Origin of the sequence: Methylobacterium komagatae (assembly GCF_042661665.1) — a bacterium.
Lineage (GTDB): Bacteria > Pseudomonadota > Alphaproteobacteria > Rhizobiales > Beijerinckiaceae > Methylobacterium > Methylobacterium komagatae.
The window spans coordinates 3,110,430-3,332,040 of the sequence record NZ_JBHSWN010000001.1 but is presented as its reverse complement, the minus strand read 5'-3'; the positions used below and the strand labels follow the sequence as shown (position 1 = coordinate 3,332,040).

Here is a 221,611-nt window from a genome sequence, read left to right as displayed (position 1 = left end):
CATACGACGAATTCCAAATCGAGGGGTGCAAGGCTTCCGCCTGAGCGAAAACCGTCCACCGTGGATTAATCCGGCGCGCCTCGCGCGCCGTCGAGGCTCCGCCCCGGCAGGCTCCAGCGCCAGAGGGCGGCGGAGGGCAGCGGGAGCATGAGGAACCAGTGTTCCAGCGTCGCGAGCGCCATCAGCGTGGCGAGCACGGTGAAGCCGATCAGCTCATGCTCGAGAACCGTATCGGACAGCGCGGCCCGCCCGAGCAGGGCGGCGGCGGCGGTGCCGAGGGTGACCGAAACCGGGAAGAGCCGGTTCATCGGCGCCCGTGTGAGGTAGCAGGCGAGATAGCCGAGATGGTCCGGCAGGAACTCGGAATGGAGGTTGCGCACCCCCAGGAACAGGTTCAGCCGGGCCGAGAGGTTCATCACCACGAGGGTGGCGTAGGTCCACAGGGCGAACTTGTTCGGCTGGCCCCAGACCAAAGCGAGGATCGCAAGCCCGCCGATCACGATCGCGAATTCGTGCCAGAGGCTCGTGGCGAGCGCGGCGAAGAAGCGCTCGCTTCCCCGGTACGAGGGCGGGCAGGCCACCGGGCGCGGGCCCGAGATAAAGCCCATGTAGTAGCTCATCTCCTGCCAGCCCCAGACGATCAGGGCGGCGGTGAAGGCCATGTAGGCTCCGCCCGTCCCCGTGTCGCCCGCGCTCGTCCGCACCGCCACCAGCGCCCCCGCGAGCAGCAGCGTCGCCGCCGCCATGCTCCAGGGATGGGTGCGGCGCGGAGCGTGGTCGAGCAGCAGGATCACCCCGGTGGAGAACCACCAGAGCACCACCGCATAGACCATCGGGGCGGCGTAGGTCGCCATTCTACCAGACCGGTTGCAGGCGGATGTCGGCCGGAAGGGCGTTGGCCTTCACCGGCAGCACGTAGAGGCGCGCGAAGGTGAGCGCGGCGCCGACGGCGTGGGCACCCTGTGCGAGCTTGCCGCTGAGGCCGCCCTTCGCCTTCGCCGCCGCGATGCCGCGGCTGTGGGCCAGCAGCCTGTCGAGCCCCGCCCGAAACTTCGGGTTGTCGATGTCGAGTTCGAGCGGGAAGGTCTGCTTCGAGATCTCCGAGGTGATGCGGAAGACCTTGTAGTCGTAGTCGGACGGGTCGACCCCCAGCGCCGCGTGGAAGGCGGGGCGGTGATGGTCGCGGACATACATCGTCGCGAAGACGGCGAGCAGGAAGAAGCGGATCCAGTAGCGGTTCACGCCGCTCGTCAGCTTCGGGTTCGCACGCATCAGCAGGGCGAAGGCCTCGCCATGGCGGAACTCGTCGTTGCACCACTTCTCGAACCATTTGAAGATCGGGTGGATGCGCCGCTCGGGATGCTTCTCCAACTCCCGGTAGATCGTGATGTAACGGGCATAGCCGATCTTCTCGGACAGGTACGTCGCGTAGAAGATGAACTTCGGCTTGAAGAACGTGTATTTCTTGGTCTTTGTCAGGAAGCCGAGATCGACGCCGATCCCGAAATCCTTGAGCGTGTCGTTGATGAAGCCTGCGTGGCGCGCTTCGTCGCGGCTCATCAGGCCGAACAGCTCCTTGATGTCCTTGTTCTTCGCGCGCTTCCTCATCTCGGCGTAGAGCACGCAGCCCGAGAACTCGGCGGTGATCGAGGAGACGAGAAAGTCGAGGAATTCCTTGCGTAACTCCGGCTCCATGGCCGAGAGGTCGCAATCGAACTCCTCGTTGCGGGTGAAGTGGCGCTTGTTCGGGTCGGACTTCAGCTCCGCGATCAGCACGTCCCAATCGCGGCGAACCGGCTCGACGTTGGTGCGATCCAGTTCCTCGAAATCGGTCGTGTAGAAGCGTGGCGACAGGAAGGTCGTCTCCTGCGCGGCCTTGGTCGATTCGTTGATCGGCATCTTCGGGACGGGAGCGGTCACAGCGTCCTCCGTTCGGAAAAACTGACCTCGTAGAGTTCGGTCAGTTCGAGATGGGCGATGAGCTTGGTCCAGGCACGCTCCAGCGCACCCGCGCGGGTGACGGTGGCGGTGCGGCGCACCGTGAGGCGCTCGCCGTAGGGCACCTCGGTCGGCGCGTCGTGCACCTGCACCTCGTCGCCGGGCTCGATGTCGAAGCCGGCATCGAGGGTGACATGCGCGTGCAGGCTCTCGGGTGTGTTCTCGAGTTCGACGGTGCAGGGCACCGTGACGGTGCGGGAGCCGGGCCAGCCCATCAGCGGGTCTCCGTGACAGGAGCGCCCTGACCCGGCAGCAGCCGGGCGAAAGAAAGGGCGTTGGTGGAGCCGAAGGCCTCCAGGGGCACGTGCCGCCCGGTGGCCTCGTCGGCGAGGTCGAGGCGGCCGTCGTCGAAGCGGGTCAAGGTGAAGGGCGGTTCGCGGCCGAGCCCGTCGCGCTGCCGGGCCTGGGCGAGGCCCCGCAACGTACCGCGCAGGAAGCCGTCCTCTCCGGGCTTGATCCAGGCGACGATGCGGCTGTCGGCGGCGTCCCGCAGGGCGATGGAGCCGTCGGCCTGATCCTCGGCGCGGAAATCGAGCCGGGCGATGGCCTTGGCGGCGGGAAGCTGGGTCAGGCCCACGCCCTCGCCCCGGCCGATGGCCACGGCGAGCATCGTGAAGCCGAGGAGCGCACCCGCGCCGATCAGCAGCAGCGCCGGCACCGGCCCGGACGCACGCCCTGGGATCGCTCCGCTCATCCCCCCTCCCTTTTTATTCCGCCGCCACCAGGCGCGGGGCCTGCGGCGTGGGCCGCATGACCACCACCGGCTGGACCGGTTGCCCGTTCTCGGCGAAGGCGGTCATCGCCTGAACCAGAAGACGGGTGACCGACTCGGCGTGTGGCACCGAGCGCAGCATGGGCTCGGTCCGCGAGACATGCCAGGGTCTCGCATGCGGCCACAGTTGAAGGTAGGCGATCCGCACCCCCGGCCGCAACCTCAGCGGAATGTCGCCGCTGTCGTCCGAGAAAGCACGCAGTGCGCCGTTCTCGATCTGCGCGAAGGGCAAGTTGCGGGTCACCGGCAGGGCAATGCCGGTGTGGAACACCACCCGCTTGTCGGTGATCGTGTAGACGGTGGTGCGGTGGGTAAGCCACGACAGCACCCACAGCACCGCGAGGCCGAGTGCCCCGGTGAGCATGATCGCGCTGCCGATCATCACGGCGCGGCTTGGTGAACCCGCGCTCGCGGCGAAGATGCAGGCCCAGCCCACGAACCAGAGGGCGACGATGCGGGCGTGGAACACCCGCACGAAGACGCCCGTCGTCGTCGGCGCTCCCTGCCAGAGCAGCCGCTCATCGCGTGGGAGCGGACCAGGCAGCCCGCGCAGGGTGCCTTCGGGGAGGAAGTCGTCGCCACTCATAGCAGCGGCTCCGCGCGCTTCGGCGTCGCGTAGAGTGTCCCCGCGCCGAAATACGACATGATCCGCTCCTCTTCGAGGAAGGTCACGGATTCGGGGTTCTTGGTCGTCGGGATGTCCGCGAATTGCGAGGCGAGCAGAGCCTCGGACTTCACGGTACGGGTGAACCCGCCCGCTCGGCAGAAGACCGACGGCATCAGGCGCCGCGACCCATCGGTCAACTCGACCTCGTAGTAGCGGACCAGGGACTCACCCCGGTCGACCCAGAGGTCGGCCACGACGCCCGCCACCGCGTTGTCGGTGCCGAACACCGTCATCCCGATCGGGTTCGGGCCCGCCTCGTGGACGACGAAGTTCGTCGCCACCCGCAGGGGCACGAGGCGATCCACCCCCTCCCAGGTCTTGTCGGTGACGTCGTGACGGTTGACGTAGGAGCCGGGGCCCACGCCCGCCGCAAGCGAGCCGTCCGTCCGCTCGTAGGGCGCGCCGGGCCACGGCTCGACCTTTCGGGCGGGTATGCCGGTCTCGATGTCCCGGCGGCCCTGCATCGCCTGAGGCGCGAAGGTGGTCTCGCCGCCTGCGAGATGGAAGCTCTTGGCGGTGGGGATCAGGAAGGGGTTGGGCGAGTGGCGCAGGCCCACCGCCTCGTCCTCGAGAGGGTAGCCCTCGCGGCGGTCTTCCCGGCGCAGGTAGAAGACCAACCCCGCGAAGAAGAGGAAGAACGCGTAGAGCACGACCTGCGCGACGTCGACGTATCCGGTCAAGGCACCTGTGGGCATAGGATCCTCCCCCTGGTCTCAGGCGGTTCTCTCGATGAGACGGCGGCGCTCGCTGCTTCGCACCAGCGGCCCGAGGGCCACGAGGGCGGCGAAGAGCAGCGCGATCTCGATGTGGTAGACGATGAGGTAGCCGATGGCGGGCTCGTTCATCCCCTCGCCGAGGATGCCCGTCTGGGCGATGGCCGCGCCCACGTCCCGGACGATGCCGCTGGCGGCGATGGACAGCCCGGCGGCGGTGGCCTGCACCGCTCCCCAGGCGCCGAGCGCGAGACCGGTATCCTCCGGGCCCGCCTTCTCCATGGACGCGGTCAGCGTTCCGTGGGCGAAGAGCCCGCCGCCGAGGCCGATCAGGCTGACGCCGACGGCGAACAGGTTCTGCGAGGCGAGCGGCGCGGCGAAGACCACCGCCGAGAAGGCGAGGATGCCGATCCCCGCGCCCGCCGCCGAGACGCGGAACGGATCCCCGCCCCGGTTCAGCCAGCGTGCCGCGAGGAGAAGGCCGAGGCCGCCTCCCGCCGCGAGCATCGCGGTGAGCGCGGTGGTCGCCGCCACGGGCAGGTGCAGGATCTGGCCGCCATAGGGTTCGAGCAGGATGTCCTGCATCGAGAAGCCTGCCGTGCCGAGGCCGATGGCGATCAGCCGCCGCCGGGCATGGCCGGTGCCGGCATAGGCCCGCCAGGAATCCGAAAAGGTCTGGCGCGGCGCGTCGCGGCTGCGGTTCGGGTCGCGCGGCTCCTGCTTCCACAGGGCGAGGCCGTTCAGAACGATGGTGACGAGGGCGGCGCCCTGGATCACCTGGATCAGGCGCACCTGCGAGAAATTCGAGAGGGCGAGGCCGAACACCACCGCGCTCGCCATCATCCCGGCCAGCAGCGCGGCGCAGAGGAGAGCCACCACCTTCGGCCGGGCATGGGCGGGAGCGAGATCGGTGGCCAATGCGAGGCCGACCGTTTGGGTGGTATGAAGCCCCGCGCCGACCAGCAGGAAAGCCAGAGCCGCCGCCACGTCGCCGACCCAGAGCGGTCCGGTCGTGTCGCCCGACAGGATCAGCAGGGCGAAGGGCATGATGGCCAACCCGCCGAATTGCAGCAGCGTGCCGAACCAGATGTAGGGAACCCGCCGCCAGCCCAGCACCGAGCGGTGCGTGTCCGACCGGAAGCCGACCAGCGCGCGCAGGGGCGCGAAAATCAGCGGCAGGGACAGCATCACCGCCACGATCCAGGCGGGCACGCCCAACTCGACGATCATCACCCGGTTCAGCGTGCCGATCAGCAGCACGGCGGCCATGCCGACCGTGACTTGGAACAGGGCCAGCCGCAGGAGCCGCCCCATGGGCAGTTCGACCGTCGCCGCATCCGCGAAGGGCAGGATCGCCGGGCCGAGGCGCATGAGGGCGTGGGTTAGCTTCATCGCGTCACGCTCCGCGTCAGCGCGATAGCGTTCGACAGATAGAAGCCGCTGTTCACCCGGTGGCTGCGCGTCCAGGTGAAGGCGTGGAGGGCGGGTTCGGCGGCGATGCGGCGCTTCAGGCCGCGTTCCGTCACCGGCACGATCGCCGGAGAGCGGTCGCCGCGGGGAAAGAGCTTGCCGGCCGCATGCATCACGGTGAGCAGCGCGGTGCGCGGCGCCACGGTGAACAGGACCGAGCCCTCCGTGCGCTCCCCGAGGCGGGCGAGCGCGCGGGCGATGTCCGCCGGGCGGTAATGGATCAGCGAGTCCATCGCGACCACGTGGTCGAACCGGCCGAGGCCGGGATCGAGCATGTCGCCCACGCGGAAATCGATGCGCCCGGCACCGACGATCTGCGGCAGGCGCTCCTGCGCCAGCCCGATCAGCGTGGGGGAGACGTCGATGGCGACGACTTCGGCGCCCCGCCGTGCGGCCTCGACGGCGAGCGCGCCCGTGCCGCACCCGGCATCGAGCAGGCGTTGGCCGTTCATGTCGGCGGGGAGCCAGGAGAGCAGCATGCCGCGCATGGCGTCACGCCCGGCCCGCACCGTCGCGCGGACCTTGCTGACCGGCGCGTCCGAGGTCAGGCGCGACCATGCCTCGACGGCGGTGCGGTCGAAATAGGTGGTGAGTTCGCCCCGGCGGGCGTCGTAGCTGGCGCTGCTCATCAGTCGAACCCGAGGAACTCGAACAGGTCGCGGTCCTTCATCGGCTGCGCCTCGCAAGGCTCGCCGCCGGCCCAGAGGGTCTCGGCCAGCCGCATGTATTCGGCGGTCACGGCGTCGAGCCAGGCGAAGACTCCATCTCGAACAGCGTCGACTTCTTGAGGCGCGAGCGGCGCACCACGTCGAGGTCGGGGAAGTGGGCGAGGCGCTTTAGGCCGACCGCGTCGTTGAACCGGTCGATCTCGTCGGTCTTGGCCGAGCGGTTGGCGATGACGCCGCCGAGGCGCACGCCGTAGTTCTTCGACTTGGCGTGGATCGCGGCCACGATCCGGTTCATCGCGAAGATCGAGTCGAAGTCGTTGGCCGTGACGATCAACGCCCGGTCGGCATGCTGGAGGGGCGAAGCGAAGCCGCCGCAAACCACGTCGCCCAGCACGTCGAACACCACCACGTCGGTGTCCTCGAGCAGGTGGTGCTCCTTCAGGAGCTTCACCGTCTGGCCGACCACGTAGCCGCCGCAGCCGGTGCCCGCGGGGGGCCCCCGGCCTCGACGCACATGACGCCGTTGTAACCCTCGACCACGAAGTCCTCGACCCGCAACTCCTCCGAATGGAAGTTCACGGATTCCAGCGCGTCGATCACCGTCGGCGCGAGGCGCTTGGTCAGGGTGAAGGTGGAATCGTGCTTCGGATCGCAGCCGATCTGCAGCACGCGCTTGCCGAGCTTCGAGAAGGCCACCGACAGGTTCGACGAGGTGGTCGATTTGCCGATGCCGCCCTTGCCGTAGACGGCGAAGACCTTGGCGGTCTCGATCTTGAGATCGGGATCGAGGGCGACCTGCAGGCTGCCCTCCTCTTTCCGCGCGGGGACCGGGTTGCGGATGGCGATGTTCATGCGGCCACTCCTGGGGTCACGCCTTCGAGCCGGTCCTCCAGTTCCTCCTCCGCCCGGTCGAGGGCGTCGCGGGTCTCCGCGTCGGGGGTCCAGAAGCCGCGCTTGTGTGCCTCGATCAGCCGTTGGGCGACCTTGGCCGAAGCAGTGGGGTTGAGGGAGGCGATGCGCTCGCGCATGGCCGGGTCGAGGACGAAGGTCTCGGTGATGCGCTCGTAGATCCAGGGCTGCACCGCGTTGGCGGTGGCCGACCAGCCCACCGTGTTGGTGAGATGCGCCTCGATCTGGCGAACGCCCTCGTAGCCGTGGCCGAGCAGGGGCTCGTACCACTTGGGGTTCAGCATCCGGGTGCGGGTTTCCAGCGCGACCTGCTCCGGCAGGGTGCGCACCCGGCCTTCACCGCGGGTTTGGTCGCTGATGTAGATCGGGACCGCCTCGCCCTTGGCCCGGGCCACGGCGCGGCCCATGCCGCCGAGCCCGTCGAAGTAGTGATCGACGCTCGTCACCCCGACCTCGACGGAATCGAGGTTCTGGTAGGCGAGATCGACGGAGGCGAGCACCGCCTTCATCAGGGCCCGCTGCGGCGCGGGCTTGCCGGTGCGGCTATAGGCGAAGCTCTTGCGGCGGGAGAACGCCTCGCACAGCTCGTCCTCGTCGTCCCAGGCGCCGGAATCCACGAGGTGGTTCACGTTGGCGCCATAAGCGCCTTCCGCGTTCGAGAAGACCCGGAGCGCCGCCGTCTCGATGTCGCAACCCTGCTCGGCCTGGATGGCCAGCGCGTGCTTGCGGACGAAGTTCTGCTCCACCGGTTCGTCGGCGGTCGCCGCGAGGAAGGAGGCCTCCGCAATGAGCTTGGTCTGCAACGGCAGCAGATCACGGAAGATGCCCGAGAGGGTCACGACCGCATCGATGCGCGGGCGGCCGAGCGTGGCGAGCGGGATCAGTTCGGCGCCCGCGAGACGGCCGTAGCCGTCGAAGCGCGGGGCGGCACCGATCAGCGCCAGAGCCTGGGCGATGGGGCCGCCCTCGCTCTTCAGGTTGTCGGTGCCCCAGAGGACGATCGCCACGCTCTCGGGAAGCGGCTTGCCCTCCTCAGCGTGCCGGGCCAGCACGCGGGCCACCTGCCGGGCGCCGTCCGCGACCGCGAAGGCCGAGGGAAGGCGGCAGGGATCGAAGCCGTGGATGTTGCGCCCCGTCGGCAGGATCGCCGGGCTGCGCAGCAGGTCGCCACCCGCGACCGGCGGCACGAAGCGGCCATCCAGTGCGGTGAGGATGCCCGCCACCTCATGATCGGTGGAGAGCAGCGCGTTCGTCTGCACGAGGCTCGCGAAGGCGGCGCGCATCTCGTCATTCGCGGGAAGGCCGGACAGGTGCAGGGCCGCTTCGGCGCCCTCCCCGGCGACCAGGGCGGAGATCGCCGCCGGCGCGGGCTTCAGCCCGTGCGAGGCTTCCGCTACGGCGGCGAGGAGGTCGGAACGCTCTTCGGCGGGGACTCCCTCGCCGACCACGTGCAGGCCGTGCGGGATGAGGGTCTGTTCGAGTTCGTTCAGCGCGAGCCACAGGGCGGAGACACGCCCCGTGAGATCGCCGTTCCAGGCTGGCTCGGCGGCCACGAGATCGACCGCCGCGCCCTGGGCCTGGATCAGCGTGGCGAGGTCGGCCCGTTCGGCGACCGCCTCGGCGTCGAGGCCACGGAAGCGCTCGATCGAGCTCTTGAGATCGAGGAGGCCGCGATAGAGCCCCGCCGCCGCGAGGCTCGGCGTCAGATAGCTCACCAGCGTTGCGGCCGAGCGGCGTTTGGCCAGCGTCCCCTCTGAGGGATTGTTGGCGGCGTAGAGATAGACGTTCGGCAGGGCGCCGATCAGCCGCTCCGGCCAGCAGGATTCCGACAGTCCCGTCTGCTTGCCGGGCATGAATTCGAGCGCCCCGTGGGTGCCGAAATGCAGCACGACATCAGCGCCGAAATCCTCGCGGAGGTAGCGGTAGAATGCGCTGAAGGCGTGTGTCGGAGCGAAGCCGCTCTCGAAGAGCAGCCGCATCGGGTCGCCCTCGTAGCCGAAGGCGGGCTGGACGCCGACGAAGACGTTGCCGAACTGCGCACCGAGCACGAACAGGCCCGCCCCGTCGCTCTGGTGGCGTCCCGGCGCCGGGCCCCATTGCGCCTCGATCTCGGCGAGGTGCTTTTCCCGGCGAACATGGTCCTCGGCCGGGATGCGGGCATGGACGTTGGCCTGTGTGCCGTAGCGGCTCGCATTGCCGGTGAGGATCGCGTCGCGCAGGGCATCGACGCTCTTAGGCACCTCGACCGTGTAGCCGTCCGCTTTCATGCCCTTCAGGGTGTTGAGCAGCGAGGCATAGACCGACAGGAAGGCGGCGGTGCCGGTGGCGCCCGCATTCGGCGGAAAGTTGAACAGCACCACCGCGACCTTGCGCGCGGCCTTCTGCGTCCGCCGCAGGGCGATGAGGTTGGCGACGCGCTCGGCCAGCTGCGCGACCCGCTCGGGATGGGCGCGCATGTCGCGGCTATTGTCGGCGCCGGAGGCGACGGAGCGCCCGCCGAACACGCTCGGCGCGGTGGCGCCGTCGAGTTCGGGGATGGCGACCATCATCGTCGCCTCGACGGGCGAGAGGCCGCGCGCCCCGGCTTCCCACTGCTCGATCGTCTGGAATTCCAGGGCGTGGGCGGCGAGGTAGGGCACGTCGAGCCGCGCGAGCGTCGTCTCGGCCGCCTTGGCATCGTTGTAGGCGGGACCGCCGACCAGCGAGAAGCCGGTGAGCGAGACCAGCGCGTCGATGGCCGGGCGCCCATCGCGCATGAAGAAGGCATCCACCGCAGGGCGGTTGTCGAGCCCGGCCGCGAAGGCCGGCACCACGTCGAGGCCCTTGGCCTCCATGGCTGCGATGACGCCGTCGTAATGGGCGCTGTTGCCCGCGAGCACGTAGCTGCGCATCAGGAGCAGGCCGACCCGGCCCTTCGCGCCTTGGCGACGGGGCAAGCGGGACGCATCCCCGCCGACGCGGCCCGGCATGCGCGGGTGGTACAGCCCGGTCTCGGGGTAGTGCAGCGGCACGGGAGCGGCGGGTAAATCGCGCCAGGCCGCCCGCGCGCCCGTCGCGTAGCGCTGGACGAGGAAGTGGATCAGAGCGGCGACGTTCTCGTCCGAGCCTGCGAGCCAGTATTGCAGCGTCAGGAAATAGGCGCGCACATCCTGGGCCGAGCCGGGGATGAAGCGCAGGATTTTTGGAAGTTTTCGGACGAGGGCCATCTGCCTCGCGGCATTGCCCTCGGCGCCCGGCTTGCCGCGCAGCTTCTTCAGGAAATCGAGGGCGCTGCGCTTCGTGCCGCTCATATCGAAGCGGTTGAGTTTGGTGGTCTTCACCACCTCGCCCGCCGAAAGGCAGCCGACCATGGCATCGCACGCCTCGCGGCGAGCCAGCAGCGACGGCAGGATCGCGCGGACATGCTCGTCGAGGAACAGCATCGCGGACAGCACGATGTCGGCGCGGGCGATGTCGGCCTTGGCCGATTCGAGGGCGGCGGGGTCGTTGTCCCACTCGGCCGCCGCGTGGAAGCCCAGATGCAGGCCCGGCATCTCGCGCCGGAGGCGGACGCGCGCCCGCTCCACCGCGCTCGCCAAGTGATTGTCGAGCGTGACGATGACGACGCGAATGTCTGGCCTAGCGGCCGAAATGCGCTTTTGCATCGTACAGGGTCTCGAGGGTGATGAGCGGAAGCCGCCGCTCGCGGGCGAATGTCTCCGTGTTGCTGCGCGCCTTCCCGCGTACGAAGAACGGGATCTTCTTCAGTTCCTTCTCGGCGTCGGGCGCCCAGGTGAGGACGATCGGCTGAGGGGATTCGGAAACGGGTGCCGGTGTCGGAGGGGAGGATGCCGGCACCCGTTCCACGGCGTCGGGCGCCACCGCCGGCTTGCCGCCGAGGTGGGACGGCCCAACGCCATCGTGGAATTCGGGGTCCTCCCGGAACATCCCCAGGAGGTGCTCTTCGAGGCCCATCATCAGCGGATGGACGAGGGTATCGAACAGGACGTTGGCGCCTTCGAAGCCCATCTGCGGCGAGTGGCGGGCGGGGAAGTCCTGCACATGGACCGGCGCCGAGATCACGGCGCAGGGCAGGCCCAGCCGCTTGGCGACATGGCGCTCCATCTGCGTGCCGAGCACCAGTTCCGGGGCCGCCGCGCGGATGGCCGCCTCGACGTCGAGGTAGTCGTCCGAAATCGTCGCCTCGATGCCGTGAGCCTGCGCTTCGGCGCGGACCTCGCGGGCGAATTCGCGGGTATAGGTGCCGAGCCCGACGAGCTTGAAGCCAAGTTCCTTCGATGCGACCCGCGCCAGCCCAAGGGCATGGGTGGCATCGCCGAAGATGAAGACGCGCTTGCCCGTGAGGTAGGTCGAGTCGACCGAGCGCGAGTACCAGGGCAGGCGGGAGCCCTCGCTCTCAAGGACCGGGGCGGGATCCACGCCAGCGAGCGCGGCGACCTCGGCGATGAACGCCTTGGTGCCGCCGACTCCGATGGGGATTTCCTTGGTGAAAGGCTGCCCGAGGGCGCGCTTCAGATGCTCGGCGGCCGAGCGGGCGGTCTCGGGATAGAGCACGACGTTGAAGTCGGCCGCGCCGAGCCGGGCGAGATCGGCGGGGCTGGCGCCCAGCGGCGCCACCACGTTCACGTCGATGCCGAGATCGGCGAGGAGGCGGCGGATCTCGATCAGGTCGTCCCGGTGGCGGAACCCCAAAGCCGTCGGCCCCAGGATGTTGCAGAGCGGGCGGCTCCCGGCGGGCCGCTTCTCGACCGCGCCTGAGAGGGCGCGGACCAGCCGGTAGAAGGTCTCCGACGCGCCCCAGTTCTCCTTCTTCTGATAGGCCGGGAGTTCCAGCGGAATGACCGGCACCGGCAGGTCCAGCGCCTTGGCAAGCCCGCCCGGATCGTCCTGGATCAACTCGGCGGTGCAGGAGGCGCCGACGATCATCGCCTGGGGCTGGAAGCGGGCATAGGCCTGGGCGCAGGCGGTCTTGAACAACTCGGCCGTGTCGCGGCCGAGATCCTGCGCCCGGAAGGTCGTGTAGGTGACCGGCGGGCGGTGGTCGCGCCGCTCGATCATCGTGAACAGCAGGTCGGCGTAGGTGTCGCCCTGGGGCGCGTGAAGCACGTAGTGCAGGCCCTTCATGGCGGTCGCCACGCGCATTGCGCCGATGTGGGGCGGGCCTTCGTAGGTCCAGAGGGTGAGCTGCATCGGCCTAGACCTCCAGCAGCGCGCGGCGGCCGAGCGGCCGGGCGAAGAGTTCGGCGAGGTCGCCCGCCTGCTCGTAGCCCTGGACGGGCGTGAACAGCAGTTCGATCGACCACTTGGTCGCGAGCCCTTCCGCCTCCAGCGGATTGGCGAGGCCGAGGCCGCAGACCGTCAGGTCGGGCCGCGCGGCGCGGCAGCGGTCGAGCTGGTCGTCGAGGCTCTGACCTTCCGTGACGCGGGTGCCCTCGGGCAGAAGCTCGATTTCGGCGGCGAGATGCGCGCGGTGCAGGTAGGGCGTGCCCACCTCCACGAGGTCCGCGCCGAGTTCTCGCGCCAGGAAGCGCGACAGCGGCACTTCGAGCTGCGAATCGGGGAAGAAGAACACCCTCTTGCCCCCGAGCTTTTCGCGGTAGGGCGTCAGCGCCGTTTCTGCCCGTGCCCGTCCGGCGGCGGTGGCGGTCTCGAAAGCCGCCTGGGAGACGCCGAAGGCCTCCGCCGCGGCTGCGAGCCAACCCGTCGTGCCCTCGGCTCCCAGCGGGAACGGGGCGGCGAGGCGCTTGGCACCGCGCTCATCCAGCGCCCGCGCCGTGCCGGTGAGGAAGGGCTGAGCGAGGAGATAGCGGGTGTTGCGCCCCACGGCGGGCATCGCCGCCGCGTTCCGCGCGGGCAGGAATCGCACGTCGGCGATCCCCATGGCGGCGAAGAGGCGGTGGAACTGGTCCTCCACGACGTCGGCCAGGGCGCCGACCACGAGGAGCGAGGGCGCCGCGTCGGCGCGATCCGCCGGGAGATCCGGCACCAGGGCGGCGAGGCAGGCATCCTCGCCTTCGGTGAAGGTGGTTTCGATGCCCGAGCCCGAATAGTTCAGCACCCGCACCGAGCCGAGTTTGGCCGACAGGCGCTGCGCCGCGCGACTTAGGTCAAGCTTGATCACCTCCGAAGGGCAGGAGCCCACGAGGAACAGCAGCTTGATATCCGGCCGCCGTTCCACCAGCCGGGAGACGACGCGGTCCAACTCGTCATTGCAATCGGCGAGGCCCGCCAGATCGCGCTCGTCGATGATGGCGGTGGCGAATCGGGGTTCGGCGAAGATCATCACGCCCGCCGCCGACTGGATGAGGTGGGCGCAGGTGCGCGAGCCGACCACCAGGAAGAACGCGTCGCGGATCTTCCGGTGCAGCCAGACGATGCCGGTGAGACCGCAGAATACAGCGCGCTGGCCGTCCTCGCGATGGAGATCGATGGCGCCGCAGCCGGTGGAATGCGTGATCGGAGCGTTCATGACAGCGCCCCCGCCGGTTGCATCCGCTGGGGGGCGCCCTGGAGACGCGCGGCGCGCAGCTTCAGGACGAACTGCCCGGCGTTGATGACGTAGGTGGCGTAGGCCGCGAGCGCGAGGAACAGCAGGCCCCGCTCTCCGAGGGCACCCGTGGTGAGCGCGGCGAGATACGCCGTGTGGAGGGCCAGCACGAGCATGCTGACCATGTCCTCCCAATAGAAGGCCGGGGCGAACAGGTAACGCCCGAACACGTCCTTCTCCCAGATGGAGCCGGTGATCATGATGGCGTAGAGCGCCAGGGTCTTGATCACGACCGACGCTTGGGCCGCCGCCGCTCCCTCGCCGGTCGCCAGGGTGCGCAGGACGAGCCAGAGGCTCACGAGGAAGATCGCGAACTGGACCGGGGCGAGCACGCCCTGCACCAGCGTCCAGCGGGAGGCGTCCCGCCTCGACCGCTCCTCTGCCGTGTAGAGCGGTGATGCCGGCCGGTTTCTGCGACCGAGGTCCTGCCGACCCATGGGTTCGCCCTCGCCTGCCAATCCGGTCCGTCTGTCCGTCCCGGTTGCCTGCGAACCTATCTGGCCCCTTAGAAGTGTCAATCCCGCTTGACGGTTTGCTCCGGTGACACTTTTAGGCGAGGAGTCTGTTTTGACGATTGCCAAAGGGCATTTCCAGCGTACCCTATGTTGGTTCCAAGCCGTCGGCGGGGGTGAGCTGCTGACCGGCCCCATTTAGCCGTTCAGCGGCTGGGCTTGTGCCGAAGCATGTCAGATTCGCGAAAATGACGATGCGACCATAGCGAGGTGGGCCGTCAGAGCCCGCGATGCCGGGAGGGTTGCCGATGGACGATCTGGGGCTCCTCTGTGACGACGGCCATCTGGGCCTGCTTCTGGACCGCGAACGGGCCGAGGAGGATCGCGACGTCCTCGCGTGGCTCGTCGAGGCCGAGATCCTTCCCCGGCTCATGCTGGCCCATCGTTCCGCTCGCTCGACGCTCGCCGCGCCGCTGAACGATCCCGACGCCCTGGCGGCGCTTCTCCTGAACCCGGAGCCCTTCGATCTCGACGGGGCCGTGGATTCGCTACTCCTCTCCGGGCTCCCGCTGGATCGCCTGCTCCTCGACCTGCTGGCACCTTCGGCCCGGCGGCTAGGCAGCATGTGGGAGGAGGATACCTGCGATTTCCTGGCGGTGACGGAGGGACTCGGCCGCCTTCAGGCTCTGACTCGCCGCCTCTGCGCAGGCATGGAGCGGTCGGCACGCCCGACGGGCCGTTCCGTTCTTCTCATGCCCTGCCCCGGCGAGACTCATATCTATGGGCTGTCGATCCTCGCGAGCTTCTTTCGCGAATCGGGGTGGGAGGTGACCAATCTGGGTCACTCCGCTGCCGATCCCGCCGAACTGCTCGGCGAGGGCTGGTACGACATCATCGGGCTGTCGCTCTCCTGCGATGTCTGTGCGCCCGCCCTGCAGGCGCTGATTCCAGCCTTGCGCCGGGCCTCACGGAATCCGTCTCTCTTCGTTCTGGTGGGTGGCCCGTATTTTGCGCGAACCGGAGCCGATCCGGCCGCCTTCGGGGCCGACGCCTACGCGCCCGATGCGTGGTCTGCCCCCCGTCTTGCGGAAGCGGCGCTGGACAGACAGACGTTGACTTGCTGATAGGTAGACAGTTCGACGCACTGCGACACAAATCCGTGACTCCTCGACCACGCCCTGCCGAGCCCGTCCTGAACGAGGCCCTGCCCAAGGTTGCCGCACTCCTCGGAGGAAATGCGGCGGGCCTCGCGGTGACGGCTGCGTCCGATCTCTCGCTGATCGTCGATGCCGACGGCGTGATCCAGGGCGCCTCAGGCGCAGCGGATTTCGCTGAAGAAAAGATCGGCGGCTGGCTCGGCCGACGCCTCGTGGACACCGTCACCGTCGAGAGCCGCACCAAGGTCGATGAGCTGCTGCGCGATGCGGGCCCGGGGGAAATCACCCGGTGGCGGCAGGTGAACCATCCCTCCCCCACGGGCATCGACCTGCCGATTCGCTACACGGCGCTGCGGCCCGATGCAGATGGGCCGATTCTCGTACTTGGGCGCGACATGCGCACCGTCGCGGCACTTCAGCGGCGCCTCGCGGATACGCAGCAGACCCTGGAGCGCGATTACGATCGCCTTCGTGCCGCCGAAACCCGCTATCGCCTGCTGTTCCAGATCTGTGGCGAGGCGGTGCTCGTGGTCGATTCGACCACCCGCCGTGTGATCGAGGCGAACCCCGCCGCTGCACGGCTCCTCGGCCGCGCGGTACGTCGGCTCGTGGGCGTCGACGTGGTGGAATTGTTCGACCAAGCGAGCCTGCGCACGCTCGAAGCGCAGCACGGCTCCCTTCGCTCCACCGGGCAGGCGGCCGATATTCGCGCCGCCCTGCCCCAGGGCCGGGGCGAAGTGACGATCTCGGCCTCGCTGTTTCGCGGTGAAGGCGGGACCAGCGCGATCCTGCGGCTCATCCCCGAGCCGGGCATGGCCGGGACTGGACCCGGCGAATCGACCGGTACCCTGCCGACCCGCGCCCTGATCGAATCGATGCCCGAAGGCTTCGTCGTCACCGATTCGGGGCACCGGGTGCTCTGGGCGAACGCCGCCTTCCTCGAACTGGCGCAACTCGCCGCCGAGGGACAGGCGCGGGGCCGCCCGATCGAGGAATGGCTTGCCCGCGACGAGACCGAAGCGCGGACGCTCTTCGCCACCCTGCAGGATCACGGCTCAGTCCGCCGTTTCGCCAGCGTGGTGCGCGGCACCTATGGCGGGATCGAGGATGTCGAGATCGCCGCCGTGTCCCTGCCCTCGTCGCCCGCTTATATCGGCCTGTCGATCAGGGCCCTGCCGCCGCGCTCGGCGCTGAATGTCGGCACCCGCGCCGAGCCGCGTTCGGTGGAGCAGATGGCCGAACTCGTCGGCCGCGTGTCCATGAAGACCCTCGTCCGCGAGACCACGGATCTCATCGAAAAGCTGTGCATCGAGGCGGCCCTTCGGATCACCCGCGACAACCGCGCCTCGGCGGCCGAGATGCTCGGCCTTTCGCGTCAGGGTCTCTACGCCAAGATGCGCCGTTACGGTGTCGGCGACCTCAGCCCTGGCGACGAAGCTTGACCAGAGACGAATAAAATATTCGTCATCTTTTGCTGTCGGCCATCCCGTACGAATCATCGGCAACTTGACGCGGCGGGTGTCATTCTCGCTTGACACTCGGTGGGGGTGGCATAGCCTCCCGCCATGGCCGCCACGCCCGCTCCCAGTGCAGTCGTCGAGCTTCTTAAGCCGCTCACGTGGTTCGCCCCGATGTGGGCGTTCGGCTGTGGGGTGGTGTCGTCTGGCGTGCCCGCCCACGGGCAATGGCCGGTGATCGCGGCGGGCATCATTCTCGCCGGTCCCCTCGTCTGCGCGACGAGCCAGGCGGCGAACGATTGGTTCGACCGGCATGTCGATGCGATCAACGAGCCGAACCGTCCGATCCCTTCAGGGCGGATCCCCGGTCGCTGGGGCCTCTACCTCGCGCTGGGCTGGACGCTCCTGTCCCTCGCCGTCGCGGCGGCTCTGGGGCCGTGGATCCTCGGCGCGGCCCTGTTCGGCTTGGTGCTGGCGTGGCTCTATTCGGCGCCGCCGCTCCGCCTGAAGGGCAACGGCTGGTGGGGCAACTCGGCGGTCGCGATCTGCTACGAGGGCCTGCCCTGGTTCACGGGCGCTGCGGTGATGGCCACCGCCATGCCCGACTGGCGTGTGATCGTGATCGCCCTGCTCTATTCAATCGGCGCCCACGGCATCATGACACTCAACGACTTCAAGTCGGTGGAGGGCGATATCGCCACCGGTGTGCGCTCCCTGCCGGTGCAACTCGGCCCGGCCAACGCGGCGCGCTTCGCCTGCCTTGTCATGGCCCTGCCGCAGGTGGTGGTGATCGCGCTGCTCGCAGCCTGGGGGCGGCCCTGGCATGCCTGCCTCGTCGGCGCCCTCCTCGCCGGGCAGGCGGTTCTGATGGTCCGCTTCCTCGACGATCCGCGCGGACGAGCCGCGTGGTACAACGGCACGGGAACGACCCTCTACGTGCTCGGCATGCTCGCGGCGGCCTTCGCCCTGCGTCCCCTGGTGGGGGACCTCTGATGGAGAGCGGTCCCGCCCATTTCTCCTGGCCCTCGATTCTGCGACTCGGTCTCGTGCAGACGGCACTCGGCGGGGTCGTCGTGCTGATGACCTCGACCCTGAACCGGGTGATGGTCGTGGAGCTTGCTCTGCCCGCCCTCGTGCCGGGGCTGCTGGTCGCCATCCACTACGCCGTGCAGGTGCTGCGCCCGCGCTGGGGCTACGGCTCCGACCGGACCGGGCGGCGCACGCCCTGGATCGTCGGCGGCATGGCGGCGCTCTGCCTCGGCGGATTCGGCGCCGCCTGCGGCACCGCCCTGGCTCAGACCCATCTCGCGGCCGGGCTCGCTCTGGCTGCGGTGTCTTTCCTGCTCGTCGGCCTCGGCGTCGGCGCGGCGGGCACCTCGCTCCTCGTCCTGCTCGCGGGAGGCGTCGCACCGGCCCGGCGCGGGGCGGCGGCGACCCTCGTCTGGGTGATGATGATCGTCGGTTTCGCGGTGACGGCGCCGCTGGCGGGCCATTTCCTCGAACCGTTCACCGTGATGCGCCTCGTGGCCGTGTCGGGGACGGTCTCCCTCGTCGCCTTCTGCGTGGCCGCCCTTGCCGTGACCGGCGTGGAAAAGGGGCTTCCGGCCCCGCGCCCCGAAGCGCCGGAGGCCAAGCCGCCCTTCGGCCAGGTGCTGCGCAAGGTGCTGGCCGATCCGGTGGCCCGGCACTTCACCGTTTTCGTCTTCGTCTCCATGCTCGCCTACAGCGCGCAGGAACTCATCCTCGAACCCTATGCCGGCCTCGTCTTCGCCATGGGGCCGGGGGCGACGACGAAGCTCGCCGGACTCCAGCACGGCGGCGTGCTGGCGGGCATGCTCTTCGTTGCGGCGGTGACCTTGCTCGCCAAGGGTACGGCACTGGCCTCCCTGCGCCTCTGGATCGCCATCGGTTGCGGCGCCTCAGCGCTGGCTTTGTTCGCCATCGCGGCGGGCGGCCCGTCCGGCCCGGACTTCCCCTTACGCAGCGCGGTCTTCGCCCTTGGCGTCGCCAACGGCATGTACGCGGTCGCCGCCATCGGCTCGATGATGGCGCTCGCCGGAAGTGGCGGCGAGCGCGAGCGCGGCACCCGCATGGGCGTCTGGGGCGCGGCCCAAGGCGTTGCCTTCGGCGGCGGCGGCGTGCTCGGCGCCTTCGCGGTCGATGCCATGCGACTCGTCGTGGCCGATCCGGTCCATGCCTATGCCACGGTCTTCGTGGCCGAGGGCGTCCTGTTCCTCGTGGCCGTCGCCTTCGCCCTGCGCGTCGCGGTGGCGCCCGCCCCCTCCTTCCCGCTCAATCCGGCATTCGAGGCGAGGTAGGCCATGACCCAGCATCACCATGCGGGAGAGACCTTCGACGTTGTCGTCGTCGGCGGTGGGCCATCGGGGGCGACGGCGGCCTGCGATCTCGCCGGCGCCGGGCGCAGCGTGTTGCTGCTCGACAAGCCCGGCCGCATCAAACCCTGCGGTGGGGCCATCCCGCCCCGGTTGATCCGCGACTTCGCGATCCCCGACCATCTCCTCGTCGCCCGGATCCGCGCCGCCCGCATGATCGCGCCGAGCGGCAAGGAGGTCGATATGCCAGTCGGCGAAGGCTTCGTCGGCATGGTTGATCGCAAGGATTTCGATCCGTGGCTGCGTGAGCGCGCCGCTGCCGCAGGTGCCGACCTGCGTGAGGCCGCTTTCGACCGGATCTCCCGCCCCGATGACGGGCCGCCGCTCGTCCATTTCACCACCGGAAAGGGCGAGACGCTGGAGCGCCATGCCGTGCGCGCCAGGCTGGTGATCGGCGCCGACGGTGCGACCTCCCCGGTCGGCCGGGCCGAGGTGCCGGGCCACGACAAGATGCGGCAGGTCTTCGCCTATCACGAGATCGTCCGCGTGCCGCAGCCCGGGGAGGCGGGCGCGGCGGCGATCGGCCCGACCCGCTGCGACGTGTATTACCAAGGTCGCCACTCGCCCGATTTCTATTCGTGGATCTTCCCCCACGGCGACACCGCGAGCATCGGTACCGGTAGCGCCCGCAAGGGCTTCTCGCTCCGTTCCTCGATCCGCGCGCTGCGCGAGGCGTCGGGCCTTGCCGGCGCCGAGACGATCCGGCGGGAGGGTGCGCCGCTTCCGCTGAAGCCCCTCAAGCGGTGGGACAATGGCCGCGATGTGCTCCTCGCCGGAGATGCGGCGGGTGTCGTCGCTCCGGCCTCGGGCGAAGGCATCTACTATGCGATGCTCGGTGGGCGCCTTGCCGCCGAGGCCGCCGAAGCCTTTCTCTCAACCGGCCATGCGAAGGCGCTGGGCCTCGCCCGCCGCCGTTTCATGAAGCAGCATGGGCGGGTCTTCCTGATCCTCGGGATCATGCAGTGGGTCTGGTATCGCAGCGATGCCCTGCGCGAGCGGTTCGTCTCGATCTGCCGTGACAAGGACGTGCAGCAGCTCACCTGGGATTCCTACATGAACAAGGAATTGGTCCGGGCGAAGCCAGCGGCGCATGTCCGCATCTTCTTCAAGGATCTCGCCCACCTGTTCCGCTGGGTATCCCCGTGACGGCCCTCGCGCAGGCGGATTGGGGGACGGCCCTTGTCGCCGCCGCCTGCGCCGTGCTGGTGGCCGTTGCGGGCGGCGTCGCGACACGCACCGACGCGTGGTACCGGCGCCTTCACGTCCCCGCTTGGAAGCCGCCGGATTGGGCCTTCGGGCCGATCTGGGCCACGATCTTCGCGCTGACGGCGAGTTCCGGCGTGCTCGCCTGGAGCGGGTCGGCCGCGGCCCGTCCGCTCATCGTCACGGTTTTCGCCGTCAACGGCGTGCTTAACATTCTCTGGAGCGTGCTGTTCTTCCGGTTGCGCCGCCCGGATTGGGCGCTGGTCGAGGTAGTCTTGCTCTGGCTTTCGATCGTTGCGCTGATCCTCACGGTCGGGCGGGTAAGCACCGTGGCCGCTTTGTTGAACATTCCCTACCTCGCCTGGGTCGGCGTTGCGGCCTGTCTCAACTTGCGCATCGTGCAGTTGAACCCGCGCCGGGGCCTCGTGTGATGGACGGGCTCTTCGCCTCCGGCCGCATCGTCGATCTGATCCTGGTCGGCGTCGCGGTCGAGGCGGTGCTGCTGCTGGTTTTGTGTCGCGGCGCGGGGCGATTCGCGCCCTTCGGCGCCACCATCGCGGCCGGTGCTGCTCTGATGCTCGCCCTGCGCGCCGCGCTCACCGGTTCTGCCTGGCCGGTCGTGGCGGGCTGGATGCTGGTGGGCCTCATCGCGCACGTGGCCGACCTCGTTTTGCGCCGGAAGACGCTTCGGCCTGTGACCCTGCGGAACGATGCAACGGTTGGAGACGCTTGGCCGCAGGGCCCGGTTTAGCGGGGCAGGAACAACAGTTCTCAAGGCGCATTTATGCGCGACAAGTCTTTTGAACCCTTCTCATCAACCTGCCCCGGAGACGCCGGCCATGCAGCGCAGATTCGTCCTTGCGTCCGGCCTGCTCGCCGGCACCATCCTGACCTCTCCGGTTCTGGCACAGAATAGCCAGGACCCCGTGGAGCGAGGCAAATACCTCGTAACGATGGGCGATTGCGCGGCTTGCCATACGGCACCGGGGGGCAAGTACCTCGCCGGTAATTATGCGCTGAATATGCCCTTCGGCGTCATCATGACCCCGAACTTGACCCCCGATAAGGAAACGGGCCTCGGCAACTGGAATTACGACGACTTCGATAAGGCTTTCCGGCACGGCTACAGCAAGAATGTCGGCTACCTGTATCCGGCTTTCCCCTTCGCGTGGTTCACCAAGACGACGGACGAGGACACCAAGGCCATCTGGGCTTATCTCCAGTCGATCCCGGCGGTGAACGAGAAGCGGCAGGAGAGCCAGATTCCGTTCCCGTTCAACGTGCGAACTGCGCTCGTCACATGGCGGACCGCCTTCTTCACGGAAGAACGCTTCAAGCCGGATCCGAACGCCAGCGCCGAGGTGAATCGCGGCGGCTACCTCGTGGAGAGCCTCGGCCATTGCGCCATGTGCCACAACGAGAACAAGCTGGTCGGCAATTCGAGCTTCGCCGGTCGCTTCGGCGGCGGCGTCATCGACGGGTGGTACGCCCCGAACATTACCCCCGATGGCCATCAGGGCATCGGTGCCTGGACCGACGAACAAGTCGTGACCTACCTGAAGACCGGCACCGCTCCGGGCGACCGCCCCGGCGTTGCGGCGGGCCCGATGCGCCAAACCATCATGGAATCCCTCTCCAAGGTGAAGGAAGAGGATCTTAAGGCGATGGTCGCCTACCTTCGCACCATCCCCGCTAAGCAGACCTACAAGGCGAAGGATCTCGCGGCCTTCGACACCAAGGATGCGCCTGGCGCCTCCACCTACCTGACCTATTGCTCGTCCTGTCACCAGCCTGACGGCAAGGGCATCGAGGGCGCCGTCCCGGCGTTGGCGGGCAACACGTCCGTGCAATCGAAGGGGCCGGAGACGGTGCTGCGGGTCATCTATGGCGGGCTCGCGGCCCAGAGCGGCCTCGCCCCGATGGTGGCGATCGGCCAGCAGATGACCGACGTCGAAGTGAAGAACGTCACGGACTACATCCGCAATTCATGGGGTAATTCGGCCCCGGTTCTGACGGGGAGTGAGGCCTCCGATGCGCGGGCGGCGACCAAGACCATGCTCTCGGGCACGGCGCCCTGCGCCGAGATCGAGCAGGACAAGCTCAAATCCGCGTTCGACAAGCTCAACATCGCGGACAGCCTGAAGGGTCTGAAGCAGCAGGACTTCGTGCCGACGCTCGCCCGCCTCACCCCGCAGATCAAGGCCGAGCAGACCGGCGTCAGTGACGACGATATCGTCAACGGCCTCACCACGGCCTTCTGCAAGGTCGGCCGCGACGACCCCCAATACGGCAACCCGAGCTGGCCTGCGGTGATCGGCACCTTCTCCAACATAGCCTACAGCCAAGTGAAGAACCCGGAGAAGCAGGCGGCCAACGTGCCGAGCGCCACCACGCCGCCGAAGTAAAAGCGCTTTTCGGCAGGGTGCGGGTCTGGATTCCGGGCTCTCGCCTTTTGCGAGCCCTGGAATGACGGAGGTTGTAACTCCACCGTCTTTCCGGGGCCGCGCAGCGGAACCCGGAAACCAGAGCCTCCACGATCGCCGCTGTCCTTATAGTCCGGTCCAGCCTGCGTGCGTCCCATAAAGGTCGGACCAATCGGGATTGAACTCCTCGATCAATCGAACCTTCCAATCGCGACGCCACTTCTTGAGCGACTTCTCGCGATCGATGGCATCGATTGCCCTATCGTAGGTTTCGTACCAAACGAGGCGAGTGACGCCGTAACGGGATGTGAAGCCGGGCGTGACGCCCATCCTGTGTTCGTGGACGCGTCGCGCGAGATCGTTGGTCACGCCGATATAGAGCGTCCCATGCCTGCCGCTCGCGAGCATATTAACATCGTGGGGCACCGTTGCAGCGATTCACTCCGCGGGAACGGATAAGGCCGCGCCTTGTTACCGCGCCGATCCTTCCATCCCCGCCTCTGGAGGCAGCATGTCCAGCCTGATCCGAATTCTGCTCGCCATCTTCATCCCGCCCATCGCCGTGGTCGTCACGACGGGCTTCGGGCTTCAGTTCCTGCTGAACATCGTGCTCTGGATCCTCGGGTGGATCCCCGGCACGGTTCACGCCCTTTGGCTGATGAACCGCGACCGGCCGCTGGTCTGACCCGTCAGGGCTTGGCGTCCGCCTTCGCAATCGTGTGGCGCGAGGCGGACTTAGCCGGCTCGGGCTTCTTCGCCTCGGTCGCGTGAGTGGGGTGATGCTCCTTGCCCGCCGGGCCGGGCTTGGCGGCCGAGGCCTTGGCAACCAACGGCTTGCTGGCCGCGGACTTAGTGTCTGCGGGCTTATTCGCCGGGCTTTCCAGCTTGGCCGCCGCGACCTTGACCGGCTCCACCGTGGCCGCATCCGTCGCGGGCGTGACCGGGGCGACCTTCTCCTTGGAGAAGATGTTGCCGAGAAGCTTTTGATAGCCTTCGGACTCGCCGTCGGCATCCGCCACCGCGATCCGGGCCGGCTTGTCCGGCGCGGCGGGTGGCGTCTCGGGCGCTGCGGCCATCAGCGTCGTCGGCGCGGAATGGGCCGGAGCCTTCCCCTTGGCCGTGGTCCTCTCGCCTGCCTTCGGCGTGGTCGAGGCGGTCGTCGTCGGCGATTGCGGCGCGGCGGCGAGCATCACCGGACGGCCCTTCGCGTCGATCTCGACCTCCTCGGGCGCTGCCGCGAGGCTTTCGGGACGGCTCACCTCCCCGAGGGTGTGGCGGCCGTATTCCTTCACGTCGTAGGGGAGCACCTGCTCGGTGCCGCCGAGGCTCGCGAAGGCGGTCGGGTTGTTCTGCGGGCGGAAAACCGGGTTCTGGCTTCCATCCTGATAGACGACGCGCACGGCGGGCGTGCCCTTGGCGACGAGTTCCGCGATCTCCTGCTGGTCCTGCGCACGCTTCTCGGCCACCAGCGGGTCGACCTTCGGCGCGCAGGACCCGGCCGCGACATCGGAGCCGCCGAAGACGTAGCGGGTGCCGCAGGCGCCGACCTTCGGCTCCTCGCGCAGGGCCTCGAAATAATCGGACCCTTCCTTGAGGTTGCGCCAGAACGGAGCGTTCGGATCGTTGCGAAACTTGGCCATGTTCTTGGCTGTCATCCGGAACGGATAGGACTGGAACTGGAAGCTGCGCTGGCCGCCGATAAAGGCTTCGCGGGCGATGGCATAGATCTCGGCGATCGACGCGTCGGTCATGGCGAAGCAGCCCGCCGAGGAGCACGTACCGTGCACCATCAGATAGCGGCCCGAACGGCCATTCGCGCGATCGACCGCGTTCGGGAAGCCGGTATCGAACGAGAGGTAATAGGACGAGTTCGGGTTCATTAAGCCCGGGGTGATCGTGTAGAACCCCTCCGGCGTCTGCCGGTCGCCCTCGCGGGTCTTGGGGCCGAGCTCGACCGGACCAGCGGCAGATCGGGTAGGTTTTGAGCAGGGCGTAGCGCCCGTCATTGCCCTTCTTCCACACCTCCATCTCCGCTTCCTTCTTGTAGGCGCGGATCAGGATCGGGTCGGATTGCTGCATTCCCTTGGTCTGCATCAGAGCCAGGGTCTGCGGGGCAAGGGGTGCGATGCTGCGGGCGGTGGGACCGTTGATCCCGCTGCCATCCTGGCAGGCGCCGAGCAGAAGGGCGGTCAAGGCAGCGGCCGCCAGCATCCTCGCAGTCGCGGGACGCGCCGTCATGGGGAACCTCGTCCTCGAACTCTCGCCCGGAGGCCGTTGGTATCGGCCGGTTTCGGGCGTCACTCCCCAACCGTCTATCGTCGTTAAGCTTTCGGCTTCGTTACCGCAATGGCCCGGATGCAACACCGGGCCATCGACGGAGGGGGTGGTCCACCGGTTTCCCTCAGCAGGGAGTGAGGAGTGTGACAGGCCGCACATGGCGCAGGGCCAGCAGCATCAGCAGCCCGGCCCCGGCCAGGGCGGCGCCCGCGAGGGACACTGCCGGAAGGCCGAGCCCGGCATCGATGACACCGCCGCCCACGGCAGCGCCGATCGCGTTCCCGAGGTTGAACGCCCCGATATTCATCGCCGAAGCGAGGTTGGGGGCCTCGCTCGCCTGCTCCATCACCCGCATCTGAAGAGGGGCGACGCTGGCGAAGCTCGCGACACCCCAGAGGAACATCAGCACCGCTGCCGTGACCTGCCCCTGCATGCCCCAGGCAAACAGGACGAGGATGACGCTCTGCGCGGCGAGCGATCCCGCGAGCGTGCCGTCCACCGTCCGATCCGCGAAGCGCCCGCCCAGCCAGTTGCCCAGGGTGAGCCCGGTCCCGAACAGGATCAGCATTCCCGTGACAAACGACGACGTGGCGCCGGTCTCTGTCCGCAGAATCGGGACGATGTAAGTGAATACGGTGAACATTGCGCTGAACCCGATCATGGTCAGCGCCAGGGCCGCGAGGACCTGAAAACGAGCCAGCACCCGCAATTCGGCCCATAGGTCGGAGGCGTCTTCGGTCTCCAGTGGCGGAAGGGCGAAGCGCAGGGACAGCATGGCGACGGCGCCGACCGCCGCGATGCCCCAGAAGGCGGCACGCCAGCCCAGGACCTCGCCGATCCAGGCCGCGAGGGGTACGCCCCCGATCGTCGCGATGGCGAGCCCCGAGAACATGGCAGCCACCGCCGCCGCGCGCTTATCGGGGGGCACGACGCTGGCGGCGACAACGGCGCCCACCCCGAAGAAGGCGCCGTGATTGAGCGATGTGACCAAGCGGGCCACGACCAACATACCGTAGCTGTCGGCCAGGGCGGCCATGAGATTGCCGAGGGTGAAGATGCCCATCAGGCCGACCAGCAAGCGACGGCGGGGCATCCGCGCTGTCGCGAGGGTCATGAGCGGCGCCCCGATCAGGACGCCGATGGCGTAGGCGCTGACCACCAACCCTGCCGCAGGGATGGACACGTGCAGATCCCCCGCGATGAGCGGCAGCATTCCCATCGGCGTGAACTCCGTCACACCGATGCCGAAAGCACCGACCGCCAAGGCCAGAAGGGGTGGGTTGATCGCCATGATATCCGTCTCCGCTCGTTCCGCTGAAGCACGTGGCGGAATCGCTTCCAGCGCGGTAGTCCCGCTCGCGGATCAGGATTTGTGCTGGGGCGTCACGAATGCTGCAGGATCGGATCGGCCGGACGGGCGAGATGGCCGTCTTCGTCGCCGTCGTGGAAGCGGGCAGTCTGTCGGGCGCTGCCCGTACCCTCGACCTGACACCCTCGGCGGTCAGCCGGATCGTCGCCCGGATCGAGTCGCGCCTCGGCGTGCGCCTGCTAGTGCGGACTACCCGCACCTTGCGTCCGACGGCGGAGGGCGAGACCTATGGACGGGCTGCCCGCCGCATCCTGGCCGATCTCGACGAGACGGAGCGCGCCCTCGCCGACCGGGGCTGCCCGAGCGGCCGGGTGCGGGTCAGCGCGGCGACTGCTCACGGCCGGCTGGTGATCGTGCCGCTGCTGGCCGAGTTCGTCACGCGCCATCCCCGCATCGTCGCCGAGATCGACCTGAGCGACGAACTTGCGGACGTGCTGGGCGGACGCGCCGACGTGGCGATCCGCTTCGGGCCGCTGGCCGACAGCCCCCTCACCGCCCGCCGTCTCGGCGAGACCGGACGGACGGTGGTAGCGGCGCCAGCCTATCTCGAACGGATGGGCACGCCGCGCCGACCTGCCGATCTCACCGCCCACAATTGCCTGGATTTCAGCTTCCGGCGCAGCGAACCCGGCTGGCCGTTTCGCGAAGACGGGCGGGACTTCATCCTGCCGGTGAGCGGGAACGTCGCCGCCAACAATGGTGAGACGCTGGTGCAACTGGCGCTGCGCGGCGTCGGCATCACCCGCGTCGGCAACTTCCACATCGACGAGGATCTTGCCGCAGGTCGTCTCGTCCCGCTGCTGGAGCCATTCAACCCACAGGATCGCGAGGCGATTCATGCCGTGTTCGTCGGCGGCCCCGCAATGCCGGCACGGGTACGGGCGATGGTCGATTTCTTGGTCGAGGCCCTTCGCGGAGACACCGCCCCGTAAGCCGGAGCTTCGCTCAACCCAGCCGTTCGGGAACGCGCCCGGCTTCCCCCGGATGATCCCAACGAGGGCTGCGTCGTCGGCCGGGTTGGCGAGGCGCAGGCCGATGGGCTCGGTGGGGGTGTGGATCGTCAGCCAACGCAGGGTCGGCCTCAGGTCGAGGGCTTCCTCCACCGCGATCCGCTCATGCCCCGGCATGAGCTGCACGAAGGTCAGGTGGTTTTGACTGGCGCGGCGGCCGAGCAGGGCGTCGATCTCCTCCACCACCGGACGGGGTGTGTAGAGGTGGGTCATCATCCACAGGCGATTACGCGTGCCGGGCGTGTCGAGAGCCCGGCGCAGGCGGCGTACGCCCTCGGTGAGGAACGCGTAGTCGTCCTGATCGGTGGCCGGATCATGGTGGTTGAACACGCATTCCAGCCCGTGCCGCTCCCGGTACAGGCGGTGGCGGCCCTTCCAGATGTCCTCGCCCCGGCGCTCGGGCACGGGGATGCTCTCCAGCTCGACTTCGGTCGGTCAGCGCGGCGAAGTCGTCCTCAAGGCAATCCCGCACCATGCCCGGCATGGTGAAGATCCAGTCGAACGGGCCGGACCACGTACGCAGGTCGAGGGTCTTCAGGACGTGCGCCATCTGGCAGTTGCAGCCAAGGGAGATGACGTTGGCCGTTCCCGGCTCGCGCGTATCGCGGCGGCGGAGTCCGAGGCGGCCGAGAGCCTTCCTCAGCCCGGCCGCCGCCGTCACAGACGCCTGCCGATCTCGAGGAACTTGTCGGCCCGGCGGCTGCGGATCGTGGCCGCGTCAAGCCCGTCAAACATCGACAGCGATTCGCCCAGGGCCTGCCCGGCAGCCTGGATGGCGCCCTCTCGGTCGCGATGCGCGCCGCCGACTGCTTCGGGGACGATGGCGTCGATGACGCCGAGGCGCAGCAGGTCCTGCGCAGTGATCTTCATGGCGGTGGCGGCCTCGTGTGCTCGCCCGCCGTCGCGCCATAGGATCGAGGCCGCGCCCTCCGGCGAGATCACGCCGTAGATCGAGTGTTCCAGCATCAGTACCCGGTTGGCGGTGGCGAGCGCGATGGCGCCCCCGAACCGCCCTCCCCGATTACCAGCGCCACGTTCGGCACCGACAGGGCGAGGCAGGCCTCCGTTGAGCGGGCGATGGCCTCGGCCTGACCGCGCTCCTCGGCTTCGATACCCGGATAGGCGCCCGCCGTGTCGACGAAGGCGATGACCGGCAGGCCGAACCGGTCGGCGGTCTCCATCAGGCGCACGGCCTTTCGGTATCCCTCCGGACGGGCCATCCCGAAATTGTGGCGCAGGCGCGCCTCGGTAGTGGCGCCCTTCTCCTGGCCGAGCACGCAGACCGGACGGCCCTGGAACCGGCCGAAGCCCCCGACGATGGCCTCATCCTCACCGAAGGCCCGATCGCCTGCGAGCGGCGTGAATTCGGTGATGAGCCCCGCGCAATAATCCACGAAATGCGGACGCTGCGGGTGGCGGGCCACCTGCGTCTTCTGCCACGGGGTCAGGGCCGCATAGATCTCGGCGAGTGCCTGCCGGGCCTTGGCTTCCAGCCGCCCGACTTCCTCGCTGATCGACACGGCGCCGTCCTGGCTGCCGACGGCGCGCAGTTCTTCGAGCTTCGCTTCAAGCTCGGCTACCGGCTTCTCGAAATCGAGATAGGAGCGCGTCGCCGCCATGGGGTTCCGTGGTCCGGGTCGTGGATGGTTGCACGCCCGGAATGAACCCCGGCCGTTGCGGGCGCGAGGTGTTGGGGAGAAGCCAGACTCTGTCAACCGTTCCGAGTGACGGGCGGTGCTGCGTCGGCGCTCGCCGGAGGTCAGGCTGCCTGTGCCACCACCCGGTTGCGGCCGCCCGCCTTGGCCTCGTAGAGCCCCTCGTCGGCCCGGCGGAGCATGTCGCCGGGAGAGGCATCGTCGGCACAGCGCACGGCGACGCCGATCGAAACCGTCACCGGCAGATCGCGGGTGGCCCGCTGAACCGCGAAGGGCGCGGCCTGGATCCGTTCACGGATGCGTTCGGCGATGGCATGGGCTTCGGCCAGCCCGGCATCCGGCAGGACCACCACGATCTCCTCGCCGCCATAACGGGCGACGATGTCGATCGGCCGCGTGTGCTGGCGCACGCGGTCGGCGAAGGCGCGCAACACGTCGTCGCCGGCTTCGTGGCCGTAGGTGTCGTTGATCGCCTTGAAGCGATCGATGTCCAGGATGAGCGCCGCCATCGGCCGGTGGCGCATGCCCTCCTCCGAGAACAGCATGCCGAGATGGTTGTCGAGGTAGCGGCGGTTGTGGAGGCCGGTCAGCCCGTCCGTCACCGCCATCTGCATCGAGGCCTGCATTGCGCCGCGCAGGACGTCGGAGAAGCGCTTGCGCCGAACCTGGGTGCGGGCGCGGGCGAGCAACTCGTTCCGGTCCACCGGGCGCATCAGGTAATCGTGCACCCCGAAATCGAGGCCGCGCACGATGCGGGCACGGTCATGGGCCTCCGCGATCATGATGAGCGGCATGCCGCGGGTGCGGTCGAGGGAGCGGAGCTGGCTGCACAGGCGAAGGCCGTCATGCCCCGAGAGATCGAGGCTGATCAGGGCGAGGTCGAACTCGCCCTCGGCCGCCACCTGGATCGCGGTGAGTGGATCGGCTTCCACCGTGACGCGATGGTGCTGGCTCAAGGCGCCTGCCATCCGGTCGGCGGCGCCGGGCCGGTCTTCCACCAGCAGGATCTGCGCGTCGAGGCCGGTTTCCGCGGCGGCGGTGACGAGGGGATCGCCCATGCCGATGGCGCGGGAGGCCAGCGCTCTCTGGCGCAACTCGTCGGTCACCGCCTTCAGGCGCACGAGGCTACGAACCCGCGTGAACAGGGCGGTGTCGTCGACGGGCTTCGTCAGGAAGTCGTCCGCGCCCGCATCGAGCCCCTTCAGCCGGTCGGAGGGCTGGTCGAGGGCGGTGACCATCACCACCGGAATATGGGCCGTGACGGGGTTGTTCTTCAGACGGCGGCAGACCTCGAAGCCATCCATGCCCGGCATCATCACATCCAGGAGGACGAGGTCGCAGAGACCCTTTTCGCAGATTGCGATGGCATCCGGGCCGTTCATCGCCGCGAGCGTGTCGAAATATTCGAGGCCGAGCTTCGTTTCGAGCAGCTTCACATTAGGGAACAGATCATCGACGATCAGGACGCGGGCCGACATGCTACCTCGCTTGCGTCGCGCGCCACAGCCGCCCTCGGGCGCGGCTCAGGACCTCGCGTCGGGGGAGACGGCACTGCGCCGCGTCATTTGGGTTCAAGATACGAGCGAACGGTTGCCAAAAACTTCGCGACCGAGATCGGCTTGGACAAATAAGCTTCGCAGCCGCCCTCGCGGATACGCTCCTCATCGCCTTTCATGGCAAAGGCCGTGATGGCGATGATCGGAATAGACTTCAGGTCGTCGTCTTCCTTCAGCCACTTGGTCACCTCGAGCCCGGAAACCTCCGGCAGCTGGATGTCCATCAGGATGAGGTCGGGATGATGGGCGCGTGCGAGCTCGATCGCCTCGATGCCGTTGGCGGTCTTCAGAGTCGCGTAGCCGTTCGCCTCAAGGAGGTCGTTGAACAGCTTCATGTTCAGTTCGTTGTCCTCGACGATCAGCACCGTCTTCGACATGGTTGCTTGCCTCGGTCAGAGACGATCATGATTAAGGACCCATCAGCCCCATTGCGACGGTTTTAAGGGTTACATGTTGACGAAAGGCAAATCTCAACAGGGGGATGACCCCGCGGAGCATGTCGCCCTCGACGTTCTTCTGTGGATGCTTGGGGATGAAGAGCGGCTTTTTCCCTTCCTCGCGGCCACCGGCCTCGATCTGGAGGCGGTGAGGGCCGGTGCCAAGGACCCCGTGTTCCTGGCGGGTGTGCTCGATCATGTCGCGGGCGACGAGCCGGTGCTGCTGGCCTGCGCCCGCGCGCTGGAGATCAAGCCCGAGCGCATCATTGCCGCGTGGCAGCGCCTCTCGCCACGGCCGGACGACGAGTGGATGTAGCGAGGATGCGACGGCCGGAGGCCGCCGCCGTCAGGGCGTGCAGCCCTTGGCGTCCTTCGACGGCTTGTCGGCGTCGAGGTCGAGGGTTGTCATGACGCCGGCCAGGGCGAAATCGCCGTAATCCAGCTTGATCCGCCCGCTGACGCCGTTCTCGTAGAGATCGAAGCTCAGAGTGTAGATCGGCGTGCGCTCGCCCACCCCGGCCGTGTAGTAGGTGAGCTTCACCGGCCAGCGCCGCACCGCCGCGATGGGTCCGGTCTGGAGCGGCTTGTCGAGATCGGTGGTCGCCGTCGTCGCCTGACCGATGACCGCGAAGGTGTCGTAGACCTTCTGCCCATCGTCGGAGCCGTCATAGACCTTCACCGACAGGGTGCTCTGCCCGGCGCGGGCGAGTTCGACGAGCTTGCGCATATGTGCGCTCGGGAACAGCACGGTTCCTTCCGAGGTGACGGGCTTGGGCTTGCCCTTGAGCTTCACGCTCAGCCCGTCGCGGTTCTCCGTCGCCGTGCCATCGACGGGTACGGCATTGTCGCCGTTCGAGGCGGTGGTGTTGCGGAAGCGGAATTCGTGTCCGTCCCCGCTCTCGAACGTGGTGCTGCGGAGATCGGACAGGCGCGCGCCGGTCTCGCCGGAGGTCAATTCCGTAACCTGACGAGTCTGCATCGTGTAGCCGCGACAGGCATCGCCACGGAAATCGATGACGATGCGCCCGCGTGCCGATTCGACGGTACGGGTACCCGTGCTGCCGCTCAGGGAGAGATCGTAGACCGCCCGATGATTGGCGAGCACCACTGGCGCTTGCGCCTTGGGAGTCTCGGCCGGTTCCGGCCCAGTGGGGGCGGCGAGCGCGGGGCTCGCCATCACCAGCAATCCGGCAAGGAGGCGTCGAGAAGCGGCCATCGGAATCCAGTATGTCACGGCCAAGGCGACATAGATACCGGTTGGTCTAACGACAATCCCTCCGCCGCCTCTCACCCGAGGGGCGGCGGAGACGAGGATTACTCGCTCGGCGTATCGTTCGCGGGCGTTCCGCCCTCACCCGCTTCGGCGGCCGCGCTCTCGAAGCGCGGACGACGACGGCGGCGGGGCTTCGGCGCAGGAGCCTCGTCGGCGGCTTCAGCCTCAGGGGCCGCCGGGGGCTGCTCGGGCTCGGGAGCGGGCGCTGCAGCGGCCGGGCGCGCCGGGGCCATCAGGAAGGCCGGCAGGGCTGCAGCTTCCTCTGTCACCGCAGCAGGCTCCTCGCGGCGACGCTCACGACGGGCGGGTGCCCCTTCGGCGCGCTGGAACTCACTGCGCGGCGCCTCGGGGCGGAACTCGCGGCGCTCCTGCCGCTCGGGACGGTCCTGCCGCTCCGAACGATCCTGTCTCTCCGGACGATCTTGGCGCTCGGCGCGATTCTCGCGGAACTCTGAACGCTCGCCGCGCGGGCTTTCGGACCGCTGCTGGTAATCCTGGCGCGGCTGATCCTGCCGGTTGCCGTCTTGGCCCCGATAATCCTGGCGCGGGTATTCCTGACGCCCATTATCCTGGCGGCCGTTATCCTGGCGGTCTTGGCGCCCGTAATCCTGCCGGTTGCCGTCATGACGGTTGTCCTGACGCTGGCGGTCGCGGCCGTAATCCTGGCGGCCGTTCTCCTGCCGCGGCTGGCCGTCGAAGCGGCGCTGGTCGCGGTTCTGGTAGCGGTCGCGGTTCTGGCGCCCGCCTTCCTGGTAATTGTCCTGCCGCGCCTCGTAGGGCTGCGGCTGGTTGCCGGGATCGCCGTAATCGTCCTGGCCGTAGCCCTGGCCGTTATAGCCCTGACCGTTGGTCTGGCCGCCCTGGCCCTGGGCGTCTTCCTCGCCCTCGTCCATCTCGTCGTCGAAGGCCCGGGCCGCGTATCCGTTCTGGATGGGGCGTGCCTGCTCCTGAGCGCCGGAGATGATCCGGAAGTAATGCTCGCCGTGCTGAAAGTAGTTTTCCGCAGCGACGGGATCTCCGGCGGCGAGCGCATCGCGCGCCAGCTGCGCATACTTATCAGCGATGTGCTGAGCGGTACCGCGGATCTTGACGTCGGGGCCGTTCGATTCGTACGAGCGCGTCAGCGGATTGGGACCTTTGGGGCGATTACGCCCGCGCATCCGTCGATTCTGGTTCGGTCTCATCGGTCTTCAGTGACCCTCAGTTCACGCCAGACAAGTCAAAGGGGCGTCCGGGATCGCGCGCACCCCGCGTGCGTCGTCCCGACCCGCACTGCCCGAAAGCAGCCGTGCAACACCTCGCACGAACCTCTCCGATCGGTTGAGCCACTGCCTGCCTCGCAGGCCGAATACATCGGCGCGGATCACAGGGCAGTTGTCAGGTTCGAGCGGTACCGGACCGGCACGCGAACCTCGCGTACGCCTTGTTCCGGATAATGAGGGGATCGGCGAACTACGTGGCGGCCGTGGTCTCCACCGACCCTATCGCCGTTCGTCTTAACGAAACGTTCGCGATCTTCAAGCGGAGTCTAGCCTCTCCCGGGCGCTGCAACAAGCTTTTTTCCTGTCAGCGGCCCAATGCGCACACCCTGGGAGCCCTCGCACGTTGATGCACTTGTATTCGTGACCTCGATCTGGGCCCCCGGACGATGAAATTCAATGGATGAAGGTGAGAACCCGGTCGCGGCCTCCGAGATCGCGCGACAAGCCCGCGAATGTCAGTCCGTTCGCAACACCGATTGCCTCGACGGATCTCGCCTGATCGTAGCCGATCTCCAGGATGGCGGAGGCGCCCGGCCTGAGTAATCCGCCTTGCCCGATCGCGTTCAAGATCGCGCGATATGCGTCGAGCCCATCCGACCCGCCATCCAGGGCGGCGCGAGGATCGTGCTCGGCGACCTCCCGGTCGAGCCCGGCGATGATGCCGCTTTCGATGTAGGGCGGGTTCGAAACCACGAGATCGAAGGGACCGCGCAGGGCATCGCACCAATGGCCCTGCACCACGTGCATCCGCGCGCCCATCCCGTTGGCACGAGCATTGGTGCGGGCGGTCTTCAGGGCGGCTTCCGATCGGTCGAGGCCGATGCCGATCGCGTTCGGCAACTCGCTCAGGAGCGCGACGAGGATGCAGCCCGAACCGGTGCCGAGGTCGAGTATGCGCAGGGGCGCCCTGCGGTCGGGCAGCGCGGCCAGAGCCGTCTCCACTACCGTCTCGGTGTCGGGGCGCGGCACCAGCGTATCCGGCACGAGGGTAAAGGGCAGGCCCCAGAACTCCCAGGCTCCGAGAATACGCGCCACCGGCTCCCCCGATGCCCGTCGCGTCAGCGCGTCGGACAGCGCGGCGGCTGCGCAGCCGATCGGCCGGTCGCCATCCAGGGCGAGGTCGCGTGGGCTCAGGCCGAGCAGGCCGAGCAGCAGGAAGCGCGCATCCCCTTCGGCCCCGGCGATCCCCGTCGCGTCCAGGAAGGACGTGGCGTAGCGCAGGGCGGCGCGGCGGGACAGGGAGGCGTCGAGGCCGCCCTTCCCACTCACGCTATGCCCTCGGCGGCGAGCAATTCCGCCTGATGCTCCGCGATCAGCGCATCGACCACCTCATCGAGCGCCGTCCCGGCCATGACCTCTTCCAGCTTGTAGAGGGTCAGGTTGATCCGGTGGTCGGTCACGCGCCCTTGCGGGAAATTGTAGGTGCGGATCCGCTCCGAGCGGTCGCCCGAGCCGACCTGCGCTTTGCGGTCGGCGGCGCGGGCGGAATCCTTGGCGGTGCGCTCGGCATCATAGAGGCGGGCGCGCAGGAGCGACATCGCCCGCGCCCGGTTCTTATGCTGCGACCGCTCTTCCTGGACGAAGACCACGATCCCGGTCGGCAAGTGAGTGATGCGGATGGCCGATTCCGTCTTGTTGACGTGCTGGCCGCCCGCGCCCTGCGCGCGCATCGTATCGATCTTCAAATCCGCGTCGTTGACGACGATGTCGACATCCTCGGCCTCCGGCAACACCGCGACGGTGGCGGCGGAGGTATGGATGCGTCCCTGCGTCTCGGTGTCGGGCACGCGCTGCACCCGGTGGGCGCCGCTCTCGAACTTGAGCCGAGCGAACACGCCCCTGCCCTTCACTTCAGCGACGATTTCGCGATAGCCGCCGACGGTGCCTTCGCTCTCCGAGAGCACCTCGACGCGCCAGCCCTTCGATTCCGCGTATTTCGCGTACATGCGGAACAGGTCGCCTGCGAACAGAGCCGCCTCGTCGCCGCCGGTGCCCGCGCGGACTTCGAGGATCGCGCTCTTCTCGTCCGCTGCATCCTTGGGCAGCAGCATCAGTTGCAGGGCCCGGTGCGCCTCCTCGAGCCCGGCCTCGGCCTCGGGCTTTTCCTCGGCGGCGAGCGCCCGCATCTCCGGATCGGTCCCGGCCTCGTCGATCAGCCCCTCGATGCCCTTCAGGTTGTCGAGGGCCGCACGGTAGGCATGGATCGCGGCCACGACCGGATCGAGGTCCGACAATTCCCGCGAGAGCTGCACGACCGTCTCGGATTCACCCTCACCGGAGGCGAGCTGCGCGGTGACGAGGTCGTGCCGGACGAGGATGGCGTCGAGGCGTTCGGGTGGAAAAGGTATCATCGCCCGGTTGTTCTGTGGGGACGTCGGTGTGTCGGCCCGGTTCCGCGAGGGCGTACAACCCCGGCGGAAGGTTCCGCAAGGTGCGCGGCCTTACCGGGGCCCGCGATCCCTAGATGGGCACACCGTTCTCATGAGCGTAGGCCGTGAGCACCGGGCGCAGGCTCTCCCCATCGTGCAGGGTGGCCATCTCGCGCTCGATCAGCTGGGCGACCTCCCCCGCATCGAGGCTCAGCACCATCGCCTTGAGGGGGCCGATGGCGGCGGGCGACATCGACAGGTTCCGGAAGCCGAGGCCGATCAGCGCCATGGCCTCGAGGGGCCTGCCGCCGATCTCGCCGCAGACCGTTACCGGGCAGCCCGCTGCGTTCGCGCGGTCCGCGATCAGCTTGAAGGCCCGCAGTGCGACGATCGACAGCGGATCGAACCGGTCGGCCACGCGCCGGTTCTCGCGATCCACAGCGAACAGGAACTGCATCAGATCGTTGGAGCCGACCGAGAGGAAGTCCGCCTCACGGGCGATCTCATCGATCTGGAACAGGAGCGAGGGCACTTCGACCATCGCGCCTAGCTCGCAGGGCTGCGGCAGCTTGTAGCCGTGCCGGGCGAGATGCGCCTTCTCCCGATCTACGATCGCCCGCGCCTGCGTGAATTCGTGCACGGTGGCGACCATGGGGAACATGATCTTGAGAGGGCGCCCCTCCGCGGCCTTGAGGAGCGCGCGAAGCTGCATACGCAGGAGGGCGGGCCGGTCTAGGCCGATGCGGATCGCCCGCCAGCCGAGCGCTGGGTTCTCCTCCTCGAGCTTGGCCATGTACGGCAGGATCTTGTCGCCCCCGATATCGAGGGTGCGCACTGTGACGGGGCGTCCGTTCGACGCGATCAGGGCCTGCCGGTAGAGCGCCTGCTGCTCGGCCGCCGAGGGCATGCGCTGGGCCACCATGAACTGCAGTTCGGTGCGGAACAGGCCGACGCCCTCCGCGCCCGTCTCTTCCAGATGGCTGAAATCGATCAGAAGCCCGGCATTGAGATTGAGCCCGACCTTCACGCCGTCCCGGGTGATCGCGGGCACGTCGCGCAGCGCCCGGTACTGCTCCTGCCGCCGGGCGCGCAGACGGACCATCTCGGCATAGGAGGATTCGATCTCCGGCCCCGGCCGGACATGGACCTCCCCCGCGACGCCGTCCACGATGATCGCGTCGCCCGCCTCGCAGAGGGCGGTGGCGTTCTCGACCTCGCCCACGGCCGGGATGCCGAGCGCCCGCGCGACGATGGCGACGTGGCTCGTCGGGCCGCCCTCCTCCAGCACGATGCCGCGCAGCGTGCCCGCATCATAATCGAGCAGCGCTGCCGGACCCATGGTCCGCGCGACGAGGATGGCGTTTTCCGGCAGCATGGCATGGCCCGCCGAACCAGGGCCGATCAGCGCCCGCAGCAGGCGGTTCGCGAGATCGTCGAGATCGTGCAGGCGCTCACGCAGATAAGGATCGGACTGACGCAGCATCCGCGCCCGGTTGTCCGATTGGACCCGCTCGACGGCGGCCTCGGCGGTGAGACCCGAGGCGACGGCCTCACGCATCCGCCGCAGCCAGCCCTGGTCGTGGGCGAACATCCGCACGGTTTCCAGAACCTCGCGGGATTCGGCGGTGCCGATCCGGTCGCCCCGCTCCACCAGCGCGTCGATCGCCGAGCGCACGCCTTCGATCGCCGCATCGAGACGTTCGACCTCGCGATCGACGTTCTCGGCGATAAGCGTCTTCACCACGAGGCGCGGTTCGTGCAGCACCACGTGGCCGAGGCCGATCCCATCCGAGAGGGAGACGCCCCGTGCCATCACGGGGCGCCGGGCGGCGGCACTCGCCTGGGAACCGAGCCCGTCGAGTTCGCCCGAGGCGATCATCTCCGAGAGCACCATGGCGGTGGTCTGGAGCGCCTCGATCTCCTCCTCGGAATAGACGCGGTAGGTCTTGTTCTGGACGGTCAGCACGCCGAGCGTGTGCCCTGCCCGCAGAAGAGGCACGCCGAGGAAGGCGTGGTAGATCTCTTCCCCCGTCTCCGGCCGGTAGGAGAAGGCCGGGTGCTTTTGCGCATCCGACAGCGCCAGCGGCTCGGCCGTGGAGGCGATGAGGCCGACGAGACCCTCGTCGGCGCGCATCCGCGTGAGATGCACCGCCTCGCGGTTCAGGCCCTCGGTGGCGAAGAGTTCGAGGATATTGTCGTCGCGCAGCACGTAGACCGAGCAAACCTCAGCCACCACGTTGGCGGCGATCAGCACGACGATCCGGTCCAGGCGCGCCTGCGGGCTCACCGGCTCCGCCATGGCTTCGCGGAGGCGGCGCAGCAGAAGGCGCGGGCCTCCGAGCGCAGCGGGCATCGTATCGTCGTTCCAGCGTCGGCGGGTGGCCGTGGCGTCGGCCCCCTGCAACCTTGGCGCCAATCGCCCCGGGACGGCAATCCGTCCCGGGGCGATTAGTTCATGAAATGTGCCGCTTTCGACAGCCTGCGTGGTCGACCAAGCCTCAGGCTTGGTCGAGCCCGTAGAGCGAATGCAGCGTGCGGACGGCCAACTCGGTGTAGGCGGCGTCGATCAGCACCGAGAACTTGATCTCGGAAGTGGTGATCGCGCGGATGTTGATGCCCTTCTCGGCGAGCGCACGGAACGCCTTGGCGGCGACGCCCGCATGGCTGCGCATGCCGACGCCGATGGCGGACACCTTCACCACATCCGTCGCGCCCTCGATCTGGGCATAACCGATATGCTCGCGCGCCTCATCGAGGATGGCGCGGGCGCGCTGGTACTCGGCGGACGGCACCGTGAAGGTCATGTCCGTGGTCGACTGGTCGCCCGAGACCGTCTGGATGATCATGTCGACGTTGATGTTGGCATCGGCCAGCGGCCCGAAGATCGCGGCAGCGACGCCGGGGCTGTCCTTCACGCGGCGCAGGGTGATCTGCGCCTCGTCCCGGGAAAACGCTATCCCGGTGATGATCTGCTGTTCCACGATGTCGTCCTCGTCGCAGATGAGGGTACCCGGGCGCGCGGCGTCCGGCGGGTCGAAAGAGGAACGGACGGTGGTCGGCACCCGGTGCACCATCGCGAGTTCGACGGAGCGCACCTGCAGCACCTTGGCGCCGAGCGAGGCCATCTCCAGCATTTCCTCGAAGGTCACGCGCTCCATGCGCTTGGCCTTCGGCACGACGCGGGGGTCGGTGGTGTAGACCCCGTCCACGTCCGTGTAGATGTCGCAGCGTTCGGCCCCGATCGCCGCAGCCACGGCCACCGCCGAGGTGTCCGATCCGCCGCGCCCGAGGGTCGTCACCCGGCCGCTCTCGGCATGGATGCCCTGGAAGCCCGCGATCACTGCCACCTCGCCGCGCGCGAAGCCGGCATCGAGGTTGGCGGAGGGGATGTCCGCGATGCGTGCAGAGCCATGCGCCTCGGAGGTGAGGACCGGGATCTGCCAGCCCTGCCAGGAGCGGGCCTTCAGGCCTTCCTTCTGCAGGGCGATAGCGAGCAGGCCCGCCGTCACCAACTCGCCCGAGGCGACGACGGCGTCGTACTCGGCGGTGTCGTAGAGGGCGTTGGCGTCCTTCACCCAGTCGACCAGTTCGTTGGTCTTGCCCGACATCGCGGAGACGATGACGGCGACCTCGTAGCCAGCCGCGACTTCGCGGGCCACATGGCGCGCGACGTTGCGGATGCGATCGACATTGGCGACGGACGTACCGCCGAACTTCATTACCAGACGGGGCATTCTTCGAACGTTTCCAAGCCCGTGCAGCCGGAGCGGGCGTCCCGCCGAAGACCGGCCGGGGCCCGCCTCCGGACGGGTTTCGCGGGTACTCGTGCCGGTTCCCCCTGTCAACGTCCGGCCTGGCTTGGGTTGCGCCGAAGCCGCGACGTCCTTCCGGGTTGCGCTCGCCCTGCGGATGGGGTGGAGGTCCCTGTAGATATGAAGAGAGGCGACGTCATGGCGGGGGAGAACTCGGCAGGGGAGAATGCGGGCGGGTTCGTCGACCGGGACGAGGTCGCGCGGTTCGACGCCATGGCCGCTACGTGGTGGAACGAGGCTGGGCCGATGCGGGTGCTCCACCGCTTCAACCCGGTGCGCGTCGGCTACATCCGCGATGCCCTGTGCCGCCACCATGGCCGCGATCCAGAGGTACCTTTCGCCCTCGATGGCCTGACGATCTGCGATGTCGGTTGTGGCGGAGGTGTCTTGTCCGAACCCCTGGCCCGGCTCGGTGCCACGGTGACGGGGCTCGATCCGGCCGAAAAGAATCTTGCGGTCGCCCGCGCCCATGCCGAGGCGGCGGGCGTGCCGGTCGATTACCGAGGGCAGACCATCGAGCAGGTCGTTGCAGCGGGCGAGACGTTCGATGTCGTGCTCATCATGGAAGTGGTGGAGCACGTCTCCGACATGCCCGCCTTCGTGCGCAGCGCCTGCGCCGCGGTGAAGCCCGGCGGGCTGCTCTTCGCGGCCACCATCAACCGCACCATGCGCTCGTTCGCGCTCGCCATCGTCGGGGCGGAATACGTCCTCGGCTGGTTGCCCAAGGGCACGCACGATTGGGAGAAGTTCGTAAAGCCGTACGAACTGACGTCCGCGATCCGCTCCGGCGGTCTCGACGTCACCGACACGACGGGTGTCGTCTACAACCCGCTCAACGACGGCTGGCGCGCCTCCCGCGATACGGCGGTCAATTACATGCTGAGCGCCGCGAAACCCGCATGAACCTGCGCCTTCTTGCGCCGTTGTCCGGCGTCAGAAGGAGCCCCCGATGCTTGAGAAGATGCCCCGCGTGCTGGGCGAGGCCCTGTCGGGTCTGAAGGCCGGTCTCGATGGGACGACCTACCGCGCCGGCTTTCCCATCGTGCCCGAGGGGGTTCGGGTAACGAGCGATGCCTTCTCCGATCGAGGCGCCCTGCCCTCGCGCTTCACCGCTGATGGCGAGGGATTGTCCCCGCCGCTCACCTGGGACGGCCTGCCGCCCGGCACCGCTTCCGTCGCCCTCATCGTGGAGGATGCGGGAAGCCCGACGCCGCGCCCGCTCGTCCATCTTCTCGCCTGGAACCTCGATCCAGCCACGCGGCTGATCGAGGGTGCCGTAACTGGCGACAGGCCGTCAGGCCCGATCGTGGGCAAGAACAGCTTCCTCAAGTCCGGCTGGCTCCCGCCTGATCCGCCGACCGGCCACGGCGACCACGAGTATTTGTTCCAGGTCTACGCCCTGTCACAGCGCCTCGACCTCGAAGCCGGTTCCGGCCGCGAGGCTCTGATGGAGGCCATGGAGGGCAAGGTCCTCTCCAAGGGCGGCCTGATTGGAACCTACGCGCGAGCCTGAGCGGCCGGTAAGCGCGGCAGGCAAGTGCGACAGGAAAGTCCGCGAAGGCTTGCCTCGGCGGCACGAATCCTGATATGGCGGCGCCCATCCCGCGATGCCTGTGCCGTCATCGCCGGGCGCGCCGTGCGCGTCCCGAGACCGGCCGGACGTTTTCGACGAACCCCGTTCCTGGACGGCCCCTCGCGGGCCGAGAGACCCATGAAGATCCGCAACTCGCTCAAGTCCCTGCTCGGCCGCCACCGCGACAACCAGGCTCGTGCGCCGCAAGGGCCGTGTCTACATCATCAACAAGACCCAGAAGCGCTTCAAGGCTCGCCAGGGCTGAGACTGCGCCGCCCGGCTCAGGCCGGGTGTGGTGTTGCTAACGATTTTGCAAAGCCGCGTCCGTGAGGGCGCGGCTTTCGCGCGTGGAGCGCGCGGCACGAGAGCGCGTTGACGTAGCGGTCCACCCGCCGCAGCTTGTGGTTCATGCCGCGTCAGAACGCCTACCCGATCCTTCTCGCCGCCCTGCTGCTGTCGGGGCAAGCCGCTGCAGCGCCGCCGGAAGCCGGGGCGCGGCCGGGCGGCAACAGGTCCGCTCCCGAGAAGCAGGCGACCAAGCCCGCTCCGAAGCCCCCGAGCCTCGACGATCTCTTCGCCCGGCTGAAGGCCAGCGAGGATCCGGCCGAAGCCAAGGGGGTCGCCAAGCTGATCGAGCAGCGCCTCGACCGATCCGGCAGCGCTACGGTCGATCTCCTCACGGACCGGGCACGGCAGGCCATGACCGGCCACGACTTCGCGCTTGCCGCCGAATTGATGGACCGCGCGACTGCCCTTGAGCCGACGTGGTCGGAAGGGTGGAACCGCCGTGCGACGGTGTTCTGGCTCCTCTCCGACAAGGGTGAGGCGGTCTCCGACCTTCAGCGCGCACTGGTGCTGGAGCCGCGCCATTTCGAGGCGTGGTCGGCCCTCGGCAAGATCTACGAATCGATGGAAGACAAGTCGCGGGCGCTCGCCGCCTATCGCCGGGCCCTGACGCTCTATCCGACGATGGACAAGCTCCGTGAGGCAGTGGACCGTCTCGCCCCCGAGGTCGACGGCCGCGATCTGTGAAGCCCTCTCCCGCCGAAGCGGCCCACGCGTGATGTCGCGCGTCTTGGCCGTTCTTCTCGTGCTGCTCGCCCTGCCCTTCGCCCTGGCGGGTCTCGTCCTGGCCCTGGGCGCGGTCGCGAGCCTCGTGATTGCGTTGCGGGTCGGTGCCCTCTATCCGCCGGCCGGCCCCTTCGTGAACGTGCCGGGCGGGCGTCTCGCGACGATGCAGGAGGGGCCCGCCGACGGGCCGCCGGTGGTGCTGCTGCACGGCGCCTCGGCCAATTCTGCCGATCCGATGGGCGGCATCGGCCATCTTCTGGCGGCTCGTGGCTTTCGCGTCGTGGCGTTCGACCGGCCGGGCTTCGGCTGGAGCGACCGGCCCGGCGGCGCGGCCGATGCCTCGCCCGCAGCGCAGGCTCGCCTCATCGCTGAGGCCCTCAATGCCATGAAGGTCGGCCCGGCCATCGTGCTGGGCCATTCCTGGGCGGGGGCGCTCGCCTTGGCGCTGGCCCTCGACCATCCGGCTCGCGTCTCGGGCCTCGTTCTCGCGGCGCCTGTGGCGATGCCGATGCCTGGCCCGATCACCCTGCCCTGGTACTGGCGCCTCGCCCTCAAGCCGCCGATCCTGTGGGTTCTGAGCCGAACGGTGGGGCCGCCCATCGCCCTCGCCTATCTTGGGGAAGCCGGGCGCCGGGTGTTCAAGCCCGAGGAGCCGACGCCGGGCTATATCGAGACGTCCCGCGCGGCCCTGGTGCTGCGGCCCGGCACGCTCCTCGCGAACGTGCAGGACCTCGTTGGCCTCCCGCAGGCGCTGAAATCCCTGAGCTTACGCTACGGTACCCTGCGCCTGCCGACGGCGATCGTGTCCGGCGCGGCCGATCCGATCGTGCGGCCGGAGATTCATGCCGTGCCGCTGTCGCGGGTGATACCGGGCGCGCGGCTCGTCCTGCTGCCGGGCGCCGGGCACATGATCCACTATACCGCGCCGGAGGCGGTGGCCGGCGCGGTATCGGATCTGGAGGCCGCCATCAGAGGCAAGGCGGTTCCGGCCGCCACGCCCTGAGGTGACGGCTCACGCCTTCTCGGCGTGCTCCCGGGTGATGAAGGTGAGGCGCACGAGGTTCGTCGCTCCGGGCGTGCCGAAGGGCAGGCCCGCGACGACGATGATGCGATCACCCACAGCTGCGAATTGCTCGCGCACGGCGAACTTGGCGGCGCGGAAGGCCATGTCGTCCACGTCGCTCGCATCCTTGGTCACGATCGGGTGGACGCCCCAGGCCATGGCGAGCCGCCGTGCCGTCTCGCGCTTGGGCGTGAGGGCGATGACCGAGGCGTTCGGGCGCTCGCGAGTGAGCCGCAGGACCGTAGAGCCGGAATGGGTCCAGGCCATGACCGCGTCCAGATCGAGGGCATCGACCATCTGGTGCGCGGCCGCCGCGATGGCGTCGGCGGCGGTCTGGTCCGGCGTGTCCTTCTGCGCGCGGATGATCGACCAGTAGAGCGCGTCGCGCTCCACCTGCTCGGCGATCCGGCTCATCGTCGAGACGGCATCTACGGGAAAGGCGCCCGCCGCGCTCTCGGCGGAGAGCATCACCGCATCCGCGCCCTCGTAGACGGCGGTGGCGACATCCGACACCTCGGCGCGGGTCGGCACCGGGGCGGTAATCATCGACTCGAGCATCTGTGTCGCGACGACGACCGGCTTGCCGGAACGCCGCGCGCTGCGGGTCAGGCGCTTCTGCACGCCCGGCACCTGCTCCAGCGGCATCTCGACGCCGAGGTCGCCGCGGGCGACCATCAGCCCGTCCGACACCTCGACGATCTCATCGAGGCGGGCCAGTGCCTGCGGCTTCTCGATCTTGGCCATCACCAGGGCGCGCCCGGCACAAACCTTCTTCACCTCGGCCACGTCTTCCGGCCGCTGTACGAAGGACACCGCGATCCAGTCCGCTCCGGCATTCAGCCCGGCTTCGAGATCCGAACGGTCCTTCTCGGTCATGGCGGGCACCGGTAGCACCGTGTGCGGCAGGGACACGCCCTTCTTGTTTGAGATCCGCCCCCCGACCTCCACACGCGTGACGGCGCGGTCGCCGCTGGTCTCGACCACCGACAGGCGCAGCTTGCCGTCATCAAGCAGGATCGCGTGGCCAGGCTCCAACGCCTCGAGGATTTCGGGATGCGGCAGGTGGCAGCGCGTCACGTCGCCGGGCGTGGTGTCGCCGTCGAGAACGAAGGTCGCGCCCTTCTCCAGCATGACGGCACCCTCGGCGAAGACGCCGAGGCGCAGCTTCGGGCCCTGAAGATCCACCAGGATGCCGATGGGCCGCTTGGCCTCGCGCTCGATGGTGCGGATCACCTCGACCTTCGCCGGCAGCTGCTCCCGAGAGAGGTGGCTCATGTTCAGGCGAAAGACGTCGGCTCCGGCGCGGAACAGACGCTCGATCATTTCCGGCGTGTCGGAAGCGGGGCCGAGGGTCGCGACGATCTTGGTGCGACGGGAACGTTTCAAAGTGGCGGCCCTCCGGGACTCGTGTGCGCCGCCCTCGGCGGCATGGTCCGTTGCGGCGGTCTGAGCATCCGACGCGACGTGACGTCAAGCTGGCGTTCGCGCGGGCGCCGATCCCGATCCTCAAAACCTTGTGTCGCAGCCAGGAACGCTGCCGCTTGCGTGAGGTTGGCGGAATGCCGGGCTGATGCTGCCTTCGGCTTAGGCGTAACTGAGTAATCGAGCAGCAGAGCTGAAATGGAACTACCGCGCGACGACCGTGAGCACCCGAGTGCTCAGGCTTTACGAGAGTTCATCCAAGATCCTCCCTTTCCCTGCGTCGGCGCAAAATCGGCCCTGTCACGGGGACGATTAAGGATCGTCGTGGCCCGCGATATCACATCCGGCTGGGATGACATGCGGATCTACCCGGCTCTTCTGTCTTTCATTGCCAGCTATCGCGAAGCTCCCGACCTGTTTCAAAGCTTCGCTGTGGTATTCGAGGGACCCGGAGCGATCTCCGAAGAAGCCTTCGAGGCAAGCCTGTGGGAGCGCGCGCAATCGCTCTCGGACAAGGATTCCTGGCTCGGCCAACCGTATGATGGGCGCGTCGCCGCCGATCCCGATAACCCGCACTTCTCCTTAAGCTTCGGCGGCGAGGCCTTCTTCGTGGTCGGTCTGCATCCGGGAGCAAGCCGGCCAGCGCGTCGCTTCCCCTCGCCGGTCATGGTGTTCAACCTGCACGCGCAATTCGAGCGGCTACGCGCCGAAGGACGCTACGAGAAGTTGCGTTCCTCGATCCTACAGCGCGACGAGGCGCTCGCAGGCAGCACGAACCCGATGCTGTCTCGCCACGGTGAGTCGTCCGAAGCCCGGCAATATAGTGGGCGCCAAGTGGGGCCGGACTGGCGCTGTCCGTTCACGCCACGGCGCGAACCGAGCCCGGCAGAGGTCGCGCGTCTGCGTGAGCCGATCCATCCGTTCGACCTCCCCCTGATCTGACCCAGATGATGTGGCCGAGCGGGAGACGCGAATCTGTGGACAAGACGATCGAGATACCCCCGAGATCGGGGACGGCCTTCACCCTGAGCCGGGGCGAGAGGCTGACAGTCATCGACCCGCGCGGTGAGCAGGTCGCGGACCTCGTGGCCTACAACCGGAACGACACGGACGAGGTGATCTCGTCCGGCCGAACCCTCGATTATGCCAGCAGGATTTACCTGACCACAGGCGACCCGCTCTATTCCAACCGCTCCAACGTGATGCTGCGCATCATCGAGGACACGGTGGGCCGCCACGATTTCCTGCTGACACCCTGCTCATCGGACACGTTCCGCATCATCTACGGCGACGTGAACCCGCATCGGGGCTGCTTCGGCAATCTCGCGGCGGCGCTCGAACCCTTTGGGATCGCGCCGGATCGCATCCCGGTGGCGTTCAACTGCTTCATGAATGTGCCGGTGGATAGCAAGACCGGCGCGATCACCGTCGAGCCACCCCTCAGCCGGGCAGGCGACCGGATCGTGTTCGTGGCCGAGACCGACTTGATCATCGGACTGACCGCGTGCTCGGCGCTTCAATCGAACAACGGCAGCTTCAAGCCGATCCACTACCGGATCGACCCGGTGGCCTGAGTCTTAGGGCTTGGCGGCGGCCGGAGCGCGCTCCGGCTCGGTGAGCTGGATCGTCCAGTTCTTCTGCTCGCCGGTATCGACCTCGAAGAAGCCGTTCCGGTCGAAGCCGCGCGCGAGGCAATCCTCGATCCCGCGGATCGTGAACTCCGCGTCGCGGGTGCACATCAGCGAACGGCCGCCCCACTCGCCGCCGCGCGTGTAGTCCACGGCGAAGACGTAATAGAACCGGGCGGCGAGGGTGCCGGAGAGAAGCGTCTCGCAGCCCTTGGGCTTCAACTCCCACCAGCCCTCGGTCACCCAGCCCTGCGTGTCGCGGTAGCCCAGCGACACGCCGACCTTGCTCTCGGTCTGGTTGCAGAGCCGGAGGTCGGCTCGGGCTGGTCCGGCCGCGAGGACGAGGAGCCCGAGGGCGAGCGCAGCCGTACGAAGACGGTCAGCCGACGAGGATGATGCGGCAGTCGTTGACATTCGTGCAGGTGGGGCCGGGATTTACCAAGTCGCCGATGGCGGCGAAGAATGCAGTGGAGTCGTTCTGCTCAAGCATCGCGGCCGGATCGAGGCCAGCCGCGCGGGCGCGGGCCAGCGTCGTCGGATCGATGAGGCCGCCCGCCGGGTCGGTGGCGAGGCCGCGCCCGCCATCGGTGCCGTCCGTATCGGCGCTGATGCCGCTGATGCCGGGCGTGCCGTCGAGCGCGAGGGCGAGCGCCAGGGCATATTCCTGATTGGGGCCGCCATGGCCCTCGCCCCGGATCGTCACCGTCAGTTCGCCGCCGGAGATTAGCGCGACGCGGCGGCCTTCCGTCTGGTAGCGCTTCGCCTCGGCGGCGTGCGCGGTGGCGACCTCGCGGGCTTCCCCTTCGAGGTCTGAGCCCAGCATCACAGGCTCGTAGCCGGCGGCCTTCGCGGCAGCGGCGGCAGCGTCGAGCGCATCCTGCGGCCGGGCGATGATGCGGTAGCTGCTGTTGGCGAAGAGCGGATCGCCGGGCTTGGGCGATTCGTTGTTCGGATCGTTCAGGAGACGCTGAGCCGCCTCTGGCAGCGGGATGTTCCGGCGCTGGCAAATCTCGCGGGCATCGGCCAGCGTCGAGGGATCGGGCACGGTCGGGCCGGAGGCGATCACCGCCGGATCATCGAACGGCACGTCCGAAATCGCGAGCGTCAGGACCGAGCGGGCGTTGCGCGCGGCGCGGGCGAGGCGCCCGCCCTTGATCCGCGAGATATGCTTGCGCACCGTGTTGAACTCGCCGATCGGCGCGCCGGAACGCAGGATCGCACGGGTGATCCCCTGCTTCTCGGCGAGCGTCAGGTCCCCGGCCGGGGCGATCCAGTTGGCAGAGCCGCCACCGGAAAGGAGCACCAGCACCTCGTCCTCCGGCCCGGCCGCCTCGGCCAGGCGCAGGACTTCCTCCGTCGCATCGATGCCCGCCTGGTCCGGGACCGGGTGGCCCGCCTCGATCATGCGGATACCGGGCGCCTCCTGGCCGTAGCCATGGCGCGCCACGGCGAGGCCGACGATGCGATCGTCGCCGAGCCCATGTTCCTGCCGGTAGAAGCGGCTCGCCACCGCGCTCATGCTGCCCGCGGCCTTGCCCGCCGCGAGGATGATGAGGCGCCCGGGGGATGGCGGGGGAAGGTGGGCCGGAAGGCATAGATCCGGATGGGCGGCGCGGATCGCGGCGGTCAGGAAGGCGTCGAGATGGGCGCGCTGCGCCTCGACGTCGGTCTCGGCGGCGGAAGACGGAGTGGCGGATTGCGACATGGCGTTCAACGGGCTCCCTCGGCGCCGTGACCCGACGGGGCGGCGCGCAGTTCTTGTTCGCTAGGGGCTCCCTGGCCGGGAGGACCCGAACCGGCCGTGCGATCCCCGCCCCTTTCGAGGCGGCGGGCCCGTTCCTTGCCGTGAGCGCACGATCCTTGATAGGTGCTGTGCCCGAGCCGTAGCGCGACGGCAAGCGTGCCGTCTTCGCATTCCGCCGCGCTTCCCGTCCTTCCCATCCCGGCCAGCGAGTTTTGCGTGATCCGCCCGGAGCCTGACACGCCCCCGCATCCCTGCGAGATCATCCCCGGCGATCCCGCCTGCGGGCTGGTTCTCGCCTGCGACCACGCCTCGAATTTCGTGCCGCCCGATATCGTGCTGGGCGTCGCGCCGGAGGAATTTTCCCGCCACATCGCCTACGATATCGGCGCTGCCGCCGTAACGCGGGCCCTGGCGCGGGCGTTGAATGCGCCCGCCGTGCTCACGAACTTCTCCCGCCTGATCATTGACCCGAATCGCGGGCGCGCCGATCCGACTTTGGTGATGCGCCTCTCGGACGGCGCCGTGGTGCCGGGCAACGCCCGGATCGACGAAACGGGCAAGGCAGCGCGGATCGCCCGGTTCTACGACCCCTTCGATGCGGGCATCGCGACCGCTTTGGCGGCGGCGGAGGGTGCTGGCCGGGTGCCGTCCCTCGTGACCATCCACAGCTTCACGCCCTATTGGCGCGGCGTGCCCCGGCCCTGGCATGTCGGCATCCTGTACGATCGCGACGACCGCCTCGCCCGGCCGCTGATCGAGGCCTTGCAGGCCGACTCGGCGGGGCTCATCGTCGGCGACAATGCCCCCTATGGCGGCGGGCTGCCCGGCGACACGATCGACCGGCACGCCACTTTGCGCGGCCTGCCCAACGCCCTGGTGGAGATCCGCCAGGATCTCATTGCGGCTGAGGACGGGCAGCGGGAATGGGCCGACAGGTTCGCCCGTATCCTCGCTCCGCTCATCGCTGCCTGAACCGACACCCGAAGGACTAAACGATGGCCGAGATCGACCCCGCGACGCAGACCGAGCTCGAGGCGGCCGTGTTCCGGCGGCTGGTGGCGCATCTGCAGAAGCGCACCGATGTGCAGAACATCGACCTGATGAACCTCGCGGGCTTCTGCCGGAACTGCCTGTCGAACTGGCTCAAGGATGCGGCCGACGCCAAGGGGCTTCCCATGACCAAGGACGAGAGCCGCGAGGCGGTCTACGGCATGCCCTACGAGACGTGGAAGGAGCGCCACCAGACCGAAGCCAGCCCGGCTCAGTCCGAAGCCTTCGCCAAGCGCGACGGCGGCCACTGAACGGGACTCCGGCACGGCGCCGGGCTATAAGGATCGGGTAAGCTTGACCGCTTAACCAGCGGGTCCATGGCGCCCGATCCGGCGCAGAAGCGGAGTCCTTCATGAACGCGCATTCGATGCCCCGGCCGGGCATGCCAGCCTCCGGCGATGTCTCCTCCGCCGAGGGCGTGGCCGCCGACGAACTGAAGCAGTTCATCGAGCGCCTCGAGCGCCTTGAGGAGGAAAAGGCCGGCATCATGGGCGACATCAAGGAGGTGTTCGCCGAACTGAAGGGCCGCGGCTTCGATGCCAAGGCCGTGCGCACCATTCTGCGCATCCGCAAACAGGATCACAGCGAGCGTCAGGAGCAGGAAGCGATCCTGGAGTTGTACCTCCAGGCACTTGGCATGGCATAGCAAATACCAGCCGGATCCTGGGGGAGGCAAACATCCCTTGGGATCCGACTGCATCCATTACGCAGATCTCTCTCTCGGACCTTGACGTTATAGCGCTGTTGCCTTCAAGAGTGCGTTACCGCACGGAAGTTGCCCCGGCGAAGGGCATGGCGCGCGGTCGCCGATCAGTGACGACCAGGCCCGCAAGAGGCCGGTCGCGCGAGCGGCTTGCGACTCCGGAACTTGAAGAGCCGTAACGCCGGGATAGCGCGGGCGCCGTCCGGGCATGGGAGAGGAAACGATGATCGTGACCAAACGCGCCCTCGTCGGCGCGCTGCTTTGTGCGACCGCCCTTGGCGTCGCCCCCTCCTTCGCCGCAGACCCGATCAAGATCGGCCTGACCGGGCCTTACACCGGCGGCTCCTCTTCCATGGGCGTCTCGATGCGCGACGGCGCCAAGCTCGCCGCTGCCGAAATCAACAAGAATGGCGGTGTCCTGGGTCGCCAGATCCAGCTCGTCGAGCGTGACGACGAGGCCAAGAACGAGGTCGGCGCGCAGGTCGCGCAGGAACTCATCAACAAGGAAAAGGTCGTCGCCACGGTCGGCTTCATCAATACCGGCGTCGCGCTCGCCGCCCAGCGCTTCTACCAGGAAGCCGAGATTCCGGTATTCAACAACGTCGCCACCGGCACGATCATCACCGAGCAGTTCAAGGCTCCGGATTACGACAACAACTACGTCTTCCGGAACTCGGCCTACGACGTCCTCCAGGCCGGCATGATGGTCGACGAGGCCGTTCGTCAGGGCTTCAAGAAGATCGCCGTGCTCGCGGACTCGACCAATTACGGCCAGCTCGGCCGTGAAGACATCGAGAAGCAGCTCGCCGCCAAGAAGATGAAGGCGGTCGCTGTCGAGAAGTTCAACATCAAGGACGTCGATATGACGGCCCAGCTGTTGAAGGCCAAGGAAGCCGGAGCCGAGGTGATCCTCGCCTACGGTATCGGCCCGGAACTGGCGCAGATCACCAACGGGATGGCCAAGCTCGGCTGGAAGGTTCCGATGATCGCATCGTGGCCTGCCTCGATGCAGAGCTTCCTCGATATCGCCGGCACGAACGGCAACGGCGTGATCATGCCGCAGACCTTCATCGAGGATAAGTCGGTTCCCAAGCGCGCCTCCTTCCTCGACGATTATTACAAGACCTACGGCGTCACGAAGATCCCGACCCCGGTGGCCGGTGCTCAGGGCTACGACTCGATCTACCTGATCGCCGCCGCGATCAAGCAGGCGGGCGGCACTGACGGACCGAAGATCCGCGAAGCCCTTGAGAACCTGAACACCAAGGTCGAGGGCGTGGTGACGACCTATGACCACCCGTTCAACGGCAAGGACCACAACGCGATCTCGCGGAACATGGTCGTGTTCGGCAAGGTGCAGGACGGCAAGATCGTCTACGCGAACCCGGAGGATGCCAAGAATGCATCCACCGTCCGCGTGAAGGAAAAGTCCTCGAACTGACTTTTCGAGACTATGCGTCCCGGGCTCGCGCCCGGGGCGCTTTTGCCGCCGACTGGCGAACGACTCCCCCTCGCTTTGAGCCTCGTCCGATCCTCGCCCTTATCCTGAGGCGCCGCATCAGCGGCCTCGCAGGAGAAATCCAGGGATCGTGCAAAGGCTGAGGCCCTCCCTCAAGGCTTTCGCTTGGCGAAAGCACCTCAGGATGAGGGCGGTGATGGGGACGAGCGCTGTTCCGCACCCGCGACTTCAGCCCTTGATCGAACGGGTCTCGCGCCTGCCATGACAATCTTCCTGCAACTCGTGTCTTCGGGCGTCGCAGTCGGCATGATCTATGCCGCTATCGCGTTCGGCTATCAGCTTACCTTCGCCACGTCGAAGACCCTGAATTTCGGACAGGGCGAGGCCCTGGCGGTCGGCGCGTTGTTCGGCCTGACCCTCGTGCCGTTCACCGGCTACTGGCTGATGCTTCCCCTGGTGCTGGTCTTCGGCTTCGCGCTCGGCGCCGTCGTCGAGCGGCTGGCCGTGCGCCCGGCGATCCAGATCAAGTCCGAGTACGGATGGATCATGGCCACCATCGCGCTTGGCATCATCTTCAAGAATGTCGCGGAGAACGTGTGGGGCCGTGACGACCTGCCCTTCCCCTCGCCGTTGCCCGATTCACCCATCGAGATCGGCGGCGTGCGCATCCTGCCGATGGAGATCCTGATCGTCGTCGGCGCCCTGCTGATGATGCTCGCCGTCGAAATCTTCAACCGCAAGTCGATCTGGGGCAAGGCGGTCGTCGCTACCTCGAACGATATCGACGCCGCCGGGCTGATGGGCATCAACACCAAGCGCGTCATCACGCTCTCCTACTCCATCAGCGCCATGACCGCCGCCTTCGCGGGCGTGCTGGTCGCCCCTGTCACCCTCACGGGGGCGACCATGGGCTCGGTGCTGGCGCTTAAGGCCTTCGCGGTGGCGATCATCGGCGGCCTCGAATCCGGCCTCGGCGTGATCGTCGGCGGTCTCATCCTCGGCGTCGCTGAGACGCTGACGGGCTTCTACATCTCGACCGGCTACAAGGACGTACCGGGCCTGATCCTCCTCCTCGTCGTGCTGTCGATCCGGCCGGTCGGTCTGTTCGGCAAGGCCGTCATCAAGAAGGTCTGACCGTCATGGCGAACACCGCCCTCGCCCCGGCGGCCGAGCCGGCCGCTACCCCTTCCATGAACCGAGGCATCGGCTGGGTCGGCGGGCTTCTGCTCGTCGCCTTCCTGGCAGCCTTCCCGCACGTGGTGACGAGCACCTACTACGTGCACCTGCTGATCGTGATCGCGATCTACGCGATACTGATCCTCGGGCTCGACATCGTGGTCGGCTACACCGGTCAGGTGTCCCTCGGCCATGCCGGGCTGTTCGGCATCGGCGCCTATGCGGCGGCGGCGCTGTTCTTCCACTTCAAGATCGGCATCTGGCTCGGCCTCGTGGCTGGGATCGGGCTCACGGCGGCCTTCGGCGCGCTCCTCGCGATCCCGGCCCTGCGGGTGAGCGGCCCCTACCTCGCCATGGTGACGCTGGCTTTCGGCACGATCATCCAGATCTTCATCAACGAGCTCGACGCCGATCACCAACGGCCCGCTGGGTATCACCCTGCCCCCGGTCCGCGTGCTCGATTTCTCGCTCATCGGCATGCAGGCCCCCTGGGGTTCGGCGGGCCGCAAGCTCGAGTTCTACTATCTCGTCTGCGCCTGCCTCCTGGCCACGATCGTGCTCGTGAACCGCGTCGTGCGTTCGCCCTTCGGCCGCGCTTTCGAGGCTCTGCGCGACTCCCCCATCGCCTGCGATTGCATGGGCGTCTCGGTCTACCGCTACAAGGTCTATGCCTTCGTGGTGTCGGCGGGCCTCGCTGGTCTGGCCGGTGCGCTGTTCGCGTGGTCGGAGCGCTACGTTTCCCCGAATACCTACAGCTTCGAGCTCGACGGTGCTGTTCCTGCTCGCCGTCACCATGGGCGGGCGCAAGTCGCGCTCCGGGCCGCTGATCGGCTCGGTGATCATCGTCATGATGCCGAACATCCTGGCCGATATCGGCCTCGTGCGGATCATGGCCGGCATCATCGCGGCCGTCGCCGTGATCGTCGGGGCGCAGGCCCTCCTGCGCAAGCGTGAGAACCGCTTCGCGATCCTCATCCCGGTGGCGCTCTGCATCCTGTTCTTCCCGGCCACGATGGCCATGGAATCGGTGACCGACTTCCGTCTGACGGTGTTCGGCCTGTTGATCCTGTTCGTGGTCTACTACCTGCCGGACGGAATCGTCGGCTTCTTCCGCCAGATGATCCCGGCGCTTCGCCCGGCCCATACGGCGGAGGGGCGCAGCGTCTCGGCCGAGGGTTCGGCCCTCATCGCCCAGCGCGCCGATGCGGGGGCCGAGGCTCTGCTCAAGGTCGATCAGGCGCTGATGCAGTTCGGGGGCCTGAAGGCTCTGGCGGGCGTCGATCTCACGGTAAAGCCGGGCACGATCCACGGGCTCATCGGCCCGAACGGCTCGGGCAAGAGCACGATGATGAACGTGCTCACCGGCATCTATAAGCCGACCGCAGGATCGGTGACGCTCGCCGTCGCCGGTGGGCAGCGCCTGGATGGGCGGACGCCCTCCGAGATCGCCCTGTCGGGCGTGGCGCGGACCTTCCAGAACGTGCAGCTCTTCCGCGAGATGACCGCGCTGGAGAACGTGCTGGTCGGCCTGCATCACACCTTCAAGGGCACGCTGTTCGACGCGATCCTCGGCACGCCGCGGCGCCGCCGCGAGGAGCGTGAGGCGAGAGCCCGCGCCATGGCCATCCTCGACTTCATGGGGCTCGGCGCCCTGTCGCAGACGGAGGCGCGCAACCTCCCCTACGGCAAGCAGCGCCTCCTCGAGATCGGCCGCGCACTCGCCCTCGATCCGGTCCTGCTGCTCCTCGATGAGCCGGCGGCGGGCCTCACGGCACCGGATATCGCCGACCTCGTGGCGATCATTCGCAAGATCCGGGATGCGGGCATCACCGTCATCCTGATCGAGCACCACATGGACGTGGTCATGGGCCTGTGCGACCGGGTCAGCGTCCTCGATTTCGGCCACAAGATCGCCGAGGGCGGCGCCCGCGAAGTGCAGGCGGACCCGAAGGTGATCGAAGCCTATCTCGGCGCGCCCGGCGAAATGGGCGGCACCGCTGCGGAGACCGCCCATGCTTGAGGTTCAGGATCTCCACGCCGGCTACGGCCTGGTCGAGGTGCTCCACGGCCTGACCTTCCAAGTGCCCAAGGGCCAGGTGGTCACGTTGATCGGCTCCAACGGCGCGGGCAAGACCACGACCATGCGCGCCCTGTCGGGCATGATCCGGCCGCGTTCGGGCTCGATCCGCCTGAACGGCAAGGACATTGCCGGGCTGGAAAGCCACGATGTCGCCCGCGAGGGTCTGGCCCATTCGCCCGAAGGGCGCCGGGTGTTCCCGACGCTGACGGTCGAGGACAACCTCACGCTCGGCGCGTTCCCGCGCCTCACCGGCTCACGGCCGAAGGGCGATATCTCCGCGGACCGGGACCGGGCCTTCGCCCTGTTCCCCCGCCTCAAGGAACGCCGCTCGCAGCTGGCCGGCACGCTTTCGGGCGGCGAGCAGCAGATGCTGGCCATGGGCCGGGCGCTGATGCTGAAGCCGGAGATCCTCCTTCTCGACGAGCCCTCCATGGGTCTCGCGCCGAAGCTGGTCGAGGAGGTCTTCCGGATCATCCGCCAGTTAAAGGAAGAGAAGGTGACGATGCTCCTCGTGGAGCAGTTCGCCATGGCGGCGCTCGGCGTGGCTGACCACGCCTACGTGCTGGAGAACGGCCGCATCCGTTTCCAGGGCCCGGCGGCTCAGCTGAAGAACGATCCTGCGGTGAAGGCCGCCTATCTCGGCGGGCATTGACGGGGGCGTCTTGCCGTCATCCCGGGGCCGCGCCAGCGGAGCCCGGGATCAAGACGCACCGACGTGAAAGGTCTGCCCGACAGCGGTTCTGGAGTCCGGGCCCGCCTACGGCGCCCTGGAATGACGGTCGGCGATATCACGCGTCGGTCGGACGCGATCCCCTCCCCCGGTTGAAAGGGGGAGGGTCGAGACGGCTTACGCCGCCTGCTTGGCCTTCAGCAGCTTACGGTTCACGAGCGCCTCGGCGATCTGCACCGCGTTGAGGGCAGCGCCCTTGCGCAGGTTGTCGGAGACACACCAGAAGTTCAGGCCGTTCTCGACCGTCGCATCCTCGCGGATGCGCGAGATGTAGGTCGCGTCCTCGCCTGCCGCCTCGTGCGGGGTGATGTAGCCGCCGTTCTCGCGCTTATCGACCACAAGGATGCCCGGCGCCGAGCGCAGGATCTCGGTGGCCTCTTCCGCCGTGATCGGACGCTCGAACTCGACGTTCACCGCCTCGGCATGGCCGATGAAGACCGGCACGCGCACGGCGGTGGCCGTGAGCTTGATCTTCGGGTCGAGCATCTTCTTGGTCTCGGCGACCATCTTCCACTCTTCCTTCGTGTACCCGTCCTCCATGAAGACATCGATGTGCGGGATCACGTTGAAGGCGATGCGCTTGGTGAACTTGCCGCCCTGCCCGATCTCGCCCGCCGTGAAGACGGCGCGGGTCTGGTTGAACAGCTCGTCCATCGCTTCCTTGCCCGCGCCGGAGACCGACTGGTAGGTCGAGACGACGACGCGCTTGATGCCGGCGGCCTCGTGCAGGGGCTTGAGGGCCACGACGAGCTGCGCAGTGGAGCAGTTCGGGTTGGCGATGATGTTGCGCTTGGTGAAGCCCGCAATGGCGTCGGCATTCACCTCCGGCACGATCAGCGGCACGTCGGCGTCGTAACGGAAGGCCGACGAGTTATCGATCACGACACAGCCCTGCTGGCCGATGCGCGGAGACCACTCCTTGGAAGCCTCGCCGCCCGCCGACATCAGGCAGATGTCCGTATCGGAGAAATCGTAAGTGTCGAGGGCTTTAACCTTCAGGGTCTTGTCGCCGAAGGAGACTTCCTGACCCTGGCTGCGGCGCGAAGCCAGCGCCACGACCTCGTCGGCGGGGAAAGCCCGCTCGGCCAGGATATCGAGCATCTCGCGGCCCACGTTGCCCGTGGCACCGACGACGGCGACCTTGTAACCCATCTCTCGTCTCCGCGCGTCCTGAACCCCGAACGATCCGGGGGTTGCGCCTCTCCTCGGGTTCATGCCGGCGGCGGGATCGTTCGCGCCGGTCCGTCTCGCCCGCAAACGGGCGCGGCCGTGGACCCGACCTGCTGGGGGTCGGCATCGACGGCCATGGCGGCAGCAAGGCACAGGAAGGCCCGGGCCTGTCAAGGGCGCTTTGCCGCGCCGCAGCACGATCAAGCAACGATTCACCCTGTGTCGTGAAAGGCGGCGGCCGGAAAGACTCTGGTGGCCCCGCTCCATGCACGCTCCCACAGCCGGGGCCACGGGACGGACAGGATTTTCATGCGGATCGCAGCCATCGACGAGCACGAGGAGGAGCGGGTTGGACGCGGGTTCTTCGCGATCAGCCTGCCTTTGCGTGTCGCGGCGGCCGTGATCGTCGTCGGCGGTCTGGCCTTCGCGGTGCGGCAACCGCCCTCGATGACGGCGGTCCCGGTGCTGCACAGGACGACCGAGATCCCGGCCATCGTGGGCACGGCACCCCTGCGGCTCACCGAACCCGGTATCGACCCCGTGCGTGTGGAGCCGGGTCGCATCGATCCGAAGTCGGGCCTGCGCGAGGACGTCCTCGGGCGCGGAAGCTTCGCTGCGATCGAAGCGCCTGTCCTGCGCCTGGCGGTCACGCGCGGGATCGGCTCGGAGCGCGCGCCGGGGCTGTTCGTGCTCGCCGCGCGGCGAGCGGCTCTGGCGGGACGGGGTGAGGCGCCCCTGTCCGTGTCGCGGGCGGTGCCACGCGGCGTGGTCGCGACCCGTTTCGGCCCGGCGGAGATTGCCGAGGCGACGCTGACCGGGGGAGCACTCACCCGCGCCTGCACGGCTTTCGTCCTCACCCAGCCTGGCCTGCGGATCGACGGCTTTCTCTGCGCGCCCCTGGGCGGCGCGCCTGAGCCGAAGTCGCTGGCCTGCACCCTGGACGCGCTGGATTTCGATGACCAGTCCGACCCGACCGCGAGTGCCCTTTTCCGGCAGGCCCGGGCTCGAAGCGCCTGCGATGGAGGCGGCAACGCCGCCGCCGATCCGGCCGGAAAAACCGGGTCGATCGAACGCCGGAGGTCGGCCACGAAAAATTGAGGCACGAATGTGGCAAAGCGCACAAGCGCGGCCGTTACGCAGGAACTAAGAATGGCCTCGCACGTCTTCTCCACAAGGGCGGCGAACTGTTAAGCTTCGGCCGCCACAATGATGGCACTCTTATGCGAAGGACGGCCATGCGCTCCCTCAAGATCGCCCTTTTGGGCGCCCTCACTGCCGCCGGCCTCTCCGCCGTTTCGTCCGCGCCCGCCCAGGCGCAGGATGGCTACGGATACGGCAGCGGTCCGGTCTACCGGGTCAGCCGCCCGCTCCCGATCCGCATCCGTCCGCGCTCCTGGCTCGACGCCGGCAACGTGCCGTTGTCGTCAGGCGTTCCGGGCGCTGGTGGCTCGCGCAACCCGGCCACGAACCCCTACCTGATCGCGGCCTCGAACGCCCTGACCCCGCCCTACGGCCCAAGCGATCGTTACGGCGCCGGCATCCTGCCCGACCCGATCACCAACGGCCCGTTCATCGGCGCCCGGTCGAGCGCCGTGCGCAACGTCGACCTTTCCTTCGTGGACCGGCTCGACCCGACCTCGCCGCTCTACGGCCGCCCGTACTAAGGGCGCTCGGCTCCCTGAACAGGGCGCGGATCCGAAGGGGTCCGCGCCCTTTTTCATGTCCGAACCTCGTCTTCGCAGGTGATGCGAAGCGACCGATGGCAGCGTACCTTTTAGATTGTGGCGGCGCCCTGGATGGCTTCGGTCCGCTCGCCGTGGCGGTGGGGAGCGTCGCGCCCGTCCGTCACCCCGCCGACGAGGTTCAGCCCAAGCAGGAACTCCGCCGGGAAATCCGTGCGCAGCACCGGTTCACGCGCAACATCGCCCTTGAGGGCATCCGCCTCGGCACGGCGAGCGGCGACGGCCTCGGCGATCGAGACACCCTGGAAGGCGATGCGCGTGCCGCCCTGCGCCTGCGCCAGCCGCCCGAGATCGGGGCCGATCACGGTCGCGATCTTCGGATAGCCGCCGGTCGATTGCCGGTCCGCCATCAGGATGATCGGCAGGCCATTGCCCGGCACCTGGATCGCGCCCATCGCGACCCCGTCCGAGACGATGTCGTGGCCCTTTGCGTGCTTCAGCGGCGTGCCGTCGAGGAAACAGGCCATGCGGTCGCCGCGGGGCGAGACAATCCATGGCCCCCCGAGGAAAGCCGCGATCTGTTCTTTCGCGAAATAATCGTCCTGCGGTCCGAGCACGACGCGGATGCGTGACGGGTCACGATCGAGCCACGGCGCAATCAGACGTTGCGGTGCGCCCTCCCCCTGTCGGACCTCCGCCACCGGGATGCGGTCGCCCGCGCGCAAGCCCCGCCCTTCGAGTCCGCCGAGGGCCGAACGGGTATGGGTCGCCGTCGAGCCGAGGACGGGGGCGACGTCGAAGCGACCCGCCACGGCAAGGTAGCCCCAGGATCCGGCACTGCCCGCCCGCACCGTGAGAATGCGGCCAGGCTCCAGGGTGAAGGCGCAGCATGGCGGCAGCGCCTCCCCGTCGAGGGTGGCGCGGAAGCCCCCGAGACCAGGGCGAGGCCGAGGGGACCATCGGGCGCACTCACGCTGAGCCCGCCGGTCGAGATCTCGATCGCCGTCGCGGCGAGGGGATTGCCGAGGGTCCGGTTCGCGGTGGCGAACATCATGGGGTCCATCGCCCCGGCGGCGGTGATGCCATAGCGGAGGTAGCCCCGCCTGCCGCCGTCCTGAAGGGTCACGCCGGGACCGGCGGCCTCGATCGCCAGGATGCTCACCGCGTCCCCTCCTCCTGCCTCGCCACCCGCTCGCCCGCCGCCTCACGCGCGGCAAGGCCGGAATAGGTAGCGGCGTCGACGGCTTCGAACCGGATCTCGTCGCCGGGGCGCACGAAGAAGCTCTCGTGTCGTTCCGGCGCATAGAGCCGGCACGGTGTCGCGCCGAGCACGTACCAGCCGGTCGGCATCGGCACGGTCGCGACGGCCGCGAGGCCGCCGCCAATCATCACCGCGTTGGCCGGATGTGGCGGGCGGGGGCTCGCCCGCCTCGGCACCGCCAGTACATCGGGCAGGCCGCCGAGATAGGCGAAGCCCGGCGCGAAGCCGTACATGTAGACCCTGTAGCTCGCTTGCCCGTGGAGAGCGGCGACTTCGGCGGGAGATCGTCCGATCTGCTCCGCGACTGCCGCGAGGTCTTCTCCGTGGGGAGCGTCATAGCAGCAGGGCAGAACCCAGCGCGCCGGGGCGCTGGCCCGTTGGGGCGCACCGCCGGTCAGCGAGAGGACGCGATCCGCCAGGGTGTCCCGGTCGAGGATCAGCGGGTCGTAGTGGATCATCAGCGAGCGGTAGGTCGGCACCGTCTCCGCGATGCCGTCCGGGCGGTCAGCCGAGAGAGCGTCTTCCAGGGCCAGGACACGATCGCTGATGGCGGGATCGACGCTGGTGCCGAACTCGACCACCAGGGCCGCCTCGCCCGCGTCGAGGATGCGGGGGGAGACACTCACGGCTTGAACGGCGCGAGCGTCACGCCCGCGCCCTCCAGCTTCGCACGCACGGCGCGGGCGGTCCCGACCGCGTGAGCAGAGTCGCCGTGGACGCAGATCGAGCGGATCGGCGTGGGAAGCTTGCGGCCGGAGGCGGTCAGGATCGCGCCGTCCCGCACCATGGTCAGAATTCGCTCGGCGGCCTCTTCCTGGTCGGTGATGAGGGCGCCCGGCTGGCTGCGGGCGATGAGCTGCCCCTCCTCGGTGTAGCCGCGATCCGCGAAGATCTCCTGATGCACCTCGAGTCCCGCCGCTTCCCCCGCCGGGACCTGCGCTGTGAGTGCGATGGCAAGCAGCGCGAGGTTGCGGTCGACCGCCTTCACGGCTCCTGCGATCGCATCGGCGACAGCCCTGTCCTCGGCGGCGAGGTTGGCCAGCGCCCCATGGGCCTTCACGTAGGTGATGCGGTGGCCCGCATAGGCGGCGAGCGCCGCTGCGGCGCCGACCTGATAGGCGACGAGCCGCTCGATCTCGGCCGGGGTGAACGGCATCCGCCGCCGCCCGAAGCCCCAGAGGTCGGGGAAGCCCGGATGAGCCCCCACCGCCACGCCCTTCTCCTTCGCCAGCCGGAAGGTCGCGGCCATGATCTCGGGATCGCCCGCATGGAGGCCGCAGGCGACGTTGGCCGAGGTGACGACGGAGAGCATCGCCCCGTCATCGCCGCAGGCATAGGCGCCGTAGCCTTCCCCGAGATCCGCGTTGAGGTCGACGCTCGCCATTGCTGCCACTCTCCCGTTGCTCAGGCTACCGCCGCCGGGGCGGATTCGGCCGAGGCTGCGACATCCGTGTCGAGTTCGCGACCGGCCGTCTCGGGCAAGAGAAGCGCCGCCACGATCACGAGGCAATAGGCGCAGGCCGCCACGACGCCGATGGCGACCCCAAGCGTCAGCGATCCGCTGAGATAGCCGACGAGCGCCGGACAGACGGCGCCGGTCGCCCGGCCGAAATTGTAGCAGAACCCCTGGGCCGAGCCGCGAACCCGGCTGGGGAACAGGCTCGCTCAGGAAGGCGCCCATGCCGGAGAACACGCCAGAGAGGAAGAAGCCGAGCGGGAAGCCCAGGAACAGCATCGCCGTGTCGGTGATCGGGATCAGCGTGTAGGCGAGCACGAGGACACCCGCGCAAAAGCCGAACAGCATGAACCCCTTGCGGCGGCCGATACGGTCCGAGAGGTAGGCGCTGGTCAGGTAGCCGAGGAACGAGCCGAAGATCAGCATCAGCAGATAGCCGCTGGTGTTGAGCACCGAGAGGTTGCGCTCGGTCTTCAGGTAGGTCGGCAGCCACGTGGTCACGGCGTAGTAGCCGCCCTGCATGCCCGTCGCGAGGAGGCTCGCAAGCGCCGTGCGGCCGATCAGCTCGCGGGAGAAAATGTCGAGGAAGTTGCCGCTATCGCCCTGCTTTCGCATCTCGGCGCGGGTCTGCCGGTAGACCTCCGGATCCTCGATGTTGCGGCGAATCCAGAAGATCAGCAGCGAGGGCGCGGCGCCGAGCCAGAACAGGATCCGCCACGCCTGCGCCGGTTCGGCCAGGGCGAAGACCGCCCAGAAGGCGATGGCGGCGCAGGCCCAGCCGACCGCCCAACTCGACTGCACGAGCCCGACCGCCTTTCCGCGATAGCGTGCCTGGATCGTCTCCGCGATCAGCACTGAGCCAACCGACCACTCGCCGCCGAAGCCGAAGCCCTGCATGGCGCGGGTGAAGAGCAATTGCTCGTAGGAATGGGTGAAGCCGGAGAGCACCGTGAATACGGTGAACCATGCCACGGTCGCCTGAAGCACCACCACGCGGCCATAGCGATCGGCGAGGATGCCCGCCGCCCAGCCGCCGATGGCGGAGGTGACGAGGGCGGCGGTGGCGATGTTGCCCGCCTCGACCTTCGTGAGCCCCCACACAATCACCAGCGTCGGGATGAGGAAGGTATAGATCATGTAATCGAAAGCATCGACGCCGTATCCGGCGAAGGCTGCGCCCAAGACCCGGCGCTCTGTTGGGTTGGTGTCCTTCAACCACATGGTCCTGCTCCCTCTGGATGGTTCGGTGCTTAGGTCATTCTTTGATTTGCACTTGTTCGCCCCTCGCCGTCTTTGCGAGCGAAGCGAAGCAATTCAGGGAGACGCCATCGGCCGGGTCCGTCCCGCTGCCCTGGGTCGCTTCGCTGCGCTCGCGATGACGGCGGCGCGAAGGGAGACCCGAAACCTCACCGGTACGGCAGGTCGCGGTTCAGCAGGTCGGTGACCAGCATGAAGCCGGGGGAATGGGTGATGCACAGCGGCAGCTTCGCGGCCATGGCCACCGCCTGGGGCGTCACTCCGCACGCCCAGAAGACCGGGATCTCGTCGGGCTCAATGGCGACCGGATCGCCGAAGTCGGGCTTGGCGATGTCGCGGATGCCAATCAGGCTCGGATCGCCGAGATGGACCGGGGCGCCGTGTACCGCCGGAACCCGCGCCGTCACCTGCACGGCCTTGATCGCGTCCGCGGCCTTCATCGGCCGCATGGAGACCACGAGCGGACCGTGGAACGGCCCGGCCGGAACGGTCTCGATCGAAGTCCGGTACATCGCGACGTTGCGCCCCTGCGCAACATGGCGAAGGGGAATGCCCGCCTCGAGCAGGGCCGCCTCGAATGAGAACGAGCAGCCGAGCACGAAAGTCACGAGGTCGTCGCGCCAGTGGTCCCTCAGGTCGGCCACCTCGGCGACCATCTCGCCTCGCTCGTAGATACGGTAACCCGGCACGTCGGTGGCGATGTCGAGATCCGCGCCCAGGATGGGCAGATCACGGGCGCCGGGCTGAGACACACCGATGATCGGGCAAGGCTTTGGGTTCTGCTGACAGAAGCGCTGGAAGTCCGGGGCGAGTGCGGCGGGCAGGATCATCAGGTTGCCCTGGACATGGGCCGGGGCGAGACCGGACGTGTGCCCCCGCCATGCGCCGGTGCGGATCGCCCGCCGGGCGGCGCGCGCATCCTCGAAAGCCGTGGCCGGACGTGGGGCGTCGGTTTGCTCGCTCACAGGATGTATCCCTCGCTGCGGTCGCATTCTCGCCGCGTTTTGCGGTCGATTTGCCGCCTTAAGAGACACGTTCCCATTGCGCCGCTTTTCGCGCCAATCGTCTTTGCGAATGGCGGGCGATAACCCGGCCTTATCGGGCGGCGGCCCAGTCCCGCGCGACCTCCTCCGCGATGCGGGCGGCATCGACCACGAAATGCCCTTCGGAGCGCTTGGCGTGAGTGGCGGTGAAGGTGAGGTCGGAGAGCGCCTGCTCCACCGGCAGGACGCGTAAGACGCCGGAGGACAATTCGTCCCGCACGACATCGGGCGGGATCACGCAGATGCCGAGCCGCTCGATCCCCATCTTCACGATGGTCGCCAGCGACGCGCTGGTGTGGATCTGGCTCGGCAGCAGGTTCGCGCGCAGCACGAGGTCCCTCAATTCGACATAGGGACTGGTGTTGCGCGGATAGGTGACGAGGGGGTGGCGCATCAGGGCGCCGAGGCTCAGCGGCTCCTCATCCGGCACGAGGCCTGGCGCGGCGATCCACGCCACCGGCGCCTGAAACAGCGGGCGATTCACGAGGCTCGGGACTGTGATCGGCCCGACGAGGAAGGCGAGATCGAGTTCGTTGGCGACGAGCGCCGCCTGCATGTTCGGGGAGATGTCGACGGTGATGTCGACCCCGATGCCGGGGTGCTCCGCGCGCATCCGCTCGATGAAGCGCGACAGCCAGAGATGCACGATGGTCTCGGACACGCCGAGGCGGAGGGTGCCGGTGGTCCGCCCGGTCTCGTCGAGGGCGGCGATCATCTCGGATTGCAGGGCGAGGAAGCGTTCGGCGAAACCGAGCAGCACCCTCCCCCGCTCGGTCAGCGCCACGTCGCGGCTGCGACGCTCGAACAGCGTGCCGTATTCGTGCTCCAGCGCGGCGATGCGCTGCGACACGGCGGGCTGGGTCGTGTTCACCTGCTCGCTCGCCCGGCGGAAGCTGGACAGCGTGGCGACCCAGTAAAACACTTCCAAGCTGCGGAAATCAGCCATCCCGCGACCGTTCGGCGACGTCACACGTCACAGGCATAATATATGCCCGGATGCGCCGTCCGTCATTTGATCTGGATGCTGTCCACCACCTGCCGGAAACTGGCGAGGACGCCCTCGCGCTGATCCTCACGAACGACGCCGACGGCGCGGAGATACCCATCCGGGTTGAAGCGGATCGTCTGGGCGACCACTACCTGCTTGTTGGTGGGCATGTCGGTCGCCCGCGCCACGATCTCGTGCCAATCGACGCCGTTCGAACGGTAGCTCTGGGCGCGCTCGATCACGAAGTCCTTCATGGTCTGGTTCGCGTAGAGGGCGGCGCGGGCGAAGGCGTCGCGCTGCTCGGCCGTGGGCGGCGGCTGCACGGCCTGGGCGATCACGAGGATCGGCTGTTCCAGGTTCTGCATCTGGTCCTTCGGACCCTTGGTCAGCAGCACGGAATTGCCCGCGAGCACCCGGATGGGCCTGAACCCCGCCGCGTCCCCGATGCGGAAGGGCAAGGCATCGACCTGCTCAGTCAGCGACAGGGGCGCGCGCACGGTGACGTCGGTGACGAGCTTGCGCATCGTCTCCTCGGTCTCGGCATCCGGGGTCGCCTGGGCGATGATGAGACCGGTGACGCTCGGCGTGCCGACCACCACGATCCACTTGTTGATCGTCTGGCCGGGATTGGCGGGATCGTTCGGTTGCTCGCCGGTGTAGAGCATCGCCTCGTTGTCACCGACTTTGATCGGCTCCTTCTTGGAGATGGCGAAACCCTGGCTGCGCAGGTTGGCGTCGGTGAATCCGCTTACGAGTTCCGGAAAGGCGTTCGGCGGCAATTCCACCACCGAGAGGGTGGCGCCGCCCCCTCGCGCTCAAAGCCGGAGAAACGGCGGGAGGGCACCATGTCCGAGGGCGGCTCGAAGCCGAAGCGGGAGCCCGCCGGGAACACCCTGTCCGCGGCCGTCGCGGGCATCAGCCCCGCGACCACGAACAGCGCCGCAAGAGGCAACCTGAGATCGCGCAACGGCATGAAACTCAACGCTCTCCACTGCCGCCCCTGACGGGGCAGGCCCGCACGATGGGTCCGACGCCGCGCATCAGGAGTCAAGCGAGGGCTTGGGGATCCGGGTGTTCACGTTACCGCATGGGCGCGCGTCACCCGCCGGAGGGTGAGATTGCAGCGGCCACCCGGGGGGAGCAGGCTAGGCAAGGGGTCCTGCGCCAGCAGATCGGGCTCGCGGTAGATCCGGTCGATGCCGTGGAAGGCGAGGCGCGAGGGGCCGCCGATCACCACGGCGTCGCCCGACATCAGGCGGACGGAGCGGGTCGGGTCCGAGCGGGAAAGGCCGCCATACCGGAACAGCGCGGCGGCGCCGAGCGACAGGGACAGGACGGGGGCGTCAAAATCCTCCTCGTCCCGATCCTGATGCAGGCCCATGCGGGCCTCGGGCCCGTAAAGGTTGATCAGGCAGGCTTCCGGCGGTGGCGCGCCGGGCGCCAGTTGGTCCCAGGCGGCGAGCGCCGTGGGCGGGATCGGCGGCCAGGGTTCGCCCGTGACGGGATGGTGCGGCTGGTAACGGTAGCCGGCCTCGTCCGAGACCCAGCAGAGCGGGCCTGCGCCGCCCATCCGCACCGAGAACGGCTTGCCCGTGCGCGGCATTCTGGGTGTGAAGGGCGGTGCGGCCGCGAGGATCGCGGAGACCTCCCCGGCCAGCCGTATCCGGGCTGCCTCGTCGAGGAAGCCCGGGTGATGGATCAGGCCGGGGCGAAGTTCGACGCTCATGAGACGTCGATATCGCGCTCCAGAACCGACTTCGAGGCAACCGTCGTGTTGTCGTTCAGGCGGTAGACGAGCGGCACACCCGTGGCGATCTCGAGACCGGCGATCGTTGCGGGCCCGAGATGGTCGAGAACCATCACCAGGGCGCGGAGCGAGTTGCCGTGGGCTGCGACGAGCACCCGCTGGCCGGACATGACGCGCGGCAGGATCGTCTCGATGTAGTAGGGCAGCACGCGGGCGGCGGTGTCCTTCAGGCTCTCGCCGCCGGGGGGCGCCACGTCATAGGAGCGGCGCCACGTATGGACCTGATCCGCCCCCCACTTGGCGCGGGCGTCGTCCTTGTTGAGGCCGGACAGGTCGCCGTAATCGCGCTCGTTGAGCGCCTCCGACCGGAGCACCTCGATGTTCGAGAGGCCCATCTCTTCGAGCATGAGCGCGCAGGTGCGCTGAGCACGGCCGAGATTCGAGGTGAAGGCGACGTCGAAGCCGTAGCCCTCGCTCTTCAGCCAGCGCCCGGCCTTCACTGCCTCCTCGACGCCGCGATCGGTCAGGCCCGGATCGCGCCAGCCCGTGAACAGGTTCTTGAGGTTCCACTCACTCTGACCGTGGCGAGCGAGGACGAGCAGGCGCTCCATAACAGTGTCTCTGGGTTCGTAGCTGCGGCGAGTCTGCCGGTATCGTCCGGGCTCCTAGCAGCCACGGGCGCGAGCCCAAAGGGTGGTAATCCGCTTAAGGTTATAAAAGAGCGTGGCCGTTCACAGGTCCAGAACATCGGCCATAGAGTAAAGGCCCGGCGGCTTCGGATGCGCCCACAGGGCCGCCTTCACCGCCCCCGAGGCGAACAGCCCCCGGTCGGCGGCATGGTGGCTGATGGTCAGTGTCTCGCCGGGGCCCGCGAAGAGCACGCTATGGTCGCCCACCACCGAGCCACCGCGTAGGGTAGCAAAGCCGATATCGCCGGGCTTGCGCGCGCCGGTATGGCCATCGCGAGTCGAGACGCGGACGGTCGGAAGATCGACGCCCCGCCCTTCGGCAGCGGCCTCGCCCAGCAGAAGCGCCGTGCCAGAAGGGGCATCCACCTTCATGCGGTGGTGCATCTCCAGAATCTCGATGTCGAAATCCGCGCCGAGCGTCGCGGCGACCTTGCGCACCAGCGCGGCCATCAGGTTCACGCCCAGCGACATGTTGCCCGAGCGGACGATGCGCGCGTGGTAGGAGGCGGCCTTCAGCTTGGCGAGGTCGTCATCCGACAAGCCGGTCGTGCCCACGACATGGACGATGCGGGCCTGCGCGGCGAGTTCGGCGAAATGCACCGTGGCCGCCGGGGCGGTGAAATCCAGCACGCCATCGGCGGCGGCGAAGGCGGTGAGCGGGTCGTCGGTGATGTCGACGCCCAGCGGCTGAAGGCCCGCCAGGGTTCCGGCATCCTGCCCGAGGGCGGCCGAGCCCTCGCGCTCGATGGCCGCCGAGAGGGTGCAGCCCTCGGCCTGCGCCACGGCGCGCACCAGCATCCGACCCATGCGCCCCTCGGCGCCGACCACGACGAGCCGCATCTACCCTGTCCGTTTCCCTGAATGTTTCGTTCCAGCCCCATCCTTGTCCTGAGGTGCTGCGGGGCCCGCAGGGCGGTCACCTCAGGATAAGGGCATGGGAGGGAGGGCCGGAATGAACCGGCTCTCCCCGTGTCCCGGAGCCCCGAAGGCTCACTCCTTCTCGGGGGCGATCTGTTCCAGGCCGCCGATGTGCTTCTGCGCGTAGAGCGGCAGGCCGACCTGCTTGATGAGTTCGAGCTGCGTCTCGAGGAAGTCGATATGGCCTTCCTCGTCCTCGGCCAGATCCTCGAAGAGGCGCTTGGACACGCGATCGTTGATCGAATCGCAGTACTTCGCTGCTTCGAGATAAAGCGAGCGGGCCTCGTTCTCGGCGGCGAGATCGGAGTGCAGGATCTCTTCCACGTTCTGGCCGATCCGCAGCGGGTCCAGCTCCTGCAGGTTCGGGAAGCCTTCGAGGAACAGGATCCGGTCGATGAACCGGTCCGCGTGGTTCATCTCTTCGATGGATTCCTTGCGCCAGAACTTGGCCAGCTCCACGTAGCCCCAGTCATTGAGCATGCGGAAATGCAGCCAGTACTGGCTCACCGCGGTCAATTCGCTGCGCAGGCCGCGATTGAGATACTCGATGACCTTGGTGTCGCCCTTCATTCCCGTACTCCCAAAGAATTGCTCCGGAAGACGGTCAGCCCCCCTCAGGCCTCGACCCGCTCTTCCGCTCTTTGGAGCTTCACCAGAGTACAAGCGCTAGCGCAAGCTGTGGTGCAAGCATGGGCGGGCTCGATGGCGGGAATATCCTCCCCCAGAGCCGTACGCATGATCTCGCGGATGGTGCGGGCGCATCGTCCGCACTTCGGACTACAACCCAGGCAGGCGTAGACCTGCGCAGGCGTGCGCGGACAGCCCGGGCCCGAGCTCAGGCAGGAACGGACGGCGCCGTCAGACAGGACGTTGCAGGAGCAGACGATCATGCGATCGTGGTTTCCATGTTCCGGTCGCGCTCAGTTTGGAATTCTTAAAAACTACAAAGTTTTCAAGCTCTTAGCGCGAGGGGGAGATGCCAGCACATGACTGTTTGGTCAAGGGCGGAATGGTCACGGCTGGTTGAATCGGATGGCATGGGGCTGCCCGCCGCACCGCGTCGAACGCCCGGATCGCCTTGAGCCGTCAGGTAAGTTTGGGGCGCCACACACACATGTTCTGGCGCCTTCTGCGGCGTTTGTGCCTCTTCGAAAATTCGCGTTATTCCTCATCTTCGCAACTGGAAGTTGAATCGGCGACCAGCGGTGACTCGGAACGACCAGAGAGCCCGGAGCTTTGCGGAGTTGGAGGCCGAGAATGTGCGGCTCCGCGCGGCGCTGCACACGGTTGGGCACGGCGAACCCGTCCAAGGCCCTGTGGTTCTCGACGCCGAGCCGCGCGTCGAGCGGGCGCTGACCGCAGCCCTGTGGGAGAGCCAGGCGGCCCTGGCGCGCAGCGAGGAGCGCCTCAGCCTCGCCTCGGCGGCGTCCGGCTTCCTGGCCTGGTGGGATTGGGACATTCCCGGCGACCGATTCTACGCGAGCGACACCTTCACACGCCTCGCGGGGGTGGATCTCGCGGCAACGACGGACGGGGCACCCTCGGCCACCTACCTCGACAACATCCATCCCGAGGATCGCGGCTGGGTTCAGGCCCGGATCGCTCAGGGAATGGCCGACGGCGGAGAGTTCGCGGAGGATTACCGGCTGTGCCCCCCGGGCGAAGCGGTGCGCTGGGTTCATGCGCGCGGCCGCTTCACCCTGGATAAGGACGGGCGACCCGAGCGGTTCTCCGGCGTCGCCCTCGACATCACCGAGCGCAAGGCCACGGATCTGCGCAAGGATGCGCTGATCGCTCTCGGCGATGCCCTGCGCGACATCGACGACATTGAGGCCATCGCCCGTTCGGCGGCGCACATCATGGCGGGGGCGCTCGGTGCCGTGCGGGCGGGCTACGGCACGGTCGATCCGTTGCGCGAGACGGTCCGGATGCTGCCGGGCTGGCACGCGCCCGGGGCCATGGATCTCGTCGGCCTCTACGCGTTCCGCGATTTCGGCAGCTTCATCGATGACCTGAAGCGCGGAGAAGTGGTGATCATCGCCGATTGCCTCACCGACGACAGGGCCCTGGCGGGTGCGCTGCTTAAGCTCGGCATCCGGATGTTGGTCAACGTGCCGATCCTTGTACGCGGGCGCCTCACCGCGCTGGTCTACGTCCATTATGAGCGTCCGCATCCGATCTCCGACAAGGAGATCCTGTTCATGCGCACGGTCGCGGACCGCACGCAGGCGGCCCTGGCTCGCGTCCAGGCCGAAGACGAACGGCGGGTCCTCAACAGCGAGTTGTCTCACCGGCTGAAGAACACGCTGACCTTGGTACAGTCGATGGCCAGCCAGACGATGCGAAACGCACCCGATCTGGATTCGGCCCGGGACGCCCTGTCATTGCGGCTGATCGCGCTCGGCAAGGCGCACGACATCCTGCTCGCGGGGCGTCGCGATGCGGCCGATCTCGCGGAGGTGGTGCGTGGCTCCCTCGGCCTCCATGCGGACGGGCCGGAGCGCTTCCGCCTGGAAGGTCCCTCCCTGCATATCGGGCCGGGGGCGGCGCTCTCCCTCGCTCTTCTCTTGCACGAACTCGCCACCAACGCCGTGAAGTACGGCGCCCTGAGCAACGAGCAGGGGCGGGTTGATGTGGAATGGACCGACGACGGCACGTTTCTACGCCTGTCGTGGCGGGAGATCGGTGGCCCGGTGGTAAAGGTGCCGACCCGCAAGGGTTTCGGGACGCGGTTGATCGAACGCGGCTTGGCAGGCGGTGAGGTCCGCACCGACTTCAACGAGAGCGGCCTCTGCTGCGTCCTGACGACGGCCCTCTCCGAGATCGGCGCGACGGTCTGAAACTCCCGCCACCCACTTCGGTGGACGATGCGTCAGCGCGCGAGTTCGCGCAGCCCCAGGCGGATCAGAACCTTGGCCTCTGCCCCCTCGCCCGCGCTCTTCAAGGCGGCGGCGACGGCGGCCGAGGCCTGCGCCTGCTGGTAGCCCAGATTGACGAGGGCGGAGATGGCGTCCGTGATCGGCTGGGGTGCCTTGCCCTCCGCCACCTCCCCGGACAGGGCGACGAGGGCCGGATCCAAGGGGGCGAAGGTGGGGGTCTTGTCCTTCAACTCGGCCACGAGCCGGGCCGCGAGACGCGGGCCGACGCCGGGCGCGCGGGCTACGGCACCCTTGTCGCCCATGGCGATGGCGTTGGCGAGCGCGGGCGGCTCCAGCACCGAAAGCACCCCGAGGGCCACCTTCGCGCCGACGCCCTGGACGGTCTGGAGCAGGCGAAACCATTCGCGCTCGGCATCCGATCGGAAGCCGTAGAGGCGGATCATGTCCTCGCGCACGAAGGTCTCGATCGACAGGGAGGTTGCCTCCCCCACCGCGGGAAGGCGCTGCAGCGTGCGTGCCGAGCAGTGCACCACATAGCCCACGCCTTGTACGTCGAGGATCACGAAATCCTCTCCGAAGGAATCGACGACCCCCTTCAGCTTGCCGATCATGCCCTGCCCGTCCGTCCGATGACGGGGGGATAGAGCACGACGAGCCAAAGGGGAACGTGCGTCGCCGCCCCTTCTCCGGGGCCGCGACCTTGAGCGCCGGGCGGCTTCGTGGAAAGAGCCGCGTCAGGCCACCCCGACAGACGATCCTCCCATGCGCGTCACTGTCCTCGCCCTTGCGGCTCTGCTTCTCCACGGCTCGGCCGCACTCGCGCAGGAGCCGCCAGCCGATCCGACACAGGATCCGAACCAGGTGCGGGCGGGCTCTTACGTGCTCGATCCGGACCACGGGAAGATCACGTGGTCGGTCAACCACCTCGGCTACTCGACCTATTACGGTCAATTCACCGGGGTGAGCGCGACACTGCAACTCGATCCGAAGGCGCCGGCCAAGAGCCGCCTCACCGCCACCGTACCGCTCTCCGGTGTGCTGACCGGCAGCAGCCGTCTCGACCAGCACCTCTCCGGGGCGGACTTCTTCGACACGGCGGCCAACCCGACCGCGAACTTCACCGCGACCGGGGTCGAGCCGACGAGCCCCACCACCGCCCGTATCACCGGGGATCTCACCCTGCGCGGCGTGACCAAGCCGGTGTCGCTGGACGCCACATTCACGCAAGCGGGCACCAACCCGATCGATCGGCGCTACACGGTCGGCTTCGAGGGCCGGACCGTGATCAAGCGATCCGATTTCGGGGTGAACGCGTATCTGCCCATGGTCGGCGATGAGGTGACCTTGCGTATCGCGGGTGAATTCAAGGCCGCGCCATGATGCGTCGCGCCGTGATTCTCGCCCTCTCGCTCGTTCTCGGCGCGACGGCTGCGCAGGCGGCCGAGGGAGAAACCGCCGCGTCCCCGCCGCTCAGCCCCCTCGACGCCTATGCTGAAGCGGCGGCGACCACGATTCTCGCGGAGCAGAACTGTCCCGGCACGCATCTGAAGGCCGGGCGGCTGACCACCCTCCGGCTCGCGGCCAAGGTCGCCCCGGCGCAGGAGGCCACGCTCGAAGCCAAGCTCCGCAGCCGGGCCACCGAGCTGCGTCGCCGACTCGCGGCGGAGGGCAAGGCTGCGTTCTGCGATGCCGCCTTGGACGCCTTCGGGCCGCAGGGCAGCGTCGCGAAGGATGTGCTGGTCCGCTGAGGACGCCGTTAAGCGAGCATTGACAGACGACGGCTCCGCACACTAAGGAGCCCGGATACGCGCGGCCTGCTGGCAGGATCCGTGCGTCTTCGCGTTGCCCGGCACGCCCGGTCAATGACTCAAACAAGAAGCCGGTCCAGGGCCTGCCGCAAGGCATCCGGAGACCGTTCGAGAGCACGAGAGAACGATGTTCGCAGTCATCAAGACGGGCGGCAAGCAATACCGCGTCGCCGCCAACGATACCATCACCGTCGCCACCCTCGCGGGTGAAGCCGGCGAGTCCGTGACCTTCGGTGAGGTTCTCCTCTTCGCCGACGGCGCTGGCGCCACCCAGATCGGCGCGCCGACCCTGTCGGGCATCAACGTGACGGGCGAGATCGTCAGCCACGGCCGGGGCAAGAAGGTCATCGCCTTCAAGAAGCGCCGCCGCCAGAATTCGCGCCGCAAGCGCGGCCACCGCCAGGACCACACCGTGGTCCGCATCACCGGCATCTCCGCGTGATCGAGCGCGGGCTGATCTAAGCCCGCGATCCGCGCGACCCCTCAGACAGATTCGGAGTTCCAGAGATGGCACATAAGAAGGCAGGCGGCTCGTCCCGCAACGGCCGCGACTCGGCCGGCCGACGCCTCGGCGTCAAGAAGTTCGGTTCGGAGTCCGTGATTCCGGGCAACATTATCGTGCGTCAGCGCGGCACCAAGTGGCACCCCGGCGCCAATGTCGGCATGGGCAAGGATCATACCCTGTTCGCGCTGAAACCCGGCACCGTGCAGTTCGAGACGCGCCGCGGGCGCGATTTCGTAGCCGTGGTACCGCTGGCTGAGGCCGCGGAGTAACAGGCGGGCGCCCGAAAGGCGAAGCGAGCGTCCCGCGACGGTGTCCCACACCGGACCGGAATCGTGAGCCGCCCTTCATCGGGACTGGTCTGACGGAATACCGGGGAGGATGGGACGCCATCCTCCCCTTCGTCGTCTCTGGGCACCGCAATCCCGAGGGGAGCGGTGCCGGTGAGGGCGCCATGTTCCCAGATCTGTTCCGCGACGACGTCTTCCGGATCGAGACCCGCCGCCTGTGGCTGCGCTGGCCGACCGCCCGCGACGCCGACTCTATCCAGCGGCTGGCCGGCGACCAGGCGGTGGCGGAGATGACGGCCCGCATCCCCCTGCCCCTCGACCGGGCGGCGGTGGATGAGTTTCTGGTGTCGAGCCGGGCGGCCAACGCGTCCGGGACGGGCCTGACCCTCGCGCTCTGCGAACGGGCGCGTCCCGGCCGGGCGATCGGGATGATCGAGATCGCCCCCGAGTCCGAGGGCGGCAGGAGCCGTCTCGGCTACTGGCTCGGCCGCCCCTACTGGGGCTACGGTCTGATGTCCGAGGCGACGGAGGCCCTGGTCCATGCGTGGTTCGCCTGGACGCCGGCGGCGCGACTCGACTCATCGGCGCGGGTGACCAATCCGGCGTCCCGCCGGGTTCTGGAGAAGATCGGTTTCGTCTGGAGCGGCCGGTCCTTCCAGCATGACCCGGCCCGGGGGACGGAGAGCGAGACCGATCACTTTCGCCTGGAGCGGGGCCGCTGGCTTGTTCGTGAGGGTGGCGACGTCCCCGCGCTTGCGGCGGCGGAATGAGGTAAAGAGGCGGAGCCGCTGCGTGCGGCCCGCCCGTGGAAACGAGACGTGCTGTGAAGTTCCTCGACGAAGCCAAGGTCTATGTCCGCTCCGGTGACGGTGGCCCGGGCTGCGTGTCGTTCCGGCGCGAGAAATTCATCGAGTTCGGTGGCCCGAACGGAGGCGATGGCGGGCGCGGTGGCGACGTCTGGATCGAGTGCGTCCAGGGCCTCAACACCTTGATCGACTACCGTTACCAGCAGCACTTCAAGGCCAAGAAGGGCGAGCACGGCATGGGCTCCAATTGCCACGGCGCGTCCGGGGCGGATGCCGTGCTGAAGGTGCCCGCTGGGACGCAGGTTCTCGCCGAGGACGGGGAAACCCTCATCGCCGACATGACCGAGGTCGGACAGCGCGTCCGCCTCGCCAAGGGCGGCAACGGGGGCTTCGGCAACGCCTACTTCACCACCTCCACCAACCGCGCGCCGAAACACGCCAATCCCGGCCAGGAAGGCCAGGAGATGTGGATCTGGCTGCGCCTCAAGCTCATCGCCGATGCCGGGCTGGTGGGTCTTCCGAACGCCGGTAAGTCGACCTTCCTGGCGAGCGTCACGGCGGCCAAGCCGAAGATCGCGGATTACCCCTTCACGACGCTTCATCCCGGCCTCGGCGTGGTGCGGTCGGACGGGCGTGAATTCGTGCTCGCCGACATCCCCGGCCTGATCGAGGGCGCGCATGAGGGCGTCGGCCTCGGTGACAAGTTCCTCGCCCATGTGGAGCGATGCCGCGTGCTGCTCCACTTGGTGGACGGCACCACTGAGCATGCGGGCAAGGCCTACAAGCTCGTGCGCGGCGAGATCGAGGCCTACGGCCACGGCCTCGCGGACAAGCCGGAGATCGTCGCCCTGTCGAAGGCCGATGCCCTCGACCCGGAGACGCTCAAGAGCCAGACCGCCAAGCTGAAGCGCGCGGCGGGCAAGGCGCCGCTGGTGCTCTCCTCGGCCAGCCGGAAGGGCGTGCCGGAAGCGCTGCGGGCGTTGCAGGATGCCATCGAAGTCGGCCGCGCCGAAGAGGCGCCGGTCGCCGAGGCGTGGCAGCCGTAGCGACGGCGACCCCTCCATGCGGTGGCTCGGCTGTTCAAACAGGCCGTCTTCCGCCACATCTCGCGCGATAGCGCTAGACGAGACTCATGATCCCCGCCCTCGACACCTTCCGCCGCGTCGTCATCAAGGTCGGATCGGCCCTTCTGGTCGATAGTGCTCGCGGTCGCCTGCGCCATGCGTGGCTGTCGGCGCTGGCCGAGGATATCGCCGATCTGCATGCGCGTGGCGTCGATGTGCTGGTCGTGTCCTCGGGCAGCATCGCCCTGGGCCGGACGGTTCTGGGTCTGCCGCCGGGGGCGTTGCGGCTTGAGGAGAGCCAGGGGGCCGCGTCGGTGGGGCAGATCGCCCTCGCGCGCCATTGGGCGGAGGCCCTGGGGCATCACGGCATCGTCGCCGGGCAGATCCTCGTGACGCCGCAGGATACGGAAGAGCGCCGCCGCTACCTCAACGCCCGGTCCACGGTTCAGAAGCTCTTGGAACTGCGCGCGGTCCCGGTCGTCAACGAGAACGACACGGTGGCCACCGCCGAGATCCGCTACGGCGACAATGACCGCCTCGCCGCCCGTGTCGCGACGATGATCGACGCCGACGTGCTGGTGTTGTTCTCCGATATTGACGGGCTCTACACCGCCCCGCCGAACACCGACCCCGACGCGCGCCATCTGTCCGTCGTGGAGCGCATCACCCCCGAGATCGAGGCCATGGCCGGTGGCCCCGCTTCGGAACTTTCGCGGGGCGGCATGCGCACGAAGGTCGAGGCGGCCAAGATCGCGGTGGCGGGCGGCACGCATCTCATGATCGCGGATGGCCGCAGCAAGAATCCGCTGAAGGCGGTTCAGGAGGGTGCGCGCTGTACGTGGTTCCTGTCGGGCTCGACGCCCACGGCCGCGCGTAAGACCTGGATCGCCGGGTCCCTCGAACCGCGCGGCAGCCTCACCATCGACGCCGGTGCCGCGCGGGCGCTCGCGGGCGGGGCGAGCCTGCTGCCGGTGGGCGTTCGCAGCGTCGAGGGCAATTTTTCGCGAGGCGATGCCGTGCTGATCCGTGATGCCGAGGGCCGGGCCATCGGGCGCGGTCTCGTCGGCTATGACAGTGCGGAAGCCGCTCTGATCATCGGTCATCCGAGCGCGCGGATCGCGGAACTGCTCAACTATCCGGGCCGCGCCTGGATGGTCCATCGCGACGACCTCGCCCTCTTCTAGCCGCTTCGCCCGTGAGGGGCCGCACGTGGCGGCCCTTGTCGGGTCTCGGCGCGATGTGCCAAGAGAGCGGCCCCTTAGCTCCGGAAGCCGGAGGCCCCGCATGCCCGTCCTCAATCTGAAATCCGATTTCGCGGATGCGGACGCGCTGCCGGAGCAGATGGCCGCCATCGGCCGCCGGGCGCGCAAGGCGGCCCGGCTCATGGCCCTCGCCTCGGCGCAGACCAAGGACATCGCCCTCCAGCGGATCGCCGAGCGCCTGCGCGCCGACCGGGACGAGATCCTGCGCGAGAACGAGCGCGACATCGCCGCCGCCCGCGAGAACGGCCAGAGCGCCGCGCTGATCGACCGGCTGACCCTCGATGACAAGCGTCTCGGCGGCATTGCCGACGCGGTGGCGATGGTCGGGTCCCTGGCTGATCCGGTCGGGCGCCAGCTCGCCGCCATCGAGCGGCCGAACGGCCTGCTGATCGAGCGCGTCGCGGTGCCCCTCGGCGTCATCGGCGTGATCTTCGAGAGCCGCCCCAACGTCACCGCCGATGCCGGTGCCCTGTGCCTGAAGGCGGGCAACGCCGCGATCCTGCGGGCGGGGTCGGACAGCTTCCGCAGCGCTCAGGCCATCGCCCGTGCCATGAGCCGGGGGCTGGACGAGGCGGGGCTTCCGGCCGACGCGATCCAGATCGTGCCGACCCGCGACCGTGCCGCCGTGGGTCTGATGCTCGCGGGCCTCGATGGCTGTGTCGACGTCATCGTCCCGCGCGGCGGACGCAGCCTCGTCGAACGCGTTCAGGCCGAGGCGAAGGTGCCGGTCTTCGCGCATCTCGACGGGATCAATCACGTCTATATCGATCGCGCCGCCGATCTCGATATGGCGCGCACGGTGCTGCTCAACAGCAAGATGCGCCGGGTGAGCGTGTGTGGTGCCGCCGAGACGCTGCTGGTGGACCGTGCCTGCGCGCAGACGCATCTGAAGCCCCTCGTCGCCGCCCTGCTCGACGCCGGCTGCGCCGTGCGTGGCGACGAGGCGACCCGTGCCGCCGATCCGCGGGTGACGCCTGCGAGCGAGGCCGATTGGAGCACCGAGTATCTCGACGCGGTGATCTCCGCACGGGTGGTGGATGGGCTCGACGCGGCCATCGCGCATATCGAGCGCTACGCTCGCACCACACCGATGCGATCATCACCGACGATGAGGACGCCGCCCGGCGCTTCCTCGCCGAGGTCGATTCGGCGATTGTGGCGCACAATGCCTCGACCCAATTCGCCGATGGCGGCGAATTCGGCTTCGGGGCCGAAATCGGCATCGCGACGGGGCGGATGCATGCTCGCGGTCCGGTCGGCGTCGAGCAACTGACGACGTTCAAGTACCGGGTTCACGGTCGCGGCCAGACGCGTCCGTGATCGACGCCATCACCGGCCACGCTTCGTGCGGCTGATCCTGCCGCCGAGCGTTCCCGGCATGCGGATCGGCCTCTATGGCGGATCGTTCGATCCTGCCCATGAGGGCCATCTTCACGTCTCCACCACGGCCCTGCGGCGCCTGCGTCTCGACAGGGTGTGGTGGCTTGTCAGCCCCGGAAACCCGCTGAAAGACCGCAGCCGCCTCGCGCCGCTGGCGGATCGATGCACGCAGGCCGCGCGCATCGCAGCTCATCCGCGGATCGCGGTAACGGGATTCGAGGCCGCGCTCGGCGTGCGGTTCACGGTACAGACTCTGCGCTACCTCGTGCGGCGTCGGCCGGGAGTGCGCTTCGTCTGGATCATGGGTGCCGATTCGCTCGCGACCTTCCACCGCTGGCGTGGCGCGGCGGACATCGCCCGGCTCATGCCGATCGCGGTTATCGACCGCCCCGGCTCGACGCTCACGCCCGTCTCCGCGAAGGCGGCACGCCGACTGTCAGGCGCGCGCATCCCCGAGGCGGCAGCCATCACGTTGGCAGGGCGTCGGCCTCCGGCATGGGTGTTCCTCCACGGGCCGCGCTCGAAGCTCTCTTCCACCGCGATCCGGGCGAAGAGGGGCACGCGCAGGGCCTGAGGCGATCCTTCCGGTGCACCACCCGCGAGAGAGCGGTTGCAATCGGGGGCCGAAGCCGCCACTTTGGAACAATTAGGCCGCAACGCGGCCCCATGAGGAATCAGGACGCTGCCCGAGACCCTTCGCACTGAGACCGTGCGCACCGAAACCCCACCCCGCCCCGCGGATGCCGACGAAAAAGGCATCGCCTACGTGGGAGCCCTGAGGGAACTCGCGCTCGGGTGCCTCGACGAGATGAAGGCCGAGGAGACGGTTGAGATCAACCTCGCCGGCAAGACCTCGCTGGCCGACACGATGATCATCACCTCCGGTCGTTCGCAACGTCATGTCGGCTCCATCGCCGACAAGATCCTTCAGGAAATGAAGGAGAAGGGCTTCGGCACGGCCCGTGTCGAGGGCCTGCCCGCCTGCGATTGGGTGCTGATCGATGCCGGTGACGTGCTGGTGCACATCTTCCGGCCCGAGGTGCGAGGCTTCTACAACCTCGAAAAGATGTGGGGCGCGGATCGTCCTGCCGGTGTCGCTGCAGGCTGATCGACCTTCATCTTGCGCCTCGTGATCGCCACGGTCGGGCGGCTCAAGGCCGGGCCGGAACGCGAATTGGCGTCACGTTATCGCGAGCGTGCCGCGCAGCTCGGCCGTAGCCTCGGCTTTCCGGCGTGCGACCTCATCGAGATCCCCGAGTCGCGGGCCCGGCGCGGCGCCGACCGTGCCGCCGAGGAGGCGGCAGCTCTGTTGCCGCTGCTGCCGCCTGGAAGCGCCCTGCTGACCTATGACGAGCGCGGCCGTGCCGATCTGTCGAGCGAGGCTCTGGCCGGTCGCGTCGCCGCGTGGCGGGATGCCGCGAAGCCGGCTCTGGCGGTGCTGATCGGCGGGCCGGACGGTCTCGATGCCTCAATTCGGACGCGCGCGGACCTGATCCTGTCCTTCGGGGCCGCCACATTGCCCCACGGACTCGTGCGCGTGCTCGCCCTCGAACAGATCTACCGCAGCCTCACCATTCTGGCGGGTCATCCCTATCACCGCGGCGAGCCGGGGTAGGCGCGGTGCGTTTGACCGGGTTGATCGGCGCCACGTCTCGTCCTTCCCTCCTGCTTCGCAGGGTGCCCTCCCCCGCAGAGGCGAGAGGAACATCCGTGCGAGGGGTTAGGCTCGTCCTGGCAGCCTTGATCCTGTTCGCGCCGAGACCCGCGTTCCCGCAGGATGCTCCGGCGGATCAAGAGAAGATTCAGCAGGCGAGCCAGGAGCGCGACCGCCGCGCCGAGAACCTGAAGCGTGTGCAGGATGCCCTGGCGGCGAGCGAGGGGCAGCGGGCGCAGTTCGAAAAGGAAATCGCCGCCATCGGCTCTGATCGGGCCAAACTCGATTCGGCCCTTCTCGATGCAAGCCGTCAGGCCCAGGCGACCGAGGAGCGGATGACCCGGTTGGAGGATCGCCTGAAGGCGATGACCGACAGCGAGGCGGCGATCCGGCGTTCCCTCCAGGCGAGACGCGGCACCGTGGCCGAGATCCTGGCCGCCCTCCAGCGGATGGGGCGCCGCCCTCCCCCGGCCGTGCTGACGAGCCCCGAGGACGTGCTGGCCGCGATCCGGACGTCCATGCTGCTCGGCGCCGTGGTGCCGGAACTGCGCGGCGAACTCGATACCCTGGCCGCCGACCTCACCGAGATGGTGCGGCTTCGCGATGCCATCGCCCGTGACAAGGAAGGGCTCGCCGCCGATCTCGCGGGCTGGGCGCGGGAGCAGCAGCGTCTTCAAGCTTTGGTGACCGCCCGCCGGGCGCGGCAGGCCGAAATCGAGAGCGGGCTCGCGGCCGAGCGCAAGCGTGCCGCCGAACTCGGCGTTCAGGCCAAGAGCCTGAAAGACCTGCTCGAACGGGTCGAGGGCGAGATGAGCGCAGCCAAGCGCACCGCCGAGGAGGCGAAGGCCGCCGCCGAGCGCGAGGTGCGGGCGACGCAGGAACGCTTTGCCGCAGCAGGCTTTCGCGATCCCGTCCGCTTGGCCCCGAAGGTCAAATTCGCAGAGGCGCGGGGCGAAGTGCCGCGCCCCGTCGTGGGCCGACTCGTGCGAGCTTTCAACCAGCCGGACGGTAACGGCGGCTCGACGCGGGGCGTCTCCTTCGCTACGCGGCCCAAGGCTACCGTGGCTTCTCCAGCCGATGGTTGGGTACAGTTCGCGGGGCCGTTTCGCTCGTATGGCCGACTCTTGATCATCAACGCTGGCGACGGCTACTATCTTTTGCTGGCGGGAATGGACCAGATCAGCGTCGAGGTCGGACAGTTCGTGCTGGCCGGCGAACCGTTGGGATCCATGGGCGAGGGGACGCCAGGGCCAGACGGAGATCCGACCCTGTACGTCGAGTTCAAGAAGGATGGCGGTTCCATCGACCCGGAGCCGTGGTGGGCGAAGAGCCCCAATGACAAGATTCTTGGCGAGAAGGTTCGCGGCTGATGCGCAAGACTTCCCTGATTATGCTCGGCGCCTTCCTGGGCGCGGGCACCTCGATGGTGGCGACCCAGACGGAGTTCCTGTCCGGGCCCCGCGCCGTCGCCGCTTCTGCCGAGACCTACCGCCAGCTCAGCCTGTTCGGTGACGTGTTCGAGAAGGTGCGGACCGACTACGTCGAGAAGCCCGACGAGTCGAAGATGATCGAGGCGGCCGTCAACGGCATGCTGACCTCGCTCGACCCGCATTCGAGCTACATGGACGCCAAGGCGTTCCGCGACATGCAGACCACGACCCGTGGCGAGTTCGGCGGCCTCGGCATCGAGGTCACGATGGAAGACGGCCTGATCAAGGTCGTGACGCCCATCGACGACACCCCCGCCTCCAAGGCTGGTCTGCTCGCCAACGACGTCATCACCCAGATCGATGACGATCAGGTGCAGGGGCTGACCCTGAACCAGGCGGTCGACAAGATGCGCGGCCCGGTGAACTCGCAGGTGAAGCTAAAGATCACCCGCAAGGAGTCGAAGGACCCGATCGAGGTCACGCTCACCCGCGACACCATCAAGATCAAGCCGGTGCGCTCGAAGATCGAGGGCGCGGATGTCGGCTACATCCGCCTGACCCAGTTCAACGAGCAGTCCTTCGACGGCATGCGCGCCGCCATCGAGAAGCTCACGAGCGAGATCGGCAACGACAAGATCAAGGGCTTCGTCCTCGATCTCCGCAATAACCCCGGTGGCCTGCTCGATCAGGCGGTGATGATCTCCGACGCCTTCCTGGACCGCGGCGAGATCGTCTCCACCCGTGGCCGCAACCCGGACGAGACGCAGCGTTTCTCGGCCAAGTCGGGCGACCTGACCAAGGGTAAGCCGATCGTGGTGCTGGTGAATGGCGGCTCCGCCTCGGCTTCCGAGATCGTGGCCGGCGCCCTTCAGGACCACAAGCGCGCGACCATCATGGGCACGCGTTCGTTCGGTAAGGGCTCGGTGCAGTCGATCATCCCGCTCGGCGGTTCGGGCGCCCTGCGCCTCACCACGGCGCGCTACTACACGCCGTCGGGCCGCTCGATCCAGGCCAAGGGCATCGAGCCGGACGTCGAGGTGCTGCAGGACGTGCCGGACGAACTGAAGGGCAAGGACGAGACCAAGGGCGAGGCCGGTCTGAAGGGCCACCTGAAGCAGAAGGATACCGACGAGCGCGGTGGGTCCAGCGCCTACGTCCCGCCGGATCCGGCCAAGGACAAGCAGCTGATCTCGGCGGTGGACTTCCTGCATGGTGTCCAGAAGGGCGCCGCCAACGGGACCCAGGCGCCGCAGCCGAAGCCCAGCCTGCCGAACTGACCATGACGAGGCCGGTGCCCCAAAGGCACCGGCCGCTTTCGTTCAGCGATCCGCCTTCGCGCCGCTGACGGTGAGTTCGACGTAGCGCCGCGTGGTCGGCACGATGAGGTCATGGACGCGCTGCGCCATGGCCTTTTCCTCATCGAGTGACTGCGTGAAGCCCGCCTTGTGCGCCGCGAGCCCGGCAACGTCGCCGATTTCGAGGAGCGACGTGTAAGCCGCGATCTCGAAATTCTCGAAGGCGTGGTTGGCGTAGGTGTTCTTCAGGATCTCGTCCTGCGCGGGCGCGTGACCCAGCGCCATCATGTTGCCGACGAAGCCTAGGAACCCCTCCTTGATGACGGAATGGGTCTCGTTGAGGCTGTGCAATGCCTCCTCGAGTCGCTGTCGCTGACCGTGCGTCTCGTCGATATGCCGTCGAAGGGCGTCGGCCATCTCGGGATAGCGTTCCAATCGCTCGACCTGCCGCTCCATGATTTGCAGCGCCTGCATCTCCAGCGCGTGGGTGTTCTTCAAGGCAGTGATGTAGATTTCGCGCGCGTCGGTGCTCATCATCTTGCTCCGCTAGCGGGGCCGTGAACGTCAATCACGGCATCGTTTGTCGATGCTTTGGTCGAGCGAAAGTTCCCGGCTGCGCTTATTCGGATCAGGACTTGGACATTCAGCCGAGTTTGAGAATGACAACATAAGTTGCCGTGTATTGACTTATGATAATTACAGGCTGAGCTTTGCTATGCAGATCGCACGAGCGTGGCCGGAAAGCAGCACCGTTGCTGATCGACGCAGCGCATTAGCGAAACTTTAACCATAGCAACCGGCAGATATGGACGAGGATCGCCCGCTGCTTTCGGTTGCGGGTTGGCTCCTGCGACGAGTTTCGTGTGACCGAGCCCGCCGACGATATCCTGACCCGGCCCCTCGGGGTCGACGATGCCGGAACCCCGCCGCCGAAGACGCGCGCCGCCGGACTGATCGCCCGCGCCCGTCAGCCGTGGGTTGTTACCGGCATCGCAGCTGCCCTCTTGGTGAGCGCCTTCGGCTTGCTCGTGGCCCTCGGCGATCCTCAGGGCGGGGAGCCGAGCGCCCGGGCGATGATCGATTTACGCGACGCCCCGCCCGCGCCGAAGGCTCCTGAGAAGCCTGCCGTTGCCGCCCTCGCGCCGCCTCAGGCAGAGTCGACGCCGCAACAGCAGCGGAGCGCCGAAGAGCTCGAGAATGCGTCCGGCGTGACGGTGTTTCGCCCGCCGGGCACGGCCCCGAGCGAGGCCGTGGTGATCCGGGTGCCCCCCGCCAATGCGCCCAGGCTCGCCGCCGCGCCCGATCCGCGCCTTGCCGAACAGGGTCGCCACGGCATCATGCCCCGCCTCGGCGAAGGCCGCCTGCGGGCGCTCGACGTCTACGCGCGTCCGGAAGAGCCGGGCAGCGGCCCTCGCATCGCCATCCTCGTCACTGGTCTCGGCATCGGACAATCGGCCACGGCGGCCGCAACGGCGCGTCTGCCGCAGGCGGTGAGCCTCGCTTTCGCGCCCTACGGCAACGAGGTCGAGCGCGCCGCCGCCCGCGCGCGCGATGCCGGGCACGAGGTGTTCCTGCAGGTGCCGATGGAGCCCTTCGACTATCCCGACAGCGATCCCGGCCCGCAGGCCCTGCTCGCGGCCCTGAAGGGGCCCGAGAATGGCGAGCGCTTGGCCTGGGCGATGTCGCGGTTTCCCGGCTATGTCGGCCTCGTCAACCTGATGGGCGGCAAGCTGATCGCGGATCCCGCCTTCGAGCCGATCCTGCGTGAGATCGGCGCGCGGGGCCTCGGCTTCGTCGAAGACGGCACCGTGCCCAAGGGCCCTCCCCCGGCCAACAAGACGCGCACGCCCTATGCCCGCGCCGAGATCGTCCTCGATGCCGTGCCCCGGCCGGAAGCCATCGACACGGAGCTGGCCCGTGCCGAGACCCAGGCCCGCGCCAACGGCTTCGTCCTGGTGTCATCGGGCGGCTCGCTCATGTCCGTCGACCGTATCGCCCGCTGGGCGCGCAACCTCGATGCAAAGGGAATTCGCCTCGTGCCCGTCAGCGTTGCGCTCCGGGGGGCGCCCAAGCGGCTTTCCAAGGCTGATTGATCGCTTCTTGGGCGAATGCGCGTTGCCCGGCCTCGTGGCGGCGGCCTATGGTCCGCCCCGATGGCACAGACAAGCGAATCGAGCGACCTGCCCTACCGGCCCTGTGTCGGGATCACCCTGATCGGGCCGGATGGCGGCGTGTTCGTCGGCCGCAGACGGCAGGATGCCGGGCCGGAACATGTCGATGGCCCCTTCCAGTGGCAGATGCCCCAGGGCGGTATCGACCCCGGCGAAGATGCCGAGGCGGCGGCGCGACGCGAACTCTTCGAGGAGACCAACGTCCCCCCCGAAGCCCTGCGTCTCATCGGCGAGGTGCCGGATTGGCTTTCCTACGACCTGCCTCCGGCCGTGTTGAAGCAGGCCTGGAAGGGCCGCTACCGGGGCCAGACCCAGAAATGGTTCGCCTATGGCTTCACGGGTTCCGAGGCCCTGATCGACGTCCTTCGCCCCGGTGGCGGCGCGCACAAGCCCGAATTCGATGCGTGGCGGTGGGCGCGGTTCGATGAGTTGCCCGGTCTGATCGTGCCGTTCAAGCGCCCGGTCTACGAGCGGGTCGTGGCGGGCTTCTCGCACCTCTCCGCCTGGGCGGAGCGGGTATGACGCGGCCCGGTCCGGTTTAGACCCATGAGGCGCTGGCTCGCGATCCCCCTCGCGATCGCGGTCGCGTGGATCCTGTTCACGCTGAGCCCTCTATGGTCGCTCTACAATCTCGCCGATGCGGTGCGGCGGCACGATGCCGCCTACGTGGAAGGGCACGTCAACTTCCGCACGCTCCGCCTCTCGCTGGTCCGGCAGATCGTCGCCGCCGTGCGGGTCGCGACCGACGCCGACGAGGATCTCGACCCCCGCGACCGGCAGCGCCTCGACGAGGCGGCCTACGGCCTCGCCCTGGCGCTGGCCGAAAGCCTCGTGACCCCGGACACCGTGATCGACCTTTTGGATGATGGCTGGCCGGAGAAGCTCGATCTGAAGAAGCCTGAGGACGCGCGCACGAGGGGCTTGTCGATTCGCGGGTTCGGCCGCTTGGCGAGCTATTACGCGGCGGCCGAGATGCGCGGCTTCCGCGCCGTGGTCATCCCCATTCCACCGGAAGGTCCCAGGGTCGAGCGGACCCGCATCCGCCTGAGGCTGCGCGGCTTCTCGTGGCGCCTCGCGGACATCGAGATGGCGGATGCCCTGCGCGGCGAGATCGCGGCCAAGCTGTCCCGCGCCCTCGCGAAGGCGCGGCTGAGCGGCGGCGGGGCGAAGTAGACGGATCAGTCCGCCTTCTTCTCGGGCGCAGCCTTCTCCGGCGCCGCCTTTTCCGGTGCTGCCTTGGGCTTGCGCGCCTCGATCAGGCTTTCAGCCTTGTCCTCGTCCGTATCGCCGCCCTGCTCGATCGTCTTGCCGGGATCGGACAGGAGGGAGCGGGCGATGCCGAGCAGCACCTCGCACTCGCCAGGATACTTGTAGGTGTCCAGCACGATGGCCGCATCGCGCAGCGTGCGAAGGTCTCGCACCGTCTGAGCGTTCGCATCCTTCTGCAGGTCCGGTTTGGCGGCGATCTGCTCCTCGATCTTCGCGCCTTTCACGTCGCATGCGGCCCAAGCCGTCCCTTGCGTCGTCAGCGTGCCGAGAGCGAGGCACATCAGGGCGGAGAGGACGGGCCGCATCGGTCGTTCAACCTTTCAGGCGTGGTGGGACTCGGCCGGGCGCAGGATCTCGTTCGTCAGGGCGACGAGCTGGCTCGGGCGATAGGGCTTCGGGACGAAGATGGATTCCGGCACGGCCTCGCCACTCGCGAGGCAGGCGCGACCGCCGGAGGTGTAGACGACGGGCAGATGCGGGCATTGTTCCCGCGCATGGCGGGCGAGCACGATGCCGTTCGTGTTGCGGGCCAGATCGATATCGGTGAAGAGCAGATCCACGCTCTCGCGGGACAGGATGGCCTCGGCCTCCCAGGCATCCGCTGCGGTGAGAACCCGGTACCCCTCGTCCGCCAAAGCTTCGGCCGCGAGCTCGCACACGGTGGGCTCATCCTCCACGACCAGCACGGTGGTGGCGGCCGGGGCGAGGTGCGGGACGGCCGGGACGGCGAATGCGAACGGGATCATGACGCAACTCCAACTCGCCTGGTCGAGGCCAATGGCCCCGGAGCCAGTTCGCAGGGGAAACAGGTCCCCCCGGTGCGGCGTTCGCCGGACATGCATCGAATTGCTCAGGTCTGGTGAGCGATGTGTTAACCGCGTCGCTGGACCGGTGAACGGAGGCCCCTTCATGGTTAACGAATGGTTCACGCGGGACGTGTATGGAGCGCGTTCGTGAACCGCCAGTGGCAGTTGGCCACGGGCCTGACCCTCACGGCGCTGGCCGGATACGTCGATGCGCTGGGCTTCGTGCGGCTCGGGGGCCTCTACACGTCGTTCATGAGCGGCAACATCACGCAACTGGCGGTGCTGACCGGTGACCTCCAGACGGCGCATCTGTGGTTACCGCTCGCGCTGATCGGATCCTTCCTGCTCGGGGCGATCCTGGGGAGCCTCGTCGGGATCTTCATCGGCGATCGCTGGGCGACGCCCGCCGTGCTGACCGTCGAAACCGGCCTCGTCGCGGGGGCGCTCGTCATCGGCCTCGTGGCCCCCGAGCCGGGCTGGGCGAGCTTCGCCCTGGCCATGGCGATGGGCGCGCAGAATGCCGTGCTGTCCCGTGTGAAGGGGTTTCGTGCGGGGACCACCTTCGTCACCGGCGCCCTGTTCGGCTTCGGCCAGAAGATCGCCGAGGCGATCACACGCAAAGGGCCCCCCTTCGCCTGGGCGGGGGACGGGCTCGTCTGGCTGTCGCTTTTCGTGGGCGCCCTGTGCGGTGCCCTGGCCTATCAGGCCCTCAACCTCTACGCCCTCATCGCCCCGGCACTCGTCGCGGCCGTGCTGGCCCTGATCACTAGCCTGCTGGTCGCCCGTGAACGGCCGGCTGCAAAGGTTGCCTCATGAGCTCACTGATCTCCACCGCCTCGCTCACCAGCCACGTCGTCGCCTACGAGCCCGGTGCCCATGCGGTCGCGGCCCATTGGCTCGGAGAGGTCGCCGCCCTCGCCCTGGCCGATGGACAGGTCGCGCTGCTCCGTGACGGCGAGGCGACCCTCGTCGCCGCCCATCCCGAAGGCGGCGTGCTGGTCGCGGCTGGCGGAAAGGGGCGGTTGGTGACCGGCGGCGACGATGGCCGCATCGTCGAAACGGTTGCAGACGGCACGAGCCGCGAGATCGCGAAGGCCGCGAACGGTGCCTGGATCGACGCTGTAGCCCTTCACCCGGACGGCGCCTTCGCCTTCTCGGCCGGGCGCAACGTCGTGGCCATCGACGCTAAGGGGCGTGAGAAGACCTTTCTGGCCCCCTCCTCGGCCCGGGGCCTCGCATTCGCGCCCAAGGGCTACCGGCTCGCCGTGTCGCACTACAACGGCGCCAGCCTCTGGTACCCGAACCTCGAGACCGCTCCGGAAGACCTGACCTGGAAGGGCTCGCATATCGACGTGTCGTGGTCGGTCGATGGGCGTTTCGTCGTGACGACCATGCAGGAGAACTCCCTGCATGGCTGGCGCCTCCAGCCCGACAAGGGCCACATGCGGATGTCGGGCTATCCCGGAAAGGTCCGCTCCCTCTCGTGGTCGGGCGACGGCAATTGGCTGGCTACGAGCGGCGCCGAGGCGGCGATCGTCTGGCCGTTCGATTCCAAGGACGGGCCGACCGGCAAGCCTCCGCGCGAATGCGGCGTGCGCCCGGCCCGCGTCACTCAGGTCGCTTTCCATCCGAAGGCGTTGGTGCTCGCGATGGGCTATGAGGATGGCTGCATCCTGCTCGTCCGCTTCACCGATGCGGCGGAACTGCTCGTCCGCCCGGCGGTCCAGGGCAGCGCCGTCACGGCGATCGCCTGGGATGGGCGCGGCGGCCGATTGGCGTTCGGCTGCAAGGACGGCAAGGCGGGGGTTCTCACCCTCCCCGCCTGAGTTCGGCTCTCAAGCGCCGAATCGCGCCCGGTAGTCCTGTGGCGTCGCGGCGACGTTGCGCAGGAAGGCGCGCCGCATCGTCTCCTCCGTACCGAAGCCGCATTCGCGTGCGATCCGCTTCACCGGCGCCCGCGTCTCCGCGAGCGCCCGCCGCGCGGCTTCCAGCCGAAGGCGCTCGATCCCCTTGGCCGGAGTCGTTCCCGTGGCCTCGCGATAGCGCCGGTTGAGCGTGCGCTCGCTCATTCCTGCCTGCGCGGCGAGGACCGGCAGCGACAGGTCGCCGGAGAGGTTCCGGCCGATCCAGGCGTGCAGATGGGCGAAGCGATCCTCGCCGCCCTGGAGCGCGAGGGTGGCACTGAACTGCGCCTGCCCGCCCGGCCGCTTGAGGAACATGACGAGGTGCCGGGCGATGGTGAGCGCCGCCTCCCGCCCGAGGTCTTCCTCAACCAAGGCGAGGGCGAGGTCGATCCCGGCCGTCACCCCCGCCGAGGTCCAGATCGCGCCGTCCCGCACGAAGATTGGGTCGGCCTCCACCTGGATGCGCGGATGCCGGGCCCTCAGCCGGTCGCAATGCGCCCAGTGGGTCGCCGCACGCCTGCCATCGAGCCTTCCCGTCTCGGCGAGCAGGAAGGCCCCTGTGCAGACCGAGGCGACGCGTCTTGCCCGCGCCGCCCGCCCCTCGACGAAGGCGACGAGGGCCGGATCTGCGCAGGCGGCCGTGACGCCCGGCCCACCCGCCACGATCAGCGTATCGACGGGCGCGTCCACCCCTGGCAGCGGCAGGGCCAAGAGCCCGAGCCCCGACGAGGCCGGGAGCGAGCCCGAGCCCGGCGCCACGACGCGCGGCGCATAGGGTTCAGTGGGGCGCCCCAGGCGCTCATTGGCCGTCGCGAAGACCTGCAACGGCCCCGCCACATCAAGGAGCTGAACCTGCGGGAAGGCCAGGATCTCGATGATGCGCGGCTTCTCGGCCGCCTGTGGCGGAAAACGAGGGGTCTTTGGCATTTCGGCCAGAGAATGACGCGCTAAGGTGCTCGCGTCCAGACAGGAGACACGCCATGATCCCGCACGATAGGCCGCTCGCCATTGGGTCCCTTCTGTTCGAAGGCATCGACCAGATTGACCTCACCGGCCCGTTCGAGGTGCTGTCGCGGCTTCCGAACGCGACGTTGGCGCTCTACTCGCCGGATGGCGCCCCGGTCCGCGACGTGAGAGGCCTGCGCCTCGCGCCCGATGGCGCCATCGCGGAGGCCCCGCAACTCGACGTGCTCCACATCCCCGGTGGTGCCGGGCAGGAGGCGCTGATGCACGATGAGGCCGTGCTCGGCTGGGTGCGGAGCCAGGCGGCGGGGGCCAAGGTCGTTTTCTCCGTTTGCACGGGTGCGCTAATTCTCGGCGCGGCGGGGCTGCTCAAGGGGCGTCGGGCCACGACCTATTGGAGCGCGGTCGATCTGCTGCCGTTCTTCGGGGCGATCCCGGTCGATGCCCGTGTGGTGATCGACAGGGATTGGATCTTCGCGGCGGGCGTTACTGCCGGGATCGATGGCGCCCTGACGCTCGCGGCGCGCCTGCGCGGTGAGGAGACGGCGAAGGCGATCCAGCTGATGATGCAATACGCACCGGAGCCGCCCTTCGACAGCGGCACCCCGCGCACGGCCTCGCCCCAGACGGTCTCGGCGGTGCGCAAGGCGGCGTCCGACCTCATCGCCCGCCGGGAGGCCACCGCCCGCGCTATCGCGCAGGATCTCGGCATCGTGACACGTGAATGAAGCTGCCACCGGCCACGGTGACAGAACCGCCCCGCGCGATTATCTCACGCGGAGGACGGAACGACTGATGACGGACGTGACACTCAAGACCGCGAAGTTTGGCATCGGCGCCATCGTGCGGCACAAGATCTATCCCTTCCGCGGCATCGTGTTCGACGTCGATCCGGTGTTCGACAACACCGAGGAATGGTGGCTCGCGATCCCCGAGGAAGTGCGACCGCGCAAGGACCAGCCGTTTTACCACCTCCTTGCTGAGAACGCGGAGACGGAATACGTCGCCTACGTCTCCGAGCAGAACCTTCTGCCCGACACGTCGGGCGAGGCTTTGCGCCACGCGGGCATCAAGGAGATGTTCGAGCGCGACGCCTCCGGCACCTATCGGATGCGCGACCGGCCGACAAACTGATCCGGCCTTGTGCCGTCTTCCAAACGCAAGAAGGGCCGGGCAATCGCTGCCCGGCCCTTCTTGCTTTGAGGGGGCGCCATACGGCGCCCCGCGTCACACGACGCTTACTTGGCGGCCGGAGCCGGAGCGGCGGGGGCCGCGCCCTGCTGCGTCTCGAGCTTCTTGCGCATCTCTTCGCTGCGCTTCTCCAGCTCGGACTGGAGCTTCTTCTGCTGCTCCTCAAGCACCTTCGGGTCCATGGCCGGGCCGTCGAAGGCCTTGCCGAAGCCGGCGAGCGGCACGGCGAAGGTCACCTCGCGCTGGGTCTGGTTCTGAACGGAGACGTTCAGGGTGGTGCCCTTCTTGAGGGCCGCGATCACGCCCGCATCCACGCCACCGACTTCGGCGAAGCAGCCGTTCGGGAAGCACACGGCGAAGCGGCCGGCCGTGGCGCCCTGGCCGTCGATGCTGAAGCGGATGCCCGGCTGAAGCAGCAGGCCGAGCGGCAGGAGGAAGCGCACCACACGCACTTCCTGCTTCTGGGCCGTGTTCTTCATGTCGTAGACGGCGGCGGCGAGGACCGGCTGGCCCTGGTCCGACACGAAGTCACGGGTGGTGTAGCAGATGTCCGTGCCCGAACCCTGATCCTTGCCGCACACCTTGGTCCAGTCGGCCTGGCTCGGCTCGGACTTCAGAGTGACGATCTGCGGACCGGTCTGACCGGCGGTCTGCGCGGCCGGCGTCTGGGTCGGCGCGGGAGCTGCCGGAGCGGGGGCCGCCGGGGCGGGCTTCTTCGGCTGAGCCGCGGCCGGAACCGTCGCCAGCGCGAGGCCCGCGAGGCCGAGGAAGGCGGCGCGCGCGAACGGCGCGGAGCGGGTGAAGGACATCGGCTCTTATTCCTTAGGGCGTTCGTTACCTGGACGTGGAACCTGTGCGGCGGCTTGCCGAAGCCCCCGGGGAGCGTGCCGCGATCTCAATCGCCGCTCGAAACCCGGTCGGTACGGTCTGGCCGTCGGCCGTTGCGGATCAGAAGGATCCGGCTTTTCGGCCGGGCGGCTGCTTCCCTTCCGATTGAGGCGAAGGCATGACGCCGCCTGCTCTTGGTTCCGCAAGCAGACGCGGGCCTCCCTAGGCTTCCAGCCGCCCCGCCGCAAGAGGCGCAGCAACAGGCGCCACCTTCGACAGCGTCAACGGCCGGTTAACCATGGCCGGGGAAGGTGTGCCCGAACGCTGTCCGACAGGGGTTCGAGTGAGCGCGCACGCGGCGGAATTTTCGGCACCGCCCGCCGATGAGCCGTTGCGGCATGGGCTGGCCTCCGCGTTGAACGCGGCGGCCGAGGTCCATCCGCAGCGGACACTTCTGCGCGATTCCGGCGACAGGCCCGCCTGGTGCGGGCGTCCCTCCATCAATTGGACCTACGCGGCCGCCGCCGAGATCGTCGGGCGGCTGGCGCGCGGCATCGCCGCGTGGCGCTTGGCGCCGGGCAGCCGGATTGGCCTCTGCTTCGCCGGAGGCGCGGAAGCCTCCCTCGCCCATCTGGCTGTCGAAGCGGCGGGCCACCTTCCCTGCCCGCTCTCGCCGGTCTGGGACGAGGATGCCCTGTCCTGCGCCGTCGAATCGGCGGGGCTCGTCGCCGTGCTCACCGAGGGGCGGCGCGGACAGCGGCGCCCGGCCGAGGAACTCACCCATACGGCCCTGCGCCATTTCAGCCTGCGCTTCATCGCCGCCTTCGGGCCGGGATTACCGGACGGCGTGATCAGCCTCGACGCCATGGCGCTCGAGCGCGGGATCATCGATCCACAGCGGGGACTCGGGCTCATCACCTTCGCCGGGGCCGACCCGCGCCGCCCCGTGAAGCGCGATGCCGCTGGGTTCGATGCAGCCGTCGCCGCGCACCGGGAGCGGCTCGCCTCGCCGGAGCGCGTCCTTACCCTCCTGCCGCCCCACGACCTGCGCGGTCTCGTGACCGGGCTCGGGTTGGCGCTCGCCTCGGGCGCTTCCCTGGAGACCCTGATCCCCTTCGATTCGGCGAGCTTCCGAATCGCCCTGCTCCGGCCGGTGCCGACGCGCCTCGTCGTGCCGGCTGCCTTCGAATCGGCACTGGCCGACATTACCCTGCCCTGGACGGTGCGCGCCATCGACATCGTCCACCGGGCACCCGCACGTCTTCCGGAACCAAGCGTGCGCGACATGGCGGGCCCCCCTGCCTCGACGTGCTGGTTCTGGACGAGGATGCGATCCTCACCCGCGCCCGGGGCCGGTGGGAACTACCGAGCCCCGACGCCATGATGGCTGGATCCACAGCTCCCTTTGTCGTCAGACGGCCGCAGGACGGGAGAATTCTATACCGCACTGCCCCTTCGCAACGCGAAACGGAAACCCCTTCCACAACCGTAACTTGGAAGGAATCCGCTTATTACGCGGCTTTGTCGAAAGGCCTCTTGAGCGTCATCCCTGCCACCTGAACGATCACTCCAGACCAGTTCAGCCTCCGCTCAGCTTGCCCCATCCACTCTCCATGCAGAGTAGGAACGGTGGATCCAACAGGCTTCTCGTGGGTTTGGCTTAGGTTTCCGGGCGCGGCTATCTTTTCAGTCCGCGGACAATGGGGTATCGCTCTAGCTTATGGTTGCGCTGCAGCAAGTCCTCGTGGTGGACGACGGCGTAAGAGCCGTGGACCGCTCTCTCTCCGGCGAACTCGCCGGGCTGGGTTACGCCAGCGTCACTGCCTCGCTCGAGGCCGCGGACGATGTGCTGGCCGTGATCGCTCCTCCTGCCGCCGTGCTGGTTCAGGCGTCCACGCGCCGTGATCCGAACTACGCGCGGCAGGCGGCTCGTCTCCGTGCGCGGATGCGCGAACGCGGCATCCCCGTGATCCTGATCGGTGAGAACGGCGAAACCCGCTCGGGCGCGCCGGTCGATCTCGCGACGCGCCTCGGCGCCTGCGTCGCCGCGCGTCCCTCCTTCTGAATCGCGACGCCTCGGCTCAGGCCGAGGCCGCGCGGCGTTACGCCCGCATCAGTTCGGGCGCCCCGAATCGGGGCAACACTCCCTCTCTCATCACCATCCGCCGCAGTGGCCCAAGATTGGCCATCGCCAGCAGGCCGAGGCCGCGCGCGAGATCGAGCGGCAGCAGGTCCGTGAGCAGCGAGCGGTTCAGGACATCGACAGCGGCCGTGCGTGCCGCCGCATCGATCCGCCGTCCGTTGGCGTAGGCCGAGAGCGCTGCCCGGCTTCCCGGATCGCGCCCGTCCCGATGCGCTCGCACCACCACATCCCTGAGGGAGGCGGCGTCTCGCAACCCGAGATTGAGTCCCTGCGCGCCGATGGGTGGGAAAACATGCGCCGCCTCACCGATGAGGGCGAGGCGCGAGGCAACCGGCGTCGCGACCAAAAGCCCCCGCATCGGGACCAGACCGCGCGGTCCATCGATGCGCATGGCGCCCAGCATCCCCCGTGCCTGCCGCTCGACGGCTTCGGCAAGGCCCGCATCGTCCAGCGCGGCGAGCCGCTCGGCAGCGGCCTTACCGTTCACCCAGACGAGACTGGACCGGAGGCCGCCCGGCATCGGGACCAGGGTGAAGGGACCGGATCGGGTGTGAAACTCGGTCGAGACGTCCCCATGGGGCTTGGCGTGGGCCAGGATCGTGGTGATCGCCGATTGGGGGTAGGTCCATTCCCGGACCTTCACGCCGCTGGCCTGCCGCAAGGGCGAGCGGTTTCCATCCGCGCCCACGACGAGCCTTGCCTCGACGCTGCCGCCGTCCGCCAGGCCGATGCGGCTGGCTTCTTCGCCGGGCTCGGTTCCGGCAGCGTCGGTCTCGATCAAAGTCAGGTTGGGTTGGTTGCGGGCGCAGCGGCGGAGCGCCGCCACCAGATGCGCGCTCTCCACGTTCCAGCCAAAAGCCTCGAGGCCGATCTCGGACGAGTGGAACCGGGCGGGCGGCGGGCGGAACAGGCTGCCCGTGTCATCGATGATCTGAAGGGTGCAGAGCGGGCTCGCCTTGGCGCCGACCTCGTCCCAGGCCCCCAGCGCCTTCAGGAAGCGCACGGAGCCGTCGAGCAAGGCGACGGTGCGCCCATCCGCCACCGGAGCGTGACGTCCGACCAGGGCCGTCGGGACACCCGCCTGCGCGCTGGCCAGGGCGGCGGCGAGCCCAGCGGCGCCAGCGCCCACCACGGCGACCTCGTAACGCGAACCCGTCCTCTGCGCCGACACGCCCTGCACGATGTCCCGCCTCCGTTTCGTGCCCTCGCGGCACGGCGTCTATCTGTCCCCCTGCCCGGCCGCTGCCAAGGGTGTGCGACGGAAGGGCAGACCCTCAAGCCAGGAAGCGTTCCAGCTCGGCCAGCACCTCGTCCGGCTGTTCCTCCTGGAGGGTGTGGCCGCAGTCCAGGGCGCGACCGGTGACGTCGTGCGCCTTCTCGCGCCACGTGGCGAGCACGTCGTAGGTCTTCCCCACGGTGCCCTTCGCGCCCCAGAGGGCGAGGAGCGGCGTCGTGATGCGCTTGTCCGCATCGGCGGCATCGTGGTCGAGGTCGATCCCGGCAGAGGCGCGGTAATCCTCGCAGATCGCGTGGCGGCAGGCCGGATCGGCGTAACAGCGCAGATATTCCGCGTAGAGATCCGGCGGGGTCGAGCCGGGCGTCTTCGATTGGTTCTCGATGTGGTGGCGCAGGAAATAGTCCGGGTCGGCGCCGATCAGCCGCTCCGGCAGGGGCGCAGGCTGGATGAAGAAGAACCACCAGAAATAACGTGTGGCGAAATCCTTGTCCGTGCGCGCGTACATCGTCGCCGTGGGGGCAATGTCGAACACGGCGATCTTCTCCACGGCCTCGCCGTGATCGAGGGCGAGCCGGTGGGCCACCCGTCCGCCCCGGTCATGGCCGATGACCGCGAAGCGTTCGTGGCCGAGGGCGCGCATCACCGCGACGGCATCGGCGGCCATGACGCGTTTGGAATAGGCTTCGTGGCGCCCGCCGCCCTCAGGCTTCGAGGAATCGCCGTAGCCGCGCAGATCCATCGCGACGACGCTGCGGCGTTCCGCGAGGCGTGGGCCGATGTGAAGCCAGGTCGAGAGCGTCTGCGGATGGCCGTGAAGCAGCAGCACCGGCGGGCCGGAGCCGCCGGAGCGAGCGTAGATCGTGACCCCCGGGGCGGTGTCGATGCGATGGCGGGCGAAGCCCGGCAGAAAGTCGGCGGCCACGGGACCTCTCGCGCGAAAGACTCCCTGTAGCCCACGCAGCCCGCTGCGTCGCCGTCATGAGTGGCCGGAGCGGGAAGGCTCCGGTAAGCCGCGCTGGTCTAGGGTGGCGCCGATTGCGATGACCGATACAAGCCTGCGCCCGAGCCTCCTCGATCCGCTCTTCGCCCCGGCCCGGACCCTCCCGGGCGTCGGGCCGAAGGTCGCGCCGCTGATCGAGAAGCTGCTCGGCACGCCCGAGCGCGAAGCGCGCATCGTCGACCTGTTGTTCCACCTGCCCCAGGGGGGCGTCTCGCGCCGTCTCGTCGGTTCAGTGGCCGAGGCGCCCGTCGGCGAGCCGGTGACGATCGGCGTGACGGTGGTGGCGCACCGGCCGCCGACTCAGGGTGCCGGCCGCCGCCCGCATCGTGTCGTGACGGAGGACGCCACCGGCGAGGTCACACTCGTCTTTTTCGGCATGCCGCGCGCACGCGTCGAGAAGATGCTGCCGCTGGGTGCGCACCGCTACGTGTCGGGCAAGATCGATGTGTGGGAGGGCATGCGCCAGATGGTGCATCCCTCGCGTATCATGGATGAGGCCGGGTTGGCGGACCTGCCCGCCGTGGAGCCCGTCTATGGCGCCACCGAGGGTCTGACCTCGCGGGCGATCAACAAGCTCGCCGTGGCGGCTCTCGACAAACTCGCGCCCCTGCCGGAATGGCAGGACCCGGCCTGGCTCGCCAAGAACCGGTACCCCACCTTCGCCGACGCGCTGCGCACGGAGCATAGGCCCGACGACGTGCCGCCCCGCCCGGCGGATCCGCTCCAGCCCACGCCGGGCACGCCCTCGCGGCGGCGGCTGGCCTACGACGAATTGCTCGCCTCGCAACTCGCCCTTGCGCTCACCCGCGCCCGCCAGCGGCGCAAGGCGGGCCGCGTGAATGCGGGTGACGGGCGCCTCGTCGCGAAGCTGACCGAGGGCCTGCCCTTCGGGCTCACGGGGGCTCAGGCCAGGGCGGTGCAGGAGATCCGCGCCGACCTCGCGGCTCCGCGCCGGATGCTACGTCTGCTCCAGGGCGATGTCGGCTCGGGCAAGACCGCCGTGGCACTGCTCGCCATGGCCTCGGCGGTAGAGGCCGGGCGTCAGGCCGTGCTGATGGCGCCGACCGAGATCCTCGCCCGGCAGCATTTCGAGCGCCTCGCGCCCCTCGCCGGAGCCCTACGCCTGCGATTGATGACCGGCCGCGACAGGGCCGCCGAGCGCCGGGCGACCTTGGCCGATCTTGCCGCGGGCGAGATCGACATCCTCGTCGGCACCCATGCCGTGTTCCAGGAGGCGGTGACGTTCCACGATCTCGGCCTCGCCGTGGTGGATGAGCAGCACCGTTTCGGCGTCCACCAGCGCCTCGCGCTCGGCGCCAAGGGCGAAGCTGTGGACTTCCTCGTTATGACGGCGACGCCGATCCCGCGGACCCTGGCTCTGACCTTCTTCGGCGACATGGATGTCTCGATCCTCGACGAGAAGCCTGCGGGCCGCCAGCCGATCCGTACCCTCACCCTCTCGACCGAGCGGCTGGACGAGGTAGTGGCCGGGCTCGGCCGGGCGATGGCACAGGGCGAGCGCGTCTATTGGATCTGTCCCCTGGTCGAGGAATCCGAGTTCGTGGACCTCGCGGCGGCGGCCGAGCGGTTCGAGGACCTGAAGCAGCATTTCGGCGAAGGGGTCGGGTTGATCCACGGCAAGATGCCGGGTCCGGAAAAGGACGCTGCGATGGCCCGCTTCGCGGCGGGCGAGACGACGCTGCTGGTCTCGACCACCGTCGTCGAGGTGGGCGTCGATGTGCCGGAGGCCACAATCATGGTGGTGGAGCATGCCGAGCGCTTCGGCCTTGCCCAGCTTCACCAGTTACGCGGACGGGTCGGGCGCGGGGCCAAGGCCTCGTCCTGTCTGCTGCTCTATCGTGGCCCGCTCGGTCAGGTGTCCCGTGCGCGCCTCGAAATGATGCGCGAGACCGAGGATGGCTTCCGGATCGCCGAGGCCGACTTGAAGCTTCGCGGCGAAGGCGAGGTCCTGGGCACCCGGCAATCGGGGCTCGCTGCCTTCCGGCTCGCCCGAATCGAGGGCGACGGTGACTTGCTCGAAACCGCTCGCGACGATGCGCGGCTGATCGTCGAGCGCGACCCGAAGCTGGAGACCCCGCGAGGACAGGCCCTGCGCGTCCTTCTCTATCTGTTCGAGCGCGAAGCGGCGATCCGCCTGATCGGCGCTGGCTGAACGCTTCGTTCAGAAAAGTCGGCTTCGTTCAGGAAACTGACAGGCGCGAGAAAACTTGTAAAATTTGCAGGAGACTAGGCACTGCGCCGCAGGTTTGGAGAAAACCGCAACGTTTTCAGTGTGTTAGAACATCGGAAAATCGGCTGGAATTGGCCCCGGGCAGTCCACGCCTACCCTGAGACCTTGCATCCGACACAATCGTCCCTTAACTGCAGATGAACGAATGGCCCGGTACGCCGGGTTGTCACGGACGAATCTGGAGGACGGACATGTCGAACGGACTGTTCCAGCACCTGCCGGGCTCCAACGAGATGGCCTGCCACTTCGCGCTCCCTAATGAGCCGTGGCTGATGCCAATCTCGGATCGGGAGTCCAGCGCGAACCGGACTGCGGAAGAACTGCAGGCTTCCGTGAAGCGGGCCTCTCGCCCCTTCTGGATTGCCGCCAACGGCCTCGTTGTGGCCCTGGGCCTTGCGCTGACGGTGCAGGCCAGCACCGGCTGGATGGCTCCCGCCCAGCGCGCGACCGTCTCGGTCGCTCAGGCGACGCCGCCGACCATCGCGCCTCAGCAGGCTTCGCTGCAGCGCTGATCGCCCATCAGCGATCGATGAGATCGAAAAGGGCCGCCCCGTTGGATGACGGGGCGGCCCTTTTGATGTTCAGGCATCCTCCGGCGCGGCCTGCCGGGTGGGCGACGCGGCTCCGGGGCCGTGGGTCGCCCGCAGGGTCGCGGCCATGGCGTTGAGCCGGGCCTGGGGATCCTCCGGCTGGATCACCCCCGCCGACATGACGAGCTTGGCCGCATCGTCCACGCTGATCGGCACTTCCACCACCTCCGAGCGTGGCAAATAGAAAAAGAACCCCGTGGTCGGGTTAGGCGCGCAGGGCAGGAACACGCCCACGAGGTCGCCTTTCGTCGTGCCCGTCGGCGCGCCGGTCGCCGCTCCCCTGGCATGGAGCGCGTTTTCCACCTCCAGCGCGGCGGGAGCCGAGAGGAACACCACCGACCAGGTTCCTTTCACGGGGAATTCCACCAGTCCGACGGTGCGGAAGGATGTTCCGTTGGCCGAGAACAGCGTCTCGAAGATCTGCCGAAGGCCCTTGTACAGGCCGGAGATGACCGGCGTGCGGGCGAGTAGCACCTCGCCGAACTCGATGACCGACCGTCCGACGAGGTTCGCGGTCAGGAAGCCTAGCATCGTCACCGCCAGGAACGCGATGACGAGGCCAATCCCGGGGATCGAGAACGGCAGGTAATGGTCGGGCAGGTAGCTCGCCGGGATCAGCGGCTTCACGAAGGAATCGATCAGGGCGATGATCCACCACGTGATGTAGGCGGTAATGGCCAAGGGCCCCGCCACGATCACGCCGGTGAGAAAGTAGGTGCGCAACCGCCCGCGGGCGCTTACGCGCCTCTTGGGCGCGTTCGGATCGATATCCGGGGACGGGATCGGCGGAAGACTCGACGCCACGACTGCCCTCTCGGCCGCAGGCTGCCGGGAATTCCGGCCCCGGGGAGGCAATAGACCCGGTGACGATACCTCTCGCGGACAGGTAGCGGTTGAGCCTTCCACGCTCAAGGGCCGACCTCTGCGACGGGAGCGTCGTCAGCGACACATCGTGCGCAATCTTGTTGAATGGTCTCGAGGCTATCTTCCTCGGGCCCAAGGGACGTCAGCGAAGGTCCTGTTCTCTAGAATTAATATAATTCGTCATGTTGTGTTTGTGGAACAGGCGCAATCAATGCGGGGAAACCCAGAAGCAAAACTGGATACTCGGTTGATCTGACAAGCTTGGCCGCCGAAGACACGAATGGCGCGAGTGTCGCGCCGCAATTTGTCTCGGAGAGCCATGTCGACCCGTTTCCCGCGCCGTTCCCCGTTGCGGAACCGGCTCTCTCTCGGCCTCGCCATGGCGGCGGGTTTGGGTCCGGCGCAGGCGCAGCCGACGAGCAGCGAAGTAACCCTCGACGAGTTGAGCGTCGTCGGCCAGGGCGGAGCGGGGCAGGAGCGGGCCTTCGGGCCGGTCGTGGGCTACCGCGCGACGCGCTCGGCCACATCGACGAAGACCGACACGGCGCTGCGTGATTCGCCGCAGACCATCAATGTCGTGCCGCGGCAGGTCATCGGTGATCAGCAGGACCTGCGGCTCACGGATGCGGTGACGAATGTCAGCAACGTCATTCCCGGCAGCACCGTGCAGGGGCGCTCGCAGAATTACATCATCCGCGGCTTCAGCACGCAGATCTTCGCCGTCGATGGCGTGCTGATCAATCCGGCCTTCGCCTTTTACCCCGTCGAACGGGACCTCGCGAATGCCGAGCGCGTCGAGGTGATCAAGGGCCCGGCTTCGGTTCTCTACGGCCGCGGCGATCCGGGAGGAGTCGTCAACATCGTCACCCGTCGGCCGACCCTGGAGCCTTCGGGCGAGATGACCGTGCTCGGCGGCAATTTCGGCCTGCGGCGGGTGCAGGGCACGGTGTCGAGTGCGCTCTTCGGCTCGGATACGCTCGCCGGGCGAGTCAGCTTCGCGGCGCAGGAAGATCCGACCTTCCGCAACATCGGCGACAACACCAACTCGCGTTATTTCGTGTCGCCCGCCTTCAGCTGGACGCCCACACCAGACACGCGTGTCTACTGGAACTCGGAATTCTCCAGTCAGTACAGCCAGTACGATGAGGGATTGATCGCCTATCGGGGGCGGGTGCCGCTCGACAACATCAAGCGGTATTACGGCGAGCCCTGGTCTCGCTATTACGGCGAGTTCAATTCCAGCACGCTGCGCGTCGAGCACGACGTGAACGAGAACCTGATGCTGCGCCAGATCGTGAGCGCGCAATGGGGGCAGTTCAACGTCTTCGCCTCCCGCGCGACGGGGGTGAACGCAGCGGGCACCAGCGTGCAGCGGCGCGAGGCGACGGTCGATTCGATCTTCTCGGCCATCGATACCCAGACCGAGGCGGTGCTCAAGTTCGATACGCTCGGCCTGTCCCACACGGCCCTGTTCGGCTTCGAATACGCGAACGGCTTTCGCCACCCCTATTCGCAGCAGGGCGTCCTACCCTCCGTGAGCTTCCTGAACCCGGTCTTCGGCGCGCGGCCTGTGGCGGTGAGTCTCCAGCAGGATCTGAAGCAGAAGGTCGAGCTGTTCGGCTTCTATCTTCAGGACCAGATCGTCCTAACCCCGCAACTTCGAGCTGGTCGTCGGCGCGCGGTTCGACCTGGGCACACAGTTCTATTTCAACCGCCAGCCCAACACCCGGACGATCCCCCCGAACAGGACCTCTTCGGCGCCTCGCCTCGCGTCGGCCTAATCTATCGGCCGATTGAGCCACTGACCTTCTACGCCAGCTACGCCACCTCGTTCCTTCCGCAGACGGCCAACGTGCTGAACGTCGTCAGCCCGCCGCCGGAAACGGGCGAGCAGATGGAGATCGGCACCCGCATCGACATCCTGCCGACCCTTACCCTGTCGGGATCGGCCTTCCGGATCACCCGCAACAACGTCGCCGTCTCCGACCCCGTGAACACCGGTTTCTCGATCATCACCGGCGAGCAGCAATCGCAGGGCTTCGAGGCCGATCTCGCGGGAGAGATCCTGCCCGGCTGGAACGTGATCGGCGGCGTCGGCTTCCTCGATGCGAAGGTCACGCGGGACGTCACGCCGATCGTCGGCAACCGTCTGGCGGGCGTGCCGCGCTTCAGCGCGAATCTCTGGACGACCTACGAATTCCGAGAAGGCGCACTGCGCGGCCTCGGGCTCGGCGCGGGCGTCACCTATGTCGGAAACCGCTTCGGCGATGTCACGAACAGTTATTCCGTCGGCGCCTACGCCCGCGTCGATGCCGCCGCTTGGTACGATTTCGACGAACGGTGGCGGCTCTCGGTCAATCTCCGCAACCTGACGAACGCCCGCTACATCGAGCAGCCCTTCAATCAGTTCAATAATACGCCGGGGGCGCCGTTCACCGTTCTCGCCGCCATCCGCGTGAAGATGTGAGGCCCGGTCACTCGGCGGCCACGGGGGTCAGGCTCTTGCGCGTCCCCCGCCGGGCCGCCGCCCGCCGACGCAGGACGTAGAGCGCGATCCCCGTCGCCGCGAAGCCCGGCATGGCGAGGGATGCGAGGCAGAACAGAAGAGCGAAGCCTTCGCCGAAGAACCGCCCGCGATGGACTTCCAGCATGTTGAAGGCGGCGCGCTGGCCGAGGGATTGATCGGCAGCGCGTTCGGCGGAGATCAGCGCCCCGGTGGCGGCCTCGTATTTCGCCTCGTTGCGGGCGGCGGGGCGGTCGTCGTCGCGTGAGAACCACCGGATGCGCACAGGCTGGCGTGCGGCCTCCGGCAGAAGAATCTGCATCCGGCTCGCTCCACGCCCTTCGCCCTCACGGAAGGCGGTCCAGACCGCGTCGAGATCCGGTTTCGCCTCGGGGTTGGCGTCGGCGCGCTTCACCATGCGCATCGGCTTGGCAGGCTTCGCGGCGCCGAGGGCGGCGTTCACGATATCCTTGAACCCATCATACGACCACGTCAGGCCCGACACGGCGATGATGAGGTAGACCGGAAGCAGCCACGTCCCGGCCACGGCATGCAGGGACCACCACCGCGCCCGGCCCGGGCGCGACAGGTTGGGGCGCAGCCAGATCCGCAGGCGGTGGATCTGCGGCCAGCGCAGCACGAGGCCGCTGGCGAGGAAGATGAGCAGTGCGATGGCGCAAACGCCTGTGATCTGCCGTCCCCAGCCCTTCGAATCCCCCGGGATGAGCAGGAAGCGGTGTAGGCCGAGCACCGTGTTGAACAGAGTCTCGCCGCGCATCGGACCGAGCACCGAGCCATCGTAGGGATCGGCGTAGACGGAATCCGGCCGAACCTTCGTGTTCGCATCTCGGTCGAAGCGGACGGCGACGCTGGCCGACGGGTCGTCCTTCAGGGTCAACCGGGCCACCCTGAGGCCGGGATTCTGCTCCTCGATCCGCTTCGTCAGAGCCGACAGGGCGAGCGGCGGTGTTTCGCGCGCGGACACCACCAGCCGGTCGCCATTCGCCCAATCGGTCAGGGCCTCCTGATAGCTGAGCAGTGCCCCGGTCGCCCCCATCACGGCGAGGACGAGCCCGGCGGTGAGGCCGAGCGCCCAGTGCAGGCGGAACAGGATCGCGCGGGAACTCGGCATGATGGGGCTCCGGTGCTGCACGCCGGGCGACAGCGTTGGGGATCAGCTCCGTTGGGCCGATCGACGCGGGAGTAAGTGAAGGAGCTGGACCGATCAAGGGTGACCGACAAGCATTTCCCGCAATGGATTGAGTGATAGTGGCCTGTTTTGAAATGATCTAAAGTGAACTCTCCGCCAAATATCAGGTGGAATGCTGCCAAAACTATCGGGCCTCTCCGCCACTGGACCCTTTACGAGATGCACCCTCCCCCGGTGGACGGCGTTGCCGGTAAGATTACCTGCCGCTCTCGGATGCGTGATCATAGTCATCGGACCTAAGGAGATGCGATCACGCAGCTTGAAACAAAATGATACAGAGCGAACAAGGCCGCGTTGCAACCGTCATCCAGCATCCGGTGTTCATAGACACCTACGAAGGAGGATGACTTCTATGCGAATGAAGTTGATCGGCGCCGCCCTCCTGGCGGTCGGTACTGTCGCTGCTACGGCCGGTACTGCGGAAGCGCGTGACGGATGCGGTCCCGGCTTCCATCGCAACTTCTATGGTTATTGCCGACCCAACGGCTTCTACCGGCCGATCGTCGTGCGCCCGGTCTACGGCTATGGCTGGCGCCGCCCCTGGGGCTGGCACCGCCCAGTGGCCTATGGCGGCTGGCACCGTCACTGGGGTTGGCACCACGGCTGGCGCCGCTGGTAAAATCCGGCAGGACCTGAAGGTCCCCTAGACCGGTGGCGCCGTCTCCCAGGGAGGCGGCGCCACCTTTTTCGCATGCTTTTTCAGGCCATGGCCGTTCGGCGGCGCTCGCTCCGGCGCAGCGCCAGGAACAGGCCTGCCAGTGTCACGAGATCGCAAGCCAGGGCGAAGGGCGATGCAACGAGGATGTTGTGGCCCGCCCAGGCAAGGGAGGCGCCGACGAAGTTCCAGCGCATCGCCTCGGCGTCGGCCTGAAACCGTGCACGAATGGCGCAGAGTGCGCCGATCCCCGCGAAGGCCGAGGGCCAGCCCGACCACGTGGCCACTGTCAGGGCCAGTACCGCCATCGCGCTTGCGGCGAAGAAGGGGCCGAACCAGGCAGGTCGCCGCGCGGCCCCGCCGAACCGGGCCGAAGCGAGACCTTGAAGCACGGAGAGGGCACACATCGCCGCCCCGGTCGAAGCGCCGAGGCGCAGGTAATCGAGGCCGAAGCAGGTCGCGCATGCGGCCGAGACATACAGAATCCGCTCCCGTCCCCTCACGGCACCCGAGGCAAAGCCAAGGCATAGGCCGAGCGCGCCCAAGACGTCGACCTGTCCGGCGACGGCGATCGTAGACTCGAAGACTGACATAATGAGGATCGTTGCTGCACAGCGGCGATGTCGAAGCTTCTCGACACCATGGGCCGGGCGCTAAGGCTGGATGGTAACCGGTCCCTTAACGCGAGATTTGCAGCCCGGACGCCGTGGCGCGCCGGGCACAGTCCGGATGCCCTGGCCGGCGTTATTTGTGACGCAGATTAATTCGCGTAGAGCGCGAAGATGTGCTGACGAGATTCACATACAATTGTACTGACGATTTTCGGGGAAATTCTCGCGCTTTCTTTCTGTCTTGCCGCACCGAAGTCACGAATTGGTGACGCCTGACCATGTTCATGGTGGAACGCGGCCCGTTGAGACGGGACGCCCTGCGAACCCCGTTCCGCAATGCCCGCATCGCCGTCGCCACTCGCTGTCGCCGAGAGCCCCTACGAGGCCGATCGCGCCTGTGCGCTCACCGCCTATTTCGATGGGCTCGATCAAGGCGTGGTCGCCATCGACGGACGGGGCCGCGTCGTCGTCGAGACCGCCCCGGCGCGGGCGATCCTCGGTGGGCTAGGCTGCCCCTCGACCCTCGGAACCCCTGTGCGCTCTCTGCTGCGCGTCTTCGCCAAGGCCAGTGGTACCGCTAGCGGCACAGGCTGGCGCGATGTGTTCTGGATGTTGCGCCACATCCGCAACGAAGGAAGCGCGGCGATCCGTGAGATCACGGTGGGAGACAGGATCGTTGCGGTGCGGATCCGCCCGATGCCGGAAGGCTGGACCGTTGCACTGAAGGATGTCACCGCCACCCGCGCGCACGAAGCGAGTTCGGCCGAGCTGGCGCGGCTCGATCCACTGACCGGTCTCGCAAACCGGCTGATGCTCCGCGAGCGCCTCGGGGATTCCCTCGACCGGTTGGCCCGTTACGGCGAGCCCTGCGCGGTGCTCCTCATCGATCTCGACCGGTTCAAGCCGATCAACGATACGCTGGGCCATGCGGTCGGAGATGCCCTTCTGGTGAAGGTGGCCGACCGGTTGCGCTCGGCCGTCCGCGGCATCGACACGGTCGCGCGGATCGGCGGGGACGAGTTCGTGGTGATCCAGGCCGGTGCCGGGCGAATGGAGGACGTGACCGTCCTGGCCCGGCGGCTCGTGGACCTCGTCGGGCGCACATACATCATCGATGGCCAGTTGCTCACCATCGGCGCGAGCCTCGGTGCGGCCCTTGCGCCCAAGGACGGGACCGAGGCCGACCGGCTGCTCAAGCATGCCGACCTCGCGCTCTATCGCGCCAAGCTCGACGGGCGTGGCACGTTCCGCTTCTTCGAGCCGGAGATGGACGTGCGGATGCAGACCCGCCGCCGCCTGGAACTCGACATGCGGCAGGCCCTCGCGCGGCGCGAATTCGTGCTCCACTACCAGCCGCAACTGAACCTCGCGAACCAGAGCCTCACCGGCTGCGAGGCTTTGCTCCGCTGGAAGCATCCCGAGCGCGGAACCATACCTCCGGCCGAGTTCATCCCGCTGGCGGAAGAGGTCGGCCTCATCGTGCCGATCGGCGAATGGGTGGTGCGGCAAGCGTGCCGCGACGCTGCCCTGTGGCCCTCGTCGGTCACGGTGGCGGTGAACGTCTCACCCGCGCAGTTCAAGAGCGGGCGGCTCGTGGAGATGATCGTCTCGGCGCTCGCCGCCTCGGGACTGCCCGCGAGCCGCCTCGAACTCGAGATCACGGAGGGTGTGCTGTTGCAGAACAACGAGCACACGCTCGAAACCCTTCACCGCCTGCGCACCCTCGGCGTGCGCGTCTCCATGGACGATTTCGGAACGGGATACTCGTCGCTGAGCTACCTGCGCAGCTTCCCCTTCGACAAGATCAAGATCGACCGCTCTTTCGTGAAAGATCTCGCCACCGCGCCGGATGGCGATGCGATCATCCGCGCCATTGCGGGGCTCGGCCGCAGCCTCGGCATGACGACGGTGGCGGAGGGCGTCGAGACCGAGGAGCAGATGCGCCGCATCCGCGCCGAGGGCTGCACCGACGTGCAGGGCTATCTGATCAGCCGTCCGGTGCCGCTCGAAGAGCTGATGCGTCTGTTGCCGCAGACACCTCAAGACCGCCTTTCCATGCCGGGGGCAGCCCGATGAGCGATCTCTACCGACTGGTCTATGCCAGCAAGAACCTCCTCGGCGCGAGCGAGTCCGAGACGCGCGTGGCCGTAGAGCGGATTCTGGAGGCGTCCCGCCGTAACAATGCCCGCGCCGGGGTGACGGGCGCGCTGATGTTCAACGATGGCGCCTTCGCGCAGGTGCTGGAAGGCCCTCAGAAGGGCGTCGAGGATACGTTCGAACGCATCCAGCGCGATCTGCGCCACGGCGACGTCACGGTGCTGGAATGTCGGCCGGTCACGGAGCGAAGTTTTTCGGAATGGTCGATGGCCTTCGTCGGCCGCTCGACCGCCGGACGGGCCGAATGGAGCCGCCTCGCCATCGAAAGCGGGTTCGATCTGCGCCGCCTGGACGGCGATCAGGTCTTCGCCATGCTGCATAACCTCGTCCTGGAGGAGGAGGGAATGGCCGCCTCCCCGCCAGAACCTTCGCCCGAGCCGCTGCCACGTACGCTGGATACTGAGCGCCTGCGCAGGGAGATCGCACCCCTCATCCCGTCGCAAGCGGCGCGGCCCGTGCCGGAGCCGGAGACGCCCGGCCTGACCCGTGAGGCGGTCACGATCGCGATCCTCAAAGCGGCTTTGGCCGAGGAGCGGGATCGCATTTCCGCCCTGCGCGCCGAACTCGACACGCTGCGCGTCGCCGTGGCCGAATCCGGCGGGCGGCTTGATCGCTTGCGCGAGCAACGCGACTTCTGGTGCTATCGCTCACGGCTGCTCGCCATGGCCTTCTTCGAGGAGGCTGCCGATGCCGGCTCGAACCCCGCGAACTTCGAGGCGTCGAATTCCGCCGTGGCCTGAGGGGGAGGTCCGGCCACCAGAACCAATTCGCCGCCGACGGATTGCTTCACAGGGAGGATCCGATGGCCGACATGTCTCAAGAGCCGACGCGAGTGAACGTCGAGGAGCCGAGCGCCGCCGCGTATTGGGCGCGCCGGTTCCAGGTGCCAGTTGAGAAGGTCATCGCCGCCGTGCAGGACGTAGGCGACGATCCGGCGGCCGTCGCCGGGCAACTGGGCCTGCCGTGGCCCTACGAGGCCAGCGGAATCGTCTAGGGTCGGAACCCGCTCCGGTGTCTCCGACACACCTTGCTTCGCCTCTTTCTGGAGGGCGGTAGGGGTCGTCGCGGCGGACGGCGGCGGACGGGCTCAACCAACGGTTAAGGATTGGCTCCTTAGGCTTCCCTCGATTGAGCGAGGGACCCGCGCTGCATGTCTAACAAGCACTTCGTCAAGGCGTCCTCGCACCCGAAGGCTTTGCTCCGGATGGGCAGCTATGACGTGCCGTGCTCGGTCCTGTCGTCTGACGAAAATGCCGTTCGCGTGCGCGTCATGACGGCCGGCGGACACTTCGGCGAGGTGACCTTCGTCCGCGACGGTGAAGTTCGGTCCGCTCGCATCACGCTCCGTAAGCAAGGCCCGCTTGGCCTCGACCTTTGGCTAGAGCTGGCACCGATTCAGGCGGCAAGAGCCGCCTAGGAAATTTTCGCCGAAGACATGGTTTAGCGCCGCCGTCATGCAGCGCTGCTCTGCTAATCCCACCGCGCTTGACCGGCTTCGACCGCCGCGGAGGTCTTGGGCGTCATCCGCCAGCTGCAACCCCAAACCGTCTGGACGAGGATCTGGGCCTGCGCTTCCATTACCTTGCGCCGGTTAGATCATATCATGACGCCCAGGATGTGCTGCTCCGGCGCATCCTCCCACTTGTTGTGTAGGGCGCGCAGAAGCACTTCCTGCTTGCCAAAGAGGTGTAGAGCTCTCGGTCGCCCGCCTCGCGGTGCGAGCGCATTTTTTGCTCTGGCGGATCTGCTCGCGCAGGAACCTCCCCTCCTCGCGGAGAGTGGTGAGGCGATTGGGTCGGTCACGGTTGGAACGCTTCGGATTGCAAGCCACAGGCGGGGGCGCAACCGCCTCTTTCGCAGGCCTCGGATCCCGCCTTTCGTACCTGGAGAGGTAATCAGCGTGCGTTGGGTCGATCGTAGATGACGTGGCAGGCCGCTGTGAGACTAGAAGTTCGGGCCGTCGAAAAACTGGAGTGAGGCAGACGAACGGCCAGTCCCTACGTCAAGAAATCCGACTGAATAAGTCCGCCCCCTCGTAATTTCCGCGCCCCCAAGGGAACCATTTAATGCCTAAATGGCATTTGCCGGATCGGCTAAGAAACAATTGGGAGAGCGAGGATGGCGAACGGTGTGCGACACGGGTTCCGGATTGGCATTCGCCCCGATCCTAAGGATGGTAAGCGCTACCTTTGGACGTTGAATGGCACGAGCAAGCTGTTCCGCGAAGAGTCCTCGTCGTCCTACAGTTCAATCGAGGAAGCCATTGCTGAAGCCGAGGCCCGAGCCGACCAACTCGTCAGGTAGGTTAACTTCCGCCTCACGATATAGCCCGCCCGGCAGACGCCGCGGCGGGCATTTCTGGTCCCAGCCCGATCGACGCGAGAGCCGCGGGGTCGCCCACGGCGCCTTAGACCTGCTCATGCTCAGGATGCCGACGCAAGATGCTTTCGGTATTCACCTACAATATTCACATAATTATTCGGATATGGCTGTAATTGTCCCGAAGAGATCTGCTCTTCAAGCTTATCTAAAGATCTGCTGACCTGCCTTGCATCGGCGTGGGCCTCGTATAAATTGTAATCCCACCAAGCTAATTTCTCGATTCTTTCGATAATCTTTTCACTGAAGCGATATTTGATGATCCGCGCGGGCGAGCCCGCTACGACAGCAAACGGCGGTACGTCCTTCGTGACGACAGCGTGTGCACCAATAATCGCTCCGTTGCCTATGCTGATCCCATCTTTGAGATACGCGCCCAGTCCAATCCAGACATCGTTCCCGACCGAGGTTTCCGGCCGCATCTCAAAGTCAATTCGATCCAGCTTCCTCTCCCAACCAGAGATGCTGTCCCGGAAGTGCCGTTCGAAATGGACAAATTCAGTATATGTGATGGGGGATGATGTTAGGTTATCAATCGGATGCTGTGTGCATCCGACAGAGATACCATTTGCAACAGAGCAGTAGCGGCCGATTTGTGCATTATAAAAGTCACCATTCGAACCAAAGTACGTAAAGGCTCCCACTTTTGCTGGGGATCCCCACGTATTGACGCCGAACAGGTTCATTGGTGCCTCAAATTCGGTCGTGTCATCGACGGGAAAGATGCCCTTAGGCACCATCCCTATTCCGAGCCCTTGAAGGTGGGCTACAAATTCCGAAGTAAAATCGACAGCTACGAGCACGGACACAATCCAGTTTGATTTGAAGCTACGGACTATTTTCACCTAAAATGACGGTGCACCAGTCGTATGGTGCAGTTTGTGAGGCCACAAGCATAGGGACGTGCTCGGCATCGGATTGCGACGGTTGGCTGTGGGAAGAGCCAGCATGGCGCTTGTGGGCGAACTCATTCCGGTTGCGTGGCTCAGGCACTCGTTAACATAGAACGTGCCCATCATCTTTTCGCACTGTTTAATCCCAACTTCGACTGGTACTCGAAGCCGGTAATCGCGTAAAAGTATTGAATCTTCCAACGCAATTGCTTTCCGCGCAGTTGGTCGGTGGGACCAGTCCATTGCGGCTTGTGTGATATGATGGCTCGATGCGTCCCAGCTGTTTGTTGCGTCAATTTCGTATCGTCTTCCCGTCTGTAGGCGCTTGGCGGATCAGCTCGGTCAGATCATGTGCAGCTGAAATTCCGCCTACTGTGTGTCTTCGTGGGAAATCAGGCATCGCGAGGCGCTCCGACGGGTACTTGTACCGGGCGCCTGCCGCCGTACCAAGCTAAGGCCTTCCGCAACTTTTGTGCCCTGCCTCACAGGCAGCGCTTCGCGCGTCTCTTCGGTACCATGTTAGAATTTCTCACCGACACGGCCTCGCACGAGGTGCTAGCCGGCCTTGCCTCTCTTGCCTTAAGGCCGTGTTGCGTACCGGCCCACCGCTGGTGAGGGCAGAGGGGACGACGGCAAGACAGTACGCACGTGGAGTATTGACTTCATTTAACCTCACGCGACACCACCTTAGTATCGGACCGATTGCTGCGCTATCTTGATCCTACGGTTTAGAAATCGCTTCAAATTTCGAGCTTATCATTCTTTTCGCAATTTGTCGTAATCGAAATACGTATATTTTGAGGTATGACTATGAATCAACCCAGTCAACAATTGCATCTCTACTGAGCTTATATGATAGCGAGCTTGTCGCTTGTCGCCCAGCAAATACATTCTCGAACCAGTCGCCCACCTCCGTGATGGAGGTGGCTCCGATCCGTCGGCCGCTGATGCGTTCGCGCCACCCCCAACTCGGTTCGATCGGCACGGGTGTGCCGATCAAGTGAGGCGATGCAGTCTGGCTCTGGATGGCTTCGGCCAACGCGGCGTCCCCCGCGGCTTGAATGCCAGCGGCAGCATCCGGGGAGATCCGGCCCTTCGCAACTTGGTTTCCGAGGTCGGCGATGACCCGCTCGCGCCAGAGGGCATAATCGATCGGACAGGGCCCGATGCGGGGCGTCAGAGTCGAGGCCGCCGCGAGCGCAGCCTCGAAGGAGAAGGGTTGCTGCCCCAGGAAGTGGAAGCCTGTTCCTGGGTGATGAGAGCCGATGTTTTCTTCGAGATCCGTCCCATATGCCGTGCCCGCGCCGGTGTCGTGATGCATCGAGGTGCCGATGCTCTTGTCATGACGGCCAATGACAACGATCGGCCGGTTGACGAAAGCGACGCCGGCCGACAAACCCGCCGCAACCCGGTAACTGACATACTCAGCAAGCCGCTGCGCCATGAAGCGGCCGCCCATGGCGTCTCGAACGCGCCGGATGAGGTTGCGGTGCAGGATTACGGCGCCGGTATGCCGAACATTGCCGGAATTGATGCTGCGGCGTGCAACATCGTCGCCCTCCATCAGGATGACCGTGTCGCTGAAAGTAGCGCCGTCGAGGGTATTGGCGAGCTCCGAGGCCATGAAGTTCGGCCAATAATACCGGATCCGGTTTGCGTAGATCATCTCGGCGTCGGAATGAGATGCGACGTGATCTACCACCGCAAAGCGCGAGCTAAGGATCTGGTCGTCATCCCCGAGATGCCCCAGCCATTCGCCCCTAGCATGGAGATACGCCCAATCCGCGTTGCTCGCGTAATCGACACGCTCCGGAGGTTGCAGGACGGTGAGCCGTTCGTCGCGCAGGCCGTTGATGAACTCCCAGGTGCCGTCTTCAGAATGGTTGTCGCTGACCACGACCTCGACGCCGTCCGGAATCCGGGACAAGAGGTCGTGCAGGACGACTTCCAGCGTCTCGCGCCCGTTCAAGGTCGGGATCAGCACGGAGTGCCGTGGTGGTGCGTGGGTGGCGATCGCCGGTCGCGAAGGCAAGGGCGGGGCGGCTTCGATCGTGATGAAGGTGGAGATGAGCGCGAGCGGGGCGGCTCCCTCCGAAGGCGGGGCGACTTCCTGCGCCTGAACGACAAGCCTCGTCGCGGGATCGACGATCAGGGTCTTGGAGAGATGCGCCGTCAACCGTGCCGCGCCGTCGAGACCGACCTGCTGAGCTGCGAGAATAAGGTCCCCCAGGCGAAGCTCCGCCGCCTGCCCGGCACAACCGCCATGCGTGCCCACTTGGATCGTGACCAGGACGTCGCAGCCGACTGGCAGCGGGAGGATCAATTCCGCTTCCCTCGACGTGGTCCAACGATAGACGATGTCACCGTTCGTCTCCGCTCCGGCCCAGCCTGAGCCGAACCATGCGGCATTGGTGAAATCCAGCTGGTCCGGCACCGCTGACAGGCCCAGCGGTGGCCCGAGGTGAGTGCGGAGCGTCTTGACAGAACGTTCCAAGAGGCGGGACTGCATCTCGTCCACATCCGCGATCGGCTTGGCGAAATAGCCAACGACTCCCTGCGCCTGCCAATGATCCAGCTTGGTGCGCAGATGCGATGAGAGCCATCCGGGCTTTTCTGCCAGGCTGTTCGGGTAGCTGTAGTGGAACGCCCACCAGGCAGCGTTCTCGTCGGTGAACGCATTCTGGCGAGGGGCTTCGGTCAAGCTGCCGACCCCCTGTCCGGCGGCGAAGCGATTCAAGTGGCTGTGCCCCAGCGCATGGAGGGGCTTGCCCCAGAAGAAGGCATGGAGGCCGACGCTGGAACTGACGGCCGCAATCCGATCGACGCGGCGGGCGAGCATCTGCCCCGAACAAAGAGGCGACAGCGCTTCGGGGATCGGAATGAAGTTGGGGTAGCGTTCCTTGATGAACTCCTTCTCGGCCTGCGTCATCCGCCGGCAATCGGGGTGTTCGCTGGCTATGACCGCCCAATGCTGCGGAGCGTTTTCGAGAACGTCGAGCAATTGATGAACTTGCGAGCGGTAAGAACAGCTTGCGTCGAAGAAGAATGAACCGTTCTCATGGCCGATGACCAGGAGCGAGCTCTGATAGTTTCTAATCTGATCATCAATTTCCAAGAACGGCTTGTCTTGAAGATCGTGAGCGAGTGCCAGGGCCGAGCGTAACTCGAGGGTGGCTGCAATTGTCGCCTGATCGCTCGTCGAAGCCGGCTCGGTCGGCTGAGCGGGGACCGACCAGAAGTGAAAACCTCGTGGATCGAGTGTGTAGGTCAGCGGAAAGGGTGTTCGCGAGAAGATCGACGTTTCTTTATGGAGGATGAGCGCGTCAGGAAACACCACGCGCAGATGTGGCGCCGGACACCATGTAACGATGATGTCCGGTTTGAAATCTTCAAGCGCCTTTTTCACCGCGTCTGCCAACAGCGCTCGCGTGGCGAGGGCGGCGGGCCGATCCAGGCTGTCGGCCAGTTCCTCGACGGCTTCCGCAGAAAGCGGATCGAAATGGCGATGCAGCAGGGTGTTCACATCGGCATGGGGGTTCCAGAGCCGGTTGACGAGTTCATCTTCGCTGACCGTGATCACGGCGTGACGGGGTATGCCGACCTTCCGCGTGACGGGCAGGAAACGCTCGTGAACGAGCATCCGCACGTCATGGCCATCCCGCATAAGTACACGAAGCCAAGGCGCGTCGCAGCCGAGATGGGCCGACCTCCGGAAGAATGACGCGTTGTCGGTTAAAGGATCTTCGTAGAACAGTATTTTTGGATCAGCCATCGACCAAAATATCCCGCAATCGCATTAGATTTATTTAAGTATGACTGAATTTCTCCTCAAGCAGCGCGATGCGTGGCTTCTTGCAGTGAGAAGAGAAATCGCCAACGGCCGACGAGTAGATACTGCGGCCGCACAGTCAACGCATCATCCGGTCTCGTCAATGGCTTCACGCCATGACGCACCGCCAGCGCCAGCAACTCGTCGTTGGTTGCGGTAAATTCGTCCACCACAGGCCTACCGTTTCGGACCCCTCTGGCGTGATCGGCCGGCCAAACGCAATAAGGGCTTCGGCGCCATCTTGGGCGGCGAAAGCTATGGTGCTCGCGGCTTCGTTCATGGCTCAAAGGTAGAGCTGGACCCGTGCCCTGCCCTCCCCCGACCGCTACGGAATCCGTGGTTTTTGTCGTCGAGACGAGGATAGGTGCAACGCCGATTTCAAATTGCTGTTCTGTAAGAATCGCTTGGGCTTGAAGCTCAATGGTTAGAGCCGACCGGTCTCAACGGTCTTGCCAAACCACCGATGTCTTGATCGGAACATACTTTTTTCCGCTAGGGCACGGGAAACATCCGTGGAATTGTCATTCAGCGAGACCATTGGGATCACGAGGCGTCGGTCAGTCATCGACAGGGACGACATGCGCGGGGTCAGTCTCAAATCCCAGAGCACCAGGTCATCGGCACTCGCGATCGCAATGCGATGCAATTTTCGTTTGGGTAGTCATTCCATACGGTCTTCAGGCTGACACGCTTAGTCGTCGAATAATTGCGTCTAATCCATCGGTCAGGGCCGCCGGGCCGGGTTGCAGGATCAGGGTCGACTTGATCTCGAAGATTTTCCCCTCCGCGACCGCCGGCATCGACGACCAGCCGGGCCGCGACGCGATGCGGGACGGCACCACCTTCTTCCCGCACCAGCATGCGAGAATAACATCCGGCGCGGCGGCCACTACCGCCTCCGGCGCGACGATGCGGTCCTTGGCGGCAGGTTGCCCGGCCAGTTCAGGGAAGATGTCGTCACCACCCGCGATGCGTATGAGCTCCGACACCCACCCGATGCCGGATATCAGAGGCTCGTCCCATTCCTCGAAATACACTCGGGGTCGTGGGCGTCCGCGCGCTTGTGCTGCGACCGTCGCCAGCCGCTCCTCGTAGCTGCGAACCAGCATCTCCGAGCGGTCTCCCGCGCCCACAAGGGCACCCACCGTCCGGATCATCGCAAGGATGCCGGCCACGTCCCGCTGGTTGAACAGATGGACCGCGACACCGGCCCGGGCGAGGTCGGCCACGATGGCGGCCTGCATGTCCGAGAAGGCTAGGACCAGATCAGGCGCGAGTGCCAGGATCTTGGGGATGTCGGCGCTTGTGAAGGCCGACACCCGGGGCTTTTCGCGACGCACCTGGGGTGGGCGGACGGCGTAGCCGGACACGCCGACGATCCGGTCCTGCTCGCCCAGCAGGTACAGGGTCTCGACGGTCTCCTCGGTGAGACAAACGATCCGTTCGGGCGGGAAGCGACGCATGCCTACCCATAACGCAGGCGACCGCGTGGTGTCCGCTGGACCATACGTCATGGCAGGCACCTGCAGATGCCGCCTGAGTTCCCTTCCCGTATACCGGAAATGGGAATTTGGGGAACCGGAAGAACTTGAACCGCCAGGGCGCGTCACCCGCCACGGCATCGGAGCGCCAGTTGGCCATCGAGGCGGCCCAGGCGACGGCAACGAGCCGCGGCTTACGGCCGTTATCGGCTCGATGATGTCGAACGCCCACGATGCCTTTCATTACCGTTCCAGTCGCTGGGACTCTCTTCATGAGGGCCTTCACGAACTGAGAGGCTCGCTGCAGGTCGTCTCAAGATGACCGTGACGCGGGCCACCTCGCTGCCCGGTCTGCTCTGGGCGATGTCCTTCGACGGGGAAGGCTGCGGGCGCCTCATGGAGCCAGACGAGGTGCTGCCCGACCTCGACGCGTTCGGCGGCGGCTTCATCTGGCTGCACTTCGACCTCGCGAGCGCCGACCCGGGCCCTCTCATCGAGGCGGGGCACGTCGGCCCGCTGCCCCTGGCCGAAGCCGTCTTTCGGCCGGACGAACATCAGCGCGTCACGGTCGCGGAGGGGTATGTCGGCGGCGTGGTCGCCGATCTCGCCCGGCCCGGGGCCAAGCCCGATGCGGCGGGACACCTGCACTTCATCATGGGACCGCGGTCGCTGGTCAGCGGGCGCCGCGGCCTGGCGGAAAGCCCCGACGCCACCCGCGCCGACGCCGAGAAGGGCCGTCCGATCTCTTCGCCGGTGCTGCTGCTGGAGACCATGGTTGGTTACGTGGTGGCCTCGATGGCGACCACGGGCCGGCGGCTGTCGGACGAGGTCGACGGGATCGAGGACCGTGTGCTCGATGGGCGTGTGCGCGACGACCGCCGGCGCCTGGGGCCGATCCGCCGGAGCGCCGTGCGCCTGCACCGGCAACTGCTCGGGCTCGCCGCGGTGTTCCACCGGCTGGAAGAGGACGACGCCGTCCGGAATCTGCACGGGCCTGCGGTCGCGGTGGCGGCGCGGCTCGCACAGCGGCTGGATGCCCTGGACCGGGACGTGACCGCGCTCGCCGAGCGCGCGCGGCTGCTGCAGGAGGAAGTTGGCGCCCGCGTGGCCGAGGAGAGCAACCGTCAGCTCTACGTGCTCTCGGTCCTCTCGGCCCTTTTCCTGCCTCCGACCTTCCTTACCGGCCTGTTCGGCATGAACGTGAAGGGGCTGCCCTTCACTGACGACGCGCACGGATTCCTATACGTGGGCAGCCTGTCATTCATCTCGGCGATCGCGACCTACGGCATCATCCGGGCCCTCGGTATCCGGCCGCCCCGCGGCTGACGCCAGCCTTGCGAGATCATCCGACGGATGCGCACGCCGAGGGTTTTGACCGCGAAGGGCTTGGTCAGCACGGCCATGCCGGCCACCGCGTTCTTGGCGCCGGTTCCTTACGACTCCGGGACGCTATCGTCCGGTAACGGATACGGATTGAACGAACCGTCTCGGGCGCAGGCGTCGCCCGCGCAGCCGGCTCACACGGAAAAAACGCGTCCGGCCGCCAGCTGCAACCTTGGTTGTCAGGTATCGGACATCTTTGTGACGGGAAGTCCGCTACTGGACAATCCGATTGCCATCGCCGCGACCATTCCCCGTGACCATCCGCTCTACGACCGCCATCGACGGCAACCTGCTGCTCGAAGCCCTCGATACCAACGACCGGGCCCGCCTCGCGCCCTATGCCGAGCGCCGGGAGGTCCAACGCGGCGAGGTGCTGTTCCGCGCCGGCGACGACGTCAGCCACGTCACTTTCCCCGCGCACCGCTGCGTCGTCACCCTGGTCGTTCCGCTCATGGACGGGAAGTCGGTTGAAACCGCTACGGTCGGTCGCGAGGGCGCCATGGGCGGCGTCGTCAGCCACGGTTACCTGCCGGCGTTCGGGCAGGCCGTCGTCCAGGTCGGCGGCCCGGTCATCCGGATCGACGCCGCCCGCCTGTCCGAGGCCAAGCACGCCTCAAAGAGCATCCGCGATCTGTTCGTACGCTACGCCGACTGCCTGCTCGCGCAGGTGCTGCAGTCGGTCGCTTGCAACGCCGCCCACACCATCGAGCGGCGCTGCCTGCGCTGGCTCCTGACCCTGCAGGACCGGATCGGCACGCCCGAACTGCCGGTCACGCACGAACTCCTGGCGGTCATGCTCGGCGTGAGACGGGCGTACCTGACCGAGGTGCTCGGGCGCATGCAGCGCGAGGGCCTGATCACCATCGGCCATGGGCGCATCACCCTCCCGGACCGGGAGCGGGCCGAGGCCGGCTCGTGTGAGTGTCACGCAGCGGTGCGACGTCACTTCGAGGAGGTGATGGGCGCCGTGTACGCCCCCGGCGGACGCATCGTCGCCGTCGATGTCGGCGAACCGGAAAAGCTGAGGCCCCCTTCGCCGCTCGTGCAGGACGCAACGCCGTGAGCCACGTCATGCGTCCCGCCCGCGCCGAGGAGGACGCGCGCTTGGCCGCGCTCGCTGCCTTCGACGTCCTCGACACGCCGCCCGAGCGCGGCTTCGACGACATCGTCAACCTCGCCCGTCGTCTCTGCGCCGCGCCCGTCGCCCTGGTTAGCCTGGTCGATCGCGACCGCCAGTGGTTCAAGGCCCGCACCGGTTTCCCGGCGTGCGAGACCGATCTCGACCGCTCGGTGTGCAAGTTCGTCCTAACGGAACCGGGCGTTCTTCAGATCCCGGACCTGACGCTCGACGCGCGCACCCGCGCCAACCCGCTGGTGACGGGCGAGCCTCACCTGCGGTTCTACGCCGGCGCGCCACTGCGCACACCCGAGGGACAGGTGCTCGGAAGCTTGTGCGTGATCGACCACGCGCCCCGCCCGGGGGGCCTGACGCCGAACCAGGTCGAGGATCTCGAACTTCTCGCACGCCAAGTGATGGACCAGTTGGTGCTCCGCCGTGCCCTGGCGGAGCGGGACCGAAGCGAGCGCCAGCGCGCCGCCGTCGCCGAGACCCTCGCCGCGGTCGCGTCGACCGGCGGCGATCTCGACGCGAGTTTCAGGACCGTGCTGGCCGGAGCCATGCGCGCCGTGCCAGCGGCCGACGCCGGCGCCGTCGAGATGCTGGACGGCGCCGACTTGGTCTATCGCGCCGTCACCGCCGAACTCGCACCGCATCTGGGCCTGCGCCTTCCGGTTGATGGAAGCCTCGCCGGCGCCTGCCTCAGGGGGACGTCCCGCTTCTCGTTCCGGACGTCCTCAAAGACCCACGGGCGAAGCGGGATGTGTTTGAGAGCCTGAACCTGCGGTCCTGTCTCTTGGTGCCGGTGCGGCGAGGCGGCTCCGTGGTCGGCGTCCTGATGCTGCAGTCCAGCCGACCGGCCGCCTTCTCGGTTGAAGACCTCAGGGCCGCCACGGTCTTCGCTGGGACGGTCGCCACCGGCTTGGCCGAGGCGGGCGAGGCGTCCGCCCGGACCGAGGCCTCGCGAACCGAGTACCGGAGGCGGGCGGTGTTCGACAGCGCCCACGACTACGCCATCATCGTCCTCGACCTCGAAGGGCGCGTCACCGACTGGAACTCCGGCGCGACGCGCATTCTGGGCTGGCGCCGGGAGGAGATGTGCGGCGAGCCCGCCGACGTCTTCTTCACGCCGGAGGACCGGCGCGACGGTATCGCGGATAAGGAGATGCAGTCCGCCCTGGAGAACGGACGCGGCATCGACGAGCGCTGGCACCTGCGCCGCGACGGCGAGCGCTTCTGGGCCAACGGCGAGATGATGGCGCTGCGCGACGAGGCCGGCACCGCGATCGGCTTCGTGAAGATCCTGCGCGACCGGACCGAACAGAAGGAAGCCGTCGCGCGGCTGGAGGAGAGCCGGGAGCGGTACCGGCTTGTCGCGCGCGCGACCAACGACGCGATCTGGGATTGGGACGTGGCGTCGAACCACGTGCTGTGGAACGAAGCCCTCAACGAAGCCTACGGCCACGCCTCCGGCGCGGTCGAGCCGACCGGCGAGTGGTGGATCGCGCATATCCATCCCGAGGACCGTGGCCGCATCGATTCCTCCATCCACGCGGTCATCGACGGTGCAGGTACGAGCTGGTCCGAGGAGTATCGCTTCCTGCGCGCGGACGGCTCCTACGCACACGTCCTCGACCGCGGCTACGTCATCCGCGACGCCGAAGGACGCGCAAGGCGCATGATCGGCGCGATGCTCGACCTGAGCGAACGCAAGCGGTCGGAGGACGCCCTGCGCACGAGCGAGCGCCGCCTCGGGCTTGAGCGCGGCTTGCTGGAGGCGATCTTCCGTCAGGCCCCTGTGGGCATCTCCATCGCCGGGGCCAACACGCCGTCTTCGCTGAACGCCAAGGCCGAGGAACTCGTCGGCCATGCGGTCGAGACGGAGGGCGACGCCCGCTACGTCTCCTACGGCGCGCTGCACCCGGACGGCCGCCGGTACGCACCGGAGGAATACCCGACCCTGCGCGCCCTGCGGAAGGGCGAGACGGTGCGCGGCGAGGAAATGCGCTACCGCGACCCCGGGACGGGCGAAATCCGCCTCTTGGAGGTGTCGAGCGGTCCCGTGCGCGACGACGACGGCTCGATCCAGGCCGCGGTCACCGTGCTGGTCGACGTCGGGGAGCAGCGCCGGGCCGATGCCGAGGCACGCCGTCTCGCGGCCCTGGTCGAGCAGAGCCAGGACTTCATCGGCTTGGCGGCTCCCGACGGGAGCGTCGACTTCGTCAACGAGGCCGGCCGGCGCCTGATCGGACTTCCCAGCCTCGCCGCCGCCCGGGCCATGCCCATCGTAGACTACTTCGTGCCGGAGGAGCGTGCCTGCGTCCTCGACGAGGTGCTGCCGGCGGTCGAGCGGGACGGGTTCTGGGAAGGCGAACTGAACTTCCGCCACGTGGTCACCGGGGCGGCGGTCCCCGTTCTCTACAACCTCTTCCCCGTGCGCGACGCCGACGGCCGGAGGCTCGGCTACGGTACCGTCACGCGCGATCTGACGGAGCAGAAGCGGGCGAGCCAGGCGCTGCAGGCGAGCGAGGCGTCGCTTCGGGCGGTCCTCGATACCGTGCCGGTCGGCATCCTGTTCGCCGAGGCACCGTCCGGCCGCATCATCGGCGGCAACCGGCGCTTGGAAGAGATCTTCCGCCATCCCGTCCTGCCTTCGCCCGACACTGACAGCTACGGCGAATGGGTCGCCTTCCATGAAGACGGGCGGCCGGTCGAGGCCGCCGAGTACCCCCTCAGCCGCATCATCCGGGAAGGTCTGGACCACGCCGAGATGCGGTGCGAGTACCAACGCCGTGACGGCACGCGACTCTGGATCGAGATCGTCGGCGTGCCGATGCGCGACGAGGCCGGGACGACGGTCGGCGCGGTCGTGGCAGTCGCGGATATTGATACCCGTCGCCGGGCCGAGGAACGACAGGAGCTCCTCAATCAGGGCTCTCGCACCGCATGAAGAACCTGTTGGCGATGGTACAGGCCATTGCCGCCTCGACCCTGCGCGGCGCCACCGACATCGACGCGGCGCGGGAGGTGCTGGGCAGCCGGCTGGTGGCGCTCGGCAAGGCGCACGACGTCCTCCTCGGGGGAGCGGCCGAAAGCGCCTCTCTGCTGGCGGTGGTCCGCGAAGGTGTCGGCGTCCAGGAATCGGCCGGTCGGCGCGTCGCGTTCGAGGGACCGGACGTCGAGATCGGCGGCAAGGCCGCGCTGTCCCTCGCCCTGACCCTGCACGAGCTGACGACCAACGCGGTCAAGTACGGGTCGCTGTCGGTGCCCGACGGCGCGGTAACGGTGACCGCCTCGCTGGTCGGGACGGAGGACGCGCCGCGCCTGCGCATTGCGTGGACCGAGCGCGGCGGCCCGCCCGTCATGCCACCATCGCGAAAGGGGTTTGGGTCGCGGCTGATCGAGCGTGGGCTTACGGCGCAGGTCAACGCCAACCTGTCGCTCGACTACCGCCCGGAGGGGGTCGTCTGCGTCGTCGAGGCGGCGCTGGCCGACTTCCAGTCGGTCGCTTGACCGTGAGGTGCAACGAAGGGTCGGGCGGCCCGTTGCCGTTTGCGATGAATAATGCCCCGCACGCGAAGACGGCCCTGGTGGTCGAGGACGAGATGCTCTTCCGGCTGGAGGTCCGCGAACTCCTCGAAGCGGAAGGCTACGCCGTGCTCGAAGCCGGCAACGCCGCACAGGCGCTCGAACGGCTGGAGGGCGCGGTCTCGCTGACAGTCACCGACGTGCGCATGCCGGGTGCAATGGACGGCCTGATGCTCGTTCAGGAGGTTATCCGTCGCCGACCGGACATGGCGGTCGTCGTCGTATCGGCGCAGGTGACGCCGCGTCCGGGGGAATTGCCCGACCACGTCCCCTTTGTCGGACGGCCGTTCCTAGAGAGCCGCATCCGCGAGGCGATAGGCCAAGCCGTCGCCGCGGCGAATTCGGCAGGATCATGAGATTGGGATCCCCGGCCCCGATCACACCGAAGACTTGGCCTCGTCGAGGGATAGGGCCGATCGATGGGCGGTAGGTCCGGGTCGCGGATGCTCAGGTGATCCTGCGGTCTGGTCCGGTTGGCCCGGACGCTGGGGCGCTGCCCAGTAGGCCCGGCGAAGTTGCTTCGGCCCCGCCGGTCGGGTCCCCCCGTTGATGGGGGGACGTATCGCCCTTTCATAAGCGGCATCAAGGCCATCATCGACGGGCCCATGAGGAGTGGCCGCTCAGCGGCGAGCCCGCGCGTCCTGGATGGCCCGGCGGAGGATGCGGGACAGATCGGCGACTGAGTAGGGTTTTCGCAGCAGATCGAACCCGTGCGTGCCTTCCGCCGCCAGCACGTCGCTGTACCCGGAGGTCAGCACCACCGGGATGTCCGGTCGGCGCTTGCGGATCTCGCCGGCGAGCTCGACCCCGTTCATCCCCGGCATCATCACGTCGGAGAACACCACCTCGAACCGGAACGGGACGCGCTCTATCTCGGCCAGCGCCTTCTCCGCGTCGGTCGCCCAGACCGTCGAGAACCCCAGTTCGCTGAGGGCCTGCTGGGCGAAGGCGCCGACGTCGAGATTGTCCTCGACGACCAAAACGCAGGTGCCGTGACCCTCCGCCAGCGCTTCAGGTTCTACGGTCGTCTCGACAGGGGCGGCCGAGGCGACGCGCGGCAGGAAGAGGGTGAAGGTTGTGCCCTTGCCGAGCGCGCTCTCGACGAGGATCTCGCCGCCGGACTGCTTGGCGAACCCGAAGACCTGGGACAGGCCGAGCCCGGTGCCCTGGCCGACGACCTTCGTCGTGAAGAACGGCTCGAAGATGCGCTCGAGATTCTCCGGGGCGATTCCCGATCCCGTGTCGGTGATGGAGACGGCGATGTAGTCCCCGCGCTGGGGCGGATGCGCTCGGACGGCGGGAATGCGGCCGACGCGCCTGAGGCCGATGCGCAGGCGGCCCTCGCCGTCCATCGCGTCCCGCGCGTTCACGACCAAATTCACCAGCGCGGTGTCGAACTGGCTCGGATCGGCGTTCACGTGAAGGTCCTGCGTCTCCGCGTCGGGCAGGTCGAGTTCGACATGGATGCGCGCGCCAGTAAGGGTGCCGACCATGTCCGAGACCGCTGCCACGGCGCGGTTGACCGCGAAGGTTTCCGGACGGAGCGCCTGCCGGCGGGCGAAAGCGAGGAGTTGTGCGGTGAGCTTGGCCGCCCGGTCGACGGTCTCGGAGATGGCGCCGACGTATCGGACGCGGCGCTCCTCGGCCAAGTTGGGCCGCTTCAACAGATCCGTGGACGACTTGATGACCGTCAGGAGGTTGTTGAAATCGTGGGCCACGCCCCCGGTCAATTGGCCGACCGCCTCCAATTTCTGCGACTGGCGAAGTTGTTCCTCCAGTGCCCGGCGCTCGGTGATGTCGCGGCCAGCGGCGTAGAAGTGGTCGCCTCGCGGGATGGCGTTCCAGGAGATCCAGCGGTAGTCGCCCCCCGGGTCCGGAAGCGGACGTCGATGTCGTCGAGGGCTGCGCCCTCTACCACACGCTCGAAGGCCCGGGCGGCGATCGCGCGGTCGTCGGGATGGACCAGGGCGTCGAAGCGGTTGCCCACGAGGTCTGCCACGTCCCATCCGAGCGTCTCGGTCCAGGCGTCATTCGCCTTGCGGTAGAGCCCGTCGAGCCCGCAGACCACGAAGAGGTCGCGGCTGGCCCGCCAGACCATGTCGCGCTCGTCGGCCCGTTCCCGGGCGGTGGCCTCCAGATGGTTCTCCAACCGGCGGCGGTCGGTGATGTCGTTGAACAGGATCGCGACCCGATGCTGCTCGGGCTGGCCGACACGCAGGGCGTGCACGTCGAACCAGCGGCCCATCGCGACCGCGCCGCTTTCGAACCGGACCGGCCGGCCGGTCCGCGCGACCTCGCCATAGGCGTCGAACCAGGACTGTTCGAGACCAGGCACGAGCTCGCTTATCCAGCGTCCGACGGCGTCGCTCAGGCCCGTCTGTGTCGCGAAGGCGGGATTCGCCTCGATGATGCGGTAGTCGACCGCGCGGTTGTTTGCGTCGAAACGCATCTCGACCACGCAGAAACCGCTGTCGACCGCATCGAACAGGGCCCGGTATCGCGCCTCGCTCTCGGCGAGGACGCCTTCGGTCGTACGGAAGCGGGTGATGTCGAGCTGGCTCGCGAAGTAGTACCGGAGCTCCCCCGCCGGATCGAAGACCGGGCTGACGTAGAGCTCGTTGCGAAAGGGCGTACCGTCGCGGTGGTAGTTCAAGATCTCGACGACGACGTCTCGCCGGGCCGCGATGGCGTCCCGGACCTTGGCGACGTCGTCGGGGTCGGTGCCGGGTCCCTGGAGGAAGCGGCAGTTTTGTCCGATCACCTCATCGGCATCGTAGCCGCACAGGTTCTGGAAGGCCCGGTTCGCGAAGACGATGGGATTGTCGGGCAGGTTGGGGTCGGTGATGATCTGCGGCATGCGGGTCTTCTCCGCCGCCGTGAACAACAGGTCGGCCGAGGCCGCCGAGGTCCGTTGCCCCTGGGCCGGCCGGCGCAGGCCGTCGCCCAGTCGGGCCTCCAGCTTCGCCACGCGCTCCTCGAGCTCGCGCTCGCGCCGCCGCAGCCTCTCGTTCTCCGCGTCCATGAACCCCTCTCGCGGGCGTGATGAGCGTCGGCCCTTGCCCGGAACAAGGGTTCTGGGCGGGCGGTGGGCGACGCGGCTCTCATCGATGCACGTGTCCGGCTTCGCCCCGTTCCGGCTGGCTCGCCATCGTTCGGGACATTCGGGAACGTCGCGCGTTGTGGTTCGCTCCCAGCCCCGGGAGCGGGAAATCGGGGGAACTCATGCAATCCGATACGCCAAGGCCAGGGGACGACCCGCTTCCGCCCATCGGCGACCCACCGCCGGACCCGGCCCCGCCGGAGGGCGATCCGCCGGGCGAGCCACCGGCGCCGCAACCCCCTGGGCCGATCAACGCATCCTGAGCGGCCCGCCGTATCGCCGGGCCTGTCGCGGCGTGGCGATACGGCGTTCGCGGCATCGGCGCGAAGACGTCTCGCTGCACTTCGGCTCAGGTCTGCTTGAGCGGGATGCGGACGTTGATCCGCAGGCCGTCCTGATCGGAGGCGATGTCGACCTCGGCGGCCGTCTGCGCCGCCAGAATTTTGTTCAGCAGCCGCATGCCGAACCCTTCGCGGGTCGGAAGCGTCGGCGGAGGGCCGTCGTGCTCGTTCCAGACCCAGGCCAGGGAAGGGCCGTCCGGCCCTTCCTCGACGCTCCAGGTCACCACGACCCGGCCGCCTGGGTGGCCCAGCGCGCCGTGCCGTAGCGCGTTGGTGGTCAATTCGTGGAGGGCCATGCTGACGGGCACTGCCAGATCCGAGGGCAGCCGCAGGTTCGGACCCTCAAGCGAGACGCGACCGCCCTCGCGATAGGGGTCGAGTTCGGCCCGCAACAGCCCCTCGAACGACGCCACCTGCGCCTGATCCTCGGTGATCAACGCGTGCGTCCGGGCGAGCGACATGATCCGCCCCGAGAAGGCACGGGTGAACTCGGGCATCGTCACCGACGACCGCACCGTCGCGTTGAGGACGGCCTGCACGGTCGCCAGGGTGTTCTTCACCCGGTGGTGCAGCTCGCGCACCATGAGGGCCTGCCGGTCCTCGAATGACCGGCGCTGCGTCACGTCGCGCTGCGCCGAGACCCAATGCGTGATCTGGCCATCGCCTGAGCGCACCGGTGTGATCAGCCACTCGACACGGTAGGTTGATCCGTCCGCGCGATAGTTGAGCGCCTCGCCCTGGAACGCCTCGCCGGCCGCGAGGGAGGCGCGGGTCCGGTCGAGCGCCGCGCGCTCCGTGCCCGGCCCCTGAAGAAATCGGGGGCTTCGACCGATGGCGTCCTCAGCCGCGTAGCCGGTGAGGCGGGTGAAGGCCGGGTTGGCGTAGACGATTGTGGGACCGGGCTCATCGAGGTCGGCGGTGGTGATGAGAATGGCCTCGCCGGTCGCCTCGACGGCGGCTTGGAGCAGCCTAGGGTCGGCCCCGCCTGGTACGCACTCGTCTGGACGCGACACCGGAACTCTCTCGAACCGTTCTCCGCCGGCCTGCCGTGCTTCCGTGTCAGCGGCGTGCGCAGGTTGCCGACCTAGGTGACAACCACGCGTGCCCCCCCCGGTTTCGGGCGACCGGGCAAGCCGCCCTCTGTGCCGCAGGCGGTCGCCCTCGAATCCTCAGGAGCGGTCCCCTTCCGACAGGTCTCCAGGAGGACCGCGAAGATGGGCGCCTCACTTATGCCGGGTAAGCCCGGCCGGTGCGGCAACCGCGTCACCTACCACTGCAGGTCATTGCATGACGGGACAGGCTCGGCCTACGTCCCCGCCGTCGCCTGAACCGCTCATTCTATTAGTGGTTGTGCTGGTGACGTCCCAAGTTCCGCCCCAGCCGGTCGCCTCATTTGATCACGTTGCCGCCCATGGTCCCCCAGTCCCCCCATCCGTCGCAGCCCTCGACCGATGGCGGAGGACGTCCGTGAGCGAAAGCGAAGTCGAGCGGCTCCGGCGGCGCGAGCGCGAGTTGGAGGCGGAGGTGACACGTCTCCGCGGCGCGGCCCGCTCGCCGGGGGCGGGGCATTGCGAGGCGGTCTTCGACAGCGCGGTCGACTTCGCCATCATCACCATCGACGGCGAGGGTCGTGTCACGGCCTGGAATCCAGGCGCGGAGCGCATCCTTGGATGGACGGCCGGGGACATGCTCGGGTGCTCCGCCGACGCCATCTTCACTCCGGAGGACAGGGCAACCGGGCGCCTTGCGCGGGAGATGCGGCACGCCGCCGAGACCGGGCGGGCGTCCGACGAGCGCTGGCACATGCGCAAGGACGGGTCGCGCTGCCGGGCCAGCGGCGAGCTGATGCCGCTGCGCGGTCGCGACGGCGCCGACCTGGGATTCCTCAAGATCATGCGGGACCGCACCGAGGCCACCGCACGTGAGGGCGAGACGCGCCGCGCCCGGGACGAGTTGCAGTTCGTGACCGACGCCCTGCCGGTGCTGATTTCCTTCATCGACAGGGATCACGTCTACCGCTTCGTGAACCGAAGGTATGAGACGTGGTTCGGCCGGCCCGCCGCCGAAATCCTCGATCGCAAGGTGCGGGATGTCGTCGGGGAGGAGGTCTACCTGGCCCGGCTCCCCTTCATGGCGCGGTCGCTCGCGGGCGAAGAGATCACCTTCGATGCGACGATGCCATACCATGGCGATACCGCGAGGGAGTCGGAGATCCGCTACATCCCGCGCCGCGCCGTCGACGGGACAGTGGACGGCATCTTCGTCCTCGTCACCGACATCGCCGAGCGTGAGCGTGCCCGGGCCGAGCTGCAAGAGGCCGAGGACCGCCTCAGGCTGGCCCTGGAGGGTTCCGGCACGGGGATCTACGACTACGACCTCATCACCGGCGCGCTGACCTGGGACACGCGCACCCGCGCCCTGTTCGGGCTGAATGAGGACGATCCGGTCTCGTACGAGGGCGCCTTCCTGCCCGGCGTCCACCCGGGCGACCGCGAGAGGGCGGACCGGACCGTCCGGGCGGCCATAGGCTCCCCCGAAGGCTTCGACATCGAGTACCGCGTCACCGGCCTGCGCGACGGGATTCAACGGATACTCGCGGCCAAGGGCAACACCGTCTTCCGCGACGGTGCGCCCGTCCGCTTCGTGGGCACGGTCCGGGACGTCACGGAGGCCAGGGCTGCCGAGACCCAGGCACGCCGCCTCGCGGCCTTGGTCGAACAGTCGAGCGACTTCATTGGTATCGCCGGCCTCGACGGCCGGGCCGAGTATCTGAACGAGGCGGGCCGCAAGCTCGTGGGGCTCGGGAGCCTGGAGGACGCACGCGGCCACGATCTCGTCGAATATTTCGCGCCGGAGCATAGGGAAGCGGTGCTGGGGGAGGTGCTGCCGTCGGTTCGCGACGCCGGCTTCTGGGAGGGCGACCTCGCGTTCCGCGACTTCGCGACCGGGGCTTCCGTCCCCGTCCACTACACGATCTTCCCGGTCCGCGATGTGGAGGGGGCGGTCACCGGCTACGGCACCGTCACCCGCGACTTGACCGAGCGGCGGCGCCTGGACGCGTTCCGGATGGCGTTGATCGAGCTCGGCGACCGGCTTCGGGACTGCGCCGACACCGCCGGAATGGCCTATGCCGCCGCCGAGGTCATGGCCCGGACCCTCGGCCTCGACCGGGCCGGCTACGGCACCGTGGACGCGGCGCTCGGCACCGTCGACATCGAGCGGGACTGGACGGCTCCGGGCGTCGCAAGCGTGGCTGGCCGACATCGTTTCGACGATTACGGCGAGGTTCGGACAGGCCTCGCGGAGGGGCGCGAGGTTGTGATCCAGGACGTGATGGCGGACTCGCGCACGGCGGCCGATCCGGAACCCCTCCTGGCCATCGGCGTGCGCGCCCTGATCAACGTGCCGATTATGGAGCGCGGGCAACTCGTGGCGGTGTTCTTCCTGCACGCCCGTCAGGTTCGGGATTGGCGAACGGACAAGCTCGCCTTCGTCCGCGACGTGGCCGAGCGCACCCGATCCGCCATCGAGCGGTTCCGCGCCGAGGCGAGCCGACGCGAGAGCGAGGAGCAGTTCCGGGTCTTCGCGCAGGCCATCCCGAACCAGGTCTGGGCTGCGTATCCCGACGGCTCGCTGTACTGGTTCAACGACCAATTCTACGCCTATTGCGGTGAGCCCACGGGCAGCCTGCTCGGCCCCGATGCCTGGGCCCGCATCGTCCACTCAGATGATGTCCCACCCGTCGCCGCCGCCTGGAACCATGCCCGTGCAACGGACACCATCTACGAGACCGAGTACCGGCTGCGCCGTGCCGACGGCGTCCATCGCTGGTTCCTGGTGAGGGGCGAGCCGGTGCGCGACCCCGCCGGGCGCATCACGCGCTGGGTCGGCACCAACACAGACATCGACGACCAGAAGCGCGTAGCCGCCGAGCTGGCGCGGCTGGCCGGCAACCTGGAACAGCAGGTCGAGGAGCGCACGCGCGACCGTGACCGGATGTGGCGCCTGTCGACCGACGTGATGCTGGTCGCGCGCTTCGATGGGACCATCATCGCGGTCAACCCAGCCTGGACGGCGCTGTTCGGCTGGGATGAGGCCGAGCTCATCGGGCTCTCCTTCATGGATCTGGTGCACCCGGACGACGTGCCGTCCACGACGGCGGCGGCGGGGGACCTCTCCGCGGGCGCGATCATCCCGCGCTTCGAGAACCGCTACCGGCACAGGGACGGCAGCTACCGTTGGCTGTCCTGGACGGCGGTGCCGGACGATGCGTTCATCCACGCGGTGGGGCGAGACGTGCAGGCCGAGAAGGAAGCCGCCGCCACGCTCGCCGCGACCGAGGAGGCGCTGCGGCAATCGCAGAAGATGGAGGCGGTCGGTCAGTTGACCGGGGGACTCGCGCACGACTTCAACAATCTGCTCGCCGGGATCTCGGGCTCGCTGGAGTTGATGCAGACCCGTATGAGCCAGGGCAGGCTCACCGACCTCGACCGGTACATGACGGCGGCCCAGGGCGCGTCGAAGCGGGCCGCGGCACTGACCCATCGCCTGCTCGCCTTCTCGCGTCGGCAGACGTTGGACCCGAAGCCGACGGCCGTGAACGCCCTCATCCACGGAATGGAGGACCTGATCCGGCGCACCGTGGGTCCGGCCGTGCATATCGAGGTAGTCGGTGCGGCCGGCCTCTGGCCGGCGCTGGTCGATCCGCCCCAGCTTGAGAACGCGCTGCTCAACCTGTGCATCAACGCCCGCGACGCGATGCCGGAGGGCGGGCGGATCACCATCGAGACCGCCAACAAGTGGCTGGACGACCGGGCCGCCAGGGAGCGGGACCTGCCGCCTGGCCAGTACCTGTCACTTTGCGTGACCGATACCGGCACGGGCATGACCCCCGACGTCGTCGCCAAGGCGTTCGACCCGTTCTTCACCACGAAGCCGCTGGGCCAGGGGACGGGGCTTGGCCTGTCGATGATCTACGGCTTCGCCCGGCAGTCGGGCGGGCAGGTCCGCATCTACTCCGAGGTCGGCCAGGGCACCACGATGTGCATCTACCTGCCCCGGTACTACGGCGAGGCGAAGGGCGACGAGGCGATGCCCGACCTCGCCGACGCGCCGCGCGCCGAGCAGGGCGAGACGGTGCTGATCGTCGACGATGAGCCGACGGTGCGGATGCTGGTCACCGAGGTGCTCGAGGATCTGGGCTACACCGCCATCGAGGCCGCCGACAGCGTCGCCGGCCTCAGGGTACTCCAGTCGGACGTCCGCATCGACCTTCTGGTCACGGATGTCGGGCTGCCGGGCGGCATGAACGGTCGTCAGATGGCGGATGCCGGGCGAGTGAGGCGGCCCGGCCTCAAGGTACTCTTCATCACCGGCTATGCCGAGAATGCGGCGGTCGGCAACGGCCATCTGGAGCCCGGCATGCAGGTGCTGACTAAGCCGTTCGTGATGGAGGGGCTCGCCTCCCGCATCAAGGAACTCATCGCCGAGGCCTGAGGATCTCACGTTCGTCGACCGGTCCCAGACGGACGTGGCCAGTCCAAGGGGCTAGAGGTTCGCCTAACCGGGGCTGAACGGCGCGGTTCAGGGCTGGTTGCGCGGCCGGTTCTAGAACGCTGCCACACCCGGGAGGCATCGGGCAGCCAGGACGGCAGATCGTGTCAAGCAAGACGAACGAGAACTCGACGAAGGAGCCCCACCCCGCCGGTGGCCCACCCCCGGGACCGCTCGATCGCGCCACGTCGCGGCCCGCCGGCAGGACGGCAGCGACCATCGGCTCCATGTCGGTTTCGACAACGTGATCCGCGAACCGGGTGCCCTTTAAGATCCCGGGGCCCCCTCGCACGTTCGACACCCCGGCGCCGCGTTGCGCCCATCCATAGGAAACGGTCATGACGAAGAAAGCCGCCCTGCTGGGGGCCACCGCGCTGCTGTTCGCCACCGCCGCCGTAGCGCAGCCGGCCCCGCCCGATGGTCCGCGCGGTGGGCCCGAGGCCGCGCCGTCCCCGCCGCCTCCGCCCGGCGGTCGGCGTCCCGGTCCGGAGGCGGGAGGTCCCCCGCCCCCCGGCGGCCCCCGTCGCGGTCCCGATGCACCTCCGCCGCCTCCGCCCTCATCCAAAGGTGCCCACTTCATCTTCGAGCGTGGCGGCGCACGCATCGACGTGAAATGCGCCGACGACGAGCCGATGAAGGCCTGCGCCGACATCACCCTGCAGATGCTGGACAAGCTGTCGACCCTGAAGCAGTCGGACGGACACTGAGGTTATGCCTCGTGGGGCCGCGCCGCCGGTCGGGGCCCCACGACTGGCGCGGGGTAAGCCGGGTGCCGGGGAGTAGCCGGGAAAGCGATGGTGGATTGCAGCTCGGCGGAACCGAACGAGCCGGCCGACCTTGGCATCCCGATGCTGCATCTCGCCGAGGCGGGGGCCTGAAAGGCGACAAGAAAGTGAGTCCGCCTTGGAAGTCATTCACGACGATCCGCCGATGCCGGTGGAGATCGCCAATGGGTTCTACCCGGCCTTCGAGGACCGATGGCGCAAGGCGGAACTCGCGGGGCGTCTCACGATGCTCGCCTTCGTGCTGGTCTGCGCCCTGGGGTTGCTGGGGCATGGTCCATTCAGTGAGCGCGAACTCGCGAACTCGGACGGCTCGATCAGAATCAAGTACGAGCCGGTGGTGCGGTTCGGCGCGCCCACCATCATCAAGTTCGACACCAAGGTACCACCCGGCGGCGACAAGGTCGCGGTGACCATCGCCAAGGACCTCGTCGACCAGTTCGGCCTGGAGAGCATCACGCCCCATCCCGCGACCTGGGAGGTCGCGGGCGGCAACATCCGCCTCGTCTTCCCCGTTCAGGCCGGCGAAAGCCATGCGCTGATCCGCTTCACCGGGTCACCGGCCTTCCGCGGCGGGGTGGACCTCACCGCACGCCTCGATGCGGGCGAGACGCTGTCCTGGTCTCAGTACGCGGTGCCCTGACCATGAACACCGTCCTCAAGGCCGCGGCGGCCTACCTCATTGTCCTGTTCGTCATCCGGCTGATCGGACGACGGACCGCCAGCCAACAGGCCCCCATCGACATGGTGGTGCTGTTCCTGTTCGGCGGCCTGAGCGTCAGCGCCATCCTGGGTGACGACCACTCCTTCACCGGGGCGATGAGCGCCCTGTTCACCGTGGGACTGATGCACGTCTCGGTGTCGTGGTTGAAGCTGCGCTTCGTCTGGTTCGAGCGGATCGTCGACGGCACTCCCATCGTGGTCTACCGCGACGGGGATTGGGACGAGGGGCGCATGCGCCATCTTCGCATGCAGCAGGCAGACGTACGGACGGCGGCACGCCAGCAGGGCCTAGACGATCTGGAGAAGGTCGCCGTCGCCATCGTCGAGCGCGACGGCAAGGTTTCCGTCATCGAGAAGGAATGATCCCGGCGCACCGTACGCGGTTGAGGCAGCGAGCCTCAGTAGCCGTATCCACCGGGGTAGGCATCGTATCCGATGGCGGGGGCGAACCCATTGGAGGGGGAGCGACAGCCACCCCACGTGTAGCTTTGACCCGATGGATGTGCTGCGATGAGAAGCGCAGCATCCGGGCAGACGAACCTTGTCGTTGGTTGGTCGCTGGCAGAATTGACTTCGAGGCTGGGCAGTCTTCGAAGGGCCGACCTTATCGAGATGACGATACGCATCCGTCACTCCTCCACTGACCGGGAAGCAGAAACGTCGATGCGGACGGTGCGTTCCGACGTTGAATACGTGCCGATGACCGAGGCGCATCCCTCGATGCACCGAACATCGTGGCGATTGAGGCATACCGGGGACGCGATGTCGCTTCCTTGCCAGTGAGAACGCTCCGTAAGACCGAGGTGCAGGAAACCGTGTATCGACGCGGTCGCCGTGGCGCGACGATGCCGGAATGGCGCACGAGCTTTGCCGCAAACCATCCAGTGCATGTATCGTCAACAATCCAATCGTGCACCATCGGTGCAGGCGAAGGTCTACGAGCCGGGAATACTACCTGCAAATCGGACGGAACCGTTAGTACCAGTACGCCGTTGCTGCGGTCATCCTACCTCATACCGGTAGAAGCAGGGAGAAAGACATGCGCCAGACCGTCATCCTCGGCTTCGTCGCTGCCGCGTTCGCAGGCCTCGCCGCCCCCGCCATGGCCGAAGAGACCACCGTCGTCCGTCGCGACGGACCCGCGGTCGTCGATCATCGCGACACTGTCGTCGAGAAGCGCGAGGTCACCACCGGCAGCGTCGATTGCGGCTCGAAGACCGTCCACAAGGAGGACGGCATGGGCAACTCGAAGACCGTCCACAAGGAAGGCTGCAACTGAGGCGCCGCCTCGCTTCCGTCCTGACGATTGCGGAGAGACGACCATGACCAACAAGATCCTTCTCGCGCTGGCTGCGGCCGGCATGCTCGCCTTGCCCGTGGCTGCCCAGGCCCAGGGCACCGTCCGGGGCGCGGCCGAGGGCGCCGCGGTCGGCGCGGACGCGGCCGGTCCGGTCGGCGGCATCGTCGGCGGCGCGGTCGGTGCGGCCACCGGCACCGTCGGCGGCATCCTGGGCGTGGACGACCGTCCGCGCTTCCGCTCCTACGTTCGCGAGCGCAACGTCCGTTCGTACGATTACGACGGGCGCGTCGCCGTAGGCTCCACGCTGCCGTCCTCGGGCGTGACCTACTACGACGTGCCGGACCAGTACCGCGTGAAGCCGGGTTACCGGTACACGGTCGTCAACGATCGGCCGGTGCTCGTCGACCGTGGCCACCGGATCGTCGAAGTCATCGACTGATCGGACCGTCGGCCTGAACCGCCGACATGAGACCTGACCCCGTCCGGCCGGAAGCCGGGCGGGGTTTCTTTCGCCGGTCAGCGACGTTGGTCACGTACGGCGCCGCGCCGAGGAGTACACGCCGCATGCCAGCCGACGATGCCGTAGCCGCCCGCGCCCCCGCGCAGGTCCCGCCGCCCCTCGTCCCGGGCCTGCGCGGCCTCTTGACCCTTGCGGTCGGCGTCGTCCTCGTCGCGGCGCTCTACTTCGGGCGCGAGGTGTTCATCCCCCTCGTACTGGCCGTGCTTCTCAGCTTCGTCCTCGGGCCGGTCGTCAACCTGTTGCGGAGGGCCAAGCTCGGGCGGGTGCCTTCCGTCATCGTCGCGGTCCTCCTGGCCCTGGGAGTCCTCGGCGGCATCGGCGCCGTCATCGGCACCCAGGTCGCGGGGCTCGCCAGCAACCTTCCGCAGTACCAAGCCACCGTGCAGAAGAAGGTCGCCGGGCTCCAACAGGGCTGGCTCGGTGAGGCGAACAAGCTTCTCCAGAAATTCAATCACCAAGTCCACGACGCCACCCAGAAGGCCGACGCCGCCGGCACCACCGCCGCAACCGGACCGGCGGGCGAAACGCCCAAGGCGCAACTCGTGCGGGTCGAACAGCCCGAACCCTCGCCCCTGGCGCTGGCCGAGAAGGTCCTGGGGCCCATCGTCTCGCCGCTCACGGACGTGGGCATCGTTCTGGTCGTGGTCGTGTTCCTCCTCCTGCAGCGGGAGGACCTGCGCAACCGCATGATCCGCCTTTTCGGGTCGAGCGACCTGCACCGCACGACGGTGGCGATGGACGATGCGGCCGGCCGGCTCGGGACCTACTTCCTGGCACAGCTCGGCATGAACGCCGCCTTCGGCGTCATCGTCGGGGTCGGCCTCTGGTTCATCGGTGTGCCCAACCCGCTCTTGTGGGGCGTGTTCTCGGCCATCATGCGCTTCGTCCCCTATATCGGCGCCATCGCCTCCGGCGTCCTGCCCGTGGCCCTGGCGGCCGCGGTCGATCCGGGCTGGTCGATGGTCATCGCCACCGCGGCGCTGTTCCTGATCGCCGAGCCGCTCTTCGGGCAGGTGATCGAGCCGCTGCTCTATGGACATTCCACTGGGCTCTCGCCCTTCGCGGTGATCGTCTCGACCTTGTTCTGGGGCTTCCTGTGGGGGCCCATCGGCCTGATCCTGGCCACCCCGTTCACCGTCTGCCTCGTCGTGCTGGGCCGGCACGTCGACAGCCTGGAGTTCTTCGACGTCCTGCTGGGCGACCGGCCGCCGCTGACCCCGGTGGAGAACTTCTACCAGCGCATGCTGGCCGGCGACCCGGACGAGGTGCGGGACGTCGCCGAGGCCATGCTGAAGGAGCGCTCGCTATCCTCGTACTACGACGAGGTGGCGCTCAAGGGCCTGCAACTCGCCGCCAACGATTTTGCACGCGGTGTGGTGACGCCCGCGCAACTGGACAACATCCGCGCCTCGGCCCGCTCGCTGGTGGAGGACTTCGAGGACCATCCTGACGCTGAGCCGGCGCGAGACGACAAGGCCGTCAATCCGAATGAGACGCCCACGCTTGCCGAGCGGACCCACACGAAGACCGAGGCCGTGCCGGGACAGGCACCGCCTCGCGACGCCCTGCCGGAGGAATGGCGCGGGGAGGCGCCCGTTCTGTGCGTCGCCGGCCGCGGCCCACTCGACGAAGCGTCCTCGGCGATGCTGGCCCAGTTGCTGCGCAAGCACGGGCTCGGCGCGCGCGTGACGCCCTACCAGACCGTCTCGCGCGAGGGCATCCGAGACCTCAACCTGGCCGGCGTCGCGATGATCTGCATCTCCTACCTCGACATCACCGGGAACCCGGCGCACCTGCGTTATATGCTTGAGCGGATGAAACGTCGGGCGCCGGGCGTCCCGGTGCTCGTGGGACTTTGGCCGGTGGGAGAGAGGGTGCTCACCGACGCTGCGCTCGGTCGGGAGGTCGGCGCAGACGCCTACGTGTCCTCGCTCCGCGACGCCGTCGAGGCATGCCTAAGGGAGGCGGATGGCTCGAACCACGATCCGTCCGTTCCGTCTCCTCGACCCACTCTCGCCGTCGTCGCCTGACGGGCCAGCCTAAACCGGCTCGGAAACATCGCCCTGGCTTCCGCCCTACAGTTCGGTCGCGAAGGGCCCGCGGAACGGTTTGGCGCAGCCCGCCGTCTCTGGTCCGTGGTCGGCAATATTCCGGCCTGAGGGAGACCTTCGATGATCCGCACATCTATGCTGGCCATGCTCGGCGCACTGACCCTGGCAGGCGGCGCCATCGCAACCTCCTCTGCCGCCCTAGCCGATCCGCCTTGGGCCCGCGGCGAGCGTGGCTTCCGTCACGGTGGCCCGCCGCCCTGGGCTCCGGCGCACGGATATCGCCGCCACCGTGAGTTCGGCAGCTACGGTCGCAGGGACGTTCGCATCTACGAGGGGCGGCGCTACGGCGGCTACCGGGGCTACGACGGTTACAGTCGCTACTGACCCCTCGGTCGCGACGGAAGGACCGTCGCGCCGGCTTTCCTATGCTCACCTGATCTTGGAATTCGCCTTCGTCCGGTCCGACGGCGGCATTGTCGATAGGTTCACACCGGGCGGTCGCCACTCGGTCATGAGCCGCCCGGTTCAAGTGACGACGTCGCTCCGATCCGGGGCAGATGCCGCTGGTTGGCTCAGCGAAGAGTGAACCAAACACATTCCCAACGTTAAACTGCCGTTCATTTGGGCTGATCGTATAAATACGCATCATCAACGCGGAACGGTTTTCTTATTCCGTCCGTTTTTGGTGCGTTAACAAGAACAGTCGGGAGTTTTACATGCTGAAGAACGTTCGCGTTGCCGCGCTTGCGGCCACCTTCGTCGTCGGCGGCGCGGCGATGGCGCTCGCCCAGTCCTCCTCGACCGTGGGCACTGGCGGCTCCTCGGCCGGCGGCGGCACCAGTTCCTCGACCGTGGGCACCGGCGGCTCGTCGGCGAGCGGCGGCACGAGCTCGTCGACCGTCGGGACGGGCGGCTCCTCGGCCGGCAAGGGCACCAGCGGTACGTCCTCGACCGTGGGCACCGGCGGCTCGACCGCAGGCAAGGGCACCAGCGGTTCGTCGGTGGGCACGGGTGGCTCGTCGTCCGGGATGTCGGACGGCATGGGCAAGTCCGGCAGCGCCCCAGGCCATGACCGGAGCGGCCCCGGCAACTCCGAGAACGCGCCCGGCCACAACAAGCGCTGAGCCCCCGACGGGTGAAAGCATCGGGCGCGGTCCGTGAGGATCGCGCCCTCCTTGTTTTCGAGGAGACCGGACCATGTCTCGCTTGCCCATGCCGCTCCTCTGCGGCGCCTTCGTCCTCGTCGGCTCGTTCGCAGGCCACGCCCAGACCAGCACGGTCACGACCGGCCCGAACGGCGTTTCGGGAAGTACCACCGTCACCACCGGCCCGAACGGCAAGCCGTGCAAGGTCGTGCATTCGGACGACGCGAGGAACACCGGCACGATGACGAGCTCGGTCACGGCCGGTCCGGGCGGGGTCAGCAGTTCGACCACAGGCGGCACCTCAGTGACCACGAGGTCCGGCAACGGATCGACCAGCAGCTCTGCGTCCAGCCCGGTTCCGGCGGCACCACCATGACGACGACCGGCGACGGCGATTGCGTCGTCACCGTCCCGAAGGGGAAGTGAGGTTCACATGACCATTAAACACATCATTCCGCTCACGGCCCTCGGGTTTCTCGTGGCCCCGACGCTCGCGATGGCCCAGTCCAGCGCCACCGGGGGTTCGGCCGGCTCGGCCGCCGTCGGCGGAACCTCGGCCTCGACGGTCGGGACCGGAGGCACCTCGACCGGGGCCAACGGCTCGACCGGCTCGTCCCTCGCCACGGGCGGCAGCGCCGCCGGCGGTAAGACGATGGACCGCTCGCACGTCAACGGGACGGGGAACGGCGGGCTCAACGGCCAGGCGAAGGCCATGGCTCACGACGGCGGCACGTTCTCGAAGTCCCACACGCAGACCAAGGTTCGCGACGGGGAAGTCGAGTCCCGCACCAAGACCATGTCGCACGAGCCCGGCTCGAAGCCGGTGAAGTCGACCACCACGACAGGTCGGTGACCGGTCCGGCCGCTTGTGTGACCCATGCGCCCCGGAGGCTCGATCCGCCGGGGCGCGATCCCTAACATCGAGATGGGGCGCCGCGGGAAGACCGATGCGGCCTGGTCACTCAGCGGTTCGAGTGCTCGCGCAACCTCCGCGAGACGTCCGTGTTGTCGACCGCACCAGCAGAACGCACCGCCTCCCTGAGGCGGCCTCGCGTCGGCGAGCGCACCAGCCCCCGCCAGCGAGGCGTCCATGACCGATCCGACGCCGCTGCCATCCGAGGTCGGGAACGTCCGTCGTCTCGACGCCCTGCACGACTATGCCATCCTCGACACGCCACCCGAACAGGGGTTCGACGACATCGTCGAACTGGCGCGCCTGACCTGCGGGGTTCCCGTGTCCCTCGTCAGCCTCGTGGCCGGCGACCGGCAGTGGTTCAAGGCCCGCTCGGGCTTCGATCCCTGCGAGACCACGCTGGACAAGTCGGTCTGCGCGCACGCCCTGGCCGAGCCGGACCTCCTGGTCATTCCGGACCTGACGCTGGACCCACGGACGCGCGACAACCCGCTCGTCACCGGCGAACCGCATCTGCGCTTCTACGCCGGGGCACCCCTGCAGGCGCCGGGAGGCGAGCGCCTCGGCAGCCTGTGTGTGATCGACCTAGAGCCGCGCCCTGCCGGGCTCACGGAGTCCCAGGAAACGGCCCTGCGGGCGCTGGCCGGTCAGGTCATGACCCAGATGAACCTGCGCCGGGCCATGGCCGAGCGCGAGCGCGTCCTGGCAGGCCAAGCGGCGTTGATCGCGCAGCAGAATGCGCTGATCTCAACCCAGGCCGCCATCACCCGGGCGAACGGCGACCGGGACGTCATCCTCGACGTCCTTGTGGCCGGTGCGATGGAGGCGGTGCCTCAGGCCGAGGGCGGCGTCATCGAGATCCGCGAGGGTGACGAACTCGTCTACCGCTCGACGCGCGGGACGCTCGCGGACCACGCGGGACTCCGGGTGCCGGTCGATGGCAGCCTGTCTGGCTATTGTCTCAGGACCTCGAAGCCGGTGCTGTGTCCGGACGCCACTCTGGACCCCCGGGTCAGGCAGGAGCTCATCCCGATGCTCGCCCTGCGGTCCGCCGTGTGCGTGCCCATCACTCGCGGGAACGAGACCATCGGCGTCCTGAAGCTCCAGTCGAGCCGCCCCGACGCCTTCACGGGCAGGGAGCTTCGCGTCGCCGTCCTCTTCGCCGGGACCGTCCCGGCGGGCTTGGCCGAGGCCGGCGAGGCAGAGGCGCGGCGCGGCATCCGTGCCGGAGAGGCGACCCTGCGCACCGTGATGGAGACGCTGCCCGTCGGCGTGCTGATCGCGCAGGCCCCGTCCGGCCGCATCGTAGGGCACAATGCGCGCGCCGCCGCCATCCTCGGGCACGGGCTGACCCCGGCGCAGCCCGGCGAAGGGCCGGCCCGCTGGGTCGGGTTTCACCCGGACGGGCGCCCCGTCGCCCCCGACGAATGGCCCCTCCTACGAGTGACCCGGAACGGCGAACGCCGTGCCGAACTGGAGGTCGACTACCAACGGGGCGACGGAACGCGCGCCTGGGTAAATTTCACCGGCGCCCCGATGTACGATCACGATGGCCACCAGATGGGTGGCGTGGTGGTCGTCACCGACATCGATGGTCGCAAGCGTGACGAGCTCGACCTCGCCGCCGCCAAGAGGGCCGCCGAGGAGGCCAACCGGGCCAAGAGCGAGTTCCTGGCGAACATGAGCCACGAGCTGCGCACCCCGCTCTCGGCGGTCATCGGCTATTCCGAGATGTTGCAGGAGGAGATGGAGGATCTCGGCCAGGAGGATCTGCTGCCCGACATGCGCAAGATCGAGGCGAACGCGCGCCACCTGCTCGGTCTGATCAACGACGTCCTCGACCTGTCGAAGATCGAGGCGGAGCGGATGGAGACCTACGTCGAGGACTTCGCGGTCGAAACCGTGGTCCGCGACGTCGCCTCGACCGTGGAAGCCCTCGTCGCCCGCAAGGGCAACACGCTGACCCTCGACCTCGGCACTGACCTCGGCGAGGCGCGCACCGACGTGACCAAGTTGCGCCAGTGCCTGATCAACCTCCTGAGCAACGCGGCCAAGTTCACCGATGGCGGGCAGGTCACGCTGTCGGCGGCGCGGGACGAACGAGATGGCGCGGCCTGGCTGACGTTCTCGGTCTCAGATACCGGCATCGGCATGTCGCCGGAACAGCAGTCGCGGCTGTTTGAGCGCTTCACCCAGGCCGACGCATCGACCACGCGCAGGTTCGGCGGCACGGGCCTCGGCCTGTCCCTCACCCGGGCGTTCGCGGGAATGCTGGGCGGGGACATCGCGGTGGCAAGCGCACCGGGGCGGGGCACGACCTTCACGGTCTCGGTGCCAACGCGCATCACCGGCACGAACGACGAGGTCCCCTCTGCAATCGACGATGCGGGCCCCATCACCGTGGATGCGGCCGCCGACGGTGTCGTCCTCGTGGTGGACGACGACGCGGCGACGCGGGAGCTCCTGGCCCGCTTCCTGGAGCGGGACGGATACCGGGTTGCGGTGGCGGCGGACGGCAAGGAGGGCTTGGACAAGGCCCGGAGCCTCGTGCCGCGCGTCATCCTCCTCGACGTGACGATGCCTCAGATGGATGGGTGGGCGGTCCTGCGCAGCATCCGGCGCGATGCGGCCTTGCACGAGACGCCCGTCGTCATGGTGACGGTTCTTGACGAGCAGAGCCGCGCCTACGCGCTGGGCGCCACCGACTACCTGCAGAAGCCGGTGAACTGGAACGAACTCCACACGGTGATGGACCGGTTCCGCCCTAAGTCCGTCGCGCCAGAGTGAGGCGCGGCTAGAGAGTTTTTTGTAATCCTTGGATCAACAGAAAACTCTCTAACCAATTGTTATTGACGCATTTTCTTGCGCCGAACCGGCGTCCACTTCGGCGGAAAAAGCTTTAGTCGATGACCTCGACGACCCGACGCGTGCGCGGGTCCACCAGCACCGGGTGGTCGTTCACGACGGTGTAGTTATAGCTCGGCAGGGCGAACTCCGGGGGCACGTCGTAGTAGACGACACCGTCCTCGGGCAGCACGGTCCCGACCTTCAGGGTGCCCGGATAGGCGAAGGACGGACGCCGCTCGCCCGTGGCGTAGATGCGGAAGCGCTCACGCCGGTCGATACCGAGGATGCCATTGGCCGTGCCCACCGCCGCACCGACCGCACCGCCGACGACGGCGCCCAGCGGCCCAGCGATCATCTCGCCGCGGTTCGCCCCCTCCTGAGCGCCGCGTTCCAGTCCTTGAGCCTGGGCGGCCGCTGCCCATGCCACCATCGCCGCCGCAACGACCAGTCGCACCTTGCCTGCCATCTTCCATTCCCCCCTGATGCCGGTAGGCCCGGCATCGTCGTTGACTGTCGGTCCGACGGTTTAACGGCCGCCGGTCATGGCCCGCACGGGTGCGCCGGCCAAGTCGACCGTCGAGCCGACCGTGTCCCGCAGGCCGGAGCCGACGTTGGACAGGTGCTCGCCGTAGGTCTCGCGCGTCTGCGGGTCGACGATGGCCACCGGAGCCGCGACCGCGAGGGCTGCACCGGTCGCGACCGTGGAGGCGGCCCCGGCCGCCGTGCTGACCAGCTTGTCCCCGAAGCCGACCTGCCCGTCGGAGATCGGCTGGCCGTCCGCGAGGCGCTTGCCCAGCAGCGCGACGACATCGCCAGAGGCGAACTTGCCGTGGTTCAGTGGATCGTCGCCCTTCACCGTAGAGAGGTTCAGGACGCTGATGTTCTGGCGCTCCAACTCGGACCGGTAGGGCTCGGCGTTCGGATCGATGGCGCCCAGCCGGATGCTGTCGCCCCAGACCAGCCGGGAGACGGCCAGGGCCTGGTCGTCACCGGACACCATCAGGGTCAGTCGCGGCCGGTTCGAGCCCATATCGCGAAAAGCCTCGCGGGCGAGGTCCATGTCGACGTCGGGCGCTGCGAGGATGACGTTGCGGATCTTGGGTGCCACGCGCCGATCGCGGATGGCCATCTGGCGCAGGCTCTCCAGCGTCAGCCAGTTGCCCATCGAGTGGGCCAGAACCGTAACCTCGCCGACGTTCGGGTCCTTGGCGAGATCCCGCAGCAGGGTCTCCAGGCCGTTGCGCGAGAAGTTCGTGCTCTCCCGGTCATAGCCATAGGCGAGGACCGACCCCTTGGACGGCCAGGTGAACAGCACCGGGGCGACCTCGGCCCCGGAATCGTGGACGATCTGCGCGAAGCGGAAGACGGCGTCCTCGAACTTGTTGTTGAAGCCGTGCACGAACACCAGCACGTGGCGCTTGGCCCCGCGCCGGACGGCCCGGCCGGTCCAGGCCGCGACCTTCGCGCGCTCGACCGGCTCGGCGCGCAGGGCAACGAAATCGGTGGCCGGATTGCCGGGGAGCGACTTCGGCCACTGCACGGAGCCGGGCTGGCGCGTGGCATCGGGCGGGATGGAGACGGCGAGGTCCGTGTAGGTGACGGCGTCGCCACGTTCACCGGAGAACAGCACGCCGCGGTCGCTCGCCGACTTGCGGGTCGTCGCCACCAGCATGTCGACCCGTGACGTCCCGGGGACGGTCTCGACGGAGGCGACGGGAAGCAGCACTCCGGTCGGACGACCGGCGCAACCGGCCAGGAGGGTGAGGGCAGCGGCAGCTACGATGCCCCGGACGACTCCACGTGACCCCACAAACGTCCCGTACACCGGCGTCCCCCGACAAACCTCGACAAGGCAGGGCGGGAAAATGGTTTACCAATTCCTACCCGGACCCGGGTGCCACCCGATTGCGGCGACCTCGGGTCCGGCCATCGCCGGCTGAATCCCTAGTCGATGATCTCGACGATGCGACGGCTGCCGGGTTCGACGAGAACGGGGCGCTCGTTGACGATGGTATAGCGATAGCCGCTCACACCGTACTCGGCCGGTACCTCGCAGTAGGTCACGCCGTCCGAAGGCAGGACGGTGCGAACGCGGACTTGATCGCCGAAGGTGTACGAGGGCTACCTGGTTTGGCGATGTCGCTGGACCGGATCGCCGCGAAGGCCTCGTCGGCGGCCCTCAGCCCGCTGTCATGGGCTCCGTGGGCGGTCGTGAAGTCGAAGGGGTGTGTCGCCTCGCCGGCGAAAAAGAGGCGGTCCTCGAAGGGCCGGGCCAGCCGCGTCCGCGCACCGGAACGGCCGGGCAGAGCGCAGCTATATGCACCGCCGATGAACCCCAACCGGGACCATGAGGTCGCCGCCAGTGGACGAATTGCCGACGCCACGCCGCTACCGAACAAGGTTGCCAACTCCGCCGACACGAAGGCGAAACCGGCGGCCGGGCCCTCTTCCGCAACGATGCGTGCGCCTTCGCCCCCAAGGAATGCCTCTATCACCGGCCAACCGTTCGGCCGGATGGAATAGGCAGCGGATCTCGGGTCGTGCAGATTGCCGTAGGCGTGGCTGTCCGTTCCAAACGCGCTGTTGCGCCCGATCTCCAAAAAATCTTCTCATTACACCCGAGCGGCAGTGAGGCCGCTGCCTCGCGCCATGGTTCGACCCCGGACGGAAGGCGAATCGCGTCGCCAGCCAGGACCGCGGTCGAGACCGTCAGGATGGCTGCCCCGGCGCGGACGGTGCCCGCGCGGGTGATCACCACGACGCCATCCGTCGTCAGGTCGATCCGCTCGGCGGGAGTAGCCAGCCGGACCGACGCCGAGGATGGCAGGCTGGCAGCGACCAGCGTGCCGTAGCCTTGAGGCAGATGCCAGTTTCTGCCCGTCGAGGCATCGTCGTAGGTCAGGTAGTCGGTCGCGGAGATTTGCTCGGGCGCGACGCCGCTCATGAAGCCGGCGATCGCCCGTACGTAGCCGTTCCAGGCGCCGCCGGGCTCAAGGGCATCGCTCGCCCGGTCGCTGCCTGAGGCGAGGTCTCGAAGGCGCCCCTCCCAGTCGCTGTAAGCCTTCCAGGCCGCCTCCTGATCGCCCTTGTTCTCGACCACAGAAGGATGGGCCTTTGCCCAAGGCGGTTCGCCGCGGTCGACAGGAAAGCCCAGGGACTCGGCGATGTCGACCCACGCGTTGCGGTCGCCCGAGTGCAGCCACTCGCAACCCAGATCGAGCGGGAGGCCGCCGAAGTCCTGGGTGTACGCGCGGCCCCCGAGCCGCGACGAGGCTTCGAGTAGCAGGGACGAGGCGCCACGGGCTGCTAATCTTCGCGCGGCGCCGATGCCGGCGGCGCCGCCCCCCACGATGACGACGTCGAATTCGCTTTTCATGATGCCAAAGTGTGGGCGGTCGAACTGGCTTCCAAGGTAGCAGCGGCCATTAAGACCGCGGCTTCAAGACTTCAGGCGTTCGTCAGGCCGCGAGCCGCCTCGCCGGCTCCGGCCGCCCGTTGGAGGACATGGCCGAAACCGGCATCGCAGGCGGTGCCGTTGTCGCCGCTTGCGCCATAGGCCCCGCCGGGCAAGGAGCTAGCTTCATGCGAGGTTAGGAGCACGCAGACCGGGTCGAGTTCCACCGGCTGGCCGGGATGGCCCAGGGGCACCTCGAGGCCGAACTTCTCGCCGTTGTCCTGAAGCTGTGGGTGAAGTCGGCACCTTCCCGGGCGAAAGCGATGGCGGCGAAGCGATCAATGCCGCTATCCGCACCGGTCACGAGGGCCATGCGCCCTTCCTGCCGCCCCTGTCCCCGATAGCTGGTCTCGCCACGGTCGGGCTTCGGCTTCATCGCCAGCACGAGGCCCGGCGCGTGCCGCCGTTCGGATCGCCCCCAAGCCGTTGATAAGCGAATTGATGAAGGCCTCTACGGCTGCTCTCCGTGCGCAAACCGGATGATGCGCTCCGACCGATTGGGCCGTCGGTCCAATTGCCTTTGGATCAGGTCATGGCCGAGCCGAGGTGCCCAGGCCCGAAAAGACCCGTCAAGCCAACGTAGCTCGAACCAAGGTGTACTTAATCCGTTCTCGCTGTGCCACCCGATGGCAGTGTCTCTCGCGGGGACTCCGGCAGAGAAGGTGCCGTCCGCGACCTTCGTGTCGCTCGCGCGCGCTCTTGAGAAGCCGACCTGCGTCGCTCTTCGCGTAGAACCTCGATAGTTGGCTGCCACCAACCCCGAGCGAATTCGGGTTCACCCGGCGCCTCTTTCGCTGGCCAAGTCCGGACGAGTTCCTCGTGGGTCGGTCTGCGGCTGCTGGCCCAGATCAACGTCCCGTTATCGGTCGACACACCCGGGTAGAAGCGGGTAGCGACCGTGGCATCGACAACCTCGCCGGAGATCGCCTCGAATACCAGACCCCCCGCATGGGTCATCAGAACCTGCCCCAGCGGCGGTAGCGCGTCCTCGGGGACGGGATATCGCTTGTGGCGGCGTTCGGCGGCCTCGGCCAACCTGTCTGCATGTTCCGCAGATCCCCTACGGCTCTCTTCGCGTTTTCGCCTTTCCTCGGGTTCGGACCGGCGTGCAGCCTGCTCGATTACCGGCCAACGACGGCGCAGTTCGTCCAGCGACCGGAAAGGGACGCGCCAAGCCTTCGATGCCGGGTCCCAGCGAGCCCATGGCACCTGCCTCAACTCTGAGACGACGTCGCGGGAATAAGGGGTTCGAACTACAAGCTCGTCGGCGAGCTCGAGATAGTCGCTGATGATCGGTTCGAATGCGAATGCGTCACGGCCGCGCTCGTCGGCGTAGGCAAGAACCCCCGACCATTCGCGGCTCGACCAAGCGTTCAGGCGTCGCTCAGCCGAGGTGCCCGGCACGAACCAAACGCCAAGGTCGTCACGCCATCGCGCGCGCGGGAACGCTGCCCGGAACCGCTCAACGGTCATCCGATCATACGGGAAAGACGCAACCGCTCCGGCTCTACCATCGGCAGCGTCCCGCTGCGTCGCGTTGAACTGCTCTTTCTCCCCGGTCATCTCTCGACCCATGGCGCCTCTCAGCGAAGTGCCTCGCATCGGCGATTGGATTCGAACGTCGTGCGTGGCCACGGGTTTCCGCACTGAGGACTTTTCGCCTGAGCCTCCCGGCATTCCCGAGGCGGACGGGCGTCTCTGAGCGTTCCTCTTGGTGCCATGGCTGATGTCGGACCGTCCTTTCGGAAGGCTGCATCGCCAACATCGCGTTATCAGCCGCCGGTGCAGCCGCCTGGCGAACCGCCGTGTTAACGGACTGGCGGGAAAGCGCTGTGATGGTGTTCGGCAGAAGCGACCACCAAGGTCGCTAGTCCAGCTGCGACGGCATCCTCCACGAGCCCCTTGGCGCGTCCGGAGTTCGTTTGCGAGTCCGATCCCCGTGCAGAGCGGCCGATGATCGTGCCGACAACCGCACCCGCCACACCTGACAAAGCCCCGATCTCGGGTGACGCATGGCGGCCAGCCAACGCCCACCCGCCGATCGCTCCTATTGCTAGGCGGAAAGCGAAAGACGGTGAGATACGGCGGTCGGGAGCGAACGGCATCTTGTCACCCGCCATCTCGGCCAGTGCCGCAGCGGTGGCGAGGGTGCGAGCACCCGTACCGTTTGGGATCAGTTCGCCGCGGGTGCGCCCGTCCGAGGCGGCCCAGGACAGCGCGGCGCAAGCCGTCATGCTGCGCATGCCTGTCACGAAGCCAACGCCGAACGAGGTTACATATGCCTGCATCGTGCCTGCCCTTCTGACGGGACGTGACCTTTGGATGCAAGGGTGCACCACCGCCCGGCGTTCCCTTCACGCTGACGGGAAGTGGGGAAGCAACGTCTTGAGACTGTGCTGAGGCGACCGCGGAGACCCTTCACGCGTGGGAGGAACGTCCGTATCCGCCGGTGTAAGCCGACGTCGATCGGGCATTGAGGCGAGCTGCAATGTTCCGTTCTTGTTTCAGGGCACGAGAATGAACCGGCCTGAAAGGGAATCTGGGGTAATCCGGGGTGACGAGGCGGGGGCGTTGAGGTACTGCTTCCCTAGGCGTTTTCGCTCTGTCGGGCCTGTAGCTCAATGGTTAGAGCCGACCGCTCATAACGGTCTGGTTGTAGGTTCGAGTCCTACCGGGCCCACCATTCCACCTCGTGAGGCCGGTGGTGGAATAAGATACTGACAGCAAGCCTGCTTCCTGGTCACTTTGGCACTGGGTTGATGAACCCGTGACAGGCTTGCGCAAATCATACCGCTCAACGGCAGCTTTCATGCGCGCATGCGGATGCTTCTTGACGCGGTTGGAGCGCTCGACCTGCGGAGGACGGCCAGAGGCCTGAGCGGCAAGCCCCGTTTGCTGCGGTTTGGCGTTTCCGTTCGTTGTTGAGGCGAGCGCGAGGGTTCGCCCAGCGTCGCTGAAAACGACTGAAACACGGTCATCCTGCCATCAAGAATCCCACGCTATAGGGGGCCGCCGCGATGTTGCGGCCCGGGATGCAAGGGTGATGGACGGCGGGGCTGTGACGATCAGAGAGGTGGCGGCGCAAGCCGGCTGCTCCATCGCAACGGTCAGCCGCGTCGCGACGGGCAATGGCCCCGTGAGCGGGCCCATGCAGAAGCGCGTAGTGCAGGCAGCGCTGCAACTCGGCTTTCCCCTCTCGCCCGCCCGCGACGCCCGGCGCGCCGTCCTCGGCGTCCTCGTGCCAAGCCTTACGAATCCGGTCTTCGCGGGTGTCGTGGCCGGCGTGGAGCAAGCGGCTCAGGCCAATGGATTGTCGGTTATCCTGGCACAGACGCATTACGACACCGCCCGGGAGGTCGGCATCGTGGCGGCCCTCATCGCCGAAGGCCCGGTCGGGCTCGTCATGACGGTGTGTAATCCGGCCACCAGCGAGGCCCTGGCGCAGGTCGTCCGCCAGCGACTGCCCGCCGCCACCGTGTACAACGAGAATGTCCCGGCCGGGCTCGGCGCCGTCTCCATTGACAACCGGGCTGCGATGCGGCGCCTCACGGAGGAGCTGATCGCCCTCGGTCACCGGTCGATTCTGTTTGTCGGCGGGCGTTTCGCTTCCTCGGACCGCGCGGCCTGCCGCTACGCGGGGTTTTGCGAGGCGATGGCGGCGGCGGGGCTGCCTGCACTCCCAGCGCAGGAGGTCGATTTCATCGAGGCGGCTGAGGATATCGACATGTCGTCGGCCTTTCAGACGCTCGAGCCCACGGCTATCGCCGTCTCAAACGATCTCCTCGCCATGACCGTGATCTCCTCCCTGCGGCGAATGGGCTTGCGCGTGCCCGAGGATGTCTCGGTCACGGGGTTCGACGGCATCGACATGGCCCGGCACATGTCGCCCCGGCTCACCACCATCGCCCAGCCCTCGCGGACCATGGGCGTGCTCGCCGCCTCGATGGTGCTCGGCATCGCCCGGGCCGGGCATGCGCCGAGCCACCTGCGTGCGGATTTTACCTTCACCCCCGGCGAGACCATCGCCCCCTATCGCCGGGACCGGCGCTCCTTCCCCCTCCCCACGCAGCAGGACCGATCCAGTCATGATGCTTAAAGGCACCTTCGCCAGCCTCGCAATCCTTGCCGGGCTCGCCTTCGCCACCGCCAGCCCGGCGAAGGCCGCGGATGTCATCTGCTACAATTGCCCTCCGGAATGGGCCAATTGGGGTCAGATGTTGAAGGACATCAAGGCCGACCTCGGCATCGACATCCCGGCCGACAACAAGAATTCCGGCCAAGCGATCGCGCAGATCATCGCCGAGAAAGCGAGTCCCGTCGCCGACATCGCCTATCTCGGCGTCAATGCCGGCATCGCCGCTGCAGGCCAGGACCTTTCGCAGGCCTGGAAGCCCGCGCGATTCGATGAGATCCCTAAGGGGCTGAAGGATCCGCAGGGCCGTTGGTGGACAGTTCACCAGGGCACGCTCGGCTTCTTCGTCAACGTCGATGCGCTGAACGGCGCCCCGGTCCCCGCTTGCTGGGCCGACCTGAAGAAGCCCGCCTATGACGGGCTCGTCGGTTATCTCGATCCGACCTCGGCGGCGGTGGGCTACGTATCGTCCGTGGCGGTGAACCTCAGCCTCGGCGGTAGCCTCGACAACTTCACCCCGGCGATCGACTTCTTCAAGGCGCTGTCCAAGAACAACGCCATCGTCACCAAGCAGACCTCCTACGCCCGCGTGGTCTCCGGCGAGATCCCGATCCTGCTTGACTACGATTTTAATGCCTACCGGGCGAAGTATACGGAGAAGGGCAAATTCGCCTTCGTGCTCCCCTGCGAGGGCAGTGTGAGCTTCCCCTACGTCATGACGCTGGTGAAGAACGCCCCGCACACTGAGAAGGCGCGGAAGGTCCTGGACTACCTGCTCTCCGACAAGGGCCAGGCCTTCTGGGCGAAGGCCTACCTGCGCCCGGCCCTGCCGATCGCCATGCCCCAGGACATCGCCGACAAGTTCCTGCCCGCAAGCGATTACGAACGGGCGAAGGCCGTCGATTGGGCCAAGGCGCAGGCCGCGCAGAAGGCCTATTCAGAGCGCTACCTCGCCGAGGTGCGCTGAGCCATCGGCCGTCGCCGTCAGCGCGACGGCGGCCGTCTCTACCTTCCGCTTTCCCGTCCCCCTTCTCCCGAGACGTCCCGTGCGCACCCGGCGCTTCGATCTGCTGCTGATCCTGCCGCTTGTGATTTTCACGCTCGCGTTCCTCGTCCTGCCGTTGGTGCGGCTGGGGGCGGCGGCGGCCGGGGGCGAGCGGGGGGCGATGGCCTTCCTCGCCATCCTCACGGAGCCCCGCTACCGCACGAGCCTGATCGCGACGCTTCTGCTCTCCCTGGCGACTACGGCTGCGACGCTGGCCATCGCGACCGTCGCCGCGCAGACCCTCGCCAACCGGCGCTTCTTCGGGCGGGGGCTGCTCCTGTCGCTCCTGACCTTCCCGCTCGCCTTCCCCGGCGTCGTCGTCGGCTTCATGGTGATCCTGCTGGGCGGGCGGCTCGGCCTCGTCGGCACCGTCACGAAGGCCGTGGCGGGGACGAACGTCGTCTTCGCCTATTCTTTGACCGGGCTGTTCGTCGGTTATTTGTACTTCTCGGTGCCGCGGGTGCTGCTGACGATCCTCGCAGCGGCGGAAAAGCTCGATCCGGCCCTGGTGGAAGCCGCCCGTTCCCTCGGTGCGGGGCCGCTCGCGATCCAGCGGGACGTGGTGCTGCCCGCCCTGTTCCCGGCGCTCTACACCGGCGGTGCCCTCTGCTTCGCGACCGCCATGGGCGCCTTCGGCACCGCCTTCACCCTGGCCACGAATGTCGATGTAGTGCCGATGCTGATCTATACCGAGTTCACCCTTGCGACGAACGCGGCGATGGCGGCTGCGCTTTCCATCGCGCTCGGCCTCGTCACCTGGGCGGTCCTGGCGCTCGCCCGCCTGCGCACGGCGGGGGTCTGAGATGGGCCGCCGTTGGACGACTTGGACGGGGGTCGGGCTCACGGCCCTCCTGACCCTGTTCCTGATCCTGCCCGTGATCCTGTCGATCGTGGCGGGCCTGAGCGTGAACTATGCACGCGGCCTCTCCTACGGCCTGACGCTGGCCTGGGTCGGCCAGGTCTGGGACCTCTACGCCGACACGATCCTGAGGAGCCTGATCGTCGCGGTGGCGACGCTGGTGATGACGCTGCTGATCGGCGTTCCGGGGGCCTATGCCCTGGTCCGCCGGGGCGGCCGCACCGCCAGGATCATGGAGGAGATCGTCACCCTGCCGGTGGCCATCCCGGGGCTCGCCTTGGCGCTGGGGCTGATCATCACCTACGGCGGATACGGCACCTTCCGCCAGTCGACCCTGTTCATCGCCGTCGGCCATGTCCTGTTCACGCTGCCCTTCATGCTCCGCGCGGTGATGGCCGTGCTGGAGACCATCGACTGGCGGGTGCTGGACGAGGGGGCGGCGAGCCTCGGCGCTCCGGCCTGGCGGCGGTTCGTGGATGTGATCGTGCCGAATGTCCGTGAGGGCATCCTCGCCGGTTCCCTCACCGTGGTGACGCTCTCTATCGGCGAGTTCAACCTGACCTGGATGATGCACACTCCGACGACCAAGACCCTGCCGGTCGGCCTCGCGGATGCCTACGCCTCGATGAGGCTCGAAATCGCCTCGGCCTATACGCTCGTCTTCCTCGTGATGATCGTCCCCCTGCTCGTCGGCCTGCAGATGGTCGCGGCCCCCCAACGCGAGCGCCTCGGACCATGACACTCACGGCGACCACCGCCCCCCGGCGCGGCGCGGCGATCACGGCGCGCGGCCTCAGCAAGTCCTTTCAGGGCACCACCGTCCTGCACCCGACCGAGTTGCATGTCCCGGCGGGCGAGATCCTCGTCCTTCTCGGGCCCTCCGGCTGCGGGAAGACCACGCTGCTGCGCCTCATCGCCGGGCTCGAACGGCCGGACGGGCCGGACATGCTCCGGTTCGACGGGGAAGACGTCTCCGAGGTGCCGGTGGAACGGCGCAACGTCGGCATGGTGTTCCAGTCCTACGCTCTGTTCCCGAACATGACGGTCGCCGAGAACGTGGCCTACGGCCTGAAGGTGCGCGGCATGGCCCCGGCCGAGCGGAGGATGGAGGCCGCCCGCCTGCTCGCCTTGGTCGGACTAGAGGAGCATGCCGACAAGCGCATCACGGCAATCTCTGGCGGACAGCGCCAGCGCTGCGCGCTCGCCCGGGCGCTCGCGATCAAGCCCCGCGTCCTCCTCCTCGACGAGCCCCTGGCGGCGCTCGACGCGGTGCTCCGCGAGCGGCTGCGCGCCGAGATCGGCCTGCTGTTGCGGGAGTTCGGCATCACCGCCGTCTACGTGACGCACGATCAGGCCGAGGCGATGGCTATCGGCGACCGTATCGCCGTCATGCAGGCAGGGAGGATCGCGCAGATCGACCGGCCGGAGGTGATCTATCACCGGCCTATGACCGACTTCGTGGCCGATTTCGTTGGCACGATGAACCGCCTCACCGGACCCGTCCGCAACGGTCGTCTGATCCTCGATCGCGATGGGACCCGGGCCGACCTGCCGGCCGGTGGGCCGGACCGGGAGGCTACGATCTGCTTTCGTCCCGAGGCGGCACGCCTGCAGGAAAGGCCGGACCAGGGGGATATCCTCGCCCGCATCACCGCGGTTACCTTCTTCGGCGCGACCCAGCGACTTCTCGCGGAGGTGGCCGGGCAAATCCTGCGCCTCGATCTGCCCTCCAAGCTGGCCTTCAGCCCCGGCCAGCTCGCCGCCTTCGACATTGAGGGCAACGCCCTCCTGGAATTTCCACGGACCGCCTGACCATGCTCATCGCCCATATCTCCGACCTGCACATCCGACCGCGCGGGGCGCTTGCTTACGGCGTTTCGGAGACGAACCTGTTCGCGGAGCACGCCATCCATGCGTTGCTGCGCCTCTTGCCCCGGCCGGATTGCGTGATCGTCAGCGGCGATCTCACCGATTGCGGGTTGGACGAGGAATACGCCCTCCTTCGGGAGTTCTTCGACCGGCTACCGTTCCCGGTCTTCGCCGTGCCCGGCAATCACGACCAGCGGGAGCCTTTCCGCCGCGCCTTCGCAGGTGACGGCTACTTGCCGACGGAGGGCTACCTCAATTTCGTGGTGGACCGGGACTCCGTCCGGATCGTAGGCCTCGACAGTCTCGTGGCGGGCGAAAGTCATGGGGCGCTCGCTCCCGAGACGCTCGATTTTCTCGATGCGGCCCTCGCGGCCCGGCCGGACGCGCCGACCCTGGTGATGCTGCACCATCCGCCTTTCGAGACCGGCATCGGCCACATGGATGCCGTGCGGCTGTTCGACGGCGCTGCCGAGCTCGCGACCATCGTGGCGCGGCATCCCCATGTGGCACGGATCCTGTGCGGCCACGTCCACCGCTCGATTCAGACCATCGTCGGTGGACATCTTTGCCAGATCGCTCCCTCGGTCGCCCATCAGGTCGCCCTGGATCTGCGGCCGGAAGCTCCCTCGTGCTTCGTGCTGGAGGCGCCGGAATTCCTTTTGCACATGGTGGAGAATAGCGCCGTCGTGACCCATGCCGCGAAGGTTGATCGCGCTCCGGGCCCGTTCCCCTTCCTCTTGCCAGCCGAATATCCTGGCCATTCCCGGCAAGCATCACCGGAGGCCGGGACTATACAATCCTGATCTGTCGATCCGTCGTACAAACGGCGTCGGCCCGAGGCCTGCACTGATTCAAAGTATCGTCTGCAAACGGAAATGCGCCCGGCACCGCGCCTCGTAACTGTAGCGAGAGTCTATCCGCGTCCCATGCCGGAGGCGTCACGGTCTGTTTTCGGGTATGGAGTCGCGGATTCCAGCACGAAGCGTCGATCATGGAGCAGGTTGAAGACTTTCCTGGCCCGAACCGAGGCGACCATGTGCCCCTGAGCCGGAAGAACTCAGGCACATCCTCGATGAGTCGGGAATCTGTACCTGGGTGCTCGACGTCGCGACCGGCCGTGTCACGGTCTCGCCGACCTGCGCGGGCTTGTTCGGTGTCCCGGTCGAGCGCTTGTCCTCCTTCGAGCAGACCCAGGCGCTGGTCCATCCGGACGACCGGCCCGTCAGGCAGGAGGCCATCGGCCGCGCGCTCCGGGAGGGCGGCGGCTACGAGGTCGATTACCGGGTCGCGCGCCAGGACGGGACGACCCATTGGCTGCGTTCGCGCGGCACCGTGCAGACCGGGCCGGATGGACGGCCGTCCCGGCATCGGGGCGTGATCTTCAGCATTCACGAGCGGCGGCTGGCCGAGGATGCATCGCGTGCCCGCGAGGCTCACCTGCGCTCGATCCTCGACACCGTGCCGGATGCCATGGTGGTGATCGACGAGCAGGCGCGGATCAAGTCATTCAGCTTCGCCGCCGTGCGCCAATTCGGCTATGAGCCGCAGGAGGTGGTGGGCCGCAACATCAGCTTGCTGATGCCAGAGCCCTATCGCAGCCACCACGATGCCTACATGGCCCGGTACCTCACCACGGGTGAGCGCCGCATCATCGGGATCGGCCGCGTCGTGGTGGGCCAGCGCAAGGACGGCTCGACCTTCCCGATGGAATTGTCCGTCGGTGAGATGCGGTCCGGTGGCGAGCGTTACTTCACCGGCTTCATCCGGGATCTCACCGAACGCAACCAGACCGAGACGCGCCTGCAGGAGCTTCAATCCGAACTCGTGCACATGTCCCGGTTCACGGCGCTCGGCGAAATGGCCTCGACGCTCGCGCACGAAATCAACCAGCCGCTGACCGCCATAGCCAGCTACCTCAGGGGCTGCCATCGCCTTCTCGGGCGGATGGAGGGGCCTGAAGTGTCCCTGTTGTCGAATGCCGTGAACAAAGCGGCCGAACAGGCCCTGCGGGCCGGACAGGTCATCCGTCACCTGCGCGAATTCGTGGCCCGTGGCGAAGGCGAGCGCCACATTGAGGGCCTGCCCAAGCTCATTGAGGAGGCGAGCGCCCTCGCTCTTGTCGGCGCGAAGGAGAAGGGCGTGCGCGTCCGCTTCGACCTCGATCCCGATGCGCCCCTCGTCCTGGCTGACCGGATTCAGGTGCAGCAGGTTCTGTTGAACCTCATCCGCAACGCCATCGAGGCGATGCAGGATGCGAACCGCCGGGAATTGACCGTCGCGACGCGGGCGCTCTCCGACGAGGGGCTCGTCGAGGTGTGCGTGACGGATACCGGAACGGGCCTCGCGCCCGAGATCGCCACCCAGCTGTTCAAGCCCTTCGTGACGACCAAGGCCAGCGGGATGGGCGTCGGCCTCTCGATCTGCCGCACGATCGTGGAGGCGCATGGCGGGAAGATCCAGGCCGGGCCGGGGCCGGATGGCGGGACGACCTTCCGGTTCACCCTCCGTACCTTCGACCGGGAGGAGTTGGCCCATGTCGACTGACGCGCTTGTCCATATCGTCGATGACGACATCGCGGTGCGTCAGGCGCTGGCGTTCCTGCTCACGACGGACGGGTTGGCGGTGCGCGTGCATGAATCGGCGAGCGCGTTCCTCGCCGGGGTTGCGGAGCCGACCGGCTGCATCGTCACGGATGTGCGGATGCCGGAGATCGACGGCATCGAGTTCCTGCGCCGTCTGCGCCAGCGGGGGACATGCCGCCGGTCATCGTCATGACGGGGCACGCGGATGTCCCTCTAGCCGTCGAGGCCATGAAGGAGGGAGCGATCGATTTCATCGAGAAGCCGTTCGACGACGACATCCTGCTCGCGAGCATTCGTTCGGCACTGGCTCAGGCGGATCGGAAAGCGGGCGCGGCCGCCGAGACCAGGGCGGTTCGTGCGCGTCTTGCCGCCCTGTCCGAGCGCGAGCGGCAGGTGCTGGAAGGGCTCGTCGAAGGCAAGGCCAACAAGGTGATCGGCCTCGATCTCGGCATCAGTCCCCGGACTGTCGAGATTTATCGGGCGCATGTCATGTCCAAGATGCAGGCGGGGAGCCTGTCCGAACTCGTCCGCATGGCGCTCGTCTCGGGGCAAGCCCCCGGCGGCTCGTGAGGCGGGACGAGGTTTGAGGCAGGTCAAGGCGGCGCCCGGCGCTTCGACTTAGGCCGTGTCGACACGTCCATGGATGCCGCGATGCGCAAGCGCACTGGACCGGTGCTCATCGTCGATGACGACGCCGCCGTCCGCCATTCCCTGAAGTTCGCCCTGGAACTCGAAGGGCTCGACGTGCGCACCTACCAGGATGGCGCGGAGTTACTGCGCGAGGCCGCCCTCCCCCTACGGGGTGTCTGGTCGTGGATTACTGGATGCCCGGCATGGACGGGTTGGAACTCGTGGGCCAGCTTCGCGACCGCGCCATCGATCTCCCCGCCATTCTGATCACCGCCAGACCCACGGACGACTTGCACCGCCGCGCCAGCCATGCCGGGTGTCGCGGAGTGATCGAGAAGCCCTTCGAGGATGGAAGTCTGCTGGACGGCATCCGTGACGCGCTCGGCGCGGTTCAGCGCCCTCCGTAGAATCCCTTAGGCGCGCCCCTTAAGAGAAGGTCCGGAATTTCGCTGCCGCCGTCCGGGACGTAGCCATGGTGTCACGTTCCACGACACGGAGGCTCCCATGCAGACCGCTCTCGCCGCCGTCGGCCTTCCGCCCGCCCTCGCCACCATCCCGCAGTGCCGGACACCTTCGTCGCCTGTCGCGGAGGCGAAGGGCGGCTTTCGCCGCACCGTCCCGGCGGAGGACGAGATCTTCGCCGACGGCGACCGTGCGGGCACGTTCTACAAGGTGGTCTCCGGTGTGGTGCGCACCTGCAAGCTCCTGTCAGACGGGCGGCGCCAGATCGACGCCTTCCATCTGCCCGGCGACATCTTCGGGTTGGAGGCGGGCGCTGAGCACCGCGTCAACGCCGAGGCCGTCACCGAAGCGAGGCTGGAGGTCTATCGCCGGGAGCCCCGCGCCCTGGCGGGCGACGACGGTACGCTGGCGCGGGAGATCGTCGCCTCGATGCTGAAGGGGCTGGAGCGAGCGCAGGACCACATGATGCTGCTCGGCCGGAAGTCGGCCCGGGAACGCATCGCGACCTTCCTGATCACGTTCTCGCGGCGCACGGCTTGCACCGGGACCGCGATGGAACTCCCGATGTCGCGGACCGACATGGCCGACCATCTGGGTCTGACGGTCGAGAGCGTCTCGCGGGCCGTGACGCAATTGGAGCGCGAGGGTCTTATCGCTCTGCCGCCGAACCGCCGGATGGTGGTCCTGCGGGACAAGGCGGCCCTGGCCCGCTCGCCGAGTGACTTCGGATCGAGACTGGTTCTATGAGAAGAGGGTGGTCGCCAGCATGGCGATGACGGCGAGCAGCATGCACGCTGTCGCGATCCAGCCGAGCCGGAGCAGCCACCCTCGCACCGCGAAGGCACCCATGATGTCGGAGCGGGCCGCCGCGAGCATCATCACCGCCATGACAGGCACGGCGATAACGCCGTTCACCACTGCGCTCCAATAGAGCGCCTTGATCGGATCGACGGCGCCGAGGCTGATGATCATGCCGGTCAGGGTGGCGAGTGCCACCATTCCGTAGAACGCGCGCGCTTCGAGAGGGCGCCGGTCGAAACCCACCGGCCATCGCCGCGCCTCGCCGATGGCATAGGCGGCCGACCCCGCCAGCACCGGCACGGCGAGCAGGCCGGTCCCGACGATGCCGAGGGCGAAGACCATCGCCGAGAACGGACCGGCCAGGGGTCGCAGGGCGGCCGCCGCCTGGGCCGAGGTCTGGATGTCGGTGATGCCGGACGGGTGGAGCACGGCGGCCGTGGTGACCATGATGGCGAGGGCCACGAGATTCGAGAAGGTCATCCCGATCACCGTGTCGAACTCGATCCTCTGCAGGGCGCTGCTGCCCTGTTCGGGAGCGTGGAGGAGATCGCGACGGCGCGGGAAGGCTTGGAGATCCTCAGCCTCCTCCGCCGCTTGCCAGAAGAACAGATAAGGGCTGATCGTCGTGCCGAAGAGCGCAACCAGTGTGGTGAGCCCGTCGTCGCTGAAGTCGATGCGGGGAAGCGCCAGCGCCTTCGCCAAATCCCACCACGACACGTTGGCGAGGATCACGACGGCCGGGTAGGCGAGCAGGCTGAGCGTCAGCCATTTCAGGATCGAGACGTACTGCGCATAGCGCAGGAAGACCTGCATGGTAACGCAGATCCCGGCGAAGACGACGACGTATAGCCAGCGCGGTCCCGGCATGATCAGGTCGAGGGCATCCGCCATCGCACCGAGATCGGCGCCGAGGTTCAGGATGTTGGCGGCAAGCAGAAGAAGGACGACGGCCTGAAGAAGGCGGTTCGGGTAATGCTCGCGCAGTACGCCCACGATGCCGTGTCCGGTCGTCCGCCCGATGCGGGCGGAGATCATCTGGACCGCCGCCATCAGGGGCAGGGTGTAGAGCATCGTCCAGCACAGGCCATAGCCGAGTTGCGCCCCGGCCTGGCTGTAGGTAGCGATGCCGCTTGGATCGTCGTCGGAGGCACCGGTGATCAGGCCCGGCCCGAGTCGGCTCAGCAAGGGTGGCGCCGATGGCATCGCCCCTGAGGCCGTGGCTTCCGGGTCGATGGCCTCCTCGGTCGAACCGGTCGGTGAAACGGTCATGCGCCCTTCACCGATCTGCTTCGGGATGAGGCCGGTGAGTGGCCAACTCACGCCATTTGAAGCGCGAGTTCAACCACCTCGCAGGTATCGGCCCTGAGCCGCCAATCGGCCACGCCCGCCGCTTTGCAGAGCATCGCCTTGGCCTCATAGGAGGCCGACACCTCGGAACTGGCGGAGACCACCGCCTGACGCTGCAGCACCCGGTGCTCGTGGCCGGTATCGTCCGGCAGGGTCTTGTGGAAGGTGACGAGGAACTTGCGCATCTCGTGCCCCGGCTGGTTGTGGCCATCGATGCGTAGCCCCAACCGCGCGTGACAACCTTGATCCAGCGCAAGGATTGCGGCGCCGCCCCTCTCTTGCGTTGTATCAATGCGCGCCCTGCCCCCTGGGCCATCATTGCCCACGGCCGGGGCGAGCCCGGTCCCGCACGATGCGATGGGGATTGGCATGCTGGTCGATACGGGCACGTTCGAGCGAAGTCCCCACGCCTGCCATCACGGGCGCTCGGGAGAAGGCTGCGCCGATTGCAAGGTTCGCTTGATCAGCGTCTGCTCCGTGCTGGCGCTCGCCGAGTTGGAAGAACTCGAGGCGCTGAGCCACCATCTCACCCTCGACAAAGGCCAGACGCTGTTCGGCCAGGGAGAGCCGGCCGGGTCGGTCTACAATGTCATCGACGGCGCCCTGCGCCTGACGCGGCTGCTCCCGGACGGGCGGCGTCAGGTGATGGGCTTTGCCCTGCCGGGCGATTTCCTCGGCCTCGCCCTTCAGGAGCGCTACTCGGTCTCGGCGGAGGCGCTGGGGCCGGTGGAGACCTGCCGCTTCGGTCGCGAGGATTTCGCGGAGGTGATGGCGGCCAAGCCTCACCTGCTCAAGAGCCTGCACGAGCGAGCGGGCTACGAGTTGAACCTTGCCCAGGAACAGATGCTGCTGCTCGGGCGGCGGACGGCCGAGGAGAAGGTCGTGGCCTTCCTGCTGTCGTTGCGTGACCGCTACGCGCGGACGGGCCATTCCTCCGTCACCGTCGAATTGCCGATGGGCCGACAGGACATGGCCGACCATCTCGGGCTGACCATCGAAACCGTCAGCCGGATGCTGTCGCGGCTCGACCGCGCTCACGCCATCCTGCTCGTGCCGGGCGGTGTCCGCCTGCTCGACGTGCCGAGGCTCGAGCGGATGGCGGCGAGCTAAGGCGTCGCCTCAATGGCTCATCAGACAAGGAATCGGTGAGAGGCGCAGCATGTCACGCGTAGCGCCGCCGAAGAACCATTCTCGGAACCGGGAATGTCCGTAGGCGCCCAGCACGATCAGGTCGGCTTCCTCGCGGCGCGCGAACCGCAAAATCGCATCGGCGATCTCGCCGGCCGGGGCGCCCAGCAGGTTCGTGGTGACATGCGCGCCGTGCCGGGCGAGATGCTCCGACACCTCGTCCGCCCCCTCGAACCGTGCCTCGCTGCCTGCGGCGGCGACGAAGACCTTATCTGCACGGCCGATGAGCGGCAGGGCGGCCGTGACGGCGCGGCGGGCCTCGACCGAGTCCTTCCAGGCGATGACGATGCGGGCGGCATCCAGGCGCTCGATGCCTGTCGGCACGACGAGGACCGGGCGCCCGGCCTCCATCAGCACGGTGCCGGGGTCGGGCTCCAGCGAGTGGCGTCCGGCGTTGGGGGCGTCGCGTCCGATGACGATGAGGTCCGTAGCGCGAGCCTGACGGACGAGGAAGGCCTCGGACCCCGCCTCCGCCTGCCGCCAATGGGTGCGGATAGCCGTTCCGGCATTCGTCCGGAACAGATCCTCGGCCTGCGCGAGTTCGTCGGCGAGCCTGTTCTGCTCCTCGTCGTAGGAGGCTTGCGCTACCACGATATCGGCGGTCGGGCCGGGGATCGGGAGCTTCCGGGCGGCGACGCCGGTCAGCGTGGCCTCGAACCGCTGCGCGAGATCCGCCGCGAGGCGAACCCGGCGGGCGGCGGTCTCGCCCGTATCGAGGGCGACCGTGATGCTGGCAATGGACATGGATTGGCTCCGGCGCGGGAGGGAAACCCGTGCAGGATGCTTCGCCGACCGGGTCCGGGTGATCCTTGATCCAGCGCAAGGGCGGGTTCCCTGGCCGGGCGCATGAAGAGGTCGCCTCACAGGAGACCCACCGCCATGACCAGAGCCCTCTTCGCCCTCGCAGCCCTTTCCCTCGCCACCCCGTCTCTCGCCGCTCCCGCCCTGTCGGTGGCGGAATGCTCGGCGCGCTTCTTCGCCGCCCAGCGCGACGGCAGCCTGAATGGCCGTGATTGGGAGAGCTTCCGCCAGACCCAGTGCGACACCGCGACGGACGCGGTGCGCCCGTCCGTGCGGCGGGCGTCGGAACTCCGCGACTCGTTCAAGCCGAGCTGGTGATGTGACGCGCCATGGCGCACGCGACATGACGAAGACCGCAGGAAACGCCCGCTCCGGCCGTGGCGGCCTGCCCGATGCGAGAGGAAGATCCCGGTGCCAAGTGTTCTGAAGCTCGACGGCAATCGTTTCGCCATCGTGGAGGGCGAACTCTGGTGGCCGGGACGTTTCGACTCCCCCGAGAGCGCCCATCGCGCGGCGGCCCTGCATGAGGACGACATCGCCCGGTTGCAGGCGCGCAAGAACGCCGAGGCCCGCGATGCGCGCGGCGTCATCACGGTCAAGGATCTCGAAGCCGTCGCGTGACGGCCGAAACACATTTTCCCAAGGGACATCATTCAGGGCGGCGGGACGTCTCCGGGCGTCACGCCGCCCTTTCAGTCGTCGCGAAGCACCCGGTACTCGGCGCCCTCGATATCGTCGTACTGGCCGGTGCGCAGCGCCCAGAGGAACGCTGCGAGCCCCAAGCCGCCGAGGCCGAGCGCGATGGGGATGACGAGCAGAAGCACGCTCACGGCGACCTCACGCAGCTTTCGGAAGGGCTAGGCTGACGCCGGATCGGCTCTTGGTCTCCGTCCCGGCTTCGTCCGATCGCGCGCGCAGCGCATTCGCCGTGACGATGAGGGACGAACCCGACATGGCCAGCGCCGCGATCAGCGGTGTCAGCAGCCCGGCGGCGGCCAGGGGAACGGCGAGCACGTTATAGGCCGCCGAGATCCAGAGGTTCTGCAGCATGAGCCGTCGCGCCCGTCGGCCCGCGTTGAGGACCGACAGGACCGGCGCGAGCCCTCGGCTCAGGAACAGGGCATCGGCAGCGGCCTGGCTGACATGCGAGGCCGTGACGGGAGACAGGGACGCGTCGGCGGCGGCGAGCGCGGGCGCGTCGTTGAGGCCATCGCCGACCATCAGCACGCGGCGACCCCTCGACCGCAGGGCTTCGATGCGGGCGATCTTGTCCTGCGGCGTCAGCCCAGCCTCCCATTCCGAGATCCCGAGGCGGTGGGCGACCGCCTCGACGGCGGGGGGCCGGTCGCCCGAAAGGATCAACACATGGCGGCCCGACGCCATGAGCGCCGTGACAACCTCCCCCGCATCCGGCCTGAGGGCCTGGCGGACGGGAAACGCGAGGGGCGCCCCCTCGCCTGCCCGGAAGCAGATGACCGAGGATTCGGGATCCAATGCAAGCGCCGCCTGCGCTTGCGCCTCCGCCCCGCAGAAGCGGGGGAGCCCAGTCGTAACTCCTCTCCCTCGAACATGACCCGCACGCCGAGCCCGGCCGCCTCCTCGGCACCGGGGAAGGGTGTCGCCCCTGGCGCAAGCGTGGCGAGAGCCGCCGCCATCGGATGGCGGCTCGACAGGGCGAGCCGCGCGGCGATGTCGAGAGTTGCGTCATCGAAGATCCCGCCTGCCAGGATCGGTTCCGGCAGGGTCAGCGTGCCGGTCTTGTCGAACACGACGGTGTCGATGCGGGCGAACCGCTCCAAGGCCGTGCCATCGTTGAGCAGGACGCCCTCTCGGAACAGGGCGCCCGATGCGACGACCTGCACGGCGGGGATGGCGAGGCCCAATGCGCAGGGGCAGGTGACGATGAGCACCGCGACCGCGTTGAGGAGCGCCACGTGCCACCCGGCTCCGCCGACGAGCCAGCCGACGAGGGTCAGCAGAGCCGCCGCATGGACCAGCGGGACGTAGAGGCGCGTAGCCTTGTCGGCGAGGACCAGGGCGCGCGAGCGCGCTTCCAGGGCCCGGCGCATCAATCCCTCGACCTCGTCGAGGAGCGTGGCGCCCGCCGTCGCCGTCACCCGGACCGTCAGCGCCCCGTTGCCGTTGAGAGCGCCCGCGAAGACGCGGTCGCCGCTGTGGACGCTGACGGCAGCGGTTTCGCCGGTCACGAGGCTCTGGTCGAGGTCGGAGGAGCCATGCTCCACGAGGCCGTCGGCGGGCACCCGCTCGCCCGGGCGGATCAGGATGCGCGCGCCCGGCGCGAGTTCGGCCAGGGGCACGTCGCGCAGCCCGCCATCCGGTTCGGCGAGGGTCGCGCGCTCGCTGCGCAGGGTCGCGAGGTTTTCGGCGAAGGCGCGCGTGCGCCGACGCATGGTCTGGTCGAGGACGCGCCCTATCAGCAGGAAGAACAGCAGCATCACGGCGCCGTCGAAATAGGCATGGATGCCCCCCGACAGCGATTCCACCACCGACATGACGAGGGTCAGGACCACGCCCAGCGTGATGGGAAAGTCCATCGTCACCCGGCCTGCGCGCAGGCCACGGAACGCCCCCTCGTAGAAGGGCCGCCCCGCATAGGCGGCAGCGGGGAGCGCGATCACGGCCTGGATCCAGTGGAAGAGGTCGCGGTTCTCCGGGGTCATGTCCGAGACGTTGCCCGCCCAGACCGAGATGGCGAGGAGCATCACGTTCATCGACGCGAAGCCCGCCACCGCCAGCGCCCGGATCAGACGCCGCGTTTCGGCGACCTCCGCATCTGCGACCCTGCCGGGGGCGAAAGGTTGCGCCGTGAAGCCGAGCGACTCCAGCGTTCCCAACACGGTCGCGACATCGGCTTCGGCTTCACTCTTCCACGTGACCGTGAGACACCTGTCCGAAAAGTTCAGCCGTGCGGAGGCGACACCCGGAAGAGGCGCGAGACCGCGCTCGATGGCGTTCATGCATGAGGCGCAGCGCACGCCCTCGACCGCGAATTCGGCGCGGGTGGCCCCGTCAGGCAGGGTGGCGATGAAGGCGGCGTAGTCCCGGCCGAGGGACGGCTTCGTGTTCGCTTCGCTCCACGAGGCGTGGGCCTCGACGTAGGCGAGCGCCATGTCGGTGCAGCACATCGGGTGCTTCCCCTCAATCCAGGACGATCCGGTGCTTGCGCCGGAACGCGACGCCATCCTCGCCGACGACCTCCACCACGAGATCCCACTGGCCTTGCGCCAGCGGTCCGGCCTGCGCGGTGTAGGTGCCGGCGAAGATCTCCGTCAGATCGACCGAGACGTCCTTCCGCTTGTCGGTCGGGCGCTCGAACCGGGCGCGCAGCACCTTGCCCCGCAGCGCCTGGGCGTGGTCGTCGGACAGGCTCACGCTGACCGTCGCGACCCCCGCCGGATGCAGGGTCGCCGACGCGTCGAGGCGCCACCCGAGGGCGTCCTGTTCGCGGGCATGGCGCAACTCAGCATTGTAGAGCTGACCCGCCCTGTACGGAGAGGCGACTTCGAGGCCGGACCAAGTTCGCGTCGCCGAGACGAACAGCGTGGCATCGGCGGCGGCGACCGTGCCGAAGAAGCCGACGAAGAGGGCCAGGACCTTCCGTCCGGTCAGGCGGCCTTGGACAGGGGGTTGCGAAGCGGTCAGCGTCATGGGGCGGGTGCCTTGAAATGATCCTGCGCCCGGATGCTCTCGCCCGTCGCCGGATCCGTGAGCGTAAAGGTGAGCGGGATGCTCGGGTCGGTGGGCAGTCCTGCTGGGGCGAAGAGGAGCACTCGGAATTCCTGCGTTGAATCCGACGGGACCGGCATATCTCCTGGCGTGCCGCCGACGACCTCGATGCGCGCTCCTGCCAGTCCCTCGACTGTGAGCGCGTAGTGCCGCTCGCCCGGCCGCTTGTTACTCAGTCTGATGGTGTAGCCGTTGCGGATCCCGCCATCGGACAGGGTGACGAACAGCGGGTTGCGGTCGTGCAGTACGCTGAAGGCGGTGAAGCTCCGCGTCACGAGGCTGTAGAGCATGAAGCTGCCGATACCCGCGACGAGGGTCGCGTAGAGGATCGTGCGCGGACGGACGATTCGGCTGACGGTCCCTCCCCCGGCGGCCCGGCTCCGGCGGTTCGCCTCGGTGTCATAGCCGATCAGGCCCGCTGGGCGCCCGAGCCTGTCCATCACCGTGTCGCAGGCGTCGATGCACAGGCCGCACTGGATGCAGTCCATCTGCAGCCCGTCGCGGATGTCGATGCCCGCCGGGCAGGCCGTGACGCAGGCGAAGCAATCGACGCAATCACCCGCGGGCTGGCCCGCCGCGCGCAATGCCGTGGCTTGCTTGGCCGACATACGGGGCTCGCCCCGCGCCTCCCGGTAGAGGATGTTGTAGGCGTGCTCGTCGGTCAGGGCCGCCTGGATGCGCGGCCAGGGGCACATGTAGGTGCAGACCTGCTCGCGCATGTGGCCCGCCAGAAGGTAGGTGGTCGCGGTCAGCGTCAGGATCGCGACATAGGCCGCGGGCGGGGCTTGGTAGGTCGCGAGCTTGCCGACCAGGGTGGGCGCATCGGCGAAGTAGAGAACCCAGGCGCCGCCGGTCCACCACGCGATCAGCAGCCAGATGGAATGCTTCATCGTCCGCAGGGCGATCTTTTCCATCGACCACGGCGCGGCATCGAGCTTCAGACGCGCGCGCCGGTCGCCCTCGATCAGTCGCTCGACGGCGAGGAACAGGTCGGTCCACACGGTCTGCGGGCAGAGGTAGCCGCACCAGACACGACCGGCCACGGCGTTCTTTAGGAAGAGGATCAACGCCGCCAGGATCAGGAGACCCATGACGTAGGTCACGTCCTGCGGCCACAATTCGACGGAGAAGAAGTAGAAGCGGCCCTTGTCGAGATCGAGCAGGACCGCCTGGGTGGGCTCGCCCTCACCCCTGTGCCAGCGCAGGAAGGGCACGAGGTAGTAGATGCCCAGCGCCACGGCGAGGATCATCCACTTGATCCGCCGGTATGTGCCGTGGACCAGCTGCGGCTGAATCTTGGCCCGCCCCGCATAGAGTGACCCGTTGGCGGCGGGGATCGCCGTGCGGGTCGCCGCCGCGCCGAACTTCGTTTTGGCGCGGGCACGGGGCGGCGGTGCCGGAGCGGGCGTGTCTTTGCGTTGTGCGAGGGGCATCGGCGGACCATCCTCCGTCCGCCGTCGGGACGGGGTCCAGAAGCCCTAGGCCGCGCAGGAGGGCGGGGCTTTGATCTCGCTCAAATGGCAAAGTCGTTCAGTCCATCCGTCATTGCGAGCTCAAGCGAAGCAATCCAGGGAGAAGGGACGCTCGGAAACGTCGCGCTGCCCCGGATTGCTTTGCTCTGCTCGCAATGACTGCCGTATCGTAAGGCGGCTCTCGCCTCTTATTGTCCGCCCCCAAGGCCGTGGACGTAGACCGCGAGCGACTTGATCGTCGCCGCGTCGAGGCGGCCGTCCCAGGCGGGCATCACGCCCTTGCGGCCTCCGGTGATCGTCGCCACCACCTGATCGGGGGAAGAGCCATAGAGCCAGATCGCGTCCGTCAGGTTCGGGGCGCCCATCTCCGGGTTTCCCTTCGCTTCGGTGCCGTGGCAGGCGGCGCAATTGCCCGCGAAGATCTCCGCGCCCTTCTCTACGCTCGCACCGGGAACGCCGGGCTTGCCCGAGAGCGAGAGCACGTAGCTCGCCGCCGCCTCGACCTCCTGGCGAGACAGCATCCCGTCTCGCCCGAAGGCGGGCATGTCGCCGATATGGGCCTCCCCGTTGCCGGAGCGCGCGCCGTAGCGGATGGTCTTCTCGATCTCTTCCGGCGTACCGCCCCAAAGCCAGTCGTCGTCCTGAAGGTTCGGGTATCCCAGGCGGCCGGTGGCCGCGGTGCCGTGGCAGGCGGCGCAATTGTCACCGAAGGCGGCCTTGCCGGTGGCGAGGGCGAGCCGCAGCAGGGCCGGATCGGCGCGGATCTGCTCTACCGTGGCGCTGGCCAGCTGGGCCTGACCCCGTGCGTCGCGCTCCCGGCGTACGGCGTCCACCTCACCGAGCACCTTGGCGCGCTGGGAATAGCCCAGGAGCCCCGATGTGTATCCGCTCACCATCGGCCAGGCGGGATAGAGCACCCAATAGCCCATGGCCCAGACGATGGTGGCGTAGAGGCCGTAGAGCCACCAGCGCGGCAGCGGATTGTTGTATTCGGCGATGCCGTCCCATTCGTGCCCGGTGGTCTCGGGGCCCGCAGGCGGCTTGCCGGGATTGGCGGTGTCGGCCACGGCTCAGTCCTCGACCAGGGGAAGGTGGGCGGCCGCATCGAACCGGGTGCGGTTGCGCGGCCAGAAGGCGTAGAGGGCGACCGCCGCGAAGATCGCGACGAAGTAGAGGAGGCCGCTCGTCTGGGCGAAGGCGGCGGCGCTTTCGTAGGTCATGGCGCTCACCTCAGGTTCTTCTTGTCTTCGTAGATCTTGAAGTCGACCATCGTGCCGAGCACTTGCAGGTAGGCGACCAGGGCGTCGATCTCGGCCACTCGTCCCTTCTCTCCGCCGAAGTCGCGTATGACGGCGCCGGGATAGCGGTGCTGGAGGTCGGCGGCGGCCGGACCGTCCGGGTCGAGCTGCGCCTTCAGGTCGGCGGCGGCGAGCGCGATCATCTCGTCGCTGTAAGGCACGCCGAGGGCCCGGTTCGCCTTCAGATCGTCGGCGATCGCCTCGGCGTCGAGGGGCCGGTCTAGGAAGGCGTAAGCCGGCATGATCGAGGCGGGAACCACGGCACGGGGATCACGCAGATGCTCCCGATGCCATTGGTCCGAATACTTAGCCCCGACGCGGGCGAGATCCGGCCCGGTGCGCTTCGACCCCCATTGGAACGGGTGATCGTACATGCTCTCGGCGGCCAGGGAGAAGTGTCCATACCGCTCGACCTCGTCGCGCATCGGCCGGACCATCTGACTATGACAGAGGTAGCAGCCTTCGCGGACGTAGATGTTGCGCCCGGCGAGTTCCAAGGGCGTATAGGGGCGGACTCCTTCGACCTTCTCGATCGTGCTCTTCAGGTAGAAGAGCGGCGTGATCTCCACGAGGCCGCCGATCGCCACGACGAGGAGGGCGCCGATGAGCAGGACGATGGAGTTCTTCTCGAAGACTTCGTGCCTCTCCCAGAGGCCGGGCTGTGCGGTAGCCATCGGACAGGTTCCGTGATGCGACGGGTATGATGGGTTCGGGTGGGGCCGCCGCGACCGGCGGCCCCGGATCGCTCGTCACTCCGCCGGTGCGAGACCGGCGGTGCCCGCGAGCGGCTCGCGCTCGGAGGCTTCCTTGCCCGCGATCGTCATGGCGAGGTTGTAGGCCATGATCAGCCCGCCGATCAGGAACAGAACTCCGCCCAGTGCCCGCACGAGGTAGTAGGGCTGCATGGCCTCCACGGTCTCGATGAAGGAGTATTCGAGGAAGCCGAGGGAGTTATAGGCACGCCACATCAGGCCCTGCATGATCCCGGCGACCCACATCGAGGTGATGTACAGGACGATGCCGAGCGTCGAGATCCAGAAGTGCCACTCGACGAGCTTGAGGGAGTAGAGCTCGCGCCGGTTCCAGAGCCACGGCACCAAGCAATACAAGGCGCCGAAGGAGATGTAGGCGACCCAGCCGAGCGCCCCGGAATGGACGTGGCCGATCGTCCAGTCCGTGTAGTGCGACAGGGCGTTGACCGCCTTGATCGACATCATCGGACCCTCGAACGTCGCCATGCCGTAGAAGGCCAGCGACACCACCATGAAGCGCAGGACGGGGTCGGTCCGCAGCTTGTCCCAGGCGCCCGACAGGGTCATGAGACCGTTGATCATGCCGCCCCAGGAGGGCATCCACAGCATGATCGAGAAGGTCATGCCCAGCGTCTGAGCCCAATCCGGCAGGGCTGTGTAGTGCAGGTGGTGCGGTCCCGCCCAGATGTACATGAAGATCAGCGCCCAGAAGTGGATGATTGACAGCCGGTACGAGTAGATCGGCCGCTCGGCGCGCTTCGGAACGAAGTAGTACATGATCGCGAGGAAGCCGGCGGTGAGGAAGAAGCCGACCGCATTATGGCCGTACCACCACTGGATCAGGGCATCCTGCACGCCCGAGAACATTGGGTAGGACTTGGAGCCGAGGAAAGAGACCGGCATCGCGAGGTTGTTGACGATGTGCAGCATCGCAATCGTCACGATGAAGGCGAGGTAGAACCAGTTCGCCACGAAGATGTGGGGTTCCTTGCGCTTCCAGATCGTGGTCAGGAAGACGAGGAGATAGGCGACCCAGACGAGGGTGAGCCACAGGTCGGCGTACCATTCGGGCTCGGCGTATTCCTTCGACTGGGTCACGCCCATCAGGTAGCCGGTCCCGGCGATAACGATGAACAGGTTGTAGCCCAGCACGACGAACCAGGGGGCGAGGTCCCCCGCGAGCCGCGCCCGGCAGGTGCGCTGCACGACGTAGAGGGAGGTGCCGATCAGGACGTTCCCGCCGAAAGCGAAGATCACCGCCGAGGTGTGCAGCGGTCGCAGCCGCCCGAAGGTCGTGTATTCGAGCCCGAGATTGAGCGACGGCGCCCAGAGCTGGAAGGCGATGATGCAGCCGACCAGAAACCCGGCGATACCCCAACCCATGGCGGCCACGGCCGCGAACTTGACCGGTCCGACATTGTAATTCGGCTTGCCGTCGATCTCCTGAGGGACGGGCTCGGCCGGGCGGCCCTCATAACGCTTCAGGAGGGCGACGAGACCGCCGATCGCGGCCAGCGCGAACAGCCCCATATGGATGGAGAAAGGCGTATCGGCCGCGTGGGCCGAGGCCAGCGCGCAGAGGAAGGCCCCGACCAGAAGGAAGACGCCTAGCCCGGCTTCCCCCTCCGTCATGTATTTCGAAGATGATATCGCGGCCATGGCTCGCTCGATTGTCCTCGCGCAGGAACAGCTGGACCAGCGCTTAGGAGTGCGGGCATCCAGGAGCCTTGATTTCGATCAAAGGCGTCGCCGCGCGGCAGAAGTGGCGTCGTTCGCCGACGCGGCGGGCGCGACGCTTGATCCTTGATCCAAAGCAAAGCTCAGATGTTCGCTGCGGCGCACAACGCGGCGTCCGGTACGGTCACTACCTGCACGACTTCGAAGGAAAACAGAGATATGCGTCGCTCACGTCCCCTCGTCGCCGCCGCCCTGCTCGCCTGCTCGGCCCTGCCCGCCTTGGCGACTCCCTGCGGGCAGCAGGTCAGTGCCCTTCAGCGCCGTCTCGACAGCGTAGGCGCCGTTCGCGTGGCGGGCCTCGAGCCCGGGCACACTATGACGACCGGTTCGGTGAAGGCCCTTCCCCACGTCTTGAACGAGCCACCGAGCAACCCGCAGGTGAAGTCCACGCGCGAGAACATCGCCGCCGCGCGGTTGCTGATCCGTGAGGCGCAGGCCGAAGATCAGGACGGCAACCAGCGTGCCTGCGAGAACATCCTCACGGACGCCAAGCGCCTCATCGGTGCCCTGCCGTAGCAGGCGTTGCGCCCATCCTCGGGTCGAGCCGCGTCGCAGGGGGATACGGTGCCGGGGAAGCCCGGCCATCGCGAAAGGTCGAGGATTGCGCGCCAAGCTCTCGACGTGTCGCGCAGGCCTCTTTCGGATAGAGTGTCCCCCTCGATTCACTCACCTCGTATCCTCGAGGTGGACATGAATGCGGGAGGACCGAAGCGAGATGGTGCAACCCGCCGCGATCGTCGTCGTCATGGGCGTGTCGGGCTCGGGCAAGACGACCCTCGGCCTCGCCCTGGCGGAGCGCCACGGCTTTCACTTTCTGGACGCCGACGATTTCCATCCGCCGGAGAACGTCGCGAAGATGCGGGTGGGCATCGCCCTTGACGATGCGGATCGCGCGCCGTGGCTGGCGCGGCTGGCCGCATTGTTGAAGGACGCGGCGGGGCGGGGTGAGCCGACCGTGCTCGCCTGCTCGGCGCTGAAGGTCAGCTATCGTGCGATCCTCGCGGCGGCGAGCCCGGACATGCTGTTCGTGCTTCTGCAGGGCGATCCGGCGATCCTCGCCGCGCGGCTCGGCGCGAGGCGCGGCCACTACATGCCCCCTTCCCTCCTCGCGAGCCAGTTGGCGACGCTGGAGATTCCGGTTCCGGGGCAAGCGACGCTGATCCTCGATTGCCAGCAACCGGTGACCGAACTCTGTGAGGCCGTGGTGGCCCGGCTCGGGCTGCCGGTCCCCGGCGTAGAAATCAGCCCCGTGCAAGCGTGAACGATTAGGCCTGTGCGCCGCGAGGGCGCCATGAGGGCGCCTCAGGGAGTTCTGGGCGCCATGGGTATCGGGATCGGGCTGCTCATCGCGATCGGCTGCATGCTCGGCGGCTTCGTCGCCATGGGCGGCCACCTGATCGTCATCTGGCAACCCTGGGAATTCGTCATCATCGGCGGCATGGCCATTGGCGGCCTCGTGATGGCCAACCCGATGAAGGTCGTGATCGATTCCGGCAAGGCCACCATGGAGGCTCTTCTCGACAAGGTGCCGAAGCGGAAGGACTACCTGTCCCTGCTTGGCCTGCTCCATGCCCTTCTGCGCGAATTGAAGACCAAGCCGCGCAACGAAGTCGAGACTCATTTCGACGATCCGGCCAATTCCGAGATCTTCAAGAACTATCCCGACGTCACCAAGAACCAGGACCTGGTGCTGTTCATCTGCGATTACTGTCGCCTCATCCTCATCGGCGGCGCGCGATCCCACGAGATCGAGTCGCTGATGGAGGAAGAGATCGGCACGCAGAAGAAGGCCGCCCTCAAGCCCTATAACGCCGTCAATACCGTCGCGGAGGCCCTGCCCGCTTTGGGCATCGTGGCCGCGGTGCTCGGCATCGTGAAGGCGATGGGCGCCCTGGATCAGTCGCCGCAGATCCTCGGCGGCCTCATCGGTGCCGCCCTGGTCGGCACCTTCTTCGGCGTATTCGCCTCCTACGGCGTGCTCGCGCCGCTGGCGGTGAAGATCAAGGGCGTGCGCGAGAAGCAATGCTCGGTCTACACGATCGCGAAGCAGAGCCTGATCGCCTACATGAACGGCGCGCTGCCGCAGATCGCGATCGAGCACGGCCGCAAGGGCATCGCATCGGCCGACCGGCCCACGATCGATGAGGTGGAAGCGGCCACCGTGCCGGGCGCCCGCGCCGAGGCCGCCTGAGATGCAGCCCTCCCCCACCGAGGCTCCGGCGATCCGGCGCGGTGCGAGCGAGATCCGCTCGCGTATCCAGGAAGCCGCGGGGCTGTCCCTGGACCGGCTGCCGATGCTGCAGCTCATCTTCGATCGCCTCGCCACCGGCTGCGGCGACGCGCTGAAGCACCGCGTGGCCTCGACGATCTTCTACGCCCTGTCGGGGGTGACGAGCGGGCGCTTCGGGGATTTTCTCGACGGCTACGACAACAATGCCGTGGTCGGCATCTTCCACGCGCCGGGCTGGGATGGGCACATCCTTGTCGGGCTCGATCGCGACTTCATCTTCACGATGGTCGAGGTGCTGTTCGGCTCCGACGGCTCCGAGCCGCCCGTGGACGAGGAACGTGCCTTTTCGGCCATCGAACTGCGCGTCGCGCAGATGGTGTTCGAACAGGTGGGCAAGGCGTTGGAAACGTCCTTCGGCCTCGTCTCTCAGACGGCCTTCCGCCTGGAACGCACCGAGACGCGCATGGAATTCGCGATTATCGGGCGCCACAGCAACAACGCCTTGCAGGCCAAGTTCCTGTTCCAGGGGTTGAGCCGCAGCGGCGAGATGTTCCTCGTCATCCCCCAGGCGCTCCTGAACCCGCTGCGGGCGAGCCTTGCCAAGGTGCTCACTGGAGAATCGACGGCGCGGGACCCGCGCTGGTCGCAGCAGATCGCGGAGCAGGTCCAGAAGGCCGAGGTGACGCTCCGCGCCGTGCTAGAGGAACGCCACCTGACCCTCGGCGAGATCGCCGGGCTGAAAGTGGGTCAGGTCATCGGCCTCGACGCCACGCCGACGACCCGCATCAAGCTCGAAGGCAATGACCGGCCGCTGTTCTGGGCTCATGCCGGGCAGGCGCAGGGCGCCTACGTGCTGCGGATCGACGAGGTCATCGCTCAGGACAAGGACAATCTTCATGGCCTCGCTGGTTGACGGTGTGCTTCTCGTCGCCCTCGTCGGCACCAGCGCCTGCGTGGTGCCGATGTATCTGAAGCTCAAGCGCCTGGACCGGACCCAGGCCGAGTACGGACGGGCCATGGCCGCATCCGGCCACGCGCTGGCCAGCGCGGGCGAGGCAGTGCGCAGCTTCGCGGGCGAGGGTCGCGAAGTGCTGGAAGCGCTCGGCCGCAAGATCGATGAGGCGCGCGCGACCCTCGTCCAGCTCGAAGCCGCGCGGGACAGGCTCGCCCGCGAGGAGGGCCGGGCCGGCTGAGGCGACAGCCTCGCATCAGCCAGACCCGCTAGAGACCCCCAGGCCGCACGGCTGAAGATCCCGAGTCCGCGATGAGCAACAGCCCCTTCCCCGACACCGCGACTGCCCCTGCCGCCGATGAGCCCCTGGTGGGCGACGGGCGCAACCTCGATTCCATTCTGCGCATCCCCGTGCTGGTGCAGGTGGTGCTCGGTTCGGCCACGATGCCGGTCGCCAACCTGATGAAGCTCGGGCGTGGCGCCGTGGTGCCCCTGGATCACCGGGTGGGCGAGCCGGTGGATGTGATGGTCAACGGGCGCGTCGTGGCGCGTGGGGAGATCGTCATCGTCGAGGAGGACAATTCCCGGTTCGGCGTCTCGCTGACCGAGGTGGTCGGTCCGTCCGAATCCGACTCGGCCGCCTGAGGCCGACGCCGTGGCGGTCGCACCCCTCGGCCCTTCGCCGGCCGCACCGCCTGTTTTCCCGGCGGGAGCGGCCCCGGCTCCGCGCGGGCCGGGCCGGTCCCTCGCGCCGGTGGATCAGGTCGCGACCCTGCTGCTCGCCATGGGCAAGCCCGCTGCGGGCCGCCTGCTGAAGTATTTCGAGCCGGACGAGATCAAGCGCATCACCCGCTCGGCGGTGCAGCTCGGCCCGGTGAGCGCCGACCAGCTCGACGGTGTAGTCGAGTCCTTCGCCGTCGAGTTCGCCAACGGTGCCAGCCTCATCGGCACCGTGCAGGAGGTCGAGAAGCTGCTGAGCGGCCTGATTCCGGCCGAACAGCTCGCAGAGCTCCTGGCGGATGTGCGCGGCAACGGCGCCCGCTCGGTCTGGGAGCGTATGGGCAGCGCCTCGGAGAGCGTGCTCGCGAGCTACCTCGTGAAGGAGCACCCGCAGACCGCCGCGCTCATCCTCTCGCGCATCAAGCCCGCCGTCGCCGCCAAGGTGATGAGCCAGTTGCCCGCGCCCCTGCGCAACACGTTGATGCGGCGGATGCTGACCTTCAAGCCCGTCGACGACGAGATCCTCGCCATGCTGGAGAAGACCCTGCTGGAGGATTTCATGGCCAACGGCACGCGCAATTCCGGCGCGGATACCCATGCCAAGATGGCAGACATCATCAACAAGATGGACCGCGCGCAGATGGACGAGGCGCTGACGAGCCTCGGCGAGTCGCGCCCAAAATCGGTCGAGATCCTGAAGGGCCTGCTGTTCACCTTCGACGACATCGTCAAGCTGGTGCCGCGCGCCCGCACCACTCTGTTCGACGCTGTTCCGAACGACCGCCTCGTCCTGGCGCTGAAGGGCACGGATGCGGAGTTCCGTGGGGTGATCCTCTCGGCGCTCTCGGCCCGCGTGAAGCGCATGGTCGAGCACGAACTGAACGGCGGCGAGCCGGCGGCGCAGCGCGACGTGATGGAGGCCCGCCGCACCATCACCGACCTTGCCATGGACATGGCCGCCCGTGGCGAGATCGAGATCAATCCGGGGGGCGAGGAAGATGCGCTCATCCGATAGCAGGGTCGCGCAGCCTTCCCCGCTCGCAATGACGGAGACAGTCTCGTCGTCAGTCAGACCGGGCCGCGCGTATGGCTGAGGACGTCGATCACGAGAGCAAGACCGAAGCGCCGACCGAGCGGCGCGTCCGCGAAGCCCTCGACAAGGGCGACATCCCGTTCTCACGGGAGGCGCCGGTCTTCGCCTCCATCCTCGGCCTGCTGATCGGTCTCGCCCTGTTCGCGCGCGGCCAGGCGGCGGAGCTGTCGCGGGACCTCTCGGCGTTCTTCGACCATCCGCAGGGCTTCGCGCTGTCGAGTGCGGGTGATGCGACAATGCTGCTCGCGGCCACGGCGAGCGCTGCGGCGCGCTTCCTCCTGCCCTTCCTGCTGCTGCTGGCGGCCTGCGGCCTCTCAGCATCCATCCTCCAGAACGTGCCTCGCCTCGTCGGAGAGAGGATCCGTCCGAAATGGCGCAACGTCTCGCCCGCCTCCGGCTTCAGCCGGATCTTCGGACGATCCGGTCAGGTCGAGTTCCTGAAATCGGTCTTTAAAGTCCTCGGTGTCACACTGGTTGTGGTTCTGCTCCTGCGCTCGGAGCAGCAGAAGGCCGTGAATGCCATGTTCGTCGATCCGAGCCAGCTGCCCGAGCTGATCCTCACCATCTCGATCCGCCTCGTTTCGGCGATCTCCATCGCCACGATCATGATCGTGGCGGGCGATCTCGTCTGGGCGCGGCTGCGCTGGCAGCGGTCGCTGCGCATGTCGGTGCAGGACATCAAGGACGAGCAGAAGCAGAGCGAGGGCGACCCGACCGTGAAGGCGCGCCTGCGCTCGCTCGCCCAGGACCGGTCGCGCAACAAGATGCTTGCCGCTGTTCCGCGCGCCACCGTGGTGATCGCCAACCCGACCCATTTCGCGGTCGCCCTGCGCTATGAGCCGAGCGAGAGCCCTGCGCCCCTGGTCGTCGCCAAGGGTCAGGACCTGATCGCGCTTCGCATTCGCGCTATAGCCGAAGAAAACGGCATCGCGGTGATCGAAGACAAGCCTCTCGCAAGGTCGCTGTACGATGCTGTGCAGGTCGATCAGACGATCCCGGCCGAGTTTTACCGGGCCGTTGCTCAAATCCTGTTCTTTTTGTTCGCGAGGCCCCGATGATCACCCAGGCCTACGATCCGGCTGCCGGCCGGCCCGCGCCTGCCGAACTGATCGCCGCCTCAGAGCGCGTCTTCGCAGAGGAGCTGCGCGACTTCATCGGTGAACTCTGCCTCCTCGACGGCAGCGTGCTGATCGGCTGGATCCGTGGGCAGCACCACGGCAACATCGCGGACCTCGTCGCTTCCTCCGCCGAGCCCTTCTTCAAGGACGCGACGCTGGCCTATGCCGATGCCGCCGACGTGTCCTTCGCGTGGGGCCGGTCGATGCAGGTCGTCCTCGACATGGAGTTCGTGACGAAGCCCGTCACGATCTTCTTCAAGCTCGTGCTGGACAGCTATTTCGCGGGTGTGGCGATCCAGCGGATCATGGCCGGGACCGAGCCGCCCTTCTCCCCGGAAATCCTCGCCCGCGCGGTGTCCGACGCGCGGCTGTAACGCGCCAGCGCCTGAGCCGCCACACCATTCCACTCCATCGTCGAGGCATGAAGCCGGGTCCGAAAGGGCCCGGCTTTTTACTTCCGGTCTTCCCCTCGGCGACGGCGGGAGCGGAAACATACCACCCATGGCTGTACTAGCGTTGTCATGCAACGAAAACGATCATACTTGCAAAGATGTGACACTGCTTGGTCAGAAATAACTTAGGATGCTGAATTGGGAGTAGAACATACTTTACAAAGGTACCTCCTTACTGCGTAGTGAATCATCGCGCGCCGCCAAGTCTGATGAACGAAAAGATGCCGCGCTGAGGGGTCCGGTCCGGATGTACTGCCTGGTAGATGGTCGAAAATCGGTCAACGAAGGCTACGCGGCGAGCTTCGACAGGGAAGGCGTGTCGGCTTTCGGTCTTTCGCCGGACGAGTTCGCAGATTGGATCCGCGTGGCGTCGCGCAGCGACGTCGATGCCATCCAGGGCTTCCTTCTGGGTGATTTCGACGAGCGAGCGAAATGCGCGGCTGCCATTCGCAAGCATTCACGGGCGCCCGTCATCGCGCTGGCGGATCAGCGTTCGCTCGAGCAAACGCTGGTCCTGTTCGATGCCGGGATCGACGACGTTCTGCCGAAACCCGTGCATGTCCGTGAGATCCTGGCGCGATCCGAGGCGATCTGGCGACGGGTGAACGGTGGCATCCAGCCCGCCGCCGCCGGCATCGAGGCCCCCGCCCGGCCGGAGCGCCTGCGGGTCTTCTTCGACGGGCGTGACCCGGAGGTGGATGGCGAGCCGCTTTCGCTGCCGCGGCGCGAGCGCCACATCCTCGAATATCTCGTCCGCAACCGCGGGCGCCGCCTCACCAAGACGCAGGTCTTCAATGTGATCTACGGCGTCTACAGCAACGGCGTCGAAGAGAGCGTGATCGAGGGCCACGTCAGCAAGCTGCGCAAGAAGCTGTCGCAGCGGCTCGGCTACGATCCGATCGAGGCCAAGCGCTACATGGGTTACGTCTACGTCGGCTGAGGCTGCTCCGGCACTTCCGCTGGATTTCCTACGGCTGGCAGAAGGCCTTGGCTCCCGGGGTCCAGTTGCCGAAGCCGGTGGCGACCATGTTCGTGATCACCCGGCAGACATAGACCTTCTGGGCCGGATTATTGTTCGGGCCCGCGTGATAGCGCGCGACCGCGAGCGTCCAGCTGCCCTCCCGGTCCTTCAGTTCCTTCAGGAAGCGCGTGGCGTATTCCACGTTCTGTCGCGGGTCGATCATCGCCTCGAGCGAGGGGAACTTCGCCCGGTGATAATGATGGTTGATCTGCATGCAGCCGAGATCGACCAGCCGGATGCCGCTCGCTTGCGATTCCGCGAGCTTCTGCATCACGTCCTGAGCGCTCGTGCCGAAATAGGCCCGCCCCTGGATGTTCATCGCATAGGGCTGCAGCGAGCCGCGCTTGCCGCTCTCGGTCAGGCCCACGGCATAGAGCATGCCGAGCGGCACGCCGTGCTTGGCGGCCGCCTGCGCCATCTGTTGTTCGCAGACGCGGCTCGGCGCGGCCGGGCTCATGCCGGCCGAAGGCGCCGTGGCCGCAAAGGCGGGGTTAGAGATACACGCCGCTGCGATCGCGCTCGACAGGATACGCTTCATGTCCCCCTTCCCTTGAACGGGCCGTCTCGGCTCGCGGTGTGTCCCTGCGGTCGGACGAGCCGGGTTGCGACCCACCTCCACCCTGCCCGCCATCGGTGAAGGCCATCTGGCCCCGTCCGGATTGGCTCTGCGGCTGGCTCTGAGCCTGCGCGCCCTGCCCCGATCCCTGCTGGGACGGCTGGCCGCCTGTCATGTCCGCGCCGCTCGCCCGGATGGCGACGAGATCGGCCTGATAGCCCGCCCCGCGCAGGAGATCGGACAGGGCGCCACCATCCCGGCGCAGCAAATCGGCCGTGTCGTGCCGACCGGTCTCCATGCCGACTTCGAGGCGGCCCTCCTGCAGACGCATCCGCACTGTCACGGTGCCGAGGTCGGCGGGCTGAAGCTGAATCGTGAGAAGGCGTAAGGGCCCTTCCGGCATCTGACCGAGTTTGGCGGGCTGGCCGGGTGGCGCGACCGGCGCCGAGGGCGCCTCGGTGGCGATGGCATTCGCGAGATGCCGGAGAGTCGCCGCGGGCAGAGCGCCTTCCACCGGGCCGGATGTCAGTGCCGCGACAGGCGCCATCTCCGGCGTCGGCTGGCCGGGCTCACGGGAGGTGTCGCCGTCGAGCTCCGGTCGCGGCGCCACCGGTCCCGTTTGGATGGCGGGGACAGGACGGCTCTCGGCTTCGGGGACTGAAGGGCCGACCGATACAGCCGGTGTGGTGGCGCGCGGCGTTAGCCGCGTCGGACGTATCGCGGCCGGGGCAGGCGCTTGAACAGGCGTCGCCGCTTCAACAAGGGGCGCCGCCGCAGCTACGACGGGCGCCGCGGCAACGGCCTCGATCGGTCGCGGCCGGGCCTGATTGGGCGGAGCCGTGGGCTGCGCAACTGGCGCTGCGTCGATGGGGGCGGCGGCGCTGGCGGTGGGCTGCGGCGGAGAATGATCCTCCACCTTCTGCGCGATGGCAGCGACCGGCGTGGGCTGGCCGGGCATGACCGGCGCGAAATGCGTCTCCTGTGTCACAACCGTCACCTTCGGCCGTTCGGCGGGAAGGCTCGCGATCGGGCTCTCCGGTGCGGTGCTGCCCGCTGCCCTCTCGGCCAGCGCGACGAGATCCGTCGCCACCGGGATGTTCGGCACAGCGGCCTGGACGGCGGTTGCGGATTGAGTCGGCGCGGGTGCGCCCTGCGCGGCTGCGAACAGGGCGCGCAGGGCCGCCTGTGGATCGATGACGAGCCCGGAAGCGGGGGCCGCGGTGACGACATCCTCGGCCGGCATCTCGGGGGCGGCTTCGTCCCCGAGATGCGGACGGACGATCTCCTCGCCGCGCGACGGCGGCCGTTCCAGCCGGCCGAGCTCCTTCCCGAATGGGCTGGTGGAGAGCGCGGCGTCGCGGATCGGCGTGTCCGGGGTGGAGCTCTTCGAGGCGGGTTCCGAGCGTTGCCGGGGGCCGGGCAGCAGGGCGTCGAGGGCTGTCACGGGTCGTTCCTGTCGTCGATCAACCGGTCGATACGCGCCAGCGCCTCCTGTGCCCGGCCGATGGCGGCGGGATCGGGGAGCTTGCGCTGACCTGAAAGCGGTGCTGCCGCACGGGCGGCATCGGCCTGGGCCGGGATACGGATCTGGGTCGCGGCGGACAGGGCCTCATCGAGGAGCCGCCGGTCGGCCTCGCCGAACTGTTCCCGGTCGAGGCTGCGCAGGGCTTGGATGCTCTCGTCCAGACGTCCCTCGACTACGACGAGAGCGGCCGCGCGATAGAGCCGAGCTTGGGCGGCGGCAGCGGTCTCCGGTGCCGCCAGCCCCGCCGCCCGTTCGGCCGCGAAGAGCGCGGTGCCGCGCCGACCCTGGTCGAGCCCGGCGCGAGCGACGAGCAGGTAGAGGTCTCGACGGTCGTCGGGCTCGATCTCGTCCAGCATGCGGGCGAGTTTCGCGTCGCGGGCGCCGTCGCTGGCGAAGTCGAGCCGGGTCAGGGCGGCGGCGAAGCGCTGGCGGAAATTGCCCGCATAGACGGAGCGCCGGAAGCGGCGCAGATACTGGATCGACAGGGCCTCGAAGCGGCTGGCATCGCCGCCCTGCGCGATCACGAAGATCTCGCGACGGAGCGCCCCCTCTTCCACCAGGGTTCCGGGCGCGAGCAGGCGCGCGAGGGCCAGGAGTTCGATCGCCTTTCGCGGGGCGTCACGGACGGAGAGAGCAGCCTGGGTCAGGGCGAGTTGCCCGGCGAGGCTCGGCGGCGCTTCGCGGGGATCGAATTTGGCGAGTAGCGTGCGCGCCTCCTTCTCGCGCCCCTCGACATAGGCGAGCGAGCCGAGAACCAGCGGCGCATCGGCCTCGGCGACCTTGCCGCCGTCGAGCATCTTACGAAGGACCGCCGGGCCGCCCCCCGCGAGGGCGAAGGAGACGCCTGCCCGCGTATTTGCGGAATCAGCCCAGGTCTCCGGTTCGAGCGCCAGAAGGCGCTGCTCGATATGGCCGAGCAACTGCCTCTGCGCGAGATGCGCCTGAGTCGAGCCCTTTGCGATCCGGTCCTGCAGCAATTGCAGCGTGCGCATCAGCTCCACCGGCAAGCCACGCGGGACGACCAGAAGGGGCTCGATCGGCTTGGGCGGCTCGGCTCCGTGTCCGCCGCCTCCGCCATGGCCGTCACCGGCCGCGAGCGCGTGGGTGGCGACCATCACGATCAACAGGAGGGCGGCCAGCCGCATGACCGCCATGCCGCCCATCCAGGAGCTGCGATGGAAGCGCCGCCGTTCCCGCCGCCGCGCGTGGGAGCCGCGCCTCGGCGATCCGGCATCGGAGAGGGGGCGGCCCACCTCATTCGGGCTTGCTCCGCAACAGGATCTCGATGCGGCGGTTCTCGGCTGCCTTCGGATCCTGGCTGCGCGGCTGGCGGTCGGCATAGCCTTCGATGCGGTCGAGCCGCTTCTCATCCAGGCCCGCGCGGACCAGCATGTAATAGGCCATCTGCGCCCGCGCCGAGGACAGGCGCCAATTGTCGTAGGTTTCCGAGCGGAACGGGCGCCCATCCGTATGCCCACGCACGACGACCTGTCCCGGATGGGCATTCAGCACCTTGGCGATGCGCTCCAGGGCGCGCACCACCTTCGGCGAGGGCTCGGCCGAGCCGATCTCGAACATGCTGAAATTGATCTCGTCGGTGACGCTCACCAACACGCCCTCTCCCGTACGGCGTACGTCGATGCGTGGCGCCGGGGAACCGGTGCGGATCGGCTGCACGGCCTTGGCGATCTCCGCCTTGATCTCGGCGAGGGCGGCTGTGTCTCCGGTCGGTTCCTCGGCGGGCTTCTGGGCCTCCTTGGGAGAATCCTTGGGGGCCTCCTTCGGCGCCTCCTTGGCCTCGGTTGGCTTTTCGCCAGTCTTGGATTTGGGTGAAGCGAGCGCGTCGCGAACGGCAGCGGGCAGGTTCGCGTCGGCGGTAGCGACCTGCGTCACCTTCGGAGCGTCCTTCGCGGGCGGCTTCGGCTCCTTGAGGGATTGCGCCTTGGCGTCGAGACGGGTCTCGTTGGTGGCGCGGGCGACCGTGTTCACCGCTCCCGGATTGTCGCTGCGGGCGCGGGGCAGCGTCTCGGTCTGCCAGTAGAGCGGATCGAACGGATCGCGCGCGGCCTCGCCCCCCGCGATGCCGGGCTGGGCGCCATCCTGCGCCATGGCGTCGACGCTCGCTACGTCCGAGCGGTCGGCCTCCGTCTCGCTGGCGAGCTTGGCGAGCACCGCATAGGGATCCTGGAACAGGGCGGATTCCCGCGTGCGGCTGCCGGGCGGCGCAGGCTGGCCCTTGTCCGGCCCCTTGCCTTCGCCCTTCCCCTCGCCTTCCCCCTTGCCCTCGGCCTCCTTGGACCCGCCGCCCTTGTCGGCGGATTCGTCCTTGGGCTCGGACAGGCCCTTGCGGTCATGCGTGACCTCGGCGAGCTTCACCGGGTTGAAGTATTCGGCGATGGACTGCTTCTGCTCCTTGCTGGTCGAATTGATCAGCCACATGACGAGGAACAGGGCCATCATCGCCGTCATGAAGTCGGCGAGCGCGATTTTCCAGGCGCCGCCGTGGTGCCCATCCTCATGGTCGCCGTGGCGCTTGATGATGATGATTTCTTGGTGGCCCTCGGACATCTCAGCCCTCCGCCGCGGCGGTCAGCAGGCGGGTCCAGGCCGCGAGCCGCGTTTCCATGACGGTCTGGTCGGCAACCACCGAGACCTCGGGCGCCTCGCTCAGGTCGAACGTCACCCCCTCGGCCTGGCTGCCGAGCCGTTTGCGCAGGGCGTCGAGCAGATCCTCCGGGCCGCTCACCCGGATTGCCGCCTGGCCCGGCTCCGCGAGCAGGCGCCCGAGGGCGACGCTGAGGTCATCGAGCGCGCGACGCCGCAAGGCGTCGCTCAGCACCGGGACGAGCAGGCGCCCGATCCGCTGGGTCAGGTCGGCGTCGAGGGCGCGCATAGCCGCCGAGAACCCTTCCGCCAGCCGCTCGGCCTCGCCCTCGCACCAGCGCGCCCGCTCCTCGGCGAGGCGTGCGGCGAAAGCCTCGCGCTCCGCCTCGTGTTGGGCTTGCGCCTCGGCACGGGCTTGCGCCAGTCCCTGCTCACGACCGCGAGCCTCCGCCTCGGCGAGGGCCGCCGCACGCTCCTCCGGCGTTTCGGCCGGTTCGGCCTCGGGCGTCGGGCTCGACCGTTTCAGGCCGGTCCAGGGGCTCGAAAGAATGTCTTCGGCGGGACGCTCGGGTTCAGCCTTCACCGGCGCAGGGGCGGCGGCGGAAGGCGGCACCGTCTGCACGAGCGACCGTAGGGCGTTCAGCGCCTCCGGGACGGTCATGGGCGCCAGCGGCATGGCGTTGCGCGGAGCCGTGTCCGATAGGAGCGGAGCATCCTCCCCGGAACGCTTGGGAAGCTTCACGACCCGCGTCGGCAACCACGGAGTGGTGCGCGGTGCCTGGGGCGCGGCCGGGGCTGCAGGCTTCACCGCGTCCGAAAAGTCGGGGAGTACGCTCTTCAGGACCGCGCTCACGCCGTCGCCTCCTCACGCATCAGCCAGCGTTTGAGGATCGAGGCGACCTGCTCCTCATCGAGTTCGATCATCTGCTCCAGCCGCTTCTGGGCCGAGCGATCGGCGGTCTGGGCCATGGTCTGCGCCATGTCCTCGATCATGCTCGCCACGGCGGGCGGGGCGAGCGCTGCGGCCTCCGCTGGGCTTGGCGGGGCGAGGGCCGCTTCGGCCGGTGCGGCGGCGGCCGCGATGGCGGGATTCGCCGCGCGTTCGAGGGCGGGGACCTCGGCCTGCTCGGCGGCAGGCGTCGCGAGGATGGCACGCAGCGCCGGGCGCAGGCCGAACCAGATCAGGAGCGCGGCGACGACGAGGATCGTCGCGGCGTTGATGAGCGTGCCGGACTGGCGCAGCATCACATCGCTGATCGAGAGCGGGGGCACAGGCTCCATGGCCTGCCCGTCGTTGATGAAGCCTACGGCGGCGACCTTCACCGTGTCGCCACGCTCCTTGCTGAAGCCCGCCGCCGAGGCGACCAGCTGTTCGATTTCGGCGATCTGGCCGGACACGTCGGCGTTCTCGTTCTTGCCGTCCTGGCCGCTCTGGGCGGCGAGCCGCGAGCGGTTGACCAGCACCGCGACCGAGAGGTGGCGGATGGCGTAGCCGTCGCTCACCGTCTGGATGGTCTTCTGCGATATCTCGTAATTGGTGAGATCTTCCTTCTTGGGCTCTCGTTCGACGAGGTGTCGTTGCCGTCGGAGCGCGGGCGCTGGTCGGGCAGGTTCTGCTGCGCGGTCGTGGGCCGCTCGGACTTGCGGTTCTGCGCGTTCTCGTTCTCGCGCACCGAGCGGACGGACCGCTCGACCCGCTGGTCCGGGTTGTAGATCGTCTCGTTGGTCGAGGTCTTGTCGGTGTTGAGTTGGGCGGCGACGCTCACCTCGAAATTGCCGGTGCCGAGATAGGGCGTGAGGGTGCGGCGGATGTTGTCCTGCACCTCGCGGCTGACGATCTTCTCCAGGCTCGCCATCTTGCCCGTGGGGGCGAGGCTGTTGTCGTCGCCCGCCATGAGGATCGTGCCGTCCGAGCCGATCACGGTCACGCGGTCGGGCTTGAGGCCGGGGATCGCGGCGGCGACGAGCTGGCGGATCGCCTGGGCGCCGCTCACGTCGTCGGCGGGTTCGGTGCGCACCACGACGGAGGCCGAGGGCGGTTGCTGATCCCGGCGGAAGGAGGCGCGGTCCGGCAGGACGATGTGCACGCGGGCCGCACGCACGCCCTTCATGCCCTGGATGGTGCGGGCGAGTTCGCCTTCGAGGGCGCGCACCCGCGTCACCTCCTGCATGAATGAGGTCATGCCGAGCGAGCCGAGGTCGTTGAACAGCTCGTAGCCGGACTTGGAACTTTGCGGCAGGCCCTTCTCGGCCAGCAGCATGCGGGCCTGGGCGGTGTTGCCGTAGCGGACCATGACGGCGGTGCCGTCGGCGCTGACGTCGAACGGGATGCCGCTATCCTTCAGCACGCCGCCGATGCGGGCCACGTCCTCGCGGGAGAGCCCCGTATAGAGCGCCTCCTGAGCCGGGCGGCTGAGGTAATAGGCGCCGAGGCCGACGCCCGTGAAGACGAAGAGACCGACGAGGCCGAGCGCCACGAGGCGCCGTGCCCCCAGTTCGATGATGTTGCTCCACAGCCTCTCGGCTTGCTCGCGTCCGAACATCCCTGGACCAACCCTGCTGGCGACCTGATCGTGTCGCGAGCCTGTGTGACGGGTCAGCCTTGTGCGAAGCTGCTCTTCAGAAGAACGAGCGCACCAACCCGCTTACCAATAGATTCCAGCCATCGATCAGGATGAAGAACAGCACCTTGAACGGCAGGGAAATCACTGTCGGCGGCAGCATCATCATGCCCATCGACATCACGATGGTCGACACGATGATGTCGATGACGAGGAACGGCAGGGCGATCAGGAAGCCGATCTCGAAGCCCCGGCGAAGTTCGGAGATCATGAAGGCCGGGATCAGGATGCGCAGGTCGATCTTCTCGCCCGCTTCGGCCTTGGGGAAGTTGCGGCTGGCGAGATCGGAGAAGGTCTGGAGGTCCTTCGGGCGCACCTGCGCCGTCATGAATTCCCGGAACGGGTCCACGATCTTGCCGTAGGCCTCCTCCTCGGTGATCCGGTTCTCCTGCAGCGGTTTGACGCCGTCGTTCCAGGCCCGGTCGAAGGTCGGCGCCATGACGTAGAAGGTCATGAACAGCGACAGCGACACGAGGAACAGGTTGGCGGGCGTGCTCTGGAGGCCGATGCCGGAGCGCAGGAACGACAGGGCCACGGCGAAGCGGGTAAAGCTCGTGACCATCACGAGCAGACCCGGCGCCAGGGACAGGACGGTGAGCAGCGCGACGAGTTGCAGGATCCGGCCGGAGGCCGCGCCGTTGCCCGCCGGCAGAAGCTGGTCGAGGGCGGGCACACCGGTCACGCCGCCGCTCTGAGCGTGCGCGGTACCGGCTGCCAGTGTCAGGCCGAGGATCGCGGCGAACCGCAGGGCGTTTCGTCGGGCGATCATTGCACCACCAGCGATTCGACGATCAGTTCCCGGATCGCACCCTTGCTGCGCAGGACGGCCCGCTCGTTCAGGTCCTCGCGCAGGTGCTGAAGGCCGCTCGCGCCCTCGACCTGCGCCATGGAGACGGTACGCAGATAGGCGAGGAGATCGGCGCGGATTTCGGCCAACGTGACGTCAGCGTTCGGCACGACGCCCTTGAGCACCACGGAGGATTCGATCCGCACCCAGGATTCGGCAGGCTCGGCGAGGTTCGTCACCACGGAGCCGACGCTGCGCAGGGAGAGGTCGCCCGCATAATTCATCACGGGCACGACCTTGCTCTGCTCGTCGCGAACCTTCCGGTCCACGGCCTTCTCGACCGTCGAGAGCAGGTACACGCCGAGCATCCCGCCGGTACCGACCGCGACCAAGGTGGACAGGAGCAGCCCCCCGATCCAGCCTTTACCGCCCTTCTTGGTCTTGGCATCCGCCATGATGAGTTCCTATTGCTCGTCTCAACCGGCCTTCCGGTATTGCTTCGCGTTGGCTCGCAAAGACTGAGAACCGGATCAGAACGGTGTGACGGTCTCGAAGATCTGCTGGCCCAGCGTCGGGTTCTGGACGTCGGTGATCCGGCCACGACCGCCGTAGGAGATGCGGGCTTCGGCGATCTTGTCGTAGTCGATCGTGTTCTTCCGCGAGATGTCGCGGGGGCGCACGATGCCGGTCACAGCCAGCACGCGAACCTCGTTGTTCACGCGCACTTCCTGCGAGCCGGCGATCAGCACGTTGCCGTTCGGCAGGACTTCCGTGACCACCGCCGCCACCGACAGGCTCAGCGTCTCCTTGCGGTCGATCGAGCCCTGGCCCTTGGTTTCGGTGCCGGAGCGGATGCCCGTGTCGGCGGTGGCCGAATCCTTCAGGCCGCTGACGCCGTAGCCGAAATCGAAGCCGAGCGTCGATTTCTGGCTGCGCGAGCGGTCCGTGGCGTTGTCGAACTGCGCCTTGTCGTTGATCGCGATGTTAACCGTGATCACGTCGCCGACATTGCGGGCGCGCGGATCCTGGAACAGCTCGGCACTGCCGGGGGCCCAGGTGGAATGGTAGCCGGAGCGCGGGCCGTGGGCGTTGAAGGTCACCGGCAGGGGTTCGCGCGGCGGGTTCAGCCCAGCCCCCACGGGGGTCAGGATCGGCTGGCGCCCGATCTCGTTGATGTTGCTGTGGCAGGCCCCGGCACCGAGGGCCAGGGTCAGAGCGGCAAGCCGGAGGGCGGGGTTCACGATCTCTCGTCCTTCTTGCTCTCGTCCTTCTTGCGGCCGAGATCCGACATCTTGCGCGCGAGACCGGCGGCGCGGGCCGCTTCCATCTCGGCCAGGATGGCGCTCGCCGCGCGGGCGTTGAGCTTGGTGAGGATCGCGGCGGCCGCGTCCTCGGGCATGGTGGCGAGCGGGGCGCGGCCGCGTCGGGCCGCATCTTGGCGTAGAGGGCGACGACCGCCTCATCCGCTTTGGCAAGGAAGGCGTTTCGGCGCTTCAGCCACTCCTCGTACTCGGCGCGCTTGGCTTCGAGCTTGGCAATGCGGGCCTCGACATCCTTTTCCAGGGCGGCGAGTTGCTCCTTCTGCCATGCGAAGCGGGCATCGGCGGCGGCATCGGCGATGCCTGCGCAATAGCCCGCCTTCGGAGGCTCCTTCACGTATTCCTGCGCGCCGACCTCCTTCGGCCCGTCGCGGGCGGCGAGCGCCTTGAGCGCTGCCTCCTTGGCCGGGTCGGGCTTGTCGCCGCCGCCGCCCGTGGCCCAGGCGGGACCGGCGGCGAGGCAGGCGAGAAGGATAAGGGCGGCCCTCATTGCACCACCAGTTCGGCTTGAAGGGCGCCTGCGGTCTTCACCGCCTGCAAGATCGCGATGATGTCGGTGGGCTTCAGGCCGACCGAGTTCAGGCCGCGCACCAGCGTTTGCAGGTCGGAGCCGCCGATGATGGCGAGCTTGCCCTGCTCCTCGCGGGCCGCCACCTCGGTGCGTGGCACCACCGTGGTCTGGCCGTTGGAGAACGGCGCGGGTTGGGAGACTTCGGGTGTCTCGGTGACGCGGACCGTGAGGTTGCCGTGGGTGACGGCGACCGTGGAGATCTGCACGTTGCGGCCGATCACCACCGTGCCGGTGCGCTGATCGACCACCACCCGCGCAGGAACATCCGGCTGGACGGTGAGATCGCCGATCTCGGCCACCAGACGGGTCTGCGTCGCGTCGCGCCCACGCAGCACCACCACCGAACGCTGGTCGCGCGGGTTTGCAATGCGGCGGTGGAAGCGGGCCATCGACCAAGCGTTGATCGCGTCCGCGACCAGGGTTGCCGTCTTGAAATCCGGGTTCTTCAGTTCGAACACCAGTTCGGGCAGGTCGCGGAAGGTGCCGGGCACCTCGCGCTCGATCAGCGCGCCGTTCGGGATGCGCCCTGCGGTCGGCACGCCCTGCGTCGAGCTGCTCGGCCTGCCCCTGGACGCTGAAGCCCGAGACCGCCAGCGGCCCCTGGGCGGCGGCGTAGACGAGGCCGTCGCCGCCGGTCAGCGGCGTCATCAGCAGCGTGCCGCCGCGCAGGGAGGTGGCGTCACCCAGCGAAGTCACGGTGACGTCGATGCGCGAGCCGGTGCCGGTGTAGGGCGGCAGGTCGGCGGTCACCATCACCGCCGCGATGTTGCGGGTGCGCAGCCGGGAGTCGCGCACGTTGATGCCGAGCCGGTCGAGGAGCGATTGCAGCGACTGCTCGGTGAACTGCGCGTTGCGGAGCGTGTCGCCCGTGCCCTGAAGACCGGTGACGAGGCCGTAGCCGAAGAGCTGGTTGTCGCGCACGCCCTTGAGCGTGGCGATATCCTTGATCCGCGTGCCCGCGAAGGACGGCCCGGCGAGCAGGATCCCTGCCAGCGCCGCGAGGGCCAGGAGGACGCGGGCCATCACTGCGCTCCGATGCGGATGCGCCCATCGGCCATCACGGTGCCGAGGACGATCCGGTTCGTGTCCGTGTTGCGGACGCGGATGACCTCGCCGAGTCCCCCGTTCTGCAACGGCGAGCCCACGGCGGTGATGATGAGGCCGTTCTCCTCGAAGATCATCTGCGTCGGCGCATTGCGGGTGACGAGGCGGGGATCGTCTACGCCGTTGACCGGCACCGGCTCGCCGGGCAGCAGCATCCGCCGCGCGGTGCGCCCGACCATGGCCATCGGCGCGTCGACGATGGCCGACCGGCCGCGATAGCTCGCGGGATAGGCCTGCATCCGCAGCATCGATTCCTTGATCGTGTCGCCTGCATAGATCGTGACGACCGGCACCGGCAGCATGATCTCGTCGGGCTCGGCACGGGCCGGGCTCGCCAGAAGCAGGAGGGCAGCCAGGGCCGCCTGGAGGCAGCGGGACGTGCGGACGGACAGGGTGAAGGCCATGATCAATCGCCGGAGGGGTCGAAGCCGGAAGTCCTGTGGGGCCGGGCCGCCCCCGCCGTGAGCGTCAGCGGATGCCCTTCGAGACGGTCGAGGACATCTCGTCCGCGGCCTGGATCACCTTCGAGTTCATCTCGAAGGCGCGCTGTGCCGTGATCAGGCTGGTGATCTCCTTCACGGGATCGACGTTCGAGCCTTCGAGATAGCCCTGCTGGATCTTGCCGAAGCTGACATCTCCGGGGTTGCCGACGACCGGCGCACCCGAAGCCGGAGTCTCGCGGTAGAGGCCGTTGCCGAGCGGCTCCAGGCCCGCCTCGTTGGCGAAGTTCGCCAGCGTCAACTGGCCGATCTGCGCCAGCGCGACCTGCCCGTCGACCTTGGCGAAGACCTGACCCGAGAGGTTCACCGTGACTTCGGAGGCGTTGTTCGGGATGAGGATCGCCGGGTCGACCACGTAACCTTCCAGCGTCACGAGCTGGCCGGTGGCGTTCTTGTTGAACGAGCCTGCGCGCGTGTAATTCGTCTCGCCGCCGGGGCTGGTGATCTGGAAGTAGCCGCGCCCATTCACCGCGAGGTCGAGCTGGTTGCCCGTCTGCGCGAGCGAGCCCTGCCGGTGCAGGTTGCGGATGGCGGCGGAGCGCACGCCGAGGCCGAGCATGGCGCCCTCGGGTACCGCCTCCTGCCCCGCCTGGTTCGGCACGCCCTGCTGGCGCTCGGCTTGATAGAGCAGGTCGGTGAATTCCGCCCGCGCACCCTTGAAGCCGGTGGTGTTCAGGTTCGCGACGTTGTTCGCGATCACTTCGAGGTTGAGCTGCTGGGCGGACATGCCCGTGGCAGCGATGGCGAGTGCACGCATGGTTCGGGCTCCTCAGATGGCCATGCGGCTAAGTTCGAGATAGGCGGACACGACCTTGTCGCGGATGGCGACGGCGGTCTGGAGGCTCTGTTCAGCGGACATCACCGCCTCCACCACCTGCTGTGGCGAGGCTCTGCCCTGGATGCCTGCGATGGAGGCCGCTTCGCCCGCCCGCATGTCGTTGCGTACGCTGGCGGCGAACTGGGCCATGATGTCGGAGAAATTCGCCGGGGCGCTGCCGCCGATGGCCGCCGCGCCCGGGAAGGCGCTCCGCTGCACCGGGGCGGCCGTGTCGGCCCGCGAGAGGGCGGCGGCTTGAACGGCCTTCTCGAAGGCCGAGAGCGATGCGAGGGCCTCGATCATCGGTCGAGCTTCCTTACGGCTTGAGGAGATCGATCACGCTGGCCACCATCGCGCGGGCCTGCTTGATCACTTGAAGATTGGCCTCGTACGAGCGATTGGCCTCGCGCATGTCGGCCATCTCGACAAGCATGTTCACGTTGGGCAGCTTGACCATGCCGCGTGCGTCTGCCGCCGGGCTGCCGGGGTCGTATTCCGAGCGGAACGGGCTCGTGTCCCTGCCGATCTCCGAAACCTTGACGGAGGAGGCGCCGATCGCCCGCTGCATCTCGGCCCGGAAGCTGATCGTCTTGCGCGAATACGGGTCGGCTCCCGGCGCGTCGCCGGTCGATTGGGCGTTGGCGAGGTTTTCCGACACGATCCGCATGCGCAGGGACTGCGCTTCGAGGCCGGAACTCGCGAGTTTGGTCGCGGAAAGAAGCGGATCGATCATGTCTTCACCGCCATCTTGAGCATCCGGTCGAAGGCTTTCACGATCCCGGTATTCAGGTTGTGCTCGCGCGAGACTTCGCTCGCCTTGAGCATTTCCTGTTCGAGGCTCACCGAGCTGGCCGTCGCCGTCACGTCCCAGCCGTCCGTCGCGGTCTGGGTGCGGCTGAGCGGTCCGCCAGCGTCCACATGGGCGGAAGCGGTCCTGGCCATGCCGCTACCGACTTGCGCCAGCACATCGGCGAAGGGGGCGACGTCCCGCGCCTTGTAATCAGGCGTATTCGCGTTCGCGACGTTGCCGGCGATGGTCGCCTGCCGCACCGCGAGGTGGCGCGCCTGCATGGCGGCGAGGTCGAAGAGGTAGATACCGCTCATGCCGCCTCCAGCCGCACGCAGGGACGACCGGGAATCGAGCCGTCCTGAAAAGCGGTCTAGGTCCGCAATCTTGCACGAGGCTGGCCGCTGCCTTGCTTGACAGGCCGCCGTTCCCCGCCCCACTCCCGGTCATCATTGGACCTGAGGATCGACTGCCGCCGATGCCGGATGACTTGCCGGAGCCGACCGCCCGTTACGTGGGCGGCGCCGGGGCTGGCCCCAGGGCGGGCGAGCATGTGGTGGCGCCCAAGAACCGCTGGGCTCGCGCGATCCTCGGCTTCCGCGATCTGGTGCCGGAGGCGTGGTACACCCTCGACGTCTCACTCTCCTGGGATGAGGACGAGCAGGCCGCCGCCGCGTTCGATTTCGCCCTGGTGGGCTTCGATTTCATGGCGCGCGATGGGTCGAGCCTCGATGTCGAATCGGTGCCGGGTCTGGTGCGCACCCTGCCCGATCCCCTCGGCGCATGGCTGCCGGGTCCGGCCTATCACGCAACCACCGGCCTCTCGGCGGAATGGCGCTGTGGCTTCCGGATGCCGCCCCAGGCGAGCGATCTCGCCCTCGGCTTCCGGTCCTGGCGCAACACGGCGCCCTTCCGCATCTCGGGCGTGCGCCTGCGATCGGTCGAGGCGCCGTCCATCACCTCACCGTGGCCGCGCCTGCGACTCGGCGCGACGCCGCTGATGTTCGAGCAGGATCTGGTGCAAGGCGTCGGCCTCGTCCTGCGGGGGCAGATCGTGTCCGACCGGCCCAACGAGCACGCGGCCTATGCCGCGATCCGCTACCGCGATGCCTCGGGGGTCGAGATGCCCCTGCCCTACCCCGATACCGTCTCCGTGATGGGCCACGGCGCCTCGGTGAACCTGCCCGCCAAGCCGCAGGCGCGCCGCTTCACCCTCTCCCTCACGCCGCCCGCTGGCGCGACCCGCGTCGAAATCGGTCTGCGCACTTGGGAGGAGGCGGACGAGGCTTCCCCCGCCGTCGAACTCATCGCTCCGCCGGAAGTCTCGCTGGAGGATTCCTTCCGTCTGGAAAGCCTGATCGGGGACGACCTTCTCGACGGTTCGGCCTTCCTGTCCCGGCTCGCGGATCGTCTCGGTCTAGAGCCGGGCGCAGTTCCAGCGTGGTTGCCGGAAGCGCAGGCCGCGCCCGCCCCCGCGATCCTTGCCCGCGCCCGCCATCTGCGGCAGGGGCAGGAGCGGTCGTCGGGTGGCCCGGACGGACAGATCGTGCTCCGCCTTGCGGGCCTGCCCGACTGGACCCAGCCGGAATCGCCCGATTGGCGGGAAGAGCCATTCCGCTCGGTGCCTTGGCGCCTCGATTACCACTCACTTGCATGGATCCCCGCTCTCGGTGAGGCCGGACCCGCCTTGGCTGCGGCCTGGGGCGCGGCGAATCCGTGGGGCCAGCCTTCCGATCCGCTGAGCCTGCACCCGGCGGCCCTTACCGCGCGGGCGGAGGTGCTGGCCCGTCTCGCGGCTCAGCCGTTGCCGGAGGGGGCGGATGACGCCCTCCGCGCGACCCTCGTCGGCGTCGCCACACAGCACGGCTTCGCCCTGGCCGAGATCGTGGGACAGAATGCCTTCGGGCGTTCGCTCCATGGGCTACAGGCGGCGACGGCCCTCTACGTTACCGCCTGCTCCCTGCCACGCCTGCCGCTGGCCCCGTTCTGGACTGCCCTCGCCTCTCGCCGCCTCGGCGAGACCTTCGGGGCGCTGCTCGCGGCGGACGGGCATTTCGCGGATCCGGTGCTCCAGCGGCGGCTCGATTGTCTCTCCCTCGGCCGGGCCCTGGCCGAAGCCCTCGGTGGGCAGCCGCCGGGCCCCGACATCGCCGCGCGGGTCGAGGCGGGGCTCGCCGGGCTTCCCGGCCTGCTCGATCCGGGCGGACGGCTTCCGCCCTTCGGCGACGCACCGCCTGTGGTCGATGAGGCCGCCTGGATTGGGCGTCTCCTCGCCGGAAGAAGCTCCGATCTCGCTGCCGCGCGAGAGGCTGCGCCGAGCACGCCAGCGGGCGGGGTCTTCCACGACACGCTGACGATGAGCGCCGATTCCATCGGGCGCGGCGCGGGGCATTTCGCCTGTACCTTCGCGGCCCCCTCGCCCCTGGGGCACGCCGACTGCACCTCCTTCATCCTGGCGGCGGAGGGGCGGCGCTGGATCGTCGAGGCGGGCGGCTCGGAGAGTGTGGAGACCGGCCCGTCGCGCCACTACCTCGTCTCGGCCCGAGCCCACAACGTCGCGCTCCTCGACGGTCGCGAGCCGGTGGCCGGGCCGGTCTGGTTCGCAAAAGTCTTCGCCTCGACGGTGCCCGCGCCCACCGGATCGAGACGCGCATTCACGGGCCGGACGTGATCCATGCCCGCATCTTCGTCCTGCTCGACGATCTCGACGGGATCGCGGTGATCGACCGCTTCGAGGGGCGGGGTCTGCTCTCCGTCGAGGGCATGTTGCATGTCGCGCCGGATACGCTCGTCGCGCTGGCGGGGCCGCGCCGGGCGCTGGCGCAGCAGGGAGCGCGGCGGCTCGGGTTCACCCCATGGGTCGTCGCGGGCCGACAGGCCGGGCTGGAGATCGTCAACGGACGTGACGAGCGGGCGAGCACGCTTCAAGGCTTCGTCGCCACTCCGCGGGGCCTGACTCCCGCAAGCACCTTGAGCTACCGCTTCGTCGGTGACGGCCTCGTCTGCGGCGGCATGATGCTGGCCACCGACACGACCCTGGAAGAGCGCCTGTCGCGCCTGCTCGCGGGCGAGGCGCTACGGAGCTTTCTGGCGGAGTGACGGTTCGCTCGCGATGATGAAAGGCATCTCAGTCGCAAACGATCGTCGGCGCTTCAGGACCTGACTTCGCGCTTGGCGACGAAGTTCATCTCGTCCACCAGCACGTCCTTAACGACTTCGGCGCCGAGGCGCTTGTTGACCTCGGCCTTCACCTCCGCGAGCCGCTTGGTGATGTCGTATTTGGCGAGCTTGCGAAAATCGAGGGTTGGGTCGGCGTAGATCTGCCGGAAGGCTTCATCCACGACGAACGCATTCGGCGGCACCGGCAGGGTGTGCATCAGTCGCGCGTCGGCGGTGAAGACCAGGACGGCGATGACGTAGCCCTGCACCTTGCCATCGGCGATCATCGGAATGTTGATCGGCGCGAGTTTCTGATACTGCAAGCCTTCGAGATAGGCTTCAGTCTTCTTGGCGAAAAACCCGTCGCCCCAGGTCACCGCCCCGTAGCACGAGGCAATCGTGACGGCGCAGATCCAGAGGCCCGTGATCAGGATCTTGATCATGAATCGTGCCCGATCCGCGCGGTGTAGGTGCCGTCCGACTCCGCCCGGAGCGCGGCGGCGGCCAGGGTGTCGCCGATCTCTTCGACAGCGCGCAGGTGCAGCCCGACCACTTCCTGGTTGCGGGCGAGCTTGTCCCGCAGGCGCGCGAGATGGATCGCGGTGGTCGCGTCGATCCCAGCCGGATCGAGCCCGCGCGTTAGCCGGATGAGTTCGAGAAGGCTTTGGCTCTTGGCCCGGTTGAGGGCGGCGTGGTCGGTGGGCCGAAGGGCAAGCAGCGCGTCGGTCTCGGCCTCCACGGTCTCCTCAAGGCGTTTGAGAGCGGCGAGCAGCATGGCCATCACAGCTTCTGCGCGGCGTCGATGGCTTGGCGGGCAGGGTCGATGCCGGGGTGGGCCTTGTCCATCATCTTGGCGATGCCGACGCCGCCGGCCTTGGCGATCTGCTGGCCGATCTGCTCGGCGAGCATCGACTTCCAGATATGCCCGGCATTGCCCTTACCGAAGACGGTCTCGGACTTCTCCGGCATCATCGACTCGATGAACTGCTGAAGGACCATTCCTTCGAATTTCTTGTACGGGTCGCTGGTCGGACCGGAGCCGTTCAGCGCCGTGTGATTCTTGAGCGTGGTCAGGGAGCCGTTCGCGTCGAGCGGCATGTGCAGGGCGAGCCCCGCCGCCTGCATCGAGTCGGTGAAAGCGGCCGGATCGCCGGGGGCCGAGAGCTTGGCCACGGCTTCCTGAAGCCGCGCCGGTTCGGCGGCTTTCGCCACATCCATCACGATGTCGGTTGGCAGGCTGATGCTCATCGCGTCTCGTCCTGGCGGCACGGCTCGGCCGGATCGTGGTCCGCAGTTACGCCCCGTGGCTTACGGGAGGCTTGCATCGCCGGGGCGTCGCTGGCCGAGGCCGTCGAGGCAATCGAGGAGCGCACGGCGCTCGGTCTCCTTCGCCTGGGCTTGCGCGGCGCGATCGACCAGGGCTTCGGCGCGTTTCTCGGCAAGGCCTCGCTCGCGCAGGATGTCCGCCTGCCGGATCCTCTCGGCTTCGATTTCGGTCGCCTGGACCGCTAGACCCTGAAGGCGCCGGTTGGCCGCGGTAAGCAGGAGTTCCCCGAACTGCCCGGTGCCGAGGGCGGCGAGGAGCGAGGCCCTGTCCGCCTCCACGGCTACGGCGCGGTCGCGGGTGGCGGTCAGTTCGATCTCCGCGACACGGCGCATCTGCTCCTGCACCCGCATGAGACGCTGCGCGCGCTCGAGGCGGCGGGGATCATGCGCCATCGGCTCAACCCTGCTTGAGCCACGTGGCGTAGGTTTGCAGGTACTGCATCATGATCTCGCCGCCGAGGTAATAGAGCATTAGAAGCCCCCCGAACATCACGAAGGGCGTCGCAACAAAATACACGGGAATACTCGGCGTGAGCTTGTTAACGAAGCCCGCTGCGAGGTTCACGACGACGGCGTAGATGATGAAGGGCGCGGTGATGCGCAGGCCGAGCATGAATGCATCCGCCACCTGATCCACCACCCGCACGAGCGAGGTCTGGCTACCGATGCCTTCGCCCGGCGGAATGCGTCCGTAGGAGTCCACCAGCCCGCGCACCAGTTCCCAGTGCAGGTCGCTGGCGAAGAGCAGCACCGTGGCCGAGAGGAGGATCAGCGACTCGATCGCGGGTACCGGGTCCGTACCCTCGACCGGCGCGCCCGGCATGGCGCCGAACCCGACCATGGTGGACATGGCGTTGGTCACAGTCTCCAGCACCACGAGGAAGATCCGGCCGAGGAAGCCGATCAGCAGGCCGGTAACGCTTTCGGTCAGGATCCAGCGCAGGGTCTCACTGGGGGCCTGAGCCCGAGCTTCGCCTGGAACAGGGGCAGAAGCAGCGGTGACAGCGCCAGCGCGATCGCCCCGGCCACGAGCAGGCGGACCTGCTGCGGCACGCGGGGCGAGGAGAAGCCCGGCACGACGAGCATGCACCCGCCGATCCGGCAGAAGATGAGAAAAACGCCGAGGAACGTCTCGGGGGCCGCGTTCATGGGGCGCGGGCGCTCACGAGATCGTCCCGAGCGACTTGATCTCGACGCCGCGCGCGATTTCCAGATGCGACAGCACCGGAAGGGTCGGGAAGATCCGCTCGATGATCATGCGCACGTAGGGGCGGGCATCCGGCGCGGTGACCAGCGCGAAACTGTGCACTTGCTTCTGACGCTCGCGGATGGCGGTGGCGGCTTCAGTGCCGAATTGCTCCACGAGGCGCGGGTCGATGTCGAACTCGATCACCTCGCCCTTGGCGTCGCGCTTCAGGCTCTGGTGGAAGGACAGGTCCCAGTTGGGCCCGAGGCGCAGGACGTTGAGGATACCGTTCTCCGCGAGGTCGCCGCAGATCTGCTGGGCGATCCGCATGCGCACATGCTCGGCGATCTGCTCGGCCCGGCGGGCATGGGGGGTGATCTCGGCCACCGCTTCGAGGATCAGGTGCAGGTTGCGGATCGAGACCCTTTCAGCAAGCAGCAGTTTCAGCACCGCCTGGAGGCTCGAATAGGAGATCTGCGAGGGCGAGATCTCCTCGAGCAGCCGCTTGTATTCCGGCTCCAGCCGGTCGAGCAGGCCGCGCATATCCTTGTAGGATAGGAACTGAGGCAGGTTGTTGCGGATCACTTCGGAGAGATGAGTGAGCAGCACTGATGCGCCGTCGATGGTCTCGAAGCCGCTGCTGTGCACCTCGGCGGCGTAGGAGTCCATCACCCAGAGCGCCTTCATGCCGAAGGCGGGCTCGCGCACCTCTTCGGCCGGAACGTCGGGCTTCGGCCCGTCTCCAACCACCACCAGTAACTCGCCGGGCCGCATCTCCTGCGTCGCGACGACCGTGCCGTGGATGAGGATCTGGTAGCTCTTGGGGGGTAGCGCGACGCTGTCGGTGAGCTTGATGTCGGGAACGACGAACCCGTATTGCCGCGCGAACTTCTTGCGCATCTTCGCGACGCGGTGGGTGAGCTCGGAATGGCTCGCCTGGATCTGCGCGGCGACCTGACGACCGAGGATCAGTTCGATCTCCGGGGTCTTGAGCGACTCCTTTACCGACTCGGCGGCGGTCACGGCTGCCGCTTCGCTTTCCTTCGCGGCCTTGGCGGCGGCGGCAACGGCCGCCCGTGCCTGGGCGCGCTTCGGGATGACGGTGGCGATGAAGGCCATGAGGCCGCTCAGCACCACGAAGGGCAGGAACGGCAGGCCCGGCACCAGGGCAAAGACGAACATCAGCGCCGAGGCGACCATGAGCGCGCGGGGATAGGCCCCGAGCTGGCCGAGCACGGCCTCTTCCGTGGCGCCCCGCGTGCCGCCCTTCGAGACGAGCAGGCCTGCCGCCAGCGACACGATCAGCGCCGGGATCTGCGAGACGAGGCCGTCGCCGACCGAGAGCTTCACGAACACGTCGGCCGCCTGCCCCACCGGCATGCCGTGGCGCGTGGTGCCGATGATGACGCCGCCAAACACGTTGACGGCGATGACGATGAGCGAGGCCACCGCCTCGCCGCGCACGAATTTCGAGGCGCCGTCCATCGAGCCGAAGAAGGCCGATTCCTCCTCGAGCCCCGGCGGCGGCGCTGCGCCTCCTTGTCGTCGATGAGCCCGGCATTGAGATCGGCGTCGATCGCCATCTGCTTGCCGGGGATGGCATCGAGGGTGAAGCGGGCGCCGACCTCGGCGATGCGTGTCGCGCCTTTGGTGATGACGAGGAAGTTGACCGTGATGAGGATCACGAAGACGACGATTCCGATGACGAAATCGCCGCTCATCACGAATTGCGAGAAGCCCTGGATGACGTGACCCGCCGCATCCACGCCCTTCTGGCCGTTGGCCAGGATCAGGCGGGTCGTGGCGATGCCGAGCGCGAGGCGCAGTAGCGTCGCGATGAGCAGGACGGTGGGAAAGGCCGAGAATTCCAGCGGCTTCTGGATCCACAGCGCCACCATCAGGATCAGCACCGACAGGGCGATCGAGAAGGCGAGGCCCACATCGATGAGGATGGCCGGGACCGGCAGGAACAGAACGGCCAGGATCGCGACGATGCCCGCCGCGAAGCCGAAATCCCGCCGCGACTTCCGCTCCGCCGTCTCCGCTCCGAGCGTTGCGCCCACCGCCATCAAGGCTTCCCCACGTCCCGCGTGTTACGGGGCCGTTCTGGCGCGGCAAGCTTGCGCGAGGGTGGCGCTCGCGTAATGGCGCCGAGGCTCGTTAGAACCCCGTGGCGATGCGGCCGTAGGTCATCTCGGCGAAACTTGTCGAGCTGCGAACCCACGAAGGTGCCGGTGACGAGGAGCACCAGAAGCACCACGACGATCTTCGGCACGAAGGTCAGCGTCGTCTCCTGGATCTGCGTGAGCGCCTGCAAAAGCGCGATCACGATGCCGACGACCATCGCCGCGCCAACGGCGGGGCCGGAGGCGACGAGGACCGTCCAAATCGCGGCGCGCACGAGTTCGAGGGCATCGACCTCGTTCATGGGGTGGGCTTCCGTATCCGGCCGTGGGCTCTCAATAGACCGAGACGCCCGATTCCAAGAGCACGTTGCGGCCGTCGGTGAGCGTGGCGAGGGCACCGTCGCTCGTGACCTTCACCGACTGCACAACGCCCGAAGAGTTGCCGTCGCTCGACATGATCGTCTTGCCGACGAGCGAATCCGCCTGATCGAGGAAGCTTGAGGTCAGCAATGAGTCGAGTTTCTTGTTGGTCTGCGTCGCCTGCTCGACCTGCGACAGGGTCGCGAGCTGGCTGACATACTCGGTCCCGTCCATGGGCTTGGTCGGGTCCTGGTTCTTCAACTGCGTCATGAACAGCTGAAGGAAGGTCTCGGCATTGAGCTTGGCCGCGACGGAGCTCGTCGCCTTCGCGGCGGCGGCGGTGGTGCTTGCGGAACTCGTGCTGCTGGTGGCGCCGATGACGGTCATCGCTCAGATCTCCGGTTCGGGATGGGAGCCCGGCCGGAAGCCGGTTGCGAAGGCGCGCGGGGCCCGCGCGGGAGGGGCGACGATCCCGCCTTGCCGAGGTGGCGCGGTGGGACCTCCCGGCCAGGCCGGAGGGGCGTCGCCACGGGAGTCGGCTCACCGCCCTCGCTCACGAGCACGGCGGCTTCAGCCGCATAGAGGCCGCGGATCGTCTTCAGCGCCTCGAACAGGCGTCCGGACTCGATCAGCCGGTGGACCGAGGCGAGGCCGGTCAGGATCGCCTCGTCGCGCGTCGCTGCCAGGATCCCGGCCATCATCTGCGCGCAGAGATCGCGCGCGGGCTCCGCCTGGGCGGGATCGATCAGTAGGGTCTGCGCGGCGAAGTAGAGCTGGCGGAGCGGGGTCGTCGCCTGCTCGGCCTGAAGCACATGCCCTTCCAGCAGGAAGGACGCGTCGTTCAGAAGCTCGATGCCGACCTTGCGGTCGACCCGCAGCACGGCGCCATTGATGAAGACGCGTTCCCCGGCGCAGAGCGAGATGTGCATCGAGCGGCTCATTGCAGGCCGTCGCGGATCGAGGTGTTCACTTCGATCAACGCCTTCAGGCTGCGCTCGGGCGCGGCGATCGCTTCGCCGACCTCGCGCATGATCCACGTGCCGATGGAGACGAGATCGGCCTTGAGCGCGTCGGGCAGAGTATTCTCGGGATCGAGCAGATCCGAGATCAGGACATTCCACAGGTCCTGGACGAAGGCGATGCCCGCCATGCGGTCCGGCCCGTCCACGCCCTGTGCCTCGGCCTTGCGCAGGAGGTGAAGCGCCCGGTCGAAGGCCGTGCGCTCCCGCTCGCGGGCCAATTGCGGCGCGTCTTCGAGTATCTCGGAGTAAGAGAAACGGTACATCGCGTGCCTTCGTCTCGATGGCAGGTCGCCCGTATCAGGGGCTATGTTCGGTGTCGGCGCTGAAACGTCAGAGGTAATTGACGAGGCTGAGTTGCCGTAGCTGCGCTGTCAGGGCGTAGGACATCTGGATCTGCGTGGTGAGCGCATCGACCTTCGTCTTAGCGGCGGCCGGATCGACCGCTTCGAGATCGTTGACCTCGCCCGTCAGAAGCGTCTTCTGCGCGTCGAGACGGTCATTGGCCTGGGCGATGCGATCCTGCGAGCGACCGAGATCGGCCTGTATCGTCACGAGGCCACTGCTCGCGGCGGCGAGCAGGCTCATCACCTTCTGGTTCGCTACCTTCTGCGCGTTGGGCGAGAAGCTCGACAGCTTGAAGTCGGAGGCGATGACGTAGGCCATGGTCAGTTGCGCGAAGGGCCGCGCGTCGGCGCTGGCGGAGGTCGTGGCCTCCTCGTTCAGGGCGATGCGGCTCGAAATCGCGCCAGACGCCTGGGATAGACCTCCCCAGGACGTGTCCGAGAATTCCCCATCGACGTAGGTGTCGAGGAAAGCCTGCATCTTGGCAGGATCTTCAGTCGCGGCGGCGGGGCTACCGGGCGCGTAGCCGAAATGAGCCTGGAAATCGGTTTGCAGGCGCTGCCGCATCGCGTCGATGGCGGCCATGTCGATGGGGGCCGCGCCGGAATTGGCGCCGCCGAACACATATTGCCCGGCCATCGTCATGTTGAGTGCCGAGACCAGCGGCGTCAGCTGGTTGCTGCCGGTCTCCACCACGGCGGTCTGCTGCGCCTCGGGCTGGCCGACGATGTTGGCCAAAAGCTTGTCGGCGGCAGACTGCATCTGAGAGAGCGCCGATTGCGTGGTCTTCAGGCGCAAGGTCGCGACGCCGTTGCCGCTCTTCAGGGCGTCGATCTCGGCGCTCTGCTGGCGCAGGCCGAGGCCCGTGCCGACCTTGGTGCCGAGCTCCAGCCCGACATCGGCGTAGCGCCCGGTCGCGATCTCGGAATTGGTCGCGGCGAGATCCGTTTGCAGGCGGTTGAGGCCCGTACGCGGCGCGTTCCAGAAGTTGATGCTGGAGATGTAGCTCGTGGTCATCATGGCCTAACGCACCGCGTCCATGAGGGTCTTGAGAAGCTGGTCGACCACCGTGATGATCTTCGCCGAAGCCGTGTAGGAATGCTCCAGCTGGAGCGTCAGCGCGGTCTCGTCGTCGCCGTTGACGCCCGCCACGTTCGACAGGGCGTCGCTCGCCCGCGACAGCAGGGTCGATTGGTAGGTGGCGTCCGAATCCGCCTCCTTGCGCTGCTGCGACAGCCAACCCGCCGAGGCCGATGCGAAGCCCGCGAGCGTCGCCGAACTCGCGACGGCCGTGCCCGCTCCGAGGCTGCGCGCCGTGCCGAGATTGTCGACGAGGGTCTTGAGGCGCCCGGCATAGGCCGTCTCGCCCGCCGCGTTCACCACGGTCGCGGCGCTGGCGATGCCGCCGTCGCGCAGGCGCGTGACCGCGCCGCCCTGCCTCGGATCGACCCGGGGCGCGACCGCGAGGGACGCTGCGCTGGAGCCCGTGAACAGACCCGCCACGGTGGAGGCCGGGACTGTGGTCGGGTCGGTCTCTGCGAAGGCGGCGACGAGGCCCGTGGCGACGGAATCGAGCTGGCGCCCGTATTCGAGGGCGGTGTCGTCACGCAGGGCTGTGAGCCCGGCAATGCGGCCGGACCGCAGCGGCATCGGCGCATTGGCGCCGGTGACGGCCACCCCGTCCACATAGACGGCATTGCCGAGCGCGCCGCTGCCAAGCGCCGGGCTGGGGTTGAAGGTGACGGCGCGAGGACCGCGTTCATAGAGGGTGGCGCCGCTATCAGTGTAGATCGCCATGCCGCCATCCGGACGGGTCGTCGTGGCGATGCCCATCACGGCCGAGAGCTGCGTGAGGATCCGGTCCCGATCGTCGAGGCTGTCGGTGATGTCGAGGCCGAGCGCCGTGCCGCGGATCACCACCCCGTTGGCGGCGTCGAACTTGCCGAGCAGATCGTTGATCGTGGCGACCGACGCGGCGATCGAGGCATCGGCCTCCATGCGCACGGATTTCACTGTCGCCGCCGCGCCGTTCAGGCTCGCCGCAAGGTCGCCGGCCGCGTCGACGGCCGTGCGGGCGAGGTCGCTGCTATCGGGCTGGTTGGCGGCGGCGATCAGGGCGGCGTTGAGGGTGCCGAGCCGGGCCGCGGGCGAGGTGACGTCGGCGGTGTCGCCCACCGTCTGCGACAGGGTCTTCAGGGCGTCGAGCTTGGCGGCGCTGGCTGCCTCGTCGGACGTCGCCGTGAGCTTGCGGTCGAACAGGGCTTGGTCGCCCGCGCGGGTGATGACCACCTGCGCGGTGCCGCCGCCCGTAACGAGGGTGGCGATCTTGCGGGAATAGCCGGTATCGCTCGCGCCCGAAATGTTGCGCGAGGCGACGGCGATCTGTGTCGAGGTGGCGAGCAACGCGTTGCGCGCGGTACTCAGCGCGATCTGAAGGCCCATGATGCGGTTCCGATCTCCTGCCGAACGCTCAGCGCTTGAGGTTCATCAGGGTGTCGAGCATCTCGCTGCCGGTCATGAACACCTTCGAATTGGCGGTGTAGGCCGATTGCGACTCGATCATCGTCGTCAGTTCGGTGGCGACGTCGGCGTTCGATTGTTCCAGAGCCTTCGACTTCAGCGTGCCGAGGCCGCCGAGCTGCGCATAGCCCAACTCGACCGGGCCGGACTGGCCGTTGGCCTCGAAGACGTTGCCCGCCTTGGGCAGCAGCTGGTCCGGGCTGCGGACGGAGGCGAGCGGCACCTTGTAGGTCGCCGCGCGGCTGCCATCCGCATAGAGCGTGAAGACCGTTCCGTCCTCGCCGAAGGCGACACCTGTGCCGGCGGTGGGCGGGCTGCCATTCGACGTGGCCTTCATGTCGAAGTCGCCTGCAAGCTGCGTGAGCTTGGTTCCGTCGAGGGTGATGGTCCCAGTGGCCGTGGTGATGGTGGTCTTTGTGCCGGCGGCGATCTGGCCGTCCGTGCCGAAGGTCGGGTTGGCTTCGCCGATCTTGGTCGGCGCGCCGCCCGCCGTGGCGGCGGGCTGGTAGAGAGCGATGTTCCAGGTCGTGGCGGAGGTCTTCGTGGCGTAGACGTCGTAGATCACCGCGCTGCCGACATTATCGTAGGTCTTCACCGAGATCTTCTTGGTGTAGGTGCCGTCGGCCGTGCCCGGAGTCGCGATGATGGCCGCGTCGAAAGGCAGGTTGCCGCTCACCGTGGCGGTGTCGGTCGGGCGCGCCTCGGCGGTGGCGGTATCGGCCTTGATCGGGATCAGGCCGCCCGCGATGTCGGGCTGGCCCTGAGCGTCGAGGGCGTAGCCCTGCAGGGTGAAGCCGCCGGAATTGACGAGAGTGCCGGTCGAGCCGTCCTTCACGAAGTTGCCCGCGCGGGTCAGGAACTGGCCGCCGCTGCCGTCCTTCACCACGAAGAAGCCGCTGCCCTGGATGGCGAGATCGGTATCGCTGGTAGTGAAGGCGACCGAGCCCTGCTCGTTCACCGCCCGCCGGATCACGGTATCCACCGCGCCGGAATTGTAGTTGCCGGTCCCCGACGACTCGAGCAGCAGCGAAGAGAACTCCGTGGAGGTCCGCTTATAGCCGGTCGTGGAGGCGTTCTGGATGTTCTCCGCCACCGTCGAAATGCGGTTGGTCTGGGCGTTCATGCCCGAGACGCCGGTGCGGAGCACGCCGGTGAGGCTCATGGGGACACCTTCGATGTTCTGTCGCACGGCTTCCCGTGGCGATGCAGGGCAGTAGGGCGGGTCAGGCTTGCGCGGGGCTTGGACATGCTCAGCCCCGCAGCGACTGGGCGAGTTCGAGAAAGGCGTCGCGGCTGGGCGCGTGGCCCGGTTCCTGCCGCATCGCCTCGTAGATCTGGGGCACGAGCCCGATCGCCTGATCGAGCCCGCATCGGTCCCGGCCCGGTAGCCGCCCATGAGGCGCAGGTCGCGGGTCTCCTCGAAGCGGGCCATCATCGCCTTGAGCTTGCGCACGAGGTCGCGCTGCTCCGGCGTCCAGACCTCGGTAGCGAGGCGCGAGATCGAACCGAGCAGGTCCATGGCCGGATAGCGGCCCTGCTCGGCGATGGCACGGTCGAGCACCACATGGCCGTCCAGCGTGCCGCGGATCGCGTCCGCGACCGGATCGTTGTGATCGTCGCCATCGATCAGCACCGAGAACACGCCCGTGATCGTGCCCTGACCGTCGAGGCCCGGCCCCGCCCGCTCGAGCAGGCGCGGTAGATCGGAGAACACGCTCGGCGGATAGCCCCGCGCCACCGCAGGCTCCCCCGCCGCCAGGGCCACGTCGCGGGCCGCATGGGCGTAGCGGGTGACGGAATCGACGATGAGGAGGACGGACTCGCCGCGATCGCGAAAGGATTCGGCCACCGCCATGGCCACTTTCGGCGCCTGTCGGCGCATCATCGGGCTCTCGTCGCCCGTCGAGACCACGATCACCGAGCGGGCGCGTGCCTTGGCGATCGGCCCTTCGAGGAATTCGCGCACCTCGCGCCCGCGCTCGCCCACGAGGGCGACCACGACGCTGTCGAAGCCCTCCGCATCCGCGAGCATGGCGAGGAGCGTCGACTTGCCGACGCCGCTGCCCGCGAAGATGCCGATGCGCTGTCCGGCGCAGAGAGGCGTGAACAGGTCGAGGGCCCGTACGCCCGTCACCAGGGGCGAACGTACCCGGGCGCGGCCGAAGGCGGGGGGTGGGTCGGCATCGAGCGGCGCCGCCACGGTGCCCTGGACGAGAGGCCCGCCCCCGTCGAGGGGCCGTCCGAGGGCGTCGATCACCCGCCCCTTCCAACGCGGGTCCGGGCGGAGCGAGGCGGCGCCGAGGCGGAACACCCGCGTGCCGATACCCGCCTCGATCCGGGGGCCGAAGGTCTTGATCGTGGCACCTTCGGCGTCGATGCGAACGACCTCCCCGATCTGAGAGGTTCCGTCCTGCTCGAAGCCCATCCGGTCGCCGAGACGCACATGGGGGCCGATGCCCCCGACACGGCAGGCGCTGGCCGACACCTCGCGCACGAGGCCGCCGACCCGCACGAGGTCGCCCTCCGCCGAGGCCATTGCCTGTTCCAGCCGTGCGAGCGCGTCCACCATCCCTTTACGTGCCCTGCGGCCCGAGGGACTTGATGGCGTCCTGCAGCGAGGCTTCCGATTGCTGCGTGAGGTTCGCCGCGCTCTCGAAGGCGCGCTGGATGGCGATGAGCTTCGTCATCTCCATGATCGGGTTGACGTTCGAGCCTTCGAGATGACCCTGGAGGATGCCGATGCGGGTGAAATCCTGCACGGGCTTCGCGGGCAGGCTCGGCGTGACGGCATTAGTGCCGGAGCGGCTGATCGTGGCCTTCGGATCGAAGGTGAACACACCGATGGCGCCGACCTGGTTCACACCCTGATGCACCGAGCCGTCGCGCCCGATCACCGGAGGCCCCTGCTGCGGATCCAGCAGAAGCGGCGAGCCGCCGGGATCGAGGACCGGGCGTCCGGTGATGTCGGTGAGGCGGCCCGTCGGGTCCATCGTGAGGCGCCCGTCGCGCGTGTAGACCGGCCCACCGGCGCCGCCGACGGAGAGCCACGCATCACCCTGGATCGCCACGTCGAGGGGCGAGTCGGTCTTCGTGATCTGGCCGGAAGTCCGCGAGATGTAGCTGTCGCCGGAGCGACAAAGGACACCGCGCTCTTGCCGCTCCCGGCCATGAGCGCCGAAAAGCGCGTTTCCTCCGCGCGATAGCCGGCGGTCGCCATGTTGGCGACGTTCTGCGCGGTGGTCGTAAGGCGCTTTTCCAGGGCGAGCTGGCTGGAGAGCGCGACGTAGAGCCCGTTCTGCATGGCGCGTCAGCTCCGCGCCCGAGCGGCGAAGCTCATCAGCGCGTCGGACGCGCCATCCGAGGAGAACAGCGCGAGGATCGGCGCGGTCGCGACGTTGTTCTGCGCATCCCAGATCGCCGCGAACCGCCGAACGAGCTTCTCGACGGCGGCCGGATCGCTCAGGCTCTTGATGTCGATCTTCTCCGCGATCTTTGCGGCGCGCTTGGCCAGGGCGTCGCTGGAGGTGGCGTTGCTCGCGCTCGGCAGGCCGAGCAGGGTGTTGGCCACCTGCGTCAGGGCGCTGTCGCCCAGGATCTCGTAGGCCGAGGCAATCGTCGGCGCCTTGCGGGCGAAGTACAGGGCGAGGCGCACGCCCGTATCCTCGCTGCCCGCGTCGCTCTCGATCGCTTGGCGCAGATACGCATCGGTGACCGTCTGGGCTGCGAGGTCCGGCGCGACATCCGTGCCGAAGCCGATATCGACCGCGACCTTGCCTTCGGCAGGGGCGGCGACGCGCAGAGTGACGGTGCGGGCCGCGCCGGTCCCGGCATAGTTCGTATCCGCGTCGATGCCGATGCCACCGGCTTTCCCGTCCGCGCCGAGATCCGTGTAATCGGCGGTCGTAAAGACCAAGCTGTCGAACACGTCGAGGCCCGGATTGACCTGGCCCGCGATGGGTGATGCACCGATCTGGGCCTTGATGGCCGTGTAGATCTCTGTGGCCTTCACCTTCGTCAGGTCGCTGGCGACGCCTGAGAGCGTGTCCTTGTCGAGCACGATGGTCGCGTTCGACACCTTCCCGTCCCCGAGTTGGGTCGTGAGGGTGAACCGTGCCTCCTGCGCGCCGCTGAAATCCATGGTCCGTAGGATCGGATTGCCCGAGAGGCGCGCCGCCGCCCCGTCGGCCTGGTCCGCGCCCGCTTCCACGGCATCGCTTCCCCTGGCCGTGCTGAGGCTCGAAAAGTCGAACGCCTTGGCGAAGGCGACGTAGCGGTCGTCGGCAAGACGGTTGGCGAAGCTCGATGGGCTCGATGCGCCCTCTGTCAGGACCTTGCGCATGAAGGCCTTGGCGTAGGTCATCTCCTCGAGCCCGAACGCCTTCATGGCGTAGGCATAGAGACGCTTGTCGGCCAGGAAATCGTCGATCGATTTCACCTTGCCGATATGGGCCTTGTAATAAGCGGTCTCGCGCGCGGTCACCGGATCCGCGGCCTTGCGCTTCATCGCCGTCGGCAGATCCCGTGCGATGAGCGTGTAGCTGGTGAGCGTGCTGGTCACGGCCGCGCGATTCCCTCGTGCGCCAAGTCGGCGACGGTTGGCTCACGCTCTAGGTCGTGAGGCTTGCTCCAGGCTGTGCCAGCCGTGGAAAGGTCAGAGCCGGGACGGCCCGATGATGGTTTGCGTGGTGATCACGACCCAGCCAGCCCCCGTGTTGCGGATGGCAAGAACGCGGCCTGCGCCGGGCAGGTCGCTGCCGGTCGAGACCTCGCGCTCCCCTCCCCCGCCTCCGAGAGGACGGCGACCCCGCCGGAGATCCGCCGCAGCGTGTAGCTGCCGTTCTCGGTCGGTTCGGGCGCGGCCATGGCCGAGACCCGGCGATCGGGTAGCGCACCGGTGGTGACCGGATCGAAATCGGCATTCGGGATAGAGGGCCGTTCCGGTCCGGGGCTCGCCTTCCAGGCGAAGTTGCGGATCCCGGACGGAAGCAGCGCCTGCACCGCGTAGGGCCGCGCCCCCTCGGTGATCGCGTAGCTCGCGAAGCCACTCACGGTCAGCGCAAGGAGCAGAAAGACGCCGAGCACGCCGCGCTCGATGCGCGCCTCCCGGCTGCGCCGCTGAGCGACCGTCCCGGTGATCGGGCGCGGAGGCAGGACGAGGCGCTTGATGGGGTGAGGTTCGGCCTGTCTCGGGGTGGGCATGAGCGCTGAAACACTGAGGCTGCTATGGCCGTCAGAATTCACTCTTCATGCTTGACGCTGGGTTAATGCGACTGCAATAGCCTTAGTAACATAAGAATGGAAACCGTCATTTGCGCCCGGTGAATAGATGAACGGTTTTAAGCGCGATGTCTCCGCGACCGGAAATCACCCTGCTCGTGCAAAGCGCAATCGAGTCGTCTTGCAGGGACGAGTTGTAATCGGCAACGAATTACACAATTGCGTGGTGAGAGATCTGTCTCGTGACGGGGCCAAGATCAGTATCCCCTCGCGTTTCGCATTGCCTGATACGTTCGAGCTCGTGATCGCCGCGGACGACTTGAGCATGGTGCGGGTCCGCTTGCGCTGGCGGCGCGGCGACTTCGCGGGGCTGACCTTCCTGCCTCTTCGCTAAGGGATCACGACAGCGAAAAGCCACGCCCCGTCGCCGGAGCGTGGCCCGATGGGGGAGCCGCCGACATGAGGTCGGCGGCTATCGGTCTTAGCGGAACAGCGAGAGCACGTTCTGCGAAGACGAGTTGGCGATCGAGAGCGACTGAATGCCGAGCTGCTGCTGCGTCTGCAGGGCCTTCAGCTTGGTCGACTCCTCTTCGATGTTGGCATCGACCAGCGAGCCGATCGAGGAGGTGTTGATGTCCATGAGCTGCTGCGTGAAGTCGGACTGAGACTTCAGCAGGGTCGACATCGAGCCGAGCTTCGACGCGCCGGTCAGAAGCTGCTGCGTCGTGGCGTCGACGATCTTCAAATAGGTCGAAATCGTCGCCTGGTTGGCGGTGGTGATGTCAATCGTCTTGAGCGACACCGTTGCAGGAACGGTGACGCCGACACCCGTCAGGGTGTAGGCCGTGTCCATGAAGCCCTTCTGGCCTGTCGTCGCCGTCGGGGCCGCCACCGTGACGTCGGTGAAGGTCGAAGCGGACGCGATCGTGGTCATCGCAGTGGTACTGGCGGCAGTGCCGGACGCCGTGGCAGCATTATCGAAGAGGATGAAGGCCGACGTATCGAGCTGGGTCTTGCTGACCGAGACCGTGGCGCCGACACGCGAATAGGCCGCGACCAGGTTTTTCGTGGCGCTGAAGCCGGTCGCGTCCGACTTGACCGTGAGCCAGTTGGAGCCGTTCATCACGGTGTTGTCGGAGTAGGTCTGGATCGCGTTCAGCGCGACCTTGATGTCGTTCTGAAGCTTCGACTTGTCGGCCTGCTCGGAGGTGGCCGAGGTCAGGGCGTTCTTGATGGCAGTGAGCTGGTCGATCACCTTGTTGAGGCCGGCCGAGGCAGCGTCGATCGAGTTCTTGTCGAGGCTCATCGCGTCCTTCAGGGCGCTGAGCGAGCCGTTGTCGGACTTCAGGGTGGAGGCGATGGCCCAGTAGGCGGCGCCGTCGGCGGCCGAGGTGATGCGCTGGCCGGTGGACACCCGGTTGCTGGTCGTGTCGAGCTGCTGGTTGATCGAGCGCAGGGTCTGCAGCGCGATCGTGGCAGAGGTGTTGGTCAGGATGGAGGTCATGATACGCAAACCCTATGGCGAGCTGTGACGGTCGGGGAGTGTCGGTCTGACATCCGGGCTCGCACCGGTGCTCGCGGAGCGGCATCATGCCTATGCCCTGGGGGCATTCCGCGGCGCTTCCGGCCCCCTGAATGCGGGGGCCTTGGCAGGGTCCGGGCGGTGCTGGCGGCCTTGCCGCGCTCGCTCCCGCTCCGGTGACGCTGAAAATTGCGCGGGTCCTGCTACGGAAGCGTTAAACCGGGCGGCTACGTCCAAGGGATGCGTGGGGGGCTGTGGATGACGTGGATGGAGGCGGGGCTTCAGCCCACGAAGGTGTAGCCTGCCATGCGCTTGGCCTCGATCGGATCATGTCCGAGCCGGGCGCGCAGCTTCTTGCGCAGCTTCGAGATGTGGCCCTCGACCACGCTTTCCTCGCAAGCACTTTCATGGTCGCCGTAGACCGCGTTGAAGATCTGCCCCTTGGTGATCTGACGGCCGCGGTTCTTCGCGAGGTATTCGAGGATATGACGTTCGCGGCGGGGCAGGAGCAGGCTCTCGCCGTCGATCTCGGGATCGCGCCCGTCCTGATAGACGACGAGGCGACCGGCGCGCGGCGCCTCCGCCTCCAGGGCGGCGCCACGGCTCACACGGCGGCGAATTGCGTTGGCGCGGGCGATGATCTCGCGGACATGGACGGGCTTGCGCACCACATCGTCGATGCCGGCAGTGAAGAGGGCGAGGGTCTGCTCCAGGGAGCGAGTCTCGTTCAGAGCGATGATCGGCGCATGCGACAGGGCGCGGATCGTCGCCGCGTAGCCCGCCCGGTCGGTGCAATCGCCGAGCACGACACCCTCGATCGTCTCGAGGTCCTGCGACTGGGCGCCGTTGAGCCAGATCTCGAAACCGTCCGTCGGGAAAGCCCGGGCGGCCACGCCCTCCTGGCCGAAGCCGGCCACGTATTGATCGGTCACGCTGACCCGCTCGTCGATGACGATGAACATCCCGGTTCGTCCTCAAAGCGCAAGGCTCTGCCGCCGCCCTGTGCATGAAGCACGGGCGTGGAGGGCAAATGCCTGGCGGTCTCGCTTGTTTTTGGGGGAGTTGCTTCGCGGAATTCTTGAAAAGACTTCGGCGTTACAATCGGTAGACGTATTGAGTTCGTTATTCGATGATCGAAGGAATAAATTTACAATGGTTAATGGATGGTTAATGCGGCTCTGAGAGCTTAGGTGCGCCGCCGTCCATGCGATAGAAATGCAACAGCCATCACAGGGCTGTGAGAGAAAGGCGACGCTTCCTTAGAGTTACGGCCGAGCTAGGGGTCTCAAAAGCCTGAGGACCATTCACGGGTCAGTGCCCCGCGGTCGAATGATCCTTTTCTAAGCTTTGGTCCTTCTTACGGCCCCGAGCACGTTGCTACTTCAGCGTGTAGTTTCGCCCTTGGTCGGGGCGACGAGCAGGACGAGGGCACCCAGGACGATGCAGGCGATAGAGCCCGCCAGCACGCCGACCTTCACTTCGGACTCGAGGGCGGGTGTCTCCGCGAAGGCCAGCAGACCGATGAACAGGCTCATCGTGAAGCCGACACCGCACAGGATCGCCACGCCGTAAACCTGCGCCCAGGTCGCGTGGGCGGGGCGCTGCGCCAGCCCCATGGCCGCGCAAGCGAGCACGCAGCCGAAAACGCCGACCTGCTTGCCGATGAAGAGGCCGAGCGCGACCCCGAGGGTGACAGGTTCGAGGAGCATCCGCCATTCGAACTGGGCGAGCGACACGCCCGCATTGGCGAAGCCGAAGATCGGCAGGATCAGGTAGGCCGACCAGGGCTGGATCGCGTGTTCGAGCCGATGCAGGGGCGAGGCCGGATCGTCGGGCTTTCCGGCGCTGAGGCGGAGCGGAATCGTCAGGGCCAGCAGCACCCCGGCAACGGTGGCATGCACGCCCGATTTGAGTACCAGGACCCACAGCACCAGCCCGAGCAGCAGGTAGGGCGTGAGGCGGCTCACGCCCGCCTTGTTCAGCCCGAAGAGCACCGCGAACGTCAAAGCCGCGCCGCCGAGCATCGGAAGCGAGAGATCGGCTGTGTAGAAGGCGGCGATGATGACCACCGCGCCCAGGTCGTCGATGATGGCGAGCGCCGTCAGGAACACCTTGAGCGACACCGGCACCCGCGAGCCGAGCAGGGCCAGCACGCCCAGGGCGAAGGCGATGTCCGTCGCGGCCGGAATCGCCCAACCGCGCAGGGTTTCCGGCGAGGACAGGTTCACCGCGCAATAGACCAGTGCGGGTGCGGCCATGCCACCGAGGGCGGCGAGGCCGGGCAGGATGCGGTCGGGCCATGTCCTCAGGCGCCCGTCCAGCATCTCGCGCTTGATCTCCAGACCGACGAGCAGGAAAAACACCGCCATCAGCGCATCGTTGATCCAGTGCAGGACGCTAAGCGGGCCGAGATAGGCCTTCAGCGCGCTGAAATACACATTGGCCAGGGACGAGTTCGCCACCGCGAGGGCGAGCGCTGCGCTCGCCATCAGAACGAGGCCGCCGCCGGCTTCGCCGGTCAGCATGCGTCTGAGGGCCGAGGCCGGGCGACGAAGCGTGCGTGGTGCCTGCATGCTCCGGGGGGTGCCAAGGATGCCGCCCCGGTTCAAGTCAAATCGGTCCGCCGCCTGGGTTATTTGGCGGCGTCTCTCGTTTCTCGTACGAGATCGAGGACGATCTCAGTCAGTCTTTCCTGCGCGCCGTCGGTGCTGAAGTTGTGGTCGGCCCCTGGGGCAATCAACAATTCGCGCCCGAGGCGACGGATGATCCCGCGCGGGGAGCGGCCGAGCTGTGCATGAGCATCGGCAATGCCGACATCACCTGCGCTGTAGACGAGGACGAGGCTTTGCCCGCGTCGGCGCAGCGATGCGATCCGTCCGGCCACCATGCGTGCGCGGTCCGCCCGCGAGCGCAGCAGCGCGGCCAGCTTGTCCCGCACCCGAGCCAGTCCGGCTCCGAAGAGATGGCGGGCAATCGCCGCGATACGGATGTCCCCGCGCAGCAGTCGCATCCAGGCCTCCCGCCGCTTCAACAGCGAGGCGTAGCTCGCCGTGCTGCGAAATTGGTGGCGCATGATCGCGTCGAGGTCGTCGCTGCCGTCCCAGTCGAACTTGTACAGGTTCACGAGGATGGCAGCCCGGATGCGTTCGTCGGCGCAGATCGTGTGGAACGCGAGATAGGCGCCGCTGCATGTCCCGAGCACGATGACACCCTCCGGCGGGGTGACGTGATCGAGCACGGCGCGGAATTCGCCGACCGTGTCAGCGACATAGAGGGGATATTTTCCGTCTGGCCTGTCCTCCGTCTCGCCGACGCCGCGCTGGTCCCAGCGGAAGGACGCGATCCCGGATGCGGCCAGCACGCGTGCCATGTCCGTGCTCTGCCGCCCGTAACCGGAGCGGATGTTCATGCCGGAATTGATGAAGACGACCAGCGGCGCGCCGGGCTGCGGACGTGTCGGCGTGCACAAGATGCCGGTGGCGTGGGGCAGGCGCACGGGTTTTTCCAGCCATCCCTCGCCGGAGATGGACGGGTCCGGCTCGGGCGGGCGTGGCTCGACGCGTCGCGCGGGGATGCCCTCTGCGACGAAGCCGACGACGCGGGCGAAGGCCTCGTGCGGGATCTCGGCACCGTAGGGGTTGGCGAGGAATTGCGACTGACCGGGGAAAGGCTCGAGCGAGGCGACGCTTCCGCGAGCGCGGTAGAACTCCACGAGCCCGGCCGGATCCGCTCCGAGCACGAGCACCCGAGCAGGCGCCGCGCCGGGCGGGGCCGCCTTCTTGATGTCGGCCGAGGGGAGGTCCGCTAGGAAGGCGGGGCTCAGGCGGTGCCCGCCGATGACCGGCGAGGCCGGATCCTGCGGGATCGCCGTGCCGTCCGGCATGGCGTCGGCGGTCTGCGACCAGAGGGTCATGGCGCGCAGATAGGCGCGGCCCGAGGCGAAGGGCGACAGCAGCGCCAGCCCGTCGCCCTCACCGGACAGCGCGGCCAGGGTCGCCCCGAAGCGCAGCCCCACAAGGTATACCTCCTCCGACCCGTCGTGCTCTCGCAGGTAGCGGACGGCCCGGCGGATCGCGCCGGTCTGGCCCCCGATCCGCCCCGCTGACTCGTCGGCGGATTCACCTTCGCCGGGATAGTCGATGCGGAGCGTCGAAAGCCCCGCCGCGTTCAGACGCAGGGCGAGCTCGCGCAGGCCGCGATAGGTCGCCACGCCCTCGAAACCGAGGGGCGGGCACAGCACCACGCCCCGGCCCGAGCGGCCGGGCGTGTACCAGCCGAACAGCCCGTCGATGGCGACTGCGACGGCGGCGCTCATAGCCGCCGCCGCCAGAGGAGCAGGCGGAGCGGGGCCGCCTCGCGGTCCGCACCGTAGGGCAGGACGTGAGGGCTGGGCGAGCAGGAGCAGGCGAGGAAAGCCAAGACCCACTGGAACATGTGGATGTCGGGCTGCGGCAGCGAGGATTCGTCGTAATTGTACAGAGCGAGGATCGCGAGCATGGTGAGCGTCCACCAGCCCTCCGCCAGCCTGCCGGTGCCCATCGCCTTCAGCGCGCGCCACGTCGTCAGAAGAGCCGTCCAGGCCAGAAGACCGAGACCGAGCAGGCCGATCTGGACGATGGTGTCGAGGTAGCCGCTATGGGCGCTCGGAGCCTTCCAGCCGATCTCGTACCAGATGTCCCCGACCATGCGCGTGTCGGGCAGCCAGAACGCGGAATAGCCGTAGCCGAGGATCGGCCAGCCCCCGCTCGCCTGCTTCACCGCCTGCCAGATCTGGACGCGGCCGGTCAGCGTCTCGTTCTTGCCGAGCGCCCCGTACACAGCCTTAGGATCCATGACCATCACGAGGGTGAAGGACAGGATCAGCACGGTGAGCAGGATCATGCAGAAGATCGAGCCGCTCGTGCCGCGCATCCACAGAAGCGCATAGACCGTGCTGGTGACGATCATCAGGAACAGCACGAGCGCCGTGGTCGATTGCGCCAGCCGGATGACGATCACCGCCATGACCAGGGTCGCGAGGTCGAGGGCGGTGACGCGCTGCCGTTTGAGCACCACGTACATCAGCGCCAGCGTGCCCACGACCATCGCGTCGCCAAGCGAGTTCTTCTGGTTGAACACGCCGCGAATGGCGCCCGCATATTCGCCGAGATCGTAAGCGGAAGATGGGATCAGCACCGCCGCTGCGAGGCTCGCCCCGGCGGCGATCCACGTCACGAGCACATGCACGCGGCAGAAGGCGAGCGTGCCCAGCACGGTATGCGCGTAGACCGCGAGCGCCATGAGGCTTGCGAGGGAGACCGAGCGGCGGAAGCTTGCTTCCGGCGCCTGGGACCATAGGCTGGTGCAGGCCGCGAGGGCGAGCACGAGCAGGAACGGGGTGAGGACCGGCAGCGCCCGCGCCTGAAGGGTGCGGTAATGATAGCCGAGCCAGACCAGGGCGCCGAGGATCGCCGCCTGGATCGGCGTGTTCAGGGCGCTCGATTGCGTGGCGATGTCCTCGACCGGGCTGTTCGTGCCGAAATTGACCCCGAGCAGCATCAGCGTCGCGATGATGGTGACGACGAGTTGCCATGTCGTGACGGGGCGCATCCGCGCATCCCCGGACGGCTCCTGCGAGCGCGCGCGAGCAGCCGAAGCCCGCAGGCTCGTGGATGCGCCGGCGGGTTCAATCCCCATAATGTACCGGCCCATCACGTCCCGGTCCCTGGCTCCCCGATCTCGTTCGTTGACTATTCACCATAAAGTTTTCGGAGCGCTCTGTGGCGGGTTCGTTGGAAATCGCTTAATGAGAATAGAGAGGATCGCGCTCTGCCCCGTCAAGGGCCATGACCGAAAACGTGTGGGTATACATCTTCATACATGTGACGGATGCTCATTACTGAGAGACGCGGGCCAATCATGTGCTACAATACAGGTCGTTCCAGTAACAGTTTGTGAGGATCGGGCATGGGGCAGGTGGATGCGGTAAAGCCGCTCTCCAGGCGTGGGCCTGAGAGGCGCTACCTCGTCATTGCCCCGAGCCGGGACGAGGCGAGCACCCTTCGAACGACCCTCGACAGCTTGCTGCGCCAGACGTTGCCTCCCGCCAAGCTCGTCTTCGTCGATGATGGATCTACGGACGAGACGCAGGCCATTCTCGCCGAGTATCGCGAGCGCATGCCTTATCTCGACGTGGTTCGTCGTGTGGATCGTGGAGTGCGCAAGGTCGGGCCGGGGGTCATCGAGGCGTTCAACGAGGGGCTCGGCACCGTCGACCTTTCGCAGTTCGAGTTCCTGTGCAAGCTCGACATGGATCTCGACCTGCCGGATGGGTATTTCGAGGGCCTCGTCGCGAAGATGGACGGCGATCCCCTTCTCGCGACCTGTAGTGGCAAGCCCTATTTCCGCGAGGCGGCGACCGGGGAATTGGTCAGCGAGCACATCGCGGACGAGTTCGCGGTCGGGATGACGAAGTTCTACCGTGTCTCGGCGTGGCGGGAGATCGGCGGCTTCCCGGTCTCCATCGGCTGGGACGGGATCGATTGCCATCTCTGCCGGATGCACGGCATGCGGGCGACGAGCTTTCCCGATCCCGAGCTTCGCTTCATTCATCTGCGGCCCATGGGGTCGAGTCACATCAGCCTGTGGCATGGCCGGATGCGCCATGGCCTCGGCGCCTGGGTAATGGGGACGCCGCCGCTCTTCATGCTGGCGGCGACCGTCTACCGGTTGAACAAGCGTCCGCGCGTCGTCGGCGCCGTCGCGATGCTGCTCGGCTATCTTCAGGCGTGGCGGCAGGGCGTGCGCCGCTTCGACAAGCCCGGCTATCTCGCCTTCGTGCGCTCCTACCAGCACCTCGCCCTGGTGATCGGCCGCACCCGCGCCGCCGAGCGCATGCGCCAGCGCGCGGCGCAGGGTGGACGGGCGCCGTCCCTGGACGGTGCGATGCATGGCCATCGTTGACCGGCGCTCCCTGCTGGCAGGGGCGGCCTGCCTCGGAGCGGCGCCACTTCTCCCGGCTGCCGCGTGTCAGGCGCCGCGTCCGAGCCTCGCCGCCCTGGCTGAGGCGCGCGGGCTCCTGTTCGGCATGAGCGTCACGACCTCCCTCGAGCACTTGCCGCGGCTCAAGCAGGTGGCTCTGGCGGAGGCGGGGATGCTCGTGCCCGGCGTCGAGCTGAAATGGGCCGGAATCGAGCCCCAGCCCGGCCGGTTCGATTTCGCCCCGGCCGACCGGCTTCTCGACCTCGCGCGGGCGCAGAAACTCAAGGCCCGCGGCCATGCCCTCGTCTGGCACGAGGCCCTCCCTACCGAGGTGGCGCAGACCCGTGCACCTGCCGCCATGACGGCCCTGATGAAGCGCCACATTCAAACGGTCTGCGGGCGCTACGCGGGCCTTTTGCATTCCTGGGATGTAGTGAACGAGCCCATCGAGCCGGGGCCCGACCGGCCGAAGGGCCTGCGCCGAACCCCGTTCTTCGAGGCCCTGGGAGAGGAATACATCGACCGGGCCTTCGGCCTGGCCGCCGAGACGGATGCCTCCGCGATCCTGACCCTGAACGAGTACGATCTCGAACTCGACACGCCCTGGCATGCGAGCCGCAGGGCGGCGATGCTGGATCTGCTGAACCGACTGATCCGCCGGAACGTGCCGATCCGCGCGCTCGGCATCCAGGGGCATCTCGCGCCAGGGCGGCAGGGCATCCTGAAGCCGGAGATCTTCGCTGCCTTCCTGCGGGACGTGGCCAGCCTGGGACTGTCGATCTTCATCACCGAGTTCGACGTGGTCGATCGCGAATTGCCCGCCCCCGTGGCGAAGCGCGACGAGGCCGCCGCGCGGGCGGCGCAGGATTATCTTGCGGTTGCCCTTGCCGAGCCGGCCGTCCGCCTGCTCGTCACCTGGGGCGTGAGCGACGCCGACAACTGGGTCGACGGCAACGAGCAGTTCCGCCGCCGCGACGGCCTGCCCGCGCGACCGAACCCCTATGACGACGCCTTCTGCCCCAAGCCCCTGCGCGCGGCCATCGCCGAGGCTTTGCGTGCGGCGCCGGACCGAAGGGGCCACTGATGGATTCTCGCGATCCTGGAGGAGCCTTCGCCAGAGCCGGTGCGCGGGTGGGCCGCTTCACCGAGCGGGCGCTGGCGCGTCGTCTCTCGCGCCGTCCCGCGCCGCTGCCAGCAGATTTCCCGCCGACGATCTCCTTCACCTTCGACGATTTTCCGGAATCGGCCTATGCCAACGCCCTTCCGGCTCTCGACCGAGCGGGGGCGCTGGCGACGTGGTACGTGTCCTGCGGCTTACTGGGGAACTCGAGCCCGGTCGGGCCGATCGTTTCGCCCGAGCGGGTACGGGCGCTCCACGCCGCCGGACATGAGATCGGCGATCACACCTACAACCATCTCGACGCCCGTGCCGTCCCGGCCGAAGCCTATGACGGCGACCTCGCGGCCAATCACGCGGCTCTCGGTCGCCTTGTGCCCGGCCTGCGCCCGGCCTCCTTCGCCTATCCCTACGGCCAGGTGACCCTCGGCGCGAAACGGGCCGCCGCCGCGCGCACCATCACCTGCCGGGGGACGGAATCGGGCATCGCGCGCGGGACGCTCGATCTTGCGCTCCTCCCTGCCGTCGCCCTGTACGACCTGTCCATGACGCGCGAGCGCATCGAGGCGCTGATCGGCGACGTGGCGCGCGCAGGGGGTTGGCTCATCGTCTACACCCACGATGTTGCACCCGGTCCTTCGCCCTGGGGCTGCTCGCCGGATCTGTTCGAAGCGACCCTGGCAGCCTCCCTCGCGGCGGGCCTGCGGATCGCCACCGTCGGTGCGGTCGCCGCCGAGATCATGCCGGGAGAAGGGCCGTGAGCGCCGGGATCCGCGTCAGCGTGGTGATCTGCACCTACGAGCGGCCGCTCTTGCTGTCGCGTGCCCTGCGCACGGCGCGGGAGCAGACCTTGCCCCCCGGCGTCACCGGGGAGGTCGCCGTCGTGGACAACGCACCGAGCGGCAGCGCCCGCCCGGTGGTCGAGGCCATCGCGGCCGAGCCCGGCCTGCCCGTGCGCTACCTCGCCTATCCGGTGCCGAACATCAGCCATGCCCGAAACCAGGGCGTCGCAGGGACTGAGGGTGACCTCGTCGTGTTCCTCGACGACGACGAATGGTGCGAACCGGGCTGGCTCGCCGCCCTCGTCGCCACCGCCGAGATGAGCGGAGCCGATGTGGTGTTCGGCGCCGTGGAGCCGGATTTCGTGGATGGCGCGCCGGATTGGGATCCCGAGGGCCGCCCCCACCGGCGGCGGCTCTCCGCGCCGAGCGGCACGCCGATGGGGATCCGCCATGATGCGGCGGCGAGCGGACGCTGGATGGGCACCGGCAATTCTCTCCTGCGCCGGGCAACCTGCCTCGCTGGGCCGAACCCGTTCGACCCGGCGCTGGGGCGCGTGGGCGGAGAAGATCACGACCTGTTCGTGCGCCTCGCCGCGCAGGGGCGTCGCATGGTCTGGTGCGCCGAGGCAGTCGTCCACGAGGTCGTGCCCGCCGACCGTGCCACCTTCGCGGCGCTCCGCCGCCGCAACTGGCGCGGCGGGCAGCAATGGGCGGTCATCGCCATCCGGCGGGCGCGCCATCCTCTTTCCAAGGCCGTGCTGGTGACCCTGCGGGCGGCGGCGCAACTCGGCCTCGTGACGCTCCAGCGGCTGGGCACCCGCGATCCTGCCATTCTCCCCAAGCGTCGCCTGAAGGTGGCGCAAGTCGCGGGCAAGCTGTGCTGGTGGATGATGCCGCGAGGTCACCGATGACCGGCGCCCTCACCGTCGAGACGCATCGCGACGTCGCCTCCGCCTTCGCGCAGGTGCGGCCCGCGACCATGGCGGGCTATGCCTTCCAGAGCGAACCATGGCTCGCCTGCTATGCCGAGACGATCGGCCGGGCGGCGGGCGAAGAGCCGCTGCTCCTCATCCTGCGGGAGGATGGGATCGCGCGGCTGCTTGTACCGCTCTCATTCGCCCGGCGCGGTTCGATACGGACAATCGCCTTCCTCGGCGGCCGGGTGACCGACTACAACGCGCCTCTCTGCGACCCGGCCTTCGCCTCCGGGCTGGACGGCCCGGCCACGGAGCGGCTGTGGCAGATCCTACGGGTGGCCTTGCCCCCGCACGATGTCCTCGATGTCACGAAGATGCCCGCGACCCTCGATCCGCCGGACGGCGTCGCTGGGCCCGTGCCGAATCCCCTCGCTCGCATGCCCGGCGCCAAGCTGGCCGGGCTTGCCCAGGCGCTTGCCATCAGCGGTGATTACGAGGCCGTCAGCGCGAAGTTCTCGACGAGCTTCAACGCCCGCCAGCGGCGAAGCTGGCGCAAGTTGCGGGGCCGCGGCGCGGTGGAATTCACCGTGGCGGAGACGCAAGCCGGAATGGCGCCGATCCTCTCGGCGATGCAGGCGATGAAATCCCGGCGCTGGCTGGAGACCGGTAACGCGGATGCATTCGCGGACCCGGCCTTCCGCGCCTTCTATGATCGCATCGCCATGGTGACCCTGCCGGAGGGGCATATCCATGGCGATCTGATGCAGGTCGATGGGGTGCCCGTCGCTGCGCATCTCGGCCTCGTCCAGCGCGGCCGGTTCTACTACCTGATGCTGGGCTGGGAGGCGGGCGAATGGCGCGCCTACGCCACCGGCCGACTGATGCTGGACGCGATGCTGCGCTGGGCCTGCGGCGAGCGCCTCGCGCTGTTCGATTTCACCGTGGGGGACGAACCCTACAAGCAGGATTGGGTCGATACCGACCTGCCGCTCTTCGCTTGCGAGACCGCCGCCTCCGCGCGCGGCCGGGCAGCCCTCGGCGCCCGCGCCGTCAAGCGCGGTCTGCGCCGTCGCGCCAAGCGGGTGCTGTGGCTGCGGAACGCGATCCGCCGCCTCAACGGCCGCCCGCCCATTCAGGAGCCGGCTTCGTCCGGCCGACAAAAGGCTCCCGACACCGCATGATCCCCGTTCTCGTCCTCGGTGCCACCGGCTTCATCGGACGGCACCTCGTTGCCGCGCTCGCGGCCTCGCCGGATTTCCGTCCCGTCGCGCTGGTGCGCCGCCGGGCCGCGTCCCTGCCGCCCGGCACCGAGACGCGGCAGGCGGATGTCACCGATCCCACCGCGCTGGCACAGGCGATGACCGGCATCGGCATGGCGGTCAATTGCGTGGCGGGCGGCGACGCGGCCATGGTCGAGGGCACCCGCAACCTCTGCGCCGCAGCCAGAGCGGCGGGGGTGACGCGCCTCGTCCACCTGAGCAGTATGGCGGTTTACGGCCCGGCGACGGGCCTCGTCGATGAATCGAAGGCGCTCGATCCGTCACTCGGCGCTTATGCCCATGCCAAGGTCGAAGGCGAGACCATCGTCGCCGGGTCCGGCCTCGATTTCGTGATCCTGCGGCCGGGCTGCGTCCACGGCGCGGGCTCTCCGCAATGGACCGAACGGATGGGACGCCTCCTGAGGCAGCACCGGCTCGGCGATCTCGGCGCGGCCGGAGACGGCACCTGCAACCTGACCTACGTGGACGATCTGGTTGCGGCCATCCTCGCGAGCCTGCGCAAGCCGAGCGCGACGGGGGAGGCCTTCAACATTTCCGATCCGGACCCGAAAAGCTGGAACGCCTATCTCGTCGGCCTCGGCCGTGCCATCGGCGCCGTGCCGGTGACGCGCATCTCGCCGCGTTGGCTGAAGATCGAGACCAAGATCGTCGCCCCGGCGGTCACGATCGCACAGCGCACCGCGGGGCGTGTCGTTTCAGGTCTGCCGCTTCCAGCTTGCGTGCCGCCTTCGCTCGCGCGGACCTTCGGCCAAGACATCGTGCTCGACCATCGGCGGGCGAGCACGGAACTCGCCTTCCCCCGGACGCCGCCGGACGCGGCCCTGGCGGCCGCCGCCGCTTGGCTGCGAACCCGGTTGTAGGAGGGTTCACGCCGCGTCGCGCTGGTCCGAGCCGGCGAGATGCGGCGTGGCGGCCAAACGCTTCTTTAGAGTCTCGGCGAGGCGAAGCGCCATCGCGACGACGGTCAGCGTCGGGTTGGCCTGGCTCGAAGTCGGGAAGGTCGATGCGCCCGCGATGTAGAGGTTCGACACGCCATGCACCCGGCAGGTCGTGTCCACCACGCCGCTCGCCGGCGTCGCGCTCATCCGCGTCGTCCCGATATGGTGGCCACCATAAGCGCCGTCGCGCAGCATGTGGTGGCCGACCGACGCGCGGTCGTAGGTGAGGCGGCCCCGTCCCCACCGGGCGAGGTCGGCCGCGAACAGGTTTAGGGCGACCTCCGCCGTACGGATGTCGGTGGGCGAGTGGCGCCACGCGATGGCGAGGCGCGGCATGCCGAAGGCATCGGTCTCGGAGCCCAGCGTAATGCGGCTCTCGCGGTTCGGCACCTGCTCGCCGTGGAAGTCGATGCTGAAGCGGTTGTCGCGCGTCGGGACGATCACTGACGGGAACTTCCGCGCGGCCAGCGTCCGGTAGCGAAGCCAGCGCCACATGAAGGCCGAGGTCGCCAGCGGATCGCGCGCCACGTTCAGGGCGTGGCGCAGCCACATCCCCTCCCCGCCCCGGTTCTTCAGGCGCTTGCCGTGCTCGTGCCCGACGAAGGGCTTGGCCAGATAGAGCACCGAGAGCGGGCCACTGCCGTGGCTCGGATCGGGGATGGCCGGGAAGTGCAAACGCATCAGCCCGTTGGCGATCCCGTTCGCCTCTTGCGCGGCGGGCGTGAGGGCGAGGCGGCGGCGGCAATAGCTGCCGTCATCGGCCTGCTCATACCCCGCCTGTACGTCGCCCGGCCCGACATCGAGCCGCAGATCACCGATCGTGCCCGCGATGTGGCACATGTAGAAGCGGCCCACGAGCCCCGAGGCGTTGCCGAGCCCATCGGCGTGCCGGTCGCGGGAGGCGAGGAGGAGGCGCGGGATTTCGAGGCCCCCGGTCGCGAGCACAACCTGCTGTGCCTCGACCCAGAATTGCTTCCCCCCGAGGGCACGCACCGACAGGCCGCGCACCCGTCCCCCGTCCGCTTCCGTCAGAAGTTCCGTGACGTTGGCGCCGAGGATCACCTCGATATTTCGGCTCGCATGCAGCTTGTGACTGTAGCGGGCGCCGAAATTCGTCGGGCAAGAGAAGCGCTCGATGCGATCCGTATCGAAATTCTCGGTCGTGAAGCCACGGATCAGCGGGCGCATGCCCCCGGCTTCACGTTCTCAGCCGAGAAGACGTAATCGCCCGCCTCGCAGAGCGTCATCGCGGCCGGATAGTGTTTTGCCACATCCTCATAGGAGATCGGCCAGCCGCTCTCAGCGATCCACGGCCGCCGGTCGAAATCGATCGGATCGTAGGGCAGGCAGCGACCGCTCCACACCGTCGTGGTGCCGCCGAAGCGGCGCTCACGGTAGCGGTCGGGCGGGCTATGCAACTCGGGCTCATCGACCGTGCCGGCATAGAGCGACTGCG

At 67.8% G+C, this 221,611-nt stretch carries 207 protein-coding genes, 1 tRNA gene and 21 pseudogenes (1 of these 229 running past the window's edge); 112 read left to right on the top strand and 117 right to left on the bottom strand.

Features of this window, described 5'->3' with window-relative positions; genetic code table 11:
• Positions 1 to 65: 65 nt before the first annotated feature.
• The 13 genes and pseudogenes from puhE to bchF form a co-directional block, all read right to left on the bottom strand.
• Positions 66 to 854, bottom strand: coding sequence for a putative photosynthetic complex assembly protein PuhE (gene puhE, locus ACFQE0_RS16590; protein ID WP_378971584.1), 789 nt, complete (start codon positions 852 to 854; stop codon positions 66 to 68).
• A gap of 1 nt (position 855) precedes the next feature.
• A complete protein-coding gene (gene acsF / locus ACFQE0_RS16585) occupies positions 856 to 1,899 on the bottom strand; it encodes a magnesium-protoporphyrin IX monomethyl ester (oxidative) cyclase (RefSeq protein ID WP_378975518.1) in 1,044 nt (347 codons plus the stop codon).
• Positions 1,900 to 1,916: 17 nt separating this feature from the next.
• Positions 1,917 to 2,213 (bottom strand): hypothetical protein, encoded by a 297-nt coding sequence (locus ACFQE0_RS16580; protein ID WP_378971582.1) that lies wholly within the window; start codon positions 2,211 to 2,213, stop codon positions 1,917 to 1,919.
• A complete protein-coding gene (puhC, locus tag ACFQE0_RS16575; RefSeq protein ID WP_378971579.1) occupies positions 2,213 to 2,692 on the bottom strand; it encodes a photosynthetic complex assembly protein PuhC in 480 nt (159 codons plus the stop codon). Before puhC ends, ACFQE0_RS16580 begins: the two co-directional genes overlap by 1 nt.
• Positions 2,693 to 2,705: 13 nt before the next feature.
• Entirely contained in the window at positions 2,706 to 3,356 is a 651-nt protein-coding gene (gene puhB / locus ACFQE0_RS16570; protein WP_378971577.1) for a photosynthetic complex putative assembly protein PuhB, read from the bottom strand.
• Positions 3,353 to 4,132 carry a photosynthetic reaction center subunit H gene (gene puhA, locus ACFQE0_RS16565; RefSeq protein WP_378971574.1) on the bottom strand — a complete coding sequence of 260 codons (780 nt, stop codon included), beginning with the start codon at positions 4,130 to 4,132 and terminating at the stop codon, positions 3,353 to 3,355. The genes puhB and puhA overlap by 4 nt, the downstream gene beginning before the upstream one ends.
• Before the next feature lie 18 nt (positions 4,133 to 4,150).
• Positions 4,151 to 5,542, bottom strand: a complete 1,392-nt coding sequence (locus tag ACFQE0_RS16560) for a BCD family MFS transporter (protein WP_378971572.1) — start codon at positions 5,540 to 5,542, stop codon at positions 4,151 to 4,153.
• On the bottom strand, positions 5,539 to 6,249 hold the full coding sequence (bchM, locus tag ACFQE0_RS16555) for a magnesium protoporphyrin IX methyltransferase (protein ID WP_378971570.1): 711 nt from the start codon (positions 6,247 to 6,249) through the stop codon (positions 5,539 to 5,541). Before bchM ends, ACFQE0_RS16560 begins: the two co-directional genes overlap by 4 nt.
• Positions 6,249 to 7,140: pseudogene (gene bchL / locus ACFQE0_RS16550) on the bottom strand (ferredoxin:protochlorophyllide reductase (ATP-dependent) iron-sulfur ATP-binding protein). Before bchL ends, bchM begins: the two are co-directional and overlap by 1 nt.
• The gene (locus ACFQE0_RS16545; protein ID WP_378971568.1) at positions 7,137 to 10,841 is read right to left on the bottom strand and encodes a magnesium chelatase subunit H; all 3,705 of its coding nucleotides are present in this window, start codon (positions 10,839 to 10,841) and stop codon (positions 7,137 to 7,139) included. The pseudogene bchL and the gene ACFQE0_RS16545 overlap by 4 nt, the downstream one beginning before the upstream one ends.
• Entirely contained in the window at positions 10,816 to 12,387 is a 1,572-nt protein-coding gene (bchB, locus tag ACFQE0_RS16540; protein WP_378971565.1) for a ferredoxin:protochlorophyllide reductase (ATP-dependent) subunit B, read from the bottom strand. The genes ACFQE0_RS16545 and bchB overlap by 26 nt, the downstream gene beginning before the upstream one ends.
• Positions 12,388 to 12,391: 4 nt before the next feature.
• Positions 12,392 to 13,666 (bottom strand): ferredoxin:protochlorophyllide reductase (ATP-dependent) subunit N, encoded by a 1,275-nt coding sequence (locus ACFQE0_RS16535; RefSeq protein WP_378971563.1) that lies wholly within the window; start codon positions 13,664 to 13,666, stop codon positions 12,392 to 12,394.
• Complete coding sequence (bchF, locus tag ACFQE0_RS16530; RefSeq protein WP_378971561.1) at positions 13,663 to 14,181, bottom strand: 2-vinyl bacteriochlorophyllide hydratase; 519 nt, start codon at positions 14,179 to 14,181, stop codon at positions 13,663 to 13,665. The genes ACFQE0_RS16535 and bchF overlap by 4 nt, the downstream gene beginning before the upstream one ends.
• A 323-nt stretch (positions 14,182 to 14,504) precedes the next feature.
• Here bchF and ACFQE0_RS16525 point away from each other — a divergent pair, with 323 nt between their 5' ends.
• The 8 genes from ACFQE0_RS16525 to ACFQE0_RS16490 all read left to right on the top strand — a co-directional run bounded on the left by ACFQE0_RS16525 (position 14,505) and on the right by ACFQE0_RS16490 (position 22,811).
• On the top strand, positions 14,505 to 15,320 hold the full coding sequence (locus tag ACFQE0_RS16525) for a cobalamin B12-binding domain-containing protein (protein WP_378971558.1): 816 nt from the start codon (positions 14,505 to 14,507) through the stop codon (positions 15,318 to 15,320).
• Between the two features lie 35 nt (positions 15,321 to 15,355).
• Positions 15,356 to 16,795, top strand: coding sequence for a transcriptional regulator PpsR (gene ppsR, locus ACFQE0_RS16520; protein ID WP_378971556.1), 1,440 nt, complete (start codon positions 15,356 to 15,358; stop codon positions 16,793 to 16,795).
• 123 nt (positions 16,796 to 16,918) lie between these two features.
• Entirely contained in the window at positions 16,919 to 17,803 is an 885-nt protein-coding gene (gene chlG, locus ACFQE0_RS16515; RefSeq protein WP_378971554.1) for a chlorophyll synthase ChlG, read from the top strand.
• Entirely contained in the window at positions 17,803 to 19,128 is a 1,326-nt protein-coding gene (locus ACFQE0_RS16510) for a BCD family MFS transporter (RefSeq protein WP_378971551.1), read from the top strand. Before chlG ends, ACFQE0_RS16510 begins: the two co-directional genes overlap by 1 nt.
• Positions 19,129 to 19,131: 3 nt before the next feature.
• Positions 19,132 to 20,349 carry a geranylgeranyl diphosphate reductase gene (locus ACFQE0_RS16505; RefSeq protein WP_378971549.1) on the top strand — a complete coding sequence of 406 codons (1,218 nt, stop codon included), beginning with the start codon at positions 19,132 to 19,134 and terminating at the stop codon, positions 20,347 to 20,349.
• Entirely contained in the window at positions 20,346 to 20,837 is a 492-nt protein-coding gene (locus tag ACFQE0_RS16500; RefSeq protein WP_378971547.1) for a TspO/MBR family protein, read from the top strand. Before ACFQE0_RS16505 ends, ACFQE0_RS16500 begins: the two co-directional genes overlap by 4 nt.
• Positions 20,837 to 21,157 carry a hypothetical protein gene (locus ACFQE0_RS16495; protein WP_378971545.1) on the top strand — a complete coding sequence of 107 codons (321 nt, stop codon included), beginning with the start codon at positions 20,837 to 20,839 and terminating at the stop codon, positions 21,155 to 21,157. The genes ACFQE0_RS16500 and ACFQE0_RS16495 overlap by 1 nt, the downstream gene beginning before the upstream one ends.
• Positions 21,158 to 21,245: 88 nt before the next feature.
• Positions 21,246 to 22,811: a c-type cytochrome gene (locus ACFQE0_RS16490; protein ID WP_378971542.1), complete on the top strand. Its 1,566-nt coding sequence runs from the start codon at positions 21,246 to 21,248 to the stop codon at positions 22,809 to 22,811.
• A gap of 144 nt (positions 22,812 to 22,955) precedes the next feature.
• Here the strand turns inward: ACFQE0_RS16490 and ACFQE0_RS16485 are convergent, their stop codons facing one another.
• Complete coding sequence (locus tag ACFQE0_RS16485) at positions 22,956 to 23,237, bottom strand: GIY-YIG nuclease family protein (RefSeq protein ID WP_378971540.1); 282 nt, start codon at positions 23,235 to 23,237, stop codon at positions 22,956 to 22,958.
• Positions 23,238 to 23,340: 103 nt separating this feature from the next.
• On the opposite strand from ACFQE0_RS16485, the gene ACFQE0_RS16480 reads away from it, so the two are divergent.
• On the top strand, positions 23,341 to 23,514 hold the full coding sequence (locus ACFQE0_RS16480; RefSeq protein ID WP_378971538.1) for a YqaE/Pmp3 family membrane protein: 174 nt from the start codon (positions 23,341 to 23,343) through the stop codon (positions 23,512 to 23,514).
• A gap of 4 nt (positions 23,515 to 23,518) precedes the next feature.
• Here ACFQE0_RS16480 and ACFQE0_RS16475 read toward each other — a convergent pair.
• Positions 23,519 to 25,067: pseudogene (locus tag ACFQE0_RS16475) on the bottom strand (L,D-transpeptidase family protein).
• 163 nt (positions 25,068 to 25,230) lie between these two features.
• Positions 25,231 to 26,397: an MFS transporter gene (locus tag ACFQE0_RS16470; RefSeq protein WP_378971535.1), complete on the bottom strand. Its 1,167-nt coding sequence runs from the start codon at positions 26,395 to 26,397 to the stop codon at positions 25,231 to 25,233.
• Between the two features lie 98 nt (positions 26,398 to 26,495).
• On the opposite strand from ACFQE0_RS16470, the gene ACFQE0_RS16465 reads away from it, so the two are divergent.
• Positions 26,496 to 27,407, top strand: coding sequence for a LysR family transcriptional regulator (locus tag ACFQE0_RS16465; RefSeq protein ID WP_378971533.1), 912 nt, complete (start codon positions 26,496 to 26,498; stop codon positions 27,405 to 27,407).
• A 391-nt stretch (positions 27,408 to 27,798) separates the two neighbouring features.
• Here the strand turns inward: ACFQE0_RS16465 and ACFQE0_RS16460 are convergent, their stop codons facing one another.
• The 4 genes and pseudogenes from ACFQE0_RS16460 to ACFQE0_RS16445 all read right to left on the bottom strand — a co-directional run bounded on the left by ACFQE0_RS16460 (position 27,799) and on the right by ACFQE0_RS16445 (position 31,073).
• Positions 27,799 to 28,146 carry a DUF1796 family putative cysteine peptidase gene (locus tag ACFQE0_RS16460; RefSeq protein ID WP_378971530.1) on the bottom strand — a complete coding sequence of 116 codons (348 nt, stop codon included), beginning with the start codon at positions 28,144 to 28,146 and terminating at the stop codon, positions 27,799 to 27,801.
• Positions 28,143 to 29,104 (bottom strand): annotated as a pseudogene (locus ACFQE0_RS16455) (acetyl-CoA carboxylase carboxyltransferase subunit alpha). The gene ACFQE0_RS16460 and the pseudogene ACFQE0_RS16455 overlap by 4 nt, the downstream one beginning before the upstream one ends.
• 140 nt (positions 29,105 to 29,244) lie before the next feature.
• Positions 29,245 to 30,618, bottom strand: coding sequence for a PleD family two-component system response regulator (locus ACFQE0_RS16450; RefSeq protein ID WP_378971528.1), 1,374 nt, complete (start codon positions 30,616 to 30,618; stop codon positions 29,245 to 29,247).
• Positions 30,619 to 30,701: 83 nt separating this feature from the next.
• Positions 30,702 to 31,073 (bottom strand): response regulator, encoded by a 372-nt coding sequence (locus tag ACFQE0_RS16445; protein WP_378971525.1) that lies wholly within the window; start codon positions 31,071 to 31,073, stop codon positions 30,702 to 30,704.
• A gap of 73 nt (positions 31,074 to 31,146) precedes the next feature.
• On the opposite strand from ACFQE0_RS16445, the gene ACFQE0_RS16440 reads away from it, so the two are divergent.
• On the top strand, positions 31,147 to 31,449 hold the full coding sequence (locus tag ACFQE0_RS16440) for a DUF3572 domain-containing protein (protein ID WP_378971523.1): 303 nt from the start codon (positions 31,147 to 31,149) through the stop codon (positions 31,447 to 31,449).
• A gap of 30 nt (positions 31,450 to 31,479) precedes the next feature.
• Here the strand turns inward: ACFQE0_RS16440 and ACFQE0_RS16435 are convergent, their stop codons facing one another.
• The 6 genes from ACFQE0_RS16435 to ACFQE0_RS16410 form a co-directional block, all read right to left on the bottom strand.
• Positions 31,480 to 32,349: a cell envelope integrity EipB family protein gene (locus ACFQE0_RS16435; RefSeq protein ID WP_378971521.1), complete on the bottom strand. Its 870-nt coding sequence runs from the start codon at positions 32,347 to 32,349 to the stop codon at positions 31,480 to 31,482.
• A gap of 98 nt (positions 32,350 to 32,447) precedes the next feature.
• Positions 32,448 to 33,566 carry a DUF4167 domain-containing protein gene (locus ACFQE0_RS16430; RefSeq protein WP_378971519.1) on the bottom strand — a complete coding sequence of 373 codons (1,119 nt, stop codon included), beginning with the start codon at positions 33,564 to 33,566 and terminating at the stop codon, positions 32,448 to 32,450.
• Positions 33,567 to 34,061: 495 nt separating this feature from the next.
• A complete protein-coding gene (prmC, locus tag ACFQE0_RS16425; protein ID WP_378971517.1) occupies positions 34,062 to 34,937 on the bottom strand; it encodes a peptide chain release factor N(5)-glutamine methyltransferase in 876 nt (291 codons plus the stop codon).
• The gene (gene prfA, locus ACFQE0_RS16420) at positions 34,934 to 36,019 is read right to left on the bottom strand and encodes a peptide chain release factor 1 (RefSeq protein WP_378971515.1); all 1,086 of its coding nucleotides are present in this window, start codon (positions 36,017 to 36,019) and stop codon (positions 34,934 to 34,936) included. Before prfA ends, prmC begins: the two co-directional genes overlap by 4 nt.
• A gap of 109 nt (positions 36,020 to 36,128) precedes the next feature.
• The gene (ptsP, locus tag ACFQE0_RS16415) at positions 36,129 to 38,390 is read right to left on the bottom strand and encodes a phosphoenolpyruvate--protein phosphotransferase (protein ID WP_378971513.1); all 2,262 of its coding nucleotides are present in this window, start codon (positions 38,388 to 38,390) and stop codon (positions 36,129 to 36,131) included.
• A 145-nt stretch (positions 38,391 to 38,535) separates the two neighbouring features.
• Positions 38,536 to 39,771 (bottom strand): aspartate kinase, encoded by a 1,236-nt coding sequence (locus ACFQE0_RS16410; RefSeq protein WP_378971510.1) that lies wholly within the window; start codon positions 39,769 to 39,771, stop codon positions 38,536 to 38,538.
• Between the two features lie 216 nt (positions 39,772 to 39,987).
• Here ACFQE0_RS16410 and ubiG point away from each other — a divergent pair, with 216 nt between their 5' ends.
• The 5 genes and pseudogenes from ubiG (at position 39,988) to ACFQE0_RS16385 (ending at position 43,496) form a co-directional block, all read left to right on the top strand.
• On the top strand, positions 39,988 to 40,752 hold the full coding sequence (gene ubiG / locus ACFQE0_RS16405) for a bifunctional 2-polyprenyl-6-hydroxyphenol methylase/3-demethylubiquinol 3-O-methyltransferase UbiG (protein ID WP_378975516.1): 765 nt from the start codon (positions 39,988 to 39,990) through the stop codon (positions 40,750 to 40,752).
• 46 nt (positions 40,753 to 40,798) lie between these two features.
• Positions 40,799 to 41,362 carry a YbhB/YbcL family Raf kinase inhibitor-like protein gene (locus ACFQE0_RS16400; RefSeq protein WP_378971508.1) on the top strand — a complete coding sequence of 188 codons (564 nt, stop codon included), beginning with the start codon at positions 40,799 to 40,801 and terminating at the stop codon, positions 41,360 to 41,362.
• A gap of 198 nt (positions 41,363 to 41,560) precedes the next feature.
• Positions 41,561 to 41,687: pseudogene (gene ykgO / locus ACFQE0_RS16395) on the top strand (type B 50S ribosomal protein L36).
• Between the two features lie 143 nt (positions 41,688 to 41,830).
• Positions 41,831 to 42,454 carry a tetratricopeptide repeat protein gene (locus ACFQE0_RS16390; RefSeq protein WP_378971506.1) on the top strand — a complete coding sequence of 208 codons (624 nt, stop codon included), beginning with the start codon at positions 41,831 to 41,833 and terminating at the stop codon, positions 42,452 to 42,454.
• A gap of 31 nt (positions 42,455 to 42,485) precedes the next feature.
• Positions 42,486 to 43,496, top strand: a complete 1,011-nt coding sequence (locus ACFQE0_RS16385) for an alpha/beta fold hydrolase (protein ID WP_378975514.1) — start codon at positions 42,486 to 42,488, stop codon at positions 43,494 to 43,496.
• 9 nt (positions 43,497 to 43,505) lie between these two features.
• Here the strand turns inward: ACFQE0_RS16385 and pyk are convergent, their stop codons facing one another.
• Positions 43,506 to 44,942 carry a pyruvate kinase gene (gene pyk, locus ACFQE0_RS16380; RefSeq protein ID WP_378971504.1) on the bottom strand — a complete coding sequence of 479 codons (1,437 nt, stop codon included), beginning with the start codon at positions 44,940 to 44,942 and terminating at the stop codon, positions 43,506 to 43,508.
• A 234-nt stretch (positions 44,943 to 45,176) separates the two neighbouring features.
• Here pyk and gntA point away from each other — a divergent pair, with 234 nt between their 5' ends.
• Both gntA and ACFQE0_RS16370 read left to right on the top strand, forming a co-directional pair.
• A complete protein-coding gene (gntA, locus tag ACFQE0_RS16375) occupies positions 45,177 to 45,920 on the top strand; it encodes a guanitoxin biosynthesis heme-dependent pre-guanitoxin N-hydroxylase GntA (RefSeq protein ID WP_378971503.1) in 744 nt (247 codons plus the stop codon).
• A 35-nt stretch (positions 45,921 to 45,955) separates the two neighbouring features.
• The gene (locus tag ACFQE0_RS16370; protein WP_378971501.1) at positions 45,956 to 46,552 is read left to right on the top strand and encodes a DUF1989 domain-containing protein; all 597 of its coding nucleotides are present in this window, start codon (positions 45,956 to 45,958) and stop codon (positions 46,550 to 46,552) included.
• A gap of 3 nt (positions 46,553 to 46,555) precedes the next feature.
• Here the strand turns inward: ACFQE0_RS16370 and ACFQE0_RS16365 are convergent, their stop codons facing one another.
• Positions 46,556 to 47,020, bottom strand: coding sequence for a DUF1036 domain-containing protein (locus ACFQE0_RS16365; RefSeq protein WP_378971499.1), 465 nt, complete (start codon positions 47,018 to 47,020; stop codon positions 46,556 to 46,558).
• Positions 46,986 to 48,311 carry a glycerate kinase type-2 family protein gene (locus ACFQE0_RS16360; protein WP_378971497.1) on the bottom strand — a complete coding sequence of 442 codons (1,326 nt, stop codon included), beginning with the start codon at positions 48,309 to 48,311 and terminating at the stop codon, positions 46,986 to 46,988. Before ACFQE0_RS16360 ends, ACFQE0_RS16365 begins: the two co-directional genes overlap by 35 nt.
• 255 nt (positions 48,312 to 48,566) lie before the next feature.
• Between ACFQE0_RS16360 and ACFQE0_RS16355 the strand changes: the two genes are divergently transcribed.
• The 7 genes and pseudogenes from ACFQE0_RS16355 to ACFQE0_RS16325 all read left to right on the top strand — a co-directional run bounded on the left by ACFQE0_RS16355 (position 48,567) and on the right by ACFQE0_RS16325 (position 55,470).
• Entirely contained in the window at positions 48,567 to 49,322 is a 756-nt protein-coding gene (locus ACFQE0_RS16355) for an N-formylglutamate amidohydrolase (protein WP_378971495.1), read from the top strand.
• 23 nt (positions 49,323 to 49,345) lie between these two features.
• Positions 49,346 to 49,651 (top strand): DUF1244 domain-containing protein, encoded by a 306-nt coding sequence (locus ACFQE0_RS16350; RefSeq protein WP_378971493.1) that lies wholly within the window; start codon positions 49,346 to 49,348, stop codon positions 49,649 to 49,651.
• A gap of 131 nt (positions 49,652 to 49,782) precedes the next feature.
• Positions 49,783 to 50,046: a DUF2312 domain-containing protein gene (locus ACFQE0_RS16345; RefSeq protein ID WP_378975512.1), complete on the top strand. Its 264-nt coding sequence runs from the start codon at positions 49,783 to 49,785 to the stop codon at positions 50,044 to 50,046.
• A 280-nt stretch (positions 50,047 to 50,326) separates the two neighbouring features.
• The gene (locus ACFQE0_RS16340) at positions 50,327 to 51,544 is read left to right on the top strand and encodes an ABC transporter substrate-binding protein (protein WP_378971491.1); all 1,218 of its coding nucleotides are present in this window, start codon (positions 50,327 to 50,329) and stop codon (positions 51,542 to 51,544) included.
• A 279-nt stretch (positions 51,545 to 51,823) separates the two neighbouring features.
• Entirely contained in the window at positions 51,824 to 52,696 is an 873-nt protein-coding gene (locus ACFQE0_RS16335; RefSeq protein ID WP_378971489.1) for a branched-chain amino acid ABC transporter permease, read from the top strand.
• 5 nt (positions 52,697 to 52,701) lie between these two features.
• Positions 52,702 to 54,758, top strand: a pseudogene (locus ACFQE0_RS16330) (branched-chain amino acid ABC transporter ATP-binding protein/permease).
• On the top strand, positions 54,751 to 55,470 hold the full coding sequence (locus ACFQE0_RS16325) for an ABC transporter ATP-binding protein (protein ID WP_378971487.1): 720 nt from the start codon (positions 54,751 to 54,753) through the stop codon (positions 55,468 to 55,470). The pseudogene ACFQE0_RS16330 and the gene ACFQE0_RS16325 overlap by 8 nt, the downstream one beginning before the upstream one ends.
• A gap of 195 nt (positions 55,471 to 55,665) precedes the next feature.
• Here the strand turns inward: ACFQE0_RS16325 and ACFQE0_RS16320 are convergent, their stop codons facing one another.
• Positions 55,666 to 56,700 (bottom strand): aspartate-semialdehyde dehydrogenase, encoded by a 1,035-nt coding sequence (locus ACFQE0_RS16320; RefSeq protein ID WP_378971485.1) that lies wholly within the window; start codon positions 56,698 to 56,700, stop codon positions 55,666 to 55,668.
• A 327-nt stretch (positions 56,701 to 57,027) separates the two neighbouring features.
• Between ACFQE0_RS16320 and ACFQE0_RS16315 the strand changes: the two genes are divergently transcribed.
• Both ACFQE0_RS16315 and ACFQE0_RS16310 read left to right on the top strand, forming a co-directional pair.
• On the top strand, positions 57,028 to 57,816 hold the full coding sequence (locus ACFQE0_RS16315; protein ID WP_378971483.1) for a hypothetical protein: 789 nt from the start codon (positions 57,028 to 57,030) through the stop codon (positions 57,814 to 57,816).
• A 137-nt stretch (positions 57,817 to 57,953) separates the two neighbouring features.
• Complete coding sequence (locus ACFQE0_RS16310) at positions 57,954 to 58,382, top strand: hypothetical protein (protein WP_378971480.1); 429 nt, start codon at positions 57,954 to 57,956, stop codon at positions 58,380 to 58,382.
• A gap of 110 nt (positions 58,383 to 58,492) precedes the next feature.
• Here ACFQE0_RS16310 and ACFQE0_RS16305 read toward each other — a convergent pair.
• The 7 genes and pseudogenes from ACFQE0_RS16305 to ACFQE0_RS16275 form a co-directional block, all read right to left on the bottom strand.
• Positions 58,493 to 59,562 (bottom strand): annotated as a pseudogene (locus tag ACFQE0_RS16305) (5-oxoprolinase subunit C family protein).
• On the bottom strand, positions 59,559 to 60,287 hold the full coding sequence (locus tag ACFQE0_RS16300) for a 5-oxoprolinase subunit B family protein (protein ID WP_378971478.1): 729 nt from the start codon (positions 60,285 to 60,287) through the stop codon (positions 59,559 to 59,561). Before ACFQE0_RS16300 ends, ACFQE0_RS16305 begins: the two are co-directional and overlap by 4 nt.
• A complete protein-coding gene (locus ACFQE0_RS16295; RefSeq protein WP_378971476.1) occupies positions 60,284 to 61,045 on the bottom strand; it encodes a LamB/YcsF family protein in 762 nt (253 codons plus the stop codon). The genes ACFQE0_RS16300 and ACFQE0_RS16295 overlap by 4 nt, the downstream gene beginning before the upstream one ends.
• Before the next feature lie 20 nt (positions 61,046 to 61,065).
• Positions 61,066 to 62,338: pseudogene (locus ACFQE0_RS16290) on the bottom strand (MFS transporter).
• Between the two features lie 185 nt (positions 62,339 to 62,523).
• Positions 62,524 to 63,366 carry a putative hydro-lyase gene (locus ACFQE0_RS16285; protein ID WP_378971474.1) on the bottom strand — a complete coding sequence of 281 codons (843 nt, stop codon included), beginning with the start codon at positions 63,364 to 63,366 and terminating at the stop codon, positions 62,524 to 62,526.
• Positions 63,367 to 63,469: 103 nt separating this feature from the next.
• Entirely contained in the window at positions 63,470 to 64,363 is an 894-nt protein-coding gene (locus ACFQE0_RS16280) for a LysR family transcriptional regulator (protein WP_378971471.1), read from the bottom strand.
• A 62-nt stretch (positions 64,364 to 64,425) separates the two neighbouring features.
• Positions 64,426 to 65,321, bottom strand: a pseudogene (locus ACFQE0_RS16275) (hypothetical protein).
• Here ACFQE0_RS16275 and ACFQE0_RS16270 point away from each other — a divergent pair.
• Positions 65,251 to 65,409 carry a hypothetical protein gene (locus tag ACFQE0_RS16270; protein WP_378975753.1) on the top strand — a complete coding sequence of 53 codons (159 nt, stop codon included), beginning with the start codon at positions 65,251 to 65,253 and terminating at the stop codon, positions 65,407 to 65,409. The pseudogene ACFQE0_RS16275 and the gene ACFQE0_RS16270 overlap by 71 nt on opposite strands.
• A 71-nt stretch (positions 65,410 to 65,480) precedes the next feature.
• On the opposite strand, the gene ACFQE0_RS16265 is transcribed toward ACFQE0_RS16270, so the two are convergent.
• The 5 genes from ACFQE0_RS16265 to ACFQE0_RS16245 all read right to left on the bottom strand — a co-directional run bounded on the left by ACFQE0_RS16265 (position 65,481) and on the right by ACFQE0_RS16245 (position 68,649).
• Positions 65,481 to 66,131, bottom strand: coding sequence for an alpha-ketoglutarate-dependent dioxygenase AlkB (locus tag ACFQE0_RS16265; RefSeq protein WP_378971468.1), 651 nt, complete (start codon positions 66,129 to 66,131; stop codon positions 65,481 to 65,483).
• Positions 66,128 to 66,763: a 2,3-bisphosphoglycerate-dependent phosphoglycerate mutase gene (locus ACFQE0_RS16260; RefSeq protein WP_378971466.1), complete on the bottom strand. Its 636-nt coding sequence runs from the start codon at positions 66,761 to 66,763 to the stop codon at positions 66,128 to 66,130. The genes ACFQE0_RS16265 and ACFQE0_RS16260 overlap by 4 nt, the downstream gene beginning before the upstream one ends.
• 120 nt (positions 66,764 to 66,883) lie before the next feature.
• On the bottom strand, positions 66,884 to 67,681 hold the full coding sequence (gene dapB, locus ACFQE0_RS16255) for a 4-hydroxy-tetrahydrodipicolinate reductase (RefSeq protein ID WP_378971463.1): 798 nt from the start codon (positions 67,679 to 67,681) through the stop codon (positions 66,884 to 66,886).
• A 150-nt stretch (positions 67,682 to 67,831) separates the two neighbouring features.
• Positions 67,832 to 68,329, bottom strand: a complete 498-nt coding sequence (gene bfr, locus ACFQE0_RS16250; protein WP_378971461.1) for a bacterioferritin — start codon at positions 68,327 to 68,329, stop codon at positions 67,832 to 67,834.
• A gap of 44 nt (positions 68,330 to 68,373) precedes the next feature.
• On the bottom strand, positions 68,374 to 68,649 hold the full coding sequence (locus ACFQE0_RS16245; protein WP_378971459.1) for a (2Fe-2S)-binding protein: 276 nt from the start codon (positions 68,647 to 68,649) through the stop codon (positions 68,374 to 68,376).
• 354 nt (positions 68,650 to 69,003) lie between these two features.
• Between ACFQE0_RS16245 and ACFQE0_RS16240 the strand changes: the two genes are divergently transcribed.
• The gene (locus tag ACFQE0_RS16240) at positions 69,004 to 70,599 is read left to right on the top strand and encodes a sensor histidine kinase (protein ID WP_378971457.1); all 1,596 of its coding nucleotides are present in this window, start codon (positions 69,004 to 69,006) and stop codon (positions 70,597 to 70,599) included.
• 32 nt (positions 70,600 to 70,631) lie between these two features.
• On the opposite strand, the gene ruvA is transcribed toward ACFQE0_RS16240, so the two are convergent.
• On the bottom strand, positions 70,632 to 71,249 hold the full coding sequence (ruvA, locus tag ACFQE0_RS16235; protein WP_378971454.1) for a Holliday junction branch migration protein RuvA: 618 nt from the start codon (positions 71,247 to 71,249) through the stop codon (positions 70,632 to 70,634).
• Between the two features lie 151 nt (positions 71,250 to 71,400).
• Between ruvA and ACFQE0_RS16230 the strand changes: the two genes are divergently transcribed.
• From ACFQE0_RS16230 to ACFQE0_RS16170, 13 genes and pseudogenes are all read left to right on the top strand, one after another.
• Positions 71,401 to 72,018, top strand: coding sequence for a YceI family protein (locus ACFQE0_RS16230; RefSeq protein ID WP_378971451.1), 618 nt, complete (start codon positions 71,401 to 71,403; stop codon positions 72,016 to 72,018).
• The gene (locus ACFQE0_RS16225; RefSeq protein WP_378971449.1) at positions 72,015 to 72,386 is read left to right on the top strand and encodes a hypothetical protein; all 372 of its coding nucleotides are present in this window, start codon (positions 72,015 to 72,017) and stop codon (positions 72,384 to 72,386) included. The genes ACFQE0_RS16230 and ACFQE0_RS16225 overlap by 4 nt, the downstream gene beginning before the upstream one ends.
• A 187-nt stretch (positions 72,387 to 72,573) precedes the next feature.
• Positions 72,574 to 72,888, top strand: coding sequence for a 50S ribosomal protein L21 (rplU, locus tag ACFQE0_RS16220; protein WP_378971447.1), 315 nt, complete (start codon positions 72,574 to 72,576; stop codon positions 72,886 to 72,888).
• Positions 72,889 to 72,953: 65 nt separating this feature from the next.
• Positions 72,954 to 73,220, top strand: coding sequence for a 50S ribosomal protein L27 (gene rpmA / locus ACFQE0_RS16215; protein WP_378971444.1), 267 nt, complete (start codon positions 72,954 to 72,956; stop codon positions 73,218 to 73,220).
• A gap of 182 nt (positions 73,221 to 73,402) precedes the next feature.
• Positions 73,403 to 74,008: a GNAT family N-acetyltransferase gene (locus tag ACFQE0_RS16210; RefSeq protein WP_378971442.1), complete on the top strand. Its 606-nt coding sequence runs from the start codon at positions 73,403 to 73,405 to the stop codon at positions 74,006 to 74,008.
• A 53-nt stretch (positions 74,009 to 74,061) separates the two neighbouring features.
• Positions 74,062 to 75,090 (top strand): GTPase ObgE, encoded by a 1,029-nt coding sequence (gene obgE, locus ACFQE0_RS16205; RefSeq protein ID WP_378971439.1) that lies wholly within the window; start codon positions 74,062 to 74,064, stop codon positions 75,088 to 75,090.
• 86 nt (positions 75,091 to 75,176) lie between these two features.
• Positions 75,177 to 76,292: a glutamate 5-kinase gene (gene proB, locus ACFQE0_RS16200; RefSeq protein WP_378971437.1), complete on the top strand. Its 1,116-nt coding sequence runs from the start codon at positions 75,177 to 75,179 to the stop codon at positions 76,290 to 76,292.
• A gap of 100 nt (positions 76,293 to 76,392) precedes the next feature.
• Positions 76,393 to 77,690 (top strand): annotated as a pseudogene (locus tag ACFQE0_RS16195) (glutamate-5-semialdehyde dehydrogenase).
• A gap of 58 nt (positions 77,691 to 77,748) precedes the next feature.
• A complete protein-coding gene (locus ACFQE0_RS16190; RefSeq protein WP_378975510.1) occupies positions 77,749 to 78,324 on the top strand; it encodes a nicotinate-nucleotide adenylyltransferase in 576 nt (191 codons plus the stop codon).
• Between the two features lie 135 nt (positions 78,325 to 78,459).
• Positions 78,460 to 78,858, top strand: coding sequence for a ribosome silencing factor (rsfS, locus tag ACFQE0_RS16185; protein ID WP_378971435.1), 399 nt, complete (start codon positions 78,460 to 78,462; stop codon positions 78,856 to 78,858).
• 12 nt (positions 78,859 to 78,870) lie between these two features.
• The gene (gene rlmH / locus ACFQE0_RS16180) at positions 78,871 to 79,365 is read left to right on the top strand and encodes a 23S rRNA (pseudouridine(1915)-N(3))-methyltransferase RlmH (protein ID WP_378971433.1); all 495 of its coding nucleotides are present in this window, start codon (positions 78,871 to 78,873) and stop codon (positions 79,363 to 79,365) included.
• A 95-nt stretch (positions 79,366 to 79,460) separates the two neighbouring features.
• Positions 79,461 to 80,774, top strand: coding sequence for a murein hydrolase activator EnvC family protein (locus ACFQE0_RS16175; RefSeq protein ID WP_378971431.1), 1,314 nt, complete (start codon positions 79,461 to 79,463; stop codon positions 80,772 to 80,774).
• Positions 80,774 to 82,111, top strand: a complete 1,338-nt coding sequence (locus ACFQE0_RS16170; protein WP_378971428.1) for a S41 family peptidase — start codon at positions 80,774 to 80,776, stop codon at positions 82,109 to 82,111. The genes ACFQE0_RS16175 and ACFQE0_RS16170 overlap by 1 nt, the downstream gene beginning before the upstream one ends.
• A 42-nt stretch (positions 82,112 to 82,153) precedes the next feature.
• Here the strand turns inward: ACFQE0_RS16170 and ACFQE0_RS16165 are convergent, their stop codons facing one another.
• The gene (locus tag ACFQE0_RS16165; RefSeq protein ID WP_378975508.1) at positions 82,154 to 82,663 is read right to left on the bottom strand and encodes a ferritin-like domain-containing protein; all 510 of its coding nucleotides are present in this window, start codon (positions 82,661 to 82,663) and stop codon (positions 82,154 to 82,156) included.
• Between the two features lie 329 nt (positions 82,664 to 82,992).
• Here ACFQE0_RS16165 and ACFQE0_RS16160 point away from each other — a divergent pair, with 329 nt between their 5' ends.
• Genes ACFQE0_RS16160 through ACFQE0_RS16150 form a run of 3 tightly spaced genes read left to right on the top strand, consistent with a single transcriptional unit; the run spans position 82,993 to position 85,473 of the window.
• Positions 82,993 to 84,222, top strand: a complete 1,230-nt coding sequence (locus ACFQE0_RS16160; RefSeq protein ID WP_378971426.1) for a divergent polysaccharide deacetylase family protein — start codon at positions 82,993 to 82,995, stop codon at positions 84,220 to 84,222.
• A 60-nt stretch (positions 84,223 to 84,282) separates the two neighbouring features.
• On the top strand, positions 84,283 to 84,822 hold the full coding sequence (locus ACFQE0_RS16155; RefSeq protein WP_378971423.1) for an RNA pyrophosphohydrolase: 540 nt from the start codon (positions 84,283 to 84,285) through the stop codon (positions 84,820 to 84,822).
• A 24-nt stretch (positions 84,823 to 84,846) separates the two neighbouring features.
• Positions 84,847 to 85,473, top strand: a complete 627-nt coding sequence (locus ACFQE0_RS16150; RefSeq protein ID WP_378971421.1) for a DUF2939 domain-containing protein — start codon at positions 84,847 to 84,849, stop codon at positions 85,471 to 85,473.
• 5 nt (positions 85,474 to 85,478) lie between these two features.
• Here the strand turns inward: ACFQE0_RS16150 and ACFQE0_RS16145 are convergent, their stop codons facing one another.
• Entirely contained in the window at positions 85,479 to 85,874 is a 396-nt protein-coding gene (locus tag ACFQE0_RS16145; RefSeq protein ID WP_378971419.1) for a photosystem reaction center subunit H, read from the bottom strand.
• A gap of 15 nt (positions 85,875 to 85,889) precedes the next feature.
• Positions 85,890 to 86,315 carry a response regulator gene (locus tag ACFQE0_RS16140; RefSeq protein WP_378971417.1) on the bottom strand — a complete coding sequence of 142 codons (426 nt, stop codon included), beginning with the start codon at positions 86,313 to 86,315 and terminating at the stop codon, positions 85,890 to 85,892.
• A 207-nt stretch (positions 86,316 to 86,522) separates the two neighbouring features.
• On the opposite strand from ACFQE0_RS16140, the gene ACFQE0_RS16135 reads away from it, so the two are divergent.
• Positions 86,523 to 87,191 carry a YoaK family protein gene (locus tag ACFQE0_RS16135; RefSeq protein ID WP_378971414.1) on the top strand — a complete coding sequence of 223 codons (669 nt, stop codon included), beginning with the start codon at positions 86,523 to 86,525 and terminating at the stop codon, positions 87,189 to 87,191.
• Positions 87,188 to 88,201 carry a WD40 repeat domain-containing protein gene (locus tag ACFQE0_RS16130; RefSeq protein ID WP_378971411.1) on the top strand — a complete coding sequence of 338 codons (1,014 nt, stop codon included), beginning with the start codon at positions 87,188 to 87,190 and terminating at the stop codon, positions 88,199 to 88,201. Before ACFQE0_RS16135 ends, ACFQE0_RS16130 begins: the two co-directional genes overlap by 4 nt.
• 9 nt (positions 88,202 to 88,210) lie before the next feature.
• On the opposite strand, the gene ACFQE0_RS16125 is transcribed toward ACFQE0_RS16130, so the two are convergent.
• Positions 88,211 to 89,206, bottom strand: coding sequence for a GlxA family transcriptional regulator (locus tag ACFQE0_RS16125; protein WP_378971409.1), 996 nt, complete (start codon positions 89,204 to 89,206; stop codon positions 88,211 to 88,213).
• A 53-nt stretch (positions 89,207 to 89,259) separates the two neighbouring features.
• Here ACFQE0_RS16125 and ACFQE0_RS16120 point away from each other — a divergent pair, with 53 nt between their 5' ends.
• Together ACFQE0_RS16120 and hspQ are read left to right on the top strand one after the other, a co-directional pair.
• Entirely contained in the window at positions 89,260 to 89,970 is a 711-nt protein-coding gene (locus ACFQE0_RS16120; RefSeq protein WP_378971406.1) for a DJ-1/PfpI family protein, read from the top strand.
• Between the two features lie 67 nt (positions 89,971 to 90,037).
• Positions 90,038 to 90,376, top strand: coding sequence for a heat shock protein HspQ (gene hspQ, locus ACFQE0_RS16115; protein ID WP_378971404.1), 339 nt, complete (start codon positions 90,038 to 90,040; stop codon positions 90,374 to 90,376).
• A gap of 104 nt (positions 90,377 to 90,480) precedes the next feature.
• Here the strand turns inward: hspQ and ACFQE0_RS16110 are convergent, their stop codons facing one another.
• Complete coding sequence (locus tag ACFQE0_RS16110) at positions 90,481 to 91,242, bottom strand: invasion associated locus B family protein (protein ID WP_378971401.1); 762 nt, start codon at positions 91,240 to 91,242, stop codon at positions 90,481 to 90,483.
• A 362-nt stretch (positions 91,243 to 91,604) separates the two neighbouring features.
• Between ACFQE0_RS16110 and ACFQE0_RS16105 the strand changes: the two genes are divergently transcribed.
• Complete coding sequence (locus ACFQE0_RS16105) at positions 91,605 to 92,645, top strand: AMP-binding protein (RefSeq protein WP_378971399.1); 1,041 nt, start codon at positions 91,605 to 91,607, stop codon at positions 92,643 to 92,645.
• Positions 92,646 to 92,981: 336 nt separating this feature from the next.
• On the top strand, positions 92,982 to 93,326 hold the full coding sequence (locus ACFQE0_RS16100) for a hypothetical protein (RefSeq protein ID WP_378971397.1): 345 nt from the start codon (positions 92,982 to 92,984) through the stop codon (positions 93,324 to 93,326).
• Between the two features lie 37 nt (positions 93,327 to 93,363).
• Here ACFQE0_RS16100 and ACFQE0_RS16095 read toward each other — a convergent pair whose 3' ends face one another.
• Positions 93,364 to 94,584 (bottom strand): FAD-dependent monooxygenase, encoded by a 1,221-nt coding sequence (locus ACFQE0_RS16095; protein WP_378971395.1) that lies wholly within the window; start codon positions 94,582 to 94,584, stop codon positions 93,364 to 93,366.
• A gap of 94 nt (positions 94,585 to 94,678) precedes the next feature.
• On the bottom strand, positions 94,679 to 95,563 hold the full coding sequence (locus tag ACFQE0_RS16090) for an alpha/beta fold hydrolase (RefSeq protein ID WP_378971393.1): 885 nt from the start codon (positions 95,561 to 95,563) through the stop codon (positions 94,679 to 94,681).
• Positions 95,564 to 95,681: 118 nt separating this feature from the next.
• Here ACFQE0_RS16090 and recG point away from each other — a divergent pair, with 118 nt between their 5' ends.
• Both recG and ACFQE0_RS16080 read left to right on the top strand, forming a co-directional pair.
• Entirely contained in the window at positions 95,682 to 97,814 is a 2,133-nt protein-coding gene (gene recG / locus ACFQE0_RS16085) for an ATP-dependent DNA helicase RecG (protein WP_378971390.1), read from the top strand.
• 269 nt (positions 97,815 to 98,083) lie between these two features.
• On the top strand, positions 98,084 to 98,404 hold the full coding sequence (locus ACFQE0_RS16080) for a hypothetical protein (protein WP_378971388.1): 321 nt from the start codon (positions 98,084 to 98,086) through the stop codon (positions 98,402 to 98,404).
• 69 nt (positions 98,405 to 98,473) lie between these two features.
• On the opposite strand, the gene ACFQE0_RS16075 is transcribed toward ACFQE0_RS16080, so the two are convergent.
• Positions 98,474 to 99,286: a DUF502 domain-containing protein gene (locus ACFQE0_RS16075; protein ID WP_378971385.1), complete on the bottom strand. Its 813-nt coding sequence runs from the start codon at positions 99,284 to 99,286 to the stop codon at positions 98,474 to 98,476.
• Positions 99,287 to 99,665: 379 nt separating this feature from the next.
• Between ACFQE0_RS16075 and ACFQE0_RS16070 the strand changes: the two genes are divergently transcribed.
• A complete protein-coding gene (locus tag ACFQE0_RS16070) occupies positions 99,666 to 101,813 on the top strand; it encodes a TonB-dependent siderophore receptor (RefSeq protein WP_378971383.1) in 2,148 nt (715 codons plus the stop codon).
• A 7-nt stretch (positions 101,814 to 101,820) separates the two neighbouring features.
• Here the strand turns inward: ACFQE0_RS16070 and ACFQE0_RS16065 are convergent, their stop codons facing one another.
• On the bottom strand, positions 101,821 to 102,981 hold the full coding sequence (locus ACFQE0_RS16065) for a PepSY-associated TM helix domain-containing protein (RefSeq protein ID WP_378971381.1): 1,161 nt from the start codon (positions 102,979 to 102,981) through the stop codon (positions 101,821 to 101,823).
• A 430-nt stretch (positions 102,982 to 103,411) separates the two neighbouring features.
• Between ACFQE0_RS16065 and ACFQE0_RS16060 the strand changes: the two genes are divergently transcribed.
• Positions 103,412 to 103,678 carry a GCG_CRPN prefix-to-repeats domain-containing protein gene (locus tag ACFQE0_RS16060; protein ID WP_378971379.1) on the top strand — a complete coding sequence of 89 codons (267 nt, stop codon included), beginning with the start codon at positions 103,412 to 103,414 and terminating at the stop codon, positions 103,676 to 103,678.
• A gap of 80 nt (positions 103,679 to 103,758) precedes the next feature.
• Here the strand turns inward: ACFQE0_RS16060 and ACFQE0_RS16055 are convergent, their stop codons facing one another.
• On the bottom strand, positions 103,759 to 104,307 hold the full coding sequence (locus ACFQE0_RS16055) for a YgjV family protein (protein ID WP_378971376.1): 549 nt from the start codon (positions 104,305 to 104,307) through the stop codon (positions 103,759 to 103,761).
• Positions 104,308 to 104,661: 354 nt separating this feature from the next.
• Here ACFQE0_RS16055 and ACFQE0_RS16050 point away from each other — a divergent pair, with 354 nt between their 5' ends.
• The 4 genes from ACFQE0_RS16050 (at position 104,662) to ACFQE0_RS16035 (ending at position 107,899) form a co-directional block, all read left to right on the top strand.
• Entirely contained in the window at positions 104,662 to 106,401 is a 1,740-nt protein-coding gene (locus tag ACFQE0_RS16050) for a putative bifunctional diguanylate cyclase/phosphodiesterase (RefSeq protein WP_378971374.1), read from the top strand.
• On the top strand, positions 106,398 to 107,222 hold the full coding sequence (locus ACFQE0_RS16045) for a BLUF domain-containing protein (RefSeq protein WP_378971372.1): 825 nt from the start codon (positions 106,398 to 106,400) through the stop codon (positions 107,220 to 107,222). The genes ACFQE0_RS16050 and ACFQE0_RS16045 overlap by 4 nt, the downstream gene beginning before the upstream one ends.
• A gap of 62 nt (positions 107,223 to 107,284) precedes the next feature.
• Positions 107,285 to 107,476: a DUF3606 domain-containing protein gene (locus tag ACFQE0_RS16040; RefSeq protein WP_378971370.1), complete on the top strand. Its 192-nt coding sequence runs from the start codon at positions 107,285 to 107,287 to the stop codon at positions 107,474 to 107,476.
• A gap of 210 nt (positions 107,477 to 107,686) precedes the next feature.
• Complete coding sequence (locus ACFQE0_RS16035) at positions 107,687 to 107,899, top strand: hypothetical protein (protein ID WP_378971368.1); 213 nt, start codon at positions 107,687 to 107,689, stop codon at positions 107,897 to 107,899.
• Positions 107,900 to 108,905: 1,006 nt separating this feature from the next.
• On the opposite strand, the gene ACFQE0_RS16030 is transcribed toward ACFQE0_RS16035, so the two are convergent.
• The 4 genes from ACFQE0_RS16030 to ACFQE0_RS16015 form a co-directional block, all read right to left on the bottom strand.
• Positions 108,906 to 109,664: a CatB-related O-acetyltransferase gene (locus ACFQE0_RS16030; protein ID WP_378971366.1), complete on the bottom strand. Its 759-nt coding sequence runs from the start codon at positions 109,662 to 109,664 to the stop codon at positions 108,906 to 108,908.
• Between the two features lie 898 nt (positions 109,665 to 110,562).
• Positions 110,563 to 113,526: a glycosyltransferase family 2 protein gene (locus ACFQE0_RS16025; RefSeq protein WP_378971363.1), complete on the bottom strand. Its 2,964-nt coding sequence runs from the start codon at positions 113,524 to 113,526 to the stop codon at positions 110,563 to 110,565.
• A gap of 56 nt (positions 113,527 to 113,582) precedes the next feature.
• Positions 113,583 to 113,753: a hypothetical protein gene (locus tag ACFQE0_RS16020; RefSeq protein ID WP_378971361.1), complete on the bottom strand. Its 171-nt coding sequence runs from the start codon at positions 113,751 to 113,753 to the stop codon at positions 113,583 to 113,585.
• 507 nt (positions 113,754 to 114,260) lie between these two features.
• Positions 114,261 to 115,046 carry a cobalamin-binding protein gene (locus ACFQE0_RS16015; RefSeq protein WP_378975506.1) on the bottom strand — a complete coding sequence of 262 codons (786 nt, stop codon included), beginning with the start codon at positions 115,044 to 115,046 and terminating at the stop codon, positions 114,261 to 114,263.
• Between the two features lie 336 nt (positions 115,047 to 115,382).
• Here ACFQE0_RS16015 and ACFQE0_RS16010 point away from each other — a divergent pair, with 336 nt between their 5' ends.
• The 6 genes from ACFQE0_RS16010 (at position 115,383) to ACFQE0_RS15985 (ending at position 121,508) form a co-directional block, all read left to right on the top strand.
• Positions 115,383 to 116,390: a CorA family divalent cation transporter gene (locus tag ACFQE0_RS16010; protein ID WP_378971359.1), complete on the top strand. Its 1,008-nt coding sequence runs from the start codon at positions 115,383 to 115,385 to the stop codon at positions 116,388 to 116,390.
• Between the two features lie 316 nt (positions 116,391 to 116,706).
• Positions 116,707 to 117,510, top strand: a complete 804-nt coding sequence (locus ACFQE0_RS16005; protein WP_378975504.1) for a Crp/Fnr family transcriptional regulator — start codon at positions 116,707 to 116,709, stop codon at positions 117,508 to 117,510.
• Positions 117,507 to 118,343, top strand: a complete 837-nt coding sequence (locus ACFQE0_RS16000) for a GAF domain-containing protein (protein ID WP_378971356.1) — start codon at positions 117,507 to 117,509, stop codon at positions 118,341 to 118,343. Before ACFQE0_RS16005 ends, ACFQE0_RS16000 begins: the two co-directional genes overlap by 4 nt.
• Positions 118,328 to 120,514: a PAS domain S-box protein gene (locus ACFQE0_RS15995; RefSeq protein WP_378971354.1), complete on the top strand. Its 2,187-nt coding sequence runs from the start codon at positions 118,328 to 118,330 to the stop codon at positions 120,512 to 120,514. Before ACFQE0_RS16000 ends, ACFQE0_RS15995 begins: the two co-directional genes overlap by 16 nt.
• On the top strand, positions 120,511 to 121,077 hold the full coding sequence (locus tag ACFQE0_RS15990) for a sensor histidine kinase (protein WP_378971351.1): 567 nt from the start codon (positions 120,511 to 120,513) through the stop codon (positions 121,075 to 121,077). Before ACFQE0_RS15995 ends, ACFQE0_RS15990 begins: the two co-directional genes overlap by 4 nt.
• Positions 121,078 to 121,121: 44 nt before the next feature.
• Complete coding sequence (locus ACFQE0_RS15985; protein WP_378971348.1) at positions 121,122 to 121,508, top strand: response regulator; 387 nt, start codon at positions 121,122 to 121,124, stop codon at positions 121,506 to 121,508.
• A gap of 264 nt (positions 121,509 to 121,772) precedes the next feature.
• Here the strand turns inward: ACFQE0_RS15985 and ACFQE0_RS15980 are convergent.
• A pseudogene (locus ACFQE0_RS15980) lies at positions 121,773 to 124,174 on the bottom strand (hybrid sensor histidine kinase/response regulator).
• 427 nt (positions 124,175 to 124,601) lie between these two features.
• Entirely contained in the window at positions 124,602 to 125,606 is a 1,005-nt protein-coding gene (locus ACFQE0_RS15975) for an HWE histidine kinase domain-containing protein (RefSeq protein ID WP_378971346.1), read from the bottom strand.
• A gap of 454 nt (positions 125,607 to 126,060) precedes the next feature.
• Here ACFQE0_RS15975 and ACFQE0_RS15970 point away from each other — a divergent pair, with 454 nt between their 5' ends.
• From ACFQE0_RS15970 to ACFQE0_RS15915, 12 genes are all read left to right on the top strand, one after another.
• The gene (locus ACFQE0_RS15970) at positions 126,061 to 130,089 is read left to right on the top strand and encodes a PAS domain S-box protein (protein ID WP_378971343.1); all 4,029 of its coding nucleotides are present in this window, start codon (positions 126,061 to 126,063) and stop codon (positions 130,087 to 130,089) included.
• Between the two features lie 395 nt (positions 130,090 to 130,484).
• Complete coding sequence (locus tag ACFQE0_RS15965; protein WP_378971340.1) at positions 130,485 to 130,853, top strand: hypothetical protein; 369 nt, start codon at positions 130,485 to 130,487, stop codon at positions 130,851 to 130,853.
• Between the two features lie 196 nt (positions 130,854 to 131,049).
• Positions 131,050 to 131,571: a hypothetical protein gene (locus tag ACFQE0_RS15960; RefSeq protein WP_378971338.1), complete on the top strand. Its 522-nt coding sequence runs from the start codon at positions 131,050 to 131,052 to the stop codon at positions 131,569 to 131,571.
• Positions 131,572 to 131,573: 2 nt separating this feature from the next.
• A complete protein-coding gene (locus tag ACFQE0_RS15955) occupies positions 131,574 to 132,014 on the top strand; it encodes a DUF421 domain-containing protein (RefSeq protein WP_378971336.1) in 441 nt (146 codons plus the stop codon).
• Between the two features lie 676 nt (positions 132,015 to 132,690).
• Entirely contained in the window at positions 132,691 to 132,930 is a 240-nt protein-coding gene (locus ACFQE0_RS15950) for a hypothetical protein (protein WP_378971334.1), read from the top strand.
• Between the two features lie 43 nt (positions 132,931 to 132,973).
• Positions 132,974 to 133,390 (top strand): DUF1236 domain-containing protein, encoded by a 417-nt coding sequence (locus ACFQE0_RS15945; protein ID WP_378971332.1) that lies wholly within the window; start codon positions 132,974 to 132,976, stop codon positions 133,388 to 133,390.
• Positions 133,391 to 133,515: 125 nt separating this feature from the next.
• Positions 133,516 to 135,501: an AI-2E family transporter gene (locus ACFQE0_RS15940; protein ID WP_378971330.1), complete on the top strand. Its 1,986-nt coding sequence runs from the start codon at positions 133,516 to 133,518 to the stop codon at positions 135,499 to 135,501.
• Positions 135,502 to 135,642: 141 nt separating this feature from the next.
• Complete coding sequence (locus ACFQE0_RS15935; RefSeq protein WP_378971327.1) at positions 135,643 to 135,906, top strand: hypothetical protein; 264 nt, start codon at positions 135,643 to 135,645, stop codon at positions 135,904 to 135,906.
• Positions 135,907 to 136,238: 332 nt separating this feature from the next.
• The gene (locus tag ACFQE0_RS15930) at positions 136,239 to 136,646 is read left to right on the top strand and encodes a hypothetical protein (protein WP_378971325.1); all 408 of its coding nucleotides are present in this window, start codon (positions 136,239 to 136,241) and stop codon (positions 136,644 to 136,646) included.
• A gap of 73 nt (positions 136,647 to 136,719) precedes the next feature.
• Positions 136,720 to 137,043 carry a glycosyl hydrolase gene (locus tag ACFQE0_RS15925; RefSeq protein WP_378971323.1) on the top strand — a complete coding sequence of 108 codons (324 nt, stop codon included), beginning with the start codon at positions 136,720 to 136,722 and terminating at the stop codon, positions 137,041 to 137,043.
• 57 nt (positions 137,044 to 137,100) lie between these two features.
• The gene (locus tag ACFQE0_RS15920) at positions 137,101 to 137,520 is read left to right on the top strand and encodes a hypothetical protein (RefSeq protein WP_378971320.1); all 420 of its coding nucleotides are present in this window, start codon (positions 137,101 to 137,103) and stop codon (positions 137,518 to 137,520) included.
• Between the two features lie 237 nt (positions 137,521 to 137,757).
• Positions 137,758 to 140,367 carry a GAF domain-containing protein gene (locus tag ACFQE0_RS15915; RefSeq protein ID WP_378971318.1) on the top strand — a complete coding sequence of 870 codons (2,610 nt, stop codon included), beginning with the start codon at positions 137,758 to 137,760 and terminating at the stop codon, positions 140,365 to 140,367.
• 112 nt (positions 140,368 to 140,479) lie between these two features.
• Here the strand turns inward: ACFQE0_RS15915 and ACFQE0_RS15910 are convergent, their stop codons facing one another.
• The 7 genes and pseudogenes from ACFQE0_RS15910 to ACFQE0_RS15880 all read right to left on the bottom strand — a co-directional run bounded on the left by ACFQE0_RS15910 (position 140,480) and on the right by ACFQE0_RS15880 (position 146,169).
• Complete coding sequence (locus tag ACFQE0_RS15910) at positions 140,480 to 140,893, bottom strand: DUF1236 domain-containing protein (protein WP_378971316.1); 414 nt, start codon at positions 140,891 to 140,893, stop codon at positions 140,480 to 140,482.
• Positions 140,894 to 140,953: 60 nt separating this feature from the next.
• Positions 140,954 to 142,237, bottom strand: a complete 1,284-nt coding sequence (locus tag ACFQE0_RS15905; protein WP_378971314.1) for an alpha/beta hydrolase — start codon at positions 142,235 to 142,237, stop codon at positions 140,954 to 140,956.
• Between the two features lie 134 nt (positions 142,238 to 142,371).
• Positions 142,372 to 142,491, bottom strand: coding sequence for a DUF1236 domain-containing protein (locus ACFQE0_RS15900; protein WP_378971312.1), 120 nt, complete (start codon positions 142,489 to 142,491; stop codon positions 142,372 to 142,374).
• A pseudogene (locus ACFQE0_RS15895) lies at positions 142,488 to 143,803 on the bottom strand (flavin monoamine oxidase family protein). Before ACFQE0_RS15895 ends, ACFQE0_RS15900 begins: the two are co-directional and overlap by 4 nt.
• Before the next feature lie 71 nt (positions 143,804 to 143,874).
• Positions 143,875 to 144,075: a hypothetical protein gene (locus ACFQE0_RS15890; protein WP_378971309.1), complete on the bottom strand. Its 201-nt coding sequence runs from the start codon at positions 144,073 to 144,075 to the stop codon at positions 143,875 to 143,877.
• 406 nt (positions 144,076 to 144,481) lie between these two features.
• Positions 144,482 to 145,444 (bottom strand): hypothetical protein, encoded by a 963-nt coding sequence (locus ACFQE0_RS15885; protein ID WP_378975502.1) that lies wholly within the window; start codon positions 145,442 to 145,444, stop codon positions 144,482 to 144,484.
• Between the two features lie 245 nt (positions 145,445 to 145,689).
• The gene (locus ACFQE0_RS15880) at positions 145,690 to 146,169 is read right to left on the bottom strand and encodes a hypothetical protein (protein WP_378971307.1); all 480 of its coding nucleotides are present in this window, start codon (positions 146,167 to 146,169) and stop codon (positions 145,690 to 145,692) included.
• Between the two features lie 319 nt (positions 146,170 to 146,488).
• On the opposite strand from ACFQE0_RS15880, the gene ACFQE0_RS15875 reads away from it, so the two are divergent.
• The 12 genes and pseudogenes from ACFQE0_RS15875 (at position 146,489) to ACFQE0_RS15820 (ending at position 156,208) form a co-directional block, all read left to right on the top strand.
• Positions 146,489 to 146,564, top strand: a tRNA-Ile gene (locus tag ACFQE0_RS15875).
• A 360-nt stretch (positions 146,565 to 146,924) separates the two neighbouring features.
• Complete coding sequence (locus ACFQE0_RS15870) at positions 146,925 to 147,977, top strand: substrate-binding domain-containing protein (RefSeq protein ID WP_378971305.1); 1,053 nt, start codon at positions 146,925 to 146,927, stop codon at positions 147,975 to 147,977.
• Positions 147,967 to 148,980, top strand: a complete 1,014-nt coding sequence (locus ACFQE0_RS15865) for an extracellular solute-binding protein (RefSeq protein WP_378971303.1) — start codon at positions 147,967 to 147,969, stop codon at positions 148,978 to 148,980. Before ACFQE0_RS15870 ends, ACFQE0_RS15865 begins: the two co-directional genes overlap by 11 nt.
• A 79-nt stretch (positions 148,981 to 149,059) precedes the next feature.
• A complete protein-coding gene (locus ACFQE0_RS15860) occupies positions 149,060 to 149,860 on the top strand; it encodes an ABC transporter permease subunit (protein WP_378971301.1) in 801 nt (266 codons plus the stop codon).
• Between the two features lies 1 nt (position 149,861).
• Positions 149,862 to 150,656 carry an ABC transporter permease gene (locus ACFQE0_RS15855; RefSeq protein WP_378971299.1) on the top strand — a complete coding sequence of 265 codons (795 nt, stop codon included), beginning with the start codon at positions 149,862 to 149,864 and terminating at the stop codon, positions 150,654 to 150,656.
• Positions 150,653 to 151,729, top strand: a complete 1,077-nt coding sequence (locus tag ACFQE0_RS15850; RefSeq protein WP_378971297.1) for an ABC transporter ATP-binding protein — start codon at positions 150,653 to 150,655, stop codon at positions 151,727 to 151,729. The genes ACFQE0_RS15855 and ACFQE0_RS15850 overlap by 4 nt, the downstream gene beginning before the upstream one ends.
• A gap of 2 nt (positions 151,730 to 151,731) precedes the next feature.
• The gene (locus tag ACFQE0_RS15845; RefSeq protein WP_378971295.1) at positions 151,732 to 152,589 is read left to right on the top strand and encodes a phosphodiesterase; all 858 of its coding nucleotides are present in this window, start codon (positions 151,732 to 151,734) and stop codon (positions 152,587 to 152,589) included.
• Positions 152,590 to 152,836: 247 nt separating this feature from the next.
• Positions 152,837 to 154,330: pseudogene (locus ACFQE0_RS15840) on the top strand (PAS domain S-box protein); the annotation flags it as partial.
• Positions 154,320 to 154,939: pseudogene (gene fixJ / locus ACFQE0_RS15835) on the top strand (response regulator FixJ). The pseudogenes ACFQE0_RS15840 and fixJ, both read left to right, overlap by 11 nt.
• Positions 154,940 to 155,020: 81 nt before the next feature.
• A complete protein-coding gene (locus tag ACFQE0_RS15830; protein WP_378975751.1) occupies positions 155,021 to 155,266 on the top strand; it encodes a response regulator transcription factor in 246 nt (81 codons plus the stop codon).
• Positions 155,194 to 155,406 carry a response regulator gene (locus ACFQE0_RS15825; RefSeq protein ID WP_378975500.1) on the top strand — a complete coding sequence of 71 codons (213 nt, stop codon included), beginning with the start codon at positions 155,194 to 155,196 and terminating at the stop codon, positions 155,404 to 155,406. Before ACFQE0_RS15830 ends, ACFQE0_RS15825 begins: the two co-directional genes overlap by 73 nt.
• Positions 155,407 to 155,503: 97 nt before the next feature.
• Positions 155,504 to 156,208, top strand: coding sequence for a helix-turn-helix domain-containing protein (locus tag ACFQE0_RS15820; RefSeq protein ID WP_378971293.1), 705 nt, complete (start codon positions 155,504 to 155,506; stop codon positions 156,206 to 156,208).
• Here ACFQE0_RS15820 and ACFQE0_RS15815 read toward each other — a convergent pair.
• The gene (locus tag ACFQE0_RS15815; protein WP_378975498.1) at positions 156,203 to 157,531 is read right to left on the bottom strand and encodes an NRAMP family divalent metal transporter; all 1,329 of its coding nucleotides are present in this window, start codon (positions 157,529 to 157,531) and stop codon (positions 156,203 to 156,205) included. The two genes, ACFQE0_RS15820 and ACFQE0_RS15815, sit on opposite strands and share 6 nt — an antisense overlap.
• Before the next feature lie 47 nt (positions 157,532 to 157,578).
• Positions 157,579 to 157,794: a hypothetical protein gene (locus ACFQE0_RS15810; protein ID WP_378971291.1), complete on the bottom strand. Its 216-nt coding sequence runs from the start codon at positions 157,792 to 157,794 to the stop codon at positions 157,579 to 157,581.
• Between the two features lie 184 nt (positions 157,795 to 157,978).
• Here ACFQE0_RS15810 and ACFQE0_RS15805 point away from each other — a divergent pair, with 184 nt between their 5' ends.
• On the top strand, positions 157,979 to 158,719 hold the full coding sequence (locus ACFQE0_RS15805) for a Crp/Fnr family transcriptional regulator (protein ID WP_378971289.1): 741 nt from the start codon (positions 157,979 to 157,981) through the stop codon (positions 158,717 to 158,719).
• A 9-nt stretch (positions 158,720 to 158,728) separates the two neighbouring features.
• Here ACFQE0_RS15805 and ACFQE0_RS15800 read toward each other — a convergent pair whose 3' ends face one another.
• The gene (locus tag ACFQE0_RS15800) at positions 158,729 to 159,541 is read right to left on the bottom strand and encodes a universal stress protein (protein WP_378971287.1); all 813 of its coding nucleotides are present in this window, start codon (positions 159,539 to 159,541) and stop codon (positions 158,729 to 158,731) included.
• Between the two features lie 135 nt (positions 159,542 to 159,676).
• On the opposite strand from ACFQE0_RS15800, the gene ACFQE0_RS15795 reads away from it, so the two are divergent.
• Positions 159,677 to 159,916, top strand: coding sequence for a hypothetical protein (locus tag ACFQE0_RS15795; protein ID WP_378971285.1), 240 nt, complete (start codon positions 159,677 to 159,679; stop codon positions 159,914 to 159,916).
• 93 nt (positions 159,917 to 160,009) lie between these two features.
• The gene (locus tag ACFQE0_RS15790) at positions 160,010 to 160,219 is read left to right on the top strand and encodes a hypothetical protein (RefSeq protein ID WP_378971283.1); all 210 of its coding nucleotides are present in this window, start codon (positions 160,010 to 160,012) and stop codon (positions 160,217 to 160,219) included.
• Positions 160,220 to 160,290: 71 nt separating this feature from the next.
• Here the strand turns inward: ACFQE0_RS15790 and ccoS are convergent, their stop codons facing one another.
• From ccoS to ccoN, 8 genes and pseudogenes are all read right to left on the bottom strand, one after another.
• Positions 160,291 to 160,428: a cbb3-type cytochrome oxidase assembly protein CcoS gene (gene ccoS, locus ACFQE0_RS15785; RefSeq protein ID WP_378971281.1), complete on the bottom strand. Its 138-nt coding sequence runs from the start codon at positions 160,426 to 160,428 to the stop codon at positions 160,291 to 160,293.
• A gap of 7 nt (positions 160,429 to 160,435) precedes the next feature.
• A pseudogene (locus ACFQE0_RS15780) lies at positions 160,436 to 162,744 on the bottom strand (heavy metal translocating P-type ATPase).
• Between the two features lie 13 nt (positions 162,745 to 162,757).
• Entirely contained in the window at positions 162,758 to 163,267 is a 510-nt protein-coding gene (locus ACFQE0_RS15775; protein WP_378971279.1) for a FixH family protein, read from the bottom strand.
• A complete protein-coding gene (gene ccoG / locus ACFQE0_RS15770) occupies positions 163,264 to 164,778 on the bottom strand; it encodes a cytochrome c oxidase accessory protein CcoG (RefSeq protein ID WP_378971277.1) in 1,515 nt (504 codons plus the stop codon). The genes ACFQE0_RS15775 and ccoG overlap by 4 nt, the downstream gene beginning before the upstream one ends.
• 227 nt (positions 164,779 to 165,005) lie before the next feature.
• Positions 165,006 to 165,884 (bottom strand): cytochrome-c oxidase, cbb3-type subunit III, encoded by an 879-nt coding sequence (gene ccoP / locus ACFQE0_RS15765; protein ID WP_378971274.1) that lies wholly within the window; start codon positions 165,882 to 165,884, stop codon positions 165,006 to 165,008.
• 3 nt (positions 165,885 to 165,887) lie between these two features.
• Complete coding sequence (locus ACFQE0_RS15760; RefSeq protein WP_378971272.1) at positions 165,888 to 166,037, bottom strand: cbb3-type cytochrome c oxidase subunit 3; 150 nt, start codon at positions 166,035 to 166,037, stop codon at positions 165,888 to 165,890.
• Positions 166,038 to 166,042: 5 nt separating this feature from the next.
• Positions 166,043 to 166,789 (bottom strand): cytochrome-c oxidase, cbb3-type subunit II, encoded by a 747-nt coding sequence (ccoO, locus tag ACFQE0_RS15755; protein ID WP_378971269.1) that lies wholly within the window; start codon positions 166,787 to 166,789, stop codon positions 166,043 to 166,045.
• Positions 166,790 to 166,864: 75 nt separating this feature from the next.
• Positions 166,865 to 168,526, bottom strand: coding sequence for a cytochrome-c oxidase, cbb3-type subunit I (gene ccoN / locus ACFQE0_RS15750; protein WP_378971267.1), 1,662 nt, complete (start codon positions 168,524 to 168,526; stop codon positions 166,865 to 166,867).
• Positions 168,527 to 168,763: 237 nt separating this feature from the next.
• On the opposite strand from ccoN, the gene ACFQE0_RS15745 reads away from it, so the two are divergent.
• From ACFQE0_RS15745 to ACFQE0_RS15700, 10 genes are all read left to right on the top strand, one after another.
• Complete coding sequence (locus ACFQE0_RS15745; protein ID WP_378971264.1) at positions 168,764 to 169,120, top strand: hypothetical protein; 357 nt, start codon at positions 168,764 to 168,766, stop codon at positions 169,118 to 169,120.
• A 199-nt stretch (positions 169,121 to 169,319) separates the two neighbouring features.
• A complete protein-coding gene (locus tag ACFQE0_RS15740) occupies positions 169,320 to 169,865 on the top strand; it encodes a gluconokinase (protein ID WP_378971262.1) in 546 nt (181 codons plus the stop codon).
• 60 nt (positions 169,866 to 169,925) lie between these two features.
• Complete coding sequence (gene motA, locus ACFQE0_RS15735) at positions 169,926 to 170,795, top strand: flagellar motor stator protein MotA (protein ID WP_378975496.1); 870 nt, start codon at positions 169,926 to 169,928, stop codon at positions 170,793 to 170,795.
• Between the two features lies 1 nt (position 170,796).
• The gene (locus ACFQE0_RS15730; protein ID WP_378971260.1) at positions 170,797 to 171,747 is read left to right on the top strand and encodes a flagellar motor switch protein FliM; all 951 of its coding nucleotides are present in this window, start codon (positions 170,797 to 170,799) and stop codon (positions 171,745 to 171,747) included.
• Positions 171,731 to 172,027, top strand: coding sequence for a hypothetical protein (locus ACFQE0_RS15725; protein ID WP_378971258.1), 297 nt, complete (start codon positions 171,731 to 171,733; stop codon positions 172,025 to 172,027). Before ACFQE0_RS15730 ends, ACFQE0_RS15725 begins: the two co-directional genes overlap by 17 nt.
• 71 nt (positions 172,028 to 172,098) lie before the next feature.
• Positions 172,099 to 172,431, top strand: a complete 333-nt coding sequence (gene fliN, locus ACFQE0_RS15720) for a flagellar motor switch protein FliN (RefSeq protein WP_378971255.1) — start codon at positions 172,099 to 172,101, stop codon at positions 172,429 to 172,431.
• 10 nt (positions 172,432 to 172,441) lie between these two features.
• Positions 172,442 to 173,521: a flagellar motor switch protein FliG gene (locus ACFQE0_RS15715; RefSeq protein WP_378971253.1), complete on the top strand. Its 1,080-nt coding sequence runs from the start codon at positions 172,442 to 172,444 to the stop codon at positions 173,519 to 173,521.
• A gap of 71 nt (positions 173,522 to 173,592) precedes the next feature.
• Complete coding sequence (flhB, locus tag ACFQE0_RS15710; RefSeq protein ID WP_378971250.1) at positions 173,593 to 174,657, top strand: flagellar biosynthesis protein FlhB; 1,065 nt, start codon at positions 173,593 to 173,595, stop codon at positions 174,655 to 174,657.
• Positions 174,654 to 175,091 (top strand): hypothetical protein, encoded by a 438-nt coding sequence (locus ACFQE0_RS15705; protein ID WP_378971248.1) that lies wholly within the window; start codon positions 174,654 to 174,656, stop codon positions 175,089 to 175,091. The genes flhB and ACFQE0_RS15705 overlap by 4 nt, the downstream gene beginning before the upstream one ends.
• A gap of 325 nt (positions 175,092 to 175,416) precedes the next feature.
• Positions 175,417 to 176,109, top strand: coding sequence for a response regulator transcription factor (locus ACFQE0_RS15700; protein WP_378971246.1), 693 nt, complete (start codon positions 175,417 to 175,419; stop codon positions 176,107 to 176,109).
• A gap of 28 nt (positions 176,110 to 176,137) precedes the next feature.
• Here the strand turns inward: ACFQE0_RS15700 and ACFQE0_RS15695 are convergent, their stop codons facing one another.
• The 10 genes and pseudogenes from ACFQE0_RS15695 to ACFQE0_RS15650 all read right to left on the bottom strand — a co-directional run bounded on the left by ACFQE0_RS15695 (position 176,138) and on the right by ACFQE0_RS15650 (position 185,682).
• A complete protein-coding gene (locus tag ACFQE0_RS15695; protein ID WP_378971244.1) occupies positions 176,138 to 176,728 on the bottom strand; it encodes a transglycosylase SLT domain-containing protein in 591 nt (196 codons plus the stop codon).
• Complete coding sequence (gene fliK / locus ACFQE0_RS15690; RefSeq protein ID WP_378971242.1) at positions 176,682 to 178,190, bottom strand: flagellar hook-length control protein FliK; 1,509 nt, start codon at positions 178,188 to 178,190, stop codon at positions 176,682 to 176,684. Before fliK ends, ACFQE0_RS15695 begins: the two co-directional genes overlap by 47 nt.
• A complete protein-coding gene (locus tag ACFQE0_RS15685) occupies positions 178,187 to 179,425 on the bottom strand; it encodes a chemotaxis protein MotC (RefSeq protein ID WP_378975494.1) in 1,239 nt (412 codons plus the stop codon). Before ACFQE0_RS15685 ends, fliK begins: the two co-directional genes overlap by 4 nt.
• Before the next feature lie 100 nt (positions 179,426 to 179,525).
• Positions 179,526 to 180,839, bottom strand: a complete 1,314-nt coding sequence (locus tag ACFQE0_RS15680; RefSeq protein ID WP_378971240.1) for a MotB family protein — start codon at positions 180,837 to 180,839, stop codon at positions 179,526 to 179,528.
• Between the two features lies 1 nt (position 180,840).
• Positions 180,841 to 181,728: a hypothetical protein gene (locus tag ACFQE0_RS15675; RefSeq protein WP_378971237.1), complete on the bottom strand. Its 888-nt coding sequence runs from the start codon at positions 181,726 to 181,728 to the stop codon at positions 180,841 to 180,843.
• A pseudogene (gene fliF / locus ACFQE0_RS15670) lies at positions 181,725 to 183,418 on the bottom strand (flagellar basal-body MS-ring/collar protein FliF). Before fliF ends, ACFQE0_RS15675 begins: the two are co-directional and overlap by 4 nt.
• Positions 183,419 to 183,494: 76 nt before the next feature.
• A complete protein-coding gene (fliP, locus tag ACFQE0_RS15665; RefSeq protein ID WP_378971235.1) occupies positions 183,495 to 184,265 on the bottom strand; it encodes a flagellar type III secretion system pore protein FliP in 771 nt (256 codons plus the stop codon).
• Positions 184,262 to 184,738 carry a flagellar basal body-associated FliL family protein gene (locus ACFQE0_RS15660; protein WP_378971233.1) on the bottom strand — a complete coding sequence of 159 codons (477 nt, stop codon included), beginning with the start codon at positions 184,736 to 184,738 and terminating at the stop codon, positions 184,262 to 184,264. Before ACFQE0_RS15660 ends, fliP begins: the two co-directional genes overlap by 4 nt.
• A 75-nt stretch (positions 184,739 to 184,813) precedes the next feature.
• A complete protein-coding gene (gene flgH / locus ACFQE0_RS15655; RefSeq protein ID WP_378971230.1) occupies positions 184,814 to 185,524 on the bottom strand; it encodes a flagellar basal body L-ring protein FlgH in 711 nt (236 codons plus the stop codon).
• Entirely contained in the window at positions 185,521 to 185,682 is a 162-nt protein-coding gene (locus tag ACFQE0_RS15650) for a hypothetical protein (RefSeq protein ID WP_378971228.1), read from the bottom strand. The genes flgH and ACFQE0_RS15650 overlap by 4 nt, the downstream gene beginning before the upstream one ends.
• Positions 185,683 to 185,855: 173 nt before the next feature.
• On the opposite strand from ACFQE0_RS15650, the gene ACFQE0_RS15645 reads away from it, so the two are divergent.
• Positions 185,856 to 186,113 (top strand): hypothetical protein, encoded by a 258-nt coding sequence (locus ACFQE0_RS15645; protein ID WP_378971226.1) that lies wholly within the window; start codon positions 185,856 to 185,858, stop codon positions 186,111 to 186,113.
• On the opposite strand, the pseudogene flgI reads toward ACFQE0_RS15645, so the two are convergent.
• The 6 genes and pseudogenes from flgI to flgB all read right to left on the bottom strand — a co-directional run bounded on the left by flgI (position 186,089) and on the right by flgB (position 189,698).
• Positions 186,089 to 187,196 (bottom strand): annotated as a pseudogene (gene flgI, locus ACFQE0_RS15640) (flagellar basal body P-ring protein FlgI). The gene ACFQE0_RS15645 and the pseudogene flgI overlap by 25 nt on opposite strands.
• Positions 187,196 to 187,579 (bottom strand): flagellar basal body P-ring formation chaperone FlgA, encoded by a 384-nt coding sequence (flgA, locus tag ACFQE0_RS15635; RefSeq protein WP_378975492.1) that lies wholly within the window; start codon positions 187,577 to 187,579, stop codon positions 187,196 to 187,198. The pseudogene flgI and the gene flgA overlap by 1 nt, the downstream one beginning before the upstream one ends.
• A gap of 166 nt (positions 187,580 to 187,745) precedes the next feature.
• On the bottom strand, positions 187,746 to 188,534 hold the full coding sequence (flgG, locus tag ACFQE0_RS15630) for a flagellar basal-body rod protein FlgG (RefSeq protein ID WP_378971224.1): 789 nt from the start codon (positions 188,532 to 188,534) through the stop codon (positions 187,746 to 187,748).
• Positions 188,535 to 188,546: 12 nt separating this feature from the next.
• On the bottom strand, positions 188,547 to 188,897 hold the full coding sequence (fliE, locus tag ACFQE0_RS15625) for a flagellar hook-basal body complex protein FliE (protein ID WP_378971221.1): 351 nt from the start codon (positions 188,895 to 188,897) through the stop codon (positions 188,547 to 188,549).
• Between the two features lie 13 nt (positions 188,898 to 188,910).
• Positions 188,911 to 189,327 (bottom strand): flagellar basal body rod protein FlgC, encoded by a 417-nt coding sequence (gene flgC / locus ACFQE0_RS15620; RefSeq protein WP_378971219.1) that lies wholly within the window; start codon positions 189,325 to 189,327, stop codon positions 188,911 to 188,913.
• Positions 189,324 to 189,698 (bottom strand): flagellar basal body rod protein FlgB, encoded by a 375-nt coding sequence (gene flgB, locus ACFQE0_RS15615; protein WP_378971216.1) that lies wholly within the window; start codon positions 189,696 to 189,698, stop codon positions 189,324 to 189,326. Before flgB ends, flgC begins: the two co-directional genes overlap by 4 nt.
• A gap of 161 nt (positions 189,699 to 189,859) precedes the next feature.
• Here flgB and ACFQE0_RS15610 point away from each other — a divergent pair, with 161 nt between their 5' ends.
• Together ACFQE0_RS15610 and ACFQE0_RS15605 are read left to right on the top strand one after the other, a co-directional pair.
• On the top strand, positions 189,860 to 192,052 hold the full coding sequence (locus tag ACFQE0_RS15610; protein WP_378971213.1) for a heparinase II/III domain-containing protein: 2,193 nt from the start codon (positions 189,860 to 189,862) through the stop codon (positions 192,050 to 192,052).
• Entirely contained in the window at positions 192,049 to 192,480 is a 432-nt protein-coding gene (locus ACFQE0_RS15605) for a hypothetical protein (RefSeq protein WP_378971211.1), read from the top strand. The genes ACFQE0_RS15610 and ACFQE0_RS15605 overlap by 4 nt, the downstream gene beginning before the upstream one ends.
• Before the next feature lie 53 nt (positions 192,481 to 192,533).
• Here the strand turns inward: ACFQE0_RS15605 and ACFQE0_RS15600 are convergent, their stop codons facing one another.
• From ACFQE0_RS15600 to ACFQE0_RS15520, 17 genes and pseudogenes are all read right to left on the bottom strand, one after another.
• Positions 192,534 to 192,983, bottom strand: coding sequence for a hypothetical protein (locus ACFQE0_RS15600; protein ID WP_378971209.1), 450 nt, complete (start codon positions 192,981 to 192,983; stop codon positions 192,534 to 192,536).
• The gene (locus ACFQE0_RS15595; protein ID WP_378971207.1) at positions 192,980 to 193,315 is read right to left on the bottom strand and encodes a flagellar protein FlgN; all 336 of its coding nucleotides are present in this window, start codon (positions 193,313 to 193,315) and stop codon (positions 192,980 to 192,982) included. Before ACFQE0_RS15595 ends, ACFQE0_RS15600 begins: the two co-directional genes overlap by 4 nt.
• Before the next feature lie 5 nt (positions 193,316 to 193,320).
• Positions 193,321 to 193,788, bottom strand: a complete 468-nt coding sequence (locus ACFQE0_RS15590; RefSeq protein WP_378971205.1) for a rod-binding protein — start codon at positions 193,786 to 193,788, stop codon at positions 193,321 to 193,323.
• Between the two features lie 60 nt (positions 193,789 to 193,848).
• On the bottom strand, positions 193,849 to 194,259 hold the full coding sequence (locus ACFQE0_RS15585) for a hypothetical protein (protein ID WP_378971202.1): 411 nt from the start codon (positions 194,257 to 194,259) through the stop codon (positions 193,849 to 193,851).
• Positions 194,260 to 194,263: 4 nt separating this feature from the next.
• A pseudogene (gene fliR, locus ACFQE0_RS15580) lies at positions 194,264 to 195,015 on the bottom strand (flagellar biosynthesis protein FliR).
• 13 nt (positions 195,016 to 195,028) lie between these two features.
• A pseudogene (gene flhA / locus ACFQE0_RS15575) lies at positions 195,029 to 197,121 on the bottom strand (flagellar biosynthesis protein FlhA).
• A 91-nt stretch (positions 197,122 to 197,212) separates the two neighbouring features.
• A pseudogene (gene fliQ / locus ACFQE0_RS15570) lies at positions 197,213 to 197,480 on the bottom strand (flagellar biosynthesis protein FliQ).
• A gap of 31 nt (positions 197,481 to 197,511) precedes the next feature.
• Positions 197,512 to 197,925, bottom strand: coding sequence for a flagellar hook assembly protein FlgD (gene flgD, locus ACFQE0_RS15565; protein WP_378971200.1), 414 nt, complete (start codon positions 197,923 to 197,925; stop codon positions 197,512 to 197,514).
• Complete coding sequence (gene flbT, locus ACFQE0_RS15560) at positions 197,922 to 198,479, bottom strand: flagellar biosynthesis repressor FlbT (RefSeq protein WP_378971198.1); 558 nt, start codon at positions 198,477 to 198,479, stop codon at positions 197,922 to 197,924. The genes flgD and flbT overlap by 4 nt, the downstream gene beginning before the upstream one ends.
• A complete protein-coding gene (gene flaF / locus ACFQE0_RS15555) occupies positions 198,476 to 198,823 on the bottom strand; it encodes a flagellar biosynthesis regulator FlaF (protein ID WP_378971196.1) in 348 nt (115 codons plus the stop codon). Before flaF ends, flbT begins: the two co-directional genes overlap by 4 nt.
• Positions 198,824 to 198,890: 67 nt before the next feature.
• Positions 198,891 to 199,922: a flagellar hook-associated family protein gene (locus tag ACFQE0_RS15550; protein ID WP_378971194.1), complete on the bottom strand. Its 1,032-nt coding sequence runs from the start codon at positions 199,920 to 199,922 to the stop codon at positions 198,891 to 198,893.
• A gap of 3 nt (positions 199,923 to 199,925) precedes the next feature.
• Positions 199,926 to 201,344, bottom strand: a complete 1,419-nt coding sequence (gene flgK / locus ACFQE0_RS15545) for a flagellar hook-associated protein FlgK (protein WP_378971192.1) — start codon at positions 201,342 to 201,344, stop codon at positions 199,926 to 199,928.
• 28 nt (positions 201,345 to 201,372) lie between these two features.
• Positions 201,373 to 202,584, bottom strand: coding sequence for a flagellar hook protein FlgE (locus ACFQE0_RS15540; protein WP_378971190.1), 1,212 nt, complete (start codon positions 202,582 to 202,584; stop codon positions 201,373 to 201,375).
• An 88-nt stretch (positions 202,585 to 202,672) separates the two neighbouring features.
• Positions 202,673 to 203,991, bottom strand: a pseudogene (gene fliI / locus ACFQE0_RS15535) (flagellar protein export ATPase FliI).
• 4 nt (positions 203,992 to 203,995) lie between these two features.
• Positions 203,996 to 204,723, bottom strand: a pseudogene (gene flgF, locus ACFQE0_RS15530) (flagellar basal-body rod protein FlgF).
• Positions 204,724 to 204,729: 6 nt separating this feature from the next.
• Positions 204,730 to 205,980, bottom strand: a complete 1,251-nt coding sequence (locus tag ACFQE0_RS15525; RefSeq protein WP_378971187.1) for a DUF1217 domain-containing protein — start codon at positions 205,978 to 205,980, stop codon at positions 204,730 to 204,732.
• 131 nt (positions 205,981 to 206,111) lie between these two features.
• Positions 206,112 to 206,621, bottom strand: a complete 510-nt coding sequence (locus tag ACFQE0_RS15520; protein WP_378971185.1) for a hypothetical protein — start codon at positions 206,619 to 206,621, stop codon at positions 206,112 to 206,114.
• Between the two features lie 127 nt (positions 206,622 to 206,748).
• Here ACFQE0_RS15520 and ACFQE0_RS15515 point away from each other — a divergent pair, with 127 nt between their 5' ends.
• On the top strand, positions 206,749 to 207,033 hold the full coding sequence (locus ACFQE0_RS15515; RefSeq protein ID WP_378971183.1) for a PilZ domain-containing protein: 285 nt from the start codon (positions 206,749 to 206,751) through the stop codon (positions 207,031 to 207,033).
• Between the two features lie 87 nt (positions 207,034 to 207,120).
• Here the strand turns inward: ACFQE0_RS15515 and ACFQE0_RS15510 are convergent, their stop codons facing one another.
• From ACFQE0_RS15510 to ACFQE0_RS15490, 5 genes are all read right to left on the bottom strand, one after another.
• Entirely contained in the window at positions 207,121 to 208,143 is a 1,023-nt protein-coding gene (locus tag ACFQE0_RS15510) for a flagellin N-terminal helical domain-containing protein (protein WP_378971180.1), read from the bottom strand.
• Between the two features lie 299 nt (positions 208,144 to 208,442).
• On the bottom strand, positions 208,443 to 209,123 hold the full coding sequence (locus ACFQE0_RS15505; protein WP_378971178.1) for a response regulator transcription factor: 681 nt from the start codon (positions 209,121 to 209,123) through the stop codon (positions 208,443 to 208,445).
• Between the two features lie 420 nt (positions 209,124 to 209,543).
• Positions 209,544 to 210,734, bottom strand: coding sequence for a Na+/H+ antiporter NhaA (nhaA, locus tag ACFQE0_RS15500; RefSeq protein ID WP_378971176.1), 1,191 nt, complete (start codon positions 210,732 to 210,734; stop codon positions 209,544 to 209,546).
• 59 nt (positions 210,735 to 210,793) lie between these two features.
• Entirely contained in the window at positions 210,794 to 212,476 is a 1,683-nt protein-coding gene (locus tag ACFQE0_RS15495; protein WP_378971174.1) for a serine aminopeptidase domain-containing protein, read from the bottom strand.
• The gene (locus ACFQE0_RS15490; protein ID WP_378971172.1) at positions 212,473 to 213,750 is read right to left on the bottom strand and encodes an O-antigen ligase family protein; all 1,278 of its coding nucleotides are present in this window, start codon (positions 213,748 to 213,750) and stop codon (positions 212,473 to 212,475) included. Before ACFQE0_RS15490 ends, ACFQE0_RS15495 begins: the two co-directional genes overlap by 4 nt.
• A gap of 357 nt (positions 213,751 to 214,107) precedes the next feature.
• On the opposite strand from ACFQE0_RS15490, the gene ACFQE0_RS15485 reads away from it, so the two are divergent.
• From ACFQE0_RS15485 to ACFQE0_RS15460, 6 genes are read left to right on the top strand one after another with little or no spacing between them, the layout of a single operon-like run.
• A complete protein-coding gene (locus ACFQE0_RS15485; protein WP_378971169.1) occupies positions 214,108 to 215,103 on the top strand; it encodes a glycosyltransferase family 2 protein in 996 nt (331 codons plus the stop codon).
• Entirely contained in the window at positions 215,090 to 216,205 is a 1,116-nt protein-coding gene (locus ACFQE0_RS15480; protein WP_378971167.1) for an endo-1,4-beta-xylanase, read from the top strand. The genes ACFQE0_RS15485 and ACFQE0_RS15480 overlap by 14 nt, the downstream gene beginning before the upstream one ends.
• The gene (locus ACFQE0_RS15475) at positions 216,205 to 216,999 is read left to right on the top strand and encodes a polysaccharide deacetylase family protein (protein ID WP_378971164.1); all 795 of its coding nucleotides are present in this window, start codon (positions 216,205 to 216,207) and stop codon (positions 216,997 to 216,999) included. The genes ACFQE0_RS15480 and ACFQE0_RS15475 overlap by 1 nt, the downstream gene beginning before the upstream one ends.
• Positions 216,996 to 217,931 (top strand): glycosyltransferase family 2 protein, encoded by a 936-nt coding sequence (locus ACFQE0_RS15470; RefSeq protein ID WP_378971162.1) that lies wholly within the window; start codon positions 216,996 to 216,998, stop codon positions 217,929 to 217,931. Before ACFQE0_RS15475 ends, ACFQE0_RS15470 begins: the two co-directional genes overlap by 4 nt.
• Positions 217,928 to 219,118, top strand: a complete 1,191-nt coding sequence (locus tag ACFQE0_RS15465) for a GNAT family N-acetyltransferase (RefSeq protein ID WP_378971160.1) — start codon at positions 217,928 to 217,930, stop codon at positions 219,116 to 219,118. Before ACFQE0_RS15470 ends, ACFQE0_RS15465 begins: the two co-directional genes overlap by 4 nt.
• Positions 219,115 to 220,077 (top strand): NAD-dependent epimerase/dehydratase family protein, encoded by a 963-nt coding sequence (locus ACFQE0_RS15460; RefSeq protein WP_378971159.1) that lies wholly within the window; start codon positions 219,115 to 219,117, stop codon positions 220,075 to 220,077. The genes ACFQE0_RS15465 and ACFQE0_RS15460 overlap by 4 nt, the downstream gene beginning before the upstream one ends.
• 6 nt (positions 220,078 to 220,083) lie before the next feature.
• Here the strand turns inward: ACFQE0_RS15460 and ACFQE0_RS15455 are convergent, their stop codons facing one another.
• Positions 220,084 to 221,343, bottom strand: coding sequence for a GMC oxidoreductase (locus ACFQE0_RS15455; RefSeq protein WP_378971157.1), 1,260 nt, complete (start codon positions 221,341 to 221,343; stop codon positions 220,084 to 220,086).
• Positions 221,331 to 221,611, bottom strand: the 3' portion of a protein-coding gene (locus ACFQE0_RS15450; protein WP_378971154.1) for an FAD-binding protein. The gene runs 151 nt beyond the window's last position; 281 of the gene's 432 nt are visible here — the last part of the coding sequence; the start codon falls outside the window, past its right edge; its stop codon occupies positions 221,331 to 221,333. The genes ACFQE0_RS15455 and ACFQE0_RS15450 overlap by 13 nt, the downstream gene beginning before the upstream one ends.

What these genes read in the sequence shown, in the direction of transcription:
- ACFQE0_RS16065 (WP_378971381.1), bottom strand. Translation starts at nt 102,981, where the DNA reads ATGCCGAGTTCCCGCGCGATCCTGTTCCGCCTGCACTGGGCGCTCGGC.
- ACFQE0_RS16510 (WP_378971551.1), top strand. Translation starts at nt 17,803, where the DNA reads ATGGAGAGCGGTCCCGCCCATTTCTCCTGGCCCTCGATTCTGCGACTC.
- ACFQE0_RS16525 (WP_378971558.1), top strand. Translation starts at nt 14,505, where the DNA reads ATGGACGATCTGGGGCTCCTCTGTGACGACGGCCATCTGGGCCTGCTT.
- ACFQE0_RS16035 (WP_378971368.1), top strand. Translation starts at nt 107,687, where the DNA reads ATGGGCAGCTATGACGTGCCGTGCTCGGTCCTGTCGTCTGACGAAAAT.
- ACFQE0_RS15760 (WP_378971272.1), bottom strand. Translation starts at nt 166,037, where the DNA reads ATGACCTACGAAAGCGCCGCCGCCTTCGCCCAGACGAGCGGCCTCCTC.
- ACFQE0_RS15850 (WP_378971297.1), top strand. Translation starts at nt 150,653, where the DNA reads ATGACACTCACGGCGACCACCGCCCCCCGGCGCGGCGCGGCGATCACG.
- ACFQE0_RS16125 (WP_378971409.1), bottom strand. Translation starts at nt 89,206, where the DNA reads ATGCCAAAGACCCCTCGTTTTCCGCCACAGGCGGCCGAGAAGCCGCGC.
- ACFQE0_RS15585 (WP_378971202.1), bottom strand. Translation starts at nt 194,259, where the DNA reads ATGGCGCATGATCCCCGCCGCCTCGAGCGCGCGCAGCGTCTCATGCGG.
- ACFQE0_RS16285 (WP_378971474.1), bottom strand. Translation starts at nt 63,366, where the DNA reads ATGCGACCGCAGCGAGGGATACATCCTGTGAGCGAGCAAACCGACGCC.
- bchB (WP_378971565.1), bottom strand. Translation starts at nt 12,387, where the DNA reads ATGCAGCTCACCCTCTGGACCTACGAAGGCCCGCCCCACATCGGCGCA.
- ACFQE0_RS16270 (WP_378975753.1), top strand. Translation starts at nt 65,251, where the DNA reads ATGTCCGAGGGCGGCTCGAAGCCGAAGCGGGAGCCCGCCGGGAACACC.
- ACFQE0_RS16485 (WP_378971540.1), bottom strand. Translation starts at nt 23,237, where the DNA reads ATGCTCGCGAGCGGCAGGCATGGGACGCTCTATATCGGCGTGACCAAC.
- ACFQE0_RS15945 (WP_378971332.1), top strand. Translation starts at nt 132,974, where the DNA reads ATGACCAACAAGATCCTTCTCGCGCTGGCTGCGGCCGGCATGCTCGCC.
- ACFQE0_RS15730 (WP_378971260.1), top strand. Translation starts at nt 170,797, where the DNA reads ATGCAGCCCTCCCCCACCGAGGCTCCGGCGATCCGGCGCGGTGCGAGC.
- ccoN (WP_378971267.1), bottom strand. Translation starts at nt 168,526, where the DNA reads ATGGCCGCGATATCATCTTCGAAATACATGACGGAGGGGGAAGCCGGG.
- ACFQE0_RS16120 (WP_378971406.1), top strand. Translation starts at nt 89,260, where the DNA reads ATGATCCCGCACGATAGGCCGCTCGCCATTGGGTCCCTTCTGTTCGAA.
- ACFQE0_RS15855 (WP_378971299.1), top strand. Translation starts at nt 149,862, where the DNA reads ATGGGCCGCCGTTGGACGACTTGGACGGGGGTCGGGCTCACGGCCCTC.
- ACFQE0_RS16190 (WP_378975510.1), top strand. Translation starts at nt 77,749, where the DNA reads ATGCGGATCGGCCTCTATGGCGGATCGTTCGATCCTGCCCATGAGGGC.
- ACFQE0_RS16165 (WP_378975508.1), bottom strand. Translation starts at nt 82,663, where the DNA reads ATGAGCACCGACGCGCGCGAAATCTACATCACTGCCTTGAAGAACACC.
- ACFQE0_RS16430 (WP_378971519.1), bottom strand. Translation starts at nt 33,566, where the DNA reads ATGCGCGGGCGTAATCGCCCCAAAGGTCCCAATCCGCTGACGCGCTCG.
- prfA (WP_378971515.1), bottom strand. Translation starts at nt 36,019, where the DNA reads ATGATACCTTTTCCACCCGAACGCCTCGACGCCATCCTCGTCCGGCAC.
- puhB (WP_378971577.1), bottom strand. Translation starts at nt 3,356, where the DNA reads ATGAGTGGCGACGACTTCCTCCCCGAAGGCACCCTGCGCGGGCTGCCT.
- ACFQE0_RS16015 (WP_378975506.1), bottom strand. Translation starts at nt 115,046, where the DNA reads ATGCGTCGCTTCCCGCCCGAACGGATCGTTTGTCTCACCGAGGAGACC.
- ACFQE0_RS15540 (WP_378971190.1), bottom strand. Translation starts at nt 202,584, where the DNA reads ATGAGCCTCACCGGCGTGCTCCGCACCGGCGTCTCGGGCATGAACGCC.
- ACFQE0_RS16315 (WP_378971483.1), top strand. Translation starts at nt 57,028, where the DNA reads ATGCGGATCGCAGCCATCGACGAGCACGAGGAGGAGCGGGTTGGACGC.
- ptsP (WP_378971513.1), bottom strand. Translation starts at nt 38,390, where the DNA reads ATGCCCGCTGCGCTCGGAGGCCCGCGCCTTCTGCTGCGCCGCCTCCGC.
- ACFQE0_RS15685 (WP_378975494.1), bottom strand. Translation starts at nt 179,425, where the DNA reads ATGGCGGTCATGCGGCTGGCCGCCCTCCTGTTGATCGTGATGGTCGCC.
- ACFQE0_RS15870 (WP_378971305.1), top strand. Translation starts at nt 146,925, where the DNA reads ATGGACGGCGGGGCTGTGACGATCAGAGAGGTGGCGGCGCAAGCCGGC.
- bfr (WP_378971461.1), bottom strand. Translation starts at nt 68,329, where the DNA reads ATGAAGGGCGACACCAAGGTCATCGAGTATCTCAATCGCGGCCTGCGC.
- ACFQE0_RS16325 (WP_378971487.1), top strand. Translation starts at nt 54,751, where the DNA reads ATGCTTGAGGTTCAGGATCTCCACGCCGGCTACGGCCTGGTCGAGGTG.
- ACFQE0_RS16435 (WP_378971521.1), bottom strand. Translation starts at nt 32,349, where the DNA reads ATGGCCGCTTCTCGACGCCTCCTTGCCGGATTGCTGGTGATGGCGAGC.
- acsF (WP_378975518.1), bottom strand. Translation starts at nt 1,899, where the DNA reads ATGCCGATCAACGAATCGACCAAGGCCGCGCAGGAGACGACCTTCCTG.
- flgG (WP_378971224.1), bottom strand. Translation starts at nt 188,534, where the DNA reads ATGCGTGCACTCGCCATCGCTGCCACGGGCATGTCCGCCCAGCAGCTC.
- hspQ (WP_378971404.1), top strand. Translation starts at nt 90,038, where the DNA reads ATGACGGACGTGACACTCAAGACCGCGAAGTTTGGCATCGGCGCCATC.
- ACFQE0_RS15550 (WP_378971194.1), bottom strand. Translation starts at nt 199,922, where the DNA reads ATGATGACCACGAGCTACATCTCCAGCATCAACTTCTGGAACGCGCCG.
- ACFQE0_RS16410 (WP_378971510.1), bottom strand. Translation starts at nt 39,771, where the DNA reads ATGCCCCGTCTGGTAATGAAGTTCGGCGGTACGTCCGTCGCCAATGTC.
- ACFQE0_RS15660 (WP_378971233.1), bottom strand. Translation starts at nt 184,738, where the DNA reads ATGGCGGATGCCAAGACCAAGAAGGGCGGTAAAGGCTGGATCGGGGGG.
- ACFQE0_RS16580 (WP_378971582.1), bottom strand. Translation starts at nt 2,213, where the DNA reads ATGGGCTGGCCCGGCTCCCGCACCGTCACGGTGCCCTGCACCGTCGAA.
- ACFQE0_RS16040 (WP_378971370.1), top strand. Translation starts at nt 107,285, where the DNA reads ATGGCCGACATGTCTCAAGAGCCGACGCGAGTGAACGTCGAGGAGCCG.
- ACFQE0_RS15925 (WP_378971323.1), top strand. Translation starts at nt 136,720, where the DNA reads ATGTCTCGCTTGCCCATGCCGCTCCTCTGCGGCGCCTTCGTCCTCGTC.
- ACFQE0_RS15460 (WP_378971159.1), top strand. Translation starts at nt 219,115, where the DNA reads ATGATCCCCGTTCTCGTCCTCGGTGCCACCGGCTTCATCGGACGGCAC.
- ACFQE0_RS15880 (WP_378971307.1), bottom strand. Translation starts at nt 146,169, where the DNA reads ATGCAGGCATATGTAACCTCGTTCGGCGTTGGCTTCGTGACAGGCATG.
- ACFQE0_RS15955 (WP_378971336.1), top strand. Translation starts at nt 131,574, where the DNA reads ATGAACACCGTCCTCAAGGCCGCGGCGGCCTACCTCATTGTCCTGTTC.
- ACFQE0_RS16265 (WP_378971468.1), bottom strand. Translation starts at nt 66,131, where the DNA reads ATGAGCGTCGAACTTCGCCCCGGCCTGATCCATCACCCGGGCTTCCTC.
- ACFQE0_RS16245 (WP_378971459.1), bottom strand. Translation starts at nt 68,649, where the DNA reads ATGATCGTCTGCTCCTGCAACGTCCTGTCTGACGGCGCCGTCCGTTCC.
- ACFQE0_RS15985 (WP_378971348.1), top strand. Translation starts at nt 121,122, where the DNA reads ATGAATAATGCCCCGCACGCGAAGACGGCCCTGGTGGTCGAGGACGAG.
- ACFQE0_RS16140 (WP_378971417.1), bottom strand. Translation starts at nt 86,315, where the DNA reads ATGATCCCGTTCGCATTCGCCGTCCCGGCCGTCCCGCACCTCGCCCCG.
- ACFQE0_RS16345 (WP_378975512.1), top strand. Translation starts at nt 49,783, where the DNA reads ATGCCAGCCTCCGGCGATGTCTCCTCCGCCGAGGGCGTGGCCGCCGAC.
- ACFQE0_RS16150 (WP_378971421.1), top strand. Translation starts at nt 84,847, where the DNA reads ATGAGGCGCTGGCTCGCGATCCCCCTCGCGATCGCGGTCGCGTGGATC.
- ccoG (WP_378971277.1), bottom strand. Translation starts at nt 164,778, where the DNA reads ATGCCCCTCGCACAACGCAAAGACACGCCCGCTCCGGCACCGCCGCCC.
- ACFQE0_RS16070 (WP_378971383.1), top strand. Translation starts at nt 99,666, where the DNA reads ATGTCGACCCGTTTCCCGCGCCGTTCCCCGTTGCGGAACCGGCTCTCT.
- ACFQE0_RS15505 (WP_378971178.1), bottom strand. Translation starts at nt 209,123, where the DNA reads ATGTTCATCGTCATCGACGAGCGGGTCAGCGTGACCGATCAATACGTG.
- ACFQE0_RS16535 (WP_378971563.1), bottom strand. Translation starts at nt 13,666, where the DNA reads ATGAACGCTCCGATCACGCATTCCACCGGCTGCGGCGCCATCGATCTC.
- ACFQE0_RS15520 (WP_378971185.1), bottom strand. Translation starts at nt 206,621, where the DNA reads ATGCCCACCCCGAGACAGGCCGAACCTCACCCCATCAAGCGCCTCGTC.
- ACFQE0_RS15950 (WP_378971334.1), top strand. Translation starts at nt 132,691, where the DNA reads ATGCGCCAGACCGTCATCCTCGGCTTCGTCGCTGCCGCGTTCGCAGGC.
- ACFQE0_RS16450 (WP_378971528.1), bottom strand. Translation starts at nt 30,618, where the DNA reads ATGTCGGCCCGCGTCCTGATCGTCGATGATCTGTTCCCTAATGTGAAG.
- puhC (WP_378971579.1), bottom strand. Translation starts at nt 2,692, where the DNA reads ATGAGCGGAGCGATCCCAGGGCGTGCGTCCGGGCCGGTGCCGGCGCTG.
- ACFQE0_RS16440 (WP_378971523.1), top strand. Translation starts at nt 31,147, where the DNA reads ATGTTGACGAAAGGCAAATCTCAACAGGGGGATGACCCCGCGGAGCAT.
- ACFQE0_RS16210 (WP_378971442.1), top strand. Translation starts at nt 73,403, where the DNA reads ATGTTCCCAGATCTGTTCCGCGACGACGTCTTCCGGATCGAGACCCGC.
- ACFQE0_RS15705 (WP_378971248.1), top strand. Translation starts at nt 174,654, where the DNA reads ATGATCACCCAGGCCTACGATCCGGCTGCCGGCCGGCCCGCGCCTGCC.
- ACFQE0_RS15805 (WP_378971289.1), top strand. Translation starts at nt 157,979, where the DNA reads ATGCTGGTCGATACGGGCACGTTCGAGCGAAGTCCCCACGCCTGCCAT.
- ACFQE0_RS15600 (WP_378971209.1), bottom strand. Translation starts at nt 192,983, where the DNA reads ATGATCAAGATCCTGATCACGGGCCTCTGGATCTGCGCCGTCACGATT.
- ACFQE0_RS15510 (WP_378971180.1), bottom strand. Translation starts at nt 208,143, where the DNA reads ATGACCTCCATCCTGACCAACACCTCTGCCACGATCGCGCTGCAGACC.
- fliN (WP_378971255.1), top strand. Translation starts at nt 172,099, where the DNA reads ATGAGCAACAGCCCCTTCCCCGACACCGCGACTGCCCCTGCCGCCGAT.
- ACFQE0_RS16505 (WP_378971549.1), top strand. Translation starts at nt 19,132, where the DNA reads ATGACCCAGCATCACCATGCGGGAGAGACCTTCGACGTTGTCGTCGTC.
- ACFQE0_RS16050 (WP_378971374.1), top strand. Translation starts at nt 104,662, where the DNA reads ATGCCCGCATCGCCGTCGCCACTCGCTGTCGCCGAGAGCCCCTACGAG.
- ACFQE0_RS15930 (WP_378971325.1), top strand. Translation starts at nt 136,239, where the DNA reads ATGCTGAAGAACGTTCGCGTTGCCGCGCTTGCGGCCACCTTCGTCGTC.
- ACFQE0_RS15495 (WP_378971174.1), bottom strand. Translation starts at nt 212,476, where the DNA reads ATGAGCGCCGCCGTCGCAGTCGCCATCGACGGGCTGTTCGGCTGGTAC.
- ACFQE0_RS16100 (WP_378971397.1), top strand. Translation starts at nt 92,982, where the DNA reads ATGGTTGCGCTGCAGCAAGTCCTCGTGGTGGACGACGGCGTAAGAGCC.
- ACFQE0_RS15700 (WP_378971246.1), top strand. Translation starts at nt 175,417, where the DNA reads ATGTACTGCCTGGTAGATGGTCGAAAATCGGTCAACGAAGGCTACGCG.
- ACFQE0_RS15475 (WP_378971164.1), top strand. Translation starts at nt 216,205, where the DNA reads ATGGATTCTCGCGATCCTGGAGGAGCCTTCGCCAGAGCCGGTGCGCGG.
- ACFQE0_RS15815 (WP_378975498.1), bottom strand. Translation starts at nt 157,531, where the DNA reads ATGACCGTTTCACCGACCGGTTCGACCGAGGAGGCCATCGACCCGGAA.
- ACFQE0_RS15515 (WP_378971183.1), top strand. Translation starts at nt 206,749, where the DNA reads ATGAACGGTTTTAAGCGCGATGTCTCCGCGACCGGAAATCACCCTGCT.
- ACFQE0_RS15480 (WP_378971167.1), top strand. Translation starts at nt 215,090, where the DNA reads ATGGCCATCGTTGACCGGCGCTCCCTGCTGGCAGGGGCGGCCTGCCTC.
- fliE (WP_378971221.1), bottom strand. Translation starts at nt 188,897, where the DNA reads ATGATCGAGGCCCTCGCATCGCTCTCGGCCTTCGAGAAGGCCGTTCAA.
- ACFQE0_RS16145 (WP_378971419.1), bottom strand. Translation starts at nt 85,874, where the DNA reads ATGCGGCCCGTCCTCTCCGCCCTGATGTGCCTCGCTCTCGGCACGCTG.
- ACFQE0_RS15455 (WP_378971157.1), bottom strand. Translation starts at nt 221,343, where the DNA reads ATGCGCCCGCTGATCCGTGGCTTCACGACCGAGAATTTCGATACGGAT.
- ACFQE0_RS15920 (WP_378971320.1), top strand. Translation starts at nt 137,101, where the DNA reads ATGACCATTAAACACATCATTCCGCTCACGGCCCTCGGGTTTCTCGTG.
- ACFQE0_RS15650 (WP_378971228.1), bottom strand. Translation starts at nt 185,682, where the DNA reads ATGCCCGAGGACGCGGCCGCCGCGATCCTCACCAAGCTCAACGCCCGC.
- ACFQE0_RS15610 (WP_378971213.1), top strand. Translation starts at nt 189,860, where the DNA reads ATGCCGGATGACTTGCCGGAGCCGACCGCCCGTTACGTGGGCGGCGCC.
- ACFQE0_RS15810 (WP_378971291.1), bottom strand. Translation starts at nt 157,794, where the DNA reads ATGCGCAAGTTCCTCGTCACCTTCCACAAGACCCTGCCGGACGATACC.
- puhE (WP_378971584.1), bottom strand. Translation starts at nt 854, where the DNA reads ATGGCGACCTACGCCGCCCCGATGGTCTATGCGGTGGTGCTCTGGTGG.
- ACFQE0_RS16060 (WP_378971379.1), top strand. Translation starts at nt 103,412, where the DNA reads ATGCGAATGAAGTTGATCGGCGCCGCCCTCCTGGCGGTCGGTACTGTC.
- ACFQE0_RS15695 (WP_378971244.1), bottom strand. Translation starts at nt 176,728, where the DNA reads ATGAAGCGTATCCTGTCGAGCGCGATCGCAGCGGCGTGTATCTCTAAC.
- ACFQE0_RS15490 (WP_378971172.1), bottom strand. Translation starts at nt 213,750, where the DNA reads ATGCGCCCCGTCACGACATGGCAACTCGTCGTCACCATCATCGCGACG.
- recG (WP_378971390.1), top strand. Translation starts at nt 95,682, where the DNA reads ATGACCGATACAAGCCTGCGCCCGAGCCTCCTCGATCCGCTCTTCGCC.
- ACFQE0_RS15725 (WP_378971258.1), top strand. Translation starts at nt 171,731, where the DNA reads ATGGCCTCGCTGGTTGACGGTGTGCTTCTCGTCGCCCTCGTCGGCACC.
- ACFQE0_RS15825 (WP_378975500.1), top strand. Translation starts at nt 155,194, where the DNA reads ATGCCCGGCATGGACGGGTTGGAACTCGTGGGCCAGCTTCGCGACCGC.
- ACFQE0_RS16335 (WP_378971489.1), top strand. Translation starts at nt 51,824, where the DNA reads ATGACAATCTTCCTGCAACTCGTGTCTTCGGGCGTCGCAGTCGGCATG.
- ACFQE0_RS16045 (WP_378971372.1), top strand. Translation starts at nt 106,398, where the DNA reads ATGAGCGATCTCTACCGACTGGTCTATGCCAGCAAGAACCTCCTCGGC.
- ubiG (WP_378975516.1), top strand. Translation starts at nt 39,988, where the DNA reads ATGGCGGGGGAGAACTCGGCAGGGGAGAATGCGGGCGGGTTCGTCGAC.
- ACFQE0_RS16295 (WP_378971476.1), bottom strand. Translation starts at nt 61,045, where the DNA reads ATGGCGAGCGTCGACCTCAACGCGGATCTCGGGGAAGGCTACGGCGCC.
- ACFQE0_RS16055 (WP_378971376.1), bottom strand. Translation starts at nt 104,307, where the DNA reads ATGTCAGTCTTCGAGTCTACGATCGCCGTCGCCGGACAGGTCGACGTC.
- ACFQE0_RS15820 (WP_378971293.1), top strand. Translation starts at nt 155,504, where the DNA reads ATGCAGACCGCTCTCGCCGCCGTCGGCCTTCCGCCCGCCCTCGCCACC.
- ACFQE0_RS16350 (WP_378971493.1), top strand. Translation starts at nt 49,346, where the DNA reads ATGGCCGAGATCGACCCCGCGACGCAGACCGAGCTCGAGGCGGCCGTG.
- nhaA (WP_378971176.1), bottom strand. Translation starts at nt 210,734, where the DNA reads ATGCAGGCACCACGCACGCTTCGTCGCCCGGCCTCGGCCCTCAGACGC.
- rpmA (WP_378971444.1), top strand. Translation starts at nt 72,954, where the DNA reads ATGGCACATAAGAAGGCAGGCGGCTCGTCCCGCAACGGCCGCGACTCG.
- ACFQE0_RS16445 (WP_378971525.1), bottom strand. Translation starts at nt 31,073, where the DNA reads ATGTCGAAGACGGTGCTGATCGTCGAGGACAACGAACTGAACATGAAG.
- ACFQE0_RS16155 (WP_378971423.1), top strand. Translation starts at nt 84,283, where the DNA reads ATGGCACAGACAAGCGAATCGAGCGACCTGCCCTACCGGCCCTGTGTC.
- flaF (WP_378971196.1), bottom strand. Translation starts at nt 198,823, where the DNA reads ATGTACCGTTTCTCTTACTCCGAGATACTCGAAGACGCGCCGCAATTG.
- ACFQE0_RS16320 (WP_378971485.1), bottom strand. Translation starts at nt 56,700, where the DNA reads ATGGGTTACAAGGTCGCCGTCGTCGGTGCCACGGGCAACGTGGGCCGC.
- proB (WP_378971437.1), top strand. Translation starts at nt 75,177, where the DNA reads ATGATCCCCGCCCTCGACACCTTCCGCCGCGTCGTCATCAAGGTCGGA.
- ACFQE0_RS15680 (WP_378971240.1), bottom strand. Translation starts at nt 180,839, where the DNA reads ATGTCCGAGGGCCACCAAGAAATCATCATCATCAAGCGCCACGGCGAC.
- ACFQE0_RS15465 (WP_378971160.1), top strand. Translation starts at nt 217,928, where the DNA reads ATGACCGGCGCCCTCACCGTCGAGACGCATCGCGACGTCGCCTCCGCC.
- ACFQE0_RS15590 (WP_378971205.1), bottom strand. Translation starts at nt 193,788, where the DNA reads ATGAGCATCAGCCTGCCAACCGACATCGTGATGGATGTGGCGAAAGCC.
- ACFQE0_RS15910 (WP_378971316.1), bottom strand. Translation starts at nt 140,893, where the DNA reads ATGGCAGGCAAGGTGCGACTGGTCGTTGCGGCGGCGATGGTGGCATGG.
- flgB (WP_378971216.1), bottom strand. Translation starts at nt 189,698, where the DNA reads ATGAGCGGTATCTACCTCTTCGACCTCGCCGCCATGCAGGCGCGCCAC.
- ACFQE0_RS16465 (WP_378971533.1), top strand. Translation starts at nt 26,496, where the DNA reads ATGCTGCAGGATCGGATCGGCCGGACGGGCGAGATGGCCGTCTTCGTC.
- flbT (WP_378971198.1), bottom strand. Translation starts at nt 198,479, where the DNA reads ATGAGCCGCTCGATGCACATCTCGCTCTGCGCCGGGGAACGCGTCTTC.
- ACFQE0_RS15845 (WP_378971295.1), top strand. Translation starts at nt 151,732, where the DNA reads ATGCTCATCGCCCATATCTCCGACCTGCACATCCGACCGCGCGGGGCG.
- ACFQE0_RS15885 (WP_378975502.1), bottom strand. Translation starts at nt 145,444, where the DNA reads ATGACCGGGGAGAAAGAGCAGTTCAACGCGACGCAGCGGGACGCTGCC.
- flgK (WP_378971192.1), bottom strand. Translation starts at nt 201,344, where the DNA reads ATGGGCCTTCAGATCGCGCTGAGTACCGCGCGCAACGCGTTGCTCGCC.
- ACFQE0_RS16280 (WP_378971471.1), bottom strand. Translation starts at nt 64,363, where the DNA reads ATGGCTGATTTCCGCAGCTTGGAAGTGTTTTACTGGGTCGCCACGCTG.
- ACFQE0_RS15830 (WP_378975751.1), top strand. Translation starts at nt 155,021, where the DNA reads ATGCGCAAGCGCACTGGACCGGTGCTCATCGTCGATGACGACGCCGCC.
- ACFQE0_RS16385 (WP_378975514.1), top strand. Translation starts at nt 42,486, where the DNA reads ATGTCGCGCGTCTTGGCCGTTCTTCTCGTGCTGCTCGCCCTGCCCTTC.
- ACFQE0_RS15595 (WP_378971207.1), bottom strand. Translation starts at nt 193,315, where the DNA reads ATGCTGCTCGCCGCTCTCAAACGCCTTGAGGAGACCGTGGAGGCCGAG.
- rplU (WP_378971447.1), top strand. Translation starts at nt 72,574, where the DNA reads ATGTTCGCAGTCATCAAGACGGGCGGCAAGCAATACCGCGTCGCCGCC.
- flgC (WP_378971219.1), bottom strand. Translation starts at nt 189,327, where the DNA reads ATGATCGATCCGCTTCTTTCCGCGACCAAACTCGCGAGTTCCGGCCTC.
- ACFQE0_RS15915 (WP_378971318.1), top strand. Translation starts at nt 137,758, where the DNA reads ATGACCGATCCGACGCCGCTGCCATCCGAGGTCGGGAACGTCCGTCGT.
- ACFQE0_RS16080 (WP_378971388.1), top strand. Translation starts at nt 98,084, where the DNA reads ATGTCGAACGGACTGTTCCAGCACCTGCCGGGCTCCAACGAGATGGCC.
- ACFQE0_RS16340 (WP_378971491.1), top strand. Translation starts at nt 50,327, where the DNA reads ATGATCGTGACCAAACGCGCCCTCGTCGGCGCGCTGCTTTGTGCGACC.
- ACFQE0_RS15935 (WP_378971327.1), top strand. Translation starts at nt 135,643, where the DNA reads ATGATCCGCACATCTATGCTGGCCATGCTCGGCGCACTGACCCTGGCA.
- ACFQE0_RS16400 (WP_378971508.1), top strand. Translation starts at nt 40,799, where the DNA reads ATGCTTGAGAAGATGCCCCGCGTGCTGGGCGAGGCCCTGTCGGGTCTG.
- flgA (WP_378975492.1), bottom strand. Translation starts at nt 187,579, where the DNA reads ATGCTGCCGGTGCCGGTCGTCACGATCTATGCAGGCGACACGATCAAG.
- ACFQE0_RS16490 (WP_378971542.1), top strand. Translation starts at nt 21,246, where the DNA reads ATGCAGCGCAGATTCGTCCTTGCGTCCGGCCTGCTCGCCGGCACCATC.
- ACFQE0_RS15800 (WP_378971287.1), bottom strand. Translation starts at nt 159,541, where the DNA reads ATGTCCATTGCCAGCATCACGGTCGCCCTCGATACGGGCGAGACCGCC.
- gntA (WP_378971503.1), top strand. Translation starts at nt 45,177, where the DNA reads ATGGAACTACCGCGCGACGACCGTGAGCACCCGAGTGCTCAGGCTTTA.
- ACFQE0_RS15865 (WP_378971303.1), top strand. Translation starts at nt 147,967, where the DNA reads ATGATGCTTAAAGGCACCTTCGCCAGCCTCGCAATCCTTGCCGGGCTC.
- ACFQE0_RS15990 (WP_378971351.1), top strand. Translation starts at nt 120,511, where the DNA reads ATGAAGAACCTGTTGGCGATGGTACAGGCCATTGCCGCCTCGACCCTG.
- ACFQE0_RS15745 (WP_378971264.1), top strand. Translation starts at nt 168,764, where the DNA reads ATGCGTCGCTCACGTCCCCTCGTCGCCGCCGCCCTGCTCGCCTGCTCG.
- dapB (WP_378971463.1), bottom strand. Translation starts at nt 67,681, where the DNA reads ATGCGGCTCGTCGTGGTCGGCGCCGAGGGGCGCATGGGTCGGATGCTG.
- ACFQE0_RS16495 (WP_378971545.1), top strand. Translation starts at nt 20,837, where the DNA reads ATGGACGGGCTCTTCGCCTCCGGCCGCATCGTCGATCTGATCCTGGTC.
- bchF (WP_378971561.1), bottom strand. Translation starts at nt 14,181, where the DNA reads ATGGGTCGGCAGGACCTCGGTCGCAGAAACCGGCCGGCATCACCGCTC.
- ACFQE0_RS16470 (WP_378971535.1), bottom strand. Translation starts at nt 26,397, where the DNA reads ATGGCGATCAACCCACCCCTTCTGGCCTTGGCGGTCGGTGCTTTCGGC.
- motA (WP_378975496.1), top strand. Translation starts at nt 169,926, where the DNA reads ATGGGTATCGGGATCGGGCTGCTCATCGCGATCGGCTGCATGCTCGGC.
- chlG (WP_378971554.1), top strand. Translation starts at nt 16,919, where the DNA reads ATGGCCGCCACGCCCGCTCCCAGTGCAGTCGTCGAGCTTCTTAAGCCG.
- ACFQE0_RS16110 (WP_378971401.1), bottom strand. Translation starts at nt 91,242, where the DNA reads ATGTCCTTCACCCGCTCCGCGCCGTTCGCGCGCGCCGCCTTCCTCGGC.
- ACFQE0_RS16230 (WP_378971451.1), top strand. Translation starts at nt 71,401, where the DNA reads ATGCGCGTCACTGTCCTCGCCCTTGCGGCTCTGCTTCTCCACGGCTCG.
- ACFQE0_RS16225 (WP_378971449.1), top strand. Translation starts at nt 72,015, where the DNA reads ATGATGCGTCGCGCCGTGATTCTCGCCCTCTCGCTCGTTCTCGGCGCG.
- ACFQE0_RS16010 (WP_378971359.1), top strand. Translation starts at nt 115,383, where the DNA reads ATGACCGTGACGCGGGCCACCTCGCTGCCCGGTCTGCTCTGGGCGATG.
- ACFQE0_RS15795 (WP_378971285.1), top strand. Translation starts at nt 159,677, where the DNA reads ATGACCAGAGCCCTCTTCGCCCTCGCAGCCCTTTCCCTCGCCACCCCG.
- fliP (WP_378971235.1), bottom strand. Translation starts at nt 184,265, where the DNA reads ATGATCGCCCGACGAAACGCCCTGCGGTTCGCCGCGATCCTCGGCCTG.
- ACFQE0_RS16310 (WP_378971480.1), top strand. Translation starts at nt 57,954, where the DNA reads ATGCGCTCCCTCAAGATCGCCCTTTTGGGCGCCCTCACTGCCGCCGGC.
- ACFQE0_RS16545 (WP_378971568.1), bottom strand. Translation starts at nt 10,841, where the DNA reads ATGCAAAAGCGCATTTCGGCCGCTAGGCCAGACATTCGCGTCGTCATC.
- ccoO (WP_378971269.1), bottom strand. Translation starts at nt 166,789, where the DNA reads ATGGCTACCGCACAGCCCGGCCTCTGGGAGAGGCACGAAGTCTTCGAG.
- ACFQE0_RS15485 (WP_378971169.1), top strand. Translation starts at nt 214,108, where the DNA reads ATGGGGCAGGTGGATGCGGTAAAGCCGCTCTCCAGGCGTGGGCCTGAG.
- ACFQE0_RS16260 (WP_378971466.1), bottom strand. Translation starts at nt 66,763, where the DNA reads ATGGAGCGCCTGCTCGTCCTCGCTCGCCACGGTCAGAGTGAGTGGAAC.
- ACFQE0_RS15940 (WP_378971330.1), top strand. Translation starts at nt 133,516, where the DNA reads ATGCCAGCCGACGATGCCGTAGCCGCCCGCGCCCCCGCGCAGGTCCCG.
- ACFQE0_RS16360 (WP_378971497.1), bottom strand. Translation starts at nt 48,311, where the DNA reads ATGTCGCAATCCGCCACTCCGTCTTCCGCCGCCGAGACCGACGTCGAG.
- puhA (WP_378971574.1), bottom strand. Translation starts at nt 4,132, where the DNA reads ATGCCCACAGGTGCCTTGACCGGATACGTCGACGTCGCGCAGGTCGTG.
- flhB (WP_378971250.1), top strand. Translation starts at nt 173,593, where the DNA reads ATGGCTGAGGACGTCGATCACGAGAGCAAGACCGAAGCGCCGACCGAG.
- flgD (WP_378971200.1), bottom strand. Translation starts at nt 197,925, where the DNA reads ATGACCGTCATCGGCGCCACCAGCAGCACGAGTTCCGCAAGCACCACC.
- ACFQE0_RS15965 (WP_378971340.1), top strand. Translation starts at nt 130,485, where the DNA reads ATGACGAAGAAAGCCGCCCTGCTGGGGGCCACCGCGCTGCTGTTCGCC.
- ACFQE0_RS16390 (WP_378971506.1), top strand. Translation starts at nt 41,831, where the DNA reads ATGCCGCGTCAGAACGCCTACCCGATCCTTCTCGCCGCCCTGCTGCTG.
- ACFQE0_RS15775 (WP_378971279.1), bottom strand. Translation starts at nt 163,267, where the DNA reads ATGACGCTGACCGCTTCGCAACCCCCTGTCCAAGGCCGCCTGACCGGA.
- ACFQE0_RS16130 (WP_378971411.1), top strand. Translation starts at nt 87,188, where the DNA reads ATGAGCTCACTGATCTCCACCGCCTCGCTCACCAGCCACGTCGTCGCC.
- bchM (WP_378971570.1), bottom strand. Translation starts at nt 6,249, where the DNA reads ATGAGCAGCGCCAGCTACGACGCCCGCCGGGGCGAACTCACCACCTAT.
- ACFQE0_RS16560 (WP_378971572.1), bottom strand. Translation starts at nt 5,542, where the DNA reads ATGAAGCTAACCCACGCCCTCATGCGCCTCGGCCCGGCGATCCTGCCC.
- ACFQE0_RS16170 (WP_378971428.1), top strand. Translation starts at nt 80,774, where the DNA reads ATGCGCAAGACTTCCCTGATTATGCTCGGCGCCTTCCTGGGCGCGGGC.
- ACFQE0_RS15740 (WP_378971262.1), top strand. Translation starts at nt 169,320, where the DNA reads ATGGTGCAACCCGCCGCGATCGTCGTCGTCATGGGCGTGTCGGGCTCG.
- ruvA (WP_378971454.1), bottom strand. Translation starts at nt 71,249, where the DNA reads ATGATCGGCAAGCTGAAGGGGGTCGTCGATTCCTTCGGAGAGGATTTC.
- ACFQE0_RS16025 (WP_378971363.1), bottom strand. Translation starts at nt 113,526, where the DNA reads ATGGCTGATCCAAAAATACTGTTCTACGAAGATCCTTTAACCGACAAC.
- ACFQE0_RS16480 (WP_378971538.1), top strand. Translation starts at nt 23,341, where the DNA reads ATGTCCAGCCTGATCCGAATTCTGCTCGCCATCTTCATCCCGCCCATC.
- ACFQE0_RS16365 (WP_378971499.1), bottom strand. Translation starts at nt 47,020, where the DNA reads ATGTCAACGACTGCCGCATCATCCTCGTCGGCTGACCGTCTTCGTACG.